The following is a 190,791-nucleotide window of genomic DNA, read 5'->3' as shown; positions in this document are numbered from 1 at the left end:
TGGCCAGACTGTCAGCTATTGCTACGACCCGTTTGGGCGGCGCATCAGCAAAACCGTTGAGGGCATCACTACGGAGTTTTTCTGGCAGGGCGACACACTCATCGCCGAACACCAAGCGGATCGCCATCGCAGTTACCTCTACGAACCCGACAGCTTCAGGCCATTGGCGCTACTGGAAGGCTTTGGTCCAAACGAAACCAAACCCTATCACTACCAACTCGACCACCTCGGCACCCCACAGGAACTCACCGCCCCAGACGGCGAAATCGTCTGGTCCGCCCACTACCGCGCCTACGGCGAAATCACTCGTCTCGACATCGGAAAAATCGACAACCCGCTGCGCTTCCAGGGCCAATACGTCGATGAAGAAAGCGGGCTGCACTACAACCGCCATCGCTACTACAATCCGGATATTGGTCGCTACCTCACGCCGGACCCGGTGAAGTTGGCGGGTGGGATCAATCCTTACCAATATGTGCCTAACCCTACGGGCTGGATAGATCCGCTGGGACTGAGTACCTGTCCTGGCGACGGGTGTGAACCTAACAGTCCTACTACCCTTCCGAAGCCTAGCGTTGATGAAGGCGCACCTGCTCTACCTCAACTGCCGCGAACTAATCGACAGTCGAGAATAGATGCTCTGACAGAGGCAAATGCAAAACGAAGGGTGCTGGGGTGGGAGCAGGAATACGATATGCATACAGTTGAAAAGCATGGTCCAGAGATACCAGATAGCGCGTTGAAACAACGATCTATTGATGGAACAAATCCAACGACTGGGGAAAGAGGAAATATCAGCTCCAGTTCCCAGTTTAATTCTTGGAAAATGCAACTCCACGCTATAAACAAGGCCATGGGCAGGATGCAGGGCGCTTCGCCATCTCCCACAGGTTTTGATAGAGCAGGCAACCCAGTGGTCGTGGTCGAACTGCCTGGGGCTGGACGAGGCTACAAACCTAACCGCAGGGACGTGAACAACCCTAGATACATTGAAACCATGGAAAGAGCAGAAATCAGATTTGATCGAAACAATCCGACTCGACCATTCACCGCTTTCCCGAAGTGAGCAGACCATGCTGAAATGCCCATTCATGAACACTCCATACGCTCCTAATATCTCTCATTTATTAGGAGCCTTATCGATATACGACCTTGAGGAAACGGTTGGAAAAGAGCTATGGAAGCATGATCCTAACGATCATAAAGACAGGGAAAAAATCATAATTTCTTTTATCCTAAAAGACCTTATGTACCTTTCATACAGACATCGTTTTATATTGATTTCTGCTCTCAGGGATGCGCTCGAAAACCCCGACTTTGACTTTGCGAAAGAATTTGAAAACGACTACGACGAATACATAACCATGGCCTGGAACGAAACAGAAATAGCCGACCCCCGAGGCTTCTTCGTCGACATCTACCGACTAGCCAACGAAGTCTGGAAAGAAGACCTCCAAAAAGCCAACCTCGAAGACCAGTCAACTTGGTAACGCCACCCTCAAGGCAAAAATCCCCGGTGGCGAGCGAGCTTGCTTGCGTTGGGCCGCTGCAGCCCAACGCAGGGCAAGCCTGCCCACCACAAAAGCAAGCCAATCAGCGGAAAATCACCGCTTCGAAAGCTCCATAATCATCCGACTAAGCAAATAAACCCGCGGCACCACGCTCTCAACCTCCGCATACTCCTCCGGGGTATGAATATTCCCGCCGACAATCCCAAACCCATCCAACGTCGGCGTCCCCACCCCAGCCGATAAACTCGCGTCTGCCGCGCCACCGCTGCCTTCAATCGTCAGCTTCTTGCCCAATTCCCCATAAATCCCCTGGGCAATCGCCACCAACTTGTCCGATTCCGGCGTCTGCGGCATCGGTGGTAACCCACGCTGCAAGCTGGTCTTCACTTCGGTTTCCGGGATCAGTTTGTTCGCTGATACGCGGGCCAGGTCTTTCTCGATGCGGTCAAACTCCTCCGGCAACGCCGCGCGCACGTCCGCCTTGGCGGTGGCCTGGTCGGGAATGACGTTGGTACGGTCGCCGGCCTTGATCACGGTGAAGTTGATGGTGGTTTTCTTCTCTTCATCCCCCAGCTTGCCCAGTTGCAGAATCTGGTGCGCCGCTTCCATCGCAGCATTACGCCCGAGTTCCGGGGCGACGCCGGCGTGGGCGGCTTTGCCTTTGACTTCAACCACGGCGGTGGCGCTGCCTTTGCGCCAGACCACCAGGCCATCGGCTGGGCGGCCGGGTTCGAGGTTGAGAGTGACGTCGTGGGCCTTGGCGGTCTTGCGGATCAGATCAGAGGCGGCGTCGGAGCCGGTTTCTTCGCTCGCGTCGAGCAGGAAGGTGATCTGCGCATAGTCCTTGAAGCCCTGGTCCTTGAGGACTTTGAGCGCGTAGATGCCGGCGACGATGCCACCCTTGTCATCCATCACGCCAGGGCCATAGGCGCGACCGTCCTTGATGTGGAACGGACGCTCGGCGGCCGAGCCTTCCTTGAACACCGTGTCCATATGGGCCATCAGCAGGATCTTGGCCTTGCCGGTGCCCTTGAGGGTGGCAACCACGTGACTGTTGTTGGCCGCTTTATCCGGCACCAGCTCAATCGAGAAACCCAGCTGTTTCAGCTCGTCCACAGCAATGTCGCGCACTTGCGTCAGGCCCGGTTCATAGCCGGAACCCGAGTCGATGTTCACCAGGCGCTCCAGCAATTTCAGGGCGTCGGCCTTGTACTGCTCGGCGTGTGCCTGGATCTGTTTGTGGGGTTCGGCGCTGTAGGCCGGCACGGCGAAGGACATGGCCAGGGTGGCGGCCAGGAGGGTACGGGGGAAGTTGAAGAGCATGAACCGATCCTTGTTTTTTGTTGGAAGGTGCCGTGACACCCTACTCCACTAGACCGATCGCAACCAACCCTCCTGTACCGTGCTGACGCGGTTCCGCCCACTGCTTTTGGCGTCGTACAAGGCCTGGTCGGCGTCATTCAACCAACTGGTCGAATCTGCGTGGGTCGGTTGATACGGCGCCAGGCCGATGCTCAGGCTGACGCGCAGGGTCGGGTCCTGGGCGTAGGCCAAGGCGTTGAAGCGATCGCGCAAGGCGTCCATCACTTCTGTGGCGCGGTTGAGCGGCATGCCCGGCAGGATCACGCAGAACTCATCACCCCCGTAACGCCCGGCCAGGTCGGTGGCGCGCAGGTTCTGGCGCAACACTTTGCTGAGCTGGCGCAGGACGATATCGCCGGTGACATGGCCGTAGGTGTCATTGATGGTCTTGAAATGGTCGATGTCGATCAGCGCAATGACGGCGCCCATGGAATCGCGGCGACAGCGTTGGAACTCGATCTCAAGGTGATCCTTCCAGGCGCCGTGGTTGAGCAGCCCGGACAGACTGTCAGTGCGGCTAAGGGCCAGCAGTTCACGTTTATGTCGTGCCAGGGTCAGCGCCTGACGGTAGCAGATCCACCCTAAGGCCAGCGGATACAGCATCAGGATCGGCAGGCAGGCGTAGAGCTGCGCCTGGGTGGTCACAGCGATGAATGCGGGCGTGAAGATCAGCAACGCAGTGCCCAGACCCAACGCCTGCGCCACCCACCCCGCCAGCATGAAGCGCGGGCCGCCGATGGCCACGTTGTTCATGCTCATCATCGACAAGGTGGTCACGCTCGGCAGCGGGTTGAAGTGCATGGCGCCGACCCAGAACCCACCACAAAAGGAATCGAACAATAGATTGCGCCGTTCACTGCGCAGGGCGCTGGCGCTGCGCAGCGTCAGTTGAAAAGCCACATGCGGCCAGACAAAGGCATTGATCAACATCCAGGCCCACACCCACCAGGCCGGGTCCAGGGGATACATCCCGAACACCACGCAGACAAATCCGAGCGTCAGCCCGAGGGTACGGGATCTGTACAACCGAGAAGCGAGCGGAAGTCCGGTGCCTTCTGCAGCTGACATGGCGGGGTGAGATCCTGAATGAATGCCTGGAGTCTATCAGGGTAACGGCAGATCGCCACTATTGCTCGTTAACTCAAGACTCAGTGGGCAAAGCCCCGCGCCAGCATCATTGCCACGCCCAACAGCAACAGGGCCGTGATGCGCTGCAACAACACACGGCGCTTGGGGTTTTCCAGCACATGCTTGATGCGCTGGCCGAAGTAGCAATACAGGCAGCCGCTGGCAAATTGCAGCAACAGGAACGTCAGCCCAAGGATCGCAATGTCCACCGTCGAACGGCTCGCCCCGGTACCGGCGAACTGGGGGAACACGGCACTGAACATGATGAGGGTCTTGGGATTGGAGAACCCAGTCAGCAAGCCCTTGCCAAACAGGTTACGCGCCGCTTCGACCTGGCCGATCCGTTCGATCACCACGCCGCTGCTGGTCCACTGTTTGTAGGCAAGATGCAGGATGTACGCCACGCCGACCACCTGGATGACCTGGGTGATCACCGGATAGCCCTTGATCAACTCGGAAAAGCCCACGGCAAAGATCAAGATCGAAATCAGGTACGACACACTGGCGCCGATCTGCGCCGGGATCGAACGGCGCAGACCGTCACGCACGCCCAGGCTCAACAACAGCAGAGTCATGGGGCCGGGGCTGAAGGTCATGGTGGCGCAAAACAGCAGGAAATACAGGAACGAGGAAAGGGTTAACGCACTTGTCATGGCCGGGGACCTGGAGGATGGAGCCCGCAGTCTAGGCAGTTGGCATTGCGCAAGGCAGGTAAAGTGAGGCCTAATCCGCCCGAACTTTACCGGTAAAACTTCCAGCAAAGGCAAGGACGTCGCGTGTTCGTATCAGCCATCACCTTTGTAGAAGGCACCCCCAAGGTGCTACAGATCGTCGAGGCGTTCAGCCAGGCCATCGAAAACGGCGAATGGACGCCCGGCAGCAAGTTGCCCTCGGTGCGCGAACTGACCGAGACACTGGGTGTGAGCAAGTTCACCCTCAATGAGGCCCTTGACCGCCTGCGCGGGCGCAACCTGCTCACTTCCAGTCAAGGCCGTGGCTATTTCGTCGCGACAGACCGTGCACGCCCGACAACCTCGAACTGGGTCGATCTGCTGCCACAGGACCTGCTCAGCGTGTTGCGTCGACCGCTTGCGACGGCCCACGGCGATCTGCGCCCCGGCGGCGGCCACCTGCCGGAAACCTGGCTGGACAGCGAAGCCCTGCGCCAAACCCTGCGCAGCGTGGTGCGGGCGCCGTCGCTGCGCATCGCCAGCCTGGGCACACCGGCCGGGTTGCTGCCTTTGCGCCAGGCGCTGCAACAGAAGCTGCACGGCGAGGGCCTGTCGGTGTCGGTGGAACAAATCATCACCACTCCCAACACCGTACAAGGCCTGGACATGCTGATGCGCCTGCTGGCACGTCCCGGTGACACGGTCCTGCTCGACGCACCGTGCTACTTCAACTTCCACGCCAACCTGGCCTTGCACGGGGTCAAGGTGGTGACGATCCCGCGTCGCCCCGACGGTTTTGATTTCACGGCCCTCGAACAGCTGCTGGCCGAGCATCGCCCCAGCCTGTACTTGACCACCAGCGTGTTGCACAACCCCACCGGCCACTCCTTAAGCCCCGGCCAGGCGTTCCGCCTGCTGCAACTGACCGAGCGCTACCGCTGCCATATCGTCGAGGACGACCTCTACGGCGACCTGCACCCCAACCCGCCGCCGCGCCTGGCCGCCCTCGCCGGCCTGGACCAGGTCACCTACCTGTCGGGCTTCTCCAAGATCCTCAGCGCCAACGCCCGCGTCAGCTTTGTGGTGGCCGCACCGCAACTGGCAGCCAACCTCACCAACATGAAGCTGATGAGCGGCGGCGTGACCTCCGAGCTGTTCGAGCAGGTCGTGTACCGCATGCTCAGCGAAGGCAGCTACGCCAAGCACCGCAAGCGCATGGTGCAGCGCTTGATGGAGGCCGGTGGACGCGTGGAGCAATGGCTCAAGCGTTGCGGCTGCGAGCTGCCGATGGGTTACGAAGGCGGAATGTTTATCTGGGCGCGGCTGCCGCCTGGGGTCAACGCCGAGCTGCTGGCCCAGGCGGCATTGAAACAGGGCATGGTGCTGGCACCGGGCGCGCTGTTTGGCTACGACCCGGTCCAGCGTGATTCGATGCGTTTCAATGTGGCCCACAGTGATGAGCCACGGGTGCAGCAGCTGTTTGAGACGCTGTTGCGAAGCACCGGCTGAATCAACTCACGATGTCGCCCTGCTGCAATTTGCCGTGGACCACCAGGAGAAAGGCCGGCTCGTCAGGTTTGCCGCTGATTTGCAACGTACTCCTCTGAACTGCCGGGTCATAGGTCACCATCGCTTCACCGCTGGCGCCCGAAAATGCACGCACGAACGTCAGCGGCTTGTCGCCCAGCGTCGCGCGGATCCCGGACACATCCACGCGGTCTTCGCCACTGACAAAGTCCATGATCTGATCCGGCGCGTCGCGGGTCGACTCGTTGGTTTTCCCGTAGACAAAGACGTCATTGCCTTTGCCGCCCCACAAGATGTCCGCCCCGCCCGCCCCATATATGCGGTCGTTGCCCTCTCCACCGTTGAGGGTGTTGGCCACGCCGTTACCCACCAGCAAATCATTGCCGAAGCCGCCCACAGCGTTTTCGATAGTCACGCCATAGGCAATCGAGACATTGCCCTTGAGGCCGCCGACATCCGAAAACGTCCCGGCCTTGAGACTGATCTGTTGGTCCTGCTGGTAGCCGGAGAAGTCCAATGTGTCGGTGCCGCCGCCATCCCAGATGGCAGCGACCATCTTGTCCTGGTCGGCCTTGACGCTGAGGAAATCCCGATCGGTATTGGAATTGAAACCGTAGGTGGTGTCGTCCTTGCGGGTTTCATGGTTGGCGCCGTATTCCTGTTGATAGGCGCTGATATCGTCAAGTTGCGGCGCCGACGCGCGGATGCCGCCGTGATTCATATAGCCGTGACGTTCGCCCAGGTAACTCATGGTGGTATGGCTTTCGGAGTCTTCCAGATACCCGGCTTTGGCAGACCCGGAACTGACGTCGTATTGGCTAGGGTGGCTCAATCCCAAGGCATGGCCTAACTCATGCACGAGGGTGAAGCGACCTGCATCACCGTGGGACGCATTCGGCACGCTCTGATCGTCTTTTGTATCGACGAACCAAGCATCGCCGCTGAATCTGTCCTTGGGGTTGGGCAAGGACGTCTGAGGATAAGCCGCAACGGACTGGCCCTTCTTATTGTACAAATCAGCGTAATTGCCGAGGGTGATGTGCCCTTCGCTGCTCGCCGTTTTCGGCCCCTCGGTAAACCTCACGTTTGCCACATCCGCAATGGATTGCAAGCTGCGCCGGGTCTGTTGCCTTTGATTTTCGAGCACGTGAGTGAACCCGGATTTATTGTGCTGTCTTTGATGCTTGTCCTCGGGAGGCTCTCGAAACGTATAGGTCACATCATAACGGCCGTCGCCGTTCTTATCCGGCCAGCCAGCACTCCCACGCCAAAGTCGTGCGGTTGCTTCTTCGGGCGTCTTGGACGGTAATCCGTTGTGCTGGATGCCGCCACCGCGATCATCTCGGTGCTGAAACTGTTCAATCGTCTGGAATGTGGTGCTCGCTCGCGAGGTAATGGCTGTCATGAATGCGCTCTCATCAGGCAATGAAGCCTGATCTTGCGACCTTGGGCACATAACCGGATGTGCGTTTAAGCCGGGAATTCGAGCGATTACGTTCAAGTGAATCCATCGTTTTATGCCCGCAGCGCGTAGGACGTCGCTCAACGCTTGCGCTCCCCTTGAGCATTGACGCCGCAATTTTGCTTCATCGTGTATCTCCTTATCGCCAGATACACTGCAATACAAAGGGCACAAGGCAAAGGCGCCGACAGTGGCTAGACTGCGCCCCAATGAGTAATTAACGAGGAAGGCACAGCATGGATCATGTCGATCACATCCTGATCGTCGATGACGACCGGGAGATCCGCGAACTGGTAGGCAACTACCTGAAGAAGAACGGCATGCGTACTACCGTGGTCGCCGACGGCCGTCAGATGCGCAGCTTCCTCGACACCACCCCGGTGGACCTGATCGTGCTGGACATCATGATGCCCGGTGATGACGGCCTACAGCTGTGCCGCGAACTGCGAGTCGGCAAACACAAGGCCACGCCGGTGCTGATGCTCACCGCGCGCAACGATGAAACCGACCGCATTATCGGCCTGGAAATGGGCGCCGACGACTACCTGGTCAAACCCTTCGCCGCCCGTGAACTGCTGGCGCGTATCAACGCCGTATTGCGCCGCACGCGGATGCTGCCGCCGAACCTTGTGGTCAGTGAAACCGGACGATTGATCCGCTTCGGTCGCTGGCGCCTGGACACCACCGCCCGCCATCTGCTCGACGACGATGACACCCTCGTGGCGCTGAGCGGTGCCGAATACCGCTTGCTGCGGGTGTTCCTCGACCACCCGCAACGCGTGCTCAACCGCGACCAGTTGCTTAACCTGACCCAGGGCCGCGACGCCGACCTGTTCGACCGTTCCATCGACCTGCTGGTGAGTCGCCTGCGTCAACGTCTGCTGGATGACGCCCGTGAACCGGCCTATATCAAGACCGTGCGCAGCGAGGGCTACGTGTTCTCCCTGCCGGTGGAAATCCTCGGGGCCGAGCAATGACCTTCAGGTTGGGATGGCCGCGCACCCTGGCATCACAACTGTCGCTGATCTTCCTGATCAGCTTGGTGTGCGCCCATGGCTTGTCCTTCAGTGCGCAATTCTACGAGCGCTACATCAGCGCGCGCACCGCCATGCTGGGCAACCTGGAAAACGATGTGTCCACCTCGGTGGCGATCCTCGACCGGCTGCCGGTCAACGAACGGGCCAGCTGGTTGCCGCGTCTCGACCGTCAGAACTATCGCTACCTGCTCAACGCGGGCGAGACCGGCGAACCGATGAACAGCGATGATGTGCCCATGGCTGCCACCTCGATCGCGGATGCGCTGGGTGAACACTACGCGCTGACCTTCCGCGACATCCCCGGTATTCAGAAGCACTTCCAGGCGCACCTGAACCTGGCCGATGGCAGCCCGATCACCATCGACGTGCGCCCCGCCGCCCTGCCGGTCGCCTATTGGCTGCCGGTGGTACTGGTGCTGCAACTGGCTCTGTTGCTGGGCTGCACCTGGATCGCCGTGCGCCTGGCCATCCGCCCGCTGACCCGCCTGGCCCGCGCCGTGGAAACCCTCGACCCCAACGCCCATCCCACACCGCTGGACGAACAGGGGCCAACCGAAGTTGCCCACGCCGCTGCCGCGTTCAATGAAATGCAAAAACGCATCGCCGAATACTTGAAGGAACGCATGCAGATCCTGGCGGCGATTTCCCATGACCTGCAAACCCCGATCACCCGCATGAAACTGCGCGCTGAATTCATGGAAGATAGCGCCGAACGCGACAAGCTCTGGAGTGATCTGGGCGAGATGGAACACCTGGTACGCGAAGGCGTGGCCTATGCGCGCAGCGTTCACGGCGCTACCGAAACCAGCCACCGGATCAACCTCGATGCGTTCCTCGACAGCCTGGTGTTCGACTACCAGGACATGCACAAACAGGTCAGCCTCACGGGAAAAAGCGCAGTCGTGTTCGACACGCGCCCCCACGCCTTGCGCCGGGTGCTGGTGAATCTGGTGGACAATGCATTGAAGTTTGCAGGCAGTGCCGAACTGGAAGTGGGCTCGACGGCGGACGGGGAATTGTCGATCAAGGTATTGGATCGTGGCCCCGGAATTGCCGAAGACGAACTGGTTCAGGTCATGCAGCCATTCTACCGCGTCGAAAGTTCACGCAACCGCGGCACCGGTGGCACCGGACTGGGCTTGGCGATTGCACAACAACTGGCAGTCGCGATAGGCGGCTCGCTGACCTTGAGCAATCGACCGCAAGGTGGGTTGTGTGCCGAGATACGCCTGGGGCTTTAAGCCTCAGAGACCGGTGTTGCCGGTGCGGGATACAGATGCAAATTACTGATACATCAACTCCCCCATGATTCAACATTTTAATAATTAGGTTAGAACCAATCGGCATTTTACAGCCTTGGCTTCGGCCCCTACTTTAGAGGCGAATAACCGACCCCCTGCCCGGTGGAGGTGTCCATCACGCACTGAACCAGGACAGACCATGAGCATCGAATTCATCGGCTACATTGGCGGCCATCACGCTTCCGAAATTCACCCACGCAGCGGCCCTACCCTGCAACCCGACTACATCGAGACCGTGGCCCGCGCTCACGAACAAGCCGGCTTCGACCGCGCGCTGGTGGCCTTTCACTCCAACAGCCCGGACAGCACGCTGATCGCCTCCCATGCCGCCAGCGTGACGCAAAAACTTCAATTCCTCATCGCCCATCGCCCCGGTTTCGCCCAGCCTACCTTGGCGGCGCGCCAATTCGCCACGCTCGACGTGTTCAACGGCGGGCGCACGGCAGTGCACATCATCACCGGTGGTGACGACCGCGAATTGCGTGCCGATGGCAGCCACATCGGCAAGGACGAACGCTACGCACGTACCGATGAATACCTGAGCGTGGTGCGTCAGGAATGGACCAGCGAACAACCTTTTGACTTCAAGGGCACCTACTATCAGGTCGAAGGTGCACATTCCACGGTGAAGTCACCGCAACAACCGCACATCCCCTTGTATTTTGGCGGTGCGTCCAAAGCCGCGATCGAAGTGGCGGGCAAACACGCCGATGTGTACGCGCTGTGGGGCGAAACCTACGAACAAGTGCGCGAGATCGTGACCCAGGTACGCGCCGAAGCGGCCAAGCATGGACGCACGATTCGTTTCAGCCTTTCGTTGCGGCCGATCCTTGCCGAGACCGAAGAACTGGCGTGGGCAAGGGCCGACCGCATCTTGCAGCAGGCCACCGAGCTGGCAGAGAAAAATGGATTTGTCCGACGTGAACCGCCGAACGAAGGCTCGCGCCGGTTGCTCGCGGCGGCGGCGCAGGGATCGCGGCTGGATAAGCGTTTGTGGACGGGGATTGCAGGGCTACTGGGGGCACAGGGCAACTCAACGTCACTGGTGGGCACGGCTGAGCAAGTCGCAGAGGCATTGGTGGATTACTACGACCTGGGGATTACCACGTTCCTGATTCGTGGGTTTGATCCTTTGAATGATGCCATCGACTATGGCAAGCGCTTGATTCCTCTCACCCGCCAGCTGATCGCTGAACGCGAACAGGCCCAGCAAGTGGCTTGATTCATAGGGGAGCTGGTTAGCCAGCTCCCTTAGGAAAGTTCAGTTCTTGTAGTCGGTATCACTGCGCTCCAACTGCCGAATCAACGCATTCCAATGCCGCGCCACGCCCGATCCTTCGCCGCTGGCGTTCGCCTTGGCCTGTTGCTCGACCTTCTCCACCACGTCCACCGGCGGGAAGATCAACGCCGCATTCCCCGCTGCCTGGGCTGCGATCTGGATATTGCAGGCCCGCTCCAGTTGCTGCAGTTGCTGAAACGCATGCTCTACGCTAACGCCGGCGGTCAACAACCCATGATTACGCAGGATCATCACACTTTTGTCGCCCAAGTCCGCGACTAATCGCTCGCGCTCGTCCAGGTCGAGGGCAATGCCTTCATAGCCGTGGTACGCCACACGCCCGGAGAAACCAATGGAATGCTGGGAAATCGGCAACAGGCCGTCTTTTTGCGCCGACACCGCAATACCGTCGCGGGTGTGGGTGTGCAGCACCGCTTGCAGGTCGTGGCGCGCGCCGTGGATGGCGCTGTGGATCACATAGCCGGCGTAGTTGATGCCAAGGCCGGTAGGGTCGTCGACGATAGTGCCGTCGAGGTCGACCTTGACCAGGTTGGACGCATTGATTTCATCGAACAACAACCCAAATGCATTGATCAGGAAATGCGCGTCCGGGCCCGGCACGCGAGCGGAGAAGTGGGTGTAGATGTGATCGGTCCACTTGTACAAGGCCGCCAGGCGATAGGCGGCGGCCAGTTTGACGCGCACCTCCCATTCTTCCGCAGTGACGCGCTGGCGTACAGGGTTGGAAACGTTGAAAATCGAGGTGACGCTGCTCATGGCAAAACTTCCTGGATGGCCTTAAGGACTTCCAGGCAAGCCTATGGGATGCAAAAAAATAATAAAAAGCACATTTTAATCTAAGCTAATTATTATTATTTTTCATATCAAGCTGCATGCTTGATCGGGTGCAACGAGGCAGCCACTAACTTGCCAAACGCATCCACCGGCCCTTGCAGGTTGCCCAGGAAGTGCGGATAGATCAGCCACAGATCCATCACCGGCTTGAAATCCTTGAGCGGCATCACCGCCAGTTGCTCACGGTGCGCGCTGCGCTCCAACAACGGGCGTGGTACCAGGCCAAGGCCCAGGCCGTCCGCCACCAACCCCAGTTGTAGCTCAGTGCCAAACGTCTCCAGGTTCACCCGCAATGCCAGCCCCTGATCGGACAAGGTCCGCTGCAACCCCGCGCGGAAACCGCAGCCATCCGGATTGAGAATCCAGCCGTTCTGGTACACATCCGCCAGTTTGCAGGGCTTCTTCGGCAGTTGCGCCTTGGCGCAGACCACCACCAGTTCCATCTTGCCGATCGACTCGCCGACGATGTTGTCCGGGAAGATCTTGCCCGCCGGGAACAGTGCCGCCGCCGCATCCAACTCGCCGCGCTCGATCTTGCCCACCAATTGGCTGCCCCAGCCCGTAGCGACTTGGGCGCGCAGGTCCGGATACTCTGTACGCAGGTGTTTGAGCGCGTCCAGCAGCACCACATCACCTATGGTTTGCGGCACACCCAGGCGCAACAGGCCGGTGGGGGGTGCGTCAGTGGCCACCAGTTCACGCAGGGCGTCCATCTCGCGCAGGATCAGCCGGCATTGCTCGTAGACCCGGGTGCCGATCAGCGTAGGCTTGAGGGGTTTGGTATTGCGGTCGAACAGCTCCACCCCCAGCGCCTGCTCGAAGTTCTGCACCCGGCGAGTGATAGCCGGCTGGGTCAGCTGCAACGACTCGGCGGCATGGCTGATGGACTGGCAACGAATCACTTCGACAAAGGCATCGATATCGTCAATTTTCATTTGGGCCGCACATAGAGAACAGTCATTAAGATGTGTGGGAAGCATAGTTGCAGGAACGAAGTCTGGATAGCCCGCGCTGTGATCGATAACGTCTTACACTATTCAGATCGGTTCTAAATTACCTTCGGCTATAAGCTAATCATTAAAAAATAGCATATTAACAATAAACATTATGCTTAGATAAACCCATCATTACCGACCACACGATGGAATTGTCATGACCCAGGCCCGACACCCCGAGAGACTTAGAGCCTTCATAGGCGCCCTGGCGGAATTGATCGACGGCAATCCACGCGAGGGCGACCTGCTGCACCATGGCGGCAAGTTGCTGGCGCAACTGGTCAGCCATGATGACTGGCTCCCCGATGAGTTTGCCCAACCCGATCCCGAGCGCTATCAACAATTCCTGCTGCATGCCGACTCGCGCCAGCGCTTCAGCATCGTCAGTTTTGTCTGGGGACCAGGACAAAGCACGCCGATCCACGACCACCGGGTATGGGGATTGATCGGCATGCTGCGCGGCTCGGAGTTCTCCCAAGGGTTCGAACGCGCCCCCGATGGCAGCCTGATTGCCGATGGCAAGCCGGTCCGGTTGGTGCCGGGCCAAGTCGAGGCTGTGTCGCCCAAGGTCGGTGACATCCACCAGGTGAGCAACGCCCACAGCGACCAGGTGTCGATCAGCATCCACGTGTACGGCGCCAATATCGGTGCGGTGTGCCGCGCGGTGTACCAGCCCGACGGCAGCGAGAAACTGTTTATCTCCGGTTATTCCAACGCCTTCCTCCCGAACATCTGGGATTTGTCCAAAGAAAAGAGCCCTGCCCTATGACCCCTGTATCGACCCGCAGCTTTGCGCAGATTCGCCAGGCCCTGTTGGACCGTGAAGAAGTCGCCCTGGTCGACGTGCGCGAAGAGGCGCCGTTCGCCGAATCCCATCCGTTGTTTGCCGCGAACATTCCGCTGTCGAAACTGGAACTGGAGGTGTATTCACGCATCCCGCGGCGCGATACCGAGGTCACCGTCTACGACAACGGCGAAGGCCTGGCTGTCCGTGCTGCCGAGCGCCTGGGCGAGTTGGGCTACACCCGGGTCAGCCTGCTGGAAGGTGGGTTGGACGGTTGGCGCAAAGCCGGTGGCGAGCTGTTCATCGACGTAAACGTGCCGAGCAAGGCATTTGGCGAACTGGTGGAGAGCGAACGACACACGCCGTCACTGGCCGCCGAAGAAGTACAGGCCCTGCTCGACAGCCAGGCCGATGTGGTGGTGCTCGACGCGCGGCGCTTTGACGAATACCAGACCATGAGCATTCCCACCGGCATCAGCGTGCCCGGTGCCGAGTTAGTGTTGCGCGCCCGCGAACTGGCGCCGGACCCGGCCACCCGCATCATCGTTAACTGCGCCGGGCGCACCCGCAGCATTATCGGCACCCAGTCGCTGATCAATGCCGGCGTGGCCAACCCCGTCTCGGCGCTGCGCAACGGCACCATCGGCTGGACACTGGCCGGGCAGACGCTCGCACACGGCCAGTCGCGCCGCTTTGCGCCGACCTCGGAAGAGCACCGCCAGCTCGCCGCTACCGATGCGCGTCGAGTTGCCGACAAGGCTCGCGTCGGCCGTGCCACTCTGGCCGATCTGCACGCCTGGCAGCAGGAGCAGAAACGCACGACTTACCTGTTCGACGTACGTACTCCGGAAGAATTTGAAGCCGGGCATCTGCCGGGCGCGCGCTCCACGCCAGGCGGTCAGTTGGTGCAGGAAACCGACCACGTCGCCAGTGTGCGTGGCGCGCGGTTGGTGTTGGCGGATGACGACGGCGTGCGCGCAAACATGTCCGCCTCCTGGCTGGCCCAACTGGGTTGGGAAGTGTACGTGCTGGATAACCTGCAGCCCGCGCAATTCAGCGAGAAAGGCGCCTGGGTCGCACCAGTGCCGGCACCGCCCCAGGCCGAACTGATCAGCCCCCATACCCTCGCCGAATGGCAGGCCCATGGCGACACCGTGGTACTGGACTTCACTGCCAGCGCCAACTACGTGAAGCGCCACATCCCCGGTGCCTGGTGGGCCCTGCGCGCACAACTGCCCCAGGCCATGGCCAAGGTGCCCACCGCCCAACGCTATGTGCTGACGTGTGGCAGCAGCCAACTGGCGCGCCTGGCGGTAGCTGAAGTCGAAGCCATCACCGGCAAGCCCGTGTTCCTGCTGCAAGGCGGCACCGCCGGCTGGATCGACGCGCAACTGCCACTCGAAGAAGGTGAAACTCACCTGGCCTCACCGCGCATCGACCGCTACCGCCGTCCGTACGAAGGCACCGACAATCCCAAGGAAGCCATGCAGGCGTATCTGGATTGGGAATTCGGCCTGGTCGACCAACTGGCCCGCGACGGCACCCATGGTTTCTATGTGATCTGAAATCTCCCAAGCTGCCTGCGCCCACACGCGGCACAGGCTTTAATCCGGATGCCCGCGTTTTCGTTGACGGTTTTCGCGAGCAAGCTCGCTCCTACAGGGCGTCGCCGTGACGTCAACGCGTCCCGGTTTGCCGGGCGTAAGCGACGACTACGCCTGCCTGCTGAACAAACGGGGCGACACCCACTATCGGGGCCTGGAGGGCAACTTGACCCTGACCCGAAGCACACCAAAAAATACGGTTAGAGAATAATATACTTACACTTAATAAAATATTTTCATAATTAACATATAACCAAAAAGAACTTCACAGACAGTTTTTATAGGCATAACGTTAACCCATGCACCGACCCCTTCTCCAGGCGGAGGTAAACGAACCTTTTCTTGATCTGCCTGGAGCCTGCATTCCATGGTCTTTACCACCCCCTTCAAGCGCCTGCTCCTGGGCACCGCACTCGCCTTCGGCCTGATCGGCAGCAGCCACGCCGCCGACCTGCAACCGCTGCGCGTAGCCAATCAGAAATCCACCATCAAGGCGCTGCTGGAAGCTTCCGGCGAATCGGAAAACGTGCCCTACGACATTCGCTGGGCGGAGTTCCCCTCCGCCTCACCCCTGGGCGAAGCCTTGAATGCCGGGGCCGTAGACATCGGCGCCCTTGGTGATGCGCCCTACGTGTTCGCCCTGGGTGCCGGTGCGTCGCTCAAGGTGGTCAGCATCATTCACGCTGAGGGGCGTAACACCACCGCCCTGGTGGTCACCAGGAACTCACCGATCAAGACCGTCGCCGACCTCAAGGGCAAGAAGATCGTCACCGGGCGCGGCTCCATCGGCCATTACCTGGCGATCAAGGCCCTGGCCACCGCCGGCTTGACCACCCAGGATGTGCAGTTCATTTTCCTGCTACCAAGCGAATCGCGCCTGGTGCTGGATAACGGTACTGCCGACGCCTGGGCCACCTGGGACCCGTACACCACGGTGGTCACCTCGCAAAGCCAGGCCCGCGTGCTGATCAGTGGCAACAAGCTGTTGAGCAATCACCTGTACCTCGCGGCCACCCGCCAAGCCATCGCCGACAAGCGCCCGCAACTGGATGACTTTGTCGCCCGCGTCGACCGCGCTTATGCCTGGGCCAACGTGCACCCTCATGAGTACGCGGCCGCCCAGGCCAAGATCACCGGCCTGCCGCTGGATGTGCATGTCGAAGTGGCCAAGGACACCCACCTGACACCGGTCGCCATCGACGATGCGGTTATCAGCGGCCTGCAAACAACCGCCGACACCTACCAAAAAGAGGGCCTGTTGCTCAAGCACATCGACGTGTCTCAGGGCTTCGACAAGAGCTTCAACGCCAAGCGTGTCCCCCTTTCCCAAGCATCGCGCTAAATAGGAGCAGAACATGAGCGAGCCACGGCATTTGAAACTGGATGCGCCGTTCCCGGAACTCGGTGACCTGGGTTCCAACAGCCAGAAAGGCGGCTCCGACCGCTACAGCGTCGCCGCCGAGGTTGAAGCGCAGCAGCAGGCGCTGGCATGAGCCAATCCTCGCACCCTGCCCTACGCTCCGTGGAAGTCGCCCACTTCGAAGCCCTGCTCGAACGTCTCACCGTCGAGCTGGCCAGCACCGCGCACCTCTACGACGAGAGCGGCGCCTTTCCCCACGCCAACTTCCAGTTGCTGCACCAGCATGGCCTGGTCGCCCTCACCGTGCCCAAGGCTTTTGGCGGCGGCGGTGCCAGCCTGCTCCAGGCGCGCAAGGCCATCAGTGCGATCGCCAAGGGCGAACCGTCCACGGCACTGATCCTGGTGATGCAGTACTTGCAGCACACGCGACTGCAAGACAGCAAGACCTGGCCCGCCCACCTGCGCACGCAAGTGGCCGAAGACGCCGTGCGCAACGGCGCCTTGATCAACGCCCTGCGTGTCGAACCCGACCTTGGCACCCCGGCCCGCGGCGGTCTGCCGGCGACCACCGCGATACGCACCGCCGAGGGCTGGCGCATCAGCGGCCGCAAGGTCTACTCCACCGGCAGCCACGGCCTGAGCTGGCTCAGCGTGTGGGGCCGCAGTGATGATGCCGACCCACTGGTGGGCGCCTGGTTGGTGCCCAAAGACAGTCCCGGCGTGACCATCATCGACACGTGGGACCACCTGGGCATGCGGGCTACGTGCAGCCATGAAGTGGTGCTCGACAACGTGTTGGTGCCGCTGGACCATGCCGTCAGCGTCAGCCCGTGGAGCGCGCCGACGCCGGAGCTGGATGGCGAAGGCTTGCTGTGGATGTCGGTGTTGCTGTCCTCGGTGTACGACGCCGTGGCCCAGGCTGCGCGGGACTGGCTGGTGAACTGGTTGGAAGCGCGTACGCCGTCCAACCTCGGTGCTGCGCTGTCGAGCTTGCCGCGGTTCCAGGAAACCGTCGGCCATATCGACACCCTGCTGTTCGCCAACCGCAGCCTGCTTGACGCTGCCGCCGAAGGTCACACGCCAGCCGCCAACGCGGCGCAGTTGAAATACCTGGTGACCCACAACGCCATCCGCGCCGTGGAGCTGGCCATCGAAGCCTCGGGCAACCCCGGCCTGTCGCGCCATAGTCCGTTGCAACGGCATTACCGCGACGTGCTGTGCAGCCGCGTACACACCCCACAGAACGACGCCGTATTGCAAGGCATCGGCAAAGCCGTCTTCGTCCAACGCCAGAAGGAACGTACATGAGCCCGGTGAGCCAGATCGCGCGGGGCGGGTTGCTGAATCACGAGGCGTTGCGGGATGGGCATCCTTTGTATACCCACCCGAGCGTGAGGTTGTCGCCGCGTACGTCGGCGATTTCCACCAACAGCCGCAATGAGATCTGGAGCGGTATGCGGCGGGCTCCGAACAGGCGAATCTCACCAACGCCTAACGCGGTAAAAATCTAGGATTATTTGATGCGGTAGTGGAAGGTGTTGCGCACCGCCGGCACCGCAACTGCCTTGCCATCCACCATTCTCGGTTGGTAGCGGAAGGTATTCGCCGCCGCCAGGGAAGGCCGCATGAACAGTGGGTGGCAGCCGTCCAGCACCCTGGGGTTTTCCACGCGGCCCAGGGTGTTGACGGTGTACTCCACCGAACAATCGCCTTCAATGTTCTTGTCCAGGGCACGCTCCGGATAGTCCGGCGCCTCCTTGCTCAAGGGTTGGTACTGGCGGCTGTCGAATGCCGGCGCAGCGGCCGGGGCTGCAGGGCGTGCGCGTTCAGCGGCGAGGCGCTCCTGGGCCAGACGCTGCTGCTCCAGCTCGCGGTTGCGTTGTTCAGCGGCCTGGCGTTGCTGTTGCTGTTGCTGTTGCTGTTGCTGTTGCTGCTCCAGCTTCCTTTCCTCGACCCGCTTGCGCGCCAACGCGGCTTTTTCCAGTTTTTGTGCCTGGACCTGTGGATCAACGACCGGTTTCGCCGGCACGGGAACCACGACAGGCTCCGGCGCAGGCGCTGCGACCGCCGCCGGCTCAGGCATTGGCACTGGCACTGGCACTGGCGCTGGCGGCATTATCACCAACTGGGTATGCATCACCCTTGGCGCTTCCAGCGTGGGTGCTTCCGTCGACCAACCCAGCATCAGCGCCGCCAGCACCCCCACATGCAGCGCCACCGCGAGGCTGGCCGCCAAGCTGTTTCTCCAGAGCCCGGAAAACGCCGGGGGCGCCATCGTCAGCAGCGGACTGTGCATGATCATCGCCGTCATTGCGGGGCCTCGGTCACCAGCCCCAGGTTGCTTACACCACCCTTCTGCAACACCGCCATGGCCGCCACGACCTTGCCGTATCCGGCGTTGTCATCGGCGCGGATGTACACCTGGGTGTCGCTGCGCGCCGCCACCACCTGCATGACTTTGGCGCCCATTTCATCCAGGGTCACGGCGCTGTCGGTCTGGCGCGTGGTGTCGAGTTCGCCGCCCAGGTTCCAGTAGTAGCCGCCGTCAGCCTTGACCGACAGCGTGAGGATCTGCTGGCGCGTATCGCTCGCCAGTGCTTCGGCGGCGACCTTGGGCAGCTCGATTTTCACGCCCTGGGTCAACATCGGGGCGGTGACCATGAAGATCACCAGCAGCACCAGCATCACGTCGATGTAAGGCACCACGTTCATCTCCGCCTTGGGCCCGTGCTTGCGTTGTGGCCTGGTCAACATCGGTTTGCTCCTTGTTCAGGCGGCCACGGCCAGGTTGATCGGCGTACCGCGCAAGGTGCGGTGCAGACGCACTTGCAGTTCGTTACCAAAGGCGTAGTAGCGAGTCAGCAAGGTCTGCCCACGTGCCGCGAAACGGTTGTAGGCGATCACCGCCGGGATGGCCGCGAACAGGCCGATGGCAGTGGCGATCAATGCCTCGGCGATGCCCGGCGCTACCGTCGACAACGTGGCCTGTTGCACCTGGGACAAACCGATAAAGGAATTCATGATGCCCCACACCGTGCCGAACAAGCCGATGTAGGGGCTGACCGAACCCACAGTCGCGAGGAATTGCAGGCCCTTTTCCAGCTCGATTTCCTGCTCGGTGATCGCCACCTGCAGCGCGCGCTCGACACCTTCCAGCACCGCCGGGTCGTGGCCCTGCAGGTGCTGATATTCCTGCACCCCCGCGATAAAGATCGGCGCAACGCCACCCTCGCCCGCCTGCACGGTTTCGCGGTACAGCGGCTGCAAGTCAGGCGCAGCCCGAAAGCGCAGCACAAAACCTTTCAACTGCCGCTCCAGGCGTCGCAGGACACTGGCGCGCTGGATGATCAGGTACCAGCTGAGCAAGGACGCCAGCAGCAATGTGACCATCACTGCCTTGACCAACAGGCTGGCGTCACTGATCAAGCCCCAGATCGTCATATGTTCCATCGTCGCGTGCATGGTTAAGCTCCTATTCGATTAAAAAGTGATGACCGGGTGATGACGCCTACGGCAATTTCAACGCGCGGGTCACGTCGGCCCAGGGCACGAACTTGAAGTTCTGGGTCTGTTCGGGCATGCGCTTGCGCCCGTCCTGCACCACCAGCAGGCCCTTGCTCCAGGGGCCGCCAAGGTTGATGGCAGTGACTTCCAGGCCGTCGGTTTCGGAAGCGCCATCGATCGCTGCCGCCGCATTCAGGCCGACGCGAAAGGCACCGTGCATGGCGAACGGTGGCTCGGCATCCAGCACCAGGTAGCTGTCATTGCCCTGGCTGGAGATCACCAGGTAGTCGCGTTCATCGCTCTGGTACAACGCCAGGCCCTCGACATCCGCATGCAGCTGCGGGCCGACCTTGATCACGCTGGTGAGCGTGGCCGGTTGGTCGGCACGCGCATCCACCGCCCAGACGCCGACGTCTTCTTCACCGATGAACAAACGCTGGCGCTGGTCGTCGGCCACACAGCCCTCGGGTTGGCTGTCGACGTTGAACTGGCGCACCAACTCGCCCTGCACCCGGCCGTCCGGTGCACTCAGGCGGTATTGAAGGAAGGTGCCGTCCTTGCCGTTGGCAATCGCGTAGATCTCACCGCTGGCGGGCTGGAACAGGCAAATGCCATAGATTTCCTTGAGTGGCGTCGGCACTTCACCGGCTTCGCGCAGTTCGCCGCTGCGACGGTCGATGCTGAACAGGCTCAGGCTGTTGTGATCACGATTGCTGGCCACGGCCAGGTCGACGGTCTGCGCCCCGAGCTTGAAGTTGGGGCGCACGTCAACGTTATTCAGGCGACCGACCGCAAGCTCCTGCAACAGCTTGCCGTCGAGGTCATAGGCCAGCAGGCCGTGTTTTTTGTTGGTACCGAGCACGCGGCTGCGGGCCGGTTGTTCGGGGTGAATCCAGATTGCGGGATCATCCGCCGCATCGCCCTGGCGACCGACCGGGTCGGTCTGGCGCAGAGCGGCGACTTCCGGCAATACCGACTCGGTGGCCACAGGCTTGGGCTGCCAGTCGAGTTGGCCTTGGTAGAGCCGACCGGTGTCGTCATCGCGCACCAGCACTTGCTGGCCGTTGACGCTCAGTTGCTCCGGTTCTTTCAGGCCCGGCAGCGTCAGGCTGCCCTGTTCCACCCAACGCTCGCCGGTGTGCTGAAACAGATGCAGTTGGGCAGTCTTCGGGTCCAGCGTCACCAGCCCACCCGGCACCAACGCCATGGCGCCAGCCTCGCGTTTGGGAGCGTCAAACAGCGCCACCGGCGTGCGTTTCACCTCCGCCTCCGGGTGCGCCGGGTAGGCCCACCAGCCGACGTTTTCTTCATTGACCAGCAACTGCTGGGTCGCGTCATCCACCTGGCAAAACTGTGCCGACGGCGGCAGTGGCAAACCACGCACGCGCTGAGGCTCGCCTGACAGCGTCGAACCATTGCCCACCAGCCATTGTTCACCCTTGCCCTCGTCTCCCACCAGGAACACAAACAGGTTGGCGGCTGCGTCGCGGAACAGGCACAGGCCATTGACCGGGTAGTCGCGAGTCGGCAGGTACAGCGGTTTGCCGAAGGTTTTAGCCGAGGCATCGAGGTTCACCAACAGCGCTTGCTGGCGGTCGTTGTCGAGGCTGGCAACCAGCACCTGGTTGCCAGCGATGCGGGTGTCAAGGCTGCTGAAATTACCGTTGAAGCGGACCAGTTCGGCACCTTTGCCGTCGAGCAGTTGCAGGCCGTTGCGGGTACCGGCGGCCAGGCGCTCAGTGCGGCCCGGCAGGAAAGTCACCGCGTCAGCATTCAGGCTTGGCGCCCAAGGGGTGAGCGCCAGGTCGGCGGCCATGACCGGCGAGCACGCGGCCAACACCATCATTAGGTAGAGCTTGGACATTCTCATGAACAATCAAAATCCTTGTCGTGCAGGAGCGAATTCGCTCGCGCCTACAGTGGAAAAATGGCGAGTTAGAAGTGGGTGAACGTCAGGCCCAGCTTGTAGGTCGGGCCGTACTCTTCGTACTGGCCGTTGTAGCTGCGGTGGCCGGTGTAGAGGAAGTACGACTCATCGGTAAGGTTCTGGGCCTCGAAGCTGACTTGCAGGTTCTTGGTCAGTGAGTAGCGCGCGCTGAAATCAACGAAGGTCTGGGCGTCGACGTGCAGGTCGTGGGCCTTGTCGTTGATTGAGGCCAGCTCGTAGAGGTAGGCCGATTTGTAGTTGGCCGACAGACGCAGGCTGAGCTTGTCGTCTTCCCAGCCAAGCATCAGGTTGCCGACGGTGTCTGACTGGTTAGGCAGGCTGATGTTGCGTTTGCGATTCGAACCGCTGGCGCTGTCGAAGCCTTCGATGTCGGCGCTGGAACGGCTGAACGTGGTATTGGCACCGATCAGCAGGCCGTTCCACGGTGCAGGCAGCCAATCGAATTTCTGTGAGTAGGCCAGTTCCAGGCCGTAGAGCTTGGCACTGTCACCGTTGGCATAGGTATGCGCCTCGGAAAAGTTGGCCCAGGCCCCGCTGCCGGCCAGGTCGGTGTTGTAGACGAAGTTCTTGATGTCCTTGTAAAACACAAACGCCGAGACGGTGCCGGCGCGGCCCATGAAGTGCTCGATGCCGAGGTCGAGGTTGCTCGATTCCAGGGGCTTGAGGTCCGGGTTGCCGAAGGTGGCCTCGTCATCGTCAATGACAAACCCCGGCGCCAATTGGCCGAAGGTCGGGCGCACCACGGCTTTGGTCCAGGCCGCGCGCACCTGGGTGTTCTTGTCGATCTGGTAGCGCGCATGCAGGCCCGGCAGCCAGTGGTGATAGCGGCGCTTGGTCTCGGTGGGCGTGAACACGCCATCGGTGGCGCCTGTGCCCTTGGCTTCGAACTCGGTACCTTCGTAACGCAGGCCGGCGATGAAGCGCCAGTCGTCGATATCGATAGTGTTCATCAGGTAACCGGCGTTGATGTCTTCACGGAGGGTGAAGTCGTTGACCCGGGATTCAGTCTCGTCATAGAAGTCTGCGGCGTTGAGGTTGCCGATCAGGTGTTTGATGCTGCTGGGGCTGATGCCTGGCCCGTAGTTGCCCAGGCGGTAGTCCACGTTGCCTTTCTGGAATTGGCTGAGGTTGAGCTGGTCGTCGGTAAAACCGAGGGTGTCGAAGTCTTTGTAAACCCAGGCTTCCAGGTCGTTGTCCTTGTTGCGACGGCTGACCTTGCCGCCGAACTTCACCTGGGACGCATAGCCGCTCAGGTCGTAGTCGCGGGCCAGGTCCAGGCGCAGGTTTTTCTCGGTGTCCTTGGTGTTCTGTTTTTCCCAGTCGACCTTGTCTAGGGTGAAGTTGCGTGCGTCATAGAAGCCGCTGCCAATGATCGGGCGTGGCGTGTCTTTGTCGTAGAAGCCGCTGCTGGCAAAGTCACCGCCGTCGAACGTGGCGCCGGCGATATGCGCCGGGCTGTCTTCACTGGATTGGCTGTAGCCGGCCTGGCCACTCAGGGTCCACAGGCCGAGCATGCGCTCGCCACCGAACACATAGGACTGGATTTTCTGGGTCTCTTCGCGGTTCTTCAGCTTGCGCTTGGCCTCGGCATCGCCCAGTTCGCCGGCGGCGAGTGGGTCGGCAAATTCGATGCTGGTGGCGTTACGGGTCTCGGTGTCTTTGTAGCTGCTGTAGAGGGTGCGCAGGTAGTAGCTGCTGAGGTCATCGGGCTTGTAATCGAAGTTCAGACCGCCACCGGCACGTTCTCGACTGATGTCGTAGTCACGCTGTTCGAATTCGTTGAGCTTGGCGCCATGGGTGAAATCCCACGCGCCGCCGGTCTCGACGTTGTCCGAGCCGAAGTCACGCTTCTGCCAACTGAGCGCGGCGGCCACACCGAAGTTGTCGACGCCGTCGCCGAGGCTGAAACGGTTGCTGGCAGCGCCGGAGAATTTCGGGCTGGTCTGGTGGGTGTTCTTGTCGTAGCTGGCTTCGGTGCTCCCGGTGTAGAACAGGCCCTTGTGGTCGAAGGCCGACAGGCTTTGCACATCGACGGTGCCGCCGAGGGAGTTGGCGTCCATGTCCGGGGTGAGGGTCTTGATCACCGACAGCGACTGCACCAGCTCCGAAGGCAGCACATCGAGGGCCACCGCGCGGCGTGCGCTTTCCGGGGCGGGCACCAGGGTGCCGTTGATGGTCACGCTGTTGAGGTCCGGGCCCAGGCCGCGCACGCTGACAAAGCGCCCTTCGCCCTGGTCGCGTTCCACGCTGATACCCGGCAGGCGCTGCGCCGCTTCGGCGACGTTTTCATCCGGCAACTGGGCCACGCCGTCGGCATGCACCACGCTCTTGATGCTGTCGGCGCTGCGTTGCTCCTTGAGCGCCTGATCCATGGCTGCCGCCTGGCCGACCACTTCGACGTGCTCGGTGTTGCTCACTTCGGCCGCCGAAAGCCGCTCGCTGGCAATTGCCAGGGCCAAGGCAGTAAGCGTGAAGCCGACGAGCCCGGTGCGCTTGTACATGCAATCCTCCCCAAGAATCCGTTGGCGCCAGGCAAGAGGCCCGGCAACTGGAAGGGCACGCTAGGGGTGGGGGATGACGGTTCTGTGACAAGGGGTGGCGTGAAGGCCCGTAAACAAGGGCTCTACGCTGGGATTCGATGTGAAATGAGCTGATATGACCTGTGAAGATCAACTGTGGGAGGGGGCTTGCCCTCGATGGCGGTAGGTCAGTCACCTGATTTTCCGCTGACACACCGCTATCGGGGGCAAGCCCCCTCCCCCATTTTTGATTTTCAATGCCTGGACGGATGAGCTGATTCGACCCCTCCCCACCGTCACGCAACCGTCACATCCATCTGCTGTGCTGGCGCCCATCGCTTATTTGCCCAAGGACTCGCGGCCATGTTTTCCGTGCTCAAGCCCCACCGCTGGAAACTCTCCATGTTGCTGATCGCGGCTAACCTCGGGCTGATCCTGCACCTGGCCTGCGGCGATTTGAAAAGCTTCAGCGAATGGGTGTGGCTGGATATCGTCGGCGAAGGCGGCTCCGCGCTGTTGGCGTTGGTCTGGCTGGGCCTGGTGCTGAAAAGCCGCCCCGCCGGGCGCGTCACCAACTACCTGGCGCTAGGCCTGTCATGCATCTTTTTCTCCTGGTGGATCGACAGCCTCGACGAATTCATCCGCCTGCCCGACAGCATCACCTGGGACCACTGGCTGGAATCCGGACCAATGCCGGTGGGCATGATCCTGCTGACCATCGGCATCTACCATTGGCACCGCGAGCAACTGGCGATCAGCGCGCAGATGGAAAAGCGCGAGCGGTTGTTTCGCGAGCATCGGCTGTTCGACAAACTCACCCCCTTGGCCGGTGCCGACTACCTCAAGCGCCAGCTGGCCGACAGCCTGCAGGACAGCCACACCCAGCAACAACCCCTGTCGCTGCTGGCTCTGGACCTGGACAACTTCGCCGCCATCAACCAGGCCTACGGGCATGCCGAGGGCGACGCGGTGCTGCAGGCCCTCAGCCATTTGTTGTTGCTCAACCTGCGCCGGCAGGACCTGCTGTGCCGCCTGGCCGGCGATCGGTTTGTGGTGCTGCTGCCCAATACCGGCGAGCGCCAGGCCAAGGCGCTGGCGCTGGAGTTGCAACAGGCAGTGCGCGGCCTGGCCCACAAAACCCGGCTGCACGGTGAACGTCTGCAACTGGCGGCGACCACTGCCGTGGTCATGGCCCTGAACGAGCCGCCCCACGACCTGCTCAAGCGCCTCAACCTGGCCCTGGCCAGGGCCAAGCAGCCCCTGGCGAAAAGCGCCTGAGATGGCCGTCAAAACCAGCTGGTACGAAGCCGACAGCCGCTTTATTCCCGGTCACTACCAACCGGCCACGCTGATCGACCTGGCCCTGTCACGGGACATCGACAGCCATCGCCTGCTGCGCGGCACCGGCTTGTTCCACGAAGACATCCTGGCCGGCACTGCGCGGTTGAGCCCGCAGCAGTTCCTCGGATTGATCGGCAACAGTCGCAAGTTACTGGACGCGGATGACAGCAGTTTTCTGTTTGGCCAACGCCTGTTGCCCGGCTACTACGGCGCCGCCAGCCACGCGTTGGGTCATGCACAGAACCTGCACCAGGCCCTGGACATTCTGATCCAGCAACAGGTGTTGCTCAGCCCGCTGGTCACCCTGCAACTGGAGCTGGATGAGCACCACGCCTACCTGTACTGGCTGGACAGTTGCGGCGCCGGTGAACACTGGCGCTTCCTGCTCGAAGCCAGCATGACCTCACTGGTTGCCATGAGCCAATGGCTCAGCGGCGAGCGCCTGCCGTGGACGGCCAGCTTCAGCCATGCCGAACCGCGTTATGTCGAACAGTATTGGGTGCACCTGGGGGAAGACACGCGTTTCGAGCGACCGCTGGACATGCTGAGCATCCCCCGCGAACACCTCATCCGCGCGTGGCCCGGCGCCTCGGCCACCGCAGGCCAAGTCGCGCGCCAACACGCCCGCGAGCAGATCGAACAGCTGGGTTTCACCAGCAGTTTTCTTGATTGTCTCTACGACTACCTGCACGAGCAGGTGCGCCAGCCGCCAAGCCTGGAACAGGCCGCGCACGCCTTCGCCATGAGCCCGGCGACCCTCAAGCGCAAGCTGCATAAACATGCCACCGGCTTTCAGCAGCAGGTTGACCGTGTGCGCAAGCAGGTGGCGCTGCACCTGTATCAGGTCAAGGGTTACAGCAATGACGAAGTGGCGGCGTACCTGAACTTCAACGACGCGGCAAACTTTCGCCGTTCATTCAAGCGCTGGACCGGTAGCACGCCCCACCTGATCCGCCAGCTGTTCAACAGTCGCTAGCCAGGCGTTCACGCAGGAACTCCACCAGTGCCTGCACCGGCCGCGAGCCTTGCCGGTGTTGCGGGTAAACCGCTGACAGGGTTAGGGCCTCGGGGGCGAATTCGTCGAGGACGGTGACCAGGCGGCCGTCCTTCAACGCGTCGCCGACGATAAAGGTCGGCAGGTAGGTCACGCCCAGGCCGGCGATGGCCGTGTCGCGCAGCAGGTCGCCGTTGTTCACACGCATGCGCCCGCTGACGTTCAGCGCCTGCACCTTGCCCTTGAAGCGCCACTGCACCTGACGACCATGGCCGTAGGGCAGGCAATCGTGTTCGGCGAGGTCGTCGGGTTTATGCGGCGTACCGCGCAGGGCCAGGTAGTCGGGGCTGGCGCAGTACACCCGGGGAATGCTGGCGATGCGACGGGCAATCAAGGTGGAGTCTTCCAGGGTGCCGATGCGCAGCACCAGGTCGTAGCCTTCGCCGATCAGGTCCACGGGGCGGTCGCTCAAGTCCACCTCCACCGCGACCTGGGGATAGCGCCGCAGGAACAGCGGCAACAGGCAACCCAGGTGGGCCATGGCAAACGACAAAGGCGCGCTCAGGCGAATGGTACCGCGGGGTTCGCTGTTCTGGCCGGCGATGCCCTGCTCCACCTGCTCGACTTCACTGAGCAGGCGCAAGGCGGACTCGTAGTAGCTCTGGCCGAGTGGCGTGACGTCCAGCCGGCGCGTGGAACGGTTGAGCAGGCGTACGCCCAGGCGGTCTTCCAGTTGGATCAGGCGGCGGCTGACGAACTGCTTGGACAGCCCCAATTGCTCGGCGGCGGCGGTGAAACTGCCGGACTCCATGACCTGGCAGAACAGGCGCATGTCTTCGAAGGGGTTCATTGTCGCTTCTCGGTGGACATTTGCGGTTTTTATAGCGGTTTAGTGGGCACGCCACAAACCAAAATAGGGAAACACGAACAAATGTGGGAGGGGGCCTGCTCCCGAATGCAGTGGGTCAGTCACAGATGCTGGGACTGACACACTGCATTCGGGAGCAAGCCCCCTCCCACAGGGAATTACCTACATCCTTGAGGGCTAGTTACTTGGCAGTGAACGCCGAGTAGCTGTTCATCAGGTTGCGGTAGTTGGGAATGCGCGGCGACAGCAGGTTGGCCAGGCCTTCCATGTCGTTGCGCCAGTCCACTTGCAGCTCGCAGGCCACGGCAAACCAGTTCACCAGTTGCGCACCGGCGGCCGTCATGCGCGCCCAGGCAGCTTGTTGCACGGTTTCGTTGAAGGTACCGGAGGCATCGGTGACCACGAACACTTCAAAGCCTTCATCGAGGGCACACAGGGTCGGGAACGCGACGCACACATCCGTCACCACGCCGGCAATGATGATCTGCTTGCGGCCGGTCGCCTTGACCGCCTTGACGAAATCTTCGTTGTCCCAGGCGTTGATCTGGCCAGGGCGGGCGATGTACGGGGCGTCCGGGAACAGGGCTTTGAGCTCTGGAACCAGTGGACCGTTAGGACCGCTTTCAAAACTGGTGGTCAGGATGGTCGGCAGGTTGAAGAATTTGGCGACGTCAGCCAACGCCAGCACGTTGTTCTTGAATTCGTTCGGGGAGAAGTCCTGTACCAGAGAAATCAGGCCGGTCTGGTGATCGACCAACAGGACCACGGCGTCATCTTTGTTCAAGCGCGAGTAAGGCATGGGGTAACTCCTTTAGGGATGTATGGAATTCAGAAGGCAAAGCACGAGCAGCCAAACGCACCCCAGAAACCCTGGAAGTCGCTGACCGGCACACTGGAAAGGCGCGCCTTTTCATGGCTGTGGGAATGCACGCCGCACGGCCCGCTGCATTGGTGCACCTGAGCCTGCAAGGGCGAGCTTGGGCGCCAGTGCCCTGGCACCTTGACCACCGGCGACCAATCCGGCAGCACCGGAACGCGCGGCGGTGCGTAATCTTCGAAGTCACCGGCGCCGTAGACCACCTTGCCGCCGACCACGGTCAGTACCGACTCGATCCACTTGATGGCCTCTTCGTCGAGGCTGAAGAAGTCCGCCGACAGTGCCGCCACGTCGGCCAACTGCCCGACCTTGATCTGGCCCTTCTTGCCCTGCTCGGACGAGAACCAGGCGCTGCCATGGGTGAACAGCTCCAACGCGGTGAGGCGCGGCAGGCCCTCGGCGTGCAGTTCCAGGCCACCGACGGTGCGGCCGCTGACCATCCAGTACAACGAAGTCCACGGGTTGTAGCTCGACACCCGCGTGGCATCAGTGCCCGCCCCGACCGGCACGCCTTCGGCGAGCATGCGCTTGATCGGCGGCGTGGCTTCGGCGGCCTTGGCGCCGTAGCGCTCGACAAAGTACTCGCCCTGGAATGCCATGCGGTCCTGGATCGCGATCCCCCCGCCGAGGGCGCGCACACGCTCGATATTTTTCGGGGTGATGGTTTCGGCGTGGTCGAAGAACCACGGCAAGCCGTTGAACGGGATGTCGCGGTTGACCTTCTCGAACACGTCGAGCATGCGCGAGATGGATTCGTCATAGGTCGCGTGCAGGCGGAACGGCCAGCGCTGCTCCACCAGGTGGCGTACCACCGGCCCCAGCTCCTGCTCCATGCTCAACGGCAAATCCGGGCGTGGCTCAAGGAAGTCTTCAAAGTCCGCCGCCGAGAACACCAGCATCTCGCCCGCGCCGTTGTGGCGCAGGTAGTCATCGCCCTGGTGCAGGGTGACGCTGCCGGTCCACTGCTTGAAGTCGCTGAGTTCTTCCTTGGGCTTCTGGGTGAACAGGTTGTAGGCGATACGCACCGTCAACTGTTCGTCCTTGGCCAGTTGCTCGATCACTGCGTAATCGTCCGGATAATTCTGGAAACCGCCGCCGGCATCGATGGCGCTGGTCAGGCCCAGGCGATTGAGTTCACGCATGAACTGGCGAGTCGAGTTGACCTGGTATTCCAGCGGCAGTTTCGGGCCTTTGGCGAGCGTCGAATACAGGATCATCGCGTTGGGACGGGCCACCAGCATACCGGTAGGGTTGCCGTGGCTGTCACGCACGATCTCGCCACCCGGCGGGTTTGGCGTGTCCTTGGTGTAGCCGGCCACGCGCAGCGCAGCACGGTTGAGCAAGGCGCGGTCGTACAGGTGCAGCACGAACACCGGCGTATCGGGCGCTGCCTGGTTCAACTCTTCGAGGGTCGGCATGCGTTTTTCGGCGAACTGGAACTCGTTCCACCCCCCCACCACGCGCACCCACTGCGGGGTTGGCGTACGGTCGGCCTGGTCCTTGAGCATACGCAGGGCATCGGCCAGGGACGGCACGCCTTCCCAACGCAGTTCGAGGTTGTAGTTCAAGCCACCACGGATCAGGTGCAAGTGGGAGTCATTGAGGCCGGGGATGACGGTACGGCCCTTGAGGTCGATGACCTGGGTACCACTGCCGCGCAGGGCCATGGCTTCACCGTCACTGCCCACGGCGACAAAGCGCCCCTCGCGGATCGCGACGGCAGTGGCGCGTGGGTTTTCACGGTCCACAGTGTGGAACTGGCCATTGAACAGAATCAGATCGGCGTTCATAGGGTTTCCTTTACAGAGGCTTCAAGCCAGGGAGCGAACAGGCGGGTGGCCGCCGGCATCAACAGGTAGACCACCAGCACAACGATAGTCACGGTGACCAGGAACGTGGCGACCACGTAGTTGGACAGGAACGGGTGCAGGCGCAATACCGGGCCCCACACGATGGGTACCAGCAGGGTCAGCGGCAGGATGACGCACAAGGTGACCACCGCCTGTTTCCAACGCGGCGGCTTGGCGGCGTTTTCAGATTCGGGGTTGAACCAGAATTCGTTAACCGCGCCGATTTCGGTGTTGTCACCTTCGGCCAGCATCGGAGTGGCTTCGGCGATCAAGGTCTTGCGTTCGGGAGAGTCTAGCCAGGTTTCAAGGTCGTCGGTGGAGCGGTAGCGCAATATGCAGGTGAACAGTGCCAGTTTGCCCTGCTTGCTGCGCACTACGTCGACACCGAGGTGGCCAGGACGGTCGCCGGCGATGCGCACGATGCGGCGTAGCCAGGCTTCGTAGTCGGCTTCATGGCCTTGTTTGATCAGGTGTTTGACGACGAGGGTGACGACTTCGTCGGGGCCGGGTTTTGCTGCTGGGTCCATGGGATGTCCCTCTGCCTTGATGTTTCAGCGATGAGGGGGAGTTTGCCGGGGGTGCGGTGGGGAAAATTGGATGTACGTGCTGTTTGGTGGGGTTGCCCGAGATCACGATCAACAGCCAGATCAAGAGCAGCAAGATATCGGCTGATAGAGGCAGACCCAAATGTGGGAGCGGGCTTGCTCGCGAATGCGGTGGGTCAGTTGATATATCTGTAACTGACCCACCGCATTCGCGAGCAAGCCCGCTCCCACAGTTTTTGACCGAGTTCGACCACACAATACCGGTCGGCTATAAGACTGCCGCGCTTTGGTTTTTGATCTTCGGCGCCCCCGTAAAACACGCTGACCGAACGCAGGCTTTGGAGCGTGCGCAAGGGCGGAACCAATAGCTGTCGTTACCGCAGAAATGGATATGGACTCAAAAGATCAAACCACCCGCGCCATATGCTCCCCAATCCGCGCCCGCAACCAGCGCTCTGCCGGATCATTGTCATGCACCCCACTCCACACCATCGACAACTCCGCCGCGTCGATGGCGAACGGCGGGTCCTCCGCGCGCAAGGCGGTGCCTTCGGTCAACGCACACGCCGCATAATCGGGCACCGTCGCGATAATCTGGGTGCCCGCCAGCAGCGCCCGCAACCCGCTGAACTGCGGCACGGCCAACACCACCCGCCGCGCCCGGCCGATGCGCGCAAGGTCCAGGTCAATGTTGCCGCTCAAATCCCCGGAAAACGACACCATCGCATGGGGGCGCTCACAGTAGTCATCCAAGGTCAGCGGTGCAGCACCGTCATCCCCACGCAAGACCTTGCACGGAATGTCCCGCAGTTTCTTGCGCTTGGCATTCGCCGGCAACTCGGTGGTGTAGCTCACCCCTACCGTGATCTCCCCACTGGCCAGCAACGACGACATCAAGAGGTAATTAGCCCGGCGAACCACCACGATTATCCCTGGGGCCTCCTCGCGCAGTTGACTAAGCAGGGGTGGGAACAGGCCAAATTCAGCGTCGTCCGAGAGGCCGATGCGGAACACCGCACAACTGGTAGAAGGGTCGAAATCCTTGGCACGGCTGACGGCGCCGGAAATAGTGTCCATGGCCGGTTGCAACTCCTTGAGTATCGCCACGGCGCGTGGCGTGGGCTCCATGCCCCGCCCATTACGCAGCAGCAACGGGTCGTCGAACAGATCGCGCAGACGCCCCAAGGCCGCACTCACCGCCGGCTGCCCCATAAAAAGCTTTTCGGCGACACGGGTCAGGTTCTTCTCGAACATCAACGCTTCGAAAATCACCAGCAGGTTCATGTCGACGCGGCGCAGGTCGTTGCGGTTCATAGGAGCATGTCCAAACGGTTGGCAAGCCTACAGATAAGCATGGGAAAAGCGCCCTGCATTGCATGCCTGTGCTGTCTTTTCCAGCTCGGCACCTGGCGAAATTAACAACGATTAACTCGTCAGCCGGATGGTCCGGCAACAAGATGGGCCCCGTCTACACTGCATCCATCCACCGGGAACGCTCCCATCGACTGCGGATATTTGTCATGGCCCGACTCGAGCAATATGCCCCTCGTCTGTCCGCCACCGGAGGCCTGTGCCCTCGGCGCGAGCGCATCGCCAAGCAACTGATCCTGGCCAACCTCGGCGAAAGCCTGGCCATTGCCGACCTGGCCCAGGCCTGCGCGTTGTCACGCAGCCATTTCTCCCGTGCGTTCAAGTGCACCACCGGGTTGTCGCCGCAGGAGTGGATCCGTCAACAGCGCATCCAACGGGCCAAGGAACTGATCACCAGTTCATCCCTGAGCCTGACGCAAATCAGCCTGGAATGCGGGTTTTGCGACCAAGCGCACTTTTGCCATATGTTCACCCGCAGCGAAGGCGTCAATCCCATGACCTGGCGAAATCGCTACTTACGCCATAAGCCTCAAGTGATCGCAGCCTAGTGGTCGGTGCTTACCTGGAATATGCTGGCCGCTCTGTCCTTTTCGAGCATGGCCTTCCATGAGTGACCTCAGCGACCAGGCTGTGCATTTCGGCCCCTATCGCATCCACCCGCGCCAGCGCCTGGTGCTGGAGGCCGGTCGCCCGTTGCGCCTGGGGCGGCGCGCAGTGGAGATCCTGCTGATCCTGCTCGAACAGGCCGGCAATGTCGTGAGCAAGCAGGAATTGATCGCCCGCGTCTGGCCCAAAAGTGTGGTGGAAGACGGCAACCTGCGGGTGCATATGGCGGCGTTGCGCAAGGCCTTGGGCGATGGCCAGGCCGGGCAGCGCTATATCGTGACCGTCGCCCAGCGCGGCTACAGTTTTGTTGCGCCACTGAGCATCGAACCGATGACGCTACCCACCGAGGGCGCCCCGCAAGGCACGTGCCACAACCTGCCGCTGCGCCGTACCCGGATGCTCGGGCGCCAGGCCCTGATCGACAGCCTGGTGCAGCAACTGCCCGAACAGCGCTTTATCACCCTCACCGGCGCCGGCGGGATCGGCAAGACCACTGTCGCGCTGCGGGTGGCGGAACTGCTGATCGGGCATTACCGCGACGGCATACGTTTTCTGGACCTGGCGCCGCTGAGTGCGCCGTCGATGATCTTGCCCAACCTCGCAGCGCTGCTCGACCTCACCCACACTGAGCATGAGCCCCTGGTCGCGTTCGCCCGCAGCCTGCAGGAACGCCAGGTGCTGCTGGTGATCGATAACTGCGAGCACCTGCTGGACGACATCGCCCTGATCAGCGAAACCCTGCTACGCCACGCGCCGAGGCTGCATATCCTGGCGACCAGCCGCGAGGCACTGCGCGCCGAAGGTGAGTACGTGCAGCGCCTGGAGCCCCTGGCTTGCCCGCCAGCCACCGGCAACCGCGCCCAGGCGTTGGGCTATCCGGCCCTGCAATTGTTGATCGAACGGGCCATGTCCCACCAGGACAGCTTTGAACTGAGCGACGCCGAACTGCCGCTGGCGATCGATATCTGCCAGCGCCTGGACGGCATTCCCCTGGCGATCGAGTTGGTGGCGGCGCAGATCGAACGCTTTGGTTTGCCAGGTCTACTGGTGCAAATGGAGGACAACTTCCGTTTGCTGACCCGCGGTCGGCGCAGTGCCCTGCCCCGCCATCAAACCCTGCGGGCCACGCTGGACTGGAGCTTTGAACTGCTCACGGCCTGCGAGCAGATCTGCCTGCGTCGCCTGGCCGTGTTTCGCGGCGGGTTCAGCCTGGCCAGCGCGGCGGCGGTGATTGCCGGGGGACAGGTCGCACCGACCGAGGTGCTGGTCTCGATCACGCAATTGGTTGCCAAGTCGTTGCTCAATGTAGAAGCCGGTGATGACGAGATGGTCTATCGCCTGCTGGACATCACCCGCACCTACGCCCTGGAAAAGCTTAGCGTTGCCCAAGAGCTGGACGCCACCCGCGACCGCCACGTCGAGCGCTGCCTGGCGCTGATGGAACAGGCGCGCGAGGATTGGGAGTCGGTCGCCACTCAAGCCTGGATCGACCGCTATGCACCGCTGCGTGAAGATATCCGCTCGGCCCTCGACTGGGGGCTCGCGCAGGAGGGCGAACACCTGCTGGCGATTCGCTTGACGGTCAGCGCAATGCCACTGTGGCAAGAGTTGTCGTTGCTCAGGGAACACCGCTTGTACGTGGACAAGGCGCTGGCGTTGATGGACCAGGCCGCCTCGCCCTGCCCCCGTTTGACGATGCAACTGCAGTTGGCGCTGGGCAGCCTGTCCTATCACGCCATGGGCGGTGCCCCGCAGACCATTGCCGCGTTTGTCAGTGCACGGCGTTTGGCCGACGCGAGCGAAGATGTCCCAGGGCAATTGCGTGCGGTTTCCGGGCATATGGCGGTGAACCTGTGTGCTGGCCAGTATCGCCAGGCGCTGGCGCACAGTCTGCAGTTCGATCGTCTCGACCCACGCACCGACCCGCAACTGGACATCAGCGCCCAGCGCTTGCGCGTACTGGCCCAGCACTACAACGGCAACCAGGCACTCGCCCGGCACAATGCCGAGCAAGTGATCCAACGCATGACGCACAGTGGCCACCTCAACCGGTTTGCCCACGGCATCGGTGTGCAATACGACCAGAGCGTCGCCTCACTCACGGTGCTGGCGCGAATCCTGTGGTTGCAAGGCTTTCCCGAGCAAGCCTGGCGCACCGCCAGCCAAGCGCTGGGGTTGGCGCAGCAGATCAATCATGGCACCTCAATCTGTTACACCCTGGCCCTGGCGGGCGTGGTCATCGCCCGCTACAACGGTGACGAAGACGCCGCCCAGACCCTGCAGGCTTTGCTGTTGGAACACGCCCACAAGCATTCGGTGCAGTTATTCAAGACCTGGGCAGGCCACTACGCGGGAATCCTCGGGCACAAGGACCTGCAAGGCCTGGGGTTGATCGAGGACATCCTTGTCACGCTGGGTTCCCACTCTGTGGACGCGCCCGGGTTCGACCGTGCCCGCGCCGGCGACGCGGGCTGGTGCACCCCGGAAATCCTGCGGGTACACGCCGAAAGCATGACCGATGCCCGCGCAGCCGAAGCACTGTTGCTGGAGGCCCTGGGCCTGGCGCACCAGCAAGGCGCGCTGGCCTGGGAATTGCGCTGTGCAACGTCACTGGCGGGTGTGTGGCTGTCCCAAGGCCGTCTAGAGGCTGCACGGGACTTGCTGGGCTCGATTTACGCGCGGTTCACTGAAGGCTTTGCCACCCCTGACCTAGTCCGCGTACGCCGCCTGCTCGACGAGTTGCAGGACAAACGGCCGGCCTGAAAACGGCCCCAGGTAATGCCCATAGCCCTGCTGCAAGCGCGCCACCTGCTCCGGGTCACGCAGCTGCGCCAGGGCATAGCTGCGCACGCAGTTGAGCAGGCGGTAGCGCGCAAGGCCCGGGCCAGGTTCAAGGCTTAGCAGCGAGGTATCAACCAGGCGCCCCAGCAGGTACGACAGGTCTGCGTGTTCCAGTTCAGTCCCGCTGAGCAGCTTGCTCAAGGTGGGCAAGGTTACGGCCATCTTGAACAAACTCAACTGCAGGAACAGCCAGCGCTCCGGCAGGCTCAGGCGTTGGTAGGTCCAGTCCAGGGCAGCTGTCAGGGATTGATGGCGTTCCACCGCCGTGCGCCGGCCGCGGGTCAGCACCTGCAAGCCTTTGCTCAGTTGCTGCTGCAAGCCGCGCACGCCGAGCGCATCGACCTGGGCGGCGGCCAGTTCAAGGGCCAGTGGGATGCCATCAAGGCGCCGGCAGATATCGCGCAGCGGCGCCAGGTCCTGGGGCCGCAGCACAAACCCCTGCTGACCGGCGCTTGCCCGCGCCGCAAACAACTGCACGGCCGGATACGCCATCGCCTGCTCAACACTGCCCAGCGCCGACGGTGCAGGCACTGCCAACCGGGGCACGCGTTGCACCCACTCGCCCGCGACATGCAGGGCTTCACGGCTGCTGACCAGCACGCTGACCTGGGGCGCTTTTTCGCGCAGCACCCGCACCAGGTGCCGGCACGCGCCCAGCAGCAGGTCGGCGCCATCCAGCACCAGCAAGAGCTGGCGGGAGGCCAATTGATGGCCCAGCTCGGTGGCACTGGCGATGGGCTCCAGGTGCAATGCCGTGGCCAGGTGGCGCAGCATGGCCACCGGCGCCTCGACGGTGGCCAGGTCGACCCACCACACGCCATCCCGGTAGCGCGGCAATACGTGTTCGGCCAACGCCAGGGCCAGGGTGCTCTTGCCGACGCCGGCGCAGCCAGTGAGCGTCATCAACTGCAGCCCGGACAGACGCCGCACCAGTACACCCAGCAATGCCTCGCAGCCCATCACCGCGCTGAGCCGTGCGCTCAGATTGTGGCGGGGCAACGTGGCTGGCAGCCCTTCCTGCAGCTTGACTGCGAAGCAATAGCCACGCTGGGGGTCGTTGAGGATATAGCGCTGCCCATCGAGGGCACGGCGCAGTGCTGCGATGTGCACGCGCAGGTTGTTCTCCTCCACCACGCTGTTCGGCCAGACCCGCTCGATCAACGTCGCCTTGCTGATGAATTGCCCGGGTGTTTCGAGCAGCACCGTGAGGATATCCAGCGCACGTCCCCCCAAGGGCACCGGCCAGCCAGACTTGCTGACCCTCCGCTGTTGCCGGTGAAAGACATAAGCGCCGAAGCGCTGCGTGCCATTAATGTCAATCGCCTGAGGGTTATTCATGCGTGTAAAAGCGCTGAAACGCCCGGCCTTGGGCGTCTGCGCATCCTTTTCCATGGGCCTGACGCTATCTTGCCACCTGGGGATGGCAGGACAATGCTGGCACGGGGAGCGACACGGACATTCGGGTGCGCAACACGGACATTCTGTCGTTAACTGAACTGTTGTCGGTATTGGGTCGGGTTCAGGCCCAGTTTCTCGCTGAACAAAAAGCGCATATGCCGCACGCTGCCGAAGCCTGCGTGGAACGCCACGGTCTTGAGCGGCAGGTCAGTGGTTTCCAGCAACTGCCGGGCGCGGTCGATGCGCGCGCCTTGCAGGAACGCCATGGGCGTCATCTGCACCTCCTTGGCGAACAGCCGCGCAAAATGCCGCGCACTCATGCCAGCCAACGCGGCCATGGACTCGATGGTGAAGGGTTGGCACAGATGTTCGAGCACATGGTTCTGCACACGGGTAATCGCGGTTTCTTGAGGCGCAACCGCCGCCGTCATCGGGCTGAACTGGGCTTGCCCGCCCTGGCGCTTCATCACCACCAGCAGCACCTTGGCCACGTCCACCGCGACTTGCTTGCCGTGGTCCTGGGCCACCACCGACAGTGCCAGGTCGATACCGGCCGTAACGCCGCCCGAGGTGATCAAGCGACCGTCCTGCAAATAGATACGATCAGTTTCGACAATAGCATTGGGGAACGCCTTGATCAGCCGCTCGGTGTAGTGCCAATGGGTGGTCACGCGGTGATTGTCCAGCAGTCCGGCATGCCCGAGCACAAAGGCCCCGGTGCAGATAGAACCGAAGCGCCGCGCCCGCGGGGCTGCTGCCTTGAGCCAGGGCAGCAACGCGGGGTGGCATTCGTTGTAGGCACCGGGACCACCGGGCACCAGCAACAGGTCATAGGCGTCCTGGGCCTGGTCCAGCAACAGATCAGTCTGCACCGCTACGCCATTGGAGGCACGCAGCGGGCCGGGCTCGGTGCCGAGGGTGAGGATCCGGTAGTGCTCCGCCGCCGGCAGGTAGCGATTGGCAATCGAAAATACTTCCAGCGGCCCGGCCATGTCGAGCAGGAGGAAGTCCGGAAACAGCGCCATGGCCACGGTTTTCATATCGGGGAGGATCCATCGTCAAGGAGTGCGGACGGCATTATGGCACGTCCACCACTGTCAACTCATGAGAGACAGTTATTCAGTTTTCATCTTCTTAATGAATGTTTCAGTAACCATTAACCTTCTTCTCAACGCCGGAGCCCTGCATGTCGCAGCCCGCTCCCACTTGAGGACAAAACCATGCTGACCCTTCGCAAAGCTTCCGAACGCGGCGCCGCCAATCACGGTTGGTTGAAGTCGTTCCACACCTTCTCGTTCGCCAACTACTGGAACCCGAAAGAACAAGGCTTTTCCGACCTGCTGGTGATCAACGATGACCGCGTCGCGGCCGGCAAAGGTTTCGGCCAGCACCCGCACCGCGACATGGAGATCTTCTCCTATGTGCTGGAAGGCGCGCTGGAACACAAAGACACCCTGGGCACGGGCTCGGTGATCCGCCCAGGTGATGTGCAACTGATGAGTGCCGGCAGCGGCGTGGCCCACAGCGAGTTCAACCACAGCCAGACCCGTGGTGTGCACTTCCTGCAGATCTGGATCGTGCCGAATCAAGCCGGCGCCGAACCGCGCTATCAGCAGGAGCACTTCAGCGAGGCGCAGAAACGTGGGCGCCTGCAGTTGATCATCTCGCCGGACGGCAGCGATGGCTCCCTCAGCGTGCGCCAGGACGCACGGGTGTACGCCGGGCTGTTCAACGGCGACGAGGCCGCAACCTTGGACCTGGCGCCCGATCGGCATGTGTACATCCATGTGGCCCGAGGCAGCGTTGAAGTCAACGGCCAACGCTTGCAGGAAGGCGACGGTGCCCGTGTGCGGGATGAACGGCAGATCCGCCTGGGCCACGGCGAAGACGCCGAGGTGCTGGTGTTCGACCTGCGCCCGCAGGAACTGCCGCAGATGCCTTGACCGGCCCTGCGATGGCTCGGCGGAACGAGCCATCGCTGACGTCGATAGTCACCATCAGCCCAATGAAGTTCTCTTAAAAAATGCAACGCGTAACATCAACCCCATACCAGCAACAACCCAACTAAAACACTCGGAGCACACCCTCATGAAACGCCAAATCTTGCTTAGCCTCGCTTTCTCGGTACTCGCTGCAAACGCATTTGCTCACCCTGTCGTTGCTGAAGGCGGCTCGGATCGCCTGATCGAAAATCGTGTCGCAGAGGGTGGCTCGGACCGCCTGCAAGGTAACCGCGTTGCCGAAAACGGTTCGGACCGCCTGCTGGAACGTCGTATCGCCGAAGGTGGTGCTGATCGTCTGCAAGAACGTGGCCTGGCGGAAGGCGGGGCTGATCGTATGCAGGAACGTGGCCTGGCTGAAGGCGGGGCTGATCGTCTGCAGGAACGCGGCCTGGCTGAAGGCGGTGCTGATCGTCTGCAGGAACGTGGCCTGGCTGAAGGCGGTGCTGATCGCTTGCAAGGCAACAACGTTTAACCCCGCGCTGCTGGCGGGAACCCCAAACCGGCCTGATCAGCCGGTTTTTTTTCGCCTGTGATTAATGCAGGTCGCGGCTGCCCCCTGCACCGTCTTGCCGATCTTTTGCCGCGCTTCGATGCGCACATGTAGGGCCTACACAGTAGCGCCGTCGGCTACCAGTTTTCACCCAACCCCAGCAGGCCCAGAATCTGCCGTCGCAGGTCCACCAGGTAAGGATCGTCGCGGTGCCGGGGGTACGCGCGGTCGATCGTCAGTTGTGCCTGGATCCTGGCGGGGCGATCGCTGAAGACAATCACGCGATTGGCCAGCAGCAAGGCTTCTTCCACATCGTGAGTCACCAACAAAGCCGTATAGCCCTGGCGCTGCCACAAGTCGATCAGCTCCTTTTGCAGGGTGATACGGGTCAGGGAGTCGAGCTTGCCCAACGGCTCATCGAGGATCAGCAGGCGTGGTTGATTGACCAGTGCACGGGCCAAAGCCACTCGCTGCGCCATGCCACCCGACAACTGCCGGGGATAGGCGCGGGCGAACTGGCTGAGGCCGACTTTTTCCAGGGCTTCATCAACCTTGGCCGCATGGGTCTTAAGCAGGCCCTGGGCTTCCAGGCCAACAGCGACGTTGTCCCATACACGGCGCCACGGGTAGAGCGTCGGGTCCTGGAACACCACCACACGGCTAGGGTCCGGGCCGGTGATGGCCTCACCGTCGGCCAGCAAGCGGCCGGAGTCCGCGGGCTCCAGGCCGGCCACCAAGCGCAGCAAGGTTGACTTGCCGCACCCCGAAGGCCCGAGCAACGCCACGAACTCGCCCGGCGCCACGTCCAACGAAACCCGCTCCAACACCGGCAGATGCTGGCCGTCCAGGGCAAAACCATGGCTGAGGTTTTCTATCCGCAGCGCCAGACTTTCCGACGCCGATACTGCGTGTGCCAGGGCTACCATTTCATCGATCCTTTCTGCCAGGCCAACAACCGGTCACGCACCAGGAACAACCCGGTGATCAACCCCGAACAAGCGAGCGCCATGATCAGCAAGGCGGCGTACATATTGGCGTAGGCGGCCCAGCCCTGGGCCCATTGCAGGTACCAGCCGATGCCGGATTTGACGCCCATCATTTCTGCCACCACCAGGGTCGAAAACGACGCCCCCAGGCCCATGAACAGGCCGACGAATACATGCGGCAACGCTGCGGGAATCGCCACCTTGAAAATCAGAAAACCCTGCTTGGCACCGAGGGTACGGGCTACGTCGTAGTAGGCTTTGTCCACACTCGCCACACCAGACCAGGTGAGCACCGTGACCGGAAACCAGGTGGCCAGGGCGATCAGAAATACACTGGCACTCCAACTGCTGGGAAACAGAAAAAAGCACAGCGGCAACAGCGCCGTGGACGGCACCGGCCCGAGGATGCGCAACACCGGGTGCAGCCAGTAACCGATGCGCGTCGACCACCCGATCGCCACCCCGGCGATAAACCCGGTGATCGTCCCCAGCGCCACGCCCGAGCCTAGCAGCAATGCCGAGTGCAACAGGCTGTCGGCCAGGCGCGCGTAGTCTTCGATATACACCGCCAGCAACGCCTGGGGCGGCGCAAAAAACGGCACCGGCAACAGCGCCAGTTTGGCGGTCAACAGCTCCCAGCCTCCGAGCAGCACCGGTAAGGCGATCAGCCAAGGGCCGGCATTGCGCAAGCGCTGGCCAAGCTTGGATACCGTGCGCCCCAACAGGCTCAACACGACGTACAGCCCCGCAATACCCACACACAGATTGGCCAGGCCTTGGGTCATCGGCCAATTACGCGTCGCGTTGGGCCAGAAGCTGATCAGCAGCGCGACGGCCAGCCAGGCCCCAACCACCGCCACGCCTTGCCACCGGACTTTGAACGCCAGGGACGGGTTCAGGGTTGTCGCATCAGCTGAAGACATCGGCGGTGATCTCCTTGGCAAACTCCACCGGGTCAGTGCTCTTGCTGATCACTTCGACGGTTTTCAAGTCGGTGACGTAGGTGAGGATTTCCCTGGTCAATGCCGCGCCCACCGCGTGGTGACCGTGGGTGTGGTCGTGGAGGATCGCCTGCACTTCCTCTATCGACGTATTCAATGCATGGGCCTGGAAGCCTTTGGCGACTTCTTCCGGGTGCTGCACGGAATAGTCGTGGGCTTCGAGGATCGCCTGGGTCAAGGCCGCGACCACACGCTTGTCTTCACGCACCAGTTTGCCGGTGACGCCGACCACGCAGCAGCTGAGGTTGGCGTATTCCTCTACCAGATTGGTAGACAGTTCACGCGCCACGCCAGATTTGATCAGGCGGTACATGAACGGGTCACTGCCGCTCACTGCCTGCACTTCGCCACGCTCCAGCGCAGTGCCCAGCAAGTCGGCGGGATACAGGCGCCACTCCACATCGCGCACCGGGTCCACACCGTGTTTTTTCAGCAGGATCGAGAAGAAATTACGATCCGGGCTGGCCATGTCGGTCACACCGATGGCCTTGCCCTTGAGGTCCTCCAGCTTGGCCACAGCGCCGTTCACGGCACTGAGCAAACGCAGGCAGCCGCCGTGGGTGCCGGCGGTGAGCTTCACATCGAAACCCTGCTCCAGCGCCTTGAGCCAACGCAACGCCATGCCCACGCCCGCGTCAGCTTTACCGGTGGCGATGGCCTCCAGCAGCACTTCGGTGGAGTTGCCGAAGTTGACCAGCTCCACGTCCAGATTGTGCTTTGTGAAAAAACCCTGGCCATGGGCGATCACCACTGGCGCCAGGCACACGGCGTTGAGGTTGACCGCCAGTTTCAGCTTGCGCGGTGCGCCGAGGCGGATGAACTCACCGGTGCCTGCGGGCTCCTGGGCAGTGTTGTGACCGGCATGTTCGTCGGCGGCAACGCCCAAGCGTGGCAGCGACAGGCTGGCCACAGTGATGCCGGCCAGGCCGAGCAGGCGGCGGCGGGTCAAATGATCGAATATAGCCACAGAAGAATCCCTTTATGTGCGGTAGTGCGGTGTGTAGGAGCGAGCTTTTCGTTTCAGCCAGTAAGCTCGGAGAGGCCCAGGTGCTCTCGCAACGTCGACCCTTCGTAAGCGGTGCGGAACAGCCCCTTGCGCTGCAAATGCGGGATCACGCTCTCGACAAACTCGGTGAACGAACCCGGCAAATACCCCGGAGAGATCACAAACCCGTCGCAACCGCCCTGCTCGAACAGCTCGGCCAACTGCTCGGCCACTTGCGCGCCCGTACCTACTAATTGCGGTACGCGCACGCTGCTGGCGAAGATGCGCCCGAGCTGTTCGAGGGTGGTTTCCGGCCCTTGCATCAACAGCTTTTCAGCGGCGGCCGGGTGGATCAGCGACGACTGGGCGATCTCGGCCAGCGTCGCGCAAAGCGGGAATGGCGACAGGTCCACATTCAGCTGCGACGCCAGGGTCACCAGCCCCAGCTCCGGCCGTGCCAGCGCGTTGTGTTGATCGCGCTTGGCGCGGGCTTGCGCTTCGCTGCCACCAATGAACGGCATCACCGCCGTCAGCACCTTGCAACTGTCAGCCTCACGGCCTTGCTGCACCACCTGCGCACGCACGTCATCGCGAAACGCACGCATGGCCGCCAAGTGCGGATGAATCGTGAAAATCGCCTCGGCCCAACGCGCGCCAAAGCGCCGGCCACGCCCGGAAGAACCGGCCTGAATCAGCACCGGCCGACCCTGGGGCGTGCGCGGAATATTCAACGGGCCTTCAACCCTGAACCACTCGCCCTGATGCTGCACCGAACGGATCAACTCCGGGTCCGCCAGCACGCCGCTTTCGCGATCCAGCTTCAGCGCGCCGTTGCCCCAGCTGTTCCAGAGCTTCAGTGCGACTTCGACAAACTCATCGGCGCGGTCATACCGCAGGTCGTGTTCAAGGTGCTTGTCCTTGCCGAACAGACGCCCTTCGCTGTCGTTCATCGAGGTGACGATATTCCACGCCGCCCGCCCCTTGGACAGGTGGTCGAGGGTGGCGAATTCACGGGCGATGTGCGCCGGTTCGTAATAGGTGGTGGAACGCGTCGCGCCCAGGCCCAGCTTACTGGTCTTGCCGACCAGGTAAGAGAGGATCGGCAACGGGTCCAGGCGCGTGGCGTCCTGGGCGCCGTAGCGCAAGGCGAACTCGCGGGAGCCGCCCATCTGATCACCCACGGCCAGGCGATCGGCGAAGAACAGGAAGTCGAACAGCCCCTCCTCCACCACCTTGGCGACCCGCGCGTAGTACTCGGGATCGAGGTAATTGCCAACGGTTTCGGGGTGGCGCCACACCGCATGGCTGTGCACCACCGGCCCACTCAACAAAAACGCGGATAAATGGATTTGGCGGCTCATGGCTTGGGCGTCCACACGGTGATGGCGCTGACCTTCAACGGCTTGGGAATCAACTTGGCGGCGTAGTAGGTGTCGGCGATGCGCTGTTGCTCGGCGAGGTTTTCCACCTTCACCGGGATGATGTCGTAGCTGCGGCGGCTATTGGCGCGCTCCACTGTAGCCGGGGCGATATTGCCCCACAGCGGGCCGAGGATCTCGGCAGCTTCCTTGGGATGGGCCTTCGCCCATTGGCCGGTCTCGCGCAGGGTATCGAAGGTCACCTGCAACACGTCCGGGTGGGCCTTGGCGAATCGCGTGGTCGCCAAGTAGAAACGGTTGTAGTCGGCCAGGCCGTCCTTGCCGTCGGCGATGACACGCACGTGGTGATCCAGCTGTTGGGTGGCGAGGAACGGGTCCCAGATCACCCAGGCGTCCACGCTGCCATTGGCGAAGGCGGCGCCGCCGTCCGGGGCTTCCAGGTAGCGCGGGGTAATATCGGCCAGGGTCAAGCCAGCTTTTCTCAGCGCGGATATCAGCAGGTAATGGCTGCCAGAGCCCTTGGACACGGCGACGGTCTTGCCCTTGAGGTCGGCGATGCTGTGGATCGGCGATTGATCCTGGACGATGATCGCCTGGGCACTCGACGATGAGTTTTCCTGGGCGTAGTAGGTCAACGGTGCATCGGCAGCCTGGGTGAACAGCGCAAAGGCGTCGGCCACGTCGGCGTGCAGGTCGACGCTGCCGGCGTTCAGCGAGCTGAGCAAGCCAGTGCTGAACTCGTGCCAGTTCACCGTGAAACCCAGGGGCTTGAGGCGCTGCTCCAAGTGGCCATTTTGCTTGAGCAGGATCCACAGGGTGGATGAGCGCTGATAGCTGATGTCCAGGGTTTGCTCGGCATGGGCCGCGGTCGCGGCGAACAGCAGGCTGGCGGCGACGATTAGTTTTTTGAACGTCATGGGAGGCCTTGGCGAGGAAGAAATGAAGAGAACTGCATATGCCAAAAAACCGCTTAAGGCCTGGCAGCAAAGTTGATTCGATTATATTAATGATTGGAAATGATGAAAGAATCTTATAATTCTATGGTTATGCTCAATTCATAGGCAGGTGGAAAAAGCGTCCTAAGTTCAGATCGAAAAAGTATTTAACGAATAGTTTTTAGAACTTTAAGCTCAATACTGTTTCGTCAAAAATCGAGCGTGCCATGTCCATACGTCGTCCCCTCGCTGCGGTAGTAGGGTTGCTGGCCTTCTCCGTTGCGGTCAGCGCCGAGGCCCAGGAAACTGTGCGCATCGGTTACCAGAAATCCTCGACCCTGATCACCCTGCTGAAAACCCAGGGCACCCTGGAAAAAGCCCTCAAGGCCGACAACATCGACGTGAGCTGGCATGAGTTCCCCAGTGGCCTGCCCCTGCTCGAAGCGTTGAACGTGGGCAACGTCGACATCAGTGCCGACGTGGCCGACACCGTGCCGCTCTTCGCCCAGGCTGCGCAGGCCAAGCTCACCTACTTCGCCCAGGAAGCCCCCTCGCCTTCAGCCCAGGCCATCGTGGTGCGCAAGGACTCGCCGATCCAGCAACTGGCGGACCTCAAAGGCAAGAAAATCGCCGTGACCAAGGCGGCGGGCACCCACTACTTGTTGATTGCCGCGTTGGCCCAGACGGGCCTGGAATTTTCGGATATCACACCGGCCTACCTGTCCCCCGCCGACGGTCGCGCAGCGTTCGAGAACGACAAGGTGGACGCGTGGGTCACCTGGGAACCCTTCCTCACCAGCGTGCAGCGCCAACTGCCAACACGTACCCTGGCGGACGGCGCGGGGCTGGCCAGCTACAAGCGCTACTACCTCACCGGCACGCCGTACGCCAAGGCCCACCCGGACGTGTTGAAAGTGGTGTACGCACAACTGGAAAAGACCGGCCAGTGGGTGAAAACCCACCCGCAAGACGCGGCCAAAGTACTTGGCCCGCTGTGGGGCAACCTGGATGTAGCGACGGTTGAAGCAGCCAATGCGCACCGCAGCTATCAAGTGCAGCCAGTGACGATCGATCAACTGGGCGAACAGCAGAAAATCGCCGATGCCTTCTTCAAGGCGGGCTTATTGCCCAAGGCCGTGGACGCCAAGGATGTACAGACCTGGAAACCTTGAGGGCGGAGCAAGGATAGATCCGGTGGCGATAGCGGTGGGTCAGCCGCTTTGCCCATTGCTGATCTACCGCTATCGCAGGCAAGCCAGCTCCCACAGGTGGACCGCGGCGCAACAGTTGGAGAGTGGTTGGCTGTCGCGCACCCCCAACGCCCTTCCCGCCAGATGCGCCGCGCCCAGCGCCGAGACCTCCGGTGACAGGCTGCGCACCACCGGGCGTTGCAGCAGGTTGGCCAAAAACGGCATCAGCCAACGGTTGCGCGTCGCGCCGATGACCTACAGCCAGCCCAAATACGTGACCTGCCTCGACCTCGGCGCCTGAGGCGCCGTGTTCACCGAAGGTTGGGACCGCCAGATGAAGCTGGTTGGCCAGGAAGCCAAGGACCTCAAGCGTCAGATCAACACGGTGTGGATCTGCCCACCCGCCGCTGATCGCACGGTGGCGCTGGCTGAGGCGGACCCGCTGATTTGTCGCGCTCACCCAACGAACGCGCCGCCAACGCTCCCATCACCCCGCCGACCATCGGCGCCAGCCAGAACAGCCAAAGCTGCGCAAGGTACTCGCCCCCGGCAAACAACGCCGGCCCGGTGCTGCGTGCAGGGTTCACCGAAGTATTGGTCACCGGGATCAGCACCAGGTGAATCAAGGTCAGCGCCAGGCCAATCGCAATGGGTGCAAAGCCAGGCACAGCGCCCGACGAGGTCACGCGCATGATGATGAACAAGAAAAAGAACGTGGCGATGCATTCCGCAAGCAGCGCGGCCTTCATGTCAAAGAGGCCAGGGCTCAATGGGCCATAACCGTTGGCGGCAAAGCCACCTATTGCGAAATCCGGCTGCCCGTTGGCAATCAGGTACAACGCCGCAGAAGCGCCAATGGCACCGGCAACCTGCGCCGCGATGTACGGCAGCACTTCACCGGCCGCTACACGGCGACCCGCCCACAAGCCAAGAGTGACGGCCGGGTTGAAATGCGCGCCGGATATTCCACCTACCGCATAGGCCATGGTCAGCACCGTGAGCCCGAACGCCAGCGAAACGCCGACAAACCCAATGCCCAGTTCCGGGAAAGCCGCCGCCAGGATGGCGCTGCCACAGCCGCCGAACGTCAGCCAGAAAGTACCGATAAACTCGGCGGTCAAACGTTTTTGCACAATCAACTCCATTGCTGTTCAAGTGCCGTCACCACAGGCCGTGGGCGGTCTTGGGCGACGGTAGCAATGGGTATCAAATTGCTGTGTAAGACTTGTCTGGATTACTGCTTTTGAACGTTTAACGTCTGGAGGGGACCGACAGGGCCGGCCAAAGCGCTGTTGAGGGCCATTCACAATGACCCGATGCATGCGTTGAATGCATTGACGGTGGCGCGGGAGTTTGACTCAGGCTCGCGCCACACCCTGCCCAAACCGGCGGATCGCCAGGCAATACCCAATCAACGCCAGCGCCGCCAGCAACCCGCCCGCCGCGCCGATCCAGGCGAAGCCGAACTGGCTGCCGACCCAACTGCCCACCAGGGCGCCGCCGCCGATGCCGATGTTGTAGATGCCGGAGAACATCGCCATGGCCACGTCGGTGGCATCCGGGGCCAGCACCAGCACTTTGGATTGCATCGCCAGGCCGAAGCCCATGATCGCCATGCCCCAGAACACACTCAGCACCACCAGGTAGGATTCTGCACCGCTCAACGGCAGCAGCAGCGCCAGGCACGCGGCGAGAATGAATACCGCGCCGACCACGAACACATGCGGGTTGAAGCGGTGCACCAGGCTGAACAACAGCGAGCCGATGATGCCGGCGCCGCCGAACACCAGCAGGATCAGGGTCACCGCGCTGCCGCTCATGCCGGCGACGCCTTCGACGAAGGGCTCGATGTAGCTGTAGGCGGTGAATTGCGCGGTCACGGTCATGGCGGTGAGCACGTACAACGCCACCAGCGCCGGGCGCTTGAACAACAGCGGCAGGCTGCGCAAGGAGCCGGAGTTCTGGCTCGGCAGCAGCGGCAAGGTGCGCGCCAGCCAGAACACCAGGGCAGCGGCGAAGGCGCCAATCACCAGGAACGTCGTGCGCCAGCCCATGGCTTCGCCGAGCAGGCGGCCCAGCGGAATACCCAGCACCATCGCCAGGGAAGTACCGGTAGCCAGCAGGCCGAGGGCTTGCACCTGCTTGCCTTCCGGTGCCAGGCGAACGGCCAGCGATGCGGTGATCGACCAGAACAAGGCATGGGACAAGGCGATGCCGATGCGACTGAGCATCAGGATGCCAAAGCTGGTAGCGACGCTGGAAAGGATGTGACTGACGATAAACATGCAAAAAAGCACGATCAGCAGTTTGCGCCGTTCAACGTTACGGGTCAGCAGCATGACCGGCAGCGAGGTCAGCGACACGATCCAGGCGTAGATGGTGAGCATCAACCCGACGCTGGACACAGGCATGTCGAAGCTGGCGCCGATGGCGCTGAGCAGCCCGACGGGCACGAATTCGGTGGTGTTGAACACAAAGGCGGCCAACGCGAGGGCGATGACCGGTTGCCAATTGGCTTGGGGCGTTGCGGCTGAAAGGCTCATTGAACGGCGCGGTACTCTGACGGTGATCAAGCGGCCACCCAGGACAAGCGCCGCCGCCGAGCATTCTATAGGTTTCTGGCGCGGCTGTTGACGCCGATCCAGCTCAAAACAACCTCGGTGGCGTCACGGCGCGGTCAGGGTGACCACGTAGGCCCCCGATTGAACGGGTTTGCCGAGGGCATCCACCAGTACATACCGCTGGTCGTAATAGCGCCCATCATTGCTGTCGGCCACTAACTTGACGTCAGCCTGCGCGTTGCCCAGTGCCTTCACCGTGCGCACCGGCCGCACCTCGAAATGGCTGCTACGCAGGGCCTGCGGGCAGCCCTTGAGTTCCAGCGTCGACCCACCCGGCGACGCCGCATGACAACTGGGCTCGACAACACTGCCGTGAAACTGAATGACGCCAGAGGATCCCGCCATGCAAGCCCCCGCCCATACCGCAAGAACGCCGGTCATCAGTGAAAAACGCTTAACGTTCATGTCGACGCTCCTTCTTGGGTGGTTAAGAAGGTAGTCGTCGGGCCCGCCGCTTACTTGAGTTTATTCGGCAAACGCTGTGACGTAGTTCAAGGATCCACCTGCCCCATCATTTCCGGAATGCTTTCCGCACGTTTGGCATAACGCTGTGCCAGCGCCGCGCAGACCATCAGCTGGATCTGGTGGAACAGCATAAGCGGCAGGATCAGCACGCCCATGGTCGCTCCGGCGAACAACACTTGGGCCATTGGCACGCCCGTCGCCAGGCTCTTCTTCGAACCGCAGAACAGAATGGTGATGCGGTCTTCCTGGTTGAAGCCGAAGGCCTTGCCCAGCACGGTCGAGGCCACCAGCACCAAGGCCAGCAACACGCAGCACGCCACCACCAGTCCGCCCAGTTCCCATAGCGGGATCTGATGCCAGATGCCTTCGTTGACCGCTTCGCTGAAGGCACCGTACACCACCAGCAGGATCGAGCCCTGGTCGACGAACTTCAGCCAGGATTTATTGCGGCCAACCCATTCGCCGATCCAACGACGGGCGATCTGCCCGGCGATGAACGGCAACAGCAATTGCACGCTGATTTTCAGGATCGCGTCGACGGTAGACCCACCCTCGCCGTGTACGTTGAGCAGCAGCGTCACCAGCAACGGCGTAAGGAAGATCCCGAACAGGCTGGACGCCGCCGCACTGCAAATCGCCGCCGGGATATTGCCCCGCGCCAGGGAGGTGAAGGCAATCGCCGATTGCACCGTGGCCGGCAAAGCACAGAGGTAAAGCATGCCCATGTACAGGTCTTTACCAATCAGCGGCGACAGCAGTGGCTTGAGCGCCAGGCCCAGCAGTGGAAACAGCACAAAGGTCAGGCTGAACACCAGCAGATGCAGGCGCCAGTGGCCGGCACCGGCGACGATGGCCTGGCGCGACAGCTTGGCGCCGTGCAGGAAGAACAGCAACGCAATCGCCAGGTTGGTGACCCAGCCGAAGGCTACGGCAGTCTGGCCGCTGGCGGGCAGCAGGGAAGCGAGGATCACCGTGGCGATCAGGGTCAGGGTGAAGTTGTCAGGCAGAAAACGGGGGCGAGTCATAAGCAGGATCTTCCGGGGGTTGCCAAGAGCGTCGTCGCGACTCTAACGTAACGCCTTGTTACCGACTAACGCCAACGAGCCACTAAATGCCGCCTAAAGGACATGACAAGACCGTCCGCCGCAGTGTGCCTGGGCTTTCCAGCCTGCCGCGGCCGGTGTACGGGCGCACCGAATCCTTGCCCAATCGTGCGCTGACCCGCCGGCACAGCCACCCGTGGGTGCAATTGTCCTACGCGATTTCCGGGGTGCTGGAGATCCAGACCAGCGTCGGCCGCTTCGTCGCACCGCCTCAGCGTGCGGTGTGGATCCCGGCAGGTGTGCCGCACCGCGTGTTCAGTTCGCCCCACACGGAAATGCGCAGCTTGTACCTGGATTGCAGCGTCACCGCCTGGGCGGTCGAACGCTGTCATGTGCTGGAGGTGAGCAGTTTGCTGCGGGAATTGATCCGCAGCTTCAGCGAACTGCCGGTGGAGTATGCCGAGGATGGGCCGGATGGGCGCTTGGCCCAGGTGGTGCTGGACCAACTGGCGGCGGCGCCTCAGGTGGATCTGATGCTACCGCTGCCCCTGGACCCGCGTTTGCGCCACATCTACCGCAGCTTGAACCTGCGCCCGGAACAGCAAACCACATTGAGTCAGTGGAGCCAGAAGCTGGGCGTGAGCGAGAAGACCCTCAGCCGGTTGTTTCTGAGTGATACCGGGCTGACCTTTCGGGCGTGGCGCCAGCGTTTGCGATTGCTGACTGCCCTGCCCGCCCTGGAGCAGGGCGAGCGCGTGACGGATGTGGCGCTGGCCTGTGGGTATGAATCCACCTCGGCGTTTATCAACGCGTTTCGCCAGCAGTTCGAGGCGACGCCGGGGGAGTTCTTCCGCTAGGCAGGCCTTCGCCACAATTGCCTGGCGCCACAGCTATTCGCCATGCCCGCCGTGGCGCGCCCTTCGCGGATATCAGCTGCCATCGCCACCATGGGCTTCTTCGAAGAAGTAGTCTTTCCAACTGGCAGCCTTGTTTTTCAGCACCCCCAGCGCCTGCAATTTCTCGGCATAGACGTAGGTGCGTTGCGGCACGATGGTGAAATCGATTTCCGGGTCCTGGACGATCTGCTCCACCAGGTCCAACGGCAGTTTCGACTGTTCTACGCGGATGTATGCCTTGGCCGCAGCCGGTTTGTCGGCCTTTATGATCTTCTCGGCCTCGGCCAGCGCGTCATAGAACGCCTTGTAAGTCTTGGGGTTTTCGTCATGAAATTTCTGCGTGGTGTAGAGCACGTTGAACGTCGCCTGACCGCCCAGGATGTCGTAGGAACTGAGCACCTTGTGCACATTCGGATTGAGCAATTCCTGGTACTGGAACGGCGGGCTGGAGAAGTGTGAGTTGATCTCCGAACCACCGGCAATCAACGCGGCGGTCGCGTCGGGGTGCGCCAGGCTGATGGAGATGTCGTCGAATTTCTTGTAGTGGGCATCGCCGAACTGCTTGGCGGTCTCGATCTGCAGCGTGCGCGACTGGAAGCCCACGCCGGCGGCTGGCACGGCAATGCGGTCGTTTTCGGTGAAATCCTTGAGGGTCTTCACGGTGGGGTTGTTGGTCAGCAGGTAGTTGGGCATCGAGCCGAGGGAGGCGATGGCCTTGACGTTCTGCTTGCCCTTGGTGCGATCCCACAGGGTCAGCATCGGCGGCACACCGGCAGAGACCACATCCAGCGCACCGGCCAGCAGCGACTCGTTCATCGCGGTGGCGCCGGAAATGCTGCTCCACTCCACCTTGATGTCCAGGCCCTGTTCCTTGCCGTGCTTTTCGATCAGGTTCTGGTCGCGCACCACGTCGAGGATCAGGTAGCCGATGCCGAATTGCTGGGCGATGCTGATCTTGCCTTCGGCCTGGGCGCCGATACTGATCAACGCTGTCGCAACCGCCAGCAGGGCCAGGGAAGAACGCTTGAAAGTCATAGGAATCTGCCGCGTTTTTAAGAAGGTGATGGAGCCTAGCGGCGATTTTTAAGACAGGAAAAGAATATCGGGATCTATTGTTATGCAAATCACCCACAAACACCCGCTCGGCTGGTATTGTGCCGCGCTTTGAAAAACTGCCGAACCTGCGAGGAAATGGACGTTGAACACTGACGAAAAAATGACCGGGGACCTGTTCGAGGTGGATAAGCGCCTGTCACTCAAACCCGTGGTGGACTTCAACGCCTACCTGCGCAGCGCCTTCGGCGACGGCCCGTGCAGCTGCATCCGCTGCACGGCCAGCCAAGGTGATGAAACCGGCTATGAGTTCCAGCACACCTTCACCTTCGACGGTAAACCCACCCAACGCCGCTTCGCATCCACGGCGGGCAGCGATGTGCTGCAGGCGCTGAAGAAAGCCTGGTTGTCGTACACCAAGGCCGAGTTGCCGTTGAGCGGTGTACTGGCGCTGGACACCGTGAAGGAGTTTGTTGAACCGCAACTGCATAAACGCCTGGCACCGCTGTTTTTGGCCAGTGGGTTGGTCAAGGATGTGGGCGGAGAATCACACCTGTTGCCTCAGATGGCCGGCTGACAGACGTGCAACAGGTCAAGGCGACGAGACATTAATAGGGATGTAAATATGCTGACGACACTAGAACAGGCGGAACAATACCAAAGTGCACTCAAGGAATATCTTGAGCTGCACAAAAGTGATATATCCGCTTGCGTCAAAACCATGGCAAAACAGATTGGCAGCACCCTATTAGGTCGCCGAGACTTCTCTTTTCCCACTCAACAGTCCACCTACTACAACGACCAACTGTTAACGATCAAAAACCTACTATCCTCTCCGATAGATGAAATAACCATTGAGCATACTCACTTTGAGCTAGCGAAAACTTTAAGATACATAAGCGCCTTAGGCTCAACACCAGATTTTAGTACGTCACCAATTGTCCAGTTTTACATCCACCCTAAATTCGAAGAAACCCTCCTTTCGAGGATCGACGAAATCACATTCGGTGTTGCGTACACTATTTACCGTGAACGAACTGAATACAATTCTCGAAACCTTGACGAAAATATCAAAAAAATCGAGACGTGGAGCTCAAACATTGATCAATGGGAAAAACGAGCAGCTGAAGCAGAAGACCGTTACAGAGAGGTGACTTCAGGCAATAACTACCTCGGCCTGAGCCATGCATTCGATAAAATAGTCGAGAGCAAGCGCAAAGAAGCTTCAGGCCTTCTATCAGCACTCAAGATCGCAGGCGCACTTGCCTTATCCCTTCCTCTCATTCAGTTGCTAGCTGGAATAACACTTTTCTTGTTCAAAAAAGAAACGACACTGCCCCTCCTGACCCTCACATTTTCAATTGCCGTGGAAATTATTTTAATCTACTACTTCAGACTCATTCACTCTCGCTGGGCAGTATTGAAAAATCAAATCTCACAACTCGAACTCAGAAGTTCAATGTGCGCATTCGTTCATGATTATGCTGCCAAGTCCAAGGATTTGGAGCGCGAAACACTCATGAAATTCGAAAACATGATTTTCTCCGAAGTGATCAGCGATAACGCACCACCTCCCAGCATTTACGATGCAGCCGACTCGATTGCCAAACTGCTTGGTGCTTGGAAGAAACCCGTTTAATCACTTGGCGCGATACAAGGGTGGCGAGGGATCGTACTCCCTCACCACCTGCACAGCGTTAGTCGCAAAAGAGTTTTACTTACGCGCCGCCTCCCACTGCTTGAGCAGGTCGTTGTAGTTCACGGTCTCGCCTTTCGGTTTCTCATTGGCCAGTTTCGGCTTCGGCGCGCCCGGCTGGTCGAACCAGTATTGCGCGTCACGCTCGGGGTTCATTTTCGGGCCGCACACCGGTTGCACCTTGGAGCGTTCCAGGCGCGTCATGATGGCGTCCTGTTCCTTGGCCAGGTTGTCCAACGCCTGTTGCGGGGTTTTCTCGCCGCTGGCGGCGGCGGCGATGTTGCTCCACCACAGTTGTGCCAGGCGTGGGTAGTCCGGCACGTTGGTGCCGGTCGGCGACCATTCGGTTCGGGCCGGGCTGCGATAGAACTCCACCAGGCCACCCAGTTTCGGTGCCATGTCGGTCATGGCCTGGGAGTTGATGTCGGACTCACGAATCGGTGTCAGACCAACGATGGTTTTCTTCAGCGACACGGTTTTCGAGGTCACGAACTGCGCGTAAAGCCAGGCCGCAAGCTTCTGTTTCTCAGGCGTCGACTTGAGGAACGTCCAGGAGCCCACGTCCTGATAGCCCTTCTTCATACCCTTTTCCCAGTACGGTCCGACGGGCGATGGCGCCATGCGCCATTTCGGCGTGCCGTCGGCATTCACCACAGGCAAGCCTGGCTTGACCATGTCGGCGGTAAACGCGGTGTACCAGAAGATCTGCTGGGCGATGTTGCCTTGGGACGGCACCGGGCCGGATTCGGAGAAGGTCATGCCCGCCGCTTCCGGTGGCGCATAGGCTTTCATCCAGTCCACATATTTCTGGGTGGCATACACGGCGGCCGGGCCGTTGGTGTCGCCGCCACGGGTGACGCTGGACCCGACCGGGTGGCAGTCCTCCACGCGAATGCCCCACTCGTCCACCGGCAAGCCGTTGGGCAGGCCCTTGTCGCCGCCACCGGCCATGGAGAACCAGGCATCGGTGAAGCGCCAGCCGAGGGACGGGTCTTTCTTGCCGTAGTCCATGTGCCCATACACGCGCTTGCCGTCGATCTCCTTGACGTCTTCGCTGAAGAACTTGGCGATGTCTTCATAGGCCGACCAGTTCACTGGTACGCCGAGGTCATAGCCGTATTTTTCCTTGAATTTGGCTTTCAGCTCCGGACGCTCGAACCAGTCGGCGCGGAACCAGTACAGGTTGGCGAATTGTTGGTCGGGCAATTGGTAGATCTTGCCGTCGGGCGCGGTGGTGAAGGAGATGCCGATAAAGTCCTTGATATCCAGGGTCGGCGAGGTGAAGTCCTTGCCTTCGTTGGCCATCAGGTCAGTGATGGATTCGGTCTTGCCGTAGCGAAAGTGTGTACCGATCAGGTCCGAGTCGTTGACCCAGCCGTCATAGATGTTCTTGTCGGACTGCATTTGGGTTTGCAGCTTCTCCACCACGTCGCCTTCCTGCAGCAGGTCGTGGGTCAGCTTGATGCCGGTGATTTCGCTGAAGGCCTTGGCCAGCACCTTGGACTCGTACTCGTGGGTGGTGAGGGTTTCCGACACCACGTTGATCTTCATCCCACGGAACGGTTCCGCAGCTTTGATAAACCACTTGAGCTCTTCAAGCTGCTGTTCAGCCGTGAGGGTGGACGGCTTGAACTCGCTGCCGATCCATTTTTTTGCGGCATCTTCGTACGCATCGGCCCAGGCCGAGGCGCTCAAACCACTGAGGGCCAGTACGGCGGCCAATGAAATGCTATGTCGCAGCTTATTGTTCTTATTCAACATAGAGACCTCCAGGTTGTTTATTCATAAGGGCACTAGCCCCAACGCATCACACTCAACAGCCATACCAGGGAGAGCGCGGACGCCACCCAGATGCTCCAGTCGGTAACGCCGATGACCAGCAAATGCAGGTAGGCGCTGCCGAGAAGACCGATAAACAAACGATCACCACGGGTGGTGCTGATCGGTAAGAACCCACGCCGGGGAATACTCGGAGAACGCAGCTCCCAAGTGGTCATGCCCGCCAGGATCAGGGCTATGGCACCAAAAAACAGCGCGGTGGGGGTGGTCCAGGCCATCCATTCCATCATCGACTCCTCAGACCCGGCCCAGGGCAAAGCCCTTGGCCACGTGGTTGCGAACAAACCAGATCACCAGCATGCCGGGAAGGATAGTCAACACCCCCGCCGCCGCCAGCACGCCCCAATCGATACCCGACGCCGACACCGTGCGGGTCATCACCGCCGCGATGGGCTTGGCATTGACCGAGGTCAGGGTGCGCGCCAGCAACAGTTCGACCCAGGAGAACATGAAGCAGAAAAACGCGGTGACACCGATGCCGGAGCCGATCAACGGGATAAAAATCTTCACGAAGAACTTAGGAAACGAGTAGCCGTCGATGTAGGCGGTTTCGTCGATTTCCTTGGGCACGCCGGACATGAAGCCTTCAAGGATCCACACCGCCAACGGCACGTTGAACAGGCAGTGCGCCAGCGCCACCGCGATGTGCGTGTCGAACAGCCCGATGGACGAATACAGCTGGAAGAACGGCAGCAGGAACACCGCCGGTGGCGCCATGCGGTTGGTCAGCAACCAGAAGAACAGATGCTTGTCGCCCAGGAAGCGGTAGCGCGAAAACGCATAGGCCGCCGGCAGCGCCACGCTCAGGGAGATCACCGTGTTCAGGCTTACGTAGTACAGCGAGTTGAGGTAGCCGGTGTACCAACTCGGGTCGGTGAAGATCACCTTGTAGTTGGCCAGGGTGAAATCCTGCGGAAACAGCGTCAACCCGCCGAGGATTTCGGTGTTGCTCTTGAAGGACATGTTCAGCAGCCAGTAGATCGGCACCAGCAGGAACAGGATGTAGATCAGCAGCGGAATAACCTTGCGCTTACTCATGTTGGCGGCCTCAGCGGTTGGCGTCGGAGTGGGTCATGGCGGTGTAGAACAGCCAGGACACCAACAGGATGATCAGGAAATACACCAGCGAGAATGCCGCCGCCGGGCCCAGGTCGAATTGGCCTACAGCCATCTGGGTCAGCGTCTGACTCAGGAACGTAGTAGCGTTACCCGGACCGCCGCCGGTGAGGACGAAAGGCTCGGTGTAGATCATGAAGCTGTCCATAAAGCGCAGCATCACCGCGATCAGCAGCACGCTTTTCATCTTCGGCAACTGGATATGTCGGAACACCGCCCAGGGCGATGCGCGATCAATCCGCGCAGCCTGGTAGTACACGTCCGGAATCGCGCGCAGTCCGGAGTAGCAGAGCAGCGCCACCAGGGAAGTCCAGTGCCATACGTCCATCACCAGCACCGTTACCCAGGCGTCCATGGTGTTGGCGGCGTAGTTATAACTGATGCCCAGGGCGTTGAGGCTGTAACCCAGCAGGCCGATATCGGCGCGACCGAAGATCTGCCAGATTGTCCCTACCACGTTCCATGGGATCAGCAGCGGGATGGCGAGGATGATCAGCACCAGCGAAGACCAGCGGCCCTTGGTCGGCATGGTCAGGGCGATGGCGATGCCCAACGGGATTTCGATCAGCAACACGCAGGCCGAGTAAATGAACTGACGCAGCAGCGAATCGTGCAGGCGTGGGTCAAGCAGCACCTGCTTATACCAGTCGGCACCGACGAAGTAGCGACTGGACTGGTCGAAGATGTCCTGCACCGAGTAGTTGACCACGGTCATCATCGGGATCACCGCACTGAATGCCACCAGCAGGAACACTGGCAGCACCAGCCACCAGGCCTTGTTGTTTTGCACCTTGTTCATGGCTGCACCTCCAGCAGGTAATCGTCGGCGTACACCATCAACCACTGCGCGGGAAAGCTGATGGAGGCCTTGCCTTCGGGCACGGGTTTGTCTTCGGCCAGGCGTACCTTGAGCAACGCGCCGTTGAGGTTGAGGGTAATAATCTTGTAGGTGCCGAGGTCTTCGAGATGAGTGATATCGGCCTGCAGGGCGTCAGGGTTGTACTCGTCCCACACGTGGATGAATTCCGGGCGGATACCGACCTGCAGCTTTTTGTACTCGGTGTTGGCAATACGTTGCTGCAAGGCCGCTGGCAATGGCAGGTGGGTGTCGGCAAACCGCACCCCGCCCGCCTCGGCTTGCACCTCGATCAGATTCATCCCAGGGCTGCCGATGAAATAGCCGACAAAAGTATGGCTGGGCCGTTCGAACAGATCGCGGGGTGTGCCGAATTGCACGATCTGGCCGCCGTACATCACCGCGATCTTGTCGGCGAAGGTCGAGGCCTCCAACTGATCGTGGGTGACGTAGACCATGGTGATGTTGAACTGCTCGTGGATCTGCTTGAGTTTGCGTCGCAGTTTCCACTTGAGGTGCGGATCGATCACCGTCAACGGTTCATCGAACAGGATTGCCGACACGTCGTCACGCACCAGGCCACGGCCCATGGAGACTTTCTGTTTCTCGTCGGCGGTGAGGTTGCGGGCCTTCTTGGTCAGCAGGTTCTGCAGGTCGAGAACTTCGGCAATTTCCTGCACCTTGCTGTGGATTTTTGCCTCGGCCATGCCCTGGTTGCGCAGCGGGAACGCGAGGTTGTCGAACACCGTCATGGTGTCGTACACCACCGGGAACTGAAACACCTGGGCGATGTTGCGTTTTTCCGGGGTGAGGTCATTGACCACTTTGCTGTCAAACAGCACATGGCCTTCGGACGGGCTGAGCAGGCCGGAGATGATGTTGAGCAGGGTCGACTTGCCGCAGCCCGACGGCCCAAGCAAGGCGTAGGCCCCACCCTGCTCCCACACATGGTTCATTTCCCGAATGGCGTAGTCCTCAGGACCGCTCGGCGTAGGGCTGTAGCTATGCGCCAGGTTCTGCAAATGGATCTCGGCCATCAGGCAACCCTCGCAACACGGCGCCCGGGGGCCTGGACCAAACGGCCCTGCCCATCGAACACAAACAGTTTATGGGTGGGGATATACACGCGGATCGGCGCGTCGACGTCGTATTCGTGGACCCCCGGCAGGTGCAGTACCAGCAGGAAATGTTCGCTGCGCACATGCAGGAAGGTTTCCGAACCACTGATCTCCGCGACTTCCACGGTGACCGCCAGCTCCAGATCGTCATCGTTGCTTGGCACCAGGCTGATATGGCTGGGGCGTACGCCAAAACGGAATTCGCCTTCGCCAATCGGGCGCAGATCGACGTTCAGCGGGAAGTGCACGAAATTGGCAAAGCTCACCTCATTGCCGCTGATACGCCCCGGCATCAGGTTGATCGGCGGCTCGGAAAACAGCTCGGCCGCCAGCACGGTCTGCGGCTGGTGATAGACCTCGGCAGCCTTGCCGCTCTGAATCACCCGGCCTTCGTTAAGAATGGTGGTGGTGCCGCCCAGGGCCAACGCTTCGTTGGGCTCGGTGGTGGCGTAGATGGCGATGGTGTGGCGCGCGGCGAACAGCTCGCGCATTTCCTGACGCAGTTCTTCGCGCAGTTTGTAGTCCAGGTTCACCAGTGGTTCGTCGAACAGGATCAGCTCGGCGTCCTTGACCAGTGCGCGCGCCATGGCCGTGCGCTGCTGCTGGCCACCGGAGAGTTCCAGCGGGTGACGCTGGAGGAATTTCTCGATGCGCAGCATCTTCGCGGTTTCCAGCACTTTGCTCTGGATCAGCTCATTGGACACACCGGCCTGGCGCAACGGCGAGGCGATGTTCTCGAACACCGTCATGGTCGGGTAGTTGATGAACTGCTGGTAGACCATCGACACGTTGCGCAGGCGCACCGGCTTTTGCGTGACATCCACACCGTTCATCAGGATGCGACCGCTGTTGGGCTTATCCAAGCCGGCCATCAGGCGCATCAGGCTGGTCTTGCCGGACAGGGTGCGACCGAGCAAGACGTTAAAGGAACCGGCTTCGAAACGCAGGGTGGCATCGTCGATCCAGGTCTGGCCTTCGACAACGCGGGAGACATGTTCCAGGGTCAATGACATGACACGACCTTTTTTATTATTGGAATGAATCTGGCCAGCTGTCAGAGCGAGTTTCGTGCCAAAACGACAAGTGTTTGATGTGCAAGGAAATGGGGTGAAAGCGATGTTCGAGAGTGAACAATCTGACTGAACAATTGAACAGTTCAGGGGTTGACAATGAACAGTTCTGAACAACACTCTCATGCACAACACAGGGCAACTGTGGGAGCGGTTTTTCCAGGCAGATTGTGCAAGCCCAATAACAATAAAAACGAAGGTCACCCCATGGCCGAACCACTGGCTCACGACACCCTTATCCAGGAATCCTGGCGCCGCTGCCGCGCCTTCGGCCTGGACCACCAGAGCACGCCCAGCTTCGACCAGCTCCCCGCCGAGGGCATCAGTCAACTGCTGGAAAGCCAGCACTCGCTGGTACAGACCACGCATCAGGAAGTGCTGCCCTATTACGAAAACATCCTCAGTAATTCCAACTGCCTGATCATGCTGGCCGACAACCAGGGCCAGGTGCTGACCAGCTGGGGCACCCAGCGATTTATCGACCCCAAGCTGGCCAGAGGCTTCAACCCCGGCGCCAGCTGGATGGAGCGCTCCAGCGGCACCAATGCCATCGGCACCGCGCTGGCCTGTGCCCAAGCGGTGCATATCGAGCACGATGAACACTTCCTCAAGGCCAACCGCTTCATGACCGGCTCGGCGGCGCCGATTTTCGATGCGCAGCGCGAGATCATCGCGGTGCTGGATGTGTCCAGCGACAGCTACCTGCCGCCCTCGCACACCCTGGGCATGGTCAAGATGATGAGCCAGACCGTGGAAAACCGGCTGATCCTCAACCTGTTTCGCGGCGAGCACTTCCAACTGACCTTCAACACCGGCCTGAGCAACCTCGACAGCCAGTGGGCCGGCCTGCTGATCTTCGATGAGAGCGGTCAGGTGCTGTCAGCCAACCGGCGTGCCGACAACCTGCTGGGCATCAGCTTGTCGCGGGTGATGATCGACAGTTTGTTCAAGGTGTCATTGCTGGAGTTGTTGAACCAGCCGGAAGGATTGCCTTTCTCCCTGCAGGCCGCAGGACGCAACCGCTTCCAATGCGTGTTGAGACGCCCCAAGCAGATGCCCGTGCAGGCGCGCGTGTTCACCGAGCCGACGCCACCGACGCCTGCGTCGATTGGCCTCAAGACCCTGCACTTCGGCGATGTACGCGTGGAGAAGGCCGTGCGCCAGGCTGAACGCTTACTGGAAAAGGACATTCCGCTGCTGATCCATGGCGAAACCGGCGTGGGCAAGGAAGTGTTCGTCAAAGCCCTGCACCAGGCCAGTTCGCGCAGCCAGAAGGCGTTTATCGCGGTGAACTGTGCGGCGATTCCCGCCGAGCTGGTGGAATCGGAACTGTTCGGCTATGAAAAAGGCGCCTTCACCGGCGCCAATCAGAAAGGCAGCATCGGCCTGATCCGCAAGGCCGACAAGGGCACGCTGTTTCTCGACGAGATCGGTGATATGCCCCTGCCGACCCAGGCCCGTTTGCTGCGGGTGCTGCAGGAGCGCTGTGTACAGCCGGTGGGCAGCAGCGAGCTGTTCCCGGTAGATCTGCGAATCATCTCGGCCACCAACCGTGCACTGCGCGAGCTGGTGCAGGCCGGACGTTTTCGTGAGGATTTGTACTACCGCATCGGCGGCTTGACCTTGGAACTGCCGCCGTTGCGCGAACGTACCGATAAGCAGGCACTGTTCCAACAACTGTGGCAGCAACACCGCGAGCCGACTCAATGGGCAGGCCTCAGCGCCGAAGTGCTGGCGTTATTCGAACAGCACCCGTGGCCGGGGAATCTGCGTCAGGTGAGCAGCGTGTTGCAGGTGGCGCTGGCCATGGCTGAGGAACAGCCGATCCGCGCGGAACACCTGCCAGATGATTTTTTTGTGGACTTGAAGGTAGATCCGCCGCTGCCCGCCAGTGAATACCTGGATGACAGCATCGATCTGAACCAGCGTTTGAAGGCGGCAGGCGGGAACATCTCCCACCTGGCGCGGGAGCTGGGGGTGAGTCGCAACACCTTGTACAAACGCCTGCGCCAGCACGAAGGCTAACGCGGCTTGACCACCACCAGCAGGTCGGTGAAGTACTCCACCTGGATCGGCAGGTTGTCCGCCAGTGACGACAGCGCCGCCGCCGTATCATCCAGCTTGAACACACCGGACACCCGCAGGTCCTGCAACGCCTGAGGGTCGAAGCGCAGCATGCCATGGCGGTAGCTGGCGAGGGTTTGCAGCACGTCGCTCAGGGGTTGATCGTTGACCTTGAGCAGGCCACGGGTCCAGGCGTCCGGGTCGCTGTTGCCGATGGCTTGCGGCGGCTGGGCGCGGCCGTGATCGAGGACCGAACGCTGGCCGGCGGTGACGTTGACGCCGTCGCGGGTGGCGCCTTTGACCGCGACGCTGGACTCGATCACCGTGACCACCGTGGTGCCATCCGCTGCACGTTTGACCAGATAACGCGTGCCCAATGCCGTGGCCGTACCTTGGTCGGTACGCACCACGAACGGCCGTTGCGCATCCTTGGCCACGTCCACCCAGAGTTCGCCTTGCAGCAACTCGATGACCCGTTGATGGCCGTCGAATTTCACGTCGACCGCCGAATTGCTGTTGAGCTGCAACTGGCTGCCGTCTTCGAGGGCGATCTGCCGGCGCTCGCCGACGCCGGTGCGCTGGTCGGCCATCCAGACCGGCAGGTGTTGCAGGCCCAGCCAGCCGCACAGGACCACGCCGAGCAAGCCCACCGCTTGCGCACCTCGCGCACGTCGCGGGGCGAATGCGCGGTTCAAGGCAATGCGTGCGGGCTTGGCCGGCAGCGTGTCGAGGCTGCCCCATACTGCGCCCATGCGTTCGATGGCCACAGCGTGCCGCGGGTCGGCCTGGCGCCAGGTGTTGAATGCCTGGTGGTCGGCCTCGGTGACGTTTTCGTCATGCAGGCGGGTCAGCCACTGCGCCGCTTGTTGGATGATCTGTTCGGAACTCATGCCAGCGGGTCTGCCGGGTGCAGGCTGTGGTAGCAGTGAACCAAGGCACTGGAGATGTAGTTTTTGACGGTGCTGGCAGACACGTCCAGGCGTGTGGCGATTTCGCTGTAGGTCAGCCCGTCGAGGCGGCTCAGCAGGAACGCTTCGCGCGCCTTGGCAGGCAGCCCGGCAAGCATCTCCGCAATACGTTCCAGGGCTTGCAGCGCGACATGAATCGCGGCCGGGTCGGGCATGCCAGCGTCCTCGCACTGGATCACCAGGGCTTCCATGTAGGCTTTTTCGATGCGACGACGACGGGCGCCGTCGATCAGCAACCGCCCTGCCGTGGTGGCCAGGAACGCGCGGGGCTCTTTGATCTGTTGAGGTTCGGCCAGCATCAAGACGCGGATGAAGGCGTCATGGGCGAGGTCCGCTGCATGCTGGGAACACCCGAGTTTCTTGCGCAGCCAGCCGTGCAACCAGCCGTGGTGCTCGCTGTACATCGCCGTAAGGGTCTGCTGCCGGACGGAGTCGCCTGGCGCGGCCGGAATGTCGTGCATGCGCAAAAAGATCTCAAATGGGAATAATTGCCAATTGCGCAGACAATGCCAGTAAAACAGGGTTTGGGCAAGGGGCTCAGCGCCAGCTCCACGACACACCGGTGTAGATGCCACGGCCATCCGCCGGCGTGGAACGCGCTACATCCAGGCCTTTATCGTCGTATCCCGGCGTGACGGTGTTGGCGTAACGGCGGTTGGTGAGATTGCGCAGGTCGACCCAGGCTTGCCAATCCTGCTGGGGCGCATCGTAGCCGAAGGTGGCACCGAGCACCGTGTAGGACGCGGCGTAGTAGGAGTTGGCGTAGTCCACTGCCACTCTTGATGAATGCTCGGTGTTAAGGCTGGTGTAGAAACCGGTCGGATGGCTGTAGCGCACCTGCGCCTGATAGTAGTGCTTGGGGATACCCGGCAGGGCGTTGTCGCCAAAGCGGTCGTCATCACGGTAGTGGAAGTCGCTGAAGGTGTAGGCCTGGCGCAGAGTGAGCTGGCCGTTATGGCCGCCTTCCCACAACGGGCTGAGCAGGCTCAGTTCCACGCCCTGGTGCACAGTGGGGCTGGCGTTGGATTCTGCGACGATGGCATTGCGGGTGGCGGTTTGCGCCTGGGTTTCCACCGTGAGCAATTCGTGGCGCACTTCAGAGCGGTACAGCGCCAGGTCCCACTGGCCGAACCATTGCTCGCCGCGCCCGCCGAATTCCAGGGTGGTGGCGGTCTGGTTTTTCAGGCTCACGCCTTCACGCTGAAGGCCGGTGGCCGGGCCGCTGTCTTTGGGGAAGTATTTGTTCGAACCCCAAATCATCGACCACGCATGCGGCGGCTCGACCGATCGGCTCAGGTTGCCGTACACCTGCAGGTGCGGGGTGAAGTCGTACCGCAGGCCGATACGCGGAGCGTAGTCCCAGTCGTGCTGGCTGAGCGGCGCCTGGCCTTCGGGATAGGTGACCTGGGTTTCGCGACGGGTGTAGATCGCCGCCAGGCCGGTGGTCAGCCATAGGTCGGGAATCAGTTCCAGATCGTTGCCGATGTGCAACACGGTGTCGGAGCCCAGGTAGCTGTAGTCACGGGTCTTGGTGCCGGGCGCGTAGCCAGCGGTATTACCGGCAGGCATGCGCGCATATTCCGAGGCGCCGTTGTTGGGCATCGCCTGGGTGGTGCGCAGGCCGACGGTGGTGTTGCTGTCGTGGCCAAACAGCGTGTCCTGACGGATGTAGTTGAGGGTGCTGCTGATATCGGTGTACGCGACTTTGAGGCGGTTGGTGCCTTCACGCAGGTCCATCGGGTAATCGTGGTACGCCAGGCCGACTTCGACGCGGGCATTATCGTCCAGCTGCAAGGTGGTCTTGTTGGCGATCCAGGTCGAGCCCGGCTGCAGGCGCTTGGAGTCACGGGCGGCGTTGAGGCTGGCGGCCGCGCGCGGGTCGTGGCTGATCTGGTATCGCGTGAGTTTGCCCGGCGTGTCGTTGGTGGTTTCGCGGTAGCGGAAATAGAAGCGGGTTTCCAGGTCCGGGTTGAAGCGGTAACCGAAGTTGGCGGCCACCCCTTTGCCGGTTGCTGCGCTCTGGTGCTGGTAGCCGTCGGATTCGGAATCGGTGAGGCTGATGTAATAGTCGGCATCCCCCAGCACCTGGCCGGAACTGATCTCACGCTGGGCGTAGCCTTTGCTGCCCGCTTCATAGCGCAGTTGCAGCTTGGGCGCATCGTAGCCCGTGCGGGTCACGTAGTTGACGGCGCCGCCTAGGGCCAACGCGCCCTGGTCAAAACCGTTGGCGCCGCGCAGCACTTCTACCCGGCTTTGCCACAACGGGTCTTTCAGCTCGTAAGGGGTGCCGCCAGGACCGGTCAACGGCAGGCCGTCGAACATTTCGTACAGGCCGGAGGCGTGGGACCCGGGGCTGCGGTTCAGGCCCGAACCGCGAATCGAGAGCTTCACCCCTTCGTTGTTAGCCGCCTTGGCGTACACCCCGGCCTGGTACTTGAATACGTCTTCGTTGGTACTCACTCGCCCCTGCTGCACGCTATTCATGTCGATGTAGTTGGTGCCACCGGGCACACTCTTGAGCTGCGCCTCGGCCACTTCACCGGCGCTGGCTTCGCTGCTGGTGACTTCGACCGGGGCCAATTGCAGGTCTTCGGCGTGCACCAGCGAGCTTAACGTCAGGGCGGCAAACAGGAACGGAGGGTGGCGCAACAGCATCGGGCAGGTCCTTGGAGTTCGGGGGGCACGTGGTGGGAAGGCTGGGACGCGCGCCAGGTCACGCCTTATTAACGCTTTGACCTCCTGGGCTGTTTTGCGTGACACAGCTGAAGCTGACCTGGCACATAGGAGGTTCACATCCGTATGGGGCGCGACTCCATCCAGGACGTTGTCGCCTCCCACACAAAATCCTCAGCTGTCGGGGATATTCAGCACCTGCATCAATTCTTCTGCTTCTGATCCCGGAGCCAATCGGAATCCATACATTTCATCCGTTGCCAGTATCCCGCGCAGTGCATCGAGCAATTGCGCCTCGATGGGCGAGTCACGCAGGAGTTCGTGCGCAGGCAACAACAGTTCGGCGCAGACACCCTGAATACTCGCCGCATCGATCACAGCCAACAGGATAAAGCGCAGGCGTATTTCTCTTTCAGTAGGCCAAACCGTTTTCCGCTTACCCATGGTAAAGGCCTCATATTTCAGAAAAATCCGAGGCTATTGATGACCAAGGGGTGTTTCAAGCAGTGGGCAGCAAGATAGGCCGATTCCTACGCGCAAAAGGGAAGCACCGTACCTTTATGCTGACGTATCCCTGTTTATTGCACCGGCAGAAAATTCATCAGCAACAAGCTCTGCGCATAGTTCAGGCCAATACGCCGGTAGCGTTCATCGAGCATCTGGGTCAGCAGATCGAGACGCGCGACGATCTTGCCGAACTCCACCGCGAAGCTGAGGTTGCTGCCCTCCTCCGAAATTTCGTTGGAAAACAGCAGCAGCACGCCATTCGCATCCTGACGTTTGCTCAGCAGCCACGTGGCCTTCTCGATATTGCGCGCGGCATTGCTGACGAACTGCGGGTTGATTGAATCGGTGATGTAGAACTCCGTGCGTCCACCGTGGGCGGTCACGATCATGCTGCCGATTGCGTAGATGAAGGCGCCGACCCGGTCGCCTTTGAATTCAGGGCTCAAGGAGTAACTCAGCGCCGCCAGGTCACGACGCTCCCCTAGGGCTGGTAGTGCGCGACGTTGCTCGATGGCCTGGCGAATCTCCCGCGCCGCAGTCACCGCGTCCGGGTAACCCGACTGCCGCCACTGGCTGGGATTACGCAGATAGAGTTTGCTCATCAGTAAATACAGGCTTTGCAGATTGTCGCGCATGCCCAGCGTCGCCATGCGATCGACACTGGTCTGGAAGAACTCATCGGGCTTGCCATTGCTGAACTGCTTGACGATATCCTGCCCCTGCTGCTGGCTGCAGCCGCTGGCACAGAGCATTAACAAGGCCGCCAGCAGCAAGGGCTGGCGCACCCGTCGACGATTGAAACAAGGAAACGTGCGATCCATCGGCACCCGATCTGATTCATCCGCCCACGCGGGGATCGGCGGGGCTGGGACAAGGATAGAGCGGAGAAATCCAGAAAAGTGCAGTGACCGGGGGCAGAGAGTTGTAACCAGAGACCGCTGGGCAGATGAATGGGCTTACATTCTGAATAATTCTATTCTGTCTCTATACTTACTGTAACGACTGTAATCAGGGTCACGGCAATGAAACATCCAATTCGTGCGCAAATGGTTGTCCAGATGATTTGCCTGCTTTCGGTGGCGCAGCTTTTTTGCTGAGTTGCGTGTCACGGCTTTAATACTCAGCCGCCCTTGCGGCGGTGGAAGGTATTGCCCGCTGCTCACTCTAATCTGGCCCGACATCCAAATGCCGGGCCAGAGCGTGCCGCTACAGCAAGACAGTGGCCAGCATGCCCAAGGCTCCCAGGCAAAACCCGATCATCGCGCCTCGGCCGGGAAACTCCTGGAACAGCGCCCAGATCACGATCGGTTCCAGCAGCAATAACGACGTCACGGAAACCACCGTGACCACCCAGATATCACCGACTGCCAGATAACCCAGCCAATAAGCCCCCAACAGACAAAGTCCTGCGAAGCACATCACCACCACCGGCATGATGAAAGCTTGCCATGAGCCGTCGCTGGCTTGGGCCAGCCTGGCGGTGACTACCTCACTGTAGATTGCACAAAACTCACCGACGACCATCAACCCTAGAGCAGAAACTCCGAGTAATTCTTTGGACATATCAAAAACTCCTTCGTATTCAACGCACTGTTTTTCAACTCCCAGCCGGCGATGCCGCTGCCGAGGGTTTCGTCGCAGATGTACGAAGCAGCCTTGAACAGGCCTGAATTACCGAAGTGCTTTTGCATGCTCATGTCCTTCAAAAGGGGGTGAGTCTCAGCGACCGGATAGGGCGCTCGGCCCGATCATACGTTTGACCAGGTGTTGTGAACACCCCGGGCAAACAGCCCCCGTGATGCAGGACATCAAAAAATCACCGCACGTCTCGCCGCCACTCGCCGTGTTCGGGCTATGATCAGCCCCTATGAATCAGACGCCTGACTGCCAATGCCCATTGACCTGGAAGCCCTCTATCCCAAACTGATCCACCTGATGCTGGATACGGTCTTCGTCGTCGACGGCGATAACCAGATTGTCTTCGTGAGCGATGCCTGCGAGGCACTGCTCGGCTACAGCGCCAATGAGCTGGTGGGTACCCTGATCACTCACTACATGCACCCTGAAGACCTGGCACGCACTCGCGCCTCCATTATCCGGGTCATGAACGGCCAACCCCATGTCGACTTCCGCAACCGTTATATCCGCAAGGATGGCAGCGTCGTACATATCCTGTGGGCGGCGTTCTGGTCCGAAGAGGTCGGGGCGCGGATCGGCGTCGCACGGGACGTGACCGCACTCACCCAGGCCGAGGAAGAACTACGCTTCCTCGCCCATCATGACCCGCTGACGGCCCTCACCAACCGGTCGCTGTTCAATGCTCGGCTGGACGACGCCCTGAAGGCCGCACAGCTTCATAACCAGATCCTGGCGCTGCTGTTCCTGGACATCAATGACTTCAAGGGCATCAACGATGTGCATGGCCATGCCATGGGCGATCGCGTGCTCTGTGTGATTGCCCGACGACTGGAGCGCTGCGTGCGCGAGAGCGACCTGGTGGCCCGGATGGGCGGGGATGAGTTCACGGTGTTGATTACGGATATCCAGTCGCAGGATGCGGTGGCCGGCAAGGTGGCGCAGATACTTGCAGTCATGGCTGAGCCACTGGGTGCCGAGTTTGGCGGGGTGAAGATGCCGTCCTGCAGTGTTGGCGTGGCGTTTTACCCGGCGGATGGAGAGGATGCAGATACGCTGTTGAGTCATGCGGATGGGGAGATGTATCGGGTGAAAAGGCAGCGGTGGAACTAATCAACAGCCGGGCTGGCGATGGTTTTACCTAACCTGCCTGGCTCGAAAACCAATCAAGTCGCGGGCAAGTATCAAGGTGTGCAAATGATTGACCTCCTCCCGCGGCCCCTTCCACTGCAAATAGCGTCATCGCGGCACACACTCTAAGAATCGCCTGATTTTCTCAGCCGTAGTTGATCGATAGGGTGCTCGTCCATCTTGCCTCTATCATGGCCGTGAACAAAATGTGTGTTTCAGAAAAACAACGCCGACTGCGTGCACTGCTGAGTACCGCCGCCGCGGTTATGTCTGCTTATTCAGCGGATACGATGGCCGCGAGTTGCAATTTCACCCAGGGTGAAACGTTCACGGCTAACTACGCCGCCGCGCCAATTACCTTGACGGTCCCTCGAGATACGCCCGCAGGCACGGTGGTGTACGAAGAAACCATCACAGCACCGAAGCAGGGTTTTAACTGCACTGTATCGTCACCCTTTATCTTTAGTCTGAACCCGACATTTGGTAGCGTTAAGACTGGTACTACTTTCCCCCTGGGTAAAACAGGGCTGTCAATGAAAATCAAGACCTCACAAAATGGCTATTTAAGTGCAGACAGGGTTATGTCCGGGAATTACCTGGACCCAAGCAGGACGTACACCCTTGAAATTACTAAATCAGGTGAACTGTCATCGAAAAATGAGGTTCCCGCAGGCAACCTGGGAGCGCATCGGTACGGCGATATTGATCTTGTGAAGGTTAACCTGACCAACCCAATCATCTTGAACGCTGCATCCTGCGAGACCCCAGATGTTTCTGTTCAAATGGGAGATGACTATTACCTTGATGAATTCAGCAAGATTGGTGATACGTCACAAAGCGTTCGATTCAACATTGGTCTTAACCAATGCCAGACAGGTATCCAGAAGGTCACCTATGCCCTTAAAGCCACTTCTCAAGTGATTGATCAGCAACAAGGCATCGTAGCGTTGAACGCCAGTTCGACCGCAAAAGGCATCGGCCTGAAACTGATGGACGACACCGGTAAACCTATTGTCCTGGGTACTACCTACCCATTCAATGGCTTCAGTACCACAGGCACAAGCTTCAAAATCCCTCTTTCTGCGGCTTATTACCGCCTGGCTGACGGCGAACTGAAGGCCGGCACTGCCAACGCGTCGGTTACCTTTGTAATGAACTATCTGTAGCACGCTGAGTGTCGGCATTGGCTGTGTTAAAACGCCGCCAGCACCGCCTAAAAGTTAATGCCCCGACAAGTCGAGGCATTAACTTTTGTGGTCTTGGATACGTCAACAGGGTTTTTAAGCCTTACGGCCCCCACCTGACCTCTCTAGACCAGAAACCACTCGCAGCGGGTTCGCCTGAATTATTTGGCTTGGCGAAGCACAAGCTCCGACAGCCGGGTTTTCACGCGGAAGCAGAACTCACGAATTTGAAATTGATACGCGGGCATAACCATATAGTTCAAATCGGAACCCAACGAGTCCTTGATTTCCATATATTTAGCCGTCTTGGCAGCAATGGCTTGGTATTCCGCCTCGTATTTAACGTAGGACGCTTTGTTGTAAACCTTTAAGACATCCAGCTCTTTACGGCATTGCTCAGCGCGATTCTGGTTTAAGTCTGTTTCTGATTCTGGCTGAGCGGACTCTGGAGAGGCGTGGGCCGCCGCGTTAGCAGGTGCAGCCTCATATCGCACAGTCCAATTGGGTGGTGACGAAGGTGCGACTTCAGGTGGTGCTTCATGGACGACGGCGGGAGGTGGAGTCACTTCAGGTTTTTTTTCTGGAGTTTTCGTAGCGCATCCCGCGAGGGCAAGTCCTACCACTACAACGATGCCACACATTTTATCCATCGGGTTCACCAAGAGGTCATTATGGTTGGCTGAGTCGTTAGGTTCTGGGTAAAAGCAATAACCCACTCAATCTTCGAGTGTAAATTCTCTACCAGACTCAAGGCGCTCAGCCTCTCTTCCTTGAGCGCACAGACGGACAATAGTAGTAAAAAAACAAAGAGATGACGAGTAAAAGCTGATCTTCCACCACCTAATCCCAGAAACACAAAAGCCCCGCAATCGCGGGGCTTTTGTTTGAATCTTGGCGGGAAACCAGGGATTCGAACCCTGGAGACGCTATTAACGTCCGCCGGTTTTCAAGACCGGTGCATTCAACCACTCTGCCAATTTCCCTTGTGCATCACAGGATTATAGTAGCCCATCCCGTCTCAGCGGGCGCCATAATACCCGAATGAAACACACTGTCAAACTCTTGCCATCGCTTGTTACAGAGCGTCTGTTATGATCTTTGCGACTGAACGTTTCAAAATCGAAGGAGTGTCGCCATGCGCGAACAGAATTACGCAGTGAATGGTAACGCGCAGGCTGAGCAGCTTGAAGTCAGCCGCGTGTTGCGCAACACCTATGGCTTGCTCGCCCTTACCCTCGCATTCAGCGGCGTGATGGCGTTCGTGGCCCAGCAGATGCGTGTCGGCTACCCGAATATCTTTGTCGTGCTGATCGGCTTCTATGGTCTGTTCTTCCTGACCAACAAGCTGCGTGACTCGGCCTGGGGCCTGGTGTCGGCGTTTGCCTTGACCGGTTTCATGGGCTTTATCCTCGGCCCGATCCTCAACCGTTACCTCGGCATGGCTGGCGGCGCGGAAGTGGTCAGCTCGGCGTTCGCCATGACGGCGCTGGTGTTTGGTGGTCTGTCGGCCTACGTGCTGATCACCCGTAAGGACATGAGCTTCCTGGGTGGCTTCATCACCGCTGGTTTCTTCGTGCTGCTGGCGGCGGTGGTTGCGGGCATGTTCTTCCAGATCAGCGGCCTGCAACTGGCGATCAGCGCAGGTTTCGTGCTGTTCTCCTCGGTGTGCATCCTGTTCCAGACCAGCGCAATCATCCATGGTGGCGAGCGTAACTACATCATGGCGACCGTCAGCCTGTATGTGTCGATCTACAACCTGTTCATCAGCCTGTTGCAGATCTTCGGCATCATGAGCCGTGATGACTGATTGTTAACGCAATAAAAAATGCCCCGCATCGAAAGATGCGGGGCATTTTTGTTTCAAGGGAGTTAATACTGGTTGGGCTCCATTTCCAGATCAACCTTGAAACGCTCAGCGATGTCGCGCTGGATACGCTGGGCCAAGTTCGCAATATCGTGCCCCGTGGCATCGCCATAGTTGACCAGCACCAACGCCTGCAACTTGTGTACGCCGGCATCGCCGTCGCGAAAGCCCTTCCACCCCGCCTTGTCGATCAGCCAGCCGGCCGCGAGCTTCATCTGCCCATCCGCCTGCGGGTACGCCACCAGGTCCGGATACACCGCTTGCAGCTCAGCCGCCAGCGCTTGGGACACCAGCGGGTTCTTGAAGAAGCTGCCGGCATTGCCCAGTTCTGCCGGGTCCGGCAGTTTTTCTCGGCGGATGCTGCAGATCGCGCTGCTGACGTCACTCGGCGTCGCCTCGGTGATCCCCTGCCCCGCCAGGCGCTGTTGCACCGGCCCGTAATCGAGTTTCAGGTGGCTGGCGCGACTCAGGGCAAAGCGCACGCGCAGGATCAGCCAGCGTCCGGTTTCGTGTTTGAACAGACTGTCGCGGTAGGCAAAGTTGCACTCGTCCAGGCTAAAGTCGCGCAGCTCGCCGGTGTGGCGATCCAGAGCAGTCAGGCCGGCGAATACATCCTTGATCTCCACGCCGTAGGCGCCGATGTTCTGCATCGGAGCTGCACCGACGGTGCCGGGGATAAGGCTGAGGTTTTCCAGGCCGCAGAATCCCTGTTCCAGGGTCCACAGCACGAACGGATGCCAGGCTTCGCCGGCTTCGGCTTCGACCACCACCTGCGTGCCGTCGTCATGCAACACCCGGATGCCTTGGGTAGCCATGCGCAGGACCAGCGCCGGTATGTCCTGAGTCAACAGCAAGTTGCTACCACCGCCGATCACCAACAGCGGCACCGCGTGCACCGCTGAATAGGCCAGCGCCTCACGGACGTCATCATCGCTGTGGGCCTCGGCAAACAACTGGGCACTGACATCAATGCCAAAGCTGTTGAATGGCTTGAGCGATACCTGCGCAAGCACTTGCAAGGTCATAACCGCCCCTTCAATTCGATCACCAATAAATCACAGGCGCGTTCGATCAGGTCCAGGACCCGTTCGAAGCCTTGTTCACCTTCGTAATACGGGTCCGGCACTTCGTCAACTTCGGCGTCGTAGCGGCGCAGGAAAAGGTCCAGCTCCGCCTTGCCCTGGCCCGGTTGCAGGGCCTTGAGGTTGCGCAGGTTGCTGTGATCCATGGCCAGGATCAGGTCATAGCGCGCAAAGTCGGCGCGAGACACCTGCTGGGCACGCTGGGCGGACAGATCGTAGCCGCGCACCAACGCCGCACGCTGACTGCGTTGATCCGGCGGGTTGCCGACATGCCATTCACCCGTCCCTGCAGACGCTACTTCCACCTGCCCCGCCAGCCCCGCTTCGCGCAATTTATGACGCAGTACGCCTTCTGCTGTGGGCGAACGGCAGATGTTGCCCAGGCAGACAAACAGAACCTCCATCAGGCCCCCAGCAGGCGACGGACGCGCTCAAGGTCTTCCGGGGTATCGACACCGGCCGGCGGTGCTTCCAGCGCATCGCCCACATGGATACGCACGCCGTGCCACAGGGCCCGCAGTTGCTCCAGGGATTCAGTGTTTTCCAGCCAGCACGGGCCCCAGCTGACGAAGTCATGCAGGAAACCGGCGCGGTAGGCGTAAATGCCGATATGGCGACGGTAAGGCACGCCTTGCGGCAATACGTCAGGTTTCTTGGCGAAGGCGTCGCGCGCCCAAGGCAAGACCGAGCGGCTGAACGTCAGCGCCAGGCCGTTGATGTCGCTGACCACTTTCACCACGTTGGGGTTGAACAGGGTCTCGATGTCTTCAATCGGCTCGGCGAGGGTCGCCATGCGCGCTTCGCCATGGGCGGCCAGGTTGGCAGCGACCTGGTCGATCACGCTGGGCGGGATCAGGGGTTCGTCACCCTGTACGTTGACCACGATGGCGTCCGGTGCCAGGCCAAGCTGGGTGGCAACTTCAGCCAGGCGATCGGTGCCGGAGTTATGGTCTTCGCGGGTCAACACCGCCTCGGCGCCAAACCCCTTGCAGGCTTCGATGATGCGCGGATCGTCGGTGGCCACCACCACACGCTCGGCGCTGCTTTTGCAGGCCTGTTCCCACACCCGCTGGATCATCGGCTTGTCGCCGATGAGTTGCAGCGGCTTGCCCGGCAAACGGGTCGATGCGTAGCGGGAAGGAATGACAACGGTAAAGGCGGTGGTCATTTATCCAGACGCTCGTCGGTGGTCAGGGTACGGGCTTCGCTTTCCAGCATCACCGGGATGCCATCGCGGATCGGGTAAGCCAGGCCGGCGCCTTTGCTGATCAGCTCGGTTTTGTCGGCGCTGAGCTTGAGCGGGCCTTTGCAGATCGGGCAAGCGAGGATGTCGAGCAGTTTGGTGTCCATGAGTGGTTCCTGGAAAGCAGCGGTTTAAGGCAAAAGACGGGCAGGCAGCAGACGCATCAACTGCGTGTCGAACCAGGCGATGAACGCCCGCGACGGCAGTGCATCCACCGCAAGGTACCACCAGTCGGGCTGGGCAAAGGCGCGGCACTTCACCGCGTCCTTCTCGGTCATGACCAGCGGCAATGACGGCGTAAAATTCAGGACCTCAGCGCTGTAGGGCGCGTGGTCGGCAAATGCATGGGGTATCGGCTGCCAGTGTAGCGTTTCAAGGGTATTGAAGAAACGTTGCGGGTTGCCAATACCGGCGACCGCATGCACCGGCTGGCCGGCGGGAAAATGATCCACCGGCTGCCGCTCGCCGGTCAGCAGGTTGACCAGTGCCGTGGGTTGCAAGCGAAAGGCGAAACCATCGTCTCGATCACTGACGGCGCCGTTGTACAGCAACGCGTCGACACTCTGCAGCCGCTCCACCGGCTCACGCAACGGCCCCGCCGGCAGGCAACGACGGTTGCCCAGGCCGCGGGCGGCGTCGATCAGGACCAGTTCAAGGTCACGGGCCAGGCGGTAGTGCTGCAGGCCGTCGTCGGAAAGGATCAGGTCCACGGTTTCGCTGGCCAACAGCGCCTGGACCGCATGGCTACGATTGGGGTCGATCACCAACGGGACGCCGCAGCGCTGCACGATCAACAAAGGCTCGTCACCCGCCACTTCGGCGCTATGGCTGGCTTCAACCCGCCATGGCAACTGTGGCGGCTTGGCGCCATAACCGCGGCTGACCACTCCCACGCGCAAGCCGCTGCGTCGACAATGTTCGATCAACCACAGGATCAATGGCGTCTTGCCAGTGCCACCCACGGTGATATTACCGACCACCACCACCGGCACCGGCGATTGATAGATCTCGCCCTCACCCGCCAGGAAGCGCGCACGCTTGCGCTGCACAACCCCACGGTACAAGGACTCCAGCGGGCGGAGCAGCGTGAGTGCCGGATGGCCCTCGTACCAGGCCTTGAGCAAACGATCGGACATGGCCATCAGGGTTGGCCCGCCGCCTCGACGGTGGTCATGCGCAGATGACTGAAGCCGAGCTTTCCGGCGGCGTCCATCGCGGTGATCACGGCCTGATGCTGGGTCTTGCCGTCGGCACTGATGGACAGTGGCAGCTTGGTGTCGCCGCCGGACTCTTTCTGCAAGGCGTCCATCAGGCTGGCCAGGTCGTTTTTCTCAAGCAACTGGTTGTTCACCGAAAACACCCCGTCGGCGCTGATGGCGATGTCCAGTTGCTTGACTTGCTGGTCTTCGGCCGGCGAGCCGCTCACGGCTTCCGGCAGGTCGACGCGCAGCTCGGTCTGCCGGGTGAAGGTGGTGGTGACGACAAAAAACAGCAGCAGGATAAACACCACGTCAATCAGCGACGCGAGGTTGATATCGACGTTTTCCCGTTGCTTGCGGCGAAATTTCACGCTTTGCCCCCAACCAGGTCGACGTCACGGTCGCCTTGCACCACTTCCACCAGCTTGATGGCTTCCTGTTCCATGCCGACCACCAGCTCATCAATGCGACGTTGCAGGAATCGGTGGAAGAACACCGAAGGAATACCCACCATCAAGCCTGCGGCTGTGGTGATCAGCGCTTTGGAGATACCGCCGGCCAGTACGGCCGCGTTGGTGGTCATGCCGGCGCCCATGAATGAGCTGAAAATATCGATCATGCCCAGCACTGTGCCGAGCAAGCCGAGCAACGGCGCCATCGCGGCGATGGTGCCGAGAGCATTGATATAACGCTCAAGCTCATGAATGACGCGGGCGGCGGCCTCTTCGATGCACTCCTTCATGATCTCGCGACCGTGCTTGGAGTTGGCCAGGCCTGCAGCAAGGATTTCACCCAACGGGGAGTTGGCGCGCAGTTCCTGGAGCTTTTCCTTGTCCAGTTGCTTGTTCTTGATCCAACCCCAGACCTGCCCCAGCAGATGCTCGGGGGTCACGCGGCTGGCGCGCAGGGTCCACAGGCGTTCGGCGACGATGCCGAGTGCGGCGATAGAGCTCATGATGATCGGCAACATCATCCAGCCGCCGGATTTGACCAATTCCCACACAGTGAATGTCCCCTCGAAAAAGTGCGCCACTTTACCATATAGGTGCGTAGACCACAGACCCCATCGGCCTCGGCTAAGGTAACCGCTCGCGCCAGAACCGGCGTTGACTGCGCGCAACAACCGGCGCCGCGAAAGCCCCCAATCGCAGACGCACGGCGCCCTGCTCGGCAGAGTCATACACCTGGCTGCCCAACCGCTGGTAACGCGCCATCACCTGCGGATGGGGATGGCCGAACGCGTTGCTGCGCCCACGCGAGATCAGCACAGATCGCGGCGCAAGCCGTTCCACAAAGGGCCAGGACGAAGAACTGCGACTGCCATGGTGCGGCGCCTGCAGCCAATCGGTGGGCACAGCAAGGGGGGACGCGAGCATGGCCTGTTCGGCTGCGCGGTCAATATCACCGGTCAGCAACAGGCGCTCACCCTTGGCCTGCACCTGCAAAACGCAGGACTTCGCGTTGCCGCTGATAGCGTCAGGCCATTGCCAGAGTTCGAAGGTCACGCCATCCCAGGTCCAGCGCTCGCCACTGACGCAAGGCTGGGTGCCGAGCGATATTGGCAGGCCTTCGGTCTCTCCGCCCACCACGCGCTTGATCGGCATGCCTTTGGCAATGGCTGCTGCGCCACCGGCATGATCGGCGTCGGCGTGGCTGAGCAGCAGCATGTCCAGCTCCCCTATCCCGAGTTTTCGCAAAGATGGCAGTACCACGCGGGCCCCCAGGTCAAAGGCTCCGGAGCGCGGGCCGGCGTCGTACAGCAAGGTGTGATGGCGGGTACGCAAAATCAGCGATTGCCCCTGGCCGACGTCAAGCTGCGTCACCTCCACCTGCCCGTCAGGCACCGGCGCTCGCGGTGGAAACACCGCCAGCAACAGCATCGGCCAGCCCAGCACACGAAACGGCACGCCCTTGGGCAACAGGAGCAACGTGGCGCCCAGCAGACTCACCAGCCAATACCCCGGCGGTACTTCGGCCGGAATCCAGGCCGGCATCTGCCCGGCGAGCCACGCCAAGCCGTTAAACAAGGCATCCAGCGCCCCTCCCGCCAGCCAGAGCAATCCTTCCCCCACAAACGGCAGCACCAGCAATGCGCTGCCCAACAGGGCCAACGGCAATACCACCAGGCTGATCCATGGCACCGCCACCAGGTTAGCGAATGGTGCGCTCAGGCTGATGGGCAACCCCAACACCAGCAAGACCGGAAACAACCCGATGGCAATCAACCACTGCGGCCGGGTCCAGGCCTGCCATAGGCTCCAGGGCCCCAGCCGTCCGCCAAACGCCAGGATCAGCACCGCCACCGCCGCAAATGACAGCCAGAAACCCGGCTGCACACTGGCCAATGGTTCCAGGACCAGCACCCCATTGAGCGCCAGCAACAACGGCCACCACAGCCCGAGATGACGCAAGCGCCATCGCCACAACAATACCAACCCAACCATCACACAGGCGCGCTGTACCGCACGCCAAACCCGGCCAGCAAGCCATAACCCAATGCCGTGGTGAACGCCAGCCCACAGGCCCACGGCAGCCACGGCCAGGTTCGAGGCCAGAACCCATAGCGCGCCAGGCCGGCGATCAATCCGTAGATCAAGCCAGCGAGCAAGCCGATGTGCTGGCCGGAGATGACCAGCAGGTGCACAGTGCCGGTGTCCTGCAGTACCTGCCAATCAGCCGCCGCCAATCCAGAGCCATCGCCCAACACCAAGGCAATCAGGCCTGCCTCCCTGCCTTGGGCATCTACCGCCAGCAGGCGCTGACGCACACTGTCACGCCAGGCGGCGGTAGCCGGGGCCAGGCGCTCTCCGTCCTTTACCGTACCCGTGGCGCCGATGCGCTGGGCGAGCAGCCAGGCCTCCTGATCAAACCCATGAAAGTTCAGCAACCCGGCCGGCCGCTTGAGGGTGATTGCCAGGCGCCAGCGTTCACCGCTGCGCACGGGCGGCCCACCGCGCCAGGACACCCGGATGCGCTTGGGCAACCGAGCGTTACGCGACCGACTGTCGGTGAGTACGAAGCGCACGCCATCGCCCGTCTGTTGCGGCAGCCCGCTGACCTGCCCTTCCACCCAGCGTGTTTGCCCCTCCAGCGCGGGCCTGAGACGGTCATCCAGCGCCCACTGCGCGCTGATACAGGCCCAACTCAGCCCCAACAGAAAAAACGCCAAGGGATAAGTGCGAAACGGCAACAGCATCAAGGCCAACACCAGCAGGGCGATCAGCCAACCGGTCGGCGGCAATGCCGGTAAAAAGCGCAAGGCCAGCAACCCCAGCGCAAACGCGAACATCCCTGTCCTCATGGATCCTCCTTTTCGAGTGATCCACTCAGTCTTAGCCGGTTGTCCAATACGGCCTATGATGTTTTGTCACAAAGTCTGAATTTTCTGTTTATAGAATGCGGGCATACTTGCCCCTCGAACTGACCTGGACCCCTTATGCCCCGGCGCTTATTCAAACGATACATGCCTGACCCCAGCAGTATCAGGGAACACAAGTCATTACAGTTTCTCGGCACCTTGCTGCATGACCCGAACCTCTGGCACCTGAACCGGCATTCGGTCGCACGCGCAATGGCCGTGGGTTTGTTCGCGGCCTTTATCCCGATTCCGTTGCAGATGTTGCTGGCAGCCGTCCTGGCGATCACCGTGCGCGCCAATATGCCCATCGCGGTCAGCCTGGTATGGCTGACCAACCCGATTACCATGCCTGTGGTGTTTATCTGTACTTACATGACCGGCGCCTGGCTGATGAATGTGCCGCCGCGCAGCTTGCCGGATGACCTGACCTGGGAATGGATCAGCGGCCAATTGAGCACGTTATGGCAGCCGTTCCTGCTGGGTTCAGTGGTGTTGGGGCTGGTATTGGGCGCGATCGCGTACTGCCTGACCATGGGCTATTGGCGCTGGTGGGTGGCCCACCAATGGAAAAAACGCAAACAACGTCGCGCCTAGCAAGCCCGCAGGCGCAGATGCACCCGTAACCCTTGCCCGGTATTTTCTGCCCAGAGGCTACCGTCCTGGCGCTGCACGGCATTGCGCGCGATGCTCAGGCCCAGGCCGAAGCCACCATCGCCCGGGCGTGAACCGTCCAGCCGGGTAAAAGGTGCGAAGATCCGCTCCAGATCCCCTTCATCTATCCCGCCGCCCTGGTCCTCCAGCCACACATGCCAATAGTCACCTTCGCGACGCCCATCCAGGCTGACCACACCGCCCACGGGTGAGTGGCGGATGGCATTGCGCAGGACGTTTTCCAGCGCCTGGGCCAACGCGTTCAGGTTGCCTCGCACCCAGCAATCCGGGCCGAGCAGGCACGGCAGACGCGATGCCGGCCAATCGCTCTCGAAACACGCGTTTTCGCGCAGCATGTCCCACAAGGCCTGCAGCTGGATATTTTCCTGAGGCAGCGGCGCCCGTTCAGTGTCCAGCCAGGCCAGTTGCAGGCTGTCTTCGACCAGGCGTTGCATGGCGTCGATCTCACGGCCGAGGCGCTCGCGCAGTTGCGTCAGGTCTTGCTCACTGTCACAGGCCACCCGCAGACGGCTCAGCGGTGTGCGCAGTTCGTGGGACATGTCCCGCAGCAGTTGCTGCTGCAACACCACGGTACCCTGCAAACGCTCGGACATATGGTCGAACGCACGGCCCAGCTCGCCCAATTCATCCCGGCGACTGGTCGCATCGTGGGATAACCGGGTATTCAATTGATCGGCACGCCAGGCATTGGCCTGCTCACGCAGTTGATTCAGGGGCACGATCAGCAACCGATACAGGCCGACGCACAACAACAGGGTAAACAGACCGGGGATCACGCCATTGGTCACCACCCGCCAGAACAGCTGATAGCGCCCCGGCATGAAGCGCTGCGGCAACTCGATCACCAGCGAACCCGCGTTGGGGTCGACGGGGAACGGGATTTTCAGCCACGGCAGGCCTTTGACATGTCGGCTCACCGGCCAATCCAGGCCACGCAGAAAGGTCAGGCGCTGGCTTTCCTTATCGGTCAGCGGGTAACTGCTGAGCGACTGCAGGTCATTGCCGATCACGCCTATCCAGGTGGTTTCACGCTTGCCCATCGCCTGCAGCCAAGCGTCGACACCCGCACGTCCACCCTGACTCCACGCCTGCTCGGCACCGACTGCGTAGCCACTCAACGTGATCCGCGCTTCATCGGACAGGTAGGCGTTCTTCTGCTCCATGTACCGACCCCACGACCAACTGAGCCAGATCATCAGCAAACAGAAGGCGATCAACAGGCAGGCCAGCTTCCAGAACAACGAGTGCTTGCCCGGCAGCCGCTTCAAGGGGCGTTCAAAGGCTGTCATCGGCACCGCTCAGCACATAGCCTTTGCCCCACACCGTACGCACTTCGCGCTCGGTGTAGCCGATGGCCTTGAGCTTGCGGCGGATCTGGCTGATGTGCATGTCGAGGCTGCGGTCATGGGGCGCGTAACCGCGTTGCAGCACATGCTGGTAAAGGAAGGGTTTGCTGAGGACTTCTTCAGCGTTGCGATGCAGGGTTTCCAGCAGCCGGTATTCACTGCGGGTCAAGCCGGCCCAGTGCCCCAGGTGGAAGACATCGCACAATTCATCGTCGAAGCGCAAGGTGCGGGCATCGTCACGTGCGGGTGCCAGGCTCGGCAATGGGCGTCGGTCCAGGGCTACCCGGCGCAGGATGGCTTCAATGCGCACACGCAGCTCGATCATGCTGAACGGCTTGGGCAGGTAGTCATCGGCGCCCAGGCGGAAACCGCTGATGCGATCGGCCTCGGCCCCCAGTGCCGACATCAGGATCACCGGGATCGAATGGCTCTGACGCAGGTGGGTCAGGATAGACAACCCATCCAGCCCCGGCAGCAGGATATCCATCAGCACCACGTCAAACACTTGATTGCGCGCCATCTGCAGGCCTTGCTGGCCGTTCTGGCACCAGGTGACGTGGAAACCACAGCGGCCCAGGTGCTCCTGGACATAGGCGCCCAGCACGGGGTCATCTTCAATGGTCAGGACACTGGGTAGGCCAATCGCTGCGGGATTCATTAGTATCTGCAATTCATTCTCAATCACTGATTATTCAAGATTCACCCGCCACAGGCAATCGCCACCGCGCGCCAAATGCCTTGAAGATTGCCGTATGTCATTAATTTGCAAGATTCCTCGCCGCGCAAATGGCTACACTGCGCAGGTGGCGCGGACCGGATGCCCGCGCAATTTCGTAGATATCAATGTGGTAGCAGGAGAGTGGCGTGCTGACAAGAATGGGGATAAAAGGCCGCGTACTGTTGCTGACCTTATTACCGACCAGCCTGATGGCCTCGTTGTTGGGGGGCTATTTCACCTGGATGCAGCTCTCGGAACTGCAGACCCAATTGCTGCAACGCGGCGAGATGATTGCCGAGCAATTGGCGCCGCTGGTCGCGCCCGCCCTCAGCGCGCGCAACACCGATCTGCTTGAGCGCATCGCCACTCAATCCCTGGAACAGCCGGACGTGCGTGCCGTGTCCTTTCTGAGCCCCGAACGCGCGTCCCTCGCCCACGCCGGCCCGACCATGCTCAACCAACCGCCGGTCGGCAACAGCTCTCACCTGCTGCAACGCACCGGCAATGACGCCACCCGCTATTTGCTGCCGGTGTTCGGGCGCCATCGCAACCTTGCCGGCGAGCTGATCCCGGATGAAGCCGACCGCCTGCTGGGCTGGGTCGAGGTGGAACTGTCCCACAACGGCATGTTGCTGCGCGGCTACCGCAGCCTGTTCGCCAGCCTGTTGCTGATCGCCATCGGCCTGATTTGCACCGCCGCGCTGGCGCTGCGCATCAGCCGCACGATCAATTCGCCGATCGGCCAGATCAAACAAGCCGTGGCTCAACTCAAGGACGGCAATCTGGAAACCCGCCTGCCGCCCCTGGGCAGCCAGGAACTGGACCAGCTCGCTTCCGGCATCAACCGCATGGCCGAGACCTTGCAGAATGCCCAGGAAGAACTGCAACACAGCATCGACCAGGCTACCGAGGACGTGCGCCAGAACCTGGAAACCATCGAGATCCAGAACATTGAGCTGGACCTGGCACGCAAGGAGGCCTTGGAGGCCAGCCGCATCAAATCGGAGTTCCTGGCCAACATGAGCCATGAGATCCGCACGCCGCTCAACGGCATCCTTGGCTTTACCCACTTATTGCAAAAAAGCGAGCTGACCCCACGCCAGCTTGACTACCTGGGCACCATCGAAAAGTCCGCCGACAACCTGCTGGGCATCATCAACGAGATCCTCGATTTCTCGAAAATCGAAGCCGGCAAGCTGGTGCTCGACAGCATCCCGTTCAACCTTCGGGACTTGCTGCAAGACACCCTGACCATCCTCGCACCCGCCGCCCATGCCAAACAGTTGGAACTGGTGAGCCTGGTGTACCGCGACACGCCGCTGGCGTTGGTCGGCGACCCGCTGCGCTTGAAGCAGATCCTCACCAACCTGATCAGCAACGCGATCAAATTCACCCGCGAGGGCACCATCGTGGCCCGGGCAATGATCGAGGACGAACAGGAGGACAGCGTGCAATTGCGCATCAGCGTGCAGGACACCGGTATCGGCCTGTCCAGCCAGGACGTGCGCGCGCTGTTCCAGGCCTTCAGCCAGGCCGACAACTCGCTGTCGCGCCAACCCGGCGGCACGGGGCTGGGCCTGGTGATTTCCAAGCGCCTGATCGAGCAGATGGGCGGCGAAATCGGCGTCGACAGCACGCCGGGCGAAGGTTCGGAATTCTGGATCAGCCTGAACCTGCCCAAGACCCGCGACGACGTCGAAGACTTGCCTTCCGCGCCCCTGCTGGGTCATCGCGTCGCCGTGCTGGAAAACCACGAACTGGCACGCCAGGCGCTGCAACATCAATTGGAAGACTGCGGCCTGGAAGTCACCCCGTTCAATAGCCTGGAAAGTCTGACCAACGGCATCACCAGCGCCCATCAGACCGAACAGGCCATCGACCTGGCGGTGCTCGGCGTGACGGCCAACGACATCCCGCCCGAACGCCTCAACCAGCACCTGTGGGACCTCGAACACTTGGGCTGCAAAGTGCTGGTGCTGTGCCCCACCACCGAGCAGATGCTGTTCAACCAGTCCGTGCCCAACCCCAACAGCCAGTTGCAGGCCAAGCCGGCGTGCACGCGCAAACTGCGCCGTGCGCTGTCCGACCTGATCAGCCCGCGTCCGTCGCGCAGTGAACCGGGCGAACCGTTGTCCAGCCGTGCGCCGCGCGTGTTGTGCGTGGATGACAATCCGGCGAACCTGCTGCTGGTACAGACCCTGCTGGAAGACATGGGCGCGCGGGTGCGTGCCGTGGAAAGCGGTTATGCCGCCATCGACGCCGTGAAACAGGACACCTTCGACCTGGTGCTGATGGACGTACAAATGCCCGGCATGGATGGCCGCCAGAGCACCGAGGCGATCCGCCAGTGGGAAAGCGAACGCAGCGGCACGCCATTGCCAGTGGTCGCCCTCACCGCCCACGCCATGGCCAACGAAAAACGCGCCTTGCTGCAAAGCGGCATGGACGATTACCTGACCAAACCCATCAGCGAGCGGCAGCTGGCTCAGGTGGTATTGAAGTGGACCGGCCTGGCCCTGCGCAATCAAGGCCCGGAACGCGTAGCGGATGGCCTCGGCCCCGGCGTACAACTGCCTGTGCTTGACCATGAAGAAGGCCTGCGCCTGGCCGCCGGTAAGGCGGATCTGGCGGCGGACATGCTCGCCATGTTGCTCGCCTCCCTGGAGGCCGACCGACTCGCCATCACCATTGCGCGTGACGCCAACGACAACAACGCCCTGATCGAGCGTGTGCACCGACTGCATGGCGCCACCCGTTATTGCGGCGTACCGCAACTGCGGGCCGCCTGCCACCGCGCCGAAACCCTGCTCAAGCAGGACGACGCCAAGGCCCGGCATGCCTTGGACGAACTGGACATGGCCATCGCCCGACTCGCCAGTGAAGCGCGGGTCAACGCCTGATTTTGCACAGGTACCGGCGTTTGTGGTGAGCGGGCTTGTCGGCTCGCCGTATCGCGCGAGCGGGGCAAGCCCGCTCACCACAAACGCCTGTGCCTTCATTTGTCATTGCAGGGAGCATTTCCATGCGCGTCATTCTTTTCAGCAGCCAGACCTACGACCGCGACAGTTTCCTCGGCGAACCGCTGCCGCCTGGCCTGGAGCTTCAGTTCCAGCCAGCCCGTCTCAATCTGGACACCGTAGCCCTGGCCGAGCATCACGAAGTGGTCTGCGCCTTTATCAACGACGACCTCAGCGCCCCGGTCCTGGAGCATCTGGCCAAGGGTGGCACGCGGTTGATCGCCTTGCGTTCGGCGGGTTACAACCATGTGGACCTGGCCTGCGCCAAGCGCCTGGGCCTGACCATCGTGCGGGTACCGGCGTATTCGCCCCATGCGGTGGCCGAGCATGCGGTCGCACTGATCCTCGCCCTCAACCGTCGACTGCACCGGGCCTACAACCGCACCCGCGATGGCGATTTCAGCCTGCATGGCCTCACCGGGTTCGACCTGGTGGGCAAGACCGTCGGCGTGGTCGGCACCGGGCAGATCGGCGCTACGTTTGCCAAGATCATGGCCGGCTTCGGCTGCCAGTTGCTCGCCTATGACCCCTTCCCCAACCCGCAGGTACAGGCCCTGGGCACGCGCTACGTGAGCCTGCCCGAACTGCTCGCCCAGGCACAGATCATCAGCCTGCATTGCCCGCTCACCGCCGACAGCAAGCACTTGATCAACGCCCGCTCCCTGGCGCAGATGCAGCCGGGCGCGATGCTGATCAACACAGGTCGCGGCGGCCTGGTCGACACCCCGGCGCTGATTGAGGCGCTCAAGGACGGCCAGCTCGGCTATCTGGGACTCGATGTGTATGAAGAAGAGGCCCAGCTGTTTTTCGAGGACCGCTCCGACCTGCCCCTGCAGGACGACGTCCTCGCGCGCCTGCTGACCTTCCCCAATGTGATCATCACCGCCCACCAGGCGTTCCTCACGCGCGAGGCCCTGGCGGCGATTGCCGGCACCACCCTGGCCAACATTGCCGCCTGGGCCGATGGGCGGGCGCAGAACCTTGTCGAAGGATGATCAGCGGTCACATACCGGGCTCATGATGAGCCAGCACCGTGATAGGATGCCGCGCCTATTTGGAGGATCCATGGCCGAACACGATTTCCGCTTCAGTTTGCTGAGCCCGCAACACACCCTGATCGAATGCCGCGCCCTGGTGCCGGGCCGTTATCAGGTCACTGGCAACGGTGGTTCGATCAAGCACGGCGACGTGCTGATCGTCACCTTGCGCGGTAGTAAAACCCTGTCGATGCGCCTCACCGTCGAAGGTGACGCGCGCTACTCCATCCGCCCGGCAGGCCAGTGGGTCGCCATGGCCCAGGGGCCGAAGTTCGGCGAGTTGGAGATTCACACCTGGAAGGTCAACTGCGACAGCTGCGAGGCCGTGCTGGAGTTCGAATTCGCGGTGGAAACCAAGCTGACCAAAGAGCCGCTGCAACCCGCCGCGAATGCGCGCATTGCCGAACTGGGCTGGGCCAGCGAGGGTGACAAGCACCGCTGCCCGAAATGCCAGAAGGCCGCGCAATGAGAGGCCTGCTTCTGCTCGCCGCCATCGGTGCGGCCCTGACGGGTTGCGCCGGGGATTCGGTCAAGCTCAAGCAGGATCACAGCTACGTGGTGGAATGGATTGGTGAACGCCCGCTGATGGACTATGCGCACCTGACCGTCACCCTCGGCGCCGATGGCCGCGCCTACGGCAATGGCGGCTGCAACCACTGGTTTGCGCCCTACACCGTCGACGGCGACAGCCTCAGCTTCGGCAAGATCGGCAGCACCCGCAAACTCTGCGCCGAGGCCCTGATGGAGCAGGAACACCGCTTCTTCCAGGCCCTGCAAGGCGTGCAGCGTTGGGATATCTCGCCCATCGAGCAGACGCGGTTCTGGCCGGCCGAAGGCAAGCCGATCCGCTTGTGGCTCGAAGAAGGCTGATGTACCAATCTATGGCTTGATGGAAGCTGAATGTGGGAGGGGGCTTGCCCCCGATAGCGCTGGATCAGTCAATATATTATTGCTGACATGCCGTCATCGGGGGCAAGCCCCCTCCCACAGGTGTTTTGAGTCGTGGTTTTAGCCGCGCAAGGCCTTGAGCTTGGCCAACACCCCTTCCGCTGTCTGCTCACCCATCAACTGCTCACGTACCTTGCCCTTGTCATCAATGATGTAGGTCACCGGCAATGCTTCGCTGCGTGGAATATCGAAAATCTCTTCCGGGTTCTGCGCCAGCACCGTGAACTTGATGCCCAGCTTGTCGCTGGCGGCTTTCAGTTCTTCGCCCTGCACGTTGTCGAAATTGACCCCAAATACGCCTACGTTCTGCGCCTTCAACTGCTCGGCCAACGCATTGAGTTCGGGGATTTCCGTACGGCACGGGCCACACCATTCGGCCCAGTAGTTGACCACCAGCCATTGCTTGTCCAGGCGTTCGGAAGCTACCTTCTTGCCATATTGGTCAACGCCGTAATCGTTACCGCAGCCGCTGAGCAGCAGGGTTGTGATGATCGCCAATGCTCCGATCAGTCGCCTTGTCATGGGGTAATCCTTCGCAAAAATGAACGTTGGCTGCGACCTATCGCCTCTTACGGTTTAAGGACAGGTCGCTGCGCGGGTAGAATACCTGCCACCTTACGCAAGATGCGACCCGCACATGACCGATCTGACGCTTTATCACAACCCGCGCTGCTCGAAATCCCGCGGTGCGCTGGAACTGCTGGAAGCCCGCGGCCTCACTCCGACGGTGGTGCGCTACCTGGAAACCCCGCTGGACGCCGCGCAATTGAAGGCGTTGCTGGGCAAGCTGGGCATCAGCGCCCGCCAACTGCTACGCACGGGTGAAGATGAATACAAAACCCTCAACCTGGCGGACGCCAGCCTCAGCGAAGCACAGTTGATTGCCGCCATCGCCGAGCATCCGAAGCTGATGGAACGCCCTATTCTGGAAACCGCCGACACCGCCATCATTGGCCGTCCGCCGGAAAACGTGCTGGAGATTCTGCCGTGACGTCGCCGTATGTGCTGGTGCTGTATTACAGCCGCAATGGCTCGGTGAGCGAAATGGCCCGGCAGATTGCCCGGGGCATCGAGCAAGGCGGCATGGAAGCCCGGCTGCGTACCGTGCCGGCGATCTCCACCGAGTGCGAAGCCGTGGCGCCGAGCATTCCAGAGGAAGGCGCGCTGTACGCCAGCCTCGATGACTTGAAGCACTGCTCGGGCCTGGCCCTGGGCAGCCCGACCCGCTTCGGCAACATGGCCGCGCCGCTCAAGTACTTCCTCGACGGCACCAGCAACCTGTGGCTTACCGGTGCCCTGGTCGGCAAGCCGGCTGGGGTGTTCACCTCTACCGCCAGCCTGCACGGCGGCCAGGAAACCACGTTGATGTCGATGCTGTTGCCGCTGTTGCACCACGGCATGCTGATCACCGGCCTGCCCTACAGCGAACAGGCGCTGCTCGACACCCAGGGCGGCGGCACGCCGTATGGCGCCAGCCACCATGCCGGGCCTGACGGCAAGCGCCTGCTCGATCAACATGAAATCGCCCTGTGCCGCGCCCTCGGCCTGCGCCTGGCCACCACCGCCACGCTGCTGGAGAACGGCCGTGGCCAGAAAGCCTAAGGTCCTGCCGCCCCAGGCGTGGCTGGAGCCGCGGGTCAAGCTGGCGCGCGTGCTGAGCCTGCTGACGTTTTTCGGCTTGGTGGGGTTGCTGTGCGTGTACTACCTGTTCGTTGCTGATCTGCACGGCGCACGGCCGTGGGTGATCCTGCTGATCGAACTGGTGCCGCTGCTGGTGCTGACGCCGGGCATGCTGCTGGGCAGCGCGCGCGGGCATTCGTGGATGTGCTTTGTGGTGAATTTGTACTTCATCAAGGGCGCGCTGGCGGCCTATGACCCGAACCGGCAGTGGTTCGGGGTACTTGAGATGCTGGCGAGCCTGGCGGTGTTTTGTACGGCGTTGTTGTATGTGCGGTGGCGGCATCAGTTGAATCGGCGATTGGTTGAAGCCCGCGACGCCTGAAACTCAGCCTTCGCGAGCAAGCCCACTCCCACATTTGGATGCATTCCCCTGTGGGAGCGGGCTTGCCCGCGAAAGCATCAACGTGGTCTCAATGATTCACCGTATACGCCAGCATCATCGACAACTGGCACATCGGCCGCCCATTCTCGGCATGCCACTGGTTGAACGCCCCCTGCACCGTCGCCAGGTCGCGCAGGCTGGTCGGCGCCTTGTCGACAATCTTCTGCGCGTTCAGCGCCGCCACCACGTCATAACTCGGCACAAAGGTGTCCTTGCCGACCATGCGCAGGAAGCGCGGCGCTGACAGCCCGCCGAGCTGGTGACCATGCTTGCTCAGGTATTTCCACAACCCGACGATATCGGTCACCGGCCAATCGGCGACAAACGCGCCGAAACTGCCCTTCTCCTGCTCGATGTCGAGAATCATCTGCGCATTGCGCGGTACGCTCTTGAGCTTGCCCAAGTGACGAATGATGCGCGTGTCCTGCATCAGCCGCTCCAGGTGCTCGGCGCCCATCAGCACGACCTTTTCCGGGTCAAAACCGAAGAACACCTGCTCGAAGGCCGGCCACTTGGCGTCCACTACGCTGTGCTTCAAGCCCGCACGAAACACACGCAACGCCAGGGTCGACAGGTAGCGATCATCGCTGATCTTGCGCAATTGCGCCGGGGTCTTGGGTACAGGCAGGTGGGCTTCCAGCTCGGCCGCCGAACCGAATCGGTTCAGACAGTATTCGTGCAGCCACTTGTAATCGCGCATGCCCTCTCCTAGCAATTGAATTGAAAACGGCGCCCGCAAGCGCCGTGTGTCAGAGCGTTGAATCGACTCAGAGGTTCACAACATTGACGAAGCGCGACGCAGCGGTCTCATCAATCTTCAAGCTGGTGAAGTCGAACAGGTTACGATCGGCCAACTGCGAGGGAATCACATTCTGCAGGCTGCGGAAGATGCTTTCGGTACGGCCTGGGGTCTTGCGCTCCCAGTCCACCAGCATTTCCTTGACCACCTGGCGCTGCAGATTCTCCTGGGAGCCGCACAGGTTGCACGGAATGATCGGGAATTGCTTGAAGTCGGAGTAGGCCTGGATGTCCTTCTCGTTGCAATACGCCAGCGGGCGGATCACCACGTTGCGCCCGTCATCGGCGCGCAGCTTGGGCGGCATGGCCTTGAGTGAGCCGTTGAAGAACATGTTGAGGAAGAAGGTCTCGACGATATCATCGCGATGATGACCCAGTGCCATCTTGGTCGCACCGATCTCGTCGGCGAACGTGTACAGCGTGCCACGGCGCAGGCGCGAGCACAGCGAGCAGGTGGTCTTGCCCTCCGGAATCAGCTCCTTGACCACCGAGTAGGTGTCTTTTTCGACGATGTGATACTCGACACCCAGCGCCTTGAGGTAGGCCGGCAGCACGTGCTCAGGGAAACCCGGTTGTTTCTGGTCCATGTTGACGGCGACGATCTCGAATGTGATCGGCGCGACCTTTTGCAGGTGCAGCAGCACGTCGAGCATGGTGTAGCTGTCTTTGCCGCCGGAGAGGCAGACCATGACCTTGTCGCCGTCCTCGATCATGTTGAAATCGGCGACCGCTTCCCCGGCCAGGCGACGCAGGCGTTTTTGCAGTTTGTTCTGGTTGACCGTAAGAGTGCCCATGGCGCTTGGATCCGCTAGAGGTGTGTGACGAAAAGCCGGTTATTTTACGCAAAAAAACCATCAAAAGGGCTAGCGGTAAAAGACCTCGCCGCGATTAAGCTCAATGTTTACAGCGCAATTTGCTCTAAAGGCCCTACAGTTATTCCGGTCATCACTTCCTATACTGCGACTAGAGGTCGCACATCTATCCGGACCTTTGAGGCCATTTGGCCCGTGGGCGCTCCGATGGGGGGCGATGGTAATAACGACAGGAGTGACTGGCATGATCCATCACGTCGTGGGGCTGTTTACCCATCCCGACCAGGAATGGCGGGAAATCCGTGGCGATAAAGAAGAAAGCATCGGCCACATGTACCTCACTCACACCTTGATTCTTGCGGCGATCCCCGCCGTATCCGCCTTTATCGGCACCACCCAGGTCGGCTGGGTCATCGGCAATCGCGCACCGGTGATGCTGACCCAGGAAAGCGCCTTGTGGATGACCCTCATGTCTTACGCCGCCATGCTCGGCGGCGTGGCGGTAATGGGCGCGTTTGTCCACTGGATGGCACGCACCTACGACGCCAACCCCAGCATGGCGCGTTGCGTGGCCTTTGCCACCTACACCGCTACGCCGTTGTTTATCGGTGGGCTGGCCGCGCTCTATCCGCATATGTGGCTGGGCATGGTCGTGGGTACGGCGGCCATTTGTTACACGGTGTACTTGCTCTATGTCGGGCTGCCGACCTTCATGAACATCGACCCCGATGAAGGCTTCCTGTTTTCCAGCTCGGTACTGGCCGTGGGCCTGGTGGTCCTGGTGGCAATCATGGCGTTTACCGTGGTCGTCTGGGGCCTGGGCGTGGGCCCTATCTACACCAACTGACCTTTTCAACCCCCAGGCAAAGCCACCGCAAGGTGGCTTTGTGCATCATGCATGACCATTCGGCGCCTGACAGATTCGGAAACACCCAGCTTTGCGGCATACTGGACGTCTCTGGAGATATGTACAGCATGCCCGAGCAACTCAATACCCGCGTCGAAGATTGTTTCCTGCAAGCCGAATCCTTTTTCAAACGAAGCTTCAAACGCCCCCAGGTCAGCCTCAAGCTGCGTGGGCAAAAGGCCGGTGTCGCGCATTTGCACGAGAACCTGCTGCGTTTCAACCCACAGTTGTACCGTGAAAACAGCCAGCACTTCCTGAAACAGACCGTGGCCCACGAAGTCGCGCACCTGATTGCCCACCAATTGTTTGGCGAACGTATCCAGCCCCATGGCGAGGAATGGCAATTGATCATGCGCGGGGTCTACGAACTGCCGCCGGATCGTTGCCATACCTATGAGGTGAAGCGTCGTCAGGTGACTCGCTATATCTATCGTTGCCCGTGTGCCGATAGCGACTTTCCGTTTTCGTCGCAGCGACATGGCATGGTGGCTCAGGGGCGGCGGTATTTGTGTCGCAGGTGTCGGCAGACGCTGGTGTTTACCGGGGAAACTCGGGTGGAGTGAGGGCCTCTTCGCGAGCAAGCCCGCTCCCACATTCGCCTGTATTCCAAGGTCAGAACACGTTCGGTTGTGGGAGCGGGCTTGCTCGCGAAAGCGTCAGATCAGGCACTACCCAACCACCTTGGCCTGTCGCAGCTCGGCTATCCGCTGGGCACTAAGCCCCAGCTCCACCAACACCTCATCACTGTGTGCGCCCACGGCAACGCCAATATGCCGAGGCGCCGGTAACCCGTCGGAAAACTTCAACGGACAGGCAAGCTGCGACTGGGTCGAGCCGTCGCCCCGCGGCACCTGGCTGACCAGCGCACGCGCCTTCAACTGCGGATGCGCCACGGCTTCGCTCAGGGTCAACACCGGTTCCACACAGGCATCTGTCGCGGCAAACAGCGCACACAGCTCATCAAAACTGCGCTTTTCAAACTCGACCTGCAGCGCCTGCTTGAGGGCTTTTTGCTGTTCCGGCTTGGGCGACAAACCTTGCGCGGCCAGTTCGGGGCGGCCCAAGGCTGTGCAGAGTTGTTGCATAAACGCCGGTTCCAGGCTGCCCACCGACATCCAACGCCCATCCCGTGACCGGTAATAGTCGTAGAAACTACCGCCATTGAGCACATGGCTTTCCCACTCAGGCTCCACCCCACACGCCAGGTAACCCGCGCCGGCCATCGCGTTCAGGCTGAACGAGCAATCGGTCATGCTCACATCCAGGTATTGCCCCACCCCGCTCTGCTGCCGAGCGATGACCGCCGCCAGCAACCCCACCACCGCATGCAGCGAACCACCGCCCACGTCCGCCAACTGCACGCCGAGGGGCAAAGGCCCGGCGTCCTGGCGCCCGGTGTAGCTGGCCACTCCGGCGAGCGCCAGGTAATTGATATCGTGCGCGGCGCGGTCCTTATAGGGGCCAGTCTGGCCGTAACCGGTGATCGCCACATAAATCAGCCGGGGGTTGATCGCCTTCAGTGCCTCATAGCCCAACCCTAGGCGATCCATTACCCCAGGTCGGAATTGTTCGAGCAGAATGTCGTAGTCGTTCACCAGTGCCCGTACGATCTCCAGCGCCTCGGCCTGCTTGAGGTCCAGTGCCAGACTGCGCTTGTTACGATTGAGGTAGGCGTGGCTGGCCGAAGTGCCCTGATCATGGGGCGGCAGCACCCGCAACAGGTCCATGCGTGTGGGCGACTCGATACGCAGCACTTCGGCGCCCATGTCCGCCAGCATCAGGGAGGCAAACGGGCCGGGCAGCAGGGTGGAAAAATCCAGCACTTTGAGGGACGCCAAGGGACCTGACATGGGCACTCCATTTCCGTTTCGACTGCCCACAGACTAGGCAGCCTTGCCCCTGAGGGCAATCGCCGGAACGGTCACCGACAGTGACCGTTTTGATCACGGCGGGCTTTTTCGTGGCGGCGGCTTTATCATTGGCTCACGTTTGCTTGCAGAGTGTTCCATGAAGTTTGCGATTGCAGTGTTTTCCGCCGCCCACGCGCCCTCCTCGCGCCGTGCCCTGCTGTTCGCCCAGGCGGCATTGGCCGGCGGGCATGAGATTGTGCGGCTGTTTTTCTATCAGGACGGCGTGCACAGCGCGTCCAGCAACATCGTTGCGCCTCAAGATGAGCAAGACATCGCCCGACAATGGCGCGAGTTTGTCAGCCAGCACTCGCTTGATGGCGTGGTGTGCATTGCCGCCGCCTTGCGCCGCGGCGTGCTCAACCAGGAGGAAGCCACGCGTTATCAGCGCAGCGCGGTCAACCTCGACGCACCTTGGGCGTTGTCGGGCCTGGGGCAGTTGCACGATGCCGCCCAGTCCGCCGACCGCCTGATCTGTTTTGGAGGGGCGTGATATGTCCAAATCTCTTTTGGTGATCAGCCGCCAGTCGCCGTGGTCCGGGCCAAGCGCCCGCGAAACGCTGGACATCGTGTTGGCCGGCGGCGCTTTCGATCTGCCGATCGGCCTGCTGTTCCTCGATGACGGTGTGTTCCAGCTCGCGCCGCACCAGGACGCCAAAGCCGTGCAGCAAAAAGACCTCAGCGCCAACCTTCAAGCACTGGGTCTGTTCGGCATTGATGAAGTGTTCGCCTGCAGCCACAGCCTGGCCGAGCGCGGTCTCTCAACACCCGCCAACGCCCAGCCGCTGGACACTGCAGCGATCTGCGAACTGATTGACCGTTACGACCAGGTGATTACCCTCTGATGTCGACTCTACATGTGGTATCCCATTCCCCGTTTACCGATAGCCGCCTCGCAAGCTGCCTGCGCATCTGCGGCGCCACGGACGCCATCCTGCTCTGCGGCGATGGCGCCTATGGGCTGCACAACGCGGCGCTGCAAACAAAGGGCGTGAAGGTGTTTGTGCTGGCCGAAGACATGCAGGCCCGCAATCTGCCGCTCCCGGACTGGGCCGACAGCGTGGACTACCCAGGCTTCGTGCAATTGTCGATTGACTACGACAAGGTCAACACCTGGCTATGAACACCCTGACCGTAGGCGCACGCACCCTGGAACTGGACAAGGACGGCTACCTGGCCCACCTGGACGACTGGTCCACTGACGTCGCCAATGCCCTCGCCGCCGCCGAAGCTTTGGAGCTGACCGAGGCCCACTGGGAAATCCTCGAATTGCTGCGCCAGTTTTATGCCGAATTCCAGCTGTCACCGGCCACACGCCCGTTGATCAAGTACACGGCCTTGAAACTCGGCCCGGAAAAGGGCAACAGCCTGCACCTCAACAAACTGTTCAACGGCACTCCCGCCAAACTCGCCGCCAAACTGGCGGGCCTGCCCAGGCCGACGAATTGCTTATGACCGACTTTGCCCCGCTGACCCTCGAAACCCCTGCCGAGCACCCGTTTGCGCAGTTCGTGCGCATCCTGGGCAAAGGCAAGCGCGGTGCGCGCAACCTCACCCGCGAGGAAGCGCGCGAAGCCATGGGCATGTTGCTCGACGAAAAAGTCGAAGACACCCAGCTCGGCGCCTTCCTGATGCTGCTGCGCCACAAGGAGGAAAGCCCGGAAGAACTCGCCGGTTTCACTGAGGCCGTGCGCGAACGCCTGGCCGCCCCGGCGCTGAACGTGGATGTCGACTGGCCAACCTATGCCGGAAAGAAGCGCCATCTGCCGTGGTATCTGCTGGCGGCCAAGTGCCTGGCGCAAAATGGCGTGCGTATTCTCATGCACGGCGGCGGCGCACACACGGCGGGGCGGCTGTACACCGAGCAATTGCTGGAAGGTTTGCAGATCCCGCTATGCCGTAACTGGCAGCAGGTCGAGAGCGCCTACACGCAAGGCAACCTGGCGTTTATCCCGCTGGGTGACTGGGCGCCGCAACTGCAACGCATGATCGACCTGCGCAACACCCTGGGCCTGCGCTCGCCTATCCACTCCCTGGCGCGTTTGCTCAACCCCCTGAATGCCCGACTGGGCCTGCAAAGTATTTTCCACCCCGGTTACCAGGGCGTGCACCGCGATGCCAGCGGCCTGCTCGGCGACAACGTAATCGTGGTGAAGGGTGATGGCGGCGAGATCGAGATCAACCCTGACTCGGCGAGCCACCTGTACGGCACCACCGGCGGCGAAAGCTGGGACGAGGAGTGGGCCGCCCTCTCCGCCCAACGCCACGTCAAACCGGCCACACTCGAACCGGAACACCTGAAGGCGTTGTGGCGCGGTGATGTCGAAGACAGTTATCCGCAATTGGCCTTGATCGCGACCATGGCCCTGGCGTTGCGCGGCCTTGGCCATTCACGCGAACAGGCGTTCATCCTGGCCCAGCAATACTGGGATGCGCGAGACAAATCGATTTAATCGATCATTAACGCCCGGTCTTTGCGCTTTTAGTTCGAACTCAGCCCTTTAGACTGGGCTCCAACGCTTAATAGTCGAGGAGCCAGTCATGGGTTTGCTGATCGAAGGACACTGGAAAGACCAGTGGTACGAAAGTAGCGCAGACGGCGCATTCCAACGGGAACAGGCGCAACGCCGGAACTGGGTGACCGCCGACGGCGCGCCAGGCCCGAGCGGCGAAGGCGGTTTCAAGGCCGAGGCCGGCCGTTATCATCTCTACGTCTCCCTCGCCTGCCCGTGGGCCCATCGCACCCTGATCCTGCGCAAGCTCAAGGGCCTGGAAAGCCTGATTGATGTATCTGTGGTCAGTTGGCTGATGCTGGAAAACGGCTGGACCTTCGACAAGGCCCACGGCTCGACCGGCGACAAGCTGGATGATTTTGACTTCATGCACCAGCGCTACACCGCTGACACTGCCGATTACACCGGGCGCGTCACCGTGCCAGTGCTGTGGGACAAGAAGCTCAAGCGCATCGTCAGCAATGAATCGGCGGAGATCATCCGCATGTTCAACAGCGCGTTCAATGAGTTGACCGGCAATACCCTCGACTTCTACCCCGAGCCGCTGCGCGCGACCATCGACGCGCTGAACGAGCGCATCTACCCCGCCGTGAACAACGGCGTATACCGCGCAGGCTTTGCCACGTCGCAGCAGGCGTATGACAGTGCGTTTGAGGATGTGTTTGCCGAGCTGGATCACCTGGAACATCATCTGGGTGACCATCGCTACCTGGTCGGTGAATACCTGACCGAGGCGGATGTACGGCTGTTCACCACGCTGATTCGCTTTGATGCGGTGTATTACAGCCACTTCAAATGCAACCTGCGCAGGATTGCGGACTATCCGAACCTGTCGAATTGGCTGAGGGAGATGTATCAGTGGCCGGGGGTGGCCGAGACGGTGGATTTCGAGCATATCAAAGGGCATTACTATGCCAGTCACCGCACGATCAACCCGACGGGGATTGTGCCGAAGGGGCCGTTACAAGCGTTTGATACTGCGCATGATCGTGGGCGGCTAAACGGCAGAGCTGTCTGGGGCTGATCCAGATGCAGTGTTGTGTCTGAAGGCGTCATCGGGAGCAAGCCCCCTCTCACATTGGCATGCATTCCAATATGAGAGGGGGCTTGCTCCCGATGCTTTTAAGGCTCAAACCTGGGACTGCGCGCCTTCAAACCACTTGAGCTTCTCGCGCAACACCACCACCTCACCGACGATCACCAGTGTCGGCGCATGCACTTCATGCTCCGCCACCAGCCGCGGCAGGTCCGCCAGGGTGCCGGTAAATACACGCTGGTTGGACGTGGTGCCCTGCTGGATCAGCGCTGCGGGGGTGTCCGATGCACGCCCGTGCTTGATCAGTTGCTCACAGATGATCGGCAAGCCAATCAAACCCATGTAGAACACCAGGGTCTGCGACGGCCCCACCAGATCCTGCCAAGGCAGGTCTGACGTCCCGTTCTTCAAATGCCCGGTGATAAAACGTACCGACTGGGCATAGTCACGGTGAGTCAGCGGAATCCCGGCATAGGCCGCGCAACCACTGGCTGCGGTGATTCCCGGTACGACCTGGAACGGGATGCCGTGGGCAGCCAACTCCTCGATCTCTTCGCCACCCCGGCCAAAGATAAACGGGTCGCCACCTTTGAGGCGCAGCACTCGCTTGCCTTGCTTGGCCAAATCCACCAGTTGCTGGTTGATCTGGTCTTGCGGCACGGCATGATCGGCACGACGCTTGCCGACATAAATTCGCTCGGCATCACGGCGGCACAATTCGAGAATCGCCGGAGCGACCAGGCGGTCATACAGCACCACGTCGGCTTGCTGCATCAGGCGCAGGGCGCGGAAGGTCAGCAGGTCGGGATCACCCGGCCCTGCGCCCACCAAATAGACTTCGCCCGGCGCGTAGGGTGGCGCGCCGTTGACCTTCTCGACCAGCAAGCGTTCGGCTTCATCACCCTGCCCGGCCAACTGGCGGTCGGCGATCGGGCCCTGGAAAACCTCTTCCCAAAACGCACGACGCTGCTGAACATCCGGGTACAAGCCTTTGACCTGGGCACGAAAACGCGCCGCCAACCCCGCCAACTGACCATAGGTGGACGGAATCCAGGTTTCCAGCTTCGCTCGGATCAGGCGTGCCAGCACCGGCGCATCGCCGCCGCTGGACACTGCGATCACCAACGGTGAACGGTCGACAATCGCTGGGAAGATCACGCTGCACAAGGCTGGCGCATCCACCACGTTAACCGGCACGCAACGGCGCTTGGCATCGCTGGACACTTGCGCGTTCAGCGGCTCGTCGTCCGTGGCCGCGATGATCAGGGTGCAACCGTCGAGGTCCGCCTCCTGATAACCGCGCAAAATCAACTCCCCGCCACTCTCCAGTACCCGTTCACGCAACTGGTCTTCGATCTGGGGAGCAACCACCCGCAGCAACGCACCGGCATCGGCCAGCAGCCGGGATTTGCGCAAGGCAATCTCCCCGCCACCGACGACCAACACACGACTGCCGCGCAGGTTATGAAACAGCGGCAGAAATTCCATTTAGCGGATGACCTCAACGCCCGCCATGTAAGGCTTGAGCACTTCCGGTACACGGATCGAACCGTCAGCCTGCTGGTAGTTTTCCAGCACTGCCACCAGGGTACGGCCTACCGCCAGGCCGGAACCGTTAAGGGTATGCACCAGCTCCGGCTTGCCGGTTTCCGGGTTACGGAAACGCGCCTGCATGCGACGGGCCTGGAAATCACCGCAGTTGGAGCACGACGAAATCTCGCGGTACTTGTCCTGGCTCGGCACCCACACTTCAAGGTCGTAGGTCTTCACGGCGCTGAAACCCATGTCGCCGGTGCACAGCGCCAGCACACGGTACGGCAGCTCCAGCAATTGCAGGACGCGTTCGGCGTTGGCGGTCAGGCCTTCCAGGGCTTCCATGGACGTCGACGGCTCGACCACTTGCACCATCTCGACCTTGTCGAACTGGTGCTGGCGGATCATGCCGCGGGTGTCACGGCCCGATGCGCCGGCTTCGCTGCGGAAGCACGGGCTGTGGGCCACGAACTTGATCGGCAGTTGCTTGGCGTCGAGGATCTCGCCGGCGACGATGTTGGTCAGCGACACTTCGGCGGTCGGAATCAGGTACAGGTCGGCTTCGCCGTCGCGGCTGATCTTGAACAGGTCCTCTTCGAACTTCGGTAACTGGCTGGTGCCCATCAACGCCGGCGCCTGCACCAGATACGGGGTGTAGGCTTCTTCGTAACCGTGCTCGCCGGTGTGCAGGTTGATCATGAACTGCGCCAGGGCACGGTGCATGCGCGCAATCGGACCGCGCAGCAAGGCAAAGCGCGCGCCGGACATCTTGGCCGCGGTTTCGAAATCCAGGCCGCCGGTCAATTCGCCCAGGGCGACGTGGTCCTTGATCTCGAAATCAAAGGCGGTTGGCGTGCCCCAGCGACGCACTTCGACGTTACCGTCTTCATCTTCGCCAATCGGCACGGATTCGTGCGGGATGTTGGGGATGCCCAGCAGGATCGAATCCAACTCGGACTGGATTTTTTCCAGCTCGACTTTACCGTCGGACAGCTCAGTGCCCATGCGCTCGACATCCGCCATCAGCGGCGCGATGTCTTCACCGCGCTGCTTGGCCTGACCGATGGATTTGGAACGCGCATTACGTTCAGCCTGCAGTGCTTCGGTGCGGGTCTGGACGGTCTTGCGCTGTTCTTCCAGCGCTTCGATGCGCGCAACATCCAAGGCAAAGCCACGGGATGCCAGGCGGTCCGCTACGTCCTGAAGGTTGCTACGTAACAGTTTGGAATCGAGCATGTCGGTCTCTCGTTTATCAAAGTTTGGTCAAGGACAGGCCAGCCCAGGTGGCGAGCAGCCCGCCGAACACGCTGATGCCCAGGTACCCGAAGGCTATCAGGGTCTGCCCGCTTTCCAGCAGGCGCAGCGTATCCAGTGAAAAGGATGAAAAGGTCGTCAGACCGCCTACAAAGCCGACAATCAAGCCAGCCCGAATTTCAATCGGTACTTCCGGGCGCAACAGGAACCAGCCATACAACAGCCCGATGATCAAACAGCCCACCAGGTTGACCGCCAGGGTCGCCGCATAAAAATGCTTCGGCCAGTTGGCGCTGACCCAGGTGCTAGTGGCGAAACGCAATAATGTACCAGCGATGCCGGCTGCGGACACGGCTAGAATCGTCTTGAACACTACTTTCTCCGTTGTTTAGGGCTGAGTCGATCGAGTTCGGCGAGGTGATTGAGCTTTTCACCGATCTTCAGCTCCAGGCCACGGGGCACCGGCTGATAAAGCGGAAGTGGCTCAAGGTCATCGGGGAAGTAGTCTTCACCGGCCGCATAGGCGTCCGGCTCATCGTGGGCGTAGCGGTATTCATCCCCATAACCCAGTTGTTTCATCAGCTTGGTCGGCGCGTTGCGCAGGTGCATCGGCACTTCGAGGGAGCCGTATTCGGCGGCGGCGCGCAAGGCCGACTTGAAGCCCATGTACACCGCGTTGCTTTTCGGCGCGCAGGCCAGGTAAGTGATGGCCTGGGCCACTGCCAGCTCGCCTTCCGGGCTGCCGAGGCGCTCCTGCACGTCCCAGGCGGCGAGGCACAGGCTCAGTGCGCGTGGGTCGGCGTTGCCGATGTCTTCGCTGGCCATGCGTACCACGCGGCGTGCCAGGTAGAGCGGGTCGCAGCCGCCGTCGATCATGCGCGCGAACCAGTACAGCGCGCCGTCCGGGTTGGAGCCGCGTACGGATTTATGCAAGGCCGAGATCTGGTCGTAGAAGGCTTCGCCGCCCTTGTCGAAACGACGGCGCGTGTCGCCGAGCAGGCTTTGCAGGAGGTCGACGCCAATCTCGCTGCCGTCTTCGGCCAGGTCGGAAGCGTTCTCCACCAGGTTGAGAAAGCGGCGACCATCACCATCGGCGGCGGTCAGCAGGATCTTGAAGCCCTCTTCGCTGACGCGAAGTTGCCGCTTGCCCAGGCCTTTGTCTTCACTCAGGGCGCGCTGCAGCAATTTCTGCATCGCCGCTTCGTCCAGGCTTTTCAGCACATAGACCCGCGCGCGCGAGAGCAAGGCGTTGTTCAATTCAAACGAAGGGTTTTCGGTGGTGGCGCCGATAAAAATCAGCGTGCCATCTTCCACATAGGGCAAAAACGCATCCTGCTGCGATTTGTTGAAGCGGTGCACTTCATCGACAAACAGGATGGTGCGCTTGCCGTACTGCCCGGCCTGCTGCTTGGCGACTTCCACCGCCTGGCGGATCTCCTTGACCCCAGCCAGTACCGCCGAGACCGTTTCGAAGTGCGCATCCGAGACCTTCGCCAGCAGCCGCGCCAGGGTCGTCTTGCCCACCCCCGGCGGCCCCCAGAAAATCATCGAGTGCAGCGCCCCCTGCTCCAGGGCTTCGCGCAAAGGCTTACCGCGAGCAAGCAGGTGTTCCTGACCGACGTACTCATCCAGGTTGGTCGAACGCAAGCGTGCGGCCAATGGCTGGGCAATCGGGTCACTTCGAAACAGGTCCATGGGCAGCGTGTTATTCCTGGATCACGTCGGCACCCTTGGGGATGTCGAACTTGAACTTGGCGGCGGGCACAGGCTGGTTGGCCTTGACCCCGGAGAACAGGATGTCGGTGCGTTGGCCGACACTGTCGACCAGACGCATATTGTTGATCACGCCATTGCCGAACGACAGGGACAGCGTATCGAACAGCGTGTCCTTGGATTTCGGCTTGAGGGTGAACTCGATCACGTTGCTGGTTTGCTTGGAGGTGATGTCGAAGCTGTCGTTGATCTTCGAGACATCACCCGAGAGCAGCAGCGCCGGGGTCTGGTTCAGGCGCGGGTCGAGCTTCTTGATGGTCGCCTGCTGCAAGTCAGGGTCCCACAGGGTCACCTTCTGGCCGTCGGACACGATGGTCTGCTCGGCCTTGCCTTCGGTGTGCCAGTAGAACAGGCCAGGACGCTGCACGGCCATTTCGCCTGCGGTTTCCTGCAACTGGGTGCCGCCGGCATCCAGGGTCAGCTGGGAGAAGCGCGCGGTCAGGGTCTGGGATTTGTCCAACAGGTTCTTCAGGCTCGCGACGGAGGCCGGGTCAGCGTGAGCCGAAACAGCAGTCAGGGCCAGTGCCGGCAACAACAGCATGCGGATAAGGCGCATGGGAGTCCTCATTGATTATTCAGGGCGCGCCGCGTGTTGCCACGCGGTGCGGGATCAGTCGCGCATCTGCCCGGGGGCGATCACTTCACGCGAACCGTTGGTGTTCATTGCGGTGACGACACCCGCCATCTCCATGGCTTCGATCATGCGGGCGGCGCGGTTGTAGCCGATTTTCAGTTTCCGCTGCACCGCAGAAATCGAGGCGCGACGACTCTCCAGCACAAAGGCCACGGCCTCGTCGTATAGCGCGTCGGTTTCAGCATCGTCGTCACCACCGCCGCCGCCGTTTTCAAAACCGCTGCCGGCTTCTTCGACGCCGTTGAGGATGTCGTCGTTGTACTCGGGTGCGCCGCGCAGCTTCCAGGCCTCCACCACGCGGTGCACTTCGTCATCGGAAACAAAGGCGCCGTGGACCCGGATCGGCAGGCTGGTGCCCGGCGGCATGTAGAGCATGTCACCGTGGCCCAGCAATTGTTCGGCGCCGCCCTGATCGATGATGGTCCGTGAGTCGATCTTGCTCGACACCTGGAACGCCATACGCGTGGGAATGTTGGCCTTGATCAAACCCGTGATCACGTCCACCGACGGACGCTGGGTCGCGAGAATCAAGTGGATACCGGCCGCACGGGCCTTCTGGGCGATACGTGCGATCAGTTCTTCGACCTTCTTGCCGACGATCATCATCATGTCGGCGAATTCGTCGACCACCACCACGATAGTCGGCAGCTTGGTCAGTTTCGGCGCTTCGTCATGAATGCTTTCGCGCTTGTACAACGGGTCATCAATGGTCTCGCCGCGGTCGTGGGCTTCCTTGATCTTGGCGTTGAAGCCCGACAGGTTACGCACGCCCATCTTCGCCATCAGCTTGTAGCGGCGCTCCATCTCGGCCACGCTCCAGCGCAGGGCGTTGGCGGCGTCCTTCATGTCGGTAACCACTGGGCACAGCAGGTGCGGGATCCCTTCGTAGATCGACAACTCCAACATTTTCGGGTCGATCATGATCAGCTTGGCGTCTTCCGGGCCGGACTTGAACAGGATCGACAGGATCATCGCGTTCACACCCACCGACTTACCGGAACCGGTAGTACCGGCCACCAGCAGGTGAGGCATCTTCGCCAGGTCGGTGATCACCGGCTTGCCGCCGATGTCGTGGCCCAGGGCCAGGGTCACCGGCGACTTGAAGTTGTCATATTCAGGCGTCGACAGCACTTCGGAGAAGCGCACGATCTGACGGTCTTCGTTGGGAATCTCGATACCCACGGTGGTCTTGCCGGGGATGACTTCCACTACGCGCACGCTGGTCACGGCCAGGGAACGGGCCAGGTCCTTGGCCAGGTTGGAGATGCGGCTGACCTTCACACCGGCGGCCGGCTGGATTTCGTAACGGGTGATCACCGGGCCGGGGTGGATCGAGTCCACCGACACTTCGACGCCGAATTCCTTGAGCTTGATTTCCAACAGGTGACCGACGGCCGCCAGGGATTCCGGTGAATAGTTGAGTTGTTTCTTTTCGGCCGGGTCGAGGATCGAGATCGGCGGCAAAGTACCTTCGACGGCACTGTCGATGAACAGCGGCGCCTGTTTCTCTTTCTGCACGCGGTGGCTCGGCTCGGGAGCCTTGGGCGGAGCCGGCGCGATCACCGGCGGTACCTGCTTCTCGCGGTCCGACATGTGTTTGCTCAGGGCCTGCTCGCGCTCTATCAGGCGCTCCTTGACCTTGGCCTGCTCGCGCCGATCCGGCGTGCTCGGGGCCACGACCTCGTTGACGCGGGTGTCCACCTCGCGCAACTGGGCGACCATGCGCTTGCGATCGACACGGGCCGCCCACCAGCGGTTGGCAGCGCCCTGGAACAGTTCCAGCAGGTCGAGGGTGATCTTGCCGGTCACGTCCATCACCTTGAACCACGACAGGTCGGTGAACACGGTGAGGCCGAACAGGAACAAGGCGATAAACATCAGGGTGCTGCCCTGGATATTCAGGGTCTTGCGCGCCAGGTCGCCGAGGCTTTCGCCCAGCGCCCCGCCCGCGCCCGCCGGCAGGCCGGTCGGTGCATGAAAATGGATATGCGCCAGCGCAGCGCCGGACAGCACCAGGAACACCAGGCCGATCAAGCGCCAGGAAAACAGCCAGCCGCTCCACTGCCACGGCTCGTGGCGCTGGCGGAAGATCTGCCAGGTCTTGATCGCCAGCAGCAACGGGAAGATATAGGCGAAGTAGCCCAGCACCATGAACAGGATATCGGCGCTGTAGGAACCGGCAGGCCCACCGAAGTTCTGCACGTCTTCGATCTTGCTGTTGTGGCTCCAGCCCGGATCGTCCTTGCCGTAAGTGAGCAAGGCCATCATCAGGAACAGGCACAGGGCGCCGATAGCGATCAGCGCACCTTCCTTGAGGCGATAGTGCAGGTGCTGGCGCCAGGCCGGCACGACTGCTGCTTTAGGTGTTGCGGCGGATTTCTTCAAAACGGGTCTTTTCCTGCGCCTTTAGCGCGTCCATCTGTTGAATGACTGCAAATACTGCCCAATCCGAGCAGCTGAAAAATGAACGTGCGTCGTTGAATCTACTTTTAACATTGGGCGCTTGCTGGATGAAATGACGAAAGCGCCACAATGCCCGCATTGTACGGGTTTGTGCCGGCGATGCCACGCCCTTGCCCTTCACTCGGCAGCCTAGCCAAATTTTTGTCACAACATGTTCAATTTGAGCATGCATTGCCTTTGCTGACAAAGGCTTATGCGCTGTTTTTATCAATCAAGGCAAGCTTGGCAAATGGCCTGCATCGCACAGACCCGATTACGACCACGTCCCCGACACAGAGTTGCAGAAACACCTGCTCACGCTAATCCACGCCAATGGCCGATTCGGGCTGGCCCGATGGCCCCATGTCGACAATAATCAGCACTGCGCAAGCAGGTGCCATACCTGCCACTCCCCTCCCCTTCCGTAAGCCTGGATGCCATGCTGACCTGGTTACAACGCGATTCACTGACATTCCCTCCACTCGCCAAGGCGATGCGCGAACCCAATGGTCTGCTGGCTGCCGGCGGCGACCTGTCGGCCGAGCGCCTGGTACAAGCCTACCGCCACGGTTGCTTCCCGTGGTTTTCGGAGGGCCAGCCGATCCTCTGGTGGTCGCCCGACCCGCGCACCGTCATATTCCCCGACGAGCTGCATGTCTCCCGAAGCCTGGGCAAACTGTTGCGCCAGCAGCGCTACACCGTGACCTTCGATCAGGATTTCGCGGCGGTCATTCAGGCCTGCGCGGCACCGCGTGCTTATGCCGACGGCACCTGGATCACCGAAAGTATCCAGAGCGCTTACCTGACGCTCCACCAGCGCGGCTACGCCCATTCGGTGGAGGTTTGGGACAACGGCACGCTGGTGGGCGGGCTGTATGGCCTGGCGATGGGCCAGCTGTTTTTTGGCGAGTCCATGTTCAGCCGCGCCGACAATGCCTCGAAAGTTGGCTTTGCCACACTCACCCGACAACTGCAGGCCTGGGGCTTTGTACTGATCGACTGCCAAATGCCCAACGATCACCTCCATAGCCTGGGTGCCCGCGCCATATCCCGCAGCGACTTCGCAGGTTTCCTGCGCGACCATCTGGACCAGCCCAACGCTGGACCGTGGGTTTCCTAGGCGACTTCCGCGCTCCTGGCTTACACTTATTTCAAAGCTTATCCGAGGGTTGATCATGACCGAGTTGGCGCGTTTGAAGTTTTATGCCACTCAACCCCACTCTTGCAGCTATCTGCCCGACGAGCAGGCCACCACACTGTTCCTCGACCCCAGCCAGCCTATGGACGTGCATGTGTATGCCGACCTGTCGGAGATGGGCTTTCGGCGCAGCGGCGATCATCTGTACCGGCCTCATTGCCAGAACTGTAATGCCTGCGTCCCGGCACGTATTCCCGTGGCGCAGTTTCTGCCGGACCGCAACCAGAAACGCATCCTCAAGCGCAATGCCGACCTGACGGTGATGCCAACCAAGCCACGGTTCACCGAAGAGTACTTCGACCTGTACCAGCGCTACATCGAAGAGCGCCATGCCGATGGCGATATGTTTCCGCCCAGTCGCGACCAGTTCTCCACGTTCCTGGTACGCGACCTGCCGTTCTCGCGCTTCTATGAGTTTCGCGCCGACGGCCGGTTGCTGGCGGTGGCCGTGACCGATTTACTGCCTAACGGCCTGTCGGCGGTCTACACCTTTTACGAGCCCGGCGAAGAGCGCCGTAGCCTGGGACGCTTTGCGATCCTGTGGCAAATTGGCGAAGCCTTGCGCCTGGAACTGGAAGCTGTGTACCTCGGCTACTGGATCAAGAACTGCAAAAAGATGAACTACAAGACCCAATATCGGCCCATAGAACTGCTAATTAATCAAAGATGGGTCGTGCTTAACTAGAACCCCTTGGCTTAAACACCCTTTTTCGGGCACAATGCACGCCGCTTTTGCCTGGCGCAGTTGCACCGGGCCATTCACTGGATACCGAGGGCTTTACTGCATGTCGAAAGAAGACAGCTTCGAAATGGAAGGCACTGTCGTCGACACCCTGCCCAACACCATGTTTCGTGTGGAGTTGGAAAATGGGCACGTCGTAACCGCGCATATCTCCGGCAAGATGCGCAAGAACTACATTCGTATTCTTACCGGTGACAAAGTGCGCGTCGAGCTGACGCCCTATGACTTGAGTAAAGGGCGCATCACTTACCGCGCTCGCTAAGCAAGTCAATACAAAACGCCCGGTTATGCCGGGCGTTTTTGTGTGCGTGCGATTTAGCAGATACTGGTCAACCCTGTGGGAGCTGGCCTGCCTGCAATAGCGGTGTGTCAGCCAAGGAACCCTTTCCTGATCCACCGCTATTGCAGGCAAGCCAGCTCCCACATTTGATCTTTATTGACCTGAAGACTGAGCTGCACAATCAGAGACAGCAAAAAGGCGCCTTTCGGCGCCTTTTGCTTTGTTGCAACCGCTATCAGGCCATTTCAGCCGTGGTCTCGAACTCGAAGGTCAGCTCGCCATCCTTCAGGTCGATATGCACCACGCCGCCATGATCGGAAAGCTCGCCGAACAGGATTTCTTCGGCCAATGGCCGCTTGATCTTGTCCTGGATCAGACGCGCCATTGGGCGTGCGCCCATTGCCGCATCGTAACCACCTTGCGCCAGCCAACTGCGCGCCGCGTCCGTAACCTCCAACTGCACGCGCTTGTCTTCCAACTGCGCCTGAAGTTCGGTAAGGAACTTGTCCACCACGCTCTTGATGACCTCATGACTGAGGCGACCAAACTGGATAATGGTGTCCAGACGGTTGCGGAATTCCGGCGTGAAGCTCTTCTTGATCACTTCCATCGCATCGGAAGAGTGATCCTGATGGCTGAAGCCGATCGAAGCCCGCGCAGCCGTTTCGGCACCGGCGTTGGTGGTCATGATCACGATCACATTGCGGAAGTCCGCCTTGCGTCCGTTGTTGTCGGTCAGGGTTCCGTGATCCATTACCTGCAGCAGCAGGTTGAAGACTTCCGGGTGGGCCTTCTCGATTTCATCGAGCAGCAGCACGCAATGCGGTTGCTTGGTGATCGCTTCGGTCAGCAGACCGCCCTGATCGAAACCGACATAGCCCGGAGGCGCACCGATCAGGCGCGACACGGTGTGACGCTCCATGTACTCGGACATGTCGAAACGCACCAGCTCAATGCCCATGGCCTTGGCCAGCTGCCGCGCCGCTTCGGTCTTGCCGACGCCGGTCGGGCCTGCGAACAGGAACGAACCGACAGGCTTGTCCGGCGACTTGAGGCCCGCACGGGACAGCTTGATCGCGGTGGACAACGCATCGATGGCCGCATCCTGGCCGAACACGGTGAGCTTGAGGTCGCGCTCCAGGTTACGCAGCAACTCCTTATCGGAACTGTTGACGTGTTTTGGCGGAATCCGCGCGATCTTCGCGACAATGTCCTCGACCTGAGGCACGTCGATGCGCTTCACACGCTTCTCGACCGGCTGCAGGCGCTGGTAAGCCCCTGCCTCATCGATCACATCGATGGCCTTGTCCGGCATGTGACGGTCATTGATGTAGCGCGACGCCAGCTCGGCGGCGGAGCGCAGTGCTTCATCGGTGTACTCGATGCCATGGTGCGCTTCGAAACGCCCTTTGAGCCCCCGCAGGATACCGATGGTGTCTTCAACCGAAGGCTCGGAAACGTCGACTTTCTGGAAGCGACGCGCCAGGGCACGGTCTTTCTCGAAGATGCCGCGGAATTCCTGGAACGTGGTCGAACCGATGCAACGGATATCACCCGAAGACAGCAGCGGTTTGAGCAGGTTGGAAGCATCCATCACGCCACCGGACGCCGCGCCGGCCCCAATGATGGTGTGGATTTCGTCGATGAACAGGATCGCCTGCGGACGTTTTTTCAGCTCGCCGAGCAGCGCCTTGAAGCGCTTCTCGAAATCACCACGGTACTTGGTCCCCGCGAGCAACGCGCCCAGGTCCAAGGAGTAGACGACGCTGTTGGCCAGCAGGTCCGGCACCTGGTTATCGACGATGCGCTTGGCCAGGCCTTCGGCAATCGCGGTCTTGCCCACGCCTGCCTCACCCACCAGCAACGGGTTGTTCTTGCGACGACGCGCAAGGATCTGCGCTACACGCTCAACCTCAAGCTCTCGCCCCACCAGCGGATCGATCCGCCCCTGGCGCGCCAGCTCGTTGAGGTTGCTGGCATAGGCATCCAGTGGATTGCCCGAAGAAGAAGACTCACCGCCCTCGTCGTCCTGCATATCCTGCTCACCCTCGGAATGATCGCCGTGCCCGGGCACCTTGGAGATACCGTGGGCGATGTAGTTGACGACATCGATACGGGCAACGCTCTGCTGTTTCAGCAGGAACACTGCCTGGCTTTCCTGCTCGCTGAAAATCGCCACCAGCACATTGGCGCCTGTGACTTCACGCTTACCGGAGCTCTGAACATGGAACACGGCACGCTGAAGCACCCGCTGGAAGCCCAGGGTTGGCTGGGTTTCACGGTCTTCATCGTGGACTGGAATAAGTGGCGTCGTGGAGTCGATAAACTCCTGCAGGTCATGCTTGAGTTTGTCGAGGTTGGCGCCGCACGCACGTAGAACGGTAGCGGCAGCTTCGTTATCCAAAAGTGCCAGCAGCAGGTGCTCGACAGTCATGAATTCATGACGCTTCGAACGAGCCTCCTTGAAGGCAAGATTGAGGGTGACTTCGAGCTCGCGGTTTAACATAGCTTCACCTCATACCCAAGTGGTCGGCGTTAACCGTCCTTCTCGATTTCACAGAGTAGCGGATGCTGGCTTTCCCTGGCGTACTGGTTGACCTGCATGGCCTTTGTCTCGGCGATGTCGCGGGTAAACACTCCACATACTGCCCGTCCTTCTGTGTGAACGGCCAGCATTACCTTGGTCGCCAACTCGCGGTTCAGGTTAAAAAACACCTCGAGCACTTCGACCACGAAATCCATCGGTGTGTAGTCATCGTTGAACAAAACCACCTTGTACATCGGCGGCGCCTGTAAGGCAGGCTTGGCCTCCTGAACAGCAATGCCTGCAGAACCGTCGTCATCAGGTTCCTGATCCGGTCGATCCTGATTGAATGTTAGTCGAATCTGGCTGTTTGCATGCATGGAAAGAAAGGTTCGTCAGTGGTTCAAATACAGTGGTGGGGGCGACCTGTCAGAATTTCAACTCTGACCGACTGGTCGCCTTGACTATCGGCGAAACGGTGTTACAACCAATAGAACCCACAGTGGGTAAAAAAGGTCCGCGCAGTCAACCTTATTTATTCGGGTTAGGACGGATAAACTGGATGATACTCCAGTGATGGAGTCTGGTGCAGAGGGATATGGGTATGTCTGGCGTCAAGATCAAAGGCAAGGTCAAGTGGTTCAACAATGCCAAGGGATATGGTTTTGTTAACGAAGAAGGAAAAAGCGAGGACCTTTTTGCGCATTACTCAGCGATTATCATGGATGGTTACAAAACGCTGAAAGCGGGACAACCGGTCACCTTTGATATCATTCAAGGCCCCAAGGGGCTGCACGCCGCGAATATCGATACGGTGAAAGCAGAAGCCGATGCGAGCCCGGCAGTACGTGCGAGCGGCGTAGAAAAGAAACAAACGGCCTGATCAGCCGCCGAGCGTCCAGCGCGTTATAAAAAAACGGCCATCCCAATCAACTTGAGATGGCCGTTTTTTATGCCTGCGTGATTACATATGCGAAATCAACGCATCACCAAAGCCGGACGACGACACCAGCTTCGCGCCGTCCATAAGGCGCTCGAAGTCATAAGTTACCGTCTTGGCAGAAATCGCACCATTGGTGCCCTTGATGATCAGATCCGCAGCCTCGGTCCAGCCCATGTGACGCAGCATCATCTCAGCCGACAAAATCAGGGAGCCCGGATTGACCTGGTCCTTGCCCGCATATTTAGGCGCAGTACCGTGGGTCGCTTCGAACATCGCCACGGTGTCCGACAGGTTCGCACCCGGCGCAATACCGATACCACCCACCTCCGCCGCCAAGGCATCGGACAGGTAGTCGCCGTTCAGGTTGAGGGTCGCGATCACGTCATACTCGGCCGGACGTAGCAGGATCTGCTGAAGCATGGCGTCAGCAATCGCATCCTTGACCACCACGTTCTTGCCGGTCTTCGGGTTCTTGAACTGCATCCACGGACCGCCATCCAGCAGGGTCGCGCCAAACTCTTCAGCCGCCACTTCGTAGGCCCATTCCTTGAAGGCCCCTTCGGTGAACTTCATAATGTTGCCTTTGTGCACGATGGTCAGCGAGTCGCGATCGTTATCCACTACGTATTGCAGGGCCTTGCGTGCCAGGCGCTTGGTGCCTTCCAGCGATACCGGCTTGATACCAATCCCGCAATCCTGGTCGAAACGGATCTTGGTGACGCCCATTTCTTCCTTGAGGAACTTGATTACCTTGATCGCTTCGGCCGAACCGGCCTTCCATTCGATCCCGGCGTAAATGTCTTCGGAGTTTTCGCGGAAGATGGTCATGTCCACATCGCCAGGCTTCTTGACCGGGCTAGGCACGCCTTCGAACCAGCGCACCGGGCGCAAGCACACATACAGGTCGAGCTGTTGGCGCAGGGCTACGTTCAGCGAACGGATGCCGCCACCGACGGGGGTGGTCAGCGGCCCCTTGATGGAAACCACATAATCCTTGACCGCATCCAGGGTTTCCTGGGGCAGCCAGGTGTCCTGGTCGTAGACTTGAGTCGCCTTCTCACCGGCATACACCTCCATCCATGAGATCTTGCGCTTGCCGCCGTAGGCCTTTTCAACAGCTGCGTCGACCACCTTGATCATCACCGGGCTGATGTCGACGCCGATACCGTCACCTTCGATGTAAGGGATGATCGGTTGGTCAGGAACATTGAGAGAATGGTCTGCGTTGACGGTGATTTTGTCGCCGACTGCCGGAACCTGAATCTTCTTGTATCCCATGCTGAACTCCATCTATGGATTGAACATCTGGCTGCGTTCGAGCCTACTCCAGATAAATGGCGACTGAAACCTCACGCCATGCTCATTTGCATCGAAAACAGCATAATTTGTCGCCTACAAGCCTGAAAGAAAAGGCAAAATCGCCAATCTTGAGCACAACGTGCGACTTTGGTAGCAACTTCTGCCCTGCGACCTTTAGACCAATGGACGACACACCTTTTGTATGAAGGCTCAGCGTAAGCATAGCGACCTATGTATAATGCCGCCGCTGACCAAAGAGTCACGACGGCTGACCGCTCTAGACAGTAGCCTTCAGCCAGAAAGCAGGACTATTACAATAGTCCAAACGCTTGACGCTCGACTGATGCAACCCAACATCACCGCGAAGAAACCTCGACATTTCGCTCATGGATGACTTTGAACGAACGCGCTCCACCCGGCGCATCTCGAGTTTCTGCGCACGCTTTCAGCAAAGAAGAGAGTTAATCCGAATATGCCCACCCGCTCGAAGATCATCTACACCTTCACCGACGAAGCCCCGGCCCTCGCCACCTATTCACTGCTGCCTATCGTAGAGGCCTTCACCGCTTCCGCTGATATTGCCGTGGAAACCCGCGACATCTCCCTCGCCGCGCGCATCCTCGCAAGCTTCCCCGAGCAACTGGGCGCCAAGGCTATCCCGGACCACCTCGCCGAACTGGGCGACCTGGCCGTTACGCCTGAAGCCAACATCATCAAGCTGCCTAACATCAGCGCCTCGACCCCGCAGCTGCAAGCCGCGATCAAGGAACTGCAGGCCCAGGGCTATGCCCTGCCGGACTACCCGGAAACCGTAACCACCGACGCGGAAAAAGAAACCCGTGCACGTTACGACAAGGTCAAGGGCAGCGCCGTGAACCCGGTACTGCGCGAAGGCAACTCCGACCGCCGCGCACCGCTGTCGGTCAAGAACTACGCGCGCAAGCACCCGCACAAGATGGGCGCCTGGGCTGCCGACTCCAAGTCGCACATTGCCCACATGAACAATGGCGATTTCTACGGCAGCGAAAAAGCCGTACAGATCGAAGCCGCTGACGCTGTCAAAATCGAGCTGATCGCCCAAGACGGCACCGCCACCGTCCTGAAGGAAAAGACTTCGGTACAGGCCGGCGAGATCATCGACACCGCTGTACTGAGCAAGAAAGCCCTGCGCGCGTTCATCGCCGCTGAAATCGAAGACGCCAAGAAACAAGGCGTGCTGCTGTCGGTTCACCTGAAAGCCACCATGATGAAGGTCTCCGACCCGATCATGTTCGGCCAGATCGTTGCCGAGTTCTATAAAGACGCCCTGACCAAGCACGCTACCGTGCTGGAGCAGATCGGCTTCAACCTGAACAACGGCATCGGCGACCTGTACGCTCGCATCAAGGCCCTGCCGGCCGAGCAGCAAGCACAGATCGAAGCGGACATCCAGGCTGTTTATGCCGCTCGCCCTTCCCTGGCGATGGTCAACTCTGACAAAGGCATCACCAACCTGCACGTGCCGAGCGACGTGATCGTCGACGCCTCGATGCCGGCCATGATCCGTGACTCCGGCAAGATGTGGGGCACCGATGGCCAGCTGCACGACACCAAGGCTGTGATCCCGGATCGCTGCTACGCCACCATCTACCAGGCGGTCATCGAAGACTGCAAGGCCAATGGCGCTTTCGACCCAACCACCATGGGCAGCGTGCCAAACGTTGGCCTGATGGCGAAGAAAGCCGAAGAGTACGGCTCCCACGACAAGACCTTCCAGATCAAGGCTGACGGCGTAGTCCGCGTCACCGACAGCAAGGGCAGCCTGCTGATGGAACAGAAGGTCGAAGCCGGCGACATCTTCCGCATGTGCCAGACCAAAGACGCGCCGATCCAGGATTGGGTCAAACTGGCCGTCAACCGCGCCCGCGCGAGCAACACCCCAGCGATTTTCTGGCTGGACCCACAGCGTGCTCACGACGGCGTCGTGGTCGAGAAAGTTCAGGCTTACCTGAAAGACTACAACACCGAAGGCCTGGACATCCGCATCATGTCGCCCGTCGACGCGATGAAGTTCACCCTGGAGCGCACCCGCAAGGGCCTGGACACCATCTCGGTAACCGGCAACGTACTGCGTGACTACCTGACCGACCTGTTCCCGATCATGGAGCTGGGCACCAGCGCCAAGATGCTGTCCATCGTGCCGCTGATGAACGGCGGCGGCCTGTTCGAAACCGGCGCCGGCGGTTCGGCACCGAAGCACGTGCAGCAACTGGTGGAAGAGAACTTCCTGCGCTGGGACTCCCTGGGCGAGTTCCTGGCCCTGGCCGCCTCCCTTGAGCATTTGGGTGTGACGTACAACAACCCGAAAGCCCTGGCACTGTCCAAGACCCTGGACCAGGCCACCGGCCAGTTCCTCGACAACAACAAGTCGCCATCGCGCAAAGTCGGCAACATCGACAACCGCGGCAGCCACTTCTACCTGGCGCTGTACTGGGCTCAAGCCCTGGCTGCCCAGACCGAAGACACCGCACTGCAAGCGCAGTTTGGCGAACTGGCTAAAACCCTGAGCGAAAACGAGGCGACTATCGTTGCCGAGCTGAACGCCGTACAGGGCAAGCCAGTGGACATCGGCGGCTACTACGCGCCGAACCCGGAGCTGACCAGCAAGGCCATGCGCCCAAGCACCACCCTCAACGCGGCCATTGCCAAGTTGAAGTAAGGTTGTAAGGATGCAAAGAAGCCCCGGCCCTGTGCCGGGGTTTCTGTTTCAGGACACTGCGGTTTTGCTGAACAAACCGGATCAAAGTGTGGGAGCGGGCTTGCTCGCGAATGCAATGGGTCAGATATGCATCGGGCGACTGTCACACCGCATTCGCGAGCAAGCCCGCCCCCACACTGACTGCAATCCTGCCCAAAGACCGTCGCATCTCGAATCGAGGTTTTGAATGACCTGGCAACCCCACATCACCGTCGCCACCATCGTCGAAGACAACGGCCGCTTCTTGATGGTCGAAGAACTCAAGGGTGGCCGCGCCGTGCTCAACCAGCCGGCGGGCCACCTGGACCCGCATGAAACCCTGACCGAGGCCGCCGTGCGCGAAACCCTCGAAGAAACCGGCTGGGACGTCGAAGCCACCGGTATTGTCGGGATCTACCTGTACACCGCCCCCAGCAATGGGGTGACTTATCAACGGGTCTGTTTCATCGCCAACGCCTTGAAACACCATCCAGACTATCAACTCGATGAAGGCATCCTGCGTGCTCGCTGGCTGACCCGTGACGAGCTGATGGCCTTGCGCGACGACTGGCGCAGCGAGCTGATCATCCGCTGCATCGATGATTATCTGGCCGGCCATCGCCACAGTCTCGAATTGATCCGCCCTTCTCTTTAGCCTTGAAGGCCTGAGCCTGATAGAATCGCGTCCTTTTTCAAGACACCCGTTGAAATCCTATGCGTGATCCAGCCCCTTCTGACACACAAAAGAAGCGCGTCATCGTCGGCATGTCCGGCGGCGTGGACTCTTCCGTTTCCGCCGTTCTGCTGATGGAGCAGGGATATGAGGTGGAAGGCCTGTTCATGAAGAACTGGGAGGAAGACGATGGAACGGAATACTGTACCGCCATGGACGACCTGGCAGACGCCCAGGCCGTGTGCGACAAGATCGGTATCAAGCTGCACACCGCCAACTTCGCCGCCGAGTACTGGGACAACGTGTTCGAGCACTTCCTGGCCGAATACAAGGCCGGCCGCACGCCGAACCCGGACATCCTGTGCAACCGCGAGATCAAGTTCAAGGCGTTCCTCGACTACGCCATGATGCTCGGGGCCGACCTGATTGCCACTGGCCACTACGTGCGCCGACGCGACATCGATGGTCGTACCGAATTGCTCAAGGGCCTGGACCCGAACAAGGACCAGAGCTACTTCCTGCACGCCGTCGGTGGTGAGCAGATCGCCAAGACCCTGTTCCCGGTGGGCGAGCTGGAAAAGCCCGAAGTGCGCAGGATCGCCGAGAAACACGGCCTGGCCACCGCCAAGAAGAAGGATTCCACCGGCATCTGCTTTATCGGCGAACGCCGCTTCAGCGACTTCCTCAAACAATACCTGCCAGCACAACCGGGCGAGATCAAGACCACCGAGGGTGAAGTCATCGGCCGCCACCATGGCCTGATGTACCACACCATCGGCCAACGCCAGGGCCTGGGCATCGGCGGCCTGAAAGACGCTGGTGAAGAGCCGTGGTACGTGCTGATCAAGGACCTGGAACACAACGAGCTGATCGTCGGCCAGGGCAACGAGCATCCACTGCTGTTTTCCGGCGCCCTGCTCGCCTCGGAAATTTATTGGGTCAACCCGATCGACCTGAGCACCCCGCGCCGCCTGACGGCCAAAGTGCGTTATCGCCAGAGCGACCAGCCTTGCACCCTGGAAAAAACCGCCACCGGTTACCGCACCATCTTTGACGACCCGCAACGCGCCGTCACGCCTGGCCAGTCCGTGGTGTTCTACGACGGCGAAATCTGCCTGGGCGGCGGCGTGATAGAAGTTGCCGAAGCCTGGAGCAACCCGGCATGAGCCCGACCCAGGAGCAATTGACGGCACTCGGCGGGGTTTTTCTCTCCGCCGTGCTGGTGGACAAGATCGCCAAGACCGGCCAGGTCACTGAAGCCGGCCTCACCTGCATGCTTGGCAGCCTACTGATCCGCGACCCCAAGGACACCCTGGAGGTCTACGGCGGTGACGATCTGGCGCTGCGTGAAGGCTATCGCGCGCTGATCGGCGCGCTTGAGCGCGACCCAAGCACCTTGCAGCGCGAGCCGTTGCGCTACGCTCTGTCGATGCTCGGTCTTGAGCGTCAACTGGCCAAGCGCGACGACATGCTGGAGGTCATCGGCAAGCGCCTGCCACAGATTCAGTCCCAGGTGGAACACTTCGGCCCGGCCCACGAAAACGTGATCGCAGCCTGCGGTGCGCTGTACCAGGACACCTTGAGCACCTTGCGGCAGCGCATCCAGGTGCACGGTGACATGCGCAACCTGCAGCAACCGAATAACGCCTCGAAAATCCGCGCCTTGCTCCTGGCCGGTATTCGTTCGGCGCGGTTGTGGCGCCAGTTGGGCGGTCATCGTTGGCAGTTGGTGATCAGCCGACGCAAATTGCTCAAAGAGCTTTACCCGTTGATGCGCAACGAATAAGTCGCATCAGCAGGCCATTTTCAAGCCGTTACGCGTAATACGCCGGTCAGTTGGCAACGGACCGGCGGATTTTTTCATGTATGATACGCGCCCCATTTCGTTGCCCGACTGTCCGAGAACACCCCATGCAGCTCTCTTCGCTCACTGCGGTTTCCCCTGTTGACGGCCGCTACGCCGGCAAAACCCAGGCCCTGCGCCCTATTTTCAGCGAGTACGGCCTGATCCGCGCTCGTGTCCTGGTTGAAGTGCGCTGGCTCCAGCGCCTGGCCGCTCACCCCGCCATCAGCGAAGTGCCGGCGTTCTCCGCCGAAGCCAACGCTGTGCTCAACACCCTGGCGGAAAACTTCTCCCTGGAGCACGCCGAGCGTGTGAAAGAGATCGAGCGCACCACCAACCACGACGTAAAAGCCATCGAATACCTGCTCAAAGAGCAAGCGGCAAAGCTGCCGGAACTGGCCCAGGTCAGCGAGTTCATCCACTTTGCCTGCACCAGCGAGGACATCAACAACCTGTCCCACGCCCTGATGCTGCGCGAAGGCCGTGATGACGTGATGCTGCCGCTGATGCGCCAAACCGCCAACGCCATCCGCGAACTGGCCATCCGTTTCGCCGACGTACCGATGCTGTCGCGCACTCACGGCCAGCCGGCGTCGCCGACCACCCTGGGCAAAGAACTGGCTAACGTGGTGTACCGCCTGGAGCGCCAGATCGCTCAAGTCGCGGCCGTGCCGCTGCTGGGCAAGATCAACGGCGCCGTAGGCAACTACAACGCCCACCTGTCGGCCTACCCAGAGATCGACTGGGAAGCCAACGCCCGCGCCTTCATCGAAGACGAGCTGGGCCTGGGCTTCAACCCGTACACCACGCAGATCGAACCGCACGACTACATCGCCGAGCTGTTCGACGCCATTGCGCGCTTCAACACCATCCTGATCGATTTCGATCGCGATATCTGGGGCTACATCTCCCTGGGCTACTTCAAGCAGCGCACCATTGCCGGTGAAATCGGTTCGTCGACCATGCCGCACAAGGTCAACCCGATCGACTTCGAAAACTCCGAAGGCAACCTCGGCATCGCCAATGCCCTGTTCCAGCACCTGGCCAGCAAGTTGCCGATTTCCCGCTGGCAGCGCGACCTGACCGACTCCACCGTGCTGCGCAACCTCGGCGTGGGTTTTGCCCATAGCGTGATCGCGTACGAAGCCAGCCTCAAAGGCATCAGCAAACTCGAGCTCAACGAGCAAAAGATTGCCGCTGACCTGGACGCGTGCTGGGAAGTATTGGCCGAGCCGATCCAGACCGTGATGCGCCGCTACAACATCGAAAACCCGTACGAGAAGCTGAAGGAATTGACGCGCGGCAAGGGCATCAGCCCAGAAGCACTGCAAACTTTCATCGACGGCCTGGACATGCCAGCCGCGGCCAAGGCCGAGCTGAAACTGCTCACCCCGGCCAACTACATCGGCAACGCTGTAGAGCAAGCCAATCGCATCTGATCATCGCTAGACCTTTGAGACGCCCGGCCGCGCCGGGCGTTTTTATTCCAGTCTGAAAAATGCTTTTTTTCAATAGGTTACACATGAATCCTGATATCCCTCTTCAACTTCTGGGCGGCATCACGGCACGGGAATTCCTGCGCGACTACTGGCAGAAAAAGCCGCTGCTGATCCGTCAGGCCATCCCTGACTTCGAAAGCCCGATCGACGCCGACGAACTCGCCGGCCTGGCCCTGGAAGAAGAAGTCGAATCGCGCCTGGTGATCGAACACGGCGAGCGCCCGTGGGAATTGCGTCGCGGCCCCTTTGCTGAAGACGCCTTCAGCACCCTGCCCGAGCGCGAGTGGACCCTGCTGGTGCAGGCCGTCGATCAGTTCGTGCCGGAAGTGGCCGAATTGCTGGAGCAGTTCCGCTTCCTGCCAAGCTGGCGCATCGACGATGTGATGATCAGCTTCGCCGCGCCGGGTGGCAGCGTCGGCCCGCACTTCGACAACTACGACGTGTTCCTGCTGCAAGCCCAGGGCAAGCGCAACTGGAAGATCGGTCAGATGTGCAGTTCGGAGAGCCCGCTGCTGCAACACGCCGACCTGCGCATCCTCGCCGAATTCGAAGAAAGCGCCGAATGGGTGCTGGAACCGGGCGATATGCTCTACCTGCCGCCGCGCCTGGCCCACTTCGGCATTGCCGAAGACGACTGCATGACCTACTCCGTGGGTTTCCGTGCACCGAGCGCCGCCGAAGTGCTGACCCACTTCACCGACTTCCTCAGCCAGTACCTGACGGATGAAGAGCGCTACACTGACGCCGACGCTCAGCCCGCCACTGACCCGCACCAGATCCAGGGCGACGCCCTCGACCGGCTCAAGAGTCTGCTGGCCGAGCACATGAGTGACGAGCGCATGCTGCTGACCTGGTTTGGCCAGTTCATGACCGAGCCGCGCTATCCTGAACTGGTGGCCGGTGAAGAATTGGGCGAAGAGGATTTCGTCAACAGCCTGCAAGACGGCGCGATCCTGGTACGCAACCCGAGCGCGCGCATGGCCTGGTCGGAAGTCGACGATGATGTGCTGCTGTTCGCCAGCGGCCAGAGCCGTTACCTGCCGGGCAAGCTGCGCGAATTGCTCAAGCTGATCTGCGCCGCCGACGCGCTGCACGCCGAAAACCTCGCCCCATGGCTGGCGGACGAAGACGGTCGCGACCTGCTGTGCGAATTGGTCAAGCAAGGAAGCCTGGGATTTGCCGATGAATAAGATTCACGTAAGTGTCGCGGACTGGCAAAAGGATATCGCCGAGATTCGGCGCATTCGTGAAGCGGTGTTTATCGCTGAGCAATCGGTTCCACCTGAGCTGGAGTGGGACGCAGACGATGCGAGTGCTGTGCATTTTCTCGCATTCGAGGGCGACTTTCCGATCGGCACCGCGCGCCTGCTGCCCAGCGGCGAAATCGGGCGCGTTTCGGTACTCAAAGACTGGCGCGGGCTGAAGGTCGGCGACAAGCTGATGGAAGCCGTAATCGGCGTGGCCGAGCAACGCGGTCAGACCAAGCAGTTCCTGAGTGCGCAGGTCTATGCGGCGCCGTTCTATGAGCGACTGGGCTTCAAGATCGTCAGCGGGGAATTCCTGGAAGTCGGGATTCCCCATGTCGATATGGTGCGCGGGGGCTGATTCGAGACCGCGTCGCTGCCATCGGGAGCAAGCCCCCTGCCACACTTGACCGCATCCTCAAGGATGTACTCGGTCAAAATGTGGGAGGGGGCTTGCCCCCGATAGCTATTTCAGCAACACCAACAATGCCCTGCCATGCCAGGGCATTTTGCCGTCTACGATTCAACTTGCGACCCACCAGGCCGACAAACTGGCACTATCAAGCCCAAATGACTCGCAGAGATCACGGACATGTCCCTACGCACCCTGCTCACCGCCCTCCTCCTGACCGCCAGTTGCTCGGCCATGGCCGACACTGAAGTCGTCAACCTGAGCAACCGCACCAGTGCCGACCTGCTGCCCGTGGCGCAGAACTTCATCGGCAAGGACGGCACCGTCAGCGCTTACGGCAACCAACTTATCGTCAACGCTGACCCCGCCAAGATCCAGGACCTGCGCGCCCTGCTTGCACAATTGGACACACCAGCCAAGCGCCTGTTGATCACCGTCGACACCAACGAAAACAACCAGCAGAACAGCGGCGACAGCCAGACCCGCATCATCAGCTACGGCACCGCCAGCCGCGACGGCGGGATCCAGCAGATTCAGGCCAGCGAAGGTGTGCCCGCGCTGATCCAGGTAGGCCAGAGCGTACCGCTGACCACCACCCAGCAGGACAGCTACGGCCGTCTGCAGAACCAGACCCAGTATCGCAACGTGACCCAGGGCTTCTACGTCACCGCCAGCGTCACTGGCGAGACCGTGCACCTGGCGATCAGCACCAATCGTGACCGCATGAGCCAGGAGCGTCCCGATGTAGTGAATGTGCAAAGTACCGACACAACCGTCAGCGGTCGACTGGGCGAGTGGATTCCCCTGGCCGGCATCAATCGCGAAACCCAGGCCGATAAATCCTCTACAACCCGCAGCTACTCTACCCAGGGCCGCGATGACCTGACTTTACGGGTCAAGGTCGACACCCTGAACTGAAGCACCAAAAACTGACTGATGAGTCGTATTAGACTAAAGATGTAGTGCTTGAAAAAAAGCACTACAAAACATTTGACGATCCAAAAAAGCATGGGCATGATGGCCTCGCTCCCGCTAATCAGGGGCCCTGGCAAGGGCCTTCGGATCGCCGCTCTAAGCTACCCACCTGAGCCGATTCGTGTCTGTACCGCCCACAAGGCGTGTTTGACGAGGTTGCGACTGGAACGAAGTTGTCCCGAGGGACGGAAGCTAACCAGGTAACCCGGCTACACGCTGTTGAACACCCAAGGGCCCACGACGCCCTCAGACTGTTCGCGGCCCGCCATTACCTACCGCCCCTCTCGCCAATCGTTCACCCCGTCGCATTCCCCGCCAGACCCGCCATGACCGCCTAAGCTTCTGGTCAGCGAGCAGCCCTGCCCACGCATGTGAATGCAGGGCTGGCAAATGGATTTTTCCACCACAAGAAGACGCGACGAGGTTTACTTCCATGGCACTGACACGCGAACAGCAAATTGCAGCCCTCGAAAAAGACTGGGCTGAAAACCCACGCTGGAAAGGCGTGACCCGCGCTTATTCCGCTGCTGACGTCGTCCGCCTGCGTGGCTCGGTTCAACCTGAGCACACCTTTGCAAAACTCGGCGCCGAGAAGCTGTGGAACCTGGTGACCCAAGGTGCCAAGCCTTCCTTCCGTCCCGACAAAGATTTCGTCAACTGCATGGGCGCCCTCACTGGCGGCCAGGCAGTGCAACAGGTGAAAGCCGGCATCCAGGCGATCTACCTGTCCGGCTGGCAAGTGGCGGCGGACAACAACTCCGCTGAATCCATGTACCCCGACCAATCGCTGTACCCGGTGGACTCTGTGCCAACCGTGGTCAAGCGCATCAACAACTCGTTCCGTCGTGCCGACCAGATCCAGTGGAAAGCCGGCAAGAACCCAGGCGACGAAGGCTACATCGATTACTTCGCACCTATCGTGGCTGACGCTGAAGCCGGCTTCGGCGGCGTGCTGAACGCCTACGAACTGATGAAGAGCATGATCGAGGCAGGCGCCGCCGGTGTGCACTTCGAAGACCAACTGGCTTCAGTGAAAAAATGCGGCCACATGGGCGGCAAGGTACTGGTTCCTACCCAGGAAGCCGTACAGAAGTTGACCGCTGCCCGCCTGGCCGCTGACGTTGCCGGTACACCGACCATCATCCTGGCCCGTACCGACGCCAACGCCGCTGACCTGCTGACGTCGGACTGCGACCCTTACGACCAGCCATTCGTGACCGGCGAGCGCACCCAGGAAGGTTTCTACAAGGTACGTGCCGGCCTGGACCAAGCGATTGCCCGTGGCCTGGCCTACGCGCCGTACGCCGACCTGATCTGGTGCGAAACCGCCAAGCCGGACCTGGACGAAGCGCGTCGTTTCGCCGAAGCCATCAAGAAGGAATACCCGGACCAACTGCTGTCCTACAACTGCTCGCCTTCCTTCAACTGGAAGAAAAACCTGGACGACGCGACCATCGCCAAGTTCCAGCGCGAACTGTCCGCCATGGGCTACAAGCACCAGTTCATCACCCTGGCCGGCATTCACAACATGTGGCACAGCATGTTCAACCTGGCGCATGACTACGCCCGCAACGACATGACGGCCTACGTGAAGCTGCAGGAGCAGGAGTTCGCTGACGCCGCCAAGGGTTACACCTTCGTGGCTCACCAGCAGGAAGTGGGCACCGGCTATTTCGACGACATGACTACCGTGATCCAGGGCGGCACCTCGTCCGTGACCGCGCTGACCGGTTCGACCGAAGAAGAGCAGTTCCACTAAGCACCGCGTACACGGCCACTGCGGCCCCAAGGAAGACCTAACCGCAGTGCCGCACGACAATCACGCCCCGACTGGTTCGGGGCGTTTTTTTTGTTTTCTGAAAATCCCCCCTGACAATAAAAAGTCAAAATGTGGGGGCGGGCTTGCTCGCGAAAGCACTGGCTCAGTCAGCACATGTTTTCCTGGCACACCGCTTTCGCGAGCAAGCCCGCCCCCACAGGGGAAAGCGTCCAACCTGAAGATTTTGTGCAAAACATTGATCCAGAGCGGTATTCACCTGAATCAAATCGGTTAAAAGATCCCCGTCGACAACTAAGCGCCCTTCAAGCAAGTAACAACAACTTCCCGCGCCACACGAGAAACATTCGCTTAAACCCCACGCAAACAATAGTCATTATCATTTGGCGCGTGAAAACTTCGTTACAGTTGAAACAAAACTTAATTGTTCAAAAGCCCGCTAATGCCCACACCATAAGGGCTACAGCCCCAAGAAGGTGCACTATGTCCTTATTCCATCGAATAATTTCGCCATAGGAATTTTACTTGCCCGGTGTTTAGCCATAAAATCACCGCGATTGATTGCAGTGCGACATATCGTCACTGCATCGTTACTTTTTCGAGCTCAGAGACCTTTGCTCTCTGTTAAGGATTTCCAGCATGACCGAAGCGACAGGACTCATGGCCCACAACTGGGGCTTTGCCATTTTCCTCCTCGGTGTTGTCGGCCTCTGCGCCTTCATGCTCGGCGTCTCCAGCCTCCTCGGGTCAAAAGCCTGGGGCCGCAGCAAAAATGAACCGTTCGAGTCCGGCATGCTGCCTACAGGTGGCGCCCGCTTGCGGCTCTCAGCCAAATTCTATCTGGTCGCGATGCTGTTCGTGATCTTCGATATCGAAGCCCTCTTTCTCTTTGCCTGGTCTGTGTCCGTCCGCGAAAGCGGCTGGACCGGATTCGTCGAAGCCCTCGTTTTCATAGCAATTCTGTTGGCAGGCCTTGTCTACCTATTTCGAGTGGGCGCCCTTGACTGGGCTCCGGAAGCTCGTCGTAAGCGGCAAGCGAAGCTGAAACAATGAGGCTTTGGCGATGCAATACAATCTCACCAGGATCGACCCGGATGCTCCTAACGAGCAGTACCCCATCGGCGAACGGGAAACCGTTTCCGACCCGTTAGAAGACCAAGTCCACAAAAACATCTACATGGGCAAGCTGGAAGACGTGCTGAGTGGCGCGGTCAACTGGGGACGTAAGAACTCCCTGTGGCCGTACAACTTTGGTCTTTCGTGCTGCTACGTGGAAATGACCACCGCCTTCACGGCGCCCCACGACATCGCGCGCTTTGGCGCCGAAGTTATCCGGGCATCACCGCGTCAGGCGGATTTCATGGTTATCGCCGGAACCTGCTTTATCAAGATGGCGCCGATCATTCAGCGTCTCTACGAGCAAATGCTCGAGCCGAAGTGGGTTATCTCCATGGGTTCGTGCGCCAACTCCGGTGGCATGTACGACATCTACTCCGTTGTTCAAGGGGTGGACAAGTTCCTGCCCGTGGACGTCTACGTGCCTGGCTGCCCGCCCCGCCCTGAAGCATTTCTGCAAGGCTTGATGCTGTTGCAGGAATCGATTGGCAAGGAGCGTCGCCCACTTTCCTGGGTTGTCGGAGATCAAGGCGTTTACCGCGCCGAGATGCCGTCACAAAAGGAACAGCGCCGCGAACAGCGTATTCAGGTCACCAACCTGCGCAGCCCCGACGAAGTCTGATCCAGCACCGATTCTTTTATAGAACGAAAACCTGGCTTCATTCTTTACGTTGACCGAAAGCGATAAAAAACCATGACTACAGGCAGTGCTCTGTACATCCCGCCTTATAAGGCAGACGACCAGGATGTGGTCGTCGAACTCAATAACCGTTTTGGCCCTGACGCCTTCACCGCCCAGGCCACACGCACCGGTATGCCGGTGTTGTGGGTCGCGCGTGCCAAGCTTGTCGAAGTCCTGACCTTCCTGCGCAACCTGCCCAAGCCGTACGTCATGCTCTATGACCTGCATGGCGTGGACGAGCGTCTGCGCACCAAGCGCCAAGGCTTGCCGAGCGGCGCCGATTTCACCGTGTTCTACCACCTGATGTCGCTGGAACGTAACAGCGACGTGATGATCAAGGTCGCCCTGTCGGAAAGCGACTTGAGCATCCCGACCGTGACCGGTATCTGGCCGAACGCCAGCTGGTACGAGCGTGAAGTCTGGGACATGTTCGGCATCGACTTCCCCGGCCACCCGCACCTGACACGCATCATGATGCCGCCCACCTGGGAAGGTCACCCGCTGCGCAAGGACTTCCCTGCCCGCGCCACCGAATTCGATCCGTTCAGCCTCAACCTTGCCAAGCAACAGCTTGAAGAGGAAGCGGCGCGTTTCCGTCCGGAAGACTGGGGCATGAAACGCTCCGGCACCAACGAGGACTACATGTTCCTCAACCTGGGCCCGAACCACCCTTCGGCCCACGGCGCCTTCCGTATCATCCTGCAACTGGACGGCGAAGAAATCGTCGACTGCGTACCGGACATCGGCTACCACCACCGTGGTGCCGAGAAGATGGCCGAGCGTCAGTCGTGGCACAGCTTCATCCCGTACACCGACCGTATCGACTACCTCGGCGGCGTGATGAACAATCTGCCGTACGTGCTCTCGGTCGAGAAACTCGCTGGCATCAAGGTGCCGGACCGCGTCGACACCATCCGCATCATGATGGCCGAGTTCTTCCGGATCACCAGTCACCTGCTGTTCCTGGGGACCTATATCCAGGACGTCGGCGCCATGACCCCGGTGTTTTTCACGTTCACCGACCGTCAGCGCGCCTACAAGGTCATCGAAGCCATCACCGGTTTCCGCCTGCACCCGGCCTGGTACCGCATCGGCGGCGTGGCCCACGACCTGCCGAATGGCTGGGATCGCCTGGTCAAGGAATTCATCGACTGGATGCCCAAGCGTCTGGACGAGTACCAAAAGGCTGCGCTGGATAACAGCATCCTCAAGGGCCGTACCATCGGCGTCGCCCAGTACAACACCAAAGAGGCCCTGGAATGGGGTGTCACCGGTGCTGGCCTGCGCTCCACCGGCTGCGATTTCGACCTGCGTAAAGCGCGCCCGTACTCGGGCTACGAGAACTTCGAATTCGAAGTCCCGTTGGCGGCCAATGGCGATGCCTACGACCGCTGCATCGTGCGCGTCGAAGAAATGCGCCAGAGCCTGAAGATCATCGAGCAATGCATGCGCAACATGCCGGCCGGCCCGTACAAAGCGGATCACCCGCTGACCACGCCGCCGCCGAAAGAGCGCACGCTGCAGCACATCGAAACCCTGATCACGCACTTCCTGCAAGTTTCGTGGGGCCCGGTCATGCCGGCCAACGAATCCTTCCAGATGATCGAAGCGACCAAGGGTATCAACAGTTATTACCTGACGAGCGATGGCGGCACCATGAGCTACCGCACCCGGATCCGTACCCCAAGCTTTGCCCACTTGCAGCAGATCCCTTCGGTGATCAAAGGCGAGATGGTCGCGGACTTGATTGCGTACCTGGGTAGTATCGATTTCGTTATGGCCGACGTGGACCGCTAAGCATGAACAGCACGCTTATCCAGACAGACCGTTTCACCCTCAGTGAAACCGAGCGCTCGGCCATCGAGCACGAGCTGCATCACTACGAAGACCCGCGCGCGGCGTCGATCGAAGCCTTGAAGATCGTGCAGAAGGAACGTGGCTGGGTGCCGGACGGCGCCCTCTACGCCATCGGCGAGATCCTCGGCATCCCTGCCAGCGACGTTGAAGGTGTAGCCACGTTCTACAGCCAGATCTTCCGTCAGCCAGTGGGCCGCCACATCATTCGCGTGTGCGACAGCATGGTCTGCTATATCGGCGGCCACGAATCCGTGGTCAGCGAAATCCAGAACAAGCTGGGCATCGGCCTCGGCCAGACCACCCCGGACGGCCGCTTCACGCTGCTGCCGGTGTGCTGCCTGGGCAACTGCGACAAGGCGCCGGCGTTGATGATCGACGACGACACATTCGGTGACGTGCAGCCCGCTGGCGTGACCCAATTGCTCGAGGGCTACCCATGACCCTGACTTCTTTCGGCCCGGCCAACCTGATCAAGCGTTCGCCTGAGACCCACCCGCTGACCTGGCGCCTGCGTGACGACGCCGAGCCCGTGTGGCTCGACGAGTACCAGGCCAAGAATGGTTACGCCGCTGCGCGCAAAGCCTTCGCCGACATGGCCCAGGACGACATCGTCCAGACCGTGAAAGACGCCGGCCTCAAAGGCCGCGGCGGTGCAGGCTTCCCCACGGGCGTTAAGTGGGGCCTGATGCCCAAAGACGAATCCATCAACATCCGCTACCTGCTGTGCAACGCGGATGAAATGGAGCCGAACACCTGGAAAGACCGCATGCTGATGGAGCAACTGCCCCATCTGTTGATCGAAGGCATGCTGATCAGCGCCCGCGCGCTGAAAACCTACCGTGGCTACATCTTCCTGCGTGGCGAATACACCACCGCCGCCAAGCACCTCAACCGTGCCGTGGAAGAAGCCAAGGCTGCTGGCCTGCTGGGCAAGAACATCCTCGGCTCCGGTTTCGACTTCGAACTGTTCGTGCACACTGGCGCCGGGCGTTATATCTGCGGTGAAGAAACCGCACTGATCAACTCCCTCGAAGGCCGCCGCGCCAACCCGCGTTCCAAGCCGCCCTTCCCTGCTGCTGTAGGCGTGTGGGGCAAGCCGACGTGCGTGAACAACGTCGAGACGCTGTGCAACGTGCCGGCGATCATCGCCGACGGCGTGGACTGGTACAAATCCTTGGCCCGCGAAGGCAGCGAAGACATGGGCACCAAGCTCATGGGCTTCTCCGGCAAGGTCAAGAACCCTGGCCTGTGGGAACTGCCGTTTGGCGTGACCGCTCGCGAGCTGTTCGAGGACTACGCCGGCGGCATGCGCGACGGCTACACCTTGAAAGCCTGGCAGCCAGGCGGTGCCGGTACCGGTTTCCTGCTCCCTGAGCACCTCGATGCACAAATGTATGCCGGCGGCATCGGCAAGGTGGGCACCCGGATGGGTACCGGCCTGGCGATGGCGGTGGACAACACCGTGAACATGGTCTCGCTGCTGCGCAACATGGAGCAGTTCTTTGCCCGTGAATCCTGCGGCTTCTGCACCCCATGCCGCGACGGCCTGCCCTGGAGCGTGAAGCTGCTGATGGCCCTGGAAAACGGCGAAGGCCGCGAGGGTGATATCGAAACCCTGCTGGGCCTGGTCGGTTTCCTCGGCCCAGGCAAGACCTTCTGTGCTCACGCACCGGGCGCCGTGGAGCCATTGGGCAGCGCCATCAAATACTTCCGCTCGGAGTTCGAAGCCGGCATCGCGCCTACCAGCGCCGCCGTCCCGCCTCTGGCAAGGCCGATCGTAGTCGGCGCGTAACGCTTTAAAAGGCGAAGGGTCCGTGCCCTTCAACTGCTCATGGGCTGACGCCGTAAAGGCTGTGTTGATGCCCATGAATAACAAGATTCCATTAGCCACGCCCGCTGACAACGGGCCAACGAAGAACTTTGAACCATGGCCACTATCCACGTAGACGGCAAAGCGCTCGAAGTCGATGGGGCAGACAACCTGTTACAGGCATGTCTCTCACTAGGCCTCGACATCCCGTATTTCTGCTGGCACCCCGCGCTTGGTAGCGTCGGTGCCTGTCGCCAGTGCGCGGTCAAGCAATACACCGACGAGAACGACACCCGTGGTCGTATCGTCATGTCCTGCATGACCCCAGCCACCGACAACACCTGGATCTCCATCGACGATGAAGAATCCAAGGCGTTCCGCGCCAGTGTCGTCGAGTGGCTGATGACCAACCACCCCCACGACTGCCCGGTCTGTGAGGAAGGCGGTCACTGCCACCTGCAAGACATGACGGTGATGACGGGTCACAACGAGCGCCGTTATCGCTTCACCAAGCGTACCCACCAGAACCAGGACCTCGGCCCGTTCATTTCCCACGAAATGAACCGCTGCATCGCCTGCTATCGCTGCGTACGCTTCTATAAGGACTACGCCGGCGGCACCGACCTTGGCGTTTTCGGCGCCCACGACAACGTGTACTTCGGTCGCGTTGAGGACGGCGTGCTCGAAAGCGAGTTCTCCGGCAACCTCACCGAGGTCTGCCCGACCGGTGTGTTCACCGACAAGACCCACTCCGAGCGCTACAACCGTAAATGGGACATGCAGTTCGCCCCGAGCATCTGCCATGGCTGCTCCAGCGGTTGCAACATCTCTCCGGGCGAGCGCTACGGCGAACTGCGTCGGATCGAAAACCGCTTCAACGGTTCGGTCAACCAGTACTTCCTGTGCGACCGTGGCCGTTTCGGCTATGGCTACGTCAACCGCGAAGACCGCCCACGCCAGCCGCTGCTGGCCGGCGGCGCGAAGCTGAGCACCGACGAGGCCCTGGATAAAGCCGCCGAGCTGTTGCGCGGCCGCAACATCGTTGGTATCGGTTCGCCGCGCGCCAGCCTCGAAAGCAACTTCGCGTTGCGCGAGCTGGTGGGTGCCGAGCACTTCTACTCCGGTATCGAAGCCGGTGAGCTGGAGCGCATCCGCCTGGTCCTGCAGGTGCTGAACGACAGCCCGCTGCCCGTGCCGAACATGCGCGACATCGAAGACCACGACGCCATCTTCGTGCTCGGTGAAGACCTGACCCAGACCGCCGCCCGCATCGCCCTGTCGCTGCGCCAGTCGGTCAAAGGCAAGGCCGAAGACATGGCCGACGCCATGCGCGTCCAGCCTTGGCTCGACGCCGCGGTGAAAAACATCGGCCAGCACGCGCTGAACCCGTTGTTTATCGCCAGCCTGGCTGAAACCAAGCTCGACGACATCGCCGAAGAATGCGTACACGCAGCACCAGACGACCTGGCCCGCATCGGTTTCGCCGTGGCCCACGCCCTCGACGCCAGCGCACCGGCTGTCGAAGGCCTGGACACCGAAGCCGTCGAACTGGCCCAGCGCATCGCCGACGCCCTGCTGGCAGCCAAGCGTCCATTGATCATTGCTGGCACCTCCCTGGGTTCCAAGGCGCTGATCGAAGCCGCTGCCAACATCGCCAAGGCGTTGAAGCTGCGCGACAAGAACGGCTCCATCAGCCTGGTCGTGCCGGAAGCCAACAGCCTTGGCCTGGCCATGCTTGGCGGCGAGTCCCTGGACGCAGCCCTGCAAGCGGTCATCGACGGTAAAGCCGACGCCATCGTGGTGCTGGAAAACGACCTGTACACCCGCACCGATGCCGCCAAGGTTGACGCTGCACTGGACGCCGCCAAGGTCCTGATCGTCGCCGACCACCAGAAGACCGCTACCAGCGACCGCGCCCACCTGGTGCTGCCAGCCGCCACCTTCGCCGAAGGCGACGGTACCCTGGTCAGCCAGGAAGGCCGCGCGCAGCGCTTCTTCCAAGTGTTCGATCCGAAGTACATGGACGCCAGCATCCTGGTTCACGAAGGCTGGCGCTGGCTGCATGCCCTGCGCTCGACCCTGCTGAACCAGCCGATCGACTGGACCCAGCTCGACCACGTCACCGCCGCCGCTGCGGCAAGCGCGCCGCAGCTGGCACGTATCGTCGACGCTGCACCGTCCGCCGCGTTCCGCATCAAGGGCATGAAACTGGCCCGTGAACCGCTGCGTTACTCCGGTCGTACCGCCATGCGTGCCGATATCAGCGTGCATGAACCACGTACCCCGCAAGACAACGACACCGCGTTCGCCTTCTCCATGGAAGGCTACTCGGGTTCGGCCGAACCGCGTCAGCAGGTGCCATTCGCCTGGTCGCCGGGCTGGAACTCGCCGCAGGCCTGGAACAAGTTCCAGGACGAAGTCGGTGGTCACATCCGCGCTGGCGACCCGGGCACCCGCCTGATCGAAACCCAGGGCGACTCGTTGAACTGGTTCGCCGCCGTACCGCGTCCGTTCAACCCGGCCCAGGGCACCTGGCAGGTTGTGCCGTTCTTCCACCTGTTCGGCAGCGAAGAGACTTCGTCCAAAGCCGCACCGGTTCAAGAACGTATCCCGACTGCCTACGTATCCGTGGCCAAGTCCGAAGCCGACCGCCTGGGCGTCAACGACGGGGCCCTGCTCAGCCTGAACGTGGCCGGCCAGACCCTGCGTCTGCCGCTGCGCATCAATGATGAGTTGGGTGCCGGCCTGGTTGCACTGCCGAAAGGCCTCGCCGGTATTCCACCGGCGATCTTTGGCAAAACCGTTGACGGTCTGCAGGAGGCAGCGCAATGACCTGGTTCACCCCTGAAGTGATCGACGTGATCATCTCGGTCGTCAAGGCCATCGTGATCCTGTTGGCCGTGGTCGTCGCGGGCGCCCTGCTCAGCTTCGTCGAACGTCGCCTGCTGGGCTGGTGGCAGGACCGTTACGGTCCGAACCGCGTTGGCCCGTTTGGTATGTTCCAGATCGCCGCCGACATGCTGAAAATGTTCTTCAAGGAAGACTGGACCCCGCCGTTTGCCGACAAGGTGATCTTCACCCTGGCACCGGTCGTGGCCATGAGCGCCTTGCTGATCGCCTTCGCGATCATCCCGATCACCCCGACCTGGGGCGTGGCGGACCTGAACATCGGCTTGCTGTTCTTCTTCGCCATGGCCGGTCTTTCGGTCTACGCGGTGCTGTTCGCCGGGTGGTCGAGTAACAACAAGTTCGCCCTGCTGGGTAGCTTGCGGGCGTCGGCCCAGACCGTGTCCTACGAAGTGTTCATGGGCCTCGCGCTGATGGGCATCGTGGTGCAGGTCGGCTCGTTCAACATGCGCGACATCGTCGAGTACCAAGCGCAGAACCTGTGGTTCATCATTCCGCAGTTCTTCGGCTTCTGCACCTTCTTCATCGCTGGCGTCGCCGTGACTCACCGTCACCCGTTCGACCAGCCGGAAGCGGAACAGGAACTGGCCGACGGTTACCACATTGAATACGCCGGCATGAAATGGGGCATGTTCTTCGTTGGTGAGTACATCGGCATCATCTTGATCTCGGCCCTGCTGGTCACGCTGTTCTTCGGCGGCTGGCACGGTCCATTCGGCATCCTGCCGCAGTTGGCGTTCTTCTGGTTCTTCCTGAAGACCGCGTTCTTCATCATGTTGTTTATCCTGCTGCGCGCTTCCATTCCGCGTCCACGATACGACCAGGTGATGGATTTCAGCTGGCGCTTCTGCCTGCCACTGACCCTGATCAATTTGCTGGTGACTGCTGCCGTTGTGTTGTTGAACACGCCAGCGGCCGCGGTTCAGTGAGGATTTGACCCATGTTCAAATATATTGGCGACATCGTTAAGGGTACCGGTACCCAGTTGCGAAGCCTGGTGATGGTGTTCGGTCACGGCTTCCGCAAACGCGACACCCTGCAATACCCGGAAGAAGCGGTGTACCTGCCGCCGCGCTATCGCGGCCGCATCGTGCTGACCCGCGACCCCGATGGCGAAGAGCGTTGCGTAGCCTGCAACCTCTGCGCCGTGGCGTGCCCGGTGGGTTGCATCTCCCTGCAGAAAGCTGAAACCGAAGACGGTCGCTGGTACCCGGACTTCTTCCGCATCAACTTCTCGCGCTGCATTTTCTGCGGCCTCTGCGAGGAAGCTTGCCCGACCACCGCAATCCAGCTGACACCGGATTTCGAGATGGCCGAGTTCAAACGTCAGGACCTGGTGTACGAGAAAGAAGATCTGCTGATCTCTGGTCCCGGTAAAAACCCTGATTACAACTTCTATCGTGTTGCAGGTATGGCCGTTGCCGGTAAGCCGAAAGGCGCCGCACAAAACGAAGCCGAGCCGATCAACGTGAAGAGCTTGCTGCCTTAAGGAAGAAAGATGGAATTCGCTTTCTATTTCGCATCGGGTATCGCGGTTGTGTCCACGCTTCGCGTGATCACCAACACCAACCCCGTGCACGCCCTGCTCTACCTGATCATTTCGCTGATCGCCGTGGCCATGACCTTCTTCAGCCTCGGCGCACCGTTCGCCGGTGTACTGGAAGTGATCGCCTACGCTGGCGCCATCATGGTGCTGTTCGTGTTTGTGGTGATGATGCTCAACCTGGGGCCGGCTTCGGTCGCCCAGGAGCGCGTCTGGCTCAAGCCCGGCATCTGGCTCGGCCCGGTTGTGCTGGCAGCGCTGCTGCTGGGTGAACTGCTGTATGTGCTGTTCGCTCACCAGAGCGGCCAGGCCATCGGCCACACCACCGTAGACGCGAAAGCCGTGGGCATCAGCCTGTTCGGCCCGTATCTGCTGGTGGTCGAACTGGCTTCGATGCTGCTGCTCGCTGCAGCCATCACCGCCTTCCACTTGGGCCGCAACGAAGCCAAGGAGCAATGACGATGCCTGCTATCCCTTTGGAGCATGGTCTGGCGGTCGCCGGCATCCTGTTCTGCCTTGGCCTGGTCGGCCTGATGGTCCGCCGTAACATTCTGTTCGTGTTGATGAGCCTGGAAATCATGATGAACGCCGCGGCACTCGCGTTCATCGTTGCGGGTGCACGTTGGGGCCAGCCGGATGGACAAGTCATGTTCATCCTGGTGATCAGCCTGGCAGCCGCCGAGGCCAGCATTGGCCTGGCGATCCTGCTGCAACTGTATCGTCGCTTCCACACGCTTGATATCGACGCTGCCAGTGAGATGCGCGGATGAACATGATCTTTCTGACTTTCGTATTCCCCCTGATCGGTTTCCTGCTGCTGTCGTTCTCTCGCGGGCGCTGGTCGGAAAACCTCTCGGCCTTGATCGGCGTGGGCTCCATTGGCCTGTCGGCCATTGTGGCCGCCTACGTCATCTGGCAATTCAACGTGGCGCCGCCGGAAGGCGGTCACTACACCCTGGTGCTGTGGCAGTGGATGTCGGTGGAGGGCTTCAAGCCCAACTTCGCCCTCTACGTCGACGGCCTGTCGATCACCATGCTGGGCGTGGTTGTTGGCGTGGGCTTCCTGATCCACCTGTTCGCGTCCTGGTACATGCGCGGTGAAGCGGGTTACTCGCGCTTCTTCTCGTACACCAACCTGTTTATCGCCAGCATGCTGTTCCTGGTGCTCGGCGATAACCTGTTGTTCCTGTACTTCGGCTGGGAAGGCGTGGGCCTGTGCTCGTACCTGTTGATCGGTTTCTACTACAGCAACCGCAACAACGGTAACGCGGCACTCAAGGCGTTCATCGTCACCCGCATCGGCGACGTGTTCATGGCCATCGGCCTGTTCATCCTGTTCCAACAAGTGGGCACGCTGAACATCCAGGAACTGCTGGTGCTGGCACCGCAGAAATTCCAGGTCGGTGACTTCTGGATCACCCTGGCCACCCTGATGCTGCTGGGCGGCGCCGTGGGCAAATCCGCGCAACTGCCACTGCAAACCTGGCTGGCGGACGCGATGGCCGGCCCTACCCCGGTTTCCGCACTGATCCACGCGGCAACCATGGTAACTGCCGGTGTCTACCTGATCGCCCGTACCCATGGCCTGTTTACCCTGGCGCCGGACATCCTGCATCTTGTAGGCATCGTCGGTGGCGTGACCCTGGTACTGGCCGGCTTCGCCGCGCTGGTGCAGACCGACATCAAGCGGATCCTCGCCTACTCGACCATGAGCCAGATCGGCTACATGTTCCTGGCCCTGGGCGTTGGCGCCTGGGACGCGGCGATCTTCCACCTGATGACCCACGCCTTCTTCAAGGCCCTGCTATTCCTTGCTTCCGGTGCGGTAATCGTTGCCTGCCATCACGAGCAGAACATCTTCAAGATGGGCGGCCTGTGGAAGAAACTGCCATTGGCCTACGCCAGCTTCATCGTCGGTGGTGCCGCACTCGCAGCCCTGCCGTTGGTGACCGCCGGTTTCTACTCCAAGGACGAAATCCTCTGGGAAGCCTTTGCCAGCGGTAACCAGAACCTGCTGTATGCAGGCCTGGTGGGTGCGTTCATGACCTCGCTGTACACCTTCCGCCTGATCTTCATCACCTTCCACGGTGAAGCCAAGACTGAAGCCCACGCAGGTCACGGCATCTCGCACTGGTTGCCATTGTCGGTGCTGATCATCCTGTCGACTTTTGTTGGCGCCATGATCACCCCGCCGCTGCACGGTGTATTGCCACAAAGCGTCGGTCATGCCGGCGGCGAAGCCCAGCACAGCCTGGAAATCGCGTCGGGCGCCATTGCTATCGCCGGTATCCTGTTGGCGGCCCTGCTGTTCCTCGGCAAGCGTCGCTTCGTGACAGCCGTGGCCAACAGTGGCATTGGCCGTTTCCTGTCGGCCTGGTGGTTCGCTGCCTGGGGCTTCGACTGGATCTACGACAAACTGTTCGTCAAGCCTTACCTGGCTATCAGCCACATTCTGCGTAAAGACCCGCTTGACCAAACCATCGGTTTGATCCCGCGTGCCGCCAAGGCCGGTCACACCGCCTTGAGCCGCAGCGAGACGGGTCAATTGCGTTGGTATGCAGCTTCCATGGCGGCAGGTGCCGTTTTGGTGATCGGCGCCATCGTCGTGGTAGCGGTCTGATATGAACTTTGCGAACTTGCGAAAGGAAACGAGCCTGTCATGATTCTGCCCTGGCTAATCCTGATCCCCTTCATCGGCGGCCTGCTCTGCTGGATGGGTGAACGCTTCGGCGCCACCCTCCCCCGCTGGATTGCGTTGCTGACCATGTCCCTGGAACTCGCACTCGGCCTCTGGCTGTGGGCCCATGGCGACTATTCATTTGCTCCGGCACCGGGTGTCGATCCCACCTTCGCGCTTGAATTCAAGCACGTGTGGATCCAGCGCTTCGGCATCAACGTGCACCTGGCCCTCGACGGCCTGTCGCTGTTGATGATCCTGCTGACCGGCCTGCTGGGTATCCTCTCGGTACTCTGCTCCTGGAAAGAGATCCAACGTCATGTGGGCTTCTTCCACCTGAACCTGATGTGGATCCTGGGCGGCGTCGTCGGCGTGTTCCTCGCCCTTGACCTGTTCATGTTCTTCTTCTTCTGGGAAATGATGCTGGTGCCGATGTACTTCCTCATCGCGCTCTGGGGTCACAGTTCTTCGGACGGCAAGAAAACCCGGATCTACGCAGCGACCAAGTTCTTCATCTTCACCCAGGCTTCCGGCCTGATCATGTTGGTGGCGATCCTGGGTCTGGTACTGGTCAACTTCAACAACACCGGCGTGATTACCTTCAACTACGCCGACCTGTTGAAAACCAAGATGTCGCTGACCACCGAGTACATCCTGATGCTGGGCTTCTTCATCGCGTTCGCGGTGAAGCTGCCGGTGGTGCCGTTCCACTCCTGGCTGCCTGACGCTCACGCCCAGGCGCCGACCGCCGGCTCCGTGGACCTGGCCGGTATCTTGCTGAAAACCGCTGCCTACGGCCTGCTGCGTTTCGCCCTGCCGCTGTTCCCGAATGCCTCGGCCGAATTCGCGCCGATCGCCATGACCCTCGGTCTGATCGGGATCTTCTACGGTGCGTTCCTGGCCTTTGCGCAAACCGACATCAAGCGTCTGATCGCCTTCTCGTCCGTTTCCCACATGGGCTTCGTACTGATCGGCATCTACTCCGGCAGCCAACTGGCACTGCAAGGCGCAGTGATCCAGATGTTGGCCCACGGTGTCTCGGCCGCTGCCCTCTTTATCCTGAGTGGCCAGTTGTACGAGCGCCTGCACACCCGTGACATGCGTGAAATGGGTGGCGTGTGGTCACGCATCGCGTACCTGCCGGCGATCAGCCTGTTCTTCGCCGCCGCGTCGCTGGGCTTGCCAGGCACCGGTAACTTCATCGGCGAGTTCCTGATCCTGATGGGTGCCTTCGTGCAAACGCCGTGGATCAGCGCCATTGCAACGTCCGGCCTGGTGTTCGGTTCGGTCTACTCGCTGATCATGATCCACCGCGCCTACTTCGGCCCGGCCAAGTCCGACACCGTCCTGCAAGGGATGGATGCTCGCGAACTGATCATGGTGCTCGGCCTTGCGGTGCTGCTGATTTACATCGGCGTGTACCCGCAACCGTTCCTGGACACTTCTGCCGCGACGATGCATGGCGTGCAGCAGTGGTTCGGCACCGCCTTCTCTCAACTCGCTTCGGCCCGGTAAGAGCGCTATGGAATTCACGATCCAACACTTTATCGCGCTTGCGCCGCTGCTGATTACCAGCCTCACCATCGTGGTGGTGATGCTGGCGATCGCCTGGCGCCGCAATCACTCGCAAACGTTCCTGCTGTCCTGTGCCGGTCTCAACCTGGCCCTGCTGTCGATCATCCCGGCCCTCAAGGTCGCGCCTCTGGCGGTAACGCCATTGATGATGGTGGATGACTTCGCACTGCTGTACATCGCGCTGATCCTGGTCGCGACCCTGGCCTGTGTCACCCTCGCCCACGCCTACCTTGGCGAAGGCGGTACCGGTTACCCAGGCAACCGCGAAGAGCTGTACCTGCTGATCCTGCTGGCTGCGGCCGGCGGCATCGTGCTGGTCAGCGCGCAGCACCTGGCGGGCCTGTTCATCGGCCTGGAACTGCTGTCGATCCCGACTTACGGCCTGGTGGCCTACGCCTTCTTCAACAAGCGCTCCCTGGAAGCCGGCATCAAGTACATGGTGCTGTCGGCTGCCGGTTCGGCGTTCCTGTTGTTCGGTATGGCCCTGCTCTATGCAGAAGCTGGCAACCTGAGCTTCACCGGTATCGGTCACGCCCTGGCGGCCACCAGCATGCCTGCGCCGATTGCCCAACTGGGCCTGGCCATGATGCTGATCGGCCTGGCATTCAAGCTGTCGCTGGTGCCCTTCCACTTGTGGACCCCGGACGTGTACGAAGGCGCCCCGGCGCCGGTGGCTGCGTTCCTGGCCACTGCGTCGAAAGTGGCTGTGTTTGCGGTGATGGTGCGTCTGTTCCAGATCTCCCCTGCCGCCAACACGGGTGTGCTGAGCACCGTACTGACCGTGATCGCCATCGCGTCGATCCTGTTCGGCAACCTGCTGGCCCTGACCCAGAACAACCTCAAGCGTCTGTTGGGTTACTCGTCCATCGCTCACTTCGGCTACCTGCTGATCGCCCTGGTGGCGAGCAAAGGCCTGGCCGTGGAAGCCATGGGCGTGTACCTGGTCACCTACGTGATCACGAGCCTTGGCGCATTCGGCGTGATCACGCTGATGTCCTCGCCGTTCAAAGGCCGTGACGCCGACGCCCTGTATGAATACCGCGGCCTGTTCTGGCGCCGTCCATACCTGACTGCCGTACTGACCGTGATGATGCTGTCCCTGGCCGGTATTCCGCTGACGGCGGGCTTCATCGGCAAGTTCTACATCGTCGCTACCGGTGTTGAAGCCCACGAATGGTGGTTGGTTGCCTCCCTGGTACTGGGCAGCGCCATCGGCGTGTTCTACTACCTGCGCGTGATGGTCACCCTGTACCTGATCGAGCCAAACCTGCGCCGTGTGGATGCCGAGTTGCACTGGGAACAGAAAGCCGGTGGCGTCATGCTGCTGGCCATCGCCCTGCTCGCGTTCTTCCTGGGCGTGTACCCACAACCGTTGCTCACCCTGGTGCAGCACGCGGTGCTGGGCGTTTGATCGCTTAGCGGGATGCGGTAAACAAAACGGCGCCTTCGGGCGCCGTTTTGCGTTTCTGGGGCCGGTGCTTTTACCCTCCCCTGCTCACGGAAATTTCCTCCTCCAGCTGCCTCCTTATCTGGCATCTACCCGATGGAGGCCGCCGTATGGTGTTTGCGTTCTAGGAAAGTTCCAACAGCAAGGTCACTTGACCCAAGGCGCGCGGGCCACCAAACTATACGCAGGCTACGTACAGAACATGGATGCTCTATTTATCGAACTGCCGGCCTTCGAGCGGCATCGCAAGGACTATCTGAGTGACGAGCTTTTCCACGGTTTTCAACAGGCGTTGATGAAGAACCCGGAAGCGGGAGACGTGATCGAGGGAACAGGTGGGTTACGCAAGGTTCGCTTTGTCGACGAACGACGCAACAAAGGCCAGCGCGGTGGCCTGCGGGTCATTTACTACGGGTGGTCAGGCGGCACGCAATTCTGGTTATTCACCCTGTACGGCAAACACGAACAGGACGACCTGACGCCTCAGCACAAAAAAGCCCTAAAACACATGCTGGACAGGGAAATCAAAGCGAGAACACATCATGAAACGTGAAATCTTTTCCGAACTGGTCGAAGGCTTCGACGCCCTGGCAAACGAACGCCAAGGCAAAGTCACCCTGCGGACCCACAAGGTTCATCTCAACAACCTGGAGCCGCTCACCGCAGAGGAAGTGGTCGCCGTGCGTCAACAGCTCAACCTCTCCCGTGCCGTCTTCGCCATGTACCTGCGCACCAACACGCGTACGCTGGAGAACTGGGAGCAAGGCCGGGCTAAACCAAATGCCCAGGCCGCCACCCTGATTCGCCTGGTGGCGCGTTTTCCTGAGACCGTGGCACAACTTGCTGCGTTGGGTTGATCTGCAATTGTCCCCAAAAAAAACGCCCCGAACATTCGGGGCGTTTTCCATTGCAACGGTATCAGAACGCGATACCGACCTTGAACCCGTACTCATCACGCTTGAGCTTGGTGTTGTCGGCCACCTCGGAATTACCGTCAAGCTTATACTCGGTGCGGGTGTAGTACAGGCCTGCGACCACCGGCAGGTCGCCTTTCTGGTTCATCAGCAAGCTGACTTCGGCGTAAGGGTTGGTGCGGTCCTTGAGGTCCACGGTGTCGCTGCCAAAATCTTCCACCTTGAGCTTGGTGCGGCCGTCGATAGTGCGACGGGCGCCCGCTTCGACACGCAGGGTCATGTCATCGAACTGGTGGTTGTAGCCCAGGGCCGCCTTGGCGAACGGCGACTTGTTGGTAAGTTTCACGTCGAGGTCGTTGATCTCTGGCTCGTAGCGCGTCCAGCTGTAGCCACCGCCGACGATCACGTCGACAAAGTTGCGCGCATCCAGCGCGGCACGCCAACCGAGGTCCAGGTCAGCCTGGCCTTCCTTCAGTTTGTTGTCGCTCTTTTCACCGTACTTGGCTTCGATACCGGCCTGGTAGATAAAGCCGGATTCAGCGGTGAGCTTATTGCCGAAGTTGTAGAACAGGCCAGCTTCAGGCATGTGGCTCTTGTCGCTTTCGCTGCCGTCTTCGAATTTGAAATCGTTGTAGCTGCCCTGGATCCCGAAGGTAGAAATCGGGTCGGTGGACGGTGCGGCAAACACCGCGGCAGGCGCAGCAACCAGCGCCAGCAGCGAGGAACCCTTGAGGAATTTTCCGAATAGCTTGGACATCGTTTTACATCTCCTTGTCTGGTGAGCAAATTATTCAGGAACCGGTTCGAACCCCGGTGGATGCCAAAGGTTCGAATTAATTTGCGCTAATTTGGAGGTAAAACGGTTCAGCGAAGGCTCTATCTCAATGCTCCTATGAATTCGGCACTGTCAAGCCATCAAGGGCAGCCCGCAGCGCCGCCGTGACCGGCACGCAAATCCCGAAGACTTCAGTCAACAGCTGCAGCACCTCATCGGCACTGACGAGGGCGCGCTTTTCACTCGGCCGGTCCAGGTAGTGAATTGCATAGTTGGCGTTGTTCAGGGTATGACGCTCACCCGCAGCCAACCGCGCGACTTTCAACTGGCCGACGAAGACCGAGTCCGGGTGGGTGGAGACATACCAGTTGCCGATTTCATAATCGATGGTCGCCTGCACTTGCAGATCGAACACATACAACCCACGCCATTCATTGGCCACTTGGACCCACAGGGTGTAACTGTCGTGCCCGTCGAAGGTCACGCGATAGGGTTCGTGCGCGGTGGCCTGCACCACCTCGGTGTCCAACAGCAACGGGCTGCTGGGCACCATGCCGCCGAAGCCGACGTCGGTGATGTAACGCACGCCATCCAGGGTCACCAGGCTCAAACGATGGGTACGCGCCGTGCGCGCATCCGGCGGCCCACCCATCACCACCCGCCCCGTGATGCCGCGAGCATCAAAACCGAGCTCCTGCAACAGCGCCAGGAACATCTGGTTCAACTCATAGCAATAACCGCCCCGCCCCTCCAACAGCACTTTTTGCTCGACGCTGGCCAGGTCGATAGGCACCGGCAAGCGCATCAGGCTGGAGAGGTTCTCGAAGGCAAAGCTGCACACATGGCGCAGTTGCAGATCCTGCAAGGTGCGCAGGCTCGGCGCTGGCGGCGAGTCATAGCCCAGGCGTTGCAGGTAGAGGCGGCTATGGGTCAGCAGTGACATGGCGCAATCCTTCGGCACGGGATAAAGGCGACACTATGCCGCGCCAACGAGCAGATTGTCATTTTGAATGAACCTTTTAGAACGCTGCCCTATCCATCTATAACAACACAGGGAGGCAACATGAGTACCGCAAAAATCTACACCATCAATTACCAGCTGCACGGCAAACCGAAATCCTTTGTGGTGCGTGCCGAAGTGATGAACAACGCCGAGGCCTGGCACTGGGCGGCGGTGGATGCCGATATCGCGCATGTCAGCCGCGTGGGGCGGGTCGGGCATGAGCAGGTGAAGAAGACGACTCGACCGTGGGCGGAGAAATTCGGGATTACCGACGTCACTTGGATAGCGCCCAAGTAAACGAAAGCCCCGCACATGGGCGGGGCTCGCTTTATGGCTTCAAGTCGCCCAATGGATCATAGGGCGGCTTTTTTTCATCCTTGCCTTTTTTGTCCTTATCCAACGGCGCAATCGCCGGCCCTACCGGATCCACCTGCGGATCCGACACATCCGGCGAATCGGGATCGAACCCCAATTCGTCCTTACCACTGGAATGCTCGCCCGAAGCCGGGCCTTTTGGCGTATTACTCACGGCGTTCTCCTCATTCAGAGCGGACGGGCCTTGTCATGCAGGTTTTCCAGGTCTTCCTCGACGCGTTCCACGTCATCGTTCTGACGCTCCGCCGGGTCGTTGGGGCGCAACGCGTCGTTGTCGCGCTCTTCTTCGCCGGGTGTGCGGTCAGGGTTCGGGGTGCCGGGTGGTGGCTGGTTGTAGTCGGACATGATGCTTCACCTCAGTGGGTCTACATAGGTTTAGAGAAACCGCTATGCGCCAACGTTCAACTTGTTTGCCCAGGCGTGAGATGATGCCCGCCCCTTCTGGAGACATGAACCGGATGTTCGAGCTCAAACCCTGCGACCCCGTTACCTTCCGTCAACAGACCCGACGTAGTACGTTGATCGTGGCGGTGCTGTTCCTGGCCCTGGCCATGTTGCTGTCGAGCCTGGCGGTGATGCTGTTTGGCGAGCCTGGCGGAGACAACTTGCGCTTCAATGTCGGCGGGGTGTTCGCCGGGGTGTTGATCACGGTGGCGCTGGTGCGCGGCCCGTTCTGGACCCAGCCGTGGCTGGCGGCGGCGGTGTATGGCTGGCAACTCAAGCGCAACCTGATGAGCGTGACCAATGTAATGCACAAGGTCACGGAGCGGGTGCAGGCGAATGATCCGACGGCGCTGAAGGTGCTGCGCTTTTATCACTTGGGCCTGACGCAGATGCATGAGCTGGACGCCAACTCCAGCGCCCAGGTGCAACTGGTCGCTGAGGTCGAGGCACATAAGGCCAAGATGCAGGCGCAGGGGCTCGATACCGAGCAGACCCGGTTCGACCCCGCGTGGCTGGACACCTTTAAAACCGCTTAGGCCAGCGCACCTACGCAGTCTCCTTGATGCCCCCCATATCGTCAGTTGGACATCTTTGTCCGCCAACAGAACACGGCACTTACGGCAATGGCAGCACCCGCCAGGCCAAACACCCAGGGGGCCGAGGCAATCGGCAGCAACAGGCCGGCGAGTAATGGCCCGAGGCCGGCGCCGATATCGCGCCACACGGCATTCGAGGCCAGGGCCGACACGCGCATGGACCCTGGGTTGCGCTCGGCCACCAATGTCGTCACCAGCGGCAGTTGCAGGGCGCGCAGCACCAGCACCGCCGCCGCACCGACAATCACCCAGTAGCTGCCGAACGCGATCAGGGCCAGGGCACTGAGGAACGAAAACAGCAGCAACATCGAGGTCGCGCCGAAACGCTGGGCTGCGCGCCCTCCCAAGGGGCTCAGGAGCATTTCCGAGACATAACGCAGCGCCATCAAGCCACCGGCGATCAGCACCGCATCACCGCCCAAGAGCTTCTGTGCCTGGATCGACAGCCCGAAGATAAACAGGCCGTCCAGCGCCACCCCCTCGATAAACGACCACATTGCCACACTGTCCGGCCACTTGAAGCGCCGCCCCGGCGTGCCGTGCAAATCATGCCCGGCCGTAGGCAAACCGCGCGCCATCCACAAGCCCACCAGGCAGCACCCGGCCAGAATCAGAAAGATCGGACGTGGCCCGGCCATCAGTGTCAGCCAGCCGCCCAACGGCAACGCCAGCATCGGTCCCAGGGCAATCAGCGCGCGGGAACGCCCGGCCCGGCGTGCGGCACCGGCTGGCTCCGAAGTGGCCAAGACTTGGGTCGACAGGTTCAACGCAGCAAAACACAGGCCCCACACCAGTCGCAGGCAGAGCAAGGCGGCGAAGCCGGACAACAGCGAGTTGCCCACGGCGCACAGGGTTGCGGCGCCGGCGGCGATCATGCAGGTCAGGCGGTCGCCGTGACGCGCGTAGAAATTGAGCACATGGCGGTAGCCGAAAATCCGCACCAGGCGGTTGGCTGCCAGCAGCACACCGGCCTGGGCCAGGGTAATGCCGAAGGCCTGGGATTCCATCGGCAGCAGCAAGTAGAGCAACACGTCGCTGGGCAGACATAAAGCCAGGGTCAGTGCGGCGCGGCGGGAGTGGGTATCAGCGGTGCGGAGGGCCAGGCTGGACATAAATCCGAAACATTCCGAAATACTCAGGTCGCCACGGTAGCGTTAATCAGCACTTTTTCCCATAGGGTAACAACCGTAAACCACTGGCCACGGCCCCGACCAAGGCAAATCCACAGCCCAGCCACAGCGCAGATTGCGGACCACTGCCCATGGACAGATGGAAGCACAAGGCCACCAACGACGCGCCTAACGTCTGCCCCAACAACCGCGAAATGGCCACGATGCCACTCGCCCCGCCGCTGCGGGCCAGTGGTGCGCTGGTCATCAACGCCTTGAGGTTGGGCGACTGGAAGAAGCCGAAACCCGCCCCGCACAGCGCCATGCGCCAGCCGATATCCAATGCCGAAGCGCCGCTGCCCAAGGTCGCGAGCGCGGCCATGCCCACGCTGAGCATCAACAGACCGATGCCGCACAGCACGCCCAGGTTCACGCGGTCGGCCAGGCGCCCCGCCACAAGCGCCATCACCGCCACCACCGCGGGCCACGGTGTCATCAGAAAGCCGGTTTCCACCTGGCTATGGCCAAGCACCGCCTGCAACAGGAAGGGCAGCGACACAAACGCCAGGCCCTGGGCGCTGAACGCGCAAATAGCGGTAAGGGAAGACAACGCAAACACCGGGCGCTTGAACAGGTCCAGCGCCAGCATCGGCGCCGGGTGCCCGGCCTGGCGCCGCAGCAACCCTGCACCGCACACCAGCGCCACGGCGATCAGGCCCAAAGTCAACGCACCCTGGGCGCCGTGCACCGCCGTACCCAGACCCAGTACCAGCAAGGCAAACAGTCCCGCACACAACACGGCCGCAAAGCGGTCGAAGGCATGCCCGGTCATCGGCAAGGTCGGCAACGAGCGCAGGCCCAACGCCAGCGCCAGCACACCCAACGGCACATTGATCAGGTACAGCCAGTGCCAGGTCGCCACCGACAGAATCGCTGACGCCGCCGTCGGCCCAAGGGTAAATGCGAGCCCCACCACCAGGGAGTTATACCCCAGCCCCCGACCCAGCATGTTTGACGGGTAAATATGCCGCAGCAACGCCGTGTTCACGCTCATGATCGCCGCCGCGCCCAGCCCCTGCACCACCCGCGCCGCCGTCAGGGTGACCAGTGAGCCGGCCAACCCGCAAAACAGCGATGAGACAATAAACAGCAGCAACCCGCCGAGGTACACCCGGCGATGCCCCAGCACATCACTGAGGGACGCAAACGGCAGCACCGTGGCAATGATCGCCAACTGGTAGGCATTCACCACCCAGATCACCGAGGCGGAATCGGTGCCAATCCCCTCGGCCAGGGTCGGCAACGCCGTGTTGACGATGGCGGTGTCCAGGGTCGCCATGCCAATCCCCAGGGAGATCGCAATCACGGCCGGCAGGCGTTTATTGAGGGGCAACCCATCGGCAACAGAAGACATGGACAATCCGCGCAAGTGACAAAGGCTTTTAGATTAAGGGCTGCGGCGAATTTTTTCAGGCGTGGATTGGCTGGCTGTCAGTAGTTTCATGTTCGCCAGTGCCCGGTCTTCGCCATAACCCCCACCGCCTCGCCAAAACCGGCCTGGGGTGCGGTGTTCAAGCTGACCAGGCCCACGCAGCGGCTCGGTTTCAAGGCCGCAGCACGGATGGCCACCCGTCCGCCGACGTCCACGCCGGCGAGCACAGCCTCAGGAATATGCAGCGCGTTCATCAATTCCAGCACATCCTGGCCCTGTACCGCCTCATCCTGCCCGCGCAGGTACGGGACGATCACCCGGAAACCTTGCGCAGCCAGCGGTCCGGTGATCGCTGCAAACGCGTTCACATCCGCCGCCAGCAAAATGATCGCCCGGCCCTCCTCCGGCCCGAACACTGCATAGCGGATCTCTCCGTCATCAATGCTGACCTGTTGCACTGCCAATGCCGGTGCGGCCATCACCACCGCCGCCAACAGCAAAAAACCACGACGATCAAACATGACGGACTCCCACTATCAATTCACTGCCCAGCCAACCGGCCAGGTATTCACCCGCCTGCATCACGCCCGCTTCTTCCCCCAGGCGTTGCACCAAGTACTCACACAGCCCAGCGAAACTGCCATCGGCCTGCAGGTGTTGCACGGCCAGTAGCTCCAACGCATCCACCTGGCGCAAACGCGACGTGAACTGCCGTCGCCACACCAGCAAGCCACCCGCTTGCGCCAGCATTACCGCTTCCGGCACCGGTGCGTCCTGCCACAGCGCCGACCAGATGGCCTCGGCATTGGTGGTCAGGCCGTGGCAGCGCAGCGACGGCGTGAGCTGCAACACCGCCGTGTCCCAATCCAGCTCGGCCAAGGCCTCCAGGGCCAATGGCTGTGCGTCGGCGGCGACAAAGGCTTCATTGAGGGCCGACTCGATCCAGGCCAGCTCATGCACATCCGGGTTGCCTGGGAACATCTCTTTCAAAGTGGCGTAGAAGCCCTCCGGGTACGCGTCCAGGGTCCAGGCGTGAGGCGGATGACGGTCGATATGGGTGATGCTCGCGGCCAGGAAGGCTTCCTCCCCGACCCAACGACGCAGGTAGGGAAACGCCTGCTCCAGGCAACCGACCAACTGCGCACGGTAGTTGTTCTGGTACACCGCCAGGCCGGCGTGGTGATTGCCCAGCGCCTGCGCGGATTCATCCGACGCACTCACCAACCAGCGGCGAAAGGTCTGTTGTAGCTGCGCCAGGTTCATCGTTGCGCTCCCAACGTTCGGGCCATGGACAACTCCTGAAGCAGTTCGGCGAGCGGCGGGATCTCATCGTCACGCTCGATCATGGTCGCCACCGGGCCCAGCCGGGTCATGGCCTGGGCGTACAGTTCCCAGACTCCGGTGCACACCGGGCTGTCATGGCTGTCGATCAACATCTCACGGCCTTGACTGTGGCCGGCCAAGTGCACCTGGCGCACGCGCTCGGCAGGGAGGCCATTGAGAAACGCCAGGGCGTCGAAACCGTGGTTGCTGGCGCTGACGAACACATTATTGACGTCCAGCAGCAGTTCGCAGCCGGTGCGCTTGGCCATGGCTGCAATAAATTCCCATTCGGTCATGGAGGCGCCTTCAAACGCCAGGTAGCTTGAGGGGTTCTCGAACAACATCGTGCGGCCCAACACGTCCTGGGCTTGCTGGATATTGGCACACACCCGATCCAGCGCCTCGTCGGTGTAAGGCACTGGCAGCAAGTCATGGGAATTGAAGCCAGCGCTGCGCGACCAACTCAGGTGGTCGGACACAAACAGGGGCTCGACTTCATCCACCAGCGACTTGAGGCGCTTCAAGTAATCCGCATCCAGCCCTTCGGCGGTGCCGATGGACATGGACACACCGTGCAGCGCCACCGGGTAGCGCTCGCGGACTTGTCGCAGGATATGCCGGGGCTGACCGCCCGCGACCATGAAGTTTTCGGAGATCACTTCGACGAAATCCACGGGCACCGAGGTCTCCAGGAAATCGCAGTAATGCTCCTTGCGCAGTCCCAGGCCGTAGCCTGAAAAGTGAGGATTGGATGTCGACATTGAGGGGCTCCAATAACCCTTTAGGAGCGGGTTCGCCCGCGCCTAAAGGGGGTGAGGCGTTATTTAGGTTCAGTCAAGGTACCGCCAGCCTTGAGGCACTCGGACGGGGTCTTGACGATCACGCCTTCGCCTTTGCAACTGTTGAGGCCTTTGCAGTCGTTCTTGGCGGTGGCGCACAGGCTGGTGCCTTTGCAGGTGTTGACGCCGTAGCAACGGCCGGGCTTTTCCGGCGCGTCGGCGGCGCTGGCGGCGGTAGCGAACGAAGCGGAGGCCATGGCGATCAGGGCAGCCGCGGCAGCGAGGCTCAGACGGGATTTGAGTGCAGTGTTCATGGGTATTGCTCCAGGGTTGGGGTGAATTACTTGATAACGGAAGCAGCGTCTTCGATGACCTTCGCCACAGCCTCAGGCTGGGAGATGTACACCGAGTGGCTGGCCTTGATTTCGGTGACCTTGGAACCCGCGCGTTTGTACATCCAACGCTGCAGGTCCGGGCTCAGAGCGCGGTCTTCGGTGGAGACCACGGCATAAGTCGGTTTTTTGTGCCAGGCCGCGGCCCATACGGTGCCGCCGAACAAGGCGGTGGTCGCCGGCACTTGGGAGGCGGCCATGAAGTCGGTGCGGTTGGTGGTCAGGTCGGCAGCAAAGTCGGCGTTGAACTTGGTGCGGTCGAAGAACAGATGACCGTCGCGGCTGGCCTTGATGTCATCGCTGGGCGCCGGCATCGAGCCGATCAACTGGGCCATGTTCTCGCCCACTTCCGGCTGCAGCGCCGAGACGTAGACCAGCGACTTGACCTTGTCGCGGTCGCCGGCAATCGAGATCACCCCGCCACCTGAACTGTGGCCCACTAGCACCACCGGCCCGACTTGCTGCTCCAGCACTTCGCGGGCCTCGGCCACATCGGCGGCCAGGCTCTCGTGGCCCTGGTGCACCACGGTGACCTTGTAGCCCTTGTGAATCAGGATGTCGTGCACCACGCGCCAGCCGGAACCGTCGACAAACGAACCGGGCACGATCACCACGCTTTTACCAGTGCCGGGCTGCGGGGCATCTGCCGCCTGGGCCAGCATCGGGACAGTCAGGGCCATGGCAATGGCCAGGGAAGAAAGCATACGCATTGGAAATCTCCATCAAAGTTAAGAACGCTTGCCTGAGATGAGGCGGTCCAACGACCAGGCCCCACCGCCGTACGCCAGCAGCGGCAACAACAGGCCCGCCCAGGTGAGGTGCACCGGCCAGGCGGCGGGGTACACAAACACCTCGATCACCAGGGTCATGCCCAACAGCGCAGCAGCGGCCGGGCGGGTCAGCAGGCCGAGCACCAGCAGCAGCGGGAACAAGTGCTCGGCGTAGGTCGCCAGGTGCGCGGCCCAGTCCGGCGGAATCAGCGGCAAGGCGTATTCCGAACGGAACAGCGTGTAGGTCGACGGTTTGAGTTCAAGAAACCCCGTGACCTTGGTGCGCCCTGACAGGAAGAACACCGCCGCGATCGCCACCCGTGCCACCAGCAACAACAGGGCATCGGGAAGCAGGCGCTGGATCACGGCTGCTCCGTCAGGCTGCCGAAGCCTTTAGGGGTCTTGATCTGGGTGCAGGTGCCTTTGTCCACCAGTACCCAGGCGTTGCCCTGGTAGTCGGTGGTGGAAGTGGCGGCGCATGAGGTGCCAGCGCCTGCGGCGCAGTCGTTGGCACCGGCCAGGGCCACGCCGAAGCACTTTTCCTGGGGCTTGGGTTCATCGGCATGGGCCACGGCCGCGAAGGCACTGAGGGACAGGGCGAGGGTTGCCGCGAGGGCTGCGTAAGGACGCTTCATGGGGTGAGTCTCCTGGCTTGACTGAGTATGGCCAGGGCGCCTCGGGGTCGGTGACCGCCTGCGCCAGCTGGTGTGCAGAGTTAAAGCCAGGCGTGTATCCGGTCTGTGTCGCGAACGCGATAGAACGTCATGCGGGTGTATCAGGAGGGTGCGGGGATACAGTTCGATACACAGTTACTAAAACAATGCCAACCCCCCGGCGATTGCTTCGGCATCCCTATCGAGATAATTAGCTATATTTGCCTTTACGAACGATGGCGCTTGCGGGTCGTCGACGACCGCAAGAATCACCCTGAATTTCATGCGGTTGTGGTCATGTTTGTTAGTTGATGGCCCGAGGTCATTCCGTTGAAAAAATATGTGTTTCCAACGGAATGTTTGGCGCGGCCCAATCGTTGTTGTACCTGAAGCTGCCCGCCCCCCATCACCTTCAGGAACGGTTTTATGACGGGTGGCCTACGCGTGATTCAAGCCAGCGCGCTCAGGTCCAGGTGCCCCTCCTTGATCGGTGGGCACCAGTAGTAACCGCCGGTCAACGGTGTGCTGATGCGGTACAGGCCATCGACAATGCCATCTTCCAGTCCACTCATGCGGCGCAGTTGCGCTTCGAATGCATCGAAGGAGTGGCCGAACGCGAGAAACATCAACCCGGCCTGGCCGTTCTCCGCCCAAGGCATGGAGCGGCGTACCACGAAGGCTTCCGGGGTGAAGCTTTCCTGGGCGGTGCGTTTGGTGTGGGCGGACTCGGGGGCGTCGTCGAGTTCTTCGTTGTCGCCATGGCGGCGACCGATGATGTGGTCGCGCTCCTGCGCGGGCAAGGCGGCGAAGCCGTCGAGGTCGTGCTGCCATTGCTGGATCGCGGCAAAGCTGGCGCCGCTGTCGGTCAGGGCGGCTTCAACCGCCGCATCGTCGTGGGGGTTCTCGGTGCCGTCTTCGTAGTCGGTAAGGTCGAAGCCGGTCTTGTAGCGGAAGCCTTCGGTCATCTGCACCAAGCGAAACGCCGGGGCCAGGGCTTTTTCGAAAGCGCGGCTGCGCAACAGCAACTCACCACGGTCCACGCCGTGCAGCCATATCCACAGCGCGTGCTGGGTAGAGGGGTTGTGCGCACCCGGCCCACTGACGGAGGGAAAGGCGCGCAGGCCTTCAATCCGGGCGCCCAAGGCATTGACCAGCGGCTCGCCAAAACCGACCACCGCCGCCGAATCGGTCAACTGCACCAACGTGTCCAACGCAGCGTGCACGGCGGTCAGTGAGTCCACGGCAAAAAACAGATGGCGTGCCTGCAACGGCACCGGTGCGGCAAGAATGCCCGGCTGGTACTGACTCATGTGAACTCCTTCTGAAAAGCCGCGCAGTTTAACCTTCAGCCACAACACTGCGTACAAGAAAGCGCGCAAGCCTTGCCATAGAGCCTGTTGTTGGGTGACTCTCTAGTCATGTTTTGCAACTATTCCAGGGGTAGTGACATGACCACCAGCAACCTGCTTGCCCAGCTGTTTCCTGACTCCGCCGCCGAGATTCCCGAGCAATTCCAGCTGGGAGCGCCCATTGAACAGCGTGATTACCTGGTCGATGGCCAGTTGAGGGTGTGGAGCGGCCCCTTGGCCAAGGTGCAAAGCCCGGTGCAGTTTGGCGACGAACGTGTGCACATCGGCAGCACGCCGTTGCTGGACGCCGACACCGCCCTCACCGCCCTCGACGCCGCCGTTCGTGCCTATGACCGGGGCCAGGGTGAATGGCCGACGATGCGCGTGGCTGAACGTATCCAACACGTCGAAGCCTTCCTGTGCCGCATGCGTGAACAGCGCGACGCAGTGGTCAAGCTGCTGATGTGGGAGATCGGCAAGAACCTCAAGGACTCGCAGAAAGAGTTCGACCGCACCTGCGACTACATCACCGACACCATCAACGCCCTCAAGGAACTCGACCGCCGCTCCAGCCGCTTCGAACTGGAACAGGACACCCTCGGCCAGATCCGCCGCGTGCCGCTGGGCGTGGCCCTGTGCATGGGCCCGTATAACTACCCGCTGAACGAAACCTTCACCACGCTGATTCCGGCATTGATCATGGGTAACACCGTGGTGTTCAAGCCGGCCAAGCTTGGCGTATTGCTGATCCGACCTTTGCTGGAAGCGTTCCGCGACAGTTTCCCGGCCGGGGTGATCAATGTGATCTACGGCAGCGGCCGCGAAACCGTCAGCGCACTGATGGCCAGCGGCAAGATCGATATCTTCGCGTTTATCGGCACCAACAAGGCTGCCAGCGATCTGAAAAAACTGCACCCCAAGCCACATCGCCTGCGCGCCGCGCTGGGCCTGGACGCGAAAAACCCTGGCATCGTGCTGCCCGACGTGGACCTGGACAATGCCGTCAGCGAAGCCGTCACCGGTTCCTTGTCGTTCAATGGCCAGCGCTGCACCGCGTTGAAAATCCTCTTCGTGCATGAAGACGTCGTCGACCGCTTCATCGAGAAATTCAACAAGAAGCTGGCCACGCTCAAACCCGGTATGCCGTGGGAAGACGGTGTGGCGCTGACGCCATTGCCCGAAGTGGGCAAGGTGGATTACCTCAACGGCCTGGTGGCTGACGCCGCGCAACAGGGCGCCACGGTGGTGAATGAACATGGCGGTGAAAGTCGTGGATCGTTCTTTTATCCGGCGGTGCTGTACCCGGTGAACCCACAGATGCGCGTGTACCACGAGGAACAGTTCGGCCCGGTGGTGCCGATCGTGCCCTACCGCGACCTGGAGACCGTGATCGACTACGTGCTGGACTCGGACTTCGGCCAACAGTTGAGCATTTTCGGCACCAACGCCGCAGAAGTCGGGCGCCTGGTGGACACCTTCGCCAATCAGGTCGGCCGTATCAACATCAACGCCCAGTGCCAGCGCGGCCCCGACACCTTCCCGTTCAACGGACGCAAGAACTCGGCAGAGGGCACGCTGTCGGTATATGACGCCTTGCGCGTGTTCTCGATCCGCACCCTGGTGGCGACCAAGTTCCAGGAGAGCAACAAGGCGCTGGTCAGCGACATCCTGCGCAACCGCGATTCGAGTTTCCTGACCACCGATTACATTTTCTAGAGGACGATTCGTCGTTGATTAACCTGCACCTGCCTGTGTTTGCCCGGCGCCTGCTGCGCCCACTGCTCGACCCGTACCGCCGCTATCGCCATGCCAAGCTGATCCATGCCGTGCGCGTGTCCATCGGTTTGCTGGCGACCATCCTGCTGACCACCGGCATCAACCTGCCGCATGGTGAGTGGGCCTCGGTGACCATGCTGGTGGTGATCGGCGGGTTGCAGCACCATGGCAATATCGGCAAGAAAGCCGTGGAGCGCGCCTACGGTACGTTGATCGGCGCCAGCGTCGGGTTGTTGCTGGTGGTGCAGGAGGCGTACGTCGGCCAGCCACTCCTGACCTACCTGTTGATGTCGGTGGTGTGCGGGTTCTTTTCCTATCACGCCATCGGCAAGGGTGGGTACACCGCACTGTTGTCGGCGATCACGGTATTTATCGTCGCCGGCCACGGTGACAACCCGCTGTCGGATGGGTTGTGGCGCACCGTGGACATCCTGATCGGTATCGCCCTGGCCCTGGCGTTCTCCTTTGCCCTGCCGCTGTATGCCGTGTACTCCTGGCGCTACAACCTGGCCAGCGCATTACGCGATTGTGCCCAGATCTACAGCCGGATCATCAATGGCGAGTCCGTCACCAGTGATGAACACCTCAAGTTGCTCAACCGCCTGAATGCGGCGATGTTGCAGTTGCGTTCACTGATGCCGTCGGTGTCCAAGGAAGTGCGCATCTCCATGACCGAACTGGACGCGATCCAGCGGCATCTGCGCCTGTGCATCAGCACCCTGGAGATTCTCGGCAACACCCGGCCCGACCCTCGCGATGAACAGGCGATGGCGCGCATGCAGGGGGTGTTGAAGGCCGAACATCGGCAGATCCGCGTGCAATTGGTGGGGATGGCACGGGCATTGAAGTCAGGGGTGACGGAGCGCTTGGAGCGGCAGAGCCATGCGGGTGTCGAGCCAGCACTGGATGCTCCGGTCTACAGCGCGTTGGATGGTTATCGGCTGCTAACCCTGCAATTGGCGCAGAACGTGGACGCGATGCGCCAGCGGCTGGCCAAGAGTGCGGGGCGCTGGAAAATCTGAATCCGCTGGGTGGAAGAGGAAAATTCCGATGTGTTCACACATTTCAGAAATTTCACAGTTTGTCTTACAAAGTTTTCACGCTTTATTCACATCTCGGAACGTAATGTGAAGCCTCATCCGTTACAAATGTTGCACATCAAGCCCGCCGCCCCAGCGGGCTTTTTTTTGCCTGGGATTTGCGTCAACGCGCGGCCTTGCTCGCTGGTGCCATGGCCTGCTCACGAATGGCACGCTGGGTATCCAGCACCTTGGCCAAGGCATTTTCTGCCTCCGGGCTTTGTTGCGGTACCCGAATCGCCGCTGACACCAGCGTGATCAACTTGGCCATCACCTCGGCATCCGTGGCCGGACGGCCCAGGCTCATGGAGTTCATCAGCAGGCGCAGCTCGGTGCCGGCCATCACCCCGGAAATCGCTTTGAGGGCAAATTGCAGACGCACGCCCAGTTCATTGCGCGGCAGGTCCGGCAAGGCCAAGGCAAAAGCCTCGAAAAAACGCTGGAACACCGGCTGGTAATGCACCTTGAGGTATTCCTGGATAAACGGCGACGTGTCGCTGTACACCCGCCCCAGGAAGCGGATGAATGAACGCCCTTCCCCACTGGCGCTGGCTGGATCGCTGCGCTCCAGGCCCATGGCCGGGGCGAACAGCACGCCGAGCAACGTGTCGCAGTCCAACGGGCCGTCGGACTCAGCCTCACAGCGCGCAAGCAGTTCCAGGCGCTGCTCGTTGAGCGGCTCCAGGCGCTGCTTGAGCAAGGTTTGCATCAGGGAGTCCTTGTCCCCGAAATGGTAGTTCACCGCAGCCAGATTCACCTGGGCACGCTCGGTAATCTGCCGCAGCAATACCGCGTCGTATCCGTATTTGATGAAGAGAGCCTCTGTCGCATCCAGCAATCGAGTCTTGGTAATGTTTGGAGCGCTGACTTTCTTCGCGACCATAGAAGTTCCACATGGGAAATATTGTTTAAAAAAATAATTTGATTTTTTATACCGGGGCCATCGTTCGAAAGCAAGTAGTGACACACCGCCATATGATCGAAAGCCTCGGCTGGCGGGCTCGACGGGGGAGTCCCAAGCGGGTTTCGCCCGGTCTTTCACCCTCGCAGGTAGGCATTTTCCCAAGCTTGAGCCGCTCTATATCGATGGCTGGCGGAGCGCCTGGAACGCGGTTAGTATTCAAACAATATTTTAAAAACAAGAAACAAAAGCAGTCCATGACGCATCCCCGGCCAACCTCCCAACTTGTTACAAAGCTTTACTGGGGCGGCTGACGGCAGCGTCGAGACTGAAGGCGTATTCATGACAGATACCCCCGCGCACCCAGGCTTGATCTCCCTGCAAGGCATCGGCAAACGCTATCAGCTGGCCGGGCAGCACCTGTCCATTCTCAATGATGTGTGCCTGTCCATCGCCCGCGGCGACAGCTGCGGCATCCTCGGCGCCTCCGGCTCCGGCAAAAGCACCCTGCTCAATATCCTCGGCCTGCTGGACCTGCCCAACTGTGGCCAATACCACTTTGCCGGCCACGATATCTTCACGGCCACGCCCGACCAGTTGGCGGCCATCCGCAACCAGCAGATCGGTTTTGTGTTCCAGAGCTTCAACCTGTTGCCACGCCTCAGCGCTCTGGACAATGTCGCCCTGCCCCTGAGTTATCGCGGCGTGTCGCGCCATGAATCGGTGGAGCAAGCCCTGCGCATGCTCGAACAAGTCGGCCTGGCCGACCGCGCCCACCATCGCCCCGCCGACCTGTCCGGCGGCCAGCGCCAGCGGGTTGCCATTGCCCGGGCGCTGGTAGGCAAGCCCTCGGTGATCCTCGCCGACGAACCCACCGGCAACCTCGACAGCACCACCGCCCAAGACATCATGGAACTGCTGCTGACGCTCAACCGCGAACAACAGGTCACCCTGATCATCGTCACCCACGACCCACACATCGCCGAGCGCCTGGACCGCAAGATCCTAGTGCGCAATGGCGTGGTGCAAGAGGCCGGGTGCCCATGACCGAGCGGGTAAAGAGCAGCCTGCGGGTCGAACAGAACTTCAGCCAACTGCTGCATGAAGCCTTCGTCAGCCTGCGCACCCTGGGCAAGCGCTCGATCCTGGCCCTGCTGGGTATCGTGATCGGCAGCTCGTCGGTGGTTGCGCTGATCAATATCGGCCACAACGCGGCAGTGGATGCCGCGATGATTTTCAAGGACATGGGCACCGACACCCTGATCGCACAGTTCCCCCCCAAAGGCGCCAGCACTGTCCCGATGCCCGCCCGCCTCGACCTGGACGCCGTGCGCCAGACGGTGCCGGGCATTGCCCATGTCGGCGCCCTCACACTGTTCAGCGGCCCCATCGTGTTCCATGGCCGTACCGTCAACGCCAACTTAGTCGGCAGCACCCCGGACATCAAGGACGCGATGCGCTTGGCGTTGCAACAGGGGCGCTTCCTGTCGGGTTTCGATGCCAACGAAACCTATGGTGTGATCGGCGACCAAGTGGCCCAGTCACTCGGAGCGCCAGGTGACCCGTTGCGTTTGGGCGATCGCGTGCGCATCAACGACTACCTGTTCCTGATCGTGGGCATCCTGCGCAGCCAGCCACGGGCGATGCTGATGCCGGTGCAAGCCAACGAGTCGCTGTTCATTCCCGCCGAAGGCATGCGCCGCATCTATGCAACGCCGCAGATCGGCAACCTGATCATCCGCGCTGCGCCCGGCCAGGACATGGAGCGTATCGCCAAGGACGTGGCTGTCGCGCTGCAACCCCAACTGACCGACCACGATGTGGACATCCAGGTGCCCCAGCAGATGATCGACGGCATGACCCGGCAAAGCCGCACCTTCGCCTACCTGCTGCTGGCCCTGGGCGCAATCTCACTGGTGGGCGGTGGCGTGGGGGTGATGAACGTGATGCTGATGAACGTTTCGGAGCGCCGCCGCGAGATCGGCATCCGCATGGCGCTCGGCGCGCGTCAGCGAGATATCCGCAACCTGTTCCTGCTCGAAGCCGTGACCCTCACCGCCGTCGGTGCCCTCTGCGGCGCCGTGCTGGGCCTGACCGCCGCCTGGTTGTACGCCTGGCTGTCGGGCTGGGAATTTGCCCTGGCGATTGCTGCCTTGCCATTGGGGGTGGGCAGTACGTTGCTGGTGGGGTTGTTCTTTGGCATCTACCCGGCGGTCTCGGCCTCACGTTTGCAGCCGGTGGAGGCCCTGCGCGATGAATAAATGGCTCTGGCTGCTCGTCTTCGCCAGCCTGCCCGGCATGGCCGCCGACGTGGTAATCAAGCCATCGGCACCCAGTACGACCCGCAGCGGCTATGACCGGGGCGTCTCGTTGAATGCCCAGGTCACCAGCCTGACCCTGGGCGACGCGGTGTACCTGGGTCTGCGCAACAACCCGGCGATCCGCAGCGCCTACCTGCAACGGGTGGCGCAGAAATTCGACCTGCGCGTGGCCGAAGACGAGTTCAACCCCAAGCTCACCCTCAACAGTTATTACCGCAGCACCCGCGGCTCGGCCGACAATGCGCGCAATGCCAACGTGGCGCCGGCCACCAGCCTGCTCGGCGAGTACGGCACGCGCCTGAGCATGGCCTGGACCCAGCAGTTGAACAACGCCGACCGCGCCGGCCGCTACCGCAGTGACGGCCTTGACCTGGCGATCATCCAGCCGCTGATGCGCGGCGCCGGCTGGGACGCCACCACCGCACCGCTGCGCCTGTCACGGCTGTCGGAGCAGGCCAACCGCCTGAACCTCAAGGCCACCGTGGCACAGACCATCAGCCAGATCATCGCCACCTACCGCGAACTGCTGCGCGCCCAGGAGCAGTTGAGCATCGTGCAGGACGCCCTCAAGCGCTCCGGCACCTTGCTGGAAGTGAACAAGGCGCTGATCAATGCCGGGCGCATGGCTGAGTTCGAGATCGTGCAGACAGAAGCCGATATCGCCACCCAGCAACTCGGCGTGGAAGAAGCGCAGAACCAACTGGACACCAACCGCCTGGCCCTGCTGCGCCTGCTGGCCCTGGACCTGTCCACACCGATTCGCGCCACCGAAGCCCTGGAGGCCAGGCCCATGCAGATCGACAAGCGCCAGGCCTTTACCCTGGCCCAGACCCAGCAACCGGAGTACCTGGCGGTCTTGCTCGGCAGCCAGCAGGCCGACCTCAACCTGGTAATCGCCAAGGACTCCGGGCGCTGGCAGGTGGACTTGGTGACCGGTGCCAACCAGATACGCGCCAACACCGATAACAACGCCGGCCGTTCCAACAACCGCACCTGGGACAGCTACGCCGGGGTGCAGGTGCAAATCCCCATCGGCGACATCAGTACGCGCCAGGCTGAAGTGCGCGCGCGGGTGAATGTGGAGGATCAGGAGATCCGTATCACCGACGCGCGCCAGGCCCTGGAGCGCAGCGTCAATGATGTGGTGCGCGACCTCGGTACCCGTTGGCGCCAATATGAAATCTCCCAGCGCGCCGTGGAGTTGTCGCGGCGCAAGATCGAGATCGAGCGGGAAAAACTCAGCGCCGGACGTTCCACCAACTTCCAGGTGCTGAGTTTCGAGACCGACCTGCGCAACGCCGAAAACGCGCAGCTGAATGCGCTGATCGCTTATTTGAACGCCCAGACCCAGCTCGACTTGACCCTGGGCATGACGCTGGAAAGTTGGGAAATTGCCCTCAATGACTACTAATCAGAAACGCCTGCTGGGCGCTGTACTTATTCTCTTACTGGGCGGCGCGGTCCTGACCTTGCGCAGCCCTGCCTCCGATCCGGTTGGCACCCAAGAGCAGTGGCAGGCCGTCAAGCCCGAGGCGTTGGTGCACCAGATCGGCCTGGTCGGCAAGATCGAGCCCGACACCACTATCACCCTCACCGCGCCTTTCGACGGCAATGTGCAAGCCAATCTGGTGGAGCAAGGCCAGCGCGTCGAGGCCGGCCAGGTACTGTTGCGCATGGACCCGGCGACCCTGGAGGTGCAACTGCGCGACGCCCTTTCCGCCCAACTCAAGGCCCGGCGCACCGTGCAGGAAATGCAGGACTGGGACAACGGCCCTACCGTCACCCGCGCGCGCCGCAGCTTACGCACCGTCGAAATGACAGCCGGTAATACCCAGCGCAAACTTACCGAAAGTGAAAACCTGTTCAAGCGCGGCATCATCCCACGCAACGAACTCGATGACCTCAAGCAGCAGACCCAGCAGCAACAGCTGGACCTTGCCTCCGCGCGCAGCGAACTGCAGCAGGCCATCGACCAGGGCAAGGGCGAATACCGCCAGATCGCCGACATGGAACTGACCAATGCCACGGTGAAATACGACGCCCTGCACAAGCTGCTCGAAGGCAAGGAAGTCAAGGCGCCGTTCTCCGGCATTGTGGTGCCACCACCCGGCAATAATTCACCTCAGGCTGGCGGCAACAACACGGCCCCGGTGCAAGCCGGCAGCAAGGTCAGTCAGGGTCAGGTGCTGTTTGGCCTGGCGAACATCGAACGGCTTAAAATCGTCGCCAAGGTCTCGGAGCTGGACATCAACCAGTTGCATCAGGGCCAGGCAGTGGAAGTGCTGGGGGATGGTTTTGACGGCGAGCGACTGACTGGCTCGGTAAGCGTGGTGAGCGGCTTGGCGATTGCCGGTGACAGCCAGGGCAGCGCGCAGTTTCCAGTGACCCTGTCGATCCCCAAACTCACGCCGCAGCAGTTGCAGCGGGTGCGGCTGGGGATGAGTGCGCGGTTGACTATTGTGACTTACAACAATGCGCAGGCGATTGTGATTCCGAGCCAGGCGATCCGGGCGGATAAGACGGTCGAATACCGCGAGGCGATGGATAAGCCGTCGGAGCGGGTGAAGGTGACCACCGGGCAAGCGACGGCCCAAGGCGTGGAAGTGTTCGGCCTCAAACCCGGCTTCGTGAAAACAAACCCCTTGTAGGATCTGCCTTGCCCGCGAAGCCGACCTGACAGCCAACCTCTCTCCAACTGTTGCCCCGCGATCCAAATGTGGGAGCGGGCTTGCCCGCGAAGGCAGCCTGACAGCCACCCACTCTCCTACTGTTGCCCCGCGATCCAAATGTGGGAGCTGGCTTGCCCGCGAAGGCGGCCTGACAGCCAACCACTCTCCTACTGTTGCCCCGCGATTCAAATGTGGGAGCTGACAAGCCCGCTACAGGGTGAGTCGTGCGGCCAGCGCCTTGGCTTGCAGCGCTACATCCGTCACTGCGGTGCTTTCCCACCACATCCCGCGCAACGGCGGGCCCATGGCGAACAGGCGCCGGCTGATAGTGCCCTCGGCGTCCAGCACCGCGCCCGACGCATCCGCCGCAATCCCCAACGCCAGCGGCCCGGGGCGGACCAGTCCACGTTTGAGCAATTGCTGCGGCAGCGGACGAGCCACGCGGCGCCAGTCGTATTCGATGCCGCTGGAGTTGATCAGCGCTGCGCCCGAAACCAGGGTGATGGCTTGCTCGCCGCGATGACGCAAGCGAATGGTCACGCCTTCAGCCGAAGGCTCCAAGCCCTTGAAGGAGGCTGCCCGAATCCTCAAACGCCCCTCATCATGCAAGCGTGCCACCAACTGCGCGCTCAACGGCGGCGAACGGTGATGATGGCTTTCCCACCACGGCCGCACATGCCGCACGAACTGGCGTTTCTCGCGCTCGCTGGCCTGGCTCCACAGGCGGCCGATGTGCGCGCGCACGGTGTCCAGCGGCGCTTGCCAATCAATGCCCTGCGTTTGCGCGATAGCGCATTGCCGACGGACTTCGCGCAACAACTGCCGTGGGCTGCGCAGACGGTGATCCTCGCCGAGAAAATCCACCCAGCTCGGCGGTTGCCGGCGCACATGGGGCAGCAAGCCATGACGCGAGAAAACCTCGACGGGCCCGCGATGCCCGGCCTGTTCCAGGGAGACCACGGCGTCGACCATAGTCAGCCCCGACCCGATGATCAGCACCGGCGCTTGTGGATCAATCCCGGTCATCGCCTTGACATCCCACGGGTCCACCGCCGCCGCGTTCAGCCCTGTGGATTCGGTCTGTGGTGTACGGGCCGCCGGGAACATGCCGGTGGCCAATACCGCAAACCCGCCGCGCAGTTGCTGGCCGTTATCGAGGGTCAGCAGCGTCGAGGCTTCCTCCACTTGCAGGTCGACCACTTCGCCGCGCACGTGCTCGACGCTGGATGCGGACTGCGCCCTGGCCTCAGCCAAGTGCTGCTGGGCGTACAAACCAAAAATCCCGCGCGGCGGGAACAGTTCGCTGATCGGCACGTGTTGCTGGTCGGACTCGGGCCAGCCACCGGCGCCGATGTAGTCGGTGAGCCATTGGGTCAGGTCGTCGGCATTGTCCGGGTCGACACTCATGCGCGCCGCATTGCCGTTCAGGGTATGGCCCAGTTCGACAGCACTGTAGGCCTCGCCGCGCCCCAGTTCCGCGCGCGGCTCGATCACCAGGATCCGGCGTTGGCCAGGCAGGCGCAGCAGTTGCACGGCCAGCATCGTGCCGCTCAGGCCGCCGCCGATGATCAGTACATCAGCGTTGCGGATGGATTCAGTCATGCAGAGTCGCCCTTACCGTTTGCCCAGATAAATTTCATGCAAGTCACCCCGCGCCAACAGTTCAGCGGCACTGCCACTCAAGGCCACGCGCCCAGTATCCAATACGTAGCCGTGGGACGCATAGTTCAGCGCGACGTTGATGTTCTGCTCGGCGATCAGGAAGCTCACCTGCTGCTCGCGGTTGAGCTGACCGATGATCTCGAAAATCTCCTGCACGATCATAGGCGCCAAACCCATGGATGGCTCGTCGAGCAGTACCAAAGTAGGACGGGTCATCAACGCCCGGCCGATGGCGACCATCTGCTGCTCGCCGCCCGAGGTGAGGCCGGCGCGGGTGTGGCGCTTGGTCTTGAGCCGTGGGAACCAGGCGTAGAGGCGTTCGAGGTCGTGCTCCATCTCCTGGCGGCTCAGGCGCCGGACAAAACCACCGCTGCGCAGGTTATCTTCCACGCTCAGTTGGCCGAACACATGGCGACCTTCCAGCACGTGGACCATGCCCTGGCGCACGCGCTGGCTGGGGTCGATGCCGGCCAGGTCGGTGCCAGCGTATTCGATCGTGCCCAGGCTGACCTCGGCCCGCTCGGCACGCACCAACCCGGAGATGGCCTTGAGCGTGGTGCTCTTGCCGGCGCCATTGGCACCGAGCAAGGCCACGATCGCGCCCTTGGGTACGCTCAGCGACACACCGGCTACCGCGAGGATCGCGCCGTCATAGATCACTTCGATGTCGTTGACGCTTAACAGTGCCTGGCTGGCGGATTCAGCGGCGGGCTGGCTCATGGTTTATTCATCCCCGGTGCAGGTACGCGGCGTCAGGCCTTTTTCCTTGGCGAACGCTGCCGATTTGTCATCGATCAGCGGGCGCAACAGCGCGCGGTCGGCGGCGATCCAGTCGCTGATCAGCGTCCAGTTGGCGCCGTCCCACTGTTGCACTCGCGCCGACCCACCACCTTCATGGTCGCGGCACGACAGCTTGAGGTTCTGCATCAGGCCCAGGTAGCCCATGTCCTTCAAGCGCGCATCGTCGATGTTCAGGTGCTCCAGGCCCCAGCGGCCTTCTTCGCCATTGAGCGGGCGCTTGCCGAACTTGGCCTGGCCGGTGCGAATCGCTTCTACCGCCACGGCGGCGTTCACCAGGCCGGAGTTGTAGTAGACGCTGCCGAAGTTCTTCAGGTCCTTGAGGTCGCTGTGGCCCTTGTCGAGGATGTACTGCTTGAGGCGTTTGTGGATCTCGAAATCAGCCCCGGCCGGGTATGGCGTGAGGGCCAGGTAGCCCTTGGCGGCGGCACCGGCGGGCAACACGTCTTCGCTGGAGCTGGCCCAGATATCGCCGATGATGTGGTCGACCGGGAAGCCGAAGCGCGCGGCGGTCTTTACCGCGACCGGCGTGGACACACCCCAGGTGCGCAGGAACACCCAGTCCGGGTTGGCCTGACGCACCTGCCGCCATTGCGCGGATTGTTCGTTGCCGGGATCGGCCACCGGAATCTGGATGTTTTCGAAGCCGTACTTTTCCGCCAGCAACTTCAGCGGGCCGAGGGTTTCGCGACCATAGGCCGAGTCGTGGTAGACCGTGGCGATCTTCTTGCCCTTGAGTTTGTCGAAGCCGCCTTCGCGCTGGGCGATGTAGTTCACCAGCGTCGATGCCTCGCTGTAGAAGGTCAGCATCACCGGGAAGTTGTAAGGGAACACGGTGCCGTCAGTGGCTTCGGTGCGGCCGTAGCCGAGGGTGATCAGCGGGATCTTGTCGACCTCCGCGCGCTCGCTCAGCGCATACGCCGCTGGCGCGCCGTTGGGCTGGTAGACCGCGACCGGCGCGCCATCCAGGCCATTCTTGAAGCGCTCATAGCACTCGATGCCCTTCTCCGCCGTCCACTCGGTTTCGCACTCCTGCCACACCAGCTTTACGCCATTGATGCCGCCTTCGACCTCGTTGATATAACGCAAATAGTCGATCATCCCGGCCCACACCTGCACACCGCTGGAGGCGTAGGCGCCCACGCGATAGGTGGCCAGGGGAATGAACTGCTGGTCCGGCGAGGCCGTCGCCTGGGGGACCGCACCGGCCAGGGTTGCCAGCGTAAACGCGGCGCCGATCAAGGAACGTTTCAAGGATGCACGCATGGGGGCTCTCTATCAGTCAGTAAAATAAACAGTCAGTCGAAAAGGCTCAGAAACGCAGCGGCCACTGCCGCACACGGTCACGCAGGTTGTGCAACAGGCGAATCAAACCCTCGGGTTCCTTGATCAAGAACACGATGATCAACACGCCAAAGATGATTTTCTGCAGGTTCTGCAACTGCCCCGCATCCACCGAACCGCCGAAGAGTGCCTGGCCGGCATGGCTGAGGAAGATCGGCAGCAGGCTGATGAAGGCCGCACCGACAAAGTTGCCGGCGATGCTGCCCATGCCACCGATAATGATGATGAACAGGATCTGGAAGGAACGATTGATATCGAAGCTACTGGCGCTGGCCGTGCCCAGGTAGGCAAAGGCCCACAGCGCGCCGGCAATCCCTAAGTAAAACGAGCTGACCGCAAACGCCAGGCGCTTGTAGCGCACCACCGGGATGCCGACCACGGCGGCGGCGGTGTCCATGTCACGGATCGCCATCCAGTTGCGCCCGACCTGGCTGCGCACCAGATTTATCGCGGTCCAGGTCAACAGCAGCACGGTGACCAGGGTCAGCAGGTAACGGCCCAACGGCGTGTTGAGGTCATGACCGAACAGCGCCAGCTTCGGCGCGGAAATGGTCCCTGACGAACCGTAGTTGTAGAACCAGGGGAGCTTGACGAACAGCCACTCCAGGAAAAACTGCGCGGCCAGGGTGGTGACCATCAGGTAGAAGCCCTTGATCCGCGAGCTCGGCAGGCCAAACAGCAGGCCGACCAAGGCGCTGATGATGCCACCGCCGAGCAGAGCCACCGGCAACCCCAGCTCCGGCAGGCGCAGCAAAAACCCATAGGTCGCAAACGCGCCGACGGCCATGAAGCCGGCCGCCCCCACTGAGGTCTGGCCGGTGTAGCCGGTGAGCAGGTTCAGGCCCAGCCCGGCCAGCGACAGCACCAGGAACGGGATCAGGATCGCGTTCAGCCAATAGTCATTGCCCCACAGCGGCACCACGATAAAGGCCAGCGCCAACAGGCCGATCAGGGCCCAGGGGATGCGCCGCTGAATCAGCAGCAACGGCGCGGTGTCTTGAGCAACGGGGATCGACATGGTTTCAGACTCGCTCGATGGCGCGCTCGCCGAACAGGCCGGCGGGACGGATATACAGGAAGGCCAGGGCCAATACATAGGCGAACCACGGCGTGATGCCGCCGCCAATCAATGGGCCGATGTACACCTCGGCGAGGTTCTCCGCCGCGCCGACAATCAGCCCGCCGACAATCGCCCCGCCAATCGAGGTAAACCCGCCGATGATCAGCACCGGCAAAGCCTTGAGCACCACCAGCGACAAGGAAAACTGTACGCCCTGGCGCGCGCCCCACAGCAGGCCAGCCACCAGCCCGACAATGCCCGCCACCGCCCAGACGATCTGCCAGATGCGGTTGAGGTTGATGCCGATGGACAGCGCCGCCGTGGTGTCATCCGCCACCGCACGCAGCGACACACCGATGCGGGTCTTGTTGAACAGCAGCGCCAGCACGGTCACCAGCACCACAGCGGCGGCGGCAGCGATCAGGTCGAACTGGCTGAGCATCAGCGGGCCAACGAACAGCGGCACGTCGTCGATGCCCAGGTCAAGGGCGCGCACCTGGGAACCCATCAAGCCCTGGGCCAGGCCTTCGATAATGAACGACAGGCCCAACGTGGCCATAAACAGGGTGATTTGCGAACGGTTTACCAGCGGCCGCAGCACCAAACGTTCGATGAGCAAGGCGCCGACGATCATCACGATCACTGTCACCAGCAGCGCCAGGGCAAACGGCACGCCTTGGTCATGCAGGCTGACGAATGTCAGCGCGGCAAACAGCAGCATCGAGCCCTGGGCGAAATTGAACACACCACTGGCCTTGTAGATCAGCACGAAGCCGATGGCAACCAGCGAGTACATGGTGCCGGCGAGCAGGCCGCCGAGCAGGGTTTCGAAGAAGAACGTCATGCGTTTACAACTCCCAGGTAGGCCGCGATCACCTCGGGATTGGCCTGCACGTCGGCTGGTGTGCCGTCGCCGACCTTGCGCCCGTAATCGAGCACCACCACATGGTCGGACAGGCCCATCACCACGCCCATGTCGTGTTCGATCAACACCACGGTAGTGCCGAGGTCGCGGTTTACGTCGGCGACGAAGCGCGCCATTTCCTGTTTTTCTTCGGCATTCATGCCAGCCATGGGCTCATCCAGCAGCAACAGGCTCGGCCCTGCGATCAACGCCCGGCCGAGTTCCACGCGCTTTTGCAGGCCGTAGGACAGGTTGCCCACCAACACATCGCGATGGGCTTGCAGCTCAAGGAATTCGAGAATGCCCTGGGCCCGCAGCCGGAATGCTTCGGCTTCTCGGCGTGCGCGGGGCAAGCCCAGGGCCTGTTCGATAACGCTGCTGCGCATGTGGCGCGACAGGCCGGTGAGAATGTTGTCGAGCACGCTCATCTTCTTGAACAGCGCGTTGTTCTGGAAGGTGCGGCCAATGCCCCGGCGCGCGGCCCCCAAGGGGTCGATGCGGTGGAAGTGCTGGTCTTCGAAGACGATCTCGCCGGCGTCGAAGCGATACACACCATTGAGCACGTTGAGCAGCGAGCTTTTACCGGCACCATTGGGCCCGATCAGCGCGCAGATTTCGCCGCGCGCCACCTCGAAGGACAAGGCATTGATCGCCTTGACGCCCTTGAACGACAGCGAAATATCCCGCACTTGGAGAATGGCCTGGCTCATGCGATGTCCCGCTTGAATTCCGCCAGCCACGCCGGCGAAGGGGTGGATTTGACGGGTTGCCAGATATACGCCAGTCGCTGGAAACCCAGGAGTTTGCGCACGCGGTTTTTCAGCAGGCGACGCAGGCCGCTTTGAGGATGGGCGATGGCCCAGTCGCAGAGGCGCCGACGCCAGGTGCCGTGGGGCGCCAGGCGGCTTTCGATCTCGTCGGCCAAGTGCTGCAGGCGTGCGGGCGACAACAGCAGGCCGGTGGGAGCGACTTCACTGCGATCACGTCGCGCCGACGCCAGGCTTTCCGGAAAGGCCAGGCCATGGCCGCTGTTCAGCCACTGCTCCAGGACCACCGCCAGGCCGCCCTGCCAATGGGTGCCCTCTTCGCTCCACAATGAAGTTTCGCCTGTGGGGTGCCACCAACGTGCGAAGTGTTGCGCGGGCGCCAACGGACCGAGCAATTGGACGAAGTCCAACAAATTGGCCGACTGCCAATGGCGCACGGTCTGGCGGTTCTGCACATAAGAATGGGTGGGGCGAATGCGCCACAGGTGCGGCTGGAGCGCCTCGGGTTCCAGGTCATCGGCCAGGGTCAGGACCTGCCCGCCGATGGATTGCGCCGCCAGCGCCAGCAACAACAGGTTCGGCTCGAACGCACCGCTCAGGGCCAGCCGCGAGTGCTCGCTGAAACCTTGCTGGCGCAAGCCATCGGCCAGGCGCTCGACGTCACGCAATGCGTCAATCCAGCGCCACGCGTACCACTGCCCCTGGCGCTTGTGGCGCAGGGCGGTGTGCAGCGGCGTGATCTGCGCCCAGTGCTGCAGTTGTTCCAGCGCCTTGGGCAGGTTGCCGAGGAGTTCGGCAGGCCATTCCAGGACCAGCGGACGTTTGAGTTCGTGCACGCTCATAGGGGGGTTGCTCCTATTGGTGGTGTGCGTGCGGTGGTCCGCTGGCGGGTATCGATCAAACAATAAAGATCAAACGGTGGGAGCTGGCGTGCCTGCTCCCACATTGACCGAGGTGTTTCAATCAGAGACGGGTGGCTTTGAGGTCGCGGTAGCTGGCGCCAGGATGGTTAGACGCCAACCTCGCACCGTCGCCAAACAACTTCTCGCGCAAGGTGCCCTGGGCGTATTCGGTCTTGTACACACCACGCTTCTGCAACTCCGGCACCAGCAGGTCCACGGCGTCGATGAAGGTTTCATGGGTCAGTGCATAGGCTAGGTTGAAGCCGTCGACATCGGTCTCTTCGACCCATTCCTGCAACAGGTCCGCCACGGTTTCCGGGCCGCCGACAAACAGCGGGCCAAAACCGCCGATGCCGACCCAATCGGCCAGTTCGTTTGGCGTCCAGACTTTGTTCGGGTCCGCCGTGGAGAAGGCTTCCACCGCCGATTGAATCGCGTTGGTGTGCACGTGCTTGAGCGGTTCATCAGGCTTGAACTGGCTGAAGTCGATACCGGTCCAGCCAGAGATCAGCGCCATCGCGCCTTCGTAGCTGACGTAGGATTTGTATTCGTCAAACTTGGCCTTGGCCTTGGCGTCGGTCTCACCGACGATCACCGTCTGCAGGTTGAAGATCAGGATCTTCTGCGGATCCCGCCCGGCTTCGGCGGCGCGGCGACGGATGTCGGCGACCGTCTTTTTCAGCAGCACCTTGGAGGGCGCGGCGACGAATACGCACTCGGCCTGTTCAGCGGCAAACTGCTTGCCACGGCTGGACGCACCGGCCTGGTAGAGAACCGGCGTGCGCTGCGGCGACGGCTCGCAGAGGTGAATGCCGGGCACCTGGAAGTGTTTGCCGACATGGCGGATTTCGTGGATCTTGCTCGGGTCGCTGAAAATCCGGCGCTCACGGTCACGCAAGACAGCGCCCTCCTCCCAACTGCCTTCCCAGAGTTTGTAGCAAACCTCCAGGTATTCCTCGGCGTAGTCGTAGCGCGCGTCGTGTTCGGTCTGGGCTTGCTGCCCGAGATTCTTGGCGCCGCTTTCCAGGTAGGAGGTGACGATGTTCCAGCCGACGCGGCCCTTGGTCAGGTGGTCGAGGGTGGAGAGACGGCGGGCGAACGGGTACGGATGCTCAAAGGACAGCGAAGCGGTGAGGCCAAAACCTAGATGCTCGGTGACCAAGGCCATCGGCGCGATCAGCGACAACGGATCATTGACCGGCACCTGTGCGGCCTGGCGAATCGCCGCATCACCGTTGCCGTTGTAGACGTCATAAATACCGAGCACGTCGGCGATAAACAGGCCGTCAAACTTGCCTCGTTCGAGGATTTTCGCCAGGTCGGTCCAGTATTCCAGATCCTTGTACTGCCACGAACGGTCACGCGGATGGGCCCACAGTCCCGGAGATTGGTGGCCGACACAATTCATGTCGAAGGCATTCAAGCGGATTTCACGGGACATCAAAGCACTCCGTTGAGGTGATAATTGCCGACGACCTGGTATTTCCAGCGCAGGGGGTCGTCGAGGGTCGACGGCAGTGCGGTGCGTTGCCCGGTGAGTTCGAATTCGGCGTTGCTCGCGGCGATCAGGGCTTCGGCGGCGGCAATTTGCGCTTCGGTGGCGGCCACCGGGCTGGGGTGGGTTTCGGCGCGTTCCAACAGGGCAGCGGCGACATCGACGCGGATCTGTAAGTCGCCAAAGCGGCTGATCACGTAAGGGTCAGCGCTTTTCTCGACATGCCGGCGGGTGCTGTCCAAGAGTTGGCGCGCAAGGCTCAGTGCGGTCATGGTTAAGCTCCTTAGTTCCAGGGGTGGCGCGCGGGTTTCACGCCGTTGAGCACGAAATTACCGATCAGGTGATATTTCCAGCGGGCCGGGTCGTGCAGGGTGTGGGTGCGCGCATTGCGCCAGAAACGGTCGAGGTTGTGCTTGCCGGTGACCGAGCGGGTGCCGGCCAGTTCGAAGAGTTTGCTGCTGGCGAGCAAGGCGGTTTCGGCGGACAACACTTTGGCCTGGGCGACGACCAGCGAGGCATGGGCGACGGAGTCTTCACTCGGCTCGGCAAGGGCGCGGTCCACCGCCTGGCCGGCCTTGGCGAGGATGGCTTCGGTGCCGTGCACCCGCCATTCCAGGTCGCCGATGGCGGCGATGGTGAACGGGTCTTGCCAGCCGTGATCCTGCTGGCTGTCGATCCATGGGCGTGCCTGGCGCGCGAAAATCTTCGCCTGCTCAAGGGCGCCGAGGGCGATGCCGGTATCGACGGCAGCCTGGATAATTTGCGAGATCGGGCCATCGGCCGTGGGTTGATCAAAGGCCAGGTGCGCAGGGACTACCGCGCTCAACGGCACGGTGACGCCATCGAGGGTCACGCCGCCGCTGGCGGTGGTGCGCTGACCAAAGCCATCCCAATTGTCGATCACGGTCAGGCCTGGTGCATCGCGCTCGACAAAGCCAATGAACGCCTGGCCGTGTTCGTTATTGCCGACCGTAGGCACGATATGGGCAAACAGCGCGCCGGTGCAGTAGAACTTCTCGCCGTTGATTTGCGCGGTTTCACCGTGGAAGCGAATCTGCGTGTCGAAGGTGCCGGCGTTTTTGCTCTTGGCTTCGGAGAAGGCGTTGCCGAAGCGGTAGCCCTGGAGGACTTTGCCGAAGTAGTGCTGCTTTTGTGCCTCTGTGGCCGTTTGCAGCAGGATGTCCACCACGCCCAAGTGGTTCTGCGGGATCTGCCCCAGGGACGGGTCGGCGGCGGAGATCAATTTGATCACCTCGGCGACCGTCACATAGGACACTCCTGCGCCGCCGTACTCTTTGGGAATGGTGATGCCCCACAGGCCGCTGGCAGAGAATTCGTCGAGTTCGGCCACCGGCAGGCGACGCTCACGGTCGCGCGCGCTGGCGTCGACGGCAAAACGTGCGGCCAGGCGCGTGGCGACTTCGATGGCTTCCGCGTCCGAGCGGATGACATGGGCAGGGTGTTGAGGGTGGGCTGACATGGGCCGACTCCAGGCTCCGAGGGGATACTGGAGTGATTGCAGGAGTCGTGCCTGAATCTAATCGCCAATAAAATCAGCGGGTTGCTGGCAATTAAGCGCAGTAGCGCGTAGTTCAAACCAGCAAAGTGTCCATCCACTGTTGCCGGGCGAACAGTTAGATCACCACGTTGCGCACAAACCGCACAGCCACGTCGCCGTCATTGCGATAGCCATGGACGTGACGGCTGGCGAACATATAAAACTCACCGGCGGCAACGCGCTTCTCTTCATCGCCCACCAGCAATGTGAGGCAGCCGTCGAATACAAATAGCTGCACGCTCCAGCCATCCGGGTCGGGGTCGGGACTGTAGCGATCACCTGGCTCCAGTTGCATTTCCCATAATTCGACCTCACGCCGCGCCGTGGCCTTCGCCAACAGCACCGCTTTGCTCCCCGGAATTTCACCCGCCCAGGCCAGTTCGTTGATGCGGCTGTGGTCAGGCGCATCCGGGGCCTGGATCAGGTCACTGAAGGCTACGTCCAACGCTTCGGCGACACGGTCGAGGGTGGACAAGCTGACATTCTTTTCCCCTGCCTCGATGGCCACCAGCATGCGCCGGCTGACCCCGGATTTTTCCGAAAGCGCGGTCTGGCTCAGGTCGGCGGCGTGGCGCAGGCGACGAACGTTCTGGCTGACGTGCTGCAGGACCGAAGCCCGGTGTGGATTTTCTTTGTGCACTATATTGCTCAATGGGTGGGTGTGCGCAGTATACTGCCCAGCGTGCGGCGCATTGTGCGGTCCGTGCCTTTCCCTTGCAAGACCGAGCCGCCATGACCACCCCAAACTCCCCTTCGCGTTTCAACCGCTTCAGCAAAGCCGAATGCATCCTGGTGGTGATCACCATGATCTGGGGCGGCACCTTTTTGTTGGTGCAGCATGCGATGACCGTCAGCGGCCCGATGTTTTTCGTCGGCCTGCGGTTTGCGGCGGCGGCCATCGTGGTGGGGTTCTTTTCCTTGCGCACCCTGCGCGACCTGACCCTGTTCGAGTTGAAGGCCGGGGTGTTTATCGGCGTAGCGATCATGTTTGGCTACGGATTGCAGACCATTGGCCTGCAGACGATCCTGAGCAGCCAGTCGGCGTTTATCACCGCGCTCTATGTGCCCTTCGTGCCATTGCTGCAATGGCTGGTGCTAGGGCGGCGCCCGGGGTTGATGCCGAGCATCGGTATCATGCTGGCGTTCACCGGGCTGATGCTGCTGACCGGGCCGGCGGGCGCTTCGCTGAATTTCAGCCCTGGTGAAATCGCCACCTTGATCGGGGCGGTCGCGATTGCGGCGGAGATCATCCTGATCAGTGCCTTTGCCGGCCAGGTGGATGTGCGCCGGGTGACCGTGGTGCAACTGGCCACGGCATCGTTGCTGTCGTTCCTGATGGTGGTGCCGATGGGCGAAGCATTGCCGGGTTTCTCCTGGCTGTTGCTGTTCAGCGCAGTGGGCCTGGGCTTGACCAGTGCGGTGATCCAGGTCGCCATGAACTGGGCCCAGCAAAGCGTATCGCCAACCCGTGCCACGTTGATTTATGCCGGTGAGCCGGTGTGGGCAGGCGTGGTGGGGCGAATCGCCGGGGAGCGCTTCCCGCCGATTGCGATGGTGGGCGCGGCGTTGATTGTGGCGGCGGTGATTGTCAGTGAGATGAAGACCAAGGGGCAGAAGGCCCTCGAATTGCGCAATGAGCGGGAACAGGAACAGCAGGGATAAGGTCCGAATGCTTGCAGTGGCTGTCAGATCGCCATCGCAAGCAAGCCCGGCGCCTACAGAGGGCGGTGTGGACACTGGAACAGGCTCGCTTGAAACAAAGCTAAATGAGCGGTTTCGGCCTACCTTGTAGGATCCTGCCACATCTTGCCGTTTGGTGATCGTGAAAGCGGCACGTATGATGCATCCCAAACTTCCGCAGATTAGAAGCCTATGTCCCTGATAGTTCTACTGCTTCTGCCGTTTATTGGCAGCTGTCTGGCGGCCTTGCTGCCGCACAACGCACGTAACACCGAATCCCTGTTGGCCGGCCTTGTCGCACTGGTCGGTACTATTCAAGTCGCACTGCTTTACCCTCAGATCGCCCACGGTGGCGTGATCCGCGAAGAATTCATGTGGTTGCCCAGCCTTGGGCTGAACTTCGTTTTGCGCATGGACGGGTTTGCCTGGCTGTTCTCGATGCTGGTGCTGGGCATCGGCACGCTGGTGTCGCTGTATGCGCGCTATTACATGTCGCCGGACGACCCGGTGCCGCGCTTCTTCGCGTTTTTCCTGGCATTCATGGGCGCCATGCTCGGGCTGGTGATCTCCGGCAACCTGATCCAGATCGTGTTCTTCTGGGAACTGACCAGCCTGTTCTCGTTCCTGCTGATTGGCTATTGGCACCACCGCGCCGATGCGCGACGCGGCGCATACATGGCGTTGATGGTCACCGGCGCCGGCGGCCTGTGCCTGTTGGCGGGCGTGATGCTGCTGGGGCATATCGTCGGCAGCTATGACATGGACCGGGTGCTGGCGGCGGGCGATCAGATTCGCGCCCATTCGCTGTACCCGGTCATGCTCGCCCTGGTACTGATCGGCGCCCTGAGCAAAAGCGCCCAGTTCCCCTTCCACTTCTGGCTGCCCCACGCGATGGCGGCCCCCACGCCGGTGTCGGCGTATCTGCATTCGGCGACGATGGTGAAGGCCGGCGTGTTCCTGCTGGCCCGCCTGTGGCCCTCGCTGTCCGGCAGCGAAGAATGGTTCTGGATCGTCGGCGGTGCCGGCGCGCTCACCCTCATCCTCGGCGCCTACTGCGCCATGTTCCAAAATGACCTCAAGGGCCTGCTGGCCTACTCCACCATCAGCCACCTCGGGCTGATCACCTTGCTGCTGGGTCTCAACAGCCCACTGGCTGCCGTCGCAGCCGTTTTCCATATTCTCAACCATGCCACGTTCAAGGCCTCGCTGTTCATGGCGGCCGGCATCATCGACCATGAGAGCGGCACGCGGGACATCCGCAAGCTCAGCGGGCTGGTCAAGCTGATCCCGTTTACCGCGACCCTGGCGATGGTCGCCAGTGCCTCGATGGCCGGCGTGCCGCTGCTCAATGGATTCCTGTCCAAAGAGATGTTTTTTGCCGAGACCGTGTTTATCTCATCGACCGCGTGGGTCGAAATTGCCCTGCCGCTGATTGCGACGATTGCCGGCACGTTCAGCGTGGCCTATGCCCTGCGCTTTACCGTGGATGTGTTCTTCGGTCCGCCTGCCACCCATCTCCCGCACACGCCCCACGAACCGCCGCGCTGGATGCGCGCGCCGGTCGAGTTGCTGGTGTTCACCTGCCTGCTGGTGGGGATCTTCCCGGCTCAGGTGGTCGGTTCGATCCTCGCTGCCGCCGCCCTGCCCGTCGTCGGCGGTGAACTACCGGAATACAGCCTGGCGATCTGGCACGGCTGGAACGCGCCGATGATCATGAGCCTGGTGGCGATGTCCGGCGGCGTGGTGTTGTACCTGCTGCTGCGCAAGCAACTCAAGCGCGGTCGCTTCAAATACCCGCCCATCATCAGTTACTTCAACGGCAAGCGCGGCTTCGAGCGCAGCCTGGTAGTGATGATGCGCGGCGTGCGCAAGATCGAAAAACGCATCAGCACCAAGCGCCTGCAGACTCAACTCTTCTTGCTGGTATTGGTGGCGGTGATCGGCGGCATGATCCCGATGCTCAACAGTGGCTTGAGCTGGGGCGATCGCCCGAAAATCCCAGGCTCCATCGTGTTCGTGACCCTGTGGCTGCTGGCAATTGCCTGCGCCCTGGGTGCCGCCTGGCAAGCCAAGTACCACCGGCTGGCGGCCCTGACCATGGTCAGCGTGTGCGGCCTGATGACCTGCGTGACCTTCGTGTGGTTCTCGGCGCCGGACCTGGCGCTGACCCAGTTGGTTGTGGAAGTGGTCACCACCGTGCTGATCCTGCTGGGTCTGCGCTGGCTGCCCCGGCGGATAGAGGAGGTGTCGCCATTGCCGAACACCTTGCGCAAAGCGCGGATTCGACGGGTACGCGACTTCCTGTTGTCGACCGTGGTGGGTGGCGGCATGGCGTTGCTGTCCTATGCGATGCTGACCCGCCAGACGCCCAACGATATCTCCTCGTTCTACCTCAGCCGTGCCCTGCCCGAAGGTGGCGGCAGCAATGTGGTGAACGTGATGCTGGTGGATTTCCGCGGCTTCGACACACTGGGTGAAATCACCGTACTTGGCGCCGTGGCGCTGACGGTATACGCCCTGCTGCGCCGCTTCCGCCCGTCCAAGGAAAGCATGCAATTGCCCGCGCAACAGCGTCAGTTGGCGCCGGACGTGGCCACCGACCTGGTCAACCCGCGCCAGGCCAGCGACACCGCCCTGGGCTTCATGATGGTGCCGGCGGTGCTGGTGCGCCTGCTGCTGCCGATTGCGCTGGTAGTGTCGTTCTACCTGTTCATGCGCGGGCACAATCAGCCAGGCGGCGGGTTTGTCGCGGGCCTGGTGATGTCCGTGGCGTTTATCCTGCAATACATGGTTGCCGGCACGCAGTGGGTCGAGGCGCAGATGAGCCTGCGGCCGATGCGCTGGATGGGCTTTGGCCTGTTCTCGGCGACGCTGACCGGTCTCGGCGCACTGTTTGCCGGGTATCCATTCCTCACCACCCACACCTGGCATTTCAGCCTGCCGGTGCTCGGCGATATTCACATCGCCAGCGCCTTGTTCTTCGACGTCGGCGTGTACGCCATGGTCGTAGGCTCCACGCTGCTGATGCTCACCGCCCTCGGTCACCAGTCCGTGCGTGCCCATAAACCGAGCAACCAGGCCAAAGTAGTTGCCGCAACGGAAGGAGCCGCCTGATGGAAGAAGTCATCGCAATTGCCATTGGGGTCCTGGCGGCCTCCGGCGTCTGGCTGATCCTGCGGCCACGGACATTCCAGGTGGTGATGGGGCTGTGCCTGCTGTCGTACGGGGTCAACCTGTTCATTTTCAGCATGGGCAGCCTGTTTATCGGCAAGGAGCCGATCATCAAGGACGGCGTGCCACAAGACCTGCTCAACTACACCGACCCGCTGCCCCAAGCGCTGGTGCTCACCGCCATCGTGATCAGCTTCGCCATGACCGCGCTGTTTCTGGTGGTGCTGCTGGCCTCACGGGGCCTGACCGGCACTGACCACGTGGATGGCAGGGAGCCCAAGGAATGAATTGGGTCAACCAACTGATCGTCGCCCCCATCCTGCTGCCGTTGCTCACCGCCGCACTGATGCTGATGCTCGGCGAAAAACGCCGTCCGCTGAAGGCCAAGATCAACCTGTTCTCCAGCGTCATCGGCCTCGGCATCGCGATCCTGCTGTTGTACTGGACGCAAAAAGGCGGCCCCGGCTCGATTGGCGTCTACCTGCCGGGCAACTGGCAGGTGCCATTCGGCATCGTGCTGGTGGTCGATCAACTCTCGGCGTTGATGCTGGTGCTTACCGGGATCATCGGTGTGAGCGCGCTGCTGTTCGCCATGGCCCGTTGGGACCGTGCCGGCACCAGCTTCCATGCACTGTTCCAGATTCAGATGATGGGTTTGTATGGCGCATTCCTCACGGCGGACCTGTTCAACCTGTTCGTGTTCTTCGAGGTGCTGCTGGCGGCGTCCTATGGTTTGATGCTGCACGGTTCCGGCCGTGCGCGGGTGTCGTCGGGGCTGCATTACATTGCGATCAACCTGCTGGCCTCGTCGCTGTTCCTGATTGGCGCGGCGATGATCTACGGTGTCACCGGCACGCTGAACTTCGCGGACCTGGCGCTGAAAATCCCGCTGGTGCCCGAGGCCGATCGCGGACTGTTGCACGCAGGTGCCGCTATCCTCGCGACCGCGTTCCTGGCCAAAGCCGGCATGTGGCCGCTGAACTTCTGGCTGGCCCCCGCCTACTCCTCGGCCAGCGCGCCGGTGGCGGCGATGTTTGCGATCATGACCAAGGTCGGCGTGTACACCGTGCTGCGCCTGTGGACCCTGTTGTTCTCCGGCCAGGCCGGTGCATCGGCATTGTTTGGCGGCGATTGGCTGGTGTATGGCGGCATGGCAACCATCCTCTGCGCCGGTTTGGCGATGGTGGCGGCGCAGCGGCTGGAGCGCATGGCCAGCTTGAGCATTCTGGTGTCGGCGGGAATCTTGTTGTCTGCCGTCGGTTTCGCTCAACCAAGCCTGACGGCGGGAGCGCTTTTCTATCTGGTCAGCTCGACGTTGGCGCTGAGTGCGCTGTTCCTGCTGGCTGAACTGATCGAACGTTCGCGCTCGGCCAATGACCTGCCACTGGATGAGGAAATCGATGCGTTGCCCAAGGCCATGGAATCCCTGCATCCACGGCCCGGCGTGAACCTCGACGATGAACAGAAAGCCGTGGTCGGCCAAGTGATTCCCTGGACCATGGCCTTCCTTGGCTTGAGCTTTGTTGCCTGTGCACTGCTGATTATCGGCATGCCGCCGCTGTCCGGGTTTATCGGCAAGCTCAGCTTGTTGAGCGCGCTGGTCAATCCGCTGGGTCTGGGTGTCAGCATTGACGCGCCGATACGCCCGGCTGCCTGGGGCTTGGTCGCACTGTTGATCCTGTCTGGCCTGGCCTCGCTGATCGCTTTCGCCCGCCTGGGCATCCAGCGTTTCTGGACCCCGGAAGAGCGCCCTTCGCCGCTGCTGCGTCGCTACGAGTGCCTGCCGATCTTCTTCCTGCTGGGTCTGAGCATCCTGCTCACCTTCAAGGCCGAGCCGTTGATGCGCTACACCCAGGACACAGCCGTCAGCCTGAACAACCCGGAACACTACGTGATGGCGGTGATGGCCACGCGTCCGGTGCCAAGCCCTGAAGCCAAGACCGCCGCGCTGGAGGTGCAACCATGAAGCGCCTGTTCCCTGCCCCGTGGTTGTCGCTGGCGTTGTGGTCGTTGTGGCTGGTGCTGAACCTGTCCGTGAGTCCCGGCAACCTGCTGCTGGGCGCCTTGCTGGGCTTTCTTGCGCCATTGATGATGGCGCCGCTACGCCCCTTGCCGATCCGCATTCGCCGCCCTGGGGTGATCATTCGCCTGTTCTTCCTGGTCGGCCGCGATGTAATCATCTCCAACCTGCAAGTGGCCTGGGGCGTATTGATGTGCGGCACACGAGCGCCGCGGTCGCGCTTCGTCAAGATCCCCCTGGACCTGCGCGACCCCAACGGCCTGGCTGCGCTGTCGATGATCACCACCGTGGTGCCCGGCACTATCTGGTCGGAACTGGCGCTGGACCGCAGCATCCTGCTCTTGCACGTGTTTGACCTGGAGGACGAAGCGCCCTTCATCGAGCACTTCAAGACCACCTACGAACGGCCCCTGATGGAGATCTTCGAATGAGCGCCCTGCTCTCCAATGCGATCCTGTTGAGCCTGTTCCTGTTCTCGCTGGCCATGGTGCTGACACTGATCCGCCTGTTCAAAGGCCCGTCGGCCCAGGATCGGGTCCTGGCGCTGGACTATTTGTACATCCTGGCGATGCTGATGATGCTGGTGCTGGGCATTCGTTATGCCAGTGACACGTACTTTGAAGCGGCGCTGCTGATTGCGCTGTTTGGCTTCGTGGGCTCGTTTGCCCTGGCGAAATTCCTGCTGCGTGGGGAGGTGATTGAATGATGCCGTTATGGGTGGAAGTGATCGTGGCCGTGCTGCTGGTATTGAGCAGTGTGTTTGCGTTGATTGGCGCGATTGGCTTGCTGCGGATGAAAGACTTTTTTCAGCGCATGCACCCGCCGGCACTGGCCTCGACCTTGGGCGCATGGTGCGTGGCGCTGGCGTCGATCATCTACTTTTCGGTGCTCAAGTCCGGGCCGGTGTTGCACGGGTGGTTGATACCGATTTTGTTGTCGATCACGGTGCCAGTGACCACGTTGCTATTGGCCCGCACCGGACTGTTCCGCAAGCGTATGGCCGGTGATGATGTGCCGGCCGAGGTCAGCAGCCGCCGCTGATTCATCAAGCGAACACCCTTAAAAAATGTGGGAGCGGCTTGCTCGCGAACGCGGTGTGTCAGAAACACATACAGTGACTGATACTCCGCTTTCGCGAGCAAGCCCGCTCCCACATTGGGTTGTGTATCAGACATAAGACCTGATGTGCGCTGCCAATTCCGCCAGTTCAGCATCATCCGCCCGCACATAATCGTGGGACGAGATATAGCCCTCGTACGCCTCGAAGAACTTCTCCACCTTGGAGCTGATCGGCTTGAAGGTACTGTCACACCCCGTCCCGTGCATGGGAAACAACTTCGCATGCAGGTGGTCCACCCCATACCCTTCCAGCATCATCCCGGTGCGCGCCACATCCGGAAACGCCCGGTCGATCTGCAACGCGGTCTTCTTCGCCGCTATCGCGAGCCCGGCCAACACTTCATCCGACTGCGCAAACGCATAGCTGCCGTAATGCTGCTTGGGGATCACTACGCTGAAACCCGGCGTATTGGGGAAGATCGACAAAAATGCCATATGCTGGTCGTCTTCCCACAGGATGTGCGCCGGGGAAGTCTTTTTAACGATGCTGCAGAAAATACATTCCATTTGAATCACCGCCAGTTGGGTCGTGGCGACCATCTAAAGCCAGGATCAGGCGGGCGTCAAAATAAATGCGCATTTTCCGAAATGCCCCAAGGACGTATGCGATGAGCAAAACCTACACCCCCGCCACCGCCGCAGCCGATGTCGAAACCACCCTCGCCTGGCTCGGCGGGCGCTGGAAGCTGATCATCCTGTTTCACCTGTTCGGCGGCCAGGTGCAGCGTTATTCCGACCTTGAACGGCTGATCCCGGATATCTCACAGAAGATGCTCGCTCAACAATTGCGCCAGCTCGAAGCCGATGGTCTGGTGCAGCGCACGGTCTACCCGGTGGTGCCGCCCAAAGTGGAGTACCGCATGACCGAGTGGGGCCAGAGCCTGTGCCCGGTGCTGGATGGCCTGCTCAAATGGCAGGCCGCCAAAACGACACGCTAGACCGTGGGCACGGTGCCGCCGTCGATCACGCACTCGGTACCGCTGATCGACGCGGCGCGGGGCGAGACCAGGAAAGCGATCAAATCAGCCACTTCCTCAGGCTTTGCAGGCCGACCCAAAGGTATGCCACCCAGCGCCTGCATGATGATCTGCTTGCCACCTGCGTAATCGGTTCCGGCTTCGTCCGCCAGACGCTCTGCCAGCGCGACCGCCGCATCCGTCTCCACCCAACCCGGCGAAACCCGCACGACCCGAACGCCCTTGGGCGTCACTTCTTTCGACAGGCTCTTGCTGTACGTCGCCAACGCTGCCTTTGCAGCGGCATACGCCGTGGTCGATTCCGGCAACGGCAACTCCCGCTGGATCGACGTGACATGAATGATCACACCTGCCCCACGCTCGACCATGCCCGGCAACAGCGCCCGATCCACGCGCACCGCCGCCATCAGGTTCTGGTTGAGCGCATTCGCCCATTGCTCATCATCGAGCACCGCAAAACCACCGCCCGGCGCACTCGAACCGCCGAGTACATTGACGATGATATCCACACCGCCAAATTGCTCCTTCACCGCCTGGGTAGCGCTGGTGCAACCGGCGACAGTGCCCAGGTCGGCGGCGATGAAATGCACACCCTCGGGTGGCGAAACCACCGCCGAACGCGCGACCGAAACCACCTGGGCGCCCTGCTCCTGCAACACGGCAACCACGGCCGCACCGATACCTTTGGTGCCACCGGTGACCAGCGCGCGAAGGCCTGTTAGTCCGAGATCAAAGCTCATGGAACCTACTCCTGGTTAAAAGAAAACCCAGGATAGGAACGGGACGAACAGGCCACAAGAACGCACGAAAAGGTAATGGGCTCACTCAAAAGTAAGTGCCCGGATTCATGGGGCCTGCGCAACACACCCAACGGAAGGAGCCGGCTTGTCAGCACCTAGCGATGCATCGGGTGGCAATCGATGCGCTCGCCGTTACAGGATCTTTGCACCAAATCTGTTCAGGCGTGGCATCCAATGATCCAGGATGTCCGCAGAGGCCAGCACATGATGTGCGCGCCCGATCAGAAGCCGACGTGGCACGAAGCCGATGTACCGCGAGTCATCGCTGTTATCGCGGTTGTCCCCCAGCATGAAATAGCTTTCGGCCGGCACCACCACCGGCCCGAAATCACGCAACGCGCGCACCGTCGGCATGAACTGCACCGTGCGCTGACGGTTGGCCACCCACTCATTCAGCTTGATCCCCGGCACCGTATGGCCGGGAACAATCGGTTCGCTGATGTCTTGCGCATCACTGTAGGTAGCAGGCACGCCGTTGACCCACAACACTTCATCTTTCATTTCCAGGGTGTCACCGGGAATGCCGACAATGCGCTTGATCAGGCGCATGCCATCCTTGGGCGACGAGAACGTCACCACGTCACCGCGCTGAGGGTTATCGAGCCTGGCCAGGGAAATGTCCGTGAGCGGCACCTTGAGGTCATACGCCACCCGGTTCACCAGCACCACATCGCCCTCCAGCAAGGTCGGGCGCATGGAGCCAGAAGGAATGGGGTTCCAGTCAGCCAGGGACGTACGGAAAACGCCGAAGCACATCCAGAAAATGATTGCGTAACGGTAACGGATCAACCAACTTCGCATACATCCTCGCACTGCAGAAAGGGGTGTCAGGGCTGCTTCTTAGACGCCCGGTTGTTGCACGCGGGGATTAAATTAACATTAGCGTCCAAGCGCACTAAAAGGAGTTTCCGCCATGGATATCAAATGCTCAGTCTTCATCGCAGCGAGCGTCGACGGCTTCATTGCCCGTCCGGACGGTGATATCGACTGGTTGCATCGACCCGAGTATGAAGCCAGCGAGTTGAGCGGCGTGACCTATGAAAGCTTTATCGCCACGGTGGATGCGCTGGTGATGGGGCGCAAAACCCTGGAGAAAGTGCTGTCTTTTCCCGAGTGGCCCTATGAGGGTACGCCGGTCATTGCGCTCTCCCATCAGCCTCTGCGGATCCCTGCGCATCTGGAGGGCAAGTTGGAGGTCATGGCGGGAGACGTCACCTCACTCATGGCAACGCTAGCCGAACGCGGTATGAAGCACGTCTATATCGACGGCGGCCAGACGATTCAGACGTTTCTTGAAGCAGGCCTGGTCAATGAGCTGATCATTACGCGTATCCCGGTTGTGCTGGGGCAAGGTATTCCACTGTTCAACCAGCTTGGCAGTGAGCATGCGCTGCACCACGTCGGAACCTACGTGTCGGACAATGGTTTTGTTCAGAGCCAATATCAAGTGAGGGCAGGCGCTCGCGCCGCGCAATAGGGACTGGAGTTCAGGATGACTCAACACATTATTGTCATTGGCGGCGAGTCCACCGAAGACATGACCCGCATGACGCGTATCGATAAACACATCGTCGCGTCATCAGGCAAAACGCACCCTAGCGTGCTCTATATCTCCACCGCCAATGGCGATGACCGAATCAAGATTTCCGATTTCACCGCCAAATATGAAAGCGCTGGCTGTCGCGTAACCTCGCTGGCATTTTTTATTTCACCCTTCCCCAACGCCAATCATGTTTCATCACTCTTTGAGCAAGCCGACATCATTTACGTACCAGGCGGAAATACCCGCGCCATGTTGGCGGTCTGGCACGAATTTGCTGTCGTGGACCATCTGAAGAAGGCCTGGGAAAACGGCAAAGTCCTATGCGGTGTCAGTGCAGGCGCCATTTGCTGGTTCGAGCATGGGCATTCCGACTCAGGGGGAGCGTTTGCGCTGGTTCAGGGCCTGGGATTGCTGCCTGGAGCGCTGTGTCCGCATTTCAGCTCAGAAGCAGGAAGGGAAACCTCGTTTGTCGAGCTTGTTCAGCTTGAGGGGATACAACCCGCGTACGCGGTCGACGATGGCGTCGCTTTGCATTTCAAGGACGGTAAGTACCACGAGACGATCTATAACGACGCAACGAGTAACGCCTATAAAGTCAGTACAAGGCCCCCCTACCTAGCACAGGTATTGCAAACTTCAGGCGAGTAAGCGAAGCAAGGAAATTTCCGACAGCAGTCATTTGGCTTTTGAGATCGACGGCAATCCTCGCAGCGTGGCCTTGGGAATGTGTCGGATGCTGGAGGGGATCCAGCTAATGGTGGATAAAACACTAAGCCTCAAAGACCATTCGACTCACACATAAATCTGAAACCGAAGAGTTCGCAAAGTGCGCACGGTAAAAAATGTGGGAGCTGGCTTGCCTGCGATTGCAGCAGGTCAGTCAACATTTCCGGTGACTGACAGTCCGTCATCGCAGGCAAGCCAGCGCCCACAGTAGATCGAGTGAGCCGTTAAACGGTGTGCAAAAAAACGCCCCGAACCAGTCGGGGCGTTTTTCATTTAGCGTTTACCGATCAAGCCTGATCAGCCAACCGCCATGTCGTCCCACCCTTGCCGTCTTCCAACACCACACCCATCGCGGTCAATTGGTCACGGATACGGTCGGACTCGGCCCAGTCTTTGTTGGTGCGCGCAGCCAAACGCGCCTGGATCAACGCATCCACTTGCGCCGCATCCACACGCCCTTCAGCGCCGGCTTGCAGGAAGTCATCGGCTTCCATCTGCAACACGCCCAGCACGCTGGCCAGCTCTTTCAAGCGTGCCGCCAGGCCCGCCGCTGCATCAAGATCGCTCTCGCGCAGGCGGTTGATCTCGCGCACCATTTCGAACAGCACCGCGCAGGCTTCGGGGGTGCCGAAGTCGTCGTTCATGACTTCGGTAAACCGTGCCACGAACGCTTCGCCGCCAGCCGGGGCAACGGCGGGCAGGCCTTTCAACGCATGGTAGAAACGCTCCAGGGCGCCTTTGGCGTCCTTGAGGTTGTCTTCCGAGTAGTTAATGGCGCTGCGGTAGTGGCTGGACACCAGCAGGTAACGCACCACTTCCGGGTGGTACTTTTCCAGCACGTCGCGGATGGTGAAGAAGTTGTTCAAGGACTTGGACATCTTCTCGCCATTGATGCGGATCATGCCGCAGTGCATCCAGGCGTTGGCGTAGGTCTTGCCGGTGGCGGCTTCGCTTTGGGCGATTTCGTTTTCGTGGTGCGGGAACTCGAGGTCGCTGCCGCCGCCATGAATGTCGAAGGTGTCGCCCAGGCAGCAGGTGGACATCACCGAGCATTCGATGTGCCAACCCGGACGGCCCGCGCCCCATGGCGATTCCCAGCTCGGTTCGCCCGGCTTGGTGGCTTTCCACAGCACGAAGTCGAGCGGGTCTTGCTTGGCTTCGTCGACTTCGATGCGTGCGCCGATACGCAGGTCTTCGATTTTCTTGCGCGACAGCTTGCCGTAGCCCATGAACTTGGCGACGCGGTAGTACACGTCGCCGTTGCCTGGGGCGTAGGCGTAACCCTTGTCGATCAGGGTCTGGATCATCGCGTGCATGCCAGGGATGTGATCGGTGGCACGCGGTTCCATGTCCGGCTTGAGGATGTTGAGGCGGGCCTCGTCCTCGTGCATCGCAGCAATCATGCGCTCGGTCAGCGCGTCGAACGACTCGCCGTTTTCGTTGGCGCGATTGATGATCTTGTCGTCGATGTCGGTGATGTTGCGCACATAGGTCAAGTCATAGCCGCTGAACCGCAACCAGCGGGTCACCAGGTCGAAGGCAACCATGCTGCGGCCGTGGCCGATGTGGCAATAGTCGTACACGGTCATGCCGCACACATACATGCGCACCTTGTTGCCATCCAGCGGCTTGAAGACTTCTTTGGTTTTGCTCAGCGTGTTGTAGATCGTTAGCACGATGCTTCCTTTTCTCTCTATGCAAAGCCGCTCACGGCTGCATCACTGGCCCCACGAATCACGCAAGGTCACGGTACGGTTGAATACCGGCTGACCGGGTTTCGAGTCCTTGATATCCGCGCAGAAGTAACCTTCGCGCTCGAACTGGAAACGATCTTCCGGCTGTGCGTCGGCCAAAGATGGCTCGGCACGACAACCCGTCAGTACTTGCAGGGAGTCAGGGTTGATGTTGTCGAGGAAGCTGGCGCTGTCTTCAGCCTTTTCAGGGTTCGGCGAGCGAAACAGGCGATCGTACAGGCGCACTTCACACTCGATGCTGGCCGCCGCCGGCACCCAGTGGATCACGCCCTTGACCTTGCGGCCTTCAGGGTTCTTGCCCAGGGTGTCCGGGCCGTAGGAGCAACGCAGTTCGACGATGTTGCCATCGGCGTCCTTGATCGCTTCGTCGGCGCGGATCACGTAGCTGCCGCGCAAGCGCACTTCGCCGTTCGGCTCCAGGCGCTTGTAGCCCTTTGGCGGCTCTTCCATGAAGTCATCGCGGTCGATGTAGATTTCGCGGGCGAACGGCAGCTTGCGCACGCCGAGCTCTTCTTTCTGCGGATGACGCGGCAGTTCGAGGTGGTCGACTTTGTCTTCCGGGTAGTTGGTGATCACCACCTTCAACGGACGCAGCACGCACATGGCGCGCGGAGCGTTGGCATCGAGGTCCTGGCGGATGCTGAATTCGAGCATGCCGAAGTCGACCACGCCGTCGGAACGGTTGGTGCCGACCATGTCGCAGAAGTTGCGGATCGAAGCAGGTGTGTAGCCACGGCGACGGAAACCCGACAGCGTGGACATGCGCGGATCATCCCAACCGTGTACGTGCTTTTCATCCACCAGTTGCTTGAGCTTGCGCTTGCTGGTGATGGTGTAGTTCAGGTTCAAGCGGCTGAACTCGTACTGGCGCGGGTGCGCCGGTACCGGCAGGCTGTCGAGGAACCATTCATACAGCGGACGGTGGCTTTCGAACTCCAGGGTGCAGATGGAGTGGGTGATGCCTTCGATGGCATCCGACTGACCGTGGGTGAAGTCGTAGTTCGGATAGATGCACCACTTGTCACCGGTCTGGTGGTGATGGGCGTGGCGGATGCGGTACATGATCGGGTCGCGCAGGTTCATGTTCGGCGAGGCCATGTCGATCTTGGCACGCAGTACGCGGGCGCCGTCCGGGAACTCACCGGCGCGCATGCGGGCGAACCAGTCCAGGTTCTCTTCCACCGAGCGGTCGCGGAACGGGCTGTTCTTGCCCGGCTCGGTCAAGGTGCCACGGTATTCCTTGGCCTGCTCCGGGGTCAGGTCGTCAACGTAGGCCTTGCCGGCCTTGATCAGCTCGACGGCCCAGTCGAACAACTGGTCGAAATACTTGGAGGCATAGCGCACTTCACCGGACCATTCGAAGCCCAGCCACTTGATGTCGCTTTCGATGGCGTCGATGTATTCCTGGTCTTCCTTGGCCGGGTTGGTATCGTCGAAACGCAGGTGCGTGACGCCACCGAACTCCTGGGCCAGGCCGAAGTTCACACAGATCGACTTGGCGTGACCAATGTGCAGGTAACCGTTGGGCTCTGGCGGGAAGCGGGTGACGATCTGCGTGTGCTTGCCCGAATCCAGGTCCGCCTGGATGATCGGGCGCAGGAAATTGACCGGGACGGCAGGTCCGGCCTTGGAATTCGAGGTAGGGTCGACAGTGGGCTTGCTCATAGGATCCTTGAACAGACGAGTACGTGGCCGGGCTAGGCCGACAAAACAAAGGCGATATCATAGCTGATGCTGTCAAGTACCTGACAGAGCGAGGCCGAAAACTGCTGCATTTATTGCATCGGCGGTAAAAAACCACCTCGAAATTCCTGCAGGGCACGCTAAACTGCGCGCCTTGGCCGCAGTTTCGCCATACCGGTCGTGGTGCCCAGGCACCCAAACCCACGAATTCCCTGAAAAGAGTAGTGAACATGACTCAAGTCAAACTGACCACCAACCACGGTGACATCGTCATCGAGCTGAACGCCGAGAAAGCGCCGATCACCGTCGCCAACTTCATCGAGTACGTGAACGCCGGCCACTACGAAAACACCGTTTTCCACCGTGTCATCGGCAACTTCATGATCCAGGGCGGCGGTTTCGAGCCTGGCATGAAAGAAAAGAAAGACAAGCGTCCAAGCATCCAGAACGAAGCGGACAACGGCCTTTCCAACGACAAGTACACCGTCGCCATGGCCCGTACCATGGAGCCGCATTCGGCCTCCGCGCAGTTCTTCATCAACGTCGCCGACAACGCCTTCCTCAACCACAGCGGCAAGAACGTACAGGGCTGGGGCTACGCGGTATTCGGTAAAGTGACCGAAGGCCAGGACGTCGTCGACAAGATCAAAGGCGTGCAGACCACCGGTAAAGCCGGTCACCAGGACGTTCCGGTAGAAGACGTTATCGTCGAGAAAGCCGAGATCGTTGGGTGATATTGCTGATTTCAGATTTGCATCTGGAAGAGGAGCGCCCGGATATCACCCGGGCGTTTCTGGATCTGCTCCACACCCGCGCCCGTGGCGCCCAGGCGTTGTACATTCTGGGGGACTTCTTTGAAGCCTGGATTGGTGACGATGGGATGACGCCCTTTCAGCGCTCGATTTGCGCAGCCCTGCGCGAACTGAGCGACAGCGGCACCCCGATTTTCATCATGCACGGCAACCGCGACTTCCTGATCGGCAAGGCGTTCTGCAAAGCAGCAGGTGCCACCTTGCTCAAGGACCCGAGTGTCGTGCAACTCCATGGCGAGCCCGTGCTGTTGATGCATGGCGACAGCCTCTGCACCCGCGACGTCGGCTATATGAAGCTGCGACGCATCCTGCGCAACCCGATTGTGCTGTTTATCCTGCGGCACCTGCCCCTGAGCACGCGCCATAAACTGGCACGCAAGCTGCGCAGTGAAAGCCGCGCGCAGACCCGCATGAAGGCCAACGACATCGTTGATGTAACCCCCGAGGAAGTGCCACGGGTGATGCAGCAGTTTGGCGTGCGCACCCTGGTCCACGGCCATACGCACCGCCCCGCCATTCACAAGTTGCAGATTGGCGATCAAGCGGCCAAGCGCATTGTGCTGGGGGATTGGGACAAGCAGGGCTGGGCGTTGCAGGTGGATGAGCAAGGGTTTCAGTTGGCGGCATTTGATTTTGTGAACCCGCAATTGGCGTTGCCTGGCGCCTGACCCTCCCCCTGATTCCCTGTGGATCGAGATCTAAATGTGGGAGCGGGCTTGCTCGCGAAGGCGGTGGCTCAGTCGATACATGAGTTGACTGGCACACTGCCTTCGCGAGCAAGCCCGCTCCCACATTTTTGACCGCTTACATCCTGTGATCAGTGCCCGGAAGCTTCCGGCCCGGCCTTCGCGCCAAACGGCGGCTTGGCCAGCCACACCAGCAGCATCAACCCCATGAACATCCACCCCAGCAACGTGAAGTAGTCCACGGTGGACATCATGTACGCCTGGCTGGTGAGGATCTGGTCCAGCTGCGTGTAGGCCTTCTGCCCTGCCCCACCCAGTGCCTGCAGGGCATCGCGGGTGGCCGAATCGTAGGTGGTCATGTTTTCGCTCATGTACGCATGGTGCTGGTCTGCACGGCGAATCCAGATCCAGGTGGTCAGCGACGCCGCAAAACTACCGCCCAGGGTCCGCAGGAAGGTTGCCAGGCCAGCGCCGTCGGCAATCTGGTGCGGCGGCAGGTCGGACATCAAGATGCTCAGGGTCGGCATAAAGAACAGCGCCACGCCGATACCCATGAACAGCTGCACCAGGGCGATGTGCTGGAAGTCCACTTCATTGGTGAAGCCTGCGCGCATGAAGCAACTCAAGCCGATCGCCAGGAACGCCAGCCCCGCCAGCAGGCGCAGGTCGAACTTGTGCGCGTACTTGCCGACAAACGGCGACATCAAGACCGGCAGGATGCCGATGGGCGCTACCGCCAGCCCCGCCCAGGTGGCGGTGTAGCCCATCTGGGTCTGCAGCCATTGCGGCAGGATCAGGTTGATACCGAAGAAACCCGCGTAGCCCAGAATCAACACAATGGTGCCGATACGGAAATTACGGTAGGCAAACAGCCGCAGATTCACCACCGGGTGTTTGTCGGTCATTTCCCAGATGACGAATACCGCCAGCGCAATCACCGAAATCGCCGCGCCAATGATGATGAAGTTGGATTCGAACCAATCCAGGTCATTGCCCTTGTCGAGGATGATCTGCAAGGCGCCGACACCGACAATCAGGCTCAGCAAGCCAACGTAGTCCATCGGCTGGTAACTGGTTTCGACCGGACGCTTCTTCAACTGTGAACGCACCACCATCACAGCAAAGATGCCGATGGGGACGTTAATGAAGAAGATCCACGGCCAGCTGTAGCTGTCGGTGATCCAACCGCCGAGGATCGGCCCTGCAATGGGCGCCACCACCGTGACCATCGCCAATAACGCCAGGGCCATGCCGCGCCTCGCCGGCGGGTAGACCGCGATCAGCAGGGTCTGGGTCATCGGGTACAACGGCCCGGCCACCAGGCCTTGTATGACCCGGAAGGCGATCAGTTCGGGCATCGACGTAGAAATACCACAGAGAAACGACGCCAACACAAACAGCAGGGTCGCCCACAAGAACAGCTTCACCTCGCCAAAGCGGCGGCTCAACCAGCCGGTCAGCGGCAAGGCAATCGCGTTGCTCACCGCAAACGAAGTGATCACCCAAGTGCCCTGCTCCGAACTCACGCCGAGGTTGCCGGAAATGGTCGGCAACGCCACGTTGGCGATGGTGGTGTCGAGCACCTGCATGAAGGTCGCCAGCGACAGGCCAATGGTGGCCATCAACAGGCTGGGTGGCGTGAAGGAGGCGTTATTGCTCATCAGCGTTGCACAGCCTTAGGCGCGGCGAGGCTGTTGTCATGGATCAACTGGTTGATCATGGCGTCAGCTTCAGCGAGTTGGCGGTCATACACGTTGGTGGTGAACGAGGCTTTCTGCGGCGCCTGTTGCGCCAGTACCGGGCCGCTCTGGTCGTGCAGGTCGACATTGACCAGGGTGCTCAAGCCCACGCGCAACGGATGCTTGGCCAGCTCATCGGCGTTGATATGGATACGCACCGGCACCCGTTGCACAATCTTGATCCAGTTACCCGTGGCGTTCTGCGCCGGCAGCAGGGCAAACGCGCTACCGGTACCGGCGCCCAGGCTGTCGATGGTGCCGCTGAATTTCACGTCGCTGCCGTAGATGTCCGACTCAATGTCCACCGGCTGCCCGATACGCATGTCGCGCAGTTGCGTTTCCTTGAAGTTGGCATCGATCCACAGCTGATTCAGCGGGATCACCGCCATCAATGCGGTGCCCGGTTGCACGCGTTGGCCCAGTTGCACGGTGCGCTTGGCCACATAGCCGGTGACCGGTGCGATCAGGGTGCTGCGCGCATTGGTCAGGTAGGCCTGACGCAATTGTGCGGCGGCGGCTTGCACGTCGGGGTGGGACGAGATCACGGTGTCATCCACCAAGGCATTGGTGGTTTTGAGTTGCTGCTCAAGGTTGGTCAGTGCGTTTTTCGCCGCCGTCAGGCTGTCACGGGCGTGGGACAGTTCTTCCTGGGAAATCGCCCCGCCCTGGGCCAGGGCTTTACGTCGGTTGAAGTTGTCCTGGGCGGTTTGCACGTCGGCTTTCTGCGCATTGACCTGAGCTTTCATGCCGTCGACGTTGCTGTACAAGCCACGCACCTGGCGCACGGTGCGCGCCAGGTTGGCCTGGGCACTTTGCAGGCCGACGGCGGCATCGTTCGGGTCAAAGTTGACCAGCACCTGACCCTCATGGACCAGGTCGCCATCGTCGGCGCCAATGCTGACCACGGTGCCGGTGACCAGCGGGGTGATTTCCACCACGTTGCCGTTCACGTAGGCGTCGTCGGTGCTTTCGTTGAAGCGGCCGTAGAGCTCATACCAGCCCCACACGCCCACCACCGCCAGGACGACGATCAGCGCCAGGCCGATCAGCATCACTTTGCGTTTGCGTGGGTTGTTGTCTTTAGGTTGTTCGGTTGCGTTGGTGTTTTCAGCAGTGGCCATGACAAATACCTCAAATTATTCCGTGCGTGTGGCTGGGGTGGTCGCTGCCACGTTGTCGGCGCTGTAGCCACCGCCCAGGGCCTGCATCAGTTGAATCGACAGATCGATCTGCGCGGCATTCAGGGTCGCCAGCTGGCGCTGGGCCTGCAGCAATTGCTGCTCGATGCTGAGCACGTCCAGGTAGTTACCGATCCCGGCGCTGTAACGCTGCACGCCGGTGTCGTAGGACTGCTGGGCAATGTCAGCGGCATGTTGCTGGGCCTGGATCTGCCGGCCGGTGTCGCGCAGTTGTGAAAGGGTGTTGCCGATATCGCCCAGGGCTTGCACCAGGGTCTTGTTGTACTGCGCCACGGCCAGGTCATAGTCGGCGTCGCGCGCATCCAGGTCGGCGCGCAGGCGGCCGCCGTCGAAGATCGGCAGCGAAATTGTTGGTGCGATATTGAAGAAGCGGCTGGCCGAACCAAACATCGCGTCACCCAGCAACGACTCGGCCCCGGCGCTCGCGCTCAGGTTGAGGTTGGGGTAGAAGCGGGTCTTGCTCGCATCAATGCTTTTGCCCGCCGCCTCGACACGCCAGCGCGCAGCAATCAAGTCCGGGCGACGACCCAGCAGTTCAGCCGGCAGCACTGAAGGCACGGCGACCGCGCTGGGTTTCAGCACGTGAGGACGGGCCAGCTCATTGCCACGGTCCGGGCCTTTGCCGAGCAGCACCGCCAGGGCGATTTTCGCGCTCTGCAGTTGTTTTTCCGCATCAATCAGTTGCGACTGGGAGCTGGCTTCCAGGCTTTCGGTCTGTTGGTACTGGTAGTGGCTGTCGATGCCCGAGTCCAGGCGGCGTTTGCTCAGGTCAAGCATCTGCCGGGTGCGCTTGAGGTCGTCGTTGGCCAGGTCGCGCACGATGTGCGCTTGGCCCAGGTCGCTGTAAGCCTTGGCGACGTTGGCGGCCAAGGTCAGGCGCGCCGCCTGCTGATCGACCTGGGCGGCGCGCGCCTCGCCCAACGCGGCTTCCCAGGCAGCGCGCTGGCCACCCCAGAGGTCGAAGTTGTAGTTGAAGCTGGCGCCGATGTTGCGCACGGTCGAGTAGGCATCGCCCTGCCCCCGCGGGTCCTGATCCTTGGCCAGGCGTGAGCGGCTCACGCCCGCGCTAGCGTCGAGAGTCGGCATGCGCTCGGCATTGGCGGCGTAAGCGGCCGCTTCGGCCTGATGGGCACGGGCGCTGGCGACTTGCATGTCGGGGCTGTTCTGCAGGGCTTCCTGGATCAGGCCGTCCAGCTGTGGGTCGCCGAGGCTTTTCCACCAGTCAGCGGTGGGCCAGGCGGCGCTCGACAAGGTCATGCCGCTGAGGGACTTACCGGCTTGCAAGGTGCTGGCGTCGAGGCGTTTGCCTTGGGTGTCGAGGCCGCTGTAGTTGGCGCAACCGGCCATGCTCATGGCCACGAGCACCAGGCATAAGGCGCGTGTGTTCATTGATTAC

General features: G+C 61.0%; 189 protein-coding genes, 1 tRNA gene and 6 pseudogenes (1 of these 196 only partly in view). 93 read left to right on the top strand and 103 right to left on the bottom strand.

All coding sequences use genetic code 11. From position 1 onward, the window contains the following. On the top strand, positions 1-1,066 hold a 1,066-nt coding region (locus tag AC4PS7_RS18020), incomplete at its 5' end, for an RHS repeat domain-containing protein (RefSeq protein WP_492179659.1). Positions 1,067-1,073: 7 nt separating this feature from the next. Further along, complete coding sequence (locus AC4PS7_RS18015) at positions 1,074-1,490, top strand: hypothetical protein (protein ID WP_010209750.1); 417 nt, start codon at positions 1,074-1,076, stop codon at positions 1,488-1,490. Between the two features lie 114 nt (positions 1,491-1,604). Here the strand turns inward: AC4PS7_RS18015 and AC4PS7_RS18010 are convergent, their stop codons facing one another. The 3 genes from AC4PS7_RS18010 to AC4PS7_RS18000 all read right to left on the bottom strand — a co-directional run bounded on the left by AC4PS7_RS18010 (position 1,605) and on the right by AC4PS7_RS18000 (position 4,654). Further along, positions 1,605-2,834, bottom strand: a complete 1,230-nt coding sequence (locus AC4PS7_RS18010) for a M20/M25/M40 family metallo-hydrolase (protein WP_044287331.1) — start codon at positions 2,832-2,834, stop codon at positions 1,605-1,607. A 48-nt stretch (positions 2,835-2,882) separates the two neighbouring features. Continuing rightward, positions 2,883-3,941, bottom strand: a complete 1,059-nt coding sequence (locus AC4PS7_RS18005) for a diguanylate cyclase (protein WP_021492709.1) — start codon at positions 3,939-3,941, stop codon at positions 2,883-2,885. 80 nt (positions 3,942-4,021) lie between these two features. After that, positions 4,022-4,654: a LysE family translocator gene (locus AC4PS7_RS18000; RefSeq protein WP_045791961.1), complete on the bottom strand. Its 633-nt coding sequence runs from the start codon at positions 4,652-4,654 to the stop codon at positions 4,022-4,024. 123 nt (positions 4,655-4,777) lie between these two features. Between AC4PS7_RS18000 and AC4PS7_RS17995 the strand changes: the two genes are divergently transcribed. Then, positions 4,778-6,181, top strand: coding sequence for an aminotransferase-like domain-containing protein (locus tag AC4PS7_RS17995; protein WP_492179658.1), 1,404 nt, complete (start codon positions 4,778-4,780; stop codon positions 6,179-6,181). 1 nt (position 6,182) lies between these two features. Here the strand turns inward: AC4PS7_RS17995 and AC4PS7_RS17990 are convergent, their stop codons facing one another. Beyond that, entirely contained in the window at positions 6,183-7,604 is a 1,422-nt protein-coding gene (locus AC4PS7_RS17990; RefSeq protein WP_187517426.1) for a serralysin family metalloprotease, read from the bottom strand. 293 nt (positions 7,605-7,897) lie between these two features. On the opposite strand from AC4PS7_RS17990, the gene AC4PS7_RS17985 reads away from it, so the two are divergent. The 3 genes from AC4PS7_RS17985 (at position 7,898) to AC4PS7_RS17975 (ending at position 11,221) form a co-directional block, all read left to right on the top strand. After that, positions 7,898-8,638 carry a response regulator gene (locus AC4PS7_RS17985; protein ID WP_010209741.1) on the top strand — a complete coding sequence of 247 codons (741 nt, stop codon included), beginning with the start codon at positions 7,898-7,900 and terminating at the stop codon, positions 8,636-8,638. Beyond that, positions 8,635-9,939, top strand: a complete 1,305-nt coding sequence (locus tag AC4PS7_RS17980; protein WP_045791958.1) for an ATP-binding protein — start codon at positions 8,635-8,637, stop codon at positions 9,937-9,939. Before AC4PS7_RS17985 ends, AC4PS7_RS17980 begins: the two co-directional genes overlap by 4 nt. A 199-nt stretch (positions 9,940-10,138) precedes the next feature. Further along, positions 10,139-11,221, top strand: a complete 1,083-nt coding sequence (locus tag AC4PS7_RS17975) for an LLM class flavin-dependent oxidoreductase (protein WP_021492714.1) — start codon at positions 10,139-10,141, stop codon at positions 11,219-11,221. 39 nt (positions 11,222-11,260) lie between these two features. Here the strand turns inward: AC4PS7_RS17975 and AC4PS7_RS17970 are convergent, their stop codons facing one another. Together AC4PS7_RS17970 and AC4PS7_RS17965 are read right to left on the bottom strand one after the other, a co-directional pair. Beyond that, complete coding sequence (locus AC4PS7_RS17970; RefSeq protein WP_492179657.1) at positions 11,261-12,055, bottom strand: class II aldolase/adducin family protein; 795 nt, start codon at positions 12,053-12,055, stop codon at positions 11,261-11,263. 107 nt (positions 12,056-12,162) lie between these two features. Further along, positions 12,163-13,068, bottom strand: a complete 906-nt coding sequence (locus AC4PS7_RS17965) for a LysR family transcriptional regulator (protein WP_010209735.1) — start codon at positions 13,066-13,068, stop codon at positions 12,163-12,165. 217 nt (positions 13,069-13,285) lie between these two features. Here AC4PS7_RS17965 and AC4PS7_RS17960 point away from each other — a divergent pair, with 217 nt between their 5' ends. From AC4PS7_RS17960 to AC4PS7_RS17935, 6 genes and pseudogenes are all read left to right on the top strand, one after another. Beyond that, on the top strand, positions 13,286-13,897 hold the full coding sequence (locus tag AC4PS7_RS17960) for a cysteine dioxygenase family protein (protein ID WP_029529113.1): 612 nt from the start codon (positions 13,286-13,288) through the stop codon (positions 13,895-13,897). Further along, entirely contained in the window at positions 13,894-15,477 is a 1,584-nt protein-coding gene (locus AC4PS7_RS17955; protein WP_010209733.1) for a rhodanese-related sulfurtransferase, read from the top strand. Before AC4PS7_RS17960 ends, AC4PS7_RS17955 begins: the two co-directional genes overlap by 4 nt. Before the next feature lie 406 nt (positions 15,478-15,883). Then, positions 15,884-16,858, top strand: coding sequence for an ABC transporter substrate-binding protein (locus AC4PS7_RS17950; RefSeq protein ID WP_010209732.1), 975 nt, complete (start codon positions 15,884-15,886; stop codon positions 16,856-16,858). Between the two features lie 13 nt (positions 16,859-16,871). Beyond that, complete coding sequence (locus AC4PS7_RS17945) at positions 16,872-17,009, top strand: hypothetical protein (RefSeq protein ID WP_010209731.1); 138 nt, start codon at positions 16,872-16,874, stop codon at positions 17,007-17,009. After that, positions 17,006-18,184 carry an acyl-CoA dehydrogenase family protein gene (locus AC4PS7_RS17940; protein WP_010209730.1) on the top strand — a complete coding sequence of 393 codons (1,179 nt, stop codon included), beginning with the start codon at positions 17,006-17,008 and terminating at the stop codon, positions 18,182-18,184. Before AC4PS7_RS17945 ends, AC4PS7_RS17940 begins: the two co-directional genes overlap by 4 nt. 14 nt (positions 18,185-18,198) lie before the next feature. Further along, positions 18,199-18,321, top strand: a pseudogene (locus AC4PS7_RS17935) (dihydrofolate reductase); the annotation flags it as partial. 68 nt (positions 18,322-18,389) lie between these two features. Here the strand turns inward: AC4PS7_RS17935 and AC4PS7_RS17930 are convergent. From AC4PS7_RS17930 to AC4PS7_RS17910, 5 genes are all read right to left on the bottom strand, one after another. Further along, a complete protein-coding gene (locus AC4PS7_RS17930) occupies positions 18,390-19,187 on the bottom strand; it encodes an energy transducer TonB (protein ID WP_183703109.1) in 798 nt (265 codons plus the stop codon). Next, positions 19,184-19,630 (bottom strand): protein TolR, encoded by a 447-nt coding sequence (gene tolR, locus AC4PS7_RS17925; RefSeq protein ID WP_198832337.1) that lies wholly within the window; start codon positions 19,628-19,630, stop codon positions 19,184-19,186. Before tolR ends, AC4PS7_RS17930 begins: the two co-directional genes overlap by 4 nt. 15 nt (positions 19,631-19,645) lie before the next feature. After that, on the bottom strand, positions 19,646-20,338 hold the full coding sequence (gene tolQ, locus AC4PS7_RS17920) for a protein TolQ (RefSeq protein WP_010209725.1): 693 nt from the start codon (positions 20,336-20,338) through the stop codon (positions 19,646-19,648). A 46-nt stretch (positions 20,339-20,384) separates the two neighbouring features. Beyond that, complete coding sequence (locus tag AC4PS7_RS17915; RefSeq protein WP_492179656.1) at positions 20,385-22,250, bottom strand: phytase; 1,866 nt, start codon at positions 22,248-22,250, stop codon at positions 20,385-20,387. A 65-nt stretch (positions 22,251-22,315) separates the two neighbouring features. Continuing rightward, positions 22,316-24,829: a TonB-dependent receptor gene (locus AC4PS7_RS17910; protein WP_492179655.1), complete on the bottom strand. Its 2,514-nt coding sequence runs from the start codon at positions 24,827-24,829 to the stop codon at positions 22,316-22,318. Between the two features lie 381 nt (positions 24,830-25,210). Here AC4PS7_RS17910 and AC4PS7_RS17905 point away from each other — a divergent pair, with 381 nt between their 5' ends. Next, entirely contained in the window at positions 25,211-26,125 is a 915-nt protein-coding gene (locus AC4PS7_RS17905) for a GGDEF domain-containing protein (protein WP_492179654.1), read from the top strand. Position 26,126: 1 nt separating this feature from the next. Continuing rightward, entirely contained in the window at positions 26,127-27,164 is a 1,038-nt protein-coding gene (locus tag AC4PS7_RS17900; protein ID WP_044287338.1) for an AraC family transcriptional regulator, read from the top strand. On the opposite strand, the gene AC4PS7_RS17895 is transcribed toward AC4PS7_RS17900, so the two are convergent. The 5 genes from AC4PS7_RS17895 to AC4PS7_RS17875 all read right to left on the bottom strand — a co-directional run bounded on the left by AC4PS7_RS17895 (position 27,151) and on the right by AC4PS7_RS17875 (position 32,636). Next, positions 27,151-28,032 (bottom strand): LysR family transcriptional regulator, encoded by an 882-nt coding sequence (locus tag AC4PS7_RS17895; protein WP_044287339.1) that lies wholly within the window; start codon positions 28,030-28,032, stop codon positions 27,151-27,153. The genes AC4PS7_RS17900 and AC4PS7_RS17895 overlap by 14 nt on opposite strands. 199 nt (positions 28,033-28,231) lie before the next feature. Then, positions 28,232-28,849: an isochorismate family cysteine hydrolase YcaC gene (gene ycaC, locus AC4PS7_RS17890; RefSeq protein WP_010209715.1), complete on the bottom strand. Its 618-nt coding sequence runs from the start codon at positions 28,847-28,849 to the stop codon at positions 28,232-28,234. Positions 28,850-28,878: 29 nt separating this feature from the next. Continuing rightward, positions 28,879-30,717 (bottom strand): amidohydrolase, encoded by a 1,839-nt coding sequence (locus AC4PS7_RS17885; RefSeq protein ID WP_492179653.1) that lies wholly within the window; start codon positions 30,715-30,717, stop codon positions 28,879-28,881. Then, positions 30,714-31,304, bottom strand: coding sequence for an antibiotic biosynthesis monooxygenase (locus AC4PS7_RS17880; protein WP_010209713.1), 591 nt, complete (start codon positions 31,302-31,304; stop codon positions 30,714-30,716). Before AC4PS7_RS17880 ends, AC4PS7_RS17885 begins: the two co-directional genes overlap by 4 nt. 423 nt (positions 31,305-31,727) lie before the next feature. Beyond that, positions 31,728-32,636: a LysR family transcriptional regulator gene (locus AC4PS7_RS17875; RefSeq protein ID WP_010209712.1), complete on the bottom strand. Its 909-nt coding sequence runs from the start codon at positions 32,634-32,636 to the stop codon at positions 31,728-31,730. A gap of 206 nt (positions 32,637-32,842) precedes the next feature. Between AC4PS7_RS17875 and AC4PS7_RS17870 the strand changes: the two genes are divergently transcribed. After that, entirely contained in the window at positions 32,843-33,241 is a 399-nt protein-coding gene (locus AC4PS7_RS17870; RefSeq protein WP_010209711.1) for a helix-turn-helix domain-containing protein, read from the top strand. A gap of 58 nt (positions 33,242-33,299) precedes the next feature. Next, positions 33,300-36,062, top strand: a complete 2,763-nt coding sequence (locus AC4PS7_RS17865) for an ATP-binding protein (RefSeq protein WP_492179652.1) — start codon at positions 33,300-33,302, stop codon at positions 36,060-36,062. Here the strand turns inward: AC4PS7_RS17865 and AC4PS7_RS17860 are convergent. Both AC4PS7_RS17860 and AC4PS7_RS17855 read right to left on the bottom strand, forming a co-directional pair. Further along, positions 36,009-37,532 (bottom strand): ATP-binding protein, encoded by a 1,524-nt coding sequence (locus tag AC4PS7_RS17860; RefSeq protein ID WP_492179651.1) that lies wholly within the window; start codon positions 37,530-37,532, stop codon positions 36,009-36,011. The genes AC4PS7_RS17865 and AC4PS7_RS17860 overlap by 54 nt on opposite strands. Positions 37,533-37,627: 95 nt before the next feature. Next, positions 37,628-38,578, bottom strand: a complete 951-nt coding sequence (locus AC4PS7_RS17855; protein WP_492179650.1) for a GlxA family transcriptional regulator — start codon at positions 38,576-38,578, stop codon at positions 37,628-37,630. A 180-nt stretch (positions 38,579-38,758) separates the two neighbouring features. Here AC4PS7_RS17855 and AC4PS7_RS17850 point away from each other — a divergent pair, with 180 nt between their 5' ends. Both AC4PS7_RS17850 and AC4PS7_RS17845 read left to right on the top strand, forming a co-directional pair. Next, positions 38,759-39,481: a pirin family protein gene (locus AC4PS7_RS17850; RefSeq protein ID WP_010209706.1), complete on the top strand. Its 723-nt coding sequence runs from the start codon at positions 38,759-38,761 to the stop codon at positions 39,479-39,481. Positions 39,482-39,626: 145 nt separating this feature from the next. Next, the gene (locus tag AC4PS7_RS17845; RefSeq protein ID WP_492179649.1) at positions 39,627-40,013 is read left to right on the top strand and encodes a hypothetical protein; all 387 of its coding nucleotides are present in this window, start codon (positions 39,627-39,629) and stop codon (positions 40,011-40,013) included. 155 nt (positions 40,014-40,168) lie between these two features. On the opposite strand, the gene AC4PS7_RS17840 is transcribed toward AC4PS7_RS17845, so the two are convergent. Genes AC4PS7_RS17840 through AC4PS7_RS17820 form a run of 5 tightly spaced genes read right to left on the bottom strand, consistent with a single transcriptional unit; the run spans position 40,169 to position 45,299 of the window. Further along, positions 40,169-40,957, bottom strand: a complete 789-nt coding sequence (locus AC4PS7_RS17840) for an ABC transporter ATP-binding protein (RefSeq protein WP_010209699.1) — start codon at positions 40,955-40,957, stop codon at positions 40,169-40,171. Further along, positions 40,951-41,940, bottom strand: a complete 990-nt coding sequence (locus AC4PS7_RS17835; RefSeq protein WP_010209697.1) for an ABC transporter permease — start codon at positions 41,938-41,940, stop codon at positions 40,951-40,953. The genes AC4PS7_RS17840 and AC4PS7_RS17835 overlap by 7 nt, the downstream gene beginning before the upstream one ends. Further along, positions 41,927-42,985, bottom strand: coding sequence for an ABC transporter substrate-binding protein (locus AC4PS7_RS17830; RefSeq protein WP_137205496.1), 1,059 nt, complete (start codon positions 42,983-42,985; stop codon positions 41,927-41,929). The genes AC4PS7_RS17835 and AC4PS7_RS17830 overlap by 14 nt, the downstream gene beginning before the upstream one ends. 53 nt (positions 42,986-43,038) lie before the next feature. Further along, the gene (locus tag AC4PS7_RS17825) at positions 43,039-44,364 is read right to left on the bottom strand and encodes an LLM class flavin-dependent oxidoreductase (RefSeq protein ID WP_010209693.1); all 1,326 of its coding nucleotides are present in this window, start codon (positions 44,362-44,364) and stop codon (positions 43,039-43,041) included. Further along, a complete protein-coding gene (locus AC4PS7_RS17820) occupies positions 44,361-45,299 on the bottom strand; it encodes an aliphatic sulfonate ABC transporter substrate-binding protein (RefSeq protein ID WP_021492729.1) in 939 nt (312 codons plus the stop codon). Before AC4PS7_RS17820 ends, AC4PS7_RS17825 begins: the two co-directional genes overlap by 4 nt. 245 nt (positions 45,300-45,544) lie before the next feature. Here AC4PS7_RS17820 and AC4PS7_RS17815 point away from each other — a divergent pair, with 245 nt between their 5' ends. Then, entirely contained in the window at positions 45,545-46,489 is a 945-nt protein-coding gene (locus tag AC4PS7_RS17815; protein ID WP_137205498.1) for an aliphatic sulfonate ABC transporter substrate-binding protein, read from the top strand. Positions 46,490-46,627: 138 nt separating this feature from the next. Here the strand turns inward: AC4PS7_RS17815 and AC4PS7_RS17810 are convergent. After that, positions 46,628-46,756, bottom strand: a pseudogene (locus AC4PS7_RS17810) (FGGY-family carbohydrate kinase); the annotation flags it as partial. Between AC4PS7_RS17810 and AC4PS7_RS17805 the strand changes: the two are divergent. Next, positions 46,743-46,955 (top strand): annotated as a pseudogene (locus AC4PS7_RS17805) (NAD(P)/FAD-dependent oxidoreductase); the annotation flags it as partial. The pseudogenes AC4PS7_RS17810 and AC4PS7_RS17805 overlap by 14 nt on opposite strands. Here AC4PS7_RS17805 and aqpZ read toward each other — a convergent pair. Then, positions 46,885-47,652, bottom strand: coding sequence for an aquaporin Z (gene aqpZ / locus AC4PS7_RS17800; protein WP_305436179.1), 768 nt, complete (start codon positions 47,650-47,652; stop codon positions 46,885-46,887). The pseudogene AC4PS7_RS17805 and the gene aqpZ sit on opposite strands and share 71 nt — an antisense overlap. A gap of 117 nt (positions 47,653-47,769) precedes the next feature. Between aqpZ and AC4PS7_RS17795 the strand changes: the two are divergent. Continuing rightward, a pseudogene (locus AC4PS7_RS17795) lies at positions 47,770-47,844 on the top strand (transcriptional regulator); the annotation flags it as partial. Between the two features lie 21 nt (positions 47,845-47,865). Here AC4PS7_RS17795 and AC4PS7_RS17790 read toward each other — a convergent pair. From AC4PS7_RS17790 to AC4PS7_RS17780, 3 genes are all read right to left on the bottom strand, one after another. Then, positions 47,866-49,050: a sugar transporter gene (locus AC4PS7_RS17790; RefSeq protein WP_010209683.1), complete on the bottom strand. Its 1,185-nt coding sequence runs from the start codon at positions 49,048-49,050 to the stop codon at positions 47,866-47,868. A 123-nt stretch (positions 49,051-49,173) separates the two neighbouring features. Then, positions 49,174-49,533, bottom strand: a complete 360-nt coding sequence (locus tag AC4PS7_RS17785; protein ID WP_305436180.1) for a type 1 fimbrial protein — start codon at positions 49,531-49,533, stop codon at positions 49,174-49,176. A gap of 86 nt (positions 49,534-49,619) precedes the next feature. Next, a complete protein-coding gene (locus AC4PS7_RS17780; RefSeq protein ID WP_010209680.1) occupies positions 49,620-50,618 on the bottom strand; it encodes a bile acid:sodium symporter family protein in 999 nt (332 codons plus the stop codon). A gap of 86 nt (positions 50,619-50,704) precedes the next feature. Between AC4PS7_RS17780 and AC4PS7_RS17775 the strand changes: the two genes are divergently transcribed. Beyond that, the gene (locus AC4PS7_RS17775; RefSeq protein WP_010209679.1) at positions 50,705-51,493 is read left to right on the top strand and encodes an AraC family transcriptional regulator; all 789 of its coding nucleotides are present in this window, start codon (positions 50,705-50,707) and stop codon (positions 51,491-51,493) included. Positions 51,494-51,565: 72 nt separating this feature from the next. Here AC4PS7_RS17775 and AC4PS7_RS17770 read toward each other — a convergent pair whose 3' ends face one another. Continuing rightward, positions 51,566-52,567: an ABC transporter substrate-binding protein gene (locus AC4PS7_RS17770; protein WP_042572161.1), complete on the bottom strand. Its 1,002-nt coding sequence runs from the start codon at positions 52,565-52,567 to the stop codon at positions 51,566-51,568. Positions 52,568-52,730: 163 nt separating this feature from the next. Here AC4PS7_RS17770 and AC4PS7_RS17765 point away from each other — a divergent pair, with 163 nt between their 5' ends. Together AC4PS7_RS17765 and AC4PS7_RS17760 are read left to right on the top strand one after the other, a co-directional pair. Further along, positions 52,731-53,162 (top strand): hypothetical protein, encoded by a 432-nt coding sequence (locus AC4PS7_RS17765; protein WP_010209678.1) that lies wholly within the window; start codon positions 52,731-52,733, stop codon positions 53,160-53,162. A 48-nt stretch (positions 53,163-53,210) separates the two neighbouring features. After that, entirely contained in the window at positions 53,211-54,224 is a 1,014-nt protein-coding gene (locus AC4PS7_RS17760; RefSeq protein ID WP_010209677.1) for a hypothetical protein, read from the top strand. A gap of 75 nt (positions 54,225-54,299) precedes the next feature. Here AC4PS7_RS17760 and AC4PS7_RS17755 read toward each other — a convergent pair whose 3' ends face one another. The 6 genes from AC4PS7_RS17755 to AC4PS7_RS17730 are packed head-to-tail and all read right to left on the bottom strand — an operon-like array spanning position 54,300 to position 60,223. Then, positions 54,300-56,042 (bottom strand): ABC transporter substrate-binding protein, encoded by a 1,743-nt coding sequence (locus tag AC4PS7_RS17755; RefSeq protein ID WP_010209676.1) that lies wholly within the window; start codon positions 56,040-56,042, stop codon positions 54,300-54,302. 32 nt (positions 56,043-56,074) lie between these two features. After that, entirely contained in the window at positions 56,075-56,347 is a 273-nt protein-coding gene (locus AC4PS7_RS17750) for a DUF2160 domain-containing protein (protein WP_010209675.1), read from the bottom strand. Between the two features lie 10 nt (positions 56,348-56,357). Continuing rightward, a complete protein-coding gene (locus tag AC4PS7_RS17745; RefSeq protein ID WP_003174634.1) occupies positions 56,358-57,158 on the bottom strand; it encodes a carbohydrate ABC transporter permease in 801 nt (266 codons plus the stop codon). 10 nt (positions 57,159-57,168) lie between these two features. Next, a complete protein-coding gene (locus AC4PS7_RS17740; RefSeq protein WP_010209674.1) occupies positions 57,169-58,035 on the bottom strand; it encodes a carbohydrate ABC transporter permease in 867 nt (288 codons plus the stop codon). Continuing rightward, entirely contained in the window at positions 58,032-59,129 is a 1,098-nt protein-coding gene (locus tag AC4PS7_RS17735) for an ABC transporter ATP-binding protein (protein WP_106119287.1), read from the bottom strand. The genes AC4PS7_RS17740 and AC4PS7_RS17735 overlap by 4 nt, the downstream gene beginning before the upstream one ends. Then, the gene (locus tag AC4PS7_RS17730) at positions 59,129-60,223 is read right to left on the bottom strand and encodes an ABC transporter ATP-binding protein (protein WP_106119288.1); all 1,095 of its coding nucleotides are present in this window, start codon (positions 60,221-60,223) and stop codon (positions 59,129-59,131) included. The genes AC4PS7_RS17735 and AC4PS7_RS17730 overlap by 1 nt, the downstream gene beginning before the upstream one ends. Before the next feature lie 264 nt (positions 60,224-60,487). Here AC4PS7_RS17730 and AC4PS7_RS17725 point away from each other — a divergent pair, with 264 nt between their 5' ends. After that, positions 60,488-62,305 carry a sigma-54-dependent Fis family transcriptional regulator gene (locus tag AC4PS7_RS17725; RefSeq protein ID WP_010209670.1) on the top strand — a complete coding sequence of 606 codons (1,818 nt, stop codon included), beginning with the start codon at positions 60,488-60,490 and terminating at the stop codon, positions 62,303-62,305. Here AC4PS7_RS17725 and AC4PS7_RS17720 read toward each other — a convergent pair. The 7 genes from AC4PS7_RS17720 to AC4PS7_RS17690 form a co-directional block, all read right to left on the bottom strand. Next, on the bottom strand, positions 62,302-63,234 hold the full coding sequence (locus AC4PS7_RS17720) for a FecR family protein (protein ID WP_010209669.1): 933 nt from the start codon (positions 63,232-63,234) through the stop codon (positions 62,302-62,304). The genes AC4PS7_RS17725 and AC4PS7_RS17720 overlap by 4 nt on opposite strands. After that, positions 63,231-63,773 (bottom strand): sigma-70 family RNA polymerase sigma factor, encoded by a 543-nt coding sequence (locus AC4PS7_RS17715; protein WP_010209668.1) that lies wholly within the window; start codon positions 63,771-63,773, stop codon positions 63,231-63,233. Before AC4PS7_RS17715 ends, AC4PS7_RS17720 begins: the two co-directional genes overlap by 4 nt. A gap of 76 nt (positions 63,774-63,849) precedes the next feature. Further along, positions 63,850-65,967 carry a TonB-dependent receptor family protein gene (locus AC4PS7_RS17710; RefSeq protein ID WP_154847093.1) on the bottom strand — a complete coding sequence of 706 codons (2,118 nt, stop codon included), beginning with the start codon at positions 65,965-65,967 and terminating at the stop codon, positions 63,850-63,852. 192 nt (positions 65,968-66,159) lie between these two features. Then, on the bottom strand, positions 66,160-66,429 hold the full coding sequence (locus AC4PS7_RS17705) for a hypothetical protein (protein WP_044287348.1): 270 nt from the start codon (positions 66,427-66,429) through the stop codon (positions 66,160-66,162). A gap of 134 nt (positions 66,430-66,563) precedes the next feature. Next, positions 66,564-67,313 carry a hypothetical protein gene (locus AC4PS7_RS17700; protein ID WP_031291146.1) on the bottom strand — a complete coding sequence of 250 codons (750 nt, stop codon included), beginning with the start codon at positions 67,311-67,313 and terminating at the stop codon, positions 66,564-66,566. A gap of 385 nt (positions 67,314-67,698) precedes the next feature. Next, on the bottom strand, positions 67,699-68,016 hold the full coding sequence (locus tag AC4PS7_RS17695; protein WP_010209663.1) for a hypothetical protein: 318 nt from the start codon (positions 68,014-68,016) through the stop codon (positions 67,699-67,701). Between the two features lie 5 nt (positions 68,017-68,021). Next, positions 68,022-68,183 (bottom strand): hypothetical protein, encoded by a 162-nt coding sequence (locus tag AC4PS7_RS17690; RefSeq protein ID WP_167337370.1) that lies wholly within the window; start codon positions 68,181-68,183, stop codon positions 68,022-68,024. Between the two features lie 199 nt (positions 68,184-68,382). Here AC4PS7_RS17690 and AC4PS7_RS17685 point away from each other — a divergent pair, with 199 nt between their 5' ends. Next, the gene (locus AC4PS7_RS17685) at positions 68,383-69,240 is read left to right on the top strand and encodes a sensor domain-containing diguanylate cyclase (RefSeq protein ID WP_021492744.1); all 858 of its coding nucleotides are present in this window, start codon (positions 68,383-68,385) and stop codon (positions 69,238-69,240) included. A gap of 209 nt (positions 69,241-69,449) precedes the next feature. Continuing rightward, entirely contained in the window at positions 69,450-70,424 is a 975-nt protein-coding gene (locus tag AC4PS7_RS17680) for a fimbrial protein (RefSeq protein ID WP_226994520.1), read from the top strand. A 179-nt stretch (positions 70,425-70,603) separates the two neighbouring features. On the opposite strand, the gene AC4PS7_RS17675 is transcribed toward AC4PS7_RS17680, so the two are convergent. After that, complete coding sequence (locus tag AC4PS7_RS17675; RefSeq protein WP_231501082.1) at positions 70,604-71,092, bottom strand: YuaE family lipoprotein; 489 nt, start codon at positions 71,090-71,092, stop codon at positions 70,604-70,606. A gap of 242 nt (positions 71,093-71,334) precedes the next feature. Continuing rightward, positions 71,335-71,425 (bottom strand) — tRNA-Ser (locus AC4PS7_RS17670). 152 nt (positions 71,426-71,577) lie between these two features. On the opposite strand from AC4PS7_RS17670, the gene AC4PS7_RS17665 reads away from it, so the two are divergent. Then, a complete protein-coding gene (locus tag AC4PS7_RS17665) occupies positions 71,578-72,249 on the top strand; it encodes a Bax inhibitor-1/YccA family protein (RefSeq protein WP_003174664.1) in 672 nt (223 codons plus the stop codon). Between the two features lie 62 nt (positions 72,250-72,311). Here the strand turns inward: AC4PS7_RS17665 and murB are convergent, their stop codons facing one another. The 8 genes and pseudogenes from murB to AC4PS7_RS17625 form a co-directional block, all read right to left on the bottom strand. Then, positions 72,312-73,331 (bottom strand): UDP-N-acetylmuramate dehydrogenase, encoded by a 1,020-nt coding sequence (gene murB, locus AC4PS7_RS17660; protein WP_154847092.1) that lies wholly within the window; start codon positions 73,329-73,331, stop codon positions 72,312-72,314. Further along, positions 73,328-73,792: a low molecular weight protein-tyrosine-phosphatase gene (locus tag AC4PS7_RS17655; RefSeq protein ID WP_010209653.1), complete on the bottom strand. Its 465-nt coding sequence runs from the start codon at positions 73,790-73,792 to the stop codon at positions 73,328-73,330. Before AC4PS7_RS17655 ends, murB begins: the two co-directional genes overlap by 4 nt. Then, a complete protein-coding gene (gene kdsB, locus AC4PS7_RS17650) occupies positions 73,792-74,556 on the bottom strand; it encodes a 3-deoxy-manno-octulosonate cytidylyltransferase (protein ID WP_154847091.1) in 765 nt (254 codons plus the stop codon). The genes AC4PS7_RS17655 and kdsB overlap by 1 nt, the downstream gene beginning before the upstream one ends. Next, positions 74,553-74,738, bottom strand: a complete 186-nt coding sequence (locus AC4PS7_RS17645; protein WP_003174668.1) for a Trm112 family protein — start codon at positions 74,736-74,738, stop codon at positions 74,553-74,555. The genes kdsB and AC4PS7_RS17645 overlap by 4 nt, the downstream gene beginning before the upstream one ends. A 24-nt stretch (positions 74,739-74,762) precedes the next feature. Continuing rightward, complete coding sequence (lpxK, locus tag AC4PS7_RS17640; protein ID WP_010209651.1) at positions 74,763-75,773, bottom strand: tetraacyldisaccharide 4'-kinase; 1,011 nt, start codon at positions 75,771-75,773, stop codon at positions 74,763-74,765. Then, positions 75,773-76,201, bottom strand: a complete 429-nt coding sequence (locus AC4PS7_RS17635; RefSeq protein WP_010209650.1) for an ExbD/TolR family protein — start codon at positions 76,199-76,201, stop codon at positions 75,773-75,775. Before AC4PS7_RS17635 ends, lpxK begins: the two co-directional genes overlap by 1 nt. Further along, on the bottom strand, positions 76,198-76,833 hold the full coding sequence (locus AC4PS7_RS17630; RefSeq protein WP_492179648.1) for a MotA/TolQ/ExbB proton channel family protein: 636 nt from the start codon (positions 76,831-76,833) through the stop codon (positions 76,198-76,200). The genes AC4PS7_RS17635 and AC4PS7_RS17630 overlap by 4 nt, the downstream gene beginning before the upstream one ends. Before the next feature lie 73 nt (positions 76,834-76,906). After that, positions 76,907-79,026: pseudogene (locus AC4PS7_RS17625) on the bottom strand (DNA internalization-related competence protein ComEC/Rec2). 240 nt (positions 79,027-79,266) lie between these two features. Here AC4PS7_RS17625 and AC4PS7_RS17620 point away from each other — a divergent pair. Further along, on the top strand, positions 79,267-79,782 hold the full coding sequence (locus AC4PS7_RS17620) for a DUF2062 domain-containing protein (RefSeq protein ID WP_021492748.1): 516 nt from the start codon (positions 79,267-79,269) through the stop codon (positions 79,780-79,782). Here the strand turns inward: AC4PS7_RS17620 and AC4PS7_RS17615 are convergent. Together AC4PS7_RS17615 and AC4PS7_RS17610 are read right to left on the bottom strand one after the other, a co-directional pair. Next, positions 79,779-81,149 (bottom strand): sensor histidine kinase, encoded by a 1,371-nt coding sequence (locus AC4PS7_RS17615; protein WP_154847090.1) that lies wholly within the window; start codon positions 81,147-81,149, stop codon positions 79,779-79,781. The genes AC4PS7_RS17620 and AC4PS7_RS17615 overlap by 4 nt on opposite strands. After that, positions 81,136-81,864: a response regulator transcription factor gene (locus tag AC4PS7_RS17610; RefSeq protein ID WP_010209645.1), complete on the bottom strand. Its 729-nt coding sequence runs from the start codon at positions 81,862-81,864 to the stop codon at positions 81,136-81,138. The genes AC4PS7_RS17615 and AC4PS7_RS17610 overlap by 14 nt, the downstream gene beginning before the upstream one ends. Positions 81,865-82,070: 206 nt before the next feature. On the opposite strand from AC4PS7_RS17610, the gene AC4PS7_RS17605 reads away from it, so the two are divergent. The 4 genes from AC4PS7_RS17605 (at position 82,071) to AC4PS7_RS17590 (ending at position 86,848) form a co-directional block, all read left to right on the top strand. Beyond that, a complete protein-coding gene (locus AC4PS7_RS17605) occupies positions 82,071-84,824 on the top strand; it encodes a response regulator (RefSeq protein WP_492179647.1) in 2,754 nt (917 codons plus the stop codon). Between the two features lie 122 nt (positions 84,825-84,946). Then, on the top strand, positions 84,947-85,936 hold the full coding sequence (locus AC4PS7_RS17600) for a 2-hydroxyacid dehydrogenase (protein WP_010209643.1): 990 nt from the start codon (positions 84,947-84,949) through the stop codon (positions 85,934-85,936). A 70-nt stretch (positions 85,937-86,006) separates the two neighbouring features. Beyond that, positions 86,007-86,447 carry a hypothetical protein gene (locus AC4PS7_RS17595; protein WP_010209642.1) on the top strand — a complete coding sequence of 147 codons (441 nt, stop codon included), beginning with the start codon at positions 86,007-86,009 and terminating at the stop codon, positions 86,445-86,447. Further along, the gene (locus AC4PS7_RS17590; protein WP_010209641.1) at positions 86,444-86,848 is read left to right on the top strand and encodes an META domain-containing protein; all 405 of its coding nucleotides are present in this window, start codon (positions 86,444-86,446) and stop codon (positions 86,846-86,848) included. The genes AC4PS7_RS17595 and AC4PS7_RS17590 overlap by 4 nt, the downstream gene beginning before the upstream one ends. 138 nt (positions 86,849-86,986) lie before the next feature. Here the strand turns inward: AC4PS7_RS17590 and AC4PS7_RS17585 are convergent, their stop codons facing one another. After that, positions 86,987-87,448, bottom strand: a complete 462-nt coding sequence (locus tag AC4PS7_RS17585) for a TlpA disulfide reductase family protein (RefSeq protein ID WP_010209638.1) — start codon at positions 87,446-87,448, stop codon at positions 86,987-86,989. A gap of 115 nt (positions 87,449-87,563) precedes the next feature. On the opposite strand from AC4PS7_RS17585, the gene arsC reads away from it, so the two are divergent. From arsC to AC4PS7_RS17570, 3 genes are read left to right on the top strand one after another with little or no spacing between them, the layout of a single operon-like run. Then, positions 87,564-87,917 carry an arsenate reductase (glutaredoxin) gene (arsC, locus tag AC4PS7_RS17580; RefSeq protein ID WP_010209636.1) on the top strand — a complete coding sequence of 118 codons (354 nt, stop codon included), beginning with the start codon at positions 87,564-87,566 and terminating at the stop codon, positions 87,915-87,917. Next, on the top strand, positions 87,914-88,528 hold the full coding sequence (wrbA, locus tag AC4PS7_RS17575) for an NAD(P)H:quinone oxidoreductase (RefSeq protein ID WP_010209634.1): 615 nt from the start codon (positions 87,914-87,916) through the stop codon (positions 88,526-88,528). Before arsC ends, wrbA begins: the two co-directional genes overlap by 4 nt. After that, positions 88,512-88,928, top strand: coding sequence for a DUF2069 domain-containing protein (locus AC4PS7_RS17570; RefSeq protein WP_042572150.1), 417 nt, complete (start codon positions 88,512-88,514; stop codon positions 88,926-88,928). The genes wrbA and AC4PS7_RS17570 overlap by 17 nt, the downstream gene beginning before the upstream one ends. Before the next feature lie 88 nt (positions 88,929-89,016). Here the strand turns inward: AC4PS7_RS17570 and AC4PS7_RS17565 are convergent, their stop codons facing one another. Both AC4PS7_RS17565 and ttcA read right to left on the bottom strand, forming a co-directional pair. Further along, on the bottom strand, positions 89,017-89,688 hold the full coding sequence (locus AC4PS7_RS17565; RefSeq protein ID WP_492179646.1) for a DNA-3-methyladenine glycosylase I: 672 nt from the start codon (positions 89,686-89,688) through the stop codon (positions 89,017-89,019). A 67-nt stretch (positions 89,689-89,755) separates the two neighbouring features. Beyond that, entirely contained in the window at positions 89,756-90,580 is an 825-nt protein-coding gene (gene ttcA, locus AC4PS7_RS17560) for a tRNA 2-thiocytidine(32) synthetase TtcA (RefSeq protein WP_010209631.1), read from the bottom strand. A 262-nt stretch (positions 90,581-90,842) separates the two neighbouring features. Here ttcA and AC4PS7_RS17555 point away from each other — a divergent pair, with 262 nt between their 5' ends. Beyond that, the gene (locus AC4PS7_RS17555; protein ID WP_010209630.1) at positions 90,843-91,445 is read left to right on the top strand and encodes a Yip1 family protein; all 603 of its coding nucleotides are present in this window, start codon (positions 90,843-90,845) and stop codon (positions 91,443-91,445) included. Between the two features lie 128 nt (positions 91,446-91,573). After that, positions 91,574-92,068 carry a SprT family zinc-dependent metalloprotease gene (locus AC4PS7_RS17550; RefSeq protein WP_010209629.1) on the top strand — a complete coding sequence of 165 codons (495 nt, stop codon included), beginning with the start codon at positions 91,574-91,576 and terminating at the stop codon, positions 92,066-92,068. Between the two features lie 105 nt (positions 92,069-92,173). On the opposite strand, the gene AC4PS7_RS17545 is transcribed toward AC4PS7_RS17550, so the two are convergent. Then, entirely contained in the window at positions 92,174-93,355 is a 1,182-nt protein-coding gene (locus AC4PS7_RS17545; protein WP_154847086.1) for a CaiB/BaiF CoA transferase family protein, read from the bottom strand. 157 nt (positions 93,356-93,512) lie between these two features. Between AC4PS7_RS17545 and tusD the strand changes: the two genes are divergently transcribed. The 6 genes from tusD to AC4PS7_RS17515 all read left to right on the top strand — a co-directional run bounded on the left by tusD (position 93,513) and on the right by AC4PS7_RS17515 (position 96,949). Then, positions 93,513-93,905 (top strand): sulfurtransferase complex subunit TusD, encoded by a 393-nt coding sequence (gene tusD, locus AC4PS7_RS17540; RefSeq protein ID WP_021492753.1) that lies wholly within the window; start codon positions 93,513-93,515, stop codon positions 93,903-93,905. A 1-nt stretch (position 93,906) separates the two neighbouring features. Next, a complete protein-coding gene (tusC, locus tag AC4PS7_RS17535) occupies positions 93,907-94,257 on the top strand; it encodes a sulfurtransferase complex subunit TusC (RefSeq protein WP_010209620.1) in 351 nt (116 codons plus the stop codon). Then, entirely contained in the window at positions 94,257-94,535 is a 279-nt protein-coding gene (gene tusB / locus AC4PS7_RS17530) for a sulfurtransferase complex subunit TusB (RefSeq protein ID WP_010209618.1), read from the top strand. Before tusC ends, tusB begins: the two co-directional genes overlap by 1 nt. Then, positions 94,532-94,867 (top strand): TusE/DsrC/DsvC family sulfur relay protein, encoded by a 336-nt coding sequence (locus AC4PS7_RS17525; RefSeq protein WP_047540918.1) that lies wholly within the window; start codon positions 94,532-94,534, stop codon positions 94,865-94,867. The genes tusB and AC4PS7_RS17525 overlap by 4 nt, the downstream gene beginning before the upstream one ends. Then, positions 94,864-95,865 carry a glycosyl transferase family protein gene (locus AC4PS7_RS17520; protein ID WP_021492755.1) on the top strand — a complete coding sequence of 334 codons (1,002 nt, stop codon included), beginning with the start codon at positions 94,864-94,866 and terminating at the stop codon, positions 95,863-95,865. The genes AC4PS7_RS17525 and AC4PS7_RS17520 overlap by 4 nt, the downstream gene beginning before the upstream one ends. Positions 95,866-95,953: 88 nt before the next feature. Beyond that, positions 95,954-96,949, top strand: coding sequence for a glutathione S-transferase family protein (locus tag AC4PS7_RS17515; RefSeq protein ID WP_154847085.1), 996 nt, complete (start codon positions 95,954-95,956; stop codon positions 96,947-96,949). Positions 96,950-97,054: 105 nt separating this feature from the next. Here AC4PS7_RS17515 and cysG read toward each other — a convergent pair whose 3' ends face one another. The 7 genes from cysG to AC4PS7_RS17480 are packed head-to-tail and all read right to left on the bottom strand — an operon-like array spanning position 97,055 to position 104,790. Beyond that, positions 97,055-98,449 carry a siroheme synthase CysG gene (gene cysG, locus AC4PS7_RS17510; protein WP_021492757.1) on the bottom strand — a complete coding sequence of 465 codons (1,395 nt, stop codon included), beginning with the start codon at positions 98,447-98,449 and terminating at the stop codon, positions 97,055-97,057. Continuing rightward, positions 98,450-99,730 carry a serine--tRNA ligase gene (gene serS / locus AC4PS7_RS17505; protein WP_010209612.1) on the bottom strand — a complete coding sequence of 427 codons (1,281 nt, stop codon included), beginning with the start codon at positions 99,728-99,730 and terminating at the stop codon, positions 98,450-98,452. Positions 99,731-99,746: 16 nt separating this feature from the next. After that, complete coding sequence (crcB, locus tag AC4PS7_RS17500) at positions 99,747-100,121, bottom strand: fluoride efflux transporter CrcB (RefSeq protein WP_010209609.1); 375 nt, start codon at positions 100,119-100,121, stop codon at positions 99,747-99,749. Next, positions 100,121-101,443 (bottom strand): replication-associated recombination protein A, encoded by a 1,323-nt coding sequence (locus AC4PS7_RS17495; protein WP_010209607.1) that lies wholly within the window; start codon positions 101,441-101,443, stop codon positions 100,121-100,123. Before AC4PS7_RS17495 ends, crcB begins: the two co-directional genes overlap by 1 nt. A 10-nt stretch (positions 101,444-101,453) precedes the next feature. Further along, a complete protein-coding gene (lolA, locus tag AC4PS7_RS17490) occupies positions 101,454-102,077 on the bottom strand; it encodes an outer membrane lipoprotein periplasmic chaperone LolA (protein ID WP_010209605.1) in 624 nt (207 codons plus the stop codon). 54 nt (positions 102,078-102,131) lie between these two features. After that, complete coding sequence (locus AC4PS7_RS17485; protein ID WP_010209603.1) at positions 102,132-104,540, bottom strand: DNA translocase FtsK; 2,409 nt, start codon at positions 104,538-104,540, stop codon at positions 102,132-102,134. Further along, entirely contained in the window at positions 104,515-104,790 is a 276-nt protein-coding gene (locus tag AC4PS7_RS17480) for a hypothetical protein (RefSeq protein ID WP_137205507.1), read from the bottom strand. The genes AC4PS7_RS17485 and AC4PS7_RS17480 overlap by 26 nt, the downstream gene beginning before the upstream one ends. A gap of 246 nt (positions 104,791-105,036) precedes the next feature. On the opposite strand from AC4PS7_RS17480, the gene aat reads away from it, so the two are divergent. The 3 genes from aat (at position 105,037) to infA (ending at position 106,799) form a co-directional block, all read left to right on the top strand. Continuing rightward, complete coding sequence (gene aat / locus AC4PS7_RS17475) at positions 105,037-105,717, top strand: leucyl/phenylalanyl-tRNA--protein transferase (protein WP_010209601.1); 681 nt, start codon at positions 105,037-105,039, stop codon at positions 105,715-105,717. 55 nt (positions 105,718-105,772) lie between these two features. Next, the gene (locus AC4PS7_RS17470; protein ID WP_010209600.1) at positions 105,773-106,480 is read left to right on the top strand and encodes an arginyltransferase; all 708 of its coding nucleotides are present in this window, start codon (positions 105,773-105,775) and stop codon (positions 106,478-106,480) included. A 100-nt stretch (positions 106,481-106,580) separates the two neighbouring features. Further along, positions 106,581-106,799: a translation initiation factor IF-1 gene (infA, locus tag AC4PS7_RS17465; protein ID WP_002553999.1), complete on the top strand. Its 219-nt coding sequence runs from the start codon at positions 106,581-106,583 to the stop codon at positions 106,797-106,799. A 253-nt stretch (positions 106,800-107,052) separates the two neighbouring features. On the opposite strand, the gene clpA is transcribed toward infA, so the two are convergent. Together clpA and clpS are read right to left on the bottom strand one after the other, a co-directional pair. Next, the gene (gene clpA, locus AC4PS7_RS17460) at positions 107,053-109,323 is read right to left on the bottom strand and encodes an ATP-dependent Clp protease ATP-binding subunit ClpA (RefSeq protein ID WP_010209598.1); all 2,271 of its coding nucleotides are present in this window, start codon (positions 109,321-109,323) and stop codon (positions 107,053-107,055) included. Positions 109,324-109,352: 29 nt separating this feature from the next. Next, positions 109,353-109,721 carry an ATP-dependent Clp protease adapter ClpS gene (gene clpS / locus AC4PS7_RS17455; protein WP_010209597.1) on the bottom strand — a complete coding sequence of 123 codons (369 nt, stop codon included), beginning with the start codon at positions 109,719-109,721 and terminating at the stop codon, positions 109,353-109,355. A gap of 224 nt (positions 109,722-109,945) precedes the next feature. On the opposite strand from clpS, the gene cspD reads away from it, so the two are divergent. Beyond that, positions 109,946-110,224 carry a cold shock domain-containing protein CspD gene (cspD, locus tag AC4PS7_RS17450; RefSeq protein WP_029529108.1) on the top strand — a complete coding sequence of 93 codons (279 nt, stop codon included), beginning with the start codon at positions 109,946-109,948 and terminating at the stop codon, positions 110,222-110,224. A gap of 81 nt (positions 110,225-110,305) precedes the next feature. Here cspD and icd read toward each other — a convergent pair whose 3' ends face one another. Further along, a complete protein-coding gene (icd, locus tag AC4PS7_RS17445) occupies positions 110,306-111,562 on the bottom strand; it encodes an NADP-dependent isocitrate dehydrogenase (RefSeq protein ID WP_010209595.1) in 1,257 nt (418 codons plus the stop codon). 493 nt (positions 111,563-112,055) lie between these two features. Between icd and AC4PS7_RS17440 the strand changes: the two genes are divergently transcribed. The 24 genes from AC4PS7_RS17440 to AC4PS7_RS17325 all read left to right on the top strand — a co-directional run bounded on the left by AC4PS7_RS17440 (position 112,056) and on the right by AC4PS7_RS17325 (position 139,193). Then, on the top strand, positions 112,056-114,281 hold the full coding sequence (locus AC4PS7_RS17440) for an NADP-dependent isocitrate dehydrogenase (protein WP_492179645.1): 2,226 nt from the start codon (positions 112,056-112,058) through the stop codon (positions 114,279-114,281). A 226-nt stretch (positions 114,282-114,507) separates the two neighbouring features. Beyond that, positions 114,508-114,954 carry an NUDIX hydrolase gene (locus AC4PS7_RS17435; RefSeq protein WP_010209593.1) on the top strand — a complete coding sequence of 149 codons (447 nt, stop codon included), beginning with the start codon at positions 114,508-114,510 and terminating at the stop codon, positions 114,952-114,954. 59 nt (positions 114,955-115,013) lie between these two features. Beyond that, a complete protein-coding gene (gene mnmA, locus AC4PS7_RS17430; RefSeq protein ID WP_106119295.1) occupies positions 115,014-116,138 on the top strand; it encodes a tRNA 2-thiouridine(34) synthase MnmA in 1,125 nt (374 codons plus the stop codon). Beyond that, entirely contained in the window at positions 116,135-116,758 is a 624-nt protein-coding gene (gene hflD / locus AC4PS7_RS17425; RefSeq protein WP_021492762.1) for a high frequency lysogenization protein HflD, read from the top strand. The genes mnmA and hflD overlap by 4 nt, the downstream gene beginning before the upstream one ends. Before the next feature lie 125 nt (positions 116,759-116,883). Continuing rightward, complete coding sequence (gene purB, locus AC4PS7_RS17420) at positions 116,884-118,254, top strand: adenylosuccinate lyase (RefSeq protein WP_492179644.1); 1,371 nt, start codon at positions 116,884-116,886, stop codon at positions 118,252-118,254. Between the two features lie 83 nt (positions 118,255-118,337). Beyond that, positions 118,338-119,504 (top strand): ribosomal protein uL16 3-hydroxylase, encoded by a 1,167-nt coding sequence (locus AC4PS7_RS17415; protein ID WP_010209588.1) that lies wholly within the window; start codon positions 118,338-118,340, stop codon positions 119,502-119,504. Next, positions 119,497-119,919 carry a GNAT family N-acetyltransferase gene (locus AC4PS7_RS17410; RefSeq protein WP_010209584.1) on the top strand — a complete coding sequence of 141 codons (423 nt, stop codon included), beginning with the start codon at positions 119,497-119,499 and terminating at the stop codon, positions 119,917-119,919. Before AC4PS7_RS17415 ends, AC4PS7_RS17410 begins: the two co-directional genes overlap by 8 nt. A 231-nt stretch (positions 119,920-120,150) precedes the next feature. Then, positions 120,151-120,888, top strand: coding sequence for a secretin N-terminal domain-containing protein (locus tag AC4PS7_RS17405; RefSeq protein ID WP_044287355.1), 738 nt, complete (start codon positions 120,151-120,153; stop codon positions 120,886-120,888). A 490-nt stretch (positions 120,889-121,378) separates the two neighbouring features. Further along, on the top strand, positions 121,379-122,704 hold the full coding sequence (gene aceA, locus AC4PS7_RS17400; RefSeq protein WP_003174717.1) for an isocitrate lyase: 1,326 nt from the start codon (positions 121,379-121,381) through the stop codon (positions 122,702-122,704). Positions 122,705-123,361: 657 nt separating this feature from the next. After that, positions 123,362-123,775, top strand: a complete 414-nt coding sequence (locus AC4PS7_RS17395; RefSeq protein ID WP_003219575.1) for an NADH-quinone oxidoreductase subunit A — start codon at positions 123,362-123,364, stop codon at positions 123,773-123,775. Positions 123,776-123,785: 10 nt separating this feature from the next. Further along, on the top strand, positions 123,786-124,460 hold the full coding sequence (locus AC4PS7_RS17390) for a NuoB/complex I 20 kDa subunit family protein (RefSeq protein WP_003219572.1): 675 nt from the start codon (positions 123,786-123,788) through the stop codon (positions 124,458-124,460). Between the two features lie 72 nt (positions 124,461-124,532). After that, the gene (nuoC, locus tag AC4PS7_RS17385; protein WP_021492763.1) at positions 124,533-126,317 is read left to right on the top strand and encodes an NADH-quinone oxidoreductase subunit C/D; all 1,785 of its coding nucleotides are present in this window, start codon (positions 124,533-124,535) and stop codon (positions 126,315-126,317) included. Positions 126,318-126,319: 2 nt separating this feature from the next. Next, positions 126,320-126,817 (top strand): NADH-quinone oxidoreductase subunit NuoE, encoded by a 498-nt coding sequence (nuoE, locus tag AC4PS7_RS17380; RefSeq protein ID WP_003174721.1) that lies wholly within the window; start codon positions 126,320-126,322, stop codon positions 126,815-126,817. Continuing rightward, a complete protein-coding gene (gene nuoF, locus AC4PS7_RS17375; RefSeq protein WP_003174722.1) occupies positions 126,814-128,169 on the top strand; it encodes an NADH-quinone oxidoreductase subunit NuoF in 1,356 nt (451 codons plus the stop codon). The genes nuoE and nuoF overlap by 4 nt, the downstream gene beginning before the upstream one ends. A 135-nt stretch (positions 128,170-128,304) precedes the next feature. Beyond that, positions 128,305-131,019, top strand: a complete 2,715-nt coding sequence (gene nuoG / locus AC4PS7_RS17370; protein WP_010209579.1) for an NADH-quinone oxidoreductase subunit NuoG — start codon at positions 128,305-128,307, stop codon at positions 131,017-131,019. After that, positions 131,016-132,023, top strand: coding sequence for an NADH-quinone oxidoreductase subunit NuoH (nuoH, locus tag AC4PS7_RS17365; protein ID WP_003174724.1), 1,008 nt, complete (start codon positions 131,016-131,018; stop codon positions 132,021-132,023). The genes nuoG and nuoH overlap by 4 nt, the downstream gene beginning before the upstream one ends. A gap of 11 nt (positions 132,024-132,034) precedes the next feature. Beyond that, positions 132,035-132,583, top strand: coding sequence for an NADH-quinone oxidoreductase subunit NuoI (gene nuoI, locus AC4PS7_RS17360; protein ID WP_003174725.1), 549 nt, complete (start codon positions 132,035-132,037; stop codon positions 132,581-132,583). A 9-nt stretch (positions 132,584-132,592) separates the two neighbouring features. After that, positions 132,593-133,096: an NADH-quinone oxidoreductase subunit J gene (gene nuoJ / locus AC4PS7_RS17355; protein ID WP_003174726.1), complete on the top strand. Its 504-nt coding sequence runs from the start codon at positions 132,593-132,595 to the stop codon at positions 133,094-133,096. Positions 133,097-133,098: 2 nt separating this feature from the next. Then, a complete protein-coding gene (gene nuoK, locus AC4PS7_RS17350; protein WP_003174727.1) occupies positions 133,099-133,407 on the top strand; it encodes an NADH-quinone oxidoreductase subunit NuoK in 309 nt (102 codons plus the stop codon). Beyond that, positions 133,404-135,257, top strand: a complete 1,854-nt coding sequence (gene nuoL, locus AC4PS7_RS17345; RefSeq protein WP_021492765.1) for an NADH-quinone oxidoreductase subunit L — start codon at positions 133,404-133,406, stop codon at positions 135,255-135,257. Before nuoK ends, nuoL begins: the two co-directional genes overlap by 4 nt. A 39-nt stretch (positions 135,258-135,296) precedes the next feature. Next, on the top strand, positions 135,297-136,829 hold the full coding sequence (nuoM, locus tag AC4PS7_RS17340; RefSeq protein ID WP_010209575.1) for an NADH-quinone oxidoreductase subunit M: 1,533 nt from the start codon (positions 135,297-135,299) through the stop codon (positions 136,827-136,829). Between the two features lie 7 nt (positions 136,830-136,836). After that, positions 136,837-138,300: an NADH-quinone oxidoreductase subunit NuoN gene (nuoN, locus tag AC4PS7_RS17335; protein WP_012724956.1), complete on the top strand. Its 1,464-nt coding sequence runs from the start codon at positions 136,837-136,839 to the stop codon at positions 138,298-138,300. Positions 138,301-138,538: 238 nt separating this feature from the next. Continuing rightward, a complete protein-coding gene (locus AC4PS7_RS17330; protein WP_032883041.1) occupies positions 138,539-138,889 on the top strand; it encodes a toxin in 351 nt (116 codons plus the stop codon). After that, the gene (locus AC4PS7_RS17325; RefSeq protein ID WP_010209571.1) at positions 138,879-139,193 is read left to right on the top strand and encodes a helix-turn-helix domain-containing protein; all 315 of its coding nucleotides are present in this window, start codon (positions 138,879-138,881) and stop codon (positions 139,191-139,193) included. The genes AC4PS7_RS17330 and AC4PS7_RS17325 overlap by 11 nt, the downstream gene beginning before the upstream one ends. 61 nt (positions 139,194-139,254) lie before the next feature. Here AC4PS7_RS17325 and AC4PS7_RS17320 read toward each other — a convergent pair whose 3' ends face one another. Further along, a complete protein-coding gene (locus AC4PS7_RS17320) occupies positions 139,255-140,007 on the bottom strand; it encodes an outer membrane beta-barrel protein (RefSeq protein WP_010209570.1) in 753 nt (250 codons plus the stop codon). 133 nt (positions 140,008-140,140) lie between these two features. Then, positions 140,141-140,968, bottom strand: a complete 828-nt coding sequence (locus AC4PS7_RS17315; RefSeq protein WP_010209568.1) for an arylamine N-acetyltransferase family protein — start codon at positions 140,966-140,968, stop codon at positions 140,141-140,143. A 120-nt stretch (positions 140,969-141,088) separates the two neighbouring features. Between AC4PS7_RS17315 and AC4PS7_RS17310 the strand changes: the two genes are divergently transcribed. Next, a complete protein-coding gene (locus AC4PS7_RS17310) occupies positions 141,089-141,325 on the top strand; it encodes a DUF6555 family protein (RefSeq protein WP_010209566.1) in 237 nt (78 codons plus the stop codon). 31 nt (positions 141,326-141,356) lie between these two features. Here AC4PS7_RS17310 and AC4PS7_RS17305 read toward each other — a convergent pair whose 3' ends face one another. Then, entirely contained in the window at positions 141,357-141,557 is a 201-nt protein-coding gene (locus AC4PS7_RS17305; RefSeq protein WP_010209565.1) for a DUF6021 family protein, read from the bottom strand. Between the two features lie 14 nt (positions 141,558-141,571). Next, positions 141,572-141,748 carry a hypothetical protein gene (locus AC4PS7_RS17300; protein ID WP_010209563.1) on the bottom strand — a complete coding sequence of 59 codons (177 nt, stop codon included), beginning with the start codon at positions 141,746-141,748 and terminating at the stop codon, positions 141,572-141,574. Positions 141,749-141,861: 113 nt separating this feature from the next. On the opposite strand from AC4PS7_RS17300, the gene AC4PS7_RS17295 reads away from it, so the two are divergent. Continuing rightward, positions 141,862-142,383: a DUF3087 family protein gene (locus AC4PS7_RS17295; RefSeq protein WP_010209560.1), complete on the top strand. Its 522-nt coding sequence runs from the start codon at positions 141,862-141,864 to the stop codon at positions 142,381-142,383. Positions 142,384-142,424: 41 nt separating this feature from the next. Here AC4PS7_RS17295 and AC4PS7_RS17290 read toward each other — a convergent pair whose 3' ends face one another. The 10 genes from AC4PS7_RS17290 to AC4PS7_RS17245 form a co-directional block, all read right to left on the bottom strand. Next, positions 142,425-143,555, bottom strand: coding sequence for an MFS transporter (locus AC4PS7_RS17290; RefSeq protein ID WP_187517356.1), 1,131 nt, complete (start codon positions 143,553-143,555; stop codon positions 142,425-142,427). Between the two features lie 46 nt (positions 143,556-143,601). Continuing rightward, the gene (locus AC4PS7_RS17285; protein ID WP_010209557.1) at positions 143,602-144,966 is read right to left on the bottom strand and encodes an MFS transporter; all 1,365 of its coding nucleotides are present in this window, start codon (positions 144,964-144,966) and stop codon (positions 143,602-143,604) included. An 86-nt stretch (positions 144,967-145,052) separates the two neighbouring features. Next, positions 145,053-145,505: an alpha/beta fold hydrolase gene (locus tag AC4PS7_RS17280; protein WP_010209555.1), complete on the bottom strand. Its 453-nt coding sequence runs from the start codon at positions 145,503-145,505 to the stop codon at positions 145,053-145,055. Then, positions 145,498-146,247: an HvfC/BufC N-terminal domain-containing protein gene (locus tag AC4PS7_RS17275; RefSeq protein WP_010209553.1), complete on the bottom strand. Its 750-nt coding sequence runs from the start codon at positions 146,245-146,247 to the stop codon at positions 145,498-145,500. The genes AC4PS7_RS17280 and AC4PS7_RS17275 overlap by 8 nt, the downstream gene beginning before the upstream one ends. After that, positions 146,244-147,068: an MNIO family bufferin maturase gene (bufB, locus tag AC4PS7_RS17270; RefSeq protein WP_010209552.1), complete on the bottom strand. Its 825-nt coding sequence runs from the start codon at positions 147,066-147,068 to the stop codon at positions 146,244-146,246. The genes AC4PS7_RS17275 and bufB overlap by 4 nt, the downstream gene beginning before the upstream one ends. Before the next feature lie 59 nt (positions 147,069-147,127). After that, positions 147,128-147,400, bottom strand: a complete 273-nt coding sequence (bufA2, locus tag AC4PS7_RS17265; protein WP_021492771.1) for a BufA2 family periplasmic bufferin-type metallophore — start codon at positions 147,398-147,400, stop codon at positions 147,128-147,130. A 26-nt stretch (positions 147,401-147,426) separates the two neighbouring features. Further along, positions 147,427-148,188 (bottom strand): alpha/beta fold hydrolase, encoded by a 762-nt coding sequence (locus AC4PS7_RS17260; RefSeq protein WP_010209550.1) that lies wholly within the window; start codon positions 148,186-148,188, stop codon positions 147,427-147,429. Between the two features lie 18 nt (positions 148,189-148,206). Continuing rightward, positions 148,207-148,614: a DoxX family protein gene (locus AC4PS7_RS17255; protein WP_010209549.1), complete on the bottom strand. Its 408-nt coding sequence runs from the start codon at positions 148,612-148,614 to the stop codon at positions 148,207-148,209. Then, positions 148,611-148,883: a BufA1 family periplasmic bufferin-type metallophore gene (locus tag AC4PS7_RS17250; protein WP_010209548.1), complete on the bottom strand. Its 273-nt coding sequence runs from the start codon at positions 148,881-148,883 to the stop codon at positions 148,611-148,613. Before AC4PS7_RS17250 ends, AC4PS7_RS17255 begins: the two co-directional genes overlap by 4 nt. 467 nt (positions 148,884-149,350) lie before the next feature. Then, positions 149,351-150,211 carry a Dyp-type peroxidase gene (locus AC4PS7_RS17245; RefSeq protein WP_042572137.1) on the bottom strand — a complete coding sequence of 287 codons (861 nt, stop codon included), beginning with the start codon at positions 150,209-150,211 and terminating at the stop codon, positions 149,351-149,353. A 138-nt stretch (positions 150,212-150,349) separates the two neighbouring features. On the opposite strand from AC4PS7_RS17245, the gene AC4PS7_RS17240 reads away from it, so the two are divergent. Both AC4PS7_RS17240 and AC4PS7_RS17235 read left to right on the top strand, forming a co-directional pair. Beyond that, positions 150,350-151,966, top strand: coding sequence for an NADP-dependent glyceraldehyde-3-phosphate dehydrogenase (locus AC4PS7_RS17240; RefSeq protein WP_492179643.1), 1,617 nt, complete (start codon positions 150,350-150,352; stop codon positions 151,964-151,966). 23 nt (positions 151,967-151,989) lie between these two features. Next, positions 151,990-153,048 carry an FUSC family protein gene (locus AC4PS7_RS17235; protein ID WP_029529107.1) on the top strand — a complete coding sequence of 353 codons (1,059 nt, stop codon included), beginning with the start codon at positions 151,990-151,992 and terminating at the stop codon, positions 153,046-153,048. A 181-nt stretch (positions 153,049-153,229) separates the two neighbouring features. Here AC4PS7_RS17235 and AC4PS7_RS17230 read toward each other — a convergent pair whose 3' ends face one another. After that, on the bottom strand, positions 153,230-153,988 hold the full coding sequence (locus tag AC4PS7_RS17230; protein ID WP_010209536.1) for a TetR/AcrR family transcriptional regulator: 759 nt from the start codon (positions 153,986-153,988) through the stop codon (positions 153,230-153,232). A gap of 360 nt (positions 153,989-154,348) precedes the next feature. Between AC4PS7_RS17230 and AC4PS7_RS17225 the strand changes: the two genes are divergently transcribed. Genes AC4PS7_RS17225 through AC4PS7_RS17210 form a run of 4 tightly spaced genes read left to right on the top strand, consistent with a single transcriptional unit; the run spans position 154,349 to position 158,975 of the window. After that, positions 154,349-155,053 (top strand): ABC transporter ATP-binding protein, encoded by a 705-nt coding sequence (locus tag AC4PS7_RS17225; RefSeq protein WP_010209535.1) that lies wholly within the window; start codon positions 154,349-154,351, stop codon positions 155,051-155,053. Beyond that, complete coding sequence (locus tag AC4PS7_RS17220; RefSeq protein WP_042572135.1) at positions 155,050-156,267, top strand: ABC transporter permease; 1,218 nt, start codon at positions 155,050-155,052, stop codon at positions 156,265-156,267. Before AC4PS7_RS17225 ends, AC4PS7_RS17220 begins: the two co-directional genes overlap by 4 nt. Further along, positions 156,260-157,738 carry a TolC family protein gene (locus AC4PS7_RS17215; protein ID WP_042572134.1) on the top strand — a complete coding sequence of 493 codons (1,479 nt, stop codon included), beginning with the start codon at positions 156,260-156,262 and terminating at the stop codon, positions 157,736-157,738. The genes AC4PS7_RS17220 and AC4PS7_RS17215 overlap by 8 nt, the downstream gene beginning before the upstream one ends. Further along, positions 157,728-158,975, top strand: a complete 1,248-nt coding sequence (locus AC4PS7_RS17210; RefSeq protein ID WP_010209530.1) for an efflux RND transporter periplasmic adaptor subunit — start codon at positions 157,728-157,730, stop codon at positions 158,973-158,975. The genes AC4PS7_RS17215 and AC4PS7_RS17210 overlap by 11 nt, the downstream gene beginning before the upstream one ends. A 231-nt stretch (positions 158,976-159,206) precedes the next feature. Here the strand turns inward: AC4PS7_RS17210 and AC4PS7_RS17205 are convergent, their stop codons facing one another. The 11 genes from AC4PS7_RS17205 to AC4PS7_RS17155 all read right to left on the bottom strand — a co-directional run bounded on the left by AC4PS7_RS17205 (position 159,207) and on the right by AC4PS7_RS17155 (position 170,126). Beyond that, positions 159,207-160,598 (bottom strand): FAD/NAD(P)-binding protein, encoded by a 1,392-nt coding sequence (locus AC4PS7_RS17205; protein WP_350488115.1) that lies wholly within the window; start codon positions 160,596-160,598, stop codon positions 159,207-159,209. Between the two features lie 12 nt (positions 160,599-160,610). After that, a complete protein-coding gene (locus tag AC4PS7_RS17200; protein ID WP_492179642.1) occupies positions 160,611-161,378 on the bottom strand; it encodes an ABC transporter ATP-binding protein in 768 nt (255 codons plus the stop codon). Between the two features lie 3 nt (positions 161,379-161,381). Then, a complete protein-coding gene (locus AC4PS7_RS17195; RefSeq protein WP_010209526.1) occupies positions 161,382-162,722 on the bottom strand; it encodes an ABC transporter substrate-binding protein in 1,341 nt (446 codons plus the stop codon). Between the two features lie 46 nt (positions 162,723-162,768). Next, entirely contained in the window at positions 162,769-163,818 is a 1,050-nt protein-coding gene (locus AC4PS7_RS17190; protein WP_492179641.1) for a branched-chain amino acid ABC transporter permease, read from the bottom strand. Positions 163,819-163,822: 4 nt separating this feature from the next. Continuing rightward, a complete protein-coding gene (locus tag AC4PS7_RS17185) occupies positions 163,823-164,704 on the bottom strand; it encodes a branched-chain amino acid ABC transporter permease (RefSeq protein WP_010209524.1) in 882 nt (293 codons plus the stop codon). Then, positions 164,701-165,474, bottom strand: a complete 774-nt coding sequence (locus AC4PS7_RS17180; protein WP_021492783.1) for an ABC transporter ATP-binding protein — start codon at positions 165,472-165,474, stop codon at positions 164,701-164,703. The genes AC4PS7_RS17185 and AC4PS7_RS17180 overlap by 4 nt, the downstream gene beginning before the upstream one ends. Continuing rightward, the gene (locus AC4PS7_RS17175; RefSeq protein ID WP_021492784.1) at positions 165,471-166,373 is read right to left on the bottom strand and encodes an acyl-CoA synthetase family protein; all 903 of its coding nucleotides are present in this window, start codon (positions 166,371-166,373) and stop codon (positions 165,471-165,473) included. Before AC4PS7_RS17175 ends, AC4PS7_RS17180 begins: the two co-directional genes overlap by 4 nt. Before the next feature lie 121 nt (positions 166,374-166,494). Beyond that, entirely contained in the window at positions 166,495-167,874 is a 1,380-nt protein-coding gene (locus AC4PS7_RS17170) for an LLM class flavin-dependent oxidoreductase (protein ID WP_010209520.1), read from the bottom strand. After that, positions 167,874-168,200 carry an acyl-CoA dehydrogenase gene (locus AC4PS7_RS17165; protein ID WP_010209519.1) on the bottom strand — a complete coding sequence of 109 codons (327 nt, stop codon included), beginning with the start codon at positions 168,198-168,200 and terminating at the stop codon, positions 167,874-167,876. The genes AC4PS7_RS17170 and AC4PS7_RS17165 overlap by 1 nt, the downstream gene beginning before the upstream one ends. An 11-nt stretch (positions 168,201-168,211) precedes the next feature. Then, positions 168,212-169,408 (bottom strand): SfnB family sulfur acquisition oxidoreductase, encoded by a 1,197-nt coding sequence (locus AC4PS7_RS17160; protein ID WP_492179640.1) that lies wholly within the window; start codon positions 169,406-169,408, stop codon positions 168,212-168,214. Between the two features lie 154 nt (positions 169,409-169,562). After that, positions 169,563-170,126, bottom strand: a complete 564-nt coding sequence (locus tag AC4PS7_RS17155) for a helix-turn-helix domain-containing protein (RefSeq protein ID WP_010209517.1) — start codon at positions 170,124-170,126, stop codon at positions 169,563-169,565. 92 nt (positions 170,127-170,218) lie between these two features. On the opposite strand from AC4PS7_RS17155, the gene AC4PS7_RS17150 reads away from it, so the two are divergent. The 7 genes from AC4PS7_RS17150 to AC4PS7_RS17120 all read left to right on the top strand — a co-directional run bounded on the left by AC4PS7_RS17150 (position 170,219) and on the right by AC4PS7_RS17120 (position 177,398). Next, a complete protein-coding gene (locus tag AC4PS7_RS17150) occupies positions 170,219-171,148 on the top strand; it encodes a DMT family transporter (protein ID WP_492179639.1) in 930 nt (309 codons plus the stop codon). Positions 171,149-171,358: 210 nt separating this feature from the next. Next, positions 171,359-174,280 (top strand): monovalent cation/H+ antiporter subunit A, encoded by a 2,922-nt coding sequence (locus AC4PS7_RS17145; protein WP_492179638.1) that lies wholly within the window; start codon positions 171,359-171,361, stop codon positions 174,278-174,280. Beyond that, complete coding sequence (locus tag AC4PS7_RS17140) at positions 174,280-174,624, top strand: Na+/H+ antiporter subunit C (RefSeq protein WP_003192163.1); 345 nt, start codon at positions 174,280-174,282, stop codon at positions 174,622-174,624. The genes AC4PS7_RS17145 and AC4PS7_RS17140 overlap by 1 nt, the downstream gene beginning before the upstream one ends. Further along, entirely contained in the window at positions 174,621-176,303 is a 1,683-nt protein-coding gene (locus tag AC4PS7_RS17135) for a monovalent cation/H+ antiporter subunit D (protein WP_010209510.1), read from the top strand. The genes AC4PS7_RS17140 and AC4PS7_RS17135 overlap by 4 nt, the downstream gene beginning before the upstream one ends. After that, positions 176,300-176,788, top strand: a complete 489-nt coding sequence (locus AC4PS7_RS17130) for a Na+/H+ antiporter subunit E (RefSeq protein ID WP_010209508.1) — start codon at positions 176,300-176,302, stop codon at positions 176,786-176,788. Before AC4PS7_RS17135 ends, AC4PS7_RS17130 begins: the two co-directional genes overlap by 4 nt. Beyond that, the gene (locus tag AC4PS7_RS17125; RefSeq protein ID WP_010209507.1) at positions 176,785-177,063 is read left to right on the top strand and encodes a K+/H+ antiporter subunit F; all 279 of its coding nucleotides are present in this window, start codon (positions 176,785-176,787) and stop codon (positions 177,061-177,063) included. The genes AC4PS7_RS17130 and AC4PS7_RS17125 overlap by 4 nt, the downstream gene beginning before the upstream one ends. Then, positions 177,060-177,398 carry a Na+/H+ antiporter subunit G gene (locus AC4PS7_RS17120; RefSeq protein WP_010209506.1) on the top strand — a complete coding sequence of 113 codons (339 nt, stop codon included), beginning with the start codon at positions 177,060-177,062 and terminating at the stop codon, positions 177,396-177,398. Before AC4PS7_RS17125 ends, AC4PS7_RS17120 begins: the two co-directional genes overlap by 4 nt. 126 nt (positions 177,399-177,524) lie before the next feature. Here the strand turns inward: AC4PS7_RS17120 and AC4PS7_RS17115 are convergent, their stop codons facing one another. After that, complete coding sequence (locus tag AC4PS7_RS17115) at positions 177,525-177,983, bottom strand: HIT family protein (RefSeq protein WP_010209505.1); 459 nt, start codon at positions 177,981-177,983, stop codon at positions 177,525-177,527. A gap of 101 nt (positions 177,984-178,084) precedes the next feature. Between AC4PS7_RS17115 and AC4PS7_RS17110 the strand changes: the two genes are divergently transcribed. Continuing rightward, positions 178,085-178,414 carry a winged helix-turn-helix transcriptional regulator gene (locus tag AC4PS7_RS17110; RefSeq protein WP_010209504.1) on the top strand — a complete coding sequence of 110 codons (330 nt, stop codon included), beginning with the start codon at positions 178,085-178,087 and terminating at the stop codon, positions 178,412-178,414. Here the strand turns inward: AC4PS7_RS17110 and AC4PS7_RS17105 are convergent. Both AC4PS7_RS17105 and lepB read right to left on the bottom strand, forming a co-directional pair. Beyond that, the gene (locus AC4PS7_RS17105; protein WP_176332170.1) at positions 178,411-179,193 is read right to left on the bottom strand and encodes an SDR family oxidoreductase; all 783 of its coding nucleotides are present in this window, start codon (positions 179,191-179,193) and stop codon (positions 178,411-178,413) included. The two genes, AC4PS7_RS17110 and AC4PS7_RS17105, sit on opposite strands and share 4 nt — an antisense overlap. Positions 179,194-179,385: 192 nt before the next feature. Further along, positions 179,386-180,054: a signal peptidase I gene (gene lepB, locus AC4PS7_RS17100; protein WP_029529106.1), complete on the bottom strand. Its 669-nt coding sequence runs from the start codon at positions 180,052-180,054 to the stop codon at positions 179,386-179,388. 112 nt (positions 180,055-180,166) lie between these two features. On the opposite strand from lepB, the gene AC4PS7_RS17095 reads away from it, so the two are divergent. From AC4PS7_RS17095 to AC4PS7_RS17085, 3 genes and pseudogenes are all read left to right on the top strand, one after another. After that, positions 180,167-180,730, top strand: coding sequence for a dihydrofolate reductase family protein (locus AC4PS7_RS17095; RefSeq protein ID WP_042572126.1), 564 nt, complete (start codon positions 180,167-180,169; stop codon positions 180,728-180,730). Positions 180,731-180,745: 15 nt separating this feature from the next. Continuing rightward, a complete protein-coding gene (locus AC4PS7_RS17090) occupies positions 180,746-181,444 on the top strand; it encodes a Type 1 glutamine amidotransferase-like domain-containing protein (RefSeq protein ID WP_044287369.1) in 699 nt (232 codons plus the stop codon). A gap of 22 nt (positions 181,445-181,466) precedes the next feature. Further along, positions 181,467-181,598: pseudogene (locus AC4PS7_RS17085) on the top strand (DUF6124 family protein); the annotation flags it as partial. Positions 181,599-181,809: 211 nt separating this feature from the next. Here the strand turns inward: AC4PS7_RS17085 and cysS are convergent. Together cysS and AC4PS7_RS17075 are read right to left on the bottom strand one after the other, a co-directional pair. After that, positions 181,810-183,198 (bottom strand): cysteine--tRNA ligase, encoded by a 1,389-nt coding sequence (gene cysS / locus AC4PS7_RS17080; RefSeq protein ID WP_010209498.1) that lies wholly within the window; start codon positions 183,196-183,198, stop codon positions 181,810-181,812. Between the two features lie 42 nt (positions 183,199-183,240). Then, positions 183,241-184,941 carry a glutamine--tRNA ligase/YqeY domain fusion protein gene (locus AC4PS7_RS17075; RefSeq protein ID WP_492179637.1) on the bottom strand — a complete coding sequence of 567 codons (1,701 nt, stop codon included), beginning with the start codon at positions 184,939-184,941 and terminating at the stop codon, positions 183,241-183,243. 248 nt (positions 184,942-185,189) lie between these two features. On the opposite strand from AC4PS7_RS17075, the gene AC4PS7_RS17070 reads away from it, so the two are divergent. Then, positions 185,190-185,693 (top strand): peptidylprolyl isomerase, encoded by a 504-nt coding sequence (locus AC4PS7_RS17070; protein WP_010209496.1) that lies wholly within the window; start codon positions 185,190-185,192, stop codon positions 185,691-185,693. Continuing rightward, complete coding sequence (lpxH, locus tag AC4PS7_RS17065) at positions 185,690-186,439, top strand: UDP-2,3-diacylglucosamine diphosphatase (protein ID WP_069672533.1); 750 nt, start codon at positions 185,690-185,692, stop codon at positions 186,437-186,439. The genes AC4PS7_RS17070 and lpxH overlap by 4 nt, the downstream gene beginning before the upstream one ends. Positions 186,440-186,588: 149 nt before the next feature. On the opposite strand, the gene AC4PS7_RS17060 is transcribed toward lpxH, so the two are convergent. The 4 genes in view from AC4PS7_RS17060 to AC4PS7_RS17045 are tightly spaced (at most 15 nt apart) and all read right to left on the bottom strand, a layout consistent with a single transcriptional unit that may run on beyond the window. Continuing rightward, positions 186,589-188,118, bottom strand: coding sequence for a DHA2 family efflux MFS transporter permease subunit (locus tag AC4PS7_RS17060; protein WP_010209494.1), 1,530 nt, complete (start codon positions 188,116-188,118; stop codon positions 186,589-186,591). Continuing rightward, positions 188,118-189,317 (bottom strand): HlyD family secretion protein, encoded by a 1,200-nt coding sequence (locus AC4PS7_RS17055; RefSeq protein ID WP_010209492.1) that lies wholly within the window; start codon positions 189,315-189,317, stop codon positions 188,118-188,120. Before AC4PS7_RS17055 ends, AC4PS7_RS17060 begins: the two co-directional genes overlap by 1 nt. A 15-nt stretch (positions 189,318-189,332) precedes the next feature. Then, entirely contained in the window at positions 189,333-190,784 is a 1,452-nt protein-coding gene (locus tag AC4PS7_RS17050; protein ID WP_010209491.1) for an efflux transporter outer membrane subunit, read from the bottom strand. Next, a protein-coding gene (locus AC4PS7_RS17045; protein WP_010209489.1) for a MarR family winged helix-turn-helix transcriptional regulator crosses the window boundary here: on the bottom strand, positions 190,781-190,791 show its 3' end. Its footprint extends 463 nt past the window's final position; only the last 11 of its 474 coding nucleotides appear in the window; its start codon lies beyond the right edge, outside the window — the gene reads right to left on this strand; it ends in the stop codon at positions 190,781-190,783. The genes AC4PS7_RS17050 and AC4PS7_RS17045 overlap by 4 nt, the downstream gene beginning before the upstream one ends.

This window comes from Pseudomonas sp. DW-iso3, assembly GCF_058725305.1.
This window is presented reverse-complemented; position numbering and strand designations above follow the sequence as displayed.

Excerpts from the sequence above, each read along its gene's own strand:
- AC4PS7_RS18015 (WP_010209750.1), top strand. The coding sequence starts at position 1,074 with ATGCTGAAATGCCCATTCATGAACACTCCATACGCTCCTAATATCTCT.
- AC4PS7_RS18010 (WP_044287331.1), bottom strand. The coding sequence starts at position 2,834 with ATGCTCTTCAACTTCCCCCGTACCCTCCTGGCCGCCACCCTGGCCATG.
- AC4PS7_RS18005 (WP_021492709.1), bottom strand. The coding sequence starts at position 3,941 with ATGTCAGCTGCAGAAGGCACCGGACTTCCGCTCGCTTCTCGGTTGTAC.
- AC4PS7_RS18000 (WP_045791961.1), bottom strand. The coding sequence starts at position 4,654 with ATGACAAGTGCGTTAACCCTTTCCTCGTTCCTGTATTTCCTGCTGTTT.
- AC4PS7_RS17990 (WP_187517426.1), bottom strand. The coding sequence starts at position 7,604 with ATGACAGCCATTACCTCGCGAGCGAGCACCACATTCCAGACGATTGAA.
- AC4PS7_RS17985 (WP_010209741.1), top strand. The coding sequence starts at position 7,898 with ATGGATCATGTCGATCACATCCTGATCGTCGATGACGACCGGGAGATC.
- AC4PS7_RS17980 (WP_045791958.1), top strand. The coding sequence starts at position 8,635 with ATGACCTTCAGGTTGGGATGGCCGCGCACCCTGGCATCACAACTGTCG.
- AC4PS7_RS17975 (WP_021492714.1), top strand. The coding sequence starts at position 10,139 with ATGAGCATCGAATTCATCGGCTACATTGGCGGCCATCACGCTTCCGAA.
- AC4PS7_RS17970 (WP_492179657.1), bottom strand. The coding sequence starts at position 12,055 with ATGAGCAGCGTCACCTCGATTTTCAACGTTTCCAACCCTGTACGCCAG.
- AC4PS7_RS17965 (WP_010209735.1), bottom strand. The coding sequence starts at position 13,068 with ATGAAAATTGACGATATCGATGCCTTTGTCGAAGTGATTCGTTGCCAG.
- AC4PS7_RS17960 (WP_029529113.1), top strand. The coding sequence starts at position 13,286 with ATGACCCAGGCCCGACACCCCGAGAGACTTAGAGCCTTCATAGGCGCC.
- AC4PS7_RS17955 (WP_010209733.1), top strand. The coding sequence starts at position 13,894 with ATGACCCCTGTATCGACCCGCAGCTTTGCGCAGATTCGCCAGGCCCTG.
- AC4PS7_RS17950 (WP_010209732.1), top strand. The coding sequence starts at position 15,884 with ATGGTCTTTACCACCCCCTTCAAGCGCCTGCTCCTGGGCACCGCACTC.
- AC4PS7_RS17945 (WP_010209731.1), top strand. The coding sequence starts at position 16,872 with ATGAGCGAGCCACGGCATTTGAAACTGGATGCGCCGTTCCCGGAACTC.
- AC4PS7_RS17940 (WP_010209730.1), top strand. The coding sequence starts at position 17,006 with ATGAGCCAATCCTCGCACCCTGCCCTACGCTCCGTGGAAGTCGCCCAC.
- AC4PS7_RS17930 (WP_183703109.1), bottom strand. The coding sequence starts at position 19,187 with ATGACGGCGATGATCATGCACAGTCCGCTGCTGACGATGGCGCCCCCG.
- tolR (WP_198832337.1), bottom strand. The coding sequence starts at position 19,630 with ATGTTGACCAGGCCACAACGCAAGCACGGGCCCAAGGCGGAGATGAAC.
- tolQ (WP_010209725.1), bottom strand. The coding sequence starts at position 20,338 with ATGCACGCGACGATGGAACATATGACGATCTGGGGCTTGATCAGTGAC.
- AC4PS7_RS17915 (WP_492179656.1), bottom strand. The coding sequence starts at position 22,250 with ATGAGAATGTCCAAGCTCTACCTAATGATGGTGTTGGCCGCGTGCTCG.
- AC4PS7_RS17910 (WP_492179655.1), bottom strand. The coding sequence starts at position 24,829 with ATGTACAAGCGCACCGGGCTCGTCGGCTTCACGCTTACTGCCTTGGCC.
- AC4PS7_RS17905 (WP_492179654.1), top strand. The coding sequence starts at position 25,211 with ATGTTTTCCGTGCTCAAGCCCCACCGCTGGAAACTCTCCATGTTGCTG.
- AC4PS7_RS17900 (WP_044287338.1), top strand. The coding sequence starts at position 26,127 with ATGGCCGTCAAAACCAGCTGGTACGAAGCCGACAGCCGCTTTATTCCC.
- AC4PS7_RS17895 (WP_044287339.1), bottom strand. The coding sequence starts at position 28,032 with ATGAACCCCTTCGAAGACATGCGCCTGTTCTGCCAGGTCATGGAGTCC.
- ycaC (WP_010209715.1), bottom strand. The coding sequence starts at position 28,849 with ATGCCTTACTCGCGCTTGAACAAAGATGACGCCGTGGTCCTGTTGGTC.
- AC4PS7_RS17885 (WP_492179653.1), bottom strand. The coding sequence starts at position 30,717 with ATGAACGCCGATCTGATTCTGTTCAATGGCCAGTTCCACACTGTGGAC.
- AC4PS7_RS17880 (WP_010209713.1), bottom strand. The coding sequence starts at position 31,304 with ATGGACCCAGCAGCAAAACCCGGCCCCGACGAAGTCGTCACCCTCGTC.
- AC4PS7_RS17875 (WP_010209712.1), bottom strand. The coding sequence starts at position 32,636 with ATGAACCGCAACGACCTGCGCCGCGTCGACATGAACCTGCTGGTGATT.
- AC4PS7_RS17870 (WP_010209711.1), top strand. The coding sequence starts at position 32,843 with ATGGCCCGACTCGAGCAATATGCCCCTCGTCTGTCCGCCACCGGAGGC.
- AC4PS7_RS17865 (WP_492179652.1), top strand. The coding sequence starts at position 33,300 with ATGAGTGACCTCAGCGACCAGGCTGTGCATTTCGGCCCCTATCGCATC.
- AC4PS7_RS17860 (WP_492179651.1), bottom strand. The coding sequence starts at position 37,532 with ATGGAAAAGGATGCGCAGACGCCCAAGGCCGGGCGTTTCAGCGCTTTT.
- AC4PS7_RS17855 (WP_492179650.1), bottom strand. The coding sequence starts at position 38,578 with ATGAAAACCGTGGCCATGGCGCTGTTTCCGGACTTCCTCCTGCTCGAC.
- AC4PS7_RS17850 (WP_010209706.1), top strand. The coding sequence starts at position 38,759 with ATGCTGACCCTTCGCAAAGCTTCCGAACGCGGCGCCGCCAATCACGGT.
- AC4PS7_RS17845 (WP_492179649.1), top strand. The coding sequence starts at position 39,627 with ATGAAACGCCAAATCTTGCTTAGCCTCGCTTTCTCGGTACTCGCTGCA.
- AC4PS7_RS17840 (WP_010209699.1), bottom strand. The coding sequence starts at position 40,957 with ATGGTAGCCCTGGCACACGCAGTATCGGCGTCGGAAAGTCTGGCGCTG.
- AC4PS7_RS17835 (WP_010209697.1), bottom strand. The coding sequence starts at position 41,940 with ATGTCTTCAGCTGATGCGACAACCCTGAACCCGTCCCTGGCGTTCAAA.
- AC4PS7_RS17825 (WP_010209693.1), bottom strand. The coding sequence starts at position 44,364 with ATGAGCCGCCAAATCCATTTATCCGCGTTTTTGTTGAGTGGGCCGGTG.
- AC4PS7_RS17820 (WP_021492729.1), bottom strand. The coding sequence starts at position 45,299 with ATGACGTTCAAAAAACTAATCGTCGCCGCCAGCCTGCTGTTCGCCGCG.
- AC4PS7_RS17815 (WP_137205498.1), top strand. The coding sequence starts at position 45,545 with ATGTCCATACGTCGTCCCCTCGCTGCGGTAGTAGGGTTGCTGGCCTTC.
- aqpZ (WP_305436179.1), bottom strand. The coding sequence starts at position 47,652 with ATGGAGTTGATTGTGCAAAAACGTTTGACCGCCGAGTTTATCGGTACT.
- AC4PS7_RS17790 (WP_010209683.1), bottom strand. The coding sequence starts at position 49,050 with ATGAGCCTTTCAGCCGCAACGCCCCAAGCCAATTGGCAACCGGTCATC.
- AC4PS7_RS17785 (WP_305436180.1), bottom strand. The coding sequence starts at position 49,533 with ATGAACGTTAAGCGTTTTTCACTGATGACCGGCGTTCTTGCGGTATGG.
- AC4PS7_RS17780 (WP_010209680.1), bottom strand. The coding sequence starts at position 50,618 with ATGACTCGCCCCCGTTTTCTGCCTGACAACTTCACCCTGACCCTGATC.
- AC4PS7_RS17775 (WP_010209679.1), top strand. The coding sequence starts at position 50,705 with ATGCCGCCTAAAGGACATGACAAGACCGTCCGCCGCAGTGTGCCTGGG.
- AC4PS7_RS17770 (WP_042572161.1), bottom strand. The coding sequence starts at position 52,567 with ATGACTTTCAAGCGTTCTTCCCTGGCCCTGCTGGCGGTTGCGACAGCG.
- AC4PS7_RS17760 (WP_010209677.1), top strand. The coding sequence starts at position 53,211 with ATGCTGACGACACTAGAACAGGCGGAACAATACCAAAGTGCACTCAAG.
- AC4PS7_RS17755 (WP_010209676.1), bottom strand. The coding sequence starts at position 56,042 with ATGTTGAATAAGAACAATAAGCTGCGACATAGCATTTCATTGGCCGCC.
- AC4PS7_RS17750 (WP_010209675.1), bottom strand. The coding sequence starts at position 56,347 with ATGGAATGGATGGCCTGGACCACCCCCACCGCGCTGTTTTTTGGTGCC.
- AC4PS7_RS17745 (WP_003174634.1), bottom strand. The coding sequence starts at position 57,158 with ATGAGTAAGCGCAAGGTTATTCCGCTGCTGATCTACATCCTGTTCCTG.
- AC4PS7_RS17740 (WP_010209674.1), bottom strand. The coding sequence starts at position 58,035 with ATGAACAAGGTGCAAAACAACAAGGCCTGGTGGCTGGTGCTGCCAGTG.
- AC4PS7_RS17735 (WP_106119287.1), bottom strand. The coding sequence starts at position 59,129 with ATGGCCGAGATCCATTTGCAGAACCTGGCGCATAGCTACAGCCCTACG.
- AC4PS7_RS17730 (WP_106119288.1), bottom strand. The coding sequence starts at position 60,223 with ATGTCATTGACCCTGGAACATGTCTCCCGCGTTGTCGAAGGCCAGACC.
- AC4PS7_RS17725 (WP_010209670.1), top strand. The coding sequence starts at position 60,488 with ATGGCCGAACCACTGGCTCACGACACCCTTATCCAGGAATCCTGGCGC.
- AC4PS7_RS17720 (WP_010209669.1), bottom strand. The coding sequence starts at position 63,234 with ATGAGTTCCGAACAGATCATCCAACAAGCGGCGCAGTGGCTGACCCGC.
- AC4PS7_RS17715 (WP_010209668.1), bottom strand. The coding sequence starts at position 63,773 with ATGCACGACATTCCGGCCGCGCCAGGCGACTCCGTCCGGCAGCAGACC.
- AC4PS7_RS17710 (WP_154847093.1), bottom strand. The coding sequence starts at position 65,967 with ATGCTGTTGCGCCACCCTCCGTTCCTGTTTGCCGCCCTGACGTTAAGC.
- AC4PS7_RS17705 (WP_044287348.1), bottom strand. The coding sequence starts at position 66,429 with ATGGGTAAGCGGAAAACGGTTTGGCCTACTGAAAGAGAAATACGCCTG.
- AC4PS7_RS17700 (WP_031291146.1), bottom strand. The coding sequence starts at position 67,313 with ATGGATCGCACGTTTCCTTGTTTCAATCGTCGACGGGTGCGCCAGCCC.
- AC4PS7_RS17695 (WP_010209663.1), bottom strand. The coding sequence starts at position 68,016 with ATGGTCGTCGGTGAGTTTTGTGCAATCTACAGTGAGGTAGTCACCGCC.
- AC4PS7_RS17690 (WP_167337370.1), bottom strand. The coding sequence starts at position 68,183 with ATGCAAAAGCACTTCGGTAATTCAGGCCTGTTCAAGGCTGCTTCGTAC.
- AC4PS7_RS17685 (WP_021492744.1), top strand. The coding sequence starts at position 68,383 with ATGCCCATTGACCTGGAAGCCCTCTATCCCAAACTGATCCACCTGATG.
- AC4PS7_RS17680 (WP_226994520.1), top strand. The coding sequence starts at position 69,450 with ATGGCCGTGAACAAAATGTGTGTTTCAGAAAAACAACGCCGACTGCGT.
- AC4PS7_RS17675 (WP_231501082.1), bottom strand. The coding sequence starts at position 71,092 with ATGGATAAAATGTGTGGCATCGTTGTAGTGGTAGGACTTGCCCTCGCG.
- AC4PS7_RS17665 (WP_003174664.1), top strand. The coding sequence starts at position 71,578 with ATGCGCGAACAGAATTACGCAGTGAATGGTAACGCGCAGGCTGAGCAG.
- murB (WP_154847092.1), bottom strand. The coding sequence starts at position 73,331 with ATGACCTTGCAAGTGCTTGCGCAGGTATCGCTCAAGCCATTCAACAGC.
- AC4PS7_RS17655 (WP_010209653.1), bottom strand. The coding sequence starts at position 73,792 with ATGGAGGTTCTGTTTGTCTGCCTGGGCAACATCTGCCGTTCGCCCACA.
- kdsB (WP_154847091.1), bottom strand. The coding sequence starts at position 74,556 with ATGACCACCGCCTTTACCGTTGTCATTCCTTCCCGCTACGCATCGACC.
- AC4PS7_RS17645 (WP_003174668.1), bottom strand. The coding sequence starts at position 74,738 with ATGGACACCAAACTGCTCGACATCCTCGCTTGCCCGATCTGCAAAGGC.
- lpxK (WP_010209651.1), bottom strand. The coding sequence starts at position 75,773 with ATGGCCATGTCCGATCGTTTGCTCAAGGCCTGGTACGAGGGCCATCCG.
- AC4PS7_RS17620 (WP_021492748.1), top strand. The coding sequence starts at position 79,267 with ATGCCCCGGCGCTTATTCAAACGATACATGCCTGACCCCAGCAGTATC.
- AC4PS7_RS17615 (WP_154847090.1), bottom strand. The coding sequence starts at position 81,149 with ATGACAGCCTTTGAACGCCCCTTGAAGCGGCTGCCGGGCAAGCACTCG.
- AC4PS7_RS17610 (WP_010209645.1), bottom strand. The coding sequence starts at position 81,864 with ATGAATCCCGCAGCGATTGGCCTACCCAGTGTCCTGACCATTGAAGAT.
- AC4PS7_RS17600 (WP_010209643.1), top strand. The coding sequence starts at position 84,947 with ATGCGCGTCATTCTTTTCAGCAGCCAGACCTACGACCGCGACAGTTTC.
- AC4PS7_RS17595 (WP_010209642.1), top strand. The coding sequence starts at position 86,007 with ATGGCCGAACACGATTTCCGCTTCAGTTTGCTGAGCCCGCAACACACC.
- AC4PS7_RS17590 (WP_010209641.1), top strand. The coding sequence starts at position 86,444 with ATGAGAGGCCTGCTTCTGCTCGCCGCCATCGGTGCGGCCCTGACGGGT.
- AC4PS7_RS17585 (WP_010209638.1), bottom strand. The coding sequence starts at position 87,448 with ATGACAAGGCGACTGATCGGAGCATTGGCGATCATCACAACCCTGCTG.
- arsC (WP_010209636.1), top strand. The coding sequence starts at position 87,564 with ATGACCGATCTGACGCTTTATCACAACCCGCGCTGCTCGAAATCCCGC.
- AC4PS7_RS17565 (WP_492179646.1), bottom strand. The coding sequence starts at position 89,688 with ATGCGCGATTACAAGTGGCTGCACGAATACTGTCTGAACCGATTCGGT.
- ttcA (WP_010209631.1), bottom strand. The coding sequence starts at position 90,580 with ATGGGCACTCTTACGGTCAACCAGAACAAACTGCAAAAACGCCTGCGT.
- AC4PS7_RS17555 (WP_010209630.1), top strand. The coding sequence starts at position 90,843 with ATGATCCATCACGTCGTGGGGCTGTTTACCCATCCCGACCAGGAATGG.
- AC4PS7_RS17550 (WP_010209629.1), top strand. The coding sequence starts at position 91,574 with ATGCCCGAGCAACTCAATACCCGCGTCGAAGATTGTTTCCTGCAAGCC.
- AC4PS7_RS17545 (WP_154847086.1), bottom strand. The coding sequence starts at position 93,355 with ATGTCAGGTCCCTTGGCGTCCCTCAAAGTGCTGGATTTTTCCACCCTG.
- tusD (WP_021492753.1), top strand. The coding sequence starts at position 93,513 with ATGAAGTTTGCGATTGCAGTGTTTTCCGCCGCCCACGCGCCCTCCTCG.
- tusC (WP_010209620.1), top strand. The coding sequence starts at position 93,907 with ATGTCCAAATCTCTTTTGGTGATCAGCCGCCAGTCGCCGTGGTCCGGG.
- tusB (WP_010209618.1), top strand. The coding sequence starts at position 94,257 with ATGTCGACTCTACATGTGGTATCCCATTCCCCGTTTACCGATAGCCGC.
- AC4PS7_RS17525 (WP_047540918.1), top strand. The coding sequence starts at position 94,532 with ATGAACACCCTGACCGTAGGCGCACGCACCCTGGAACTGGACAAGGAC.
- AC4PS7_RS17520 (WP_021492755.1), top strand. The coding sequence starts at position 94,864 with ATGACCGACTTTGCCCCGCTGACCCTCGAAACCCCTGCCGAGCACCCG.
- AC4PS7_RS17515 (WP_154847085.1), top strand. The coding sequence starts at position 95,954 with ATGGGTTTGCTGATCGAAGGACACTGGAAAGACCAGTGGTACGAAAGT.
- cysG (WP_021492757.1), bottom strand. The coding sequence starts at position 98,449 with ATGGAATTTCTGCCGCTGTTTCATAACCTGCGCGGCAGTCGTGTGTTG.
- serS (WP_010209612.1), bottom strand. The coding sequence starts at position 99,730 with ATGCTCGATTCCAAACTGTTACGTAGCAACCTTCAGGACGTAGCGGAC.
- AC4PS7_RS17495 (WP_010209607.1), bottom strand. The coding sequence starts at position 101,443 with ATGGACCTGTTTCGAAGTGACCCGATTGCCCAGCCATTGGCCGCACGC.
- lolA (WP_010209605.1), bottom strand. The coding sequence starts at position 102,077 with ATGCGCCTTATCCGCATGCTGTTGTTGCCGGCACTGGCCCTGACTGCT.
- AC4PS7_RS17480 (WP_137205507.1), bottom strand. The coding sequence starts at position 104,790 with ATGCATGCTCAAATTGAACATGTTGTGACAAAAATTTGGCTAGGCTGC.
- aat (WP_010209601.1), top strand. The coding sequence starts at position 105,037 with ATGCTGACCTGGTTACAACGCGATTCACTGACATTCCCTCCACTCGCC.
- AC4PS7_RS17470 (WP_010209600.1), top strand. The coding sequence starts at position 105,773 with ATGACCGAGTTGGCGCGTTTGAAGTTTTATGCCACTCAACCCCACTCT.
- infA (WP_002553999.1), top strand. The coding sequence starts at position 106,581 with ATGTCGAAAGAAGACAGCTTCGAAATGGAAGGCACTGTCGTCGACACC.
- clpA (WP_010209598.1), bottom strand. The coding sequence starts at position 109,323 with ATGTTAAACCGCGAGCTCGAAGTCACCCTCAATCTTGCCTTCAAGGAG.
- clpS (WP_010209597.1), bottom strand. The coding sequence starts at position 109,721 with ATGCATGCAAACAGCCAGATTCGACTAACATTCAATCAGGATCGACCG.
- cspD (WP_029529108.1), top strand. The coding sequence starts at position 109,946 with ATGTCTGGCGTCAAGATCAAAGGCAAGGTCAAGTGGTTCAACAATGCC.
- icd (WP_010209595.1), bottom strand. The coding sequence starts at position 111,562 with ATGGGATACAAGAAGATTCAGGTTCCGGCAGTCGGCGACAAAATCACC.
- AC4PS7_RS17440 (WP_492179645.1), top strand. The coding sequence starts at position 112,056 with ATGCCCACCCGCTCGAAGATCATCTACACCTTCACCGACGAAGCCCCG.
- AC4PS7_RS17435 (WP_010209593.1), top strand. The coding sequence starts at position 114,508 with ATGACCTGGCAACCCCACATCACCGTCGCCACCATCGTCGAAGACAAC.
- mnmA (WP_106119295.1), top strand. The coding sequence starts at position 115,014 with ATGCGTGATCCAGCCCCTTCTGACACACAAAAGAAGCGCGTCATCGTC.
- hflD (WP_021492762.1), top strand. The coding sequence starts at position 116,135 with ATGAGCCCGACCCAGGAGCAATTGACGGCACTCGGCGGGGTTTTTCTC.
- purB (WP_492179644.1), top strand. The coding sequence starts at position 116,884 with ATGCAGCTCTCTTCGCTCACTGCGGTTTCCCCTGTTGACGGCCGCTAC.
- AC4PS7_RS17415 (WP_010209588.1), top strand. The coding sequence starts at position 118,338 with ATGAATCCTGATATCCCTCTTCAACTTCTGGGCGGCATCACGGCACGG.
- AC4PS7_RS17410 (WP_010209584.1), top strand. The coding sequence starts at position 119,497 with ATGAATAAGATTCACGTAAGTGTCGCGGACTGGCAAAAGGATATCGCC.
- AC4PS7_RS17405 (WP_044287355.1), top strand. The coding sequence starts at position 120,151 with ATGTCCCTACGCACCCTGCTCACCGCCCTCCTCCTGACCGCCAGTTGC.
- aceA (WP_003174717.1), top strand. The coding sequence starts at position 121,379 with ATGGCACTGACACGCGAACAGCAAATTGCAGCCCTCGAAAAAGACTGG.
- AC4PS7_RS17395 (WP_003219575.1), top strand. The coding sequence starts at position 123,362 with ATGACCGAAGCGACAGGACTCATGGCCCACAACTGGGGCTTTGCCATT.
- AC4PS7_RS17390 (WP_003219572.1), top strand. The coding sequence starts at position 123,786 with ATGCAATACAATCTCACCAGGATCGACCCGGATGCTCCTAACGAGCAG.
- nuoC (WP_021492763.1), top strand. The coding sequence starts at position 124,533 with ATGACTACAGGCAGTGCTCTGTACATCCCGCCTTATAAGGCAGACGAC.
- nuoE (WP_003174721.1), top strand. The coding sequence starts at position 126,320 with ATGAACAGCACGCTTATCCAGACAGACCGTTTCACCCTCAGTGAAACC.
- nuoF (WP_003174722.1), top strand. The coding sequence starts at position 126,814 with ATGACCCTGACTTCTTTCGGCCCGGCCAACCTGATCAAGCGTTCGCCT.
- nuoG (WP_010209579.1), top strand. The coding sequence starts at position 128,305 with ATGGCCACTATCCACGTAGACGGCAAAGCGCTCGAAGTCGATGGGGCA.
- nuoH (WP_003174724.1), top strand. The coding sequence starts at position 131,016 with ATGACCTGGTTCACCCCTGAAGTGATCGACGTGATCATCTCGGTCGTC.
- nuoI (WP_003174725.1), top strand. The coding sequence starts at position 132,035 with ATGTTCAAATATATTGGCGACATCGTTAAGGGTACCGGTACCCAGTTG.
- nuoJ (WP_003174726.1), top strand. The coding sequence starts at position 132,593 with ATGGAATTCGCTTTCTATTTCGCATCGGGTATCGCGGTTGTGTCCACG.
- nuoK (WP_003174727.1), top strand. The coding sequence starts at position 133,099 with ATGCCTGCTATCCCTTTGGAGCATGGTCTGGCGGTCGCCGGCATCCTG.
- nuoL (WP_021492765.1), top strand. The coding sequence starts at position 133,404 with ATGAACATGATCTTTCTGACTTTCGTATTCCCCCTGATCGGTTTCCTG.
- nuoM (WP_010209575.1), top strand. The coding sequence starts at position 135,297 with ATGATTCTGCCCTGGCTAATCCTGATCCCCTTCATCGGCGGCCTGCTC.
- nuoN (WP_012724956.1), top strand. The coding sequence starts at position 136,837 with ATGGAATTCACGATCCAACACTTTATCGCGCTTGCGCCGCTGCTGATT.
- AC4PS7_RS17330 (WP_032883041.1), top strand. The coding sequence starts at position 138,539 with ATGGATGCTCTATTTATCGAACTGCCGGCCTTCGAGCGGCATCGCAAG.
- AC4PS7_RS17325 (WP_010209571.1), top strand. The coding sequence starts at position 138,879 with ATGAAACGTGAAATCTTTTCCGAACTGGTCGAAGGCTTCGACGCCCTG.
- AC4PS7_RS17320 (WP_010209570.1), bottom strand. The coding sequence starts at position 140,007 with ATGTCCAAGCTATTCGGAAAATTCCTCAAGGGTTCCTCGCTGCTGGCG.
- AC4PS7_RS17315 (WP_010209568.1), bottom strand. The coding sequence starts at position 140,968 with ATGTCACTGCTGACCCATAGCCGCCTCTACCTGCAACGCCTGGGCTAT.
- AC4PS7_RS17310 (WP_010209566.1), top strand. The coding sequence starts at position 141,089 with ATGAGTACCGCAAAAATCTACACCATCAATTACCAGCTGCACGGCAAA.
- AC4PS7_RS17300 (WP_010209563.1), bottom strand. The coding sequence starts at position 141,748 with ATGTCCGACTACAACCAGCCACCACCCGGCACCCCGAACCCTGACCGC.
- AC4PS7_RS17295 (WP_010209560.1), top strand. The coding sequence starts at position 141,862 with ATGTTCGAGCTCAAACCCTGCGACCCCGTTACCTTCCGTCAACAGACC.
- AC4PS7_RS17290 (WP_187517356.1), bottom strand. The coding sequence starts at position 143,555 with ATGTCCAGCCTGGCCCTCCGCACCGCTGATACCCACTCCCGCCGCGCC.
- AC4PS7_RS17285 (WP_010209557.1), bottom strand. The coding sequence starts at position 144,966 with ATGTCTTCTGTTGCCGATGGGTTGCCCCTCAATAAACGCCTGCCGGCC.
- AC4PS7_RS17280 (WP_010209555.1), bottom strand. The coding sequence starts at position 145,505 with ATGTTTGATCGTCGTGGTTTTTTGCTGTTGGCGGCGGTGGTGATGGCC.
- AC4PS7_RS17275 (WP_010209553.1), bottom strand. The coding sequence starts at position 146,247 with ATGAACCTGGCGCAGCTACAACAGACCTTTCGCCGCTGGTTGGTGAGT.
- bufB (WP_010209552.1), bottom strand. The coding sequence starts at position 147,068 with ATGTCGACATCCAATCCTCACTTTTCAGGCTACGGCCTGGGACTGCGC.
- bufA2 (WP_021492771.1), bottom strand. The coding sequence starts at position 147,400 with ATGAACACTGCACTCAAATCCCGTCTGAGCCTCGCTGCCGCGGCTGCC.
- AC4PS7_RS17260 (WP_010209550.1), bottom strand. The coding sequence starts at position 148,188 with ATGCGTATGCTTTCTTCCCTGGCCATTGCCATGGCCCTGACTGTCCCG.
- AC4PS7_RS17250 (WP_010209548.1), bottom strand. The coding sequence starts at position 148,883 with ATGAAGCGTCCTTACGCAGCCCTCGCGGCAACCCTCGCCCTGTCCCTC.
- AC4PS7_RS17245 (WP_042572137.1), bottom strand. The coding sequence starts at position 150,211 with ATGAGTCAGTACCAGCCGGGCATTCTTGCCGCACCGGTGCCGTTGCAG.
- AC4PS7_RS17240 (WP_492179643.1), top strand. The coding sequence starts at position 150,350 with ATGACCACCAGCAACCTGCTTGCCCAGCTGTTTCCTGACTCCGCCGCC.
- AC4PS7_RS17230 (WP_010209536.1), bottom strand. The coding sequence starts at position 153,988 with ATGGTCGCGAAGAAAGTCAGCGCTCCAAACATTACCAAGACTCGATTG.
- AC4PS7_RS17225 (WP_010209535.1), top strand. The coding sequence starts at position 154,349 with ATGACAGATACCCCCGCGCACCCAGGCTTGATCTCCCTGCAAGGCATC.
- AC4PS7_RS17220 (WP_042572135.1), top strand. The coding sequence starts at position 155,050 with ATGACCGAGCGGGTAAAGAGCAGCCTGCGGGTCGAACAGAACTTCAGC.
- AC4PS7_RS17215 (WP_042572134.1), top strand. The coding sequence starts at position 156,260 with ATGAATAAATGGCTCTGGCTGCTCGTCTTCGCCAGCCTGCCCGGCATG.
- AC4PS7_RS17210 (WP_010209530.1), top strand. The coding sequence starts at position 157,728 with ATGACTACTAATCAGAAACGCCTGCTGGGCGCTGTACTTATTCTCTTA.
- AC4PS7_RS17205 (WP_350488115.1), bottom strand. The coding sequence starts at position 160,598 with ATGACTGAATCCATCCGCAACGCTGATGTACTGATCATCGGCGGCGGC.
- AC4PS7_RS17200 (WP_492179642.1), bottom strand. The coding sequence starts at position 161,378 with ATGAGCCAGCCCGCCGCTGAATCCGCCAGCCAGGCACTGTTAAGCGTC.
- AC4PS7_RS17195 (WP_010209526.1), bottom strand. The coding sequence starts at position 162,722 with ATGCGTGCATCCTTGAAACGTTCCTTGATCGGCGCCGCGTTTACGCTG.
- AC4PS7_RS17190 (WP_492179641.1), bottom strand. The coding sequence starts at position 163,818 with ATGTCGATCCCCGTTGCTCAAGACACCGCGCCGTTGCTGCTGATTCAG.
- AC4PS7_RS17185 (WP_010209524.1), bottom strand. The coding sequence starts at position 164,704 with ATGACGTTCTTCTTCGAAACCCTGCTCGGCGGCCTGCTCGCCGGCACC.
- AC4PS7_RS17180 (WP_021492783.1), bottom strand. The coding sequence starts at position 165,474 with ATGAGCCAGGCCATTCTCCAAGTGCGGGATATTTCGCTGTCGTTCAAG.
- AC4PS7_RS17175 (WP_021492784.1), bottom strand. The coding sequence starts at position 166,373 with ATGAGCGTGCACGAACTCAAACGTCCGCTGGTCCTGGAATGGCCTGCC.
- AC4PS7_RS17170 (WP_010209520.1), bottom strand. The coding sequence starts at position 167,874 with ATGTCCCGTGAAATCCGCTTGAATGCCTTCGACATGAATTGTGTCGGC.
- AC4PS7_RS17165 (WP_010209519.1), bottom strand. The coding sequence starts at position 168,200 with ATGACCGCACTGAGCCTTGCGCGCCAACTCTTGGACAGCACCCGCCGG.
- AC4PS7_RS17160 (WP_492179640.1), bottom strand. The coding sequence starts at position 169,408 with ATGTCAGCCCACCCTCAACACCCTGCCCATGTCATCCGCTCGGACGCG.
- AC4PS7_RS17150 (WP_492179639.1), top strand. The coding sequence starts at position 170,219 with ATGACCACCCCAAACTCCCCTTCGCGTTTCAACCGCTTCAGCAAAGCC.
- AC4PS7_RS17145 (WP_492179638.1), top strand. The coding sequence starts at position 171,359 with ATGTCCCTGATAGTTCTACTGCTTCTGCCGTTTATTGGCAGCTGTCTG.
- AC4PS7_RS17140 (WP_003192163.1), top strand. The coding sequence starts at position 174,280 with ATGGAAGAAGTCATCGCAATTGCCATTGGGGTCCTGGCGGCCTCCGGC.
- AC4PS7_RS17135 (WP_010209510.1), top strand. The coding sequence starts at position 174,621 with ATGAATTGGGTCAACCAACTGATCGTCGCCCCCATCCTGCTGCCGTTG.
- AC4PS7_RS17130 (WP_010209508.1), top strand. The coding sequence starts at position 176,300 with ATGAAGCGCCTGTTCCCTGCCCCGTGGTTGTCGCTGGCGTTGTGGTCG.
- AC4PS7_RS17125 (WP_010209507.1), top strand. The coding sequence starts at position 176,785 with ATGAGCGCCCTGCTCTCCAATGCGATCCTGTTGAGCCTGTTCCTGTTC.
- AC4PS7_RS17120 (WP_010209506.1), top strand. The coding sequence starts at position 177,060 with ATGATGCCGTTATGGGTGGAAGTGATCGTGGCCGTGCTGCTGGTATTG.
- AC4PS7_RS17115 (WP_010209505.1), bottom strand. The coding sequence starts at position 177,983 with ATGGAATGTATTTTCTGCAGCATCGTTAAAAAGACTTCCCCGGCGCAC.
- AC4PS7_RS17110 (WP_010209504.1), top strand. The coding sequence starts at position 178,085 with ATGAGCAAAACCTACACCCCCGCCACCGCCGCAGCCGATGTCGAAACC.
- AC4PS7_RS17105 (WP_176332170.1), bottom strand. The coding sequence starts at position 179,193 with ATGAGCTTTGATCTCGGACTAACAGGCCTTCGCGCGCTGGTCACCGGT.
- lepB (WP_029529106.1), bottom strand. The coding sequence starts at position 180,054 with ATGCGAAGTTGGTTGATCCGTTACCGTTACGCAATCATTTTCTGGATG.
- AC4PS7_RS17095 (WP_042572126.1), top strand. The coding sequence starts at position 180,167 with ATGGATATCAAATGCTCAGTCTTCATCGCAGCGAGCGTCGACGGCTTC.
- AC4PS7_RS17090 (WP_044287369.1), top strand. The coding sequence starts at position 180,746 with ATGACTCAACACATTATTGTCATTGGCGGCGAGTCCACCGAAGACATG.
- AC4PS7_RS17075 (WP_492179637.1), bottom strand. The coding sequence starts at position 184,941 with ATGAGCAAGCCCACTGTCGACCCTACCTCGAATTCCAAGGCCGGACCT.
- AC4PS7_RS17070 (WP_010209496.1), top strand. The coding sequence starts at position 185,190 with ATGACTCAAGTCAAACTGACCACCAACCACGGTGACATCGTCATCGAG.
- AC4PS7_RS17060 (WP_010209494.1), bottom strand. The coding sequence starts at position 188,118 with ATGAGCAATAACGCCTCCTTCACGCCACCCAGCCTGTTGATGGCCACC.
- AC4PS7_RS17055 (WP_010209492.1), bottom strand. The coding sequence starts at position 189,317 with ATGGCCACTGCTGAAAACACCAACGCAACCGAACAACCTAAAGACAAC.
- AC4PS7_RS17050 (WP_010209491.1), bottom strand. The coding sequence starts at position 190,784 with ATGAACACACGCGCCTTATGCCTGGTGCTCGTGGCCATGAGCATGGCC.